Below are 230,686 nucleotides of genomic sequence, written 5' to 3'. Positions count from 1 at the left end.
TAGTATCAGAATTTGCGCCGCCGATCGTGCAGCGACTCGCCGCGCAACGCGCCGACCGGCGCGTGTACGTGTCGGCTCTGCTGACGCAGCTTGCAGCCAGCAGCACCGCGACGCGCAGCGTCACGCCGCGTCAGGTCGGCGCGTGGATGCGCATGAACGGATGGACAGCCAGCACCAGTAACGGGATGACATATTACGTCGTGCCCGACGATTACCTGGCGGAAGGCACGGATAACGCCGTGGTACTCGCTACGCCGTTCGCCCGGCCGGCACTCGCCGTCGCCAACTGATGCAACCGCGCCGCCAGCACGGCGGCGCGCAAACTGGCCGACATGCGAGCCCTTCAGTATTCGCTAATGGACGCCGTAAACCGTACCTATGGCCCTCGATTCGCTGGCGGACCCCCGCCCACACCTCAATGGCCTGATAAGGATTCCAAGAACTATGCGACTCACCGTTCTCCTGGCAACCGCCCTGTTCGCCACGTCCGCGCATGCTGGAACGATTACCGACGAAGTGACCGCACCCGACAATCACGAACTCGCCACTGTCGCGGCGGTCACGGCGGGCATTTACCGTTACGACCTGAGCGAGTTCACATGCGCCCGCAACGCGCAGTTGCAAAACGAAGGTGCCACGACAGAACGGGATCGTAAATATGGGCGATGGCTCACGAACATCGCCGCCGCGCATCCAAGTGCAAAGACGATGCGCGTACGGTCGAATGGCACCTTCGATGGCGGCGGTTGCTATGAGCGCATTGCAGGCGGCATTCGCATCTATCGTCCGTACACAATGCAGCCGGTTGGCATTGTGGCGCCCGTCGTTCCAGGCGATCCGGACGCCGCTGAGCTTCCTCAAACCGCAAATGCGGCCGCGCCTCAACAGACCCAGCCGATCCAGATCACGGCGCAACAGCTGTACGCCGAGTATCACGCGAACGAGGTCGCCGCCGACCTCAAGTACAAAGGGCGTTGGCTTGCCGTGACGGGCGCTGTCGTCGAAATAAAGAACGACGTTTTTGGCCAACCCGTGGTATCCCTCCAGGTCGATGGCGATCCGTTCCATACCGTCAACGCGTATTTCGGGAAAGACAAGATTGAGCAGATCGCAAAGCTTCAGAAAGGAAGCACTGTCGCGATCACCTGCCGCGGCGACGGGATGTTTTTCATGTCACCCAATCTGAAATGTAAGCAGTAGCGTGCCAATTACCTAGGTCCGAAAGCGGGAGTCGTGTTCGGCATGCGTCGGTGAGTCGCGCGCCCGCCAGCCGGCTACCATCTTGTCACCCGGCGGCGCGAAACCCACCGCGCCTCTAATTAGTAGCCACGTTAGTAGCTAGCAGTTGGAAAGACCGAAATTTGAGCTATAAGTCGCTGATTGCAATGATTTAATTCTTCTACATCAAAACAATATCGTACTGTTCCTGACTCAAATTCGACTCCACCTGCAGCGACACCGGCTTACCAATAAAATCAATCAACATCGCCAGATGCTGCGACTCTTCCTCGAGAAACAGATCAATCACCTGCTGCGACGCCACCACGCGAAACTCGCGCGGATTGAACTGCCGCGACTCGCGCAGAATCTCGCGCAGCACGTCATAACACACGGTACGCGGCGTCTTGACCTGCCCCTTGCCCTGGCAAACCGGACACGGCTCGCACAGCACATGCGCGAGCGATTCACGCGTACGCTTGCGCGTCATCTCCACCAAACCAAGCTGTGAAAAACCATTCACCGTCACGCGCGTGCGATCGCGCGACAACGCCTTCTTCAATTCGCCCAGCACCTGATCGCGATGCTCGACGTTTTCCATATCGATGAAGTCGATGATGATCACGCCGCCCAGATTGCGCAGACGCAATTGCCGCGCAATGGTGTGCGCGGCTTCGAGGTTCGTCTTGAAGATCGTATCGTCGAAGTTGCGCGCGCCGACGTAGCCGCCCGTGTTCACGTCGATGGTCGTCATCGCTTCGGTCTGGTCGATCACGAGATACCCGCCCGACTTCAGATCGACCCGCCGCGACAACGCCCGCTGAATTTCCGCCTCGATGTTGTACAGATCGAAGAGCGGCCGCTCGCCGGTGTAGTGGTGCAGTTTCGACGACACCGCCGGCGTGAACTCGGCCGCGAAATCAGCCAGCATCTGATACGTTTCGCGCGAGTCGACCTGAATGCGCGACGTCTCATCGTTCACGAAATCGCGCAGCACGCGCTGCGCGAGATTCAGATCCTGATAGAGCAGGCTCGTGGGCGGCATGCGCTGCCCTTGCGAGAGGATCGTCGCCCACGTCTTGCGCAGATACGCGACGTCGCCGGCCAGCTCTTCGCTAGTTGCATCTTCGGCGATGGTGCGCACGATATAGCCGCCTTTTTCATCGGCGGGCAGCACGGCGGTCAGACGCGCGCGCACGGCTTCACGTTCGGCTTCGCTCTCGATCTTCTGCGAGATGCCGATATGCGGTTCCTGCGGCAGATAGACGAGCGTGCGACCGGCAATGCTCACCTGGGTGGACAGGCGCGCGCCTTTGGTGCCGATCGGATCCTTCACGACCTGCACCATCAGCGTCTGGCCCTCGAAGACGATTTTTTCGATCGGCTGATGCGGCGCCTGATGCTGTGGTTCGCCGGCAATACGCGGATGCCAGATGTCGGCGACGTGAAGGAACGCGGCGCGTTCAAGACCGATGTCGATGAAAGCGGACTGCATGCCCGGCAAAACGCGTACGACCTTGCCGAGATAGACGTTGCCGACGCGGCCGCGCGACAGCGTTCGTTCGACGTGAAGTTCCTGGACTGCGCCTTGCTGGACCAGCGCGACGCGCGTTTCCTGCGGCGTGACATTGATCAGGATTTCTTCATTCATGGTGTTATTTTAGAAGTCGATGCGCGCTGCACGCAGGAGCGCAGCAGATTCAAAAAGCGGCAAACCCATGATACCTGAATAGGACCCGTCGATATGCTCGATAAACTCCGCGGCGCGCCCCTGCACACCGTACGCGCCCGCTTTGCCGAGCGGCTCGCCGCTCGCCGCATAGCGGCGGATCGCGTCTGCGTGCAGTGCAGCAAAACGCACCTTCGACACGGATAGCGCGGCGGGCAGCAGCGTGCCCTCGGCGTCGACCACGGCCACGGCCGTCAGCACTTCGTGAGCGCGGCCGGAAAGGCGCGTGAGCATCGCGACAGCGTCGTCGGCATCGACGGGCTTGCCGAGAATCGCGTCGTCGATCGTGACGGTTGTGTCCGCAACCAGGATCGGCCGCGCGGCATGACCGCCGGCCACGAGGCGCGCGCGTGCCGCATGCGCCTTGGCGACGCACACCCGCTGCACATAGTCGCGCGCGCGCTCGCCGGGCAACTCGGCTTCGAGCGCTTCGGCGTCTTCATCGGGGCGCGGCAGCAGCAGTTCGAAACGTACGCCGAGCTGTTGCAACAACTCCTGGCGGCGTGGACTTTGCGAAGCGAGGTAGACGAACGGATGCAGCGATGCGGCGGACGTGGACATGAACAGGTCTCGATGAAGCGGATTGCATGGACATGCGACGGGCGCGCCGCGCAATCCGTGCGCCGCCTCGTCCATTCACACGCGATGATAGGGGTGATTTTGCGTGATGGTCCACGCGCGGTAAAGCTGCTCGGCCAGGAGTACGCGGACCATCGCGTGCGGCAAAGTCAGGCTCGAGACGCGCAGCAACATGTCGGCGCGCGCTTTGAGATCGGGGTCGAGACCGTCGGCGCCGCCGATCAGAAACGCCACGTCGCGGCCGTCCTGCTGCCAGCCGGGCAGGGCGCCGGCAAGCTGCATGGTGGTCCAGTCCTTACCGCGCTCGTCGAGCGCGACAATGCGCGCGTTCTTCGGCAACGCGGCTTCGATCTTCAGCCGCTCGGCGGCCATCACGCTTTCCGCCGGCCGTCCCGACGAACGCTGCTCGGGTTTGATCTCGCGCAGTTCGATGCGCAGCTCGGGCGGCATGCGCTTCGCGTATTCGTCGAAGCCGGTGGCGATCCAGTCCGGCATCTTGTGGCCGACGGCGAGGATATGCAGTTTCATTGCGCAAGCATTCGCGAACGAGAACGGTGAGTGGGCCGAAGCCCGCTCACTTGCGGCGTGCGGGCGCTTTGCGCGCGGGCTTCTTCACCGCCGGCGCGGCTTCCTCTTCGTCCTCGTCTTCGTCGGGCTCGCTCGAACGCGCACCGCCGAACGGATCCGGCGTGGACAGCTTGATGCGCACCGGCTTGTCGCCCCAGATTTCTTCGAGGTTGTAGTACTGACGCAGGGCCGGCTGCAGGATGTGCACGATCGCGTCGCCGCAGTCCACCAGCACCCATTCGCCGATGTCCTCGCCTTCGGTGCTGATGATCTCGCCGCCGTTTTCCTTCACGCTCTCGCGCACGCTCGAAGCGAGCGCTTTGGTTTGCCGGTTCGAGGTGCCGCTCGCGACGATCACGCGATCGAACAGCGCGGTCAGGTGGCTGGTGTTGAACACCTTGATGTCTTGCGCTTTGACGTCTTCGAGAGCGTCGACGATCACGCGTTGCAGTTTGCGAATATCCATGGATTTACCGGTGGTACAGATGATGTTGAAGAATATAGTCCCACACCGCGGTGGGGACATGGCTCGCCGCCTGGTCTTGCTGTTCGCCGCCCGCGAGGGCAAGCCGCTGGTTCACCTGCTCGCGCAGATGCGCGCGAATGTCGGTGGCCGAAACGTTGAACGCAAGCGTCGTATCGATCAGCAAGTGGCCGCAGGGCGTGGCTTGCAGAACGTCGGCGCGGGCACGGCGCGCGTCGATTTCTTGAGCGACCGCCGGCGGAATCGACGTGAGGTCGAAACCGGGCCGGGTGGCCGCGCAGATGTGGGCGAACTCGAACAGGCGCCGCCAGTCGCGCCACGTGTCGAGATGCACCAGTTGATCCGCGCCGATCAGGAGCGCAATGGATGCGTCCTCACCTTCGCGTTCACGCCAGCGTTGCAGCGTGTCGATCGTGTAAGTCGGGCCGTCGTGCTCGATTTCGTCGGTCGCGACCCGCACGGTCGTGCCCGGCAGCACCAGTTCGCTCGCCGCCGCGCGCGTCATGGCCAGCCGGTGCACGGCCGGCGACACGTCCGATTTCTGCCAGGGCTGGCCGGCCGGCAACAGCACGAGTTCGGTCAGATGCAGCACATGCGCGAAACGCCGCGCGAGCGCGAGATGGCCGTCGTGGATCGGATCGAAAGTGCCGCCGAGCAGTCCGATCCGGCGAGGCAGGGCGACAGGATGAGCGTTCGGCTTCAGGTGAAGATCCTTTGTCGTGACGATTGGAGCAAGGTGCGGGCGCTGCCCGTCACACCCACTCGCGCGGCACGAGAAAATCGCTGTAAAGACGCGCTTCCGGCGTGCCCGGTTCGGGCTGCCAGTTGTAGCGCCAGTTCACCACAGGCGGCATCGACATCAGGATCGATTCCGTGCGTCCACCGCTCTGCAGCCCGAACAGTGTGCCACGGTCGAAGACCAGATTGAACTCGACGTAGCGCCCGCGCCGGTATGCCTGGAAATCCCGCTCGGCTTGACCGTACGGAATGTTGCGGCGCTTTTCGATGATCGGCAGGTACGCTTTGAGGAACCCGTCGCCCACACTCTTGAGCATCGCGAACGATTGATCGAAGCCCGGCGCCGAGAAATCGTCGAAGAAAATCCCGCCGATACCGCGCGGCTCGTTGCGGTGCTTGAGGAAGAAATACTCGTCGCACCAGCGCTTGAAACTGGGGTACAGGTCCGCGCCGTAAGGCTGCAGCGCGTCGCGGCAGGTGCGATGGAAATGCTGCGCGTCTTCCTCGTAGCCGTAGTACGGCGTCAGATCCATGCCGCCGCCGAACCAGAAGACCGGTTCTTCGCCGGCCCTGGTCGCGACCAGCAGACGCACGTTCATATGCACGGTCGGGCAGTGCGGATTGTGCGGGTGCAGCACGAGCGATACGCCCATCGCTTCGAAACCCCGGCCGGCCAGTTGCGGACGCGCCGCGCTTGCCGAACCCGGCAACGCGTCGCCCGCGACGTCCGAGAAACCAATGCCGGCGCGCTCGAAGAAGTTGCCGCCTTCCAGAATCCGTGTGCAGCCGCCGCCGCGCAGCTTCTCGCCGGGGGCGCGCTGCCATGTGTCGGTGGCGAACGGCGTGCCGTCGAACGCGCCGAGCGTGTCCGCGATCTGCGTTTGCAGGCCTTGCAGCCAGTTGCGCACGGCCTGTGCGTCGTAGCTCGATTCGGTCATGAATGCAGATGCTGAGGGCGGCACGCTCGTCGTGCCGCGGGTTCGTCGTGAAGGGCGTTGGCCGGGCCCGCGTCAGGTCGGAACCTGCGAAGGCGCGCCTGACGTTTTTTCGCGCCCGGCGAAATGCTCCCGGCTCCGTCGTTTAGCCCGCATGGGCCCGGATCGGCCCACATGGTGCGGTGGGCGCCGGTGTCGCTGCTAAGACCTGCTGCCAAGACCCGCCGCGAAAACCCGCAGTGTAGCGCTGTTGGCGCCGCACGCGGGCGAGCGGGGTAATGGCCTGGTGCGGCGCAGTGCGGCTTAGTGCTTGCCTTCGGTCTTGGCGTCGTGCTTGCGGTTCAACGCACGGTAGCCGATGTCGCGCCGGTACTGCATGCCGTCGAACGAGATCTGGTTGATCGTTTCGTACGCGACCGACTGCGCGCTGCGCACCGAATCCGCCAGGCCGACCACGCACAGCACGCGGCCGCCCGAGGTGGTCAGCTTGCCGTCCGTCAACGTGGTGCCGGCGTGGAACGTGACCGAATCCGCGGTTTCAGCCGGAATGTCGTTAATGCGGTCACCCTTGCGCGGCGTATCCGGATAGTTGTACGCGGCGAGCACCACGCCGAGCGCGGTGCGGCGGTCCCATTCCAGCTCGACCGTATCGAGCGTGCCGGCGATCGCCTGCTCGACCACCTTCGAATAGTCGCCCTTCAGACGCGCCATGATCGGCTGCGTTTCGGGGTCGCCCATGCGGCAGTTGAATTCGAGCGTTTTCGGGTTGCCTTGCGTGTCGATCATCAAGCCGGCGTAAAGAAAGCCGGTATAGCGGATGCCTTCCTTCTCCATGCCGCGCACCGTCGGCAGGATGATTTCGCGCATCACGCGGGCGTGCAGTTGCGGCGTGACGATCGGCGCGGGCGAGTAGGCGCCCATGCCGCCCGTGTTCGGGCCCTGGTCGCCGTCGAGCAGACGCTTGTGATCCTGGCTCGAAGCGAGCGGCAGCACGTGCTTGCCGTCCACCATCACGATGAAGCTCGCTTCCTCGCCGGCGAGGAATTCCTCGATCACGACACGCGCGCCGGCGTCGCCGAGCTTGTTGTCCGACAGCATCATGTCCACTGCGGCGTGCGCTTCTTCCAGCGTTTGCGCGACCACCACGCCCTTGCCCGCGGCGAGTCCGTCGGCCTTGATGACGATCGGCGCGCCCTTGGCGTCCAGATACGCGTGCGCGGCGGCGACGTCGGCGAAGGTTTCGTATTCGGCGGTCGGAATCGCGTGGCGCTTCATGAACGCCTTCGCGAAGTCTTTCGAGCTTTCGAGCTGGGCGGCTTCTTTGGTCGGCCCGAAAATCTTCAGACCGCGCGAGCGGAACAGATTGACGATGCCGGCCGCGAGCGGCGCTTCCGGCCCGACCAGCGTGAAGGCGATCTGCTCGTTCTCGACGAAATCGGCGAGCGCGGCCGGATCCGTGATGTCGATGTTGCGCAGACGCTCGTCCTGGGCGGTGCCGCCGTTGCCAGGAGCCACGTAGACGAGCTGGACCCGCGGCGATTGCGCGAGCTTCCATGCGAGCGCATGTTCGCGACCGCCGGAACCGACGACGAGTAACTTCATGTGAATCCCCGAGACTTAAAAACCATAAACGGCTGACGCAACATGCTCAGCCGTGCAATGACAACGAGGTTCGCATTGGGCCCGCAGCCAGTAGCGGCGCAGGGCACGGTGCGAAGCCGGGTGGAAGCGCGGTGCGGAAGTCGCACTCACGCGCTTCGGCGCTTCAGCAACGACGCGAGGGCCGGCGGCGTGGCGCGGTTCGACAGGAACCGCTGCACTACGCGCCGCCGGGGCACGCTCATTCGTCGGCGATCGCGGCGTTTGTATAGACTTCCTGCACGTCGTCCAGATTCTCCAGCGCGTCGAGCAGCTTCTGCATTTTCACGGCGTCTTCGCCGGTGAACTCGACTTCCGTCTGAGGTTTCATCGTCACCTCGGCCAGTTCGGCCTTGAAGCCGGCGGCTTCGAGCGCGGACTTCACCTTCGGGAAATCGTTCGGCGGGCACAGCACCTCGATACTGCCGTCTTCATTCGTGACGACGTCGTCAGCGCCAGCTTCGAGCGCGGCTTCCATCAGCTTGTCTTCCGGCGTGCCGGGCGCGAACAGGAACTGGCCGACGTGATCGAACATGAACGACACCGAGCCGTCCGTGCCCATATTGCCGCCGTTCTTCGAGAACGCGTGACGCACTTCCGCCACGGTACGCGTGCGGTTGTCAGTCATGGTGTCCACGATCACCGCCGCGCCGCCAATGCCGTAGCCTTCGTAGCGGATTTCCTCGTAGCTTGCGCCGTCCACGCCGCCCACGCCACGCTGGATCGCGCGGTTGACGTTATCTTTGGGCATGTTGGCGTCGTATGCCTTTTCGACGGCGAGCCGCAGACGCGGGTTCGAGTCGATGTCGCCGCCGCCCATGCGCGCCGCGACCTGAATTTCCTTGATGAGCCGCGTCCAGACCTTGCCGCGCTTGGCGTCGGCCGCTGCTTTCTTATGCTTGATGTTGGCCCATTTCGAATGACCCGCCATACCTTTCTCCGTCGCGCGCGCCAGTGGGGCGCACGCAGTGTGCAATTGTCGTTGCGATGTCGGGCGCTGACGCGTTCTGCGTTTGTGCGCCGCGATGTCAATCCGCCCGGTGCTTAACTGTCCGGGTCAACCATTCGTGGCTACCCGTCTCGCGCCTCGCCACGCCACGCCCGGCCGGACCCGGCTAGCGGGACCGCAGGTCGGCAGCGCGGTTGGGACAGGGCGATCTGGCCAGACCCCACGCGACGAATGCCGCGCCGGCCTGCCGGGCCCCGCGAAAGGCGCGGTGCGCCAGGCGGTGGTGCAAGTTGAGCCGCTCTTTGAGCGGATTCGAATTTTATCACGCCGCAAGGGTGCGGCAGAGGGCGAGATAGCCGCAAACGACGCGAAAAGTGCGCGGCGGCGGCCTTGGCCGCACGCCGTCGTGCGCTTTTCAGGCCGCTTTCAGTTCTTCGTGCCGAACAGGCGGTCGCCGGCGTCGCCGAGACCCGGGACGATATAGGCGTGCTCGTTCAGATGCGAATCGAGCGAGGCGACGTACAGCTTGACGTCCGGGTGCGCGTCCTGGAACACCTGCACGCCTTCGGGCGCGGCGACCAGCGCGAGGAACAGGATGTTTTCGCCCGCCACGTTGCGGCGCTTGAGAACGTCGACCGCGTGCACGGCGGAATAGCCGGTCGCGACCATCGGATCGCACAGAATGAACACGCGATCTTCGAGGTCGGGCAGGCGCACCAGATATTCGACCGGGCGATGGTCTTCAGCGCGATACACGCCGATGTGGCCCACCCGCGCCGACGGCACCAGTTCCAGCAGGCCGTCCGACATGCCGATGCCGGCGCGCAGCACCGGCACGATCGCCAGCTTCTTGCCGGCGATCACCGGCGCGTCGATCTCGACGAGCGGCGTGGTCAGGCGGCGCGTGGTCATGGGCAGGTTGCGGGTGATTTCGTAGCCCATCAGCAGCGTGATTTCACGCAGCAGTTCGCGGAACGTGCGGGTCGAGGTGTCCCGGTCGCGCATATGCGACAGCTTGTGCTGGATCAGCGGGTGATCGAGGATGAAGAGATTGGGGAAACGGCTGTCCTGAGTCATGGCGGGGGCGCAAGCGGCGGCTAGAGGGATCGGTTCGGCGCGCCGCATGGCCGGGGGGCCGGCTGGCTGGCGGACGCGCCACGGCGCAAGTTTACCGAAAGAGTGCGCTCCGAAGATACCGGAGATTGCAGCGAGCCGGCGCAGTCCGGCACCGATTCTTCTAGAATCGGGGGAAACTTCGCCACGGGAGCCCGCCGGACCCGGCGCTTCGGGCGAGACTCACGAGCGGGGAAAAAGCTGAGGCCGCCTGGCGCTTTCTCACGACGCACAACTTCACGAGGTGAATACACATGGACATGGGAATCGCAGGACGCACCGCGCTGGTCTGCGCGGCCAGCAAGGGACTCGGCCGCGGCTGCGCGGAAGCGCTCGCCGCCGAGGGCGTCAACCTGACGATCGTCGCGCGCACCGCCGAGACGCTCGAAGCCACCGCGGCGGAGATCCGCCAGCAAAGCGGCGTGGAAGTGAAGACGGTGGCCTGCGACATCACCACGCCCGAAGGCCGCGCCGCGGCGCTCGCCGCCTGTCCGCAGCCGGACATTCTGGTGAATAACGCGGGTGGTCCGCCGCCGGGCGACTTCCGCAACTTCACGCATGAAGACTGGATCCGCGCGCTGGAGAGCAACATGCTCACGCCAATCGAGCTGATTCGCGCAACCATCGACTCGATGAGCGAGCGCGGCTATGGGCGTATCGTCAACATCACGAGTTCCGCGGTGAAGGCGCCGATCGACGTGCTCGGGTTATCCAACGGCGCGCGTTCGGGGCTGACCGGCTTCGTCGCGGGCCTCGCGCGCAAGGTCGCGCCCACCGGTGTGACCATCAACAACCTGCTGCCGGGAATTTTCGACACCGACCGCATTGCCGTGACCTTCGCGGCGCAGGCCAAGTCGCAAAACATTTCCGTCGACGACGCCCGCAAGCAGCGCATGAAGACGATCCCCGCCGGCCGTTTCGGCAACCGCGACGAATTCGGCCGCGCCTGTGCGTTCCTGTGCAGCGTGCATGCCGGCTACATTACCGGGCAGAACTGGCTGATCGACGGCGGCGCCTATCCGGGCACGTTCTGATCGGCAGTTGCGGCAGTTCCATCATCACTACAACAACGACAATCACAACGGTTTCAGGAGTCTTACGTCATGACCACCCGTATCGCGCTGATCGCGCACGATCATAAAAAAGACGACATCGTCAAACTGGCCGGCGAATACGTCGATACGCTCAGGCGTTGCAACATCGTGGCGACCGGCACGACCGGCGGGCGCATCGCCGACGCGCATGGCCTCGCGGTCGAGCGGATGCTGTCCGGCCCGCACGGCGGCGACCTGCAGATCGGCGCGCAACTCGCGGAAGGGCGCGTGGACATGGTGATCTTCCTGCGCGACCCCATGACACCGCAGCCGCACGAGCCGGACATCAACGCCCTGGTGCGCGCATGCGACGTGCACAACATTCCGTGCGCGACCAACATTTCGACCGCGCGCATGGTGCTCGATTCGCTGACCTTGCGCCTCACGCAACAGGTCTGAGATCAGCGGCATTGCACACGCGGCACGCTCCAATTCCAATCCAACCCCAAGGAGACATGATGGTCAAAGCAATCCGATTCGATAAAACCGGCGGCCCGGAGGTCATGAAGTGGGTCGACGTCGAAGTCGGCGAGCCGGGCGCGGGCGAGATCCGCGTCAAACAGACGGCGGTTGGACTCAACTATATCGACGTGTACTTCCGCACGGGCCTGTATCCGTTGCCGTTGCCAGGCGGCCTCGGCATGGAGGCGGCCGGCGAGGTGACGGCGCTCGGCGCGGGCGTGACCGGCCTCAAGGTGGGCGATCGCATTGCCTACGTGGCGCGTCCGCCCGGCGCTTACACGCAGGAGCGGGTGCTGCAGGCCGCGCAGGTCGTGAAGGTGCCCGATGCCCTGAGCGACGAGCAGGCCGCCTCGGTGATGCTGCAAGGCCTGACCGCGCAATATCTCCTGCGTCGCACGTATCCGGTGAAGGCCGGCGACACGATCCTGATTCAGGCCGCGGCGGGCGGCGTCGGCCTGCTGGTGTGCCAATGGGCGAAGGCGCTCGGCGCGACGGTGATCGGCACGGTCGGCTCGGATGAAAAAGCGCAGATCGCCACGGCGCACGGTTGCGACCACGCGATCGTCTACACGCGCGAGAACTTCACCAAGCGCGTGCGCGAGATCACCAACGGCGCGGGCGTGCCGGTGGTATACGACTCGATCGGTAAAGACACGTTTGCGGGCTCGCTCGATTGCCTCGCGCCGCTCGGCATGTTCGTGAGCTTCGGCAACGCGTCGGGGCCGTTGCCGCCGATCGACTCTTCTGAATTCGCCGGGCGTGGTTCGCTGTTCTTTACGCGTCCGACGCTCTTCACCTATATCGCCAAACGCAGCGACTACGAGGCGATGTCCGCCGAGCTATTCGACATGCTGGTGTCGGGCAAGGTGAAGACGAGCATCAATCAGCGTTACGCGCTGGCGGATGTCGGAAAAGCGCACGCGGATCTCGAAGGACGCCGCACCACGGGCTCGACGGTTCTGCTGCCGTGAGGCGTCGCGGCATAAACGTGCCGTCAGCCCTATAAAAATCGCGCGTTCCTCGAAGTCGCGCTCGACGCACTGGAAAAGCCGGCGCGTCACGCCGTAAACCCATGCCAGGCATGCACAAGGCCGTTCCGTCTTGCGATGGAACGGCCTTTCCCGTTTACGCGATTTTTATACACGCCCTCCCATCTTTGACCAGCCCTTTACGCGGTTCGGCATAACGTTGCACCCATCCAAAGTCCGTGTAATGGAGAACAAAAATGGATGTGCTGTATGTCGGGGGCTTGGTGCTGTTCGCCGCACTGACCTTTGCGTTAATTGCCGGCTGCGAGAAGTTGATGCAGTTCCGCCGTGGTCAGGGAGCGCGCTCATGAGCTGGATTCTCTGGTTGTCCGGTGCGGCGACCGCGCTGCTGTTCGTGTACCTGGTCTATGCGCTGCTGCGCGCGGAGGACATTGAATGAACTCCAACAATGTCCTGCAAGCGGGCCTGTTCATCGTCGTGCTGCTGGCGGCCGCGGTGCCGATGGCCCGTTATCTGAGCGCCGTGATGGACGGCAGCTCGCGCGTGGTGCGCCTCGGCGGTCCCGTCGAGCGCTTGCTGTATCGCATCGCGGGCGTCGATCCTTCCACGGAAATGAGCTGGAAGCACTATGCGATCGCCACGATCGCGTTCAACACGCTCGGCGTGGCGTTTCTCTATGTACTGTTGCGCGTGCAAGGCTGGCTGCCGGGCAACCCGCAACAGTTCGGCCCGATGACGGTGGACGGCGCGTTCAACACGGCAGTCAGTTTCGTGACCAACACGAACTGGCAGGATTACACGCCGGAACAAACCGTCGGCTATCTCACGCAAATGCTCGGTTTCACCGTGCAGAACTTCTTCTCGGCCGCCACCGGCATCGTGGTGGTGATCGCGTTGATTCGCGGCTTTGCGCGCCACACCGCGCAAACCATCGGCAATTTCTGGGTCGACCTGACGCGCGCGACGCTCTACGTGCTGCTGCCCATGTCGGCGATCATCGCGGCGCTGTTGATGAGCCAGGGCGTGATCCAGAACTTCAAGTCGTATGAAGACGTGCCGACCTTGCAGACCACCACGTATGCCGCGCCGAAGCTCGACGCACAAGGCAATCCGGTGAAGGACGCGAAGGGCAATCCGGTGACGGTCGATACGCCGGTGAAGACGCAAACGCTCGCCATGGGTCCGGTTGCATCGCAGGAAGCGATCAAGATGCTGGGCACTAACGGCGGCGGCTTCTTTAACGGCAACTCGGCGCATCCGTACGAAAACCCGACGCCGTTCTCGAACTTCCTGCAGATCTTCTCGATCCTGCTCATCCCGGCGGCGCTGGCGCTGGTGTTCGGTCGCATGATCGCGGACCGCCGGCAAGGCGTGGCCGTGCTCGCCGCGATGACGATCGCTTTCGCGGTTTGCGTGTTCGGCGAAATCAGCGCGGAGCAGACCGGCAATCCGGCTATCGCCGCATTGCACGTCGATCAATCGGCCAATGCGTTGCAGTCGGGCGGCAATGCGGAAGGCAAGGAAACGCGCTTCGGCATCGCGCAGTCGGGCATCTTCACGGTTGCGACCACTGCGGCTTCGTGCGGCGCGGTCGCCAACACGCACGATTCGCTGACGCCGATCGGCGGCCTGTATCCGATGCTGCTGATGCAACTGGGCGAAGTGATCTTCGGCGGCGTGGGTTCCGGTATGTACGGGATGCTCGTGTTCGCGCTGCTGGCCGTGTTCGTGGCGGGCCTGATGATCGGTCGCACGCCGGAATACGTCGGCAAGAAGATCGAAGCGTACGAGATGAAGATGGTGTCGATCGTCGTGCTGCTCACGCCGCTGCTGGTGCTGGTGGGCACCTCGATCGCGGTGTTGAGCGACGCGGGCAAGGCCGGCATTCTCAACCCCGGCGCGCACGGTTTCTCTGAAATCCTCTACGCGTTCAGCTCGGCCGCCAACAACAACGGCAGTGCGTTCGCGGGCCTCACGGTGGGCACGCCGTTCTACAACTGGCTCACGGCGATCGCGATGTGGTTCGGCCGCTTCGGCACGATCGTTCCGGTGCTCGCGATTGCCGGCTCGCTCGCCGCGAAAAAGCGCATCGGCGTGACCGGCGGCACGCTGCCCACGCATGGACCGCTGTTCGTCGTGCTGCTGCTCGGCACGGTGCTGCTGGTCGGCGCGCTGACTTATGTGCCTGCGCTCGCGCTGGGTCCTGGTGTCGAACATCTGATGATGATGGGCGCCCATTGAGACCCGCGATGAAAACGAGTGATCACGCGCAAACGGGAAATTCGAGGATTCAATGACTGAACATAATGCAACCAGGTCCATGTTCGACCCGGCGCTGGTGCGCCCGGCGATCGTGGACTCCTTCAAGAAGCTCACGCCGCGCACGCAGTTCCGCAATCCGGTGATGTTCTGCGTGTACGTGGGCAGCATTCTCACCACCATTCTCTGGATCGCCGCGCTCGGCGGCCAGGCCGAGGCGCCCGCGGGCTTCATTCTCGCGGTCACCTTGTGGCTGTGGTTCACGGTGCTGTTCGCCAACTTCGCGGAAGCGCTCGCCGAAGGCCGCTCGAAGGCCCAGGCGGCGTCGCTGCGCAGCGCGAAGAAAGACGTGATGGCCAAGAAGTTGAACGAGCCGCATCCGAAGTCGCCGATCCGCATTGTGACGGCTTCCGACCTGCGCAAGGGCGACGTCGTGCTGGTCGAAACCGGTGACGTGATTCCGGCCGACGGCGAAGTGGTCGAAGGTGTCGCGTCGGTCGACGAATCGGCAATCACGGGCGAATCCGCGCCGGTGATCCGCGAGTCGGGCGGCGACTTTTCGTCGGTGACGGGCGGCACGCGCGTGCTGTCGGACTGGATCGTGGTGCGCGTCACGGCGAACCCGGGCGAGGCGTTCCTCGACCGCATGATCGCGATGGTGGAAGGCGCGAAGCGTCAGAAGACGCCGAACGAAATCGCGCTGACCATTTTGCTGGTCGCGTTGACGATCGTCATGCTGTTGGCCACCGCCACGCTGCTGCCGTTCTCGATGTTCTCGGTCGAAGCCGCAAAGGCCGGCCACGTGGTGACGATCACCGCGCTGGTCGCGCTGCTGGTGTGTCTGATTCCGACCACCATCGGCGGGTTGTTGTCCGCGATCGGCGTGGCCGGCATGAGCCGCATGATGCAGGCCAACGTGATCGCCACCTCGGGCCGCGCGGTGGAAGCCGCCGGCGACGTCGACGTGCTGCTGCTCGACAAGACCGGCACCATCACGCTCGGCAATCGCCAGGCGTCGCAATTCGTGCCCGCGCCGGGCTTGACGGAAGAAGCGCTCGCGGACGCGGCGCAACTCTCGTCGCTCGCCGATGAAACGCCGGAAGGCCGCAGTATCGTCGTGCTGGCGAAACAGCGCTTCAATATCCGTCAACGCGATATGGCGTCGCTGCATGCTGTGTTCCTCGCGTTCACCGCGCAAACGCGCATGAGCGGCGTCGATCTGCCGGGCCGTGAAATCCGCAAGGGCGCGGCCGACGCAGTGAAGAACTATGTCGAAGCCAACGGCGGACGTTTCCCGAATGAAGTCAGCAACGCGGTCGCCGAAGTCGCGCGCCGCGGCAGCACGCCGCTCGTGGTCGCGGAGAAGGGCGAGCAGGGCGCGCGCGTGCTCGGCGTGATCGAGTTGAAGGACGTGGTGAAGGGCGGCATCAAGGAACGTTTCGCCGAACTGCGCAAGATGGGTATCAAGACCATCATGGTGACGGGCGACAACCGCTTGACCGCCGCCGCGATCGCCGCTGAAGCTGGCGTCGACGATTTCCTCGCCGAAGCCACGCCGGAAGCGAAGCTCTCCACGATCCGCGCGCACCAGGCCGAAGGCCGCCTCGTCGCGATGACAGGCGACGGCACCAACGACGCCCCGGCGCTCGCGCAGGCCGATGTCGCGGTGGCGATGAACACCGGCACGCAGGCCGCGAAGGAAGCGGGCAACATGGTCGACCTCGATTCGAATCCGACCAAGCTGATCGAGATCGTCGAGATCGGCAAGCAGATGCTGATGACCCGCGGCTCGCTCACCACGTTCTCGATCGCCAACGACGTCGCCAAATACTTCGCGATCATTCCGGCTGCGTTCGCCACGACCTATCCGGCACTGAACGCGCTGAACGTGATGCATCTGGCCACGCCGGCTTCGGCGATCATGTCGGCGGTGATCTTCAACGCGCTGATCATCGTGCTGCTCATTCCGCTGGCGCTCAAGGGCGTGCGTTATCGCGCGCTGGGTGCGGCGATCCTGCTGCGCCGCAATCTGCTCATTTACGGTTTGGGCGGGATCATCGTGCCGTTCATCGGCATCAAGCTGATCGATATGGTGCTGGCCGCGTTCGGTTGGGTCTGAGCGCTAGTCGCTAGTTCAAGAGGAATCATTCATCATGAAAAATCTGTTCCGTCCGTTGATCGTGCTGTTCGCGGTGCTCACCGCCGTCACGGGGCTGGCTTATCCGGCGGTGATGACCGCTGTCGGTCAGGCGGCCTTCCACGATCAGGCCAACGGCAGCATGCTCGAACAGGACGGCAAGGTGGTCGGCTCGAAGCTGATCGGCCAGCAGTTCGACGCGCCGCAGTACTTCTGGGGCCGTCTGTCGGCCACCAGCCCGATGCCGTACAACGCGCAGGGTTCGAGCGGGTCGAATCTCGGCCCGACCAACCCGGCCTTGCTCGACGAAATCAAAGGCCGCATCGACGCGCTGAAAGCCGCCGGCACGGATATGTCCAAGCCGGTGCCGGTCGATCTGGTGACGTCGTCGGGCAGCGGTCTCGATCCTGAGATCAGCCCGGCTGCGGCGGCTTATCAGATCGAGCGCGTCGCCAAGGCTCGCAAGCTCGCGCCGAACGACGTGCAGGCGCTGGTGGACCGTTATACGAGCGGCCGTCAGTTCGGCATTCTGGGCGAGCCGCGCGTGAACGTGCTGCAACTGAACCTGGCGCTGGACGAGATGAAGCGCGGCTGAGCCTCTGAGGCGCAGCGTTTCGCAAAGGCGGCGTCCTCGCGACTCCGCCTTTGGCTTTTGACGGCGCGGCGTAGCGCGCATGATGGCGGTGCGGCATGAGCGTAGCCGCGGCGCGAAGCGATCTGTGCTGGCCGCCATGAGCGGCCCCCGCCATTTGCGGCCGCGCCGCCGCCGTGCCACCATGCGTAGACTGACGCTCGTCCAACGATGAAAACCATTGAGCATGAACCGCCCCGATCCCGATGAGCTGCTCGACAAGCTGCAACGCGACGAAGAAAAACGTCAGCGAGGCAGGCTGAAGATTTTTTTCGGCGCGTCGGCGGGCGTCGGCAAAACCTATGCGATGTTGCAGGCCGCGCGCCGCCGTTACGATGAAGGCGCGGACGTGGTGGTCGGCATCGCCGAAACCCATGGCCGCAGCGAAACCGCGGCGCTGCTCGAAGGCCTCGACGTGCTGCCGCTCGCGCAGATCGAGTATCGCGGCCGCAAGCTCGGCGAGTTCGATCTGGACGCCGCGCTCGCCCGCAAGCCGCAACTGATTCTCGTCGACGAACTCGCGCATTCGAACGTGCAGGGCGCGCGCCACCTGAAGCGCTGGCAGGATGTCTACGAACTGCTCGACGCGGGCATCGACGTCTATACGACGGTCAACGTCCAGCACCTCGAAAGTCTGAACGACGTGGTCGGACAGATCACCGGCATTCGCGTCTGGGAGACCGTGCCGGATCGCGTGTTCGACCGCGCCGACGAAGTCACGCTGGTCGACTTGCCCGCCGAGGAACTGCTCGACCGCATGCGCGATGGCAAAGTGTATTTGCCGCAGCAGGCCGAACGCGCGGTGCGCAACTTCTTTCGCAAAGGCAACTTGATCGCGTTGCGCGAGCTGGCGCTGCGCCGCACCGCGGATCGCGTCGATGCGCAGATGCGGGAGTATCGCGCCGACCGTTCGATCCAGCGCATCTGGCAGGCGCGCGAGCGCTTGCTGGTGTGCGTCGGCCCCGGCCCGGAAGCGCCGATGCTGGTGCGCGCGGCGGCGCGCCTTGCCGCCAGCCTGAAGGCCGACTGGATTGCCGTCTATGTCGAGACGCCCGCGCTGCAGCGTTTGCCGGATGCGCGCCGTGAACGCACGCTGAACGCGCTGAAGCTCGCCGCTGAACTCGGCGCCGAAACCGCGACGCTGGCGGGTGCCGACGCGGCCGCCGCATTGATCGGCTACGCGCAGGCTCGCAACGTGTCGAAGCTCGTGGCCGGCGCGTCGGCGCGCACGGGCCTGCAGCGCTGGTTGCGCAAGCCCCTCGGCGAGCGTATTGCCGAAACGGCAGCGGGCGATCTCGATCTCACGCTGATTCGCGCTTCTTCTGAGCGCGACGGCGGCGAGCATCGGCATCTTTTGAACACCACCGCGAACGCCTGGCGCGATGCATTGAGCGCCGCGCGCGAACGCCGCTCGCCGCCGCGCGCCTACGCTTTCGCGCTGGCGATCTGCGCGGCCATCACCTTGCTGTCGAGCCAGTTGATCGACCATATCGATCTGACCAACCTCGTCATGCTGTATCTGCTCGGCGTGATCTTCGCCGCGGTGAAGCTCGGGCGCGGGCCGGGTGTGGTGCTGTCGTTCATGAGCGTGGCCGCGTTCGATTTCTTCTTCGTGCCGCCGCGCATGTCGCTGTCGGTCTCGGACACGCAGTATCTGCTGACCTTCTTCGGCATGCTGCTGACCTCGCTAGTGATCAGCCATCTCACCTCGAGTCTGCGCCGCGAGGCGAGCGTGGCGCGGCGGCGCGAGCAACGCACCGGCGCGATGTACGCGATGGCGCGCGAGCTGGCCGCGGCGTTGACCACGGAGCAGATCGTCGGCATAGGCAGCCGTCATGTGAGCGAGGTGTTCGGCGCACGCGTCGCGATTCTGTTGCCGGATAGCGCCGATCAGGTCAAACAGAAGATCGAGGATCCCGACGCGGCGGTCACGCTCGAAGGCGAGATGCTCGATAGCGACGTCGGCCAATGGGTCTACGATCAGCAGAAGCCGGCCGGTCACGGCACCGATACGCTGCCGGCCGCCGCGGCCCTCTACCTGCCGCTGAAGGCGCCCATGCGTACGCGCGGCGTGCTTGCGGTCGTGATGCGCAACGAGGGCGAACTCGACGTGCCCGAACAGCAGCGCATGCTCGACGCGTTCGCCGCGCAGATCGCGCTCGCGCTGGAACGGGTGCACTACGTGGACATCGCGCGCGATGCGCTCGTGAACATGGAGTCGGAGCGCCTGCGCAACTCGTTGTTGTCGGCGATCTCGCACGATCTGCGCACGCCGTTGACGACCATCGTCGGCTTCTCGTCGATGCTCGCGCAATCGCCTGATACGCAGCCCAGCGGCGAACTGGTCGAAGCGATTCACGAGGAAGCGCTGCGCATGACGGGCATCGTCACGAATCTGCTCGACATGGCCCGCCTGCAGGCGGGCAGTCTGCAACTGAACCAGCAATGGACGCTGCTCGAAGAAACCGTGGGCGCCGCGCTGCGCGCGTGCAAACGCGTGCTGGCGAATCATCCGGTGCAGGTGAAGTTGCCCGCCGACTTGCCGCTCTTGCACCTCGACGCCGTGCTGATGGAGCGCCTCTTTTCCAACCTGTTCGAGAACGCGGCCAAATACACGGCGCCGACCACGCCGTTGACGATCGGCGCGCAGCGTCTCGACGCGGACGGCAAGTCGTTCGTGCGCGTCACTGTCGACGATGACGGCCCGGGCCTGCCCGCCGGCATGGAAGCACGCGTGTTCGAGAAGTTCACGCGAGGCGAGAAAGAGTCGGCCAAGCCGGGCATCGGCCTCGGGCTTGCGATCTGCCGCGCGATCGTGGAAGCGCACGGCGGTACAATCGGCGCGCTCAATCGCGTGTCGGCGGACGGCCATGTGGAAGGCGCGCGCTTCTGGTTCACGCTGCCCGTGGAAACGCCGCCCGACGCACCGGACGCACTCGAAGACGAAGGCGCCGATGCTTTGACGCACGCCGACACCGACAGCGAACCAACTCCTAACACGCTTGCCAAGCCTACCCATGAGTGACCCGAGCATCACCGTCGTCCTGATCGAAGACGAAAAGCAGATTCGCCGCTTTGTGCGAACGGCGCTGGAAGGCGAGGGCATCGTCGTGCACGACGCCGAAACCGGCAAGCAGGGTCTCGTCGAAGCCGCCACGCGCAAGCCCGATCTGGTGATCGTCGATCTTGGCCTGCCCGACACCGATGGCCTCGACGTGATCCGCGAACTGCGCGGCTGGAGCGAATTGCCGGTGATCGTGCTGTCGGCGCGCACGCAGGAAAGCGAGAAAGTCGCCGCGCTCGATGCCGGCGCGGACGACTACCTCACCAAGCCGTTCGGCGTGTCCGAGTTGCTCGCGCGAATCCGCGCGCATATGCGGCGGCGCAATCAGGGTGGTGCGAACGAGTCGCCGCAAGTGCGCTTCGGCGCCGTGACCGTCGACCTGGCCTTGCGGCAGGTGAGCCGCGACGGCGCGGCCGTCCATCTGACGCCGATCGAATACCGGCTGCTCGCCACGCTGGTGCGCCACGCCGGCCGCGTGCTCACGCACCGCCAGTTGCTGCGCGACGTGTGGGGGCCGTCGCATGTCGAGAGCCATCACTATCTGCGCATCTATATGGCGCATCTGCGCGGCAAGCTCGAGCGCGATCCGGCGCAGCCGGAACATATCATTACGGAAACCGGGGTGGGATACCGGCTGGTGGGGGCGGCTTGATGCGGTGATATGACGCGGCGCTGTGATGTCGCACTGTGATGCGGTGTGTTGACGCAGCCTGGCGGCGCAGTGTGGTGAATCCGCCACGGCCGGCGCGATCTCTTGTCGCGAGTCGCTCCCAGCGGCTTACCGGCGGTCCTGGTATAATTACATTTCGTAAGGACGACCTTGCGGTTTCACGAACGGGGACGGCCCCATTTCACCATGGAGCTGTTTCATGTCCTGGATTCTTCTGTTGATCGCCGGTTTGCTCGAAGTCGCCTGGGCGGCCGGTCTTAAAACCTCCGACGGTTTCACTCGTCTCTGGCCTTCGGTGTTCACGGTCGTGACCGCGCTCGGCAGCTTCATACTGCTCGCCATGGCCATGCGCCAGTTGCCGCTCGGCACGGCCTACGCGGTGTGGACCGGCATCGGCGCAGTCGGCGCGTTCATCTTCGGGATCGTGATGATGGGCGAGGCGTTGACCGTCGCCCGGGTTGCCAGCGCTTCGCTCATCGTGATCGGACTGATCGGGTTGAAGCTCTCTTCCGGGCATTGAGCGCCGTATTCGATCCCGTCGCCGGACGTATCCGTTGAGTCCGGCGGCGCCCGGCTCGCGCCCGCATCGAACTCCCCATTTATTCGCCGCTCTGCGTTCTGCGAATTAACGTGGCTATAATGAGATCGAATCCAACCTGACATTGTCCGCGGCCCATTTGGCGCGGCCGGCTTGGCGCGGGTCTGACGACTTCGGTGCGGCTCCCCCATTATTGGCCCGTCGAAGCCGCCCGGCACGCACAGCGCGCCCGGAGGCGGCCATGCTTGAATCACTTTCGCTCGCTGCGGGCCTCTCGTGGGGCAGCGGTCTGCGCCTCTATCTGACGGTCCTGCTGGCCGGCGTGTTCGCCCGTCTGGGCCTCGTTCATCTTCCCGATACGCTGTCCGCATTGTCCTCGCCTTGGGTGATCGGCGTGGCGGGCGTGCTGACTGTCACCGAATTTCTCGCCGACAAGATTCCCGCGTTCGATTCGCTGTGGGACGCGGTTCATACCTTTATCCGCATTCCGGCGGGCGCCGTGCTGGCCGCCGGTGCGCTCGGCCATGCCGATCCGGCGCTGTTGACCGTGGCCGCGCTCGCGGGCGGGACGCTGGCGGGCACGGCGCACCTCGCCAAAGCGGGGACGCGCGCGCTGATCAACCTGTCGCCGGAACCGGTGTCGAATGTCGTGACCTCGACGGCTGAAGACGGGCTCGTGTTCGGCGGCATGTTGCTCGCGCTGTTCGTGCCGCTCCTCTTTCTGGTGTTGATGGTGGGCTTCCTGATGCTGGCCGGCTGGGCGTTGCCGCGGCTCTGGCGTGGGGTCCAGGGCGGTTTTCGCGGCATGGCGACGCACATGGTGTCGCGCTTTGCCAGGAGCAGGCACGATTGAGCGATACGGTACGGGGTTCCGCGGCGCGCATGGCGACACCGCCGACGCGGCAGTTCGGCGGTAGGGATCTGTTGCGCCAGTCCGTTCGTATGACGTCGCGCGACTGGCGCGCGGGCGAATTGACGATGCTGCTGCTGGCGCTGGTGCTGGCCGTGGCGGCTTTGTCGAGTGTCGGCTTTCTGGCTGACCGTTTGCACCAGGGGCTCGAGCGCGACGCGCGGCGCATGATCGCCGCCGACTTCATCGTGCGGGCCGATCATCCGGTCGATCCGCAATTCGCCGGGCAAGCCAAAGCGCTCGGTTTGAACACCGCCAGCACGGCGATCTTTCCCAGCATGATCAACTCGACCGGCGCGCAGCCGGTCTCGCGGCTCGCCGCCATCAAGGCGGTGTCGCCCGGTTATCCGCTGCGCGGCGCGCTGCGCATTGCCTCGGCGCCGGGCGCGGCGGACTATCCGGCGCGATCGATTCCGCCGCCGGGCGTCGTGTGGGTCGATCAGGCGTTACTCGACGCGCTGAAGGTGCATGTCGGCGATACGGTGAAAGTCGGCAATCGCAATTTCACGATCGGCGCGGTCATCACGCGCGAACTCGACCGCGGTTTCTCGTTCGTCAATTTCTCGCCGCGCCTGATGCTGCGCGCCGACGACGTGCCGTCGACCGGCCTCATCGCTTACGGCAGCCGCGTGACGTACCGCTTGCTGGTCGCGGGGCCCGACGAAGCGGTGGCGCGTTTCGCGCAATTCGCGCACGACCGCGTGGACGGCGGCAAGATGCGCGGCGTCGCGCTCGAATCGTTGCAGGACGGGCAACCGCAAGTGCGCCAGACGCTCGACCGCGCGAGTCACTTCCTCACGCTCGTCTCGCTGCTCACCGCGTTGCTGGCGGCCGTGGCGATTGCGATGGCCGCGCATCGATACATGCGCCGGCATCTGGACGGCTGCGCGGTGCTGCGTTGCCTCGGCGTCAGTCAGGCGACACTGCGCGCGCTCTTCACGCTCGAATTCGTGGGGCTCGGGTTGATCGGCGGCGCGCTGGGTGTGGCGCTCGGTTATCTGGGGCACCTCGCGCTGCTCACGTGGCTCGGCAGTCTGATCGATGTCGCGCTGCCGTATCCGACCGCATGGCCGGCGCTCGAAGGCATCGCGGCCGGTCTCGTGCTGTTGCTGGGCTTCGCGTTACCGCCGCTGTTGCCGCTCACAAGAGTGCCGCCGGTGCGCGTGCTGCGCCGTGAATGGGGCGAGGCGGGCCGCACCGCATGGGCGGCTTACGCGCTCGGCATCGTGCTGTTCGCGGCGCTGCTGATCGTCGCGGCCGGCGAGTTAAAGCTCGGCGGGATCGTGGCGGGCGGCTTCGCGGGCGGGCTGCTGGTGTTCGCGTGCATCGCGCGGCTCGCGTTGTGGGGCGCGGCGCGCGTGGTGCGCAGCGAGCGCGTGAATGCGGGAATCGGCTGGCGCTACGCACTGGCATCGCTCGAACGGCGCAGCAGCGCGAGCGCATTGCAGATCACCGCGCTCGGCATCGGGCTGATGTGTCTGTTGCTGATTGCGATGACGCGTAACGACCTCGTGGCCGGCTGGCGCAAATCGACGCCGCCCGATGCACCGAACGAGTTCATCATCGATATCCAGCCTGATCAGCGCGACGCCGTCACACACTATCTGAGCACGCACGGCGTGCCGGGCACGGTGCTTTCGCCGATGGTGCGCGGCCGGCTGACGGCGATCAACGGCAAGCCGGTCAATCCGGATGCGTTCAAGGGTGACGACGCCAAACGTCTCGTGGATCGCGAGTTCAATCTGTCGTACACCACCGAGTTGCCCGACGACAATCGACTCTCCGCCGGCACGTGGTATGGCGACACAACCACGCCGCAGATTTCGATCGAGCAGGGCCTCGCCAAGCTGATCAACGTGAAGCCCGGCGACATGCTGCGTTTCGACGTGACCGGCTTGCAGATCGACGCGCCCGTCACGAGTGTGCGTAAGCTCGACTGGGGTTCGTTCAAGGTCAACTTCTTCGTGCTGATGCCGCCCGCCGCATTGCAGGATTTTCCGGCGACGTTCATCACGAGCTTCCATCTGCCGCAGGAGAAGCAGTCGACCATCGACGGCCTGATCTCCACTTATCCGAACCTCACGGCGATCGATACCGGTCCGATTCTCGCGCAGGTGCAGCGCGTGTTGCAGCAGGTGATCGGCGCGGTGCAGTTCCTGTTCGCGTTCACGCTTGCCGCGGGTGTACTCGTGCTGTACGCGGCGCTCGCCGGCACGCGTGATGAGCGCATGCGAGAATCCGCGCTGCTGCGCGCATTAGGTGCGTCGCATCGTCAGGTGCGCTCGGTGCAGGTCGCCGAGTTTGTGGCGGTGGGCGCGCTGGCGGGTCTGATGGCGGCGGTGGGCGCGCAGGCTATCGGCTACGTGCTGGCAACGCGCGTGTTCGAGTTTTATCTGAGCTTCGATCCCTGGCTCTTGCCGGCGGGCATTGCCGCCGGCATCGCGTGCGCCGGCGTGGGCGGCTGGCTGAGCTTGCGGCATGTGCTGGCGCGGCCCGCGTTGCAATCGCTGCGGGATGCGTGAATTCCTTTTTTCTGGTTGGTGAGTGGGTATGAGTGATTTGAACGACGAAGTGTCCACGGCGCAGCCCACGGCCTTCGAACTGGTGGGCGGCGAGGCGCGCGTGCGCGAACTGGTGGACCGCTTTTACGATCTGATGGATCTTGAAGCAGACTTCGCCGGAATCCGGGCGTTGCATCCGCAATCGCTCGACGGTTCGCGCGACAAGTTCTTCTGGTTTTTATGCGGATGGTTGGGCGGTCCTGATCATTACATCAGCCGCTTCGGTCATCCGCGTCTGCGCGCGCGGCATCTGCCGTTCGCGATCGCATCCGGCGAGCGCGATCAGTGGCTCAGATGCATGGCGTGGGCGATGGAAGATATCGGGCTCGCGGAGCCGCTGAGAGAGCGCTTGCTCGGCTCGTTCTTCGAAACGGCCGACTGGATGCGCAATCGCAATGGCTGAGGAGGTTGGGCAGACTTCGCGCACGACTTCGGCGGACTATGCCGTTCTGCCTCCGCAGGCACGCGAAGTTCTCGACTGCTGGTTCGGCGCGCCGGGCACACCCGAGTTCGGCAAGCAGCACAAACGCTGGTTTTCACGCGACGCGGCGTTCGACACGATGCTGCGCGAACGCTTCGGAACCCTGATCGATGCGGCACGCGAATCCACGCTCGACCACTGGGCCGACACACCGCTCGGCGCGTTGGCGCTCGTCATCGTGCTCGACCAGTTTTCCCGCAATTGTCATCGTGGCACATCGCGCGCGTTCGCGGCCGACCACAAGGCATTGCAAACCGCGCAGCAGATGATCGCAAGCGGCGCCGATCGCTTGTTGCCGAGCGCGCATCATCGCGCGTTCGCCTATTTGCCTTTCGAACACGACGAGACGCTCGCCGGTCAGCGCGAATCTTTGCGACTGTTCAAACTGCTGAAAGCTGAACCGGGCGGCGCGTCGTATTATCGGTCCGCGGTGCGGCACGCGGAAATCATCGAACGGTTCGGGCGCTTTCCGCATCGCAATGCGCTGCTGGGGCGTCCTTCGACGGTTGAAGAAAGCGCGTTCCTGCGCGAACCGGGTTCATCGTTCTAGATTTGCGGTCAGCGCGCTCGAAACGCCTAGCGGCCGCCGGCCACGTCGAGCAGTGCGCCCGTCACATACGAGGCGGCGTCGCTCAGCAACCAGACGATGGCCTCGGCCACTTCACCGGCCGTGCCGGGGCGGCCCAACGGCGTGGTCGCGCCGAGTTGCGCGGCGCGCTCGGGCTTGCCGCCGCTCGCGTGGATCTCGGTGTCGATCAGGCCGGGACGCACCGCGTTCACACGCACGCCTTGCGGGCCGAGTTCCTTGGCGAGGCCGAGCGTCATGGTGTCGACGGCGCCTTTCGAGCCGGCATAGTCGACATATTCGTTCGGTGAGCCGAGCCGCGACGCCGCCGACGAAACGTTTACGATCACGCCGCCCGCGCCGCCACGCGTGGTGGACATGCGCCGCGCGGCTTCGCGTGCGCAGAGATACGCGCCGAGCACGTTGACGTCGAACATGCGCTTCAGGCGCGCGAGGTCCATGTCGGCGAGTTGGCTGGACGGCGCGACGATGCCCGCGTTGTTGATGAGCGCATCGAGCCGCCCGAGCTTCTGTTCAAGCGTGTCGAACATGGCCAGCACGTCGGCTTCGTTCGCGACGTCGCCGGCGATCGTCAACGCGCGGCCGCCGGCCCGTTCCACATCGGCGGCGGTGTCTTGCGCTGCCGCGAGATTCTGCGCGTAATTCACGCCGACGGACCAGCCGCGCGCACCCAGCAAACGCGCGGTTGCGCGGCCAATGCCGCGGCTGCCACCGGTGATCAGAACGGCTTTCGTCATCGCAACCTCATGGTTCGGGAAAAGTCAGACCGCGTCGCGCTTGATCGCCCATTTGTCGTTGGCGGGCGGCTGATAGCGTTGCAGCTTGCCGATCAACGCGGCGGGATCGGCGTCGATCTGCAGGATGTCGAAATAGGTCTGGCGCATGAAGCCTTCTTCGACGGTATGCTGCAGCAGATTGATCAGCGGGTCATAGAAGCCGTCGATGTTCAGCACGGCCACCGCTTTCTGGTGGTAGCCGAGTTGCGCCCACGTGTAGACCTCGAACAGTTCTTCGAGCGTACCCGCGCCGCCCGGCATCGCGACGAACGCGTCGGACAGGTCGGCCATCATCTTCTTGCGATGATGCATGTCGGGCACGACATGCAGTTCGGTCAGGCCGTTGTGACCGACTTCCTTGCTGACCAGCAGTTCGGGAATCACGCCGATCGCGCGGCCGCCTTCGGCCATCACGGTGTCGGCGATCACGCCCATCAGACCGACCTTGCCGCCGCCGTAGACGAGCGCCAGATCGGCTTGCACCAGCGCGCGGCCAAAGGCGCGCGCCGCTTCGGCATACAACGGTTTAGCCCCGTTGGAGGAGCCGCAATACACACACACCGACTTCATGCTCAAGCGTCCTTCGGTTCGTTGCGGGGCGCGGCGCCTTCCTTGGGCGGCAGGTAGTCGTAAAACTCGCGCTTGGGCAGTTTGCCCGACACGAGGTCGTCGAAAATCTGCCGCGAGCGGCCGCGCAGATAAGGCGCCATCAACGAGACGATCTGCACGCTCACCTGATGCAGCTCCGCGCGAATCGCCTCCTGCTCGTTGTATTTGCGCGGGTTCATCACGAACTGATACGAGAGCCAATACGTGCCGATCACGCCGACGTTGGTGGCGATCACGTGCAGTTCTTCAGGCGTGGCGACCATTTCGCCGTCGGCAACGAGCTGCTCGCAGAACTGGCTCGCAAAACGCACCTTGTGGCTGATGATCTGCTTGAAGTGCGTTTCGAGCGTGCGATTGCGCGCCAGCAGATCGTTCAGATCACGATACAGGAAGCGATAGCGCCAGGTGAAATCGACCATGTACTGCAGATACGACCACATTTCGTCGATGGTCGCGCGATGGTCGTCGGGAAAACGCAGACGCTTTTCGATCTCCTGCTCGAACTGGCTGAAGATGCTGTTGATGATGTCGTCTTTGTTGCGGAAGTGGTAGTACAGGTTGCCTGGACTGATTTCCATTTCCTCGGCGATCGTCGTCGTCGTGACGTTCGGCTCGCCGATTTCGTTGAACAGCTTCAACGAGAGTTCGAGAATCCGTTCGCGCGTGCGGCGGGGAGGTTTGGCTTCCATGTCGTCCGGCCCTGGTTACGCCGGGCTGGGGCACACGGCGGCGTGCCGCTCTTTGCGTGATCCGCCCGGACGCGGTTGGTGTATCGAACGATTATAAACCGAGCGTTCTTATACCAAGCGAATACTCAGGGTTTTCATTATTCGCGGCGATTTCGCGCACAGTTCGCTTACGGTTCGGCTGCGCCGAAGCGGCCGCGGCGCGGCTTCACAGCCATGCCTTGAGCCACTGCACCACGAGCGGCCCGACGATCAAAAGCCACGTCATCAGGCACATGCCGAGCGCGACCATCACGGCCGCGCTGCCGAGATCCTTCGCGCGTCGCGAGAGTTCGTGGCGTTCGAGCGAAATGCGGTCGATAGCCGCTTCGACGCTCGAATTCAGCAACTCGACGATCAGCACCAGCAGCACGGAGCCGAGCAGCAACACGCGCGATACCGGATCGACCGGCACCAGCACGCCGCACGGAATCAGGATCGCGGCGAGCGTGAGTTCCTGGCGAAACGCGCTTTCCTCGCGGATCGCGACGCGAAATCCGGCGAGCGAATTTTTCATCGCGTGCCAGGCGCGCGTGACGCCGCGATTGCCCTTGTACGGATTGAAGGGCAGCGGCGCGAGCGGATCGTCGGGGCTGAGCGGTTCGTGCTGCGCGTCGTGCTGCGTTTCGTCTTGTGCGTCGCGTGGCGGGGCGTGTCGCATGTTGTTCGCCACGCGCGTGCCATTCATGCCGTCCAAACCATGCGCGTGATCTGCATGATTCGGCGTGCCTGGTTCGCTCACGTCGTCGAACGGTTCGATGCTGGCGGTGCTGTCGGTATCGACGGCGCGCAGCGCGCCGTTCGACGCGCGGGCCACAGGAGAGGTTCTGGTTCGCATGGACAGCTCGGCGCGCCGCGTCATGCGGCGGCGCTTTCCTCGCGGTACGTTGCGCGCGGAAGTGGCTTCAGATGCGCGGCGAACTGCTCGGAGGCCGCCGCCCACGAGAAGCGTTCGGCCCACGCGCGCGCATGGTTGCGATCGATCTTCAGGGCTTCCAGGCAAGCTTCGCGCAGGTCCTCGTGCATCGCGCCGGCGCCGCCGTCGCCGAGCACGTCGATCGGACCGGTGACCGGATATGCCGCGACGGGCGTGCCGCAGGCGAGCGCTTCGAGCAGCACGAGCCCGAACGTGTCGGTACGGCTCGGGAACACGAACACGTCAGCGGCCGCATAGACCTTCGCCAGTTCGGCCTGCGTGAGCACGCCCAGATAATTCGCTTGCGGATAGCGCGACTTCAGTTCGGCGAGCGCCGGGCCTTCACCGGCCACCCACTTCGAGCCGGGCAGATCGAGCTTAAGAAACGCCTCGACGTTTTTCTCGACCGCCACACGTCCCACATACAGAAAGATCGGCCGGGCGGTATTGAGCACCTTCGAGTCCATCTGGTGAAAGATGTCCAGGTCGACGCCGCGCGTCCACAGCACGACGTTGGTGAAGCCGAATTTCTCCAGGTCGCTCTTGACGACCGGCGTGGGCGCCATCACGGACAGCGACGGCTTGTGAAACCAGTGCAGGAACTTGTAGGTCGCGGCGAGCGGAATGCCGAAGCGCGCCTGCACATACTCCGGAAAACGCGTGTGATAAGCGGTCGTGAACGGCAGCTTGTGCTGAATCGCATAGGCGCGCGCGGCCATGCCGAGCGGACCTTCCGTGGCGATATGCAAGGCGTCGGGCGCGAATGCGTCGATACGCTGGCGCAGCTTGCGGCGCGGCAGCAGCGACAGACGGATCTCCGGATAGGTCGGGCAAGGGATCGTCTTGAACTCGAGCGGCGTCAGCAGATCGACGCGGTGGCCGAGTGCGCTGAGTTCGCGCGTGGTGTTTTTCAGCGTGCGTACGACGCCATTGACCTGCGGTTCCCATGCGTCGGTGACGATCATGATCTTCATCGGTTTCGGCCCAATAGAGAAGTTAACAAGCAGGGACTACGCGGTCGCCCGGGCCTTTTGCACGCCCATTTCCGGGGAGCGCACCACGGTCCAGTAGATCACCTTGAGTTCGCCTTCATACGTCTCGACGAGTGCGGACAAACTTTCGACCCAGTCGCCGTCGTTGCAATACAGGACGCCGTCGATATCGCGTATCTCGGCTTTGTGGATGTGCCCGCAGACCACGCCGTCGCAGCCGCGGCGGCGCGCTTCGTCGGTCATCACGCGTTCGAACGACGAGATGAAATTCACCGCGTTCTTCACCTGATGCTTCAGGTACTGCGATAGCGACCAGTACGGAAAACCGAGCCGGCTGCGGATCCGGTTGAACCAGCGGTTCAGGATCAGGATCATGGTGTAGAGCGTGTCGCCGAGATAGGCGAGCCACTTGGCGTGCTGGATCACGCCGTCGAACAGATCGCCGTGCACGATCCACAGACGCTTGCCGGCGAGCGTGGTGTGAAACGCCTCGCCGCGCACGTGGATGTCGCCGAACGCGAGGTCGCAGAACTGGCGCGCGGCTTCGTCGTGATTGCCGGGCACGTAGATCACCTGGGTGCCTTTGCGCGCCTTGCGCAGCACCTTCTGCACGACGTCGTTGTGCGCCTGCGGCCAGTACCAGCCTTTCTTCAACTGCCAGCCGTCGATGATGTCGCCCACGAGGTACAGATACTCCGATTCGTTATGGCGCAGGAAATCGAGCAGATAGGGCGCCTGGCAGCCGCTCGAACCGAGATGGATGTCGGAGAGCCAGATGGTGCGGTAGCGGTGCGGCGCGGCGTGGTCGTCGTCGTGCTGGCCGGCGTTGGCATCGAGTGGCAATGGCGCCACGGGCAACGGCCGTCCGTGGCTATGGTTGGGTTCCGGGAGGAACGCGACGGGGTCGACGCTCGGGCCGGTCTGGCGGAACAGGGAAGTCGCGGACGTTTTGGGGTCCATGGCTCACGCGTCGAGTTGCGGTGCCCGTATTGGGCCGGGCGCGCGTGACTGTGCCGTGACAGTCATGAGAAGTTCTTATTACTGCGGACGCGGGGAGAGGGGGCGGTGGGGTGTGAGATGCGAAGCGGAGGATGCAGTGAAATCGAATTGGTGTGAGGTGCGATGGTCTGTGAAGCGCGAGACGCAGCGGAGGGCGAGAGGTGGCGGAGCGGGAGACAGGGCGGAGGGAGAGAGGCGGTGCAGCGGGAGACGCAGAAAAGGGCGAAAGGTGGCGAAGCGGGAGACTCGGCAAAGGGCGAGAGGCGGTGCAGCGGGAGAAGCGGCAAAGCGCGGGCGGCGGAAATCAACGCATCAAAAGAACCGCCGTTGCAGATCGCACGATGTGGCGCCGGTCCAACAGGAGAGCGAAAGAATTGCCCGTCGGGTTCAACCGCTCAACCGGAGACGCTAACGACCCGAGTGCCGGCGAGGCGATCGTGCAGAAACTGGCGTTGCGAATCGACGCGCCCGGTGGCGGCCCACAACACGAACCAGATGCCTGCGATCGTGAGCGTCTGCGGCAGCTTGAGACCGAGCAGCGGATGCAGCGCGAGCGGCGGTAAAAACCACAGCCACGCAAGCACGTAGCGGGTTATGGCACGACCGGTGGAGAGCGGCGCGCCGTCGGCGGCGACGACTCGCAGACGCCAGGTTTTCATCGGCAGGGTCTGGCCGCTGTGGGTCCAGAACCAGACGAAGTACACGCCGACCACGAGCCCGATCCATGCGGCCAGCAGGTTGTGATGGGTCAGCCCGTTGCGTTGCTGGGTCAGGGTGCTGAACAGATATCCAGCGATGAACACCACGCCGAACAGAATCAGCGCTTCGTACAGCAGCGCTGCGAGACGCCGCCTTACGGTGGGCGCATTGCCGGTTGCATCAGCGGGCAATGCAGGGGTCGAAAGCGGCTGGGACACAGTGGGGCCCGATCAGGAGCCGTTGAAGATCGACGGCGCTTCAGCCGGCGAAACCGGCAGCGGCGTAGCGGGCACGAAGCTGCCGGCGGCGGGAATCGGCGGCGCGGCGGCCGGGCTCGGCAACGACGCGGCCGCCGCGGCGCTCACGGCTGCGGCGCCGCTCGCGCCGTGCTCACGCGCATTCACGAGCCGATCGAGTCCCTTGATCTCACTGCGGCCCGAGGGCGGCGCACTGACGACGCTCGGCCGCCGTTTGCGCTCGCTGGCGGCGAGCCGTTCCTTCTGCTCTTCGGGCAATTGCTGATAGGCCTTCCACGCGTTCTGCCGGGCTTCGCGCGGCAATTCCTTCGACACCTGATAGTTTTCTCGCGCGACACGCCGCTGATCGGGCGTCATGCGGGTCCACTCAGTCATGCGCTCGTGTAGGCGTTTTTGCGCATCGGGCGACATCTTCGGGTAACGCGACGCGATCTTGATCCATTTGCGCTTGCGTTCGTCGCTAAACGAATCCCATTGGGCTTCGAACGGCGCGAGCGCGATATGCTCGGCGGAAGTCAGGCGCGTCCACGCCATTGGGCTGTTGCTGCCGGGCAGGCTCGGCAATTCGACGGCGAGCGTGGGCGTGGGCGCGGGCGCCTTGGCGGTGGCGTTGCCGCCCGCGACGGGCGCGCTGACGGTCGACGGACCCGGGTAAAAGCGCGGATATGTCGCGGCGAACGACACCAGGGCCGCGATCGTGCATCCGAAAACAACGGCCAGGCCGCGCTTGTAACTCACCCGAGAAATCTCCCGCTCAGTGGGCGCGTGAAAGGTACGCGTTGAAACCGTGGTCGAGATAGGCATTGAGCGGCAGGTCGTCGCTTAACATGGCGGCATCGATATCGGCGAGCTCGGCGGTGCGTTGCTGGTCCTCCCAGTAAGCGATCCCCACGAGGCTGACCACCAGCGCGACGAGCGGCCACGCAAGCGCGAAGCGGCGCAGCGGCGAACGGCGGCGCTGCGGCAGTTCGGCTGGCGGCAAGCCGGCAGGCATACCCGCGCCGGCAAGGGCCGGCACGAACACGGGCGCGCTCACGGGTTCGGGCTTCTTGCGGGCGAGCGCGGCGTGGCGCGCCGCGGCGAGTCGATCGACAGTGGCGGACGGAATGCTGGCGGCGTTTTCGTCGAGCGCGCGGCGCACCTGGCGGGCGAACTCGAGTTCTTTGGTTTCTAGGGAGCTCATAGCGTGATTCCTTTGGCCTTGAGCGCTTGCGCCAGCGTGTGAGTGGCCCGCGAGCAGTGCGTTTTCACACTGCCTTCGGAGCAGCCCATTGCGGCGGCAGTCTCGGCGACATCCATATCCTCCCAATAACGCATGAGAAACGCCTCCCGTTGACGTGCCGGTAACTTTTGGATCTCGTCGTCGATTAACTGCAGAACCTGTTCGCGTTCGAGTTTCTGTTCGTTGCTCTCGGAGCCCGCCGAGCCTTGCTGCGCCTCGAAGGTTTCGAGGGGGTCGAATTCGTCGTCGTCGGCGTTGCCGAGCGACGAAAAGAGACTAACCCAAGTATTGCGCACTTTGGCACGACGGAAATAGTCGTGCATCGCATTCTGGAGAATACGCTGAAACAGGAGCGGAAGTTCGGCCGCCGGACGGTCGCCGTATTTTTCGGCGAGCTTGATCATCGCGTCCTGCACGATGTCGAGCGAGGCGTCGTCGTCCCGCACGGCGTAGACCGTCTGCTTGAATGCGCGCCTTTCGACGCCCGCCAGAAAATCGGCGAGTTCCTTGTCTGATGCCATCCGTTGGGGGTCGGCGCAGCGAGCGTGCGCGTAATCGGTCGAAAAATGTCGTAAAACTCGCGGATGCTAACAAACTTTTGCGTCGCTGGGGCGAAACGTGATTCAGCTTGCATCTCCATAACAGCCTTTCGGTCAATATCGAGAGTTCGGTGCGGCGTGCTCAGGCAATATTTGCTTGACCGCGCGGGCGTCTGCAGATATCGTCGCTGGTTCGCAACATAAGTGACTTGTCTCATTGAGGTGTGGCCCAAGAAGCTCACCTGTCAACTGGACGCGCCGCTTGAACCCGAGCCACAAGCCCGGCAGAGAGCACCCGATCAATTTTTTGCCGAAAATTCGAAAGGTGAATAAATGAATATGCCCAGCGCGGAATTCTCCACGTCGGATACGACCCCCCATCCCGAAGCTGACTCTATCGGCGCCACCGTGCTCATGAAGGCACTGGCCGACGAAGACGTCGAGTTTGTCTGGGGCTATCCCGGCGGCTCGGTACTCTACATTTACGACGAGCTTTACAAGCAGGACAAATTCCAGCACGTCCTCGTGCGCCACGAGCAGGCCGCGGTCCACGCCGCCGACGCCTACGCGCGTTCCACCGGCAAGGTCGGTGTGTGCCTCGTGACCTCCGGCCCCGGCGTCACCAATGCGGTGACGGGCATTGCCACCGCGTACATGGATTCGATCCCGATGGTGGTGATCAGCGGCCAGGTGCCGACTGCCGCGATCGGCCAGGATGCGTTCCAGGAGTGCGACACGGTTGGTATCACGCGTCCCTGCGTGAAGCACAACTTCCTCGTGAAGGACGTGCGCGACCTCGCCGCCACCGTCAAGAAAGCCTTCTACATTGCTCGTACTGGCCGTCCCGGCCCGGTGCTGATCGACATCCCGAAAGACGTGTCGAAGGCGCCGTGCCAGTACGAACCGCTCAAAACGGTTTCGCTGCGCTCGTATAACCCGGTCACGAAGGGCCACTCCGGCCAGATTCGCAAAGCGGTCTCGCTGTTGTTGTCGGCCAGGCGTCCGTACATCTATACCGGCGGCGGCATCATTCTCGCGGACGCATCGCGTGAGCTGAACCAGTTCGCCGATCTGCTCGGCTACCCGGTCACCAATACGTTGATGGGTTTGGGCGGCTACCGCGCGAGCGACAAGAAATTCCTCGGCATGCTCGGTATGCACGGCACGTACGAAGCCAACATGGCGATGCAGCACTGCGACGTGCTGATCGCGATCGGCGCGCGTTTCGACGACCGTGTGATCGGCGACCCGGCGCACTTCGCATCGCGTCCGCGCAAGATCATCCATATCGACATCGATCCGTCCTCCATCTCCAAGCGCGTCAAGGTCGACATTCCGATTGTCGGCGACGTGAAGGAAGTGCTGAAGGAGCTGATCGAGCAGCTGCAAACGGCCGAGCATGGCCCGGACACCGCGGCGCTCGCCGACTGGTGGAAGGACATCGAAGCCTGGCGCGCGAAAGACTGCCTCAAGTTCGACCGCAAGAGCGACATCATCAAGCCGCAGTACGTGGTGGAAAAGGCGTGGGAACTGACCGACGGCAATGCCTTCGTGTGTTCCGACGTCGGCCAGCACCAGATGTGGGCGGCGCAGTTCTATCGCTTCAACAAGCCGCGCCGCTGGATCAACTCCGGTGGTCTCGGCACGATGGGCTTCGGCCTGCCGGCGGCGATGGGCGTGAAGATGGCGCACCCGGACGACGACGTGCTCTGTATCACGGGCGAAGGCTCGATCCAGATGTGCATTCAGGAGCTCTCCACCTGCAAGCAGTATGAGACTCCGGTGAAGATCATTTCGCTGAACAACCGCTATCTGGGCATGGTGCGCCAGTGGCAGCAGATCGAATACAGCAAGCGCTATTCGCATTCGTACATGGATGCGCTGCCGGATTTCGTGAAGCTCGCCGAAGCGTACGGCCATGTCGGCATGCGTATCGAACGCACGGCAGATGTGGAACCGGCGCTCAAGGAAGCGCTGCGCCTGAAAGATCGCACGGTGTTTCTCGATTTCCAGACCGATCCGACCGAAAACGTCTGGCCGATGGTTCAGGCCGGCAAGGGCATCACCGAGATGCTCATGGGTTCGGAAGATCTATAACGACGGCGCGTTGAGTTAAACGCCGCGTTGGCTTCGTCCTGCGCGCCTTCATGAAAGGCGAGCTGCGGACGAAGCGGCGCGAACCGTTCGCAGACATCGACAAAACATCTGGAAGAAGCGAAACATGAGACACATTATTTCCGTCCTGCTGGAAAACGAACCGGGCGCGTTATCACGCGTGGTTGGTCTCTTCTCGGCACGCGGCTACAACATTGAAACCTTGACGGTGGCTCCGACCGAAGACCGTTCGCTGTCGCGCATGACCATCGTCTCCATTGGCTCGGACGACGTGATCGAACAGATCACGAAGCATCTGAACCGCCTGATCGAGGTGGTGAAAGTGGTCGACCTTACCGAGGGCGCCCACATCGAGCGCGAGCTGATGTTGATCAAGGTGAGGGCGGTCGGCAAGGAACGTGAGGAGATGAAGCGGATGTCGGATATTTTCCGCGGCCGCATCATCGACGTCACTGAAAAGACCTACACGATCGAACTGACGGGCGCGAGCGAGAAGCTCGATGCCTTCATCGAAGGGCTCGACGCTACGGCGATTCTCGAGACGGTCCGTACGGGCAGCTCGGGTATCGGTCGCGGCGAGCGCATTCTGAAGGTGTGACGCGCGAGCGTTCAACCGTCTCGATCCAGGCCGGGCAGTGCCTTTAAGAACCCGGCCAGCAACAACTATATGCAGTATTTGAATCTCACTGAATCATCGAATTTAGCCAAGGAACCGACATGAAAGTTTTCTACGACAAGGACGCCGACCTCTCCCTCATCAAGGGCAAGCAAGTCACCATCATCGGCTATGGCTCGCAAGGCCATGCGCACGCGCTGAACCTGAAGGAAAGCGGCGTGAACATCACGGTCGGTCTGCGCAAGGGCGGCGCATCGTGGAGCAAGGCTGAGAACGCCGGCCTGCAAGTCAAGGAAGTGGCGGAAGCCGTCAAGGGCGCAGACGTGGTCATGATGCTGCTGCCGGACGAGCAGATCGCCGAAGTCTATGCGAAGGAAGTGCACGCTAACGCCAAGCAAGGCGCAGCGCTTGCGTTCGCACACGGCTTCAACGTTCACTACGGCCAGGTGATTCCGCGTGCCGACCTCGACGTGATCATGATCGCGCCGAAGGCGCCGGGCCACACGGTTCGCGGCACCTACTCGCAAGGTGGCGGCGTGCCGCACCTGATCGCTGTCGCGCAGGACAAGTCGGGCGCAGCACGTGACATCGCGCTGTCATACGCTGCGGCGAACGGCGGCGGCCGTGCCGGCATCATCGAAACGAACTTCCGCGAAGAAACGGAAACCGACCTGTTCGGCGAACAAGCCGTGCTGTGCGGCGGTACGGTCGACCTGATCAAGGCCGGCTTCGAAACGCTGGTGGAAGCAGGCTACGCGCCGGAAATGGCGTACTTCGAATGCCTGCACGAACTGAAGCTGATCGTCGACCTGATCTACGAAGGCGGCATCGCGAACATGAACTACTCGATCTCGAACAACGCCGAATACGGCGAGTACGTGACGGGTCCGCGTATCGTGACGGCTGAAACGAAGAAGGCGATGAAGGCTGTGCTGACCGACATTCAAACGGGCGAGTACGCAAAGAGCTTCATCCTCGAAAACAAGGCCGGCGCACCGACGCTGCAATCGCGCCGCCGTCTGACGGCCGAGCACCAGATCGAACAGGTCGGTTCGAAGCTGCGCGCAATGATGCCGTGGATCGCGAAGAACAAGTTGGTCGACCAGTCGAAGAACTAAGCTGATTCACGCTGATGTCCGGTGCGGCGCTATGCCGTAACAACCGGACAGATCAAAAAGCCGTCCAAGGGTGCTGAACCCTGGGCGGCTTTTGCTATCCTACGGTTTTACAAAAACACAGAAGCCATTCATGAATTACCCACATCCGATCATCGCGCGAGAAGGCTGGCCGTTCATCGCCATCGCGGCCGTCGTTGCACTCCTGATTCACTTCTTCGCGGGATTCGGCGTTTCATGGCTGTTCTGGCTGCTGTTGATTTTCGTCGTGCAGTTCTTCCGCGACCCGGCACGCCCGATCCCCACGCAGGCGAATGCCGTGCTGTGCCCGGCCGACGGCCGTATCGTCGCAGTCGAAACCGCGCACGATCCGTATGCCAATCGTGAAGCGCTGAAGATCAGCGTGTTCATGAACGTCTTCAACGTCCACTCGCAACGCTCGCCGGTGGACGGCGCGATCTCCAAGGTCGAATATTTCCCGGGTGCGTATCTGAATGCCGCGGTGGACAAGGCTTCCACCGAAAACGAACGCAATGCGATCGTGATCGAAACGGCCGGCGGCCAGACCGTGACGTCGGTGCAGATCGCCGGTTTGATCGCGCGGCGCATTCTTTGCTACGTACGGGCAGGTGAGCCGCTCACCCGTGGTCAGCGTTACGGATTTATCCGCTTCGGTTCGCGCGTCGACGTGTATCTGCCGGTGGGCAGCCGTCCGCGCGTGTCGATTGGCGAAAAGGTTTCCGCGTCGTCCACGATCCTCGCTGAACTATAAAGCGGCACCAAGGAGGTTTTCCGAATGGCCGCATTCAAACCGCGTCGACCCCGTAACAGCGGACCGCTTCCGCGTCCGTTCCGCCGTAACAAGCCGATGGTGACGGAGTCGGCGGTCGACAGCCGGCGCGCGCAGCGCCAGCAGTTCCTGAGAAAGCGCGGCATTTATCTGCTGCCGAACGCATTTACCACGGCGGCGCTGTTCTGCGGCTTCTTTGCCGTGGTGCAGGCCATGAATGTGCGCTTCGAGGTCGCGGCCATCGCGATCTTCGTGGCCATGGTGCTCGACGGCATGGACGGCCGCGTCGCCCGCATGACGCATACGCAAAGCGCGTTCGGCGAGCAGTTCGACAGCCTCTCCGACATGGTGTCGTTCGGCGTGGCGCCGGCGCTCGTCATGTACGAGTGGATTCTGAAGGACCTCGGCCGCTGGGGCTGGCTTGCGGCGTTCGTCTACTGTTCGGGTGCGGCATTGCGTCTCGCGCGCTTCAACACGAACATCGGCGTGGTTGACAAGCGTTTCTTCCAGGGCATGCCGAGCCCGGCCGCGGCGGCGCTGATAGCCGGTTTCGTGTGGCTCGCCACGGACAACCGCGTGCCGCTCAAGCTGGTCTGGCTGCCTTGGGTCGCCTTCGTGCTGACCATCTACGCCGGCGTGACGATGGTGTCGAACGCGCCGTTCTATAGCGGCAAGGCGCTCGACGTGCGGCATCGCGTGCCATTCGGCGTGATTCTGCTGGTGGTGGTCGCTTTCGTGCTGGTGTCCTCCGACCCGCCGCTGATGCTGTTCGGCCTGTTCGTGCTTTACGGCCTGTCCGGCTACGTGTTCTGGGGTTATCAGGCGTTACGCGGCAGGGCCAACCCGGCTCGGTCGGTGGCGCGCGACAGGTAATCGGTCGCTAGCGCAACGGGTTGAAACACACGATCAAACGGCGGCCTTCGGGCTGCCGTTTTTCGTTTGGCGAGCCCGTCTGGCGGCGCCGGCAAGCGGGTCCGGCGCCAATTGCGTGGCGGCGGGAATGCCGCTATAGTCGTTGGATGACTGCGTTCACGTTCCTTGTGGAGTCGCACTACGCGCCTTGACGTGCCATTGAACATGCCAGTGCCGGGGCGTCTGCCGCGCTGTTAGCAGAGAGCAGGGCCTTTTTGCCGCGCTGACCGTTTTTGCCCTCCGTCTGTCTCGTCTGTGATCGAGTATTGCCAGCGCTAGCGCAGACAACCGAATTCCACTATCCCATCCCCACCATTGAACGACTCCGCAGGAGACTCGACATGTCCGACAAACTGATCATATTCGACACCACGTTGCGAGACGGCGAACAATCGCCCGGCGCGTCGATGACGAAAGAAGAAAAAATCCGTATCGCGAAGCAGTTGGAACGGATGAAGGTGGACGTGATCGAAGCAGGCTTCGCGGCAAGCTCGAATGGCGATTTCGACGCGATCCAAACAATCGCGGGCCTGATCAAGGACAGCACGATCTGTTCGCTTGCCCGCGCGAACGACAAAGACATTCAGCGCGCGGCCGACGCGCTCAAACCCGCCGATCACTTCCGCATCCACACGTTCATTGCAACCTCGCCGTTGCACATGGAAAAGAAGCTGCGCATGACGCCGGACCAGGTGTTCGAGCAGGCAAAGCTGGCGGTGCGCTTCGCCCGCAAATTCACCGACGACGTCGAGTTCTCCCCCGAAGACGGCAGCCGCTCGGACATGGACTTTCTGTGCCGCGTGCTGGAAGCGGTGATTGCCGAAGGCGCGACCACCATCAACATCGCGGATACGGTCGGTTACGGCGTGCCGGAGTTGTACGGTCAGCTCGTGAAAACGCTGCGCGAGCGCATTCCGAACTCGCATAAGGCTGTGTTCTCGGTGCATTGCCATAACGACCTCGGCATGGCGGTGGCGAATTCGTTGGCCGGCGTGCAGATCGGCGGTGCGCGTCAGGTCGAGTGCACGATCAACGGCCTTGGCGAGCGCGCGGGCAACACGTCGCTCGAAGAAATCGTGATGGCCGTGAAGACCCGCAAAGATTATTTCGGCCTCGATATCGGTCTCGATACTACGCAGATCGTGCCGGCTTCGAAGCTGGTGTCGCAGATCACCGGTTTCGTCGTGCAGCCGAACAAGGCGGTGGTCGGCGCGAATGCGTTCGCGCACGCGTCAGGCATCCACCAGGACGGCGTGCTGAAGGCGCGCGACACCTACGAAATCATGCGCGCCGAAGACGTGGGCTGGAGCGCGAACAAGATCGTGCTCGGCAAGCTGTCGGGTCGTAACGCATTCAAGCAGCGTCTGCAGGAATTGGGCATCGCGCTGGATAGCGAAGCGGAACTGAACACGGCGTTTGCACGCTTCAAGGAACTGGCCGACCGCAAGTCGGAAATCTTCGACGAAGACATTATCGCGATCGTCACGGAAGAATCCGCCGAGGCGCAGGAGAAGGAGCACTACAAGTTCCTGTCGCTGTCGCAACATTCGGAAACCGGCGAGCAGCCGCACGCGAAGATCGTGTTCTCGGTGGAAGGCAAGGAAGTGACCGGCGAAGCGCGCGGCAACGGCCCGGTCGACGCCACGTTGAACGCGATCGAAACGGAAGTGGGCAGCGGCTCGGAACTGCTGCTGTACTCGGTGAATGCGATCACCACCGGCACGCAGGCGCAAGGCGAAGTGACCGTGCGTTTGTCGAAGAGTGGGCGCATCGTCAACGGCGTGGGCACCGATCCGGATATCGTCGCGGCTTCCGCGAAAGCGTATATCTCGGCGCTCAACAAGCTGTATTCGAACGTGGACAAGTTGAATCCGCAGCGTTCGGAGTGAGTGAGCTGAAGGCAGCGCGCTGACGGCGCGACGCCGGTTCGTCGTTTGAATCGCAAAAGCCCCGTGCCTTGAATGGCATGGGGCTTTTGCATTGTGGCGTTACTCCGTCGCCGTGCGCCGCATCGACCAGCCGCGTGACGCGCGCGCCTGGGCCTGCACCTGATGCCGCACTTCGACGGCGATGCCGCGTTCCGGTGCATCGGCCACGAACGTGTCGAGCAGTTCGCGCACGTCGTGGTCGACGAAATCGGCGCGCGTCGCATCGACGATCACCGTGGCGCCGTCGGGAATCTGCTGCAGGTAATGCTTGAGCGGCACTTTGCCGAGAAACGACACGTCCTTGCGAAACGACAGCAGATAGTGATCGCCGTGTTGTGCTAGCACGATCGGGCTGCGCAGATTCGCATACAGCGCGAGCAGCACGCTGCACAGAATGCCGAGCACGATGCCGATCAGCAGATCGGTTGCGAGCACACCGACCAGCGTCACGATAAACGGGGCGAACGGCGCGAAGCCCTGTTTCGCGACGGCGACGAACAGCGACGGCTTGGCGAGCTTCACCCCGGTGAAGATCAGGATCGCCGCGAGGCAGGCGAGCGGAATCAGGTTGATCACGCTAGTGAGCGCAAACACGCTGACGAGCAGCAGCACGCCGTGAATGATCGCCGAGAGCCGGCTTTGCGCGCCCGCATGCACGTTGGCCGAACTGCGCACGATCACCGACGTGATCGGCAATCCGCCGATCGCACCCGCAATCAGGTTGCCGACGCCTTGCGCCTTCAGCTCGCGATCCGGCGGCGCGGGGCGCCGCTCGGGATCGATCTGCTCGACCGCTTCGAGGCTCAGCAACGTTTCCAGACTCGCGACGATCGCCAGCGTGATGGCCACGCGCCAGACATCGGGATTGACGAGTTGTGCGAAGTGCGGCCCAAAGTCGGCCCACTCGAGCGCGAGTCGCAGCGCGGCGAACGACTCCAGCGGCGGCAGCGCGACCCGATGTTCCGCGGGCGGTGCGAGCGACGGCGTCAGCACGCTGAGCAACAATGTCGCGCCGATTCCGAGCAGGACGACCGCGAGCGGTGCCGGTACCCGGCGCACCAGCGCGAAGCGGCGCAGCGCGCGCGTTTCCCAGCCGACCAGAATCGCCAGAGAGAGCAAGGTGATTACGCAGGCCGCGAGAGAAATCGAACCGAACGGCGTGACGATCGCGCCCGCGGCTTGCGCGCCGGACGCTGCGTTCGCGCCGGACAGCCCGAGCGCGAGCGGGAACTGCTTGACGATCAACAGCACGCCGATGGCGGCGAGCATGCCCTTGATTACCGGCGAGGGCACGTAGGCGGCAAAGCGGCCGGCTTTGAGCATGCCGAAGCCGAACTGGATCGCCCCGGACAGCAGCACGGCCAGCAGGAAGGCAGAGAAGCTGCCGAGTTGCGCGATCCCGTCGACGACGATCACGACGAGGCCCGCGGCCGGACCGCTCACGCTCAGACGCGAGCCGCTCAGCACGGCCACCACCAGCCCGCCGACAATGCCGGAAACGAGCCCGGCAAAAGGCTCGACGCCCGATGCATTGGCAATGCCGAGACAGAGCGGCAGCGCCACCAGAAAAACGACCGTGCCCGCAAGCAGGTCGCGCTGAAACGTGGAGAAAAAAGCTCGAAGGTTCATGGTGTCGGTGCGGTGAGGTGTAGGGCCTGGTATGCGGCGAAAGCCGAACCGGATCGGATCCGCATGAGGTGTCGCGCTAAGCGGCGGCGCTGTGGGCGGCGGTGGTGCAGGTCATCGCGTCGTCGGCTTCGTAGCCGGACGTGAGGACCTTGATGCGCCCATCTTCGAGCGCGAAGATCCAGCCGTGCACGAGGGGCGCCGGATCGGCGTCCTGCACGATAGGGTGCGCGCGTAAGCCGCGTACCTGTTCGAGCACGTTCAGTTCGGCGAGGCGATCGACGCGCTGCCGCTCGTTTGCGTGGCCATCCAGTTCTTCGTGGTGTGCTTTGGCGAGTGCGCAAAGCGGCGCGATCCGGCGATTCACATGCGGCAGGCTCGGCTCGGGCGGCAGCAGCGCGGCGCGCACGCCACCGCATCCATAGTGGCCGCAGACGATCACATGGCCGACCTTCAACACCTTCACCGCGTATTCGAGCACGCTCGCCGAGTTGTCGTCGCCGGCTTGAAAGAGGTTGGCGATATTGCGGTGGACGAACAGGTCTCCCGGCTCGCAATGTGTGATGGTCTCGGCGGGCACGCGGCTGTCCGAGCAACCGATCCACAACACGTGCGGATTCTGGCCGCGCACCAGGTGGCGGAAAAATGCGGGGTTGCGCACGGCGGTTTCGTGCGCCCACGCTACGTTGGCGACCAACAGGCGTTTGGGACGGTTCATCGATAACGGCTCCGTAAGTGGTGCGCATTCATTCGGCGCCGAATTCACGGCTACGCTCGTGCGGCCTCATGGGAGACCAGCGCTGAATCAATGCTTACGAAAGCCTTTCTATCAAAAAATAAATCCGCTGTGCGCGAAATAAAATTCGCCGCGATGCGTAATAAATAAAAAAAAGCCGCCTGAAGAGGCGGCTTTGATAGATGCGCGGCGCATTGCGCGTCATTTGCGCATCGCTCAGAACAGGCTGCGGCGATCCGGATCGTGCAACGGATCAGGCGTTTTCTGCGTGAGCCGGACAATGCCCTGGTCGTCGAAATAAAAGCTGTACATCATGTACCAGACGTTGTCTTCCAGATAGCGATAGGTCCAGACTTCACGCTTCATCAACGGGAAGTAGGCCGTTTCGACCGGGCGGCCGAAATTCACCAGCACGTCGCTCTTGGTCCACTTGCCGATTTCCGCGCGGTAGAACTCGTTGGGTTGCAGCACCTGGCGCACGTTGACGATCTTGCCGGCCGCGTCGATGTCGGCCGCGGTGGTGGTTTCGCCCATCGGCTGGGTCGGCCACATCAGCCGCTTCCCGCCGTTGGGCAGGTCGTAGCTTTCGCGCGGCGGGCCGAGACGCGCGACGATGGTGGATTCATCCGCGCCCTGGGTGTATTGCTGCCAGGGCTGCACGCAGCCGGCAAGCGTCAAGGCGCTCAGGCAGACGAGCGCCGCGCGGCGCAGGCGCCCGGCGGCCGGCGCTCCGATCGAGGCCGCCGTGACGTGGTGGCGGTTGAACATGTATTCCTCCGATGGCGTGTGAGTAGCGGTTTTTATCATCGAGACGCATTATTTTGACACGCGCTGCGGCAAAAGATTTGCGCTTCGTGAAGGGCTGGCCGGGTAGTGGGGTAACGCTTGGCCCGGCTTGCTTATTCCGTCCCGAACCCCCTATGATCCGCGCTTTCACCAATCAGGCGGGGCGATGACGATGGCAAAGTGGCAACGAACGGCCGTGGCGTTGACAGCGCTTTTGATGACAGCGGCGCACGCGGCGGGCGAGCCGGCGACAAACCCCACGGCCGGCGCCGCAGCCAGCCCCGCAGTGAGTCCGGCAGCGAAGCCGACGGCTAACGCCGCAGCGAAGCCCGCGAACAAACCCACCGGCACGCCGATCCAGCTGGCGTTGATCGAAGGCATGTCCGGCCCGTTCGCCAACGCGGGCGCGGCGGTGGAGCGCAATCTGCGCTTCGGCGTCGAGCAGGTGAATGCGCACGGCGGCGTGAAGCTCGCCGACGGCGCGCATCCGTTCGAACTGGTCGTGCTGGACAGCAAGGGCGGCACCGAAGAGGCGCTCACGCAACTGCGCGCGGCCGCCGACCGCCATATCGGCTACATCCTGCAAGGCAACAGCTCGGCGGTCGCCGCCGCGCTGATCGGCGCGATCGACAAGCAGAACAGCCGCGAGCCGGGCAACCGCGAACTGTTCCTCAACTATTCCGCCGACGACCCCGCCCTGACCAACGCCAACTGCAGCTTCTGGCATTTTCGCTTCGACGCTCACGCGGGCATGCGCATGGATGCGCTGGCCGACGTGATCCAGCGCGACAAGGCGGTGAGGAAGGTCTATCTGCTGAACCAGGATTACAGTTTCGGACACGACGTCAGCAGCCTCGCGCGCTCGACGCTGGCGACGAAGCGGCCGGACATTTCGGTGGTCGGCGACGAATTTCATCCGATCGGACGCGTGAAGGACTTCGCGCCGTACGTGGCGAAGATCCGCGCGAGCGGAGCGGACGCCGTGATCACGGGTAACTGGGGCAACGACCTGACGCTGCTCGTCAAGGCCGCGCGCGAACAGGGGCTGGACACGAAGTTCTACACGTTCTACGGCAACAGCCTCGGCGCGCCGGCCGCGTTGGCCGACGCCGGCGTCGGCCACGTGATCGCGGTGGCGGACTGGCATCCGAACGCCGGCGGCGCGGCGTCCGACGCCTGGTACGCCGCCTTCCGGACCCGTTTCCCGGCCGCGCAGGACGATTACCCGGTGCTGCGCATGTCGCTGATGATCGAAACCCTCGCTGCGGCGATGAGCCGCGCCGGCAGCGTCGATCCGACCGCCGTGGCGAAAGCGCTGGAAGGCATCAGGTTCGACAACGGCTTTCACGCTTCCTGGATGCGCGCCGACGACCACCAATTGATCCAGCCCCTTTACGTGATGGAAATGGACAAAGCCGGCACGCCGGGCGTGCATTTCGACAACGAGGGCTCCGGCTATGGCTTTCGCACGGTGCTCGCGCTGCCGCCCGAGCGCACGGTCTTGCCGAGCGTTTGCAAGATGAAGCGGCCATGACGCGGGAAAGGCGTGCCACCGCCCGTCACAGCGGGGTTCGCGGCCGGATTGGGCTGTGCTACAATACGCGTCCCGTTCGTTGTGAGGCAGGCCTGTATCCAAGGCATGTCAGCAATATTGAAAGCACACGGGTAACCCACGGCACGGCCTTTCTTCCGTGACCGCCTGTCTAGTTCTTAAGGAAATCGACATGTCCGCAGTTGAAACAAGCAAGAAGTCCGAAGTCGTCGCGCAATTCGCACGCGCAGCTAACGACACCGGCTCCCCCGAAGTTCAGGTCGCGCTGCTCACGACCCGCATCAACGAACTGACCGTTCACTTCAAGGCTCACACGAAAGATCACCACAGCCGCCGCGGTCTGCTGCGCATGGTGAGCCGCCGTCGTAAGCTGCTCGACTACCTGAAGGGTAAGGACGCGGATCGTTACCGCGCACTGATCGAGAAGCTGGGTCTGCGTAAGTAATCGGCCAGTCGTTCAGCAAGATGCCTGTGTCAGTTCCACTGATACAGGCATTTTGTTTTTGCACGGTGCGCTTCATGTGATGCGCGCCGGCTGTTCTCCGCAGTGGCGTGCTGGTTCATGCGGCGGGAGTGGCGAAGCAGTAATCAAGCAGTAGAGCAAGCAGTAAAGAAGCGATTCATGGCCGGGCTTCAGGGCGGAGCTTTGTGTCATTCCAGCGGTTCGCGCGCGTACTCAACGTCAAGCGTGGCTCTCTGGAATGGCATAACACTACTCTTCCCATGCGGCGCCGGTCTTGGCGTTGCCGCGCCGCTTCTGGTTCGCGCGGCATTACGAAGAGGAAAAGCAATGACTATGTTCAATAAGATCGTCAAAGAATTTCAGTGGGGACAACATAAGGTTCGCCTCGAAACCGGCGAGATCGCTCGTCAGGCGAGCGGTGCCGTGATCGTCGACGTCGAAGATACCGTGGTGCTGGCCACCGTGGTCGGCGCCAAGACGGCCAAGCCGGGCCAGGACTTTTTCCCGCTGACCGTCGACTACCTCGAAAAGACCTACGCCGCCGGCAAGATCCCGGGTGGCTTCTTCCGTCGCGAAGGCCGTCCGTCGGAAGGCGAAACGCTGATCTCGCGCCTGATCGACCGTCCGCTGCGTCCGCTGTTCCCGGAAGGCTTCTACAACGAAGTCCAGGTCGTGATCCACGTCCTGTCGCTGAACCCGGAAATCCCCGCTGACATTCCCGCGCTGATCGGCGCGTCGGCAGCGCTCGCCGTGTCCGGTCTGCCGTTCAATGGCCCGGTCGGCGCAGCACGCGTGGCCTATATCAACAACGAATACGTGTTGAACCCGACGCGTCCGCAAATGAAGGAATCGGCACTCGACCTGATCGTCGCCGGTACGGAGCGCGCGGTGCTGATGGTGGAATCGGAAGCGCAGCAACTGAGCGAAGAAGTGATGCTCGGCGGCGTGGTGTTCGGTCATGAGCAAATGCAGATCGCGATCGACGCGATCCACGAACTGGTCCGCGAAGGCGGCAAGCCGGAATGGGATTGGCAGCCGGCGGCGAAGAACGAGCCGCTGATCGCACGCGTGACGGAACTGGCGCAAGCCGACCTGCTCGCCGCCTACCAACTGCGCGACAAGCAAGCCCGTTCGACCAAGCTGAAGGAAGTCTACGCAGCCACGTCGAAGAAACTGGAAGAAGACGCTGCAGCAAGCGGCACGGTGGCGGCCGACAAAGCAACCGTCGGCAACGTGCTGTTCGATATCGAAGCGAAGATCGTCCGTACGCAAATCCTGAACGGCGAACCGCGTATCGACGGCCGCGATACGCGCACCGTGCGCCCGATCGAAATCCGTACCGGCGTGCTGCCGCGTACCCACGGCTCGGCACTGTTCACGCGCGGCGAAACGCAAGCGCTGGTAGTGGCGACGCTCGGCACGAAGGGCGACGAGCAGAACATCGACGCGCTTGAAGGCGAGTACCGCGAACGCTTCATGCTCCACTACAACATGCCTCCGTTCGCGACCGGCGAAACGGGCCGCGTCGGTTCGCCGAAGCGCCGTGAAATCGGTCACGGCCGTCTGGCCAAGCGCGCGCTGGCTGCATGCCTGCCGAGCGCCGACGAATTCGGCTACTCGATTCGCGTCGTGTCGGAAATCACGGAATCGAATGGTTCGTCGTCGATGGCTTCGGTGTGCGGCGGCTGCCTCGCGCTGATGGACGCCGGCGTGCCGATGAAGGCGCACGTCGCCGGCATCGCGATGGGCCTGATCCTGGAAGGCAACAAGTTTGCCGTGCTGACCGACATCCTCGGCGACGAAGATCACCTCGGCGACATGGACTTCAAGGTGGCGGGCACGGAACAAGGCGTGACCGCGCTGCAAATGGACATCAAGATCCAGGGCATCACCAAGGAAATCATGCAGGTCGCCCTCGCGCAAGCGAAGGAAGGCCGTCTGCATATCCTCGGTAAGATGACCTCGGCGGTGTCGGGCGCGAACACGGTGCTGTCGGACTACGCACCGCGCATGATCACCATCAAGATCAATCCGGAAAAAATCCGCGACGTGATCGGCAAGGGTGGTTCGGTGATCCGCGCACTGACCGAAGAAACCGGCACGACGATCGATATTTCGGACGACGGCGTCGTCACCATCGCCAGCACGAGCAGCGAAGGCATGGCCGAAGCGAAGAAGCGTATCGAGAACATCACGCTGGAAGTCGAAGTGGGCCAGGTGTACGAAGGCACCGTGCTCAAGCTGCTCGATTTCGGCGCGATCGTGAACATCCTGCCGGGCAAGGACGGTCTGTTGCATATTTCCGAAATCGCCAACGAGCGTATCAAGGACATCAACGACTACCTGAAGGATGGCCAGCAAGTGAAGGTCAAGGTCATCCAGACGGACGAAAAGGGCCGCGTGCGTTTGTCGGCCAAGGCGTTGCTGAACGAAGGCGCGAATGGCGCAAGCGGCGCGCCGCAAGGCGAGCCGACGCCGCAGCAGTAATGCGGTAGCGGGGCAACGGCCGGCAGCGCGAATGCGCGCCGGCCGTTTTTCATGAAGGGCGCAGGGTGGATTGCGTTGCAGGTAATGAGAAACGGGTACTCTAGTTGTTCATCCCGGCATGCAACGCAATCCAATCTTGGAGTTGACGCAGATGAAAGCGATCGAAATCACCGAATTCGGTGCACCGGATGTTCTGAAACTGGCGGAGCGGCCCACGCCGCAACCGGCCGCGGGCGAGGTGCTGATCAAGGTGGCCGCATCCGGCATCAACCGTCCTGACGTGTTCCAGCGCAAGGGCGGCTATGCGCCGCCGCCGGGCGCGTCGGATCTGCCGGGGCTGGAAGTGGCGGGCGAAATCGTCGGCGGTACGATCGACGAGAAGAACAATCCGTTTGGCCTGAAGGTGGGTGATCGCGTGTGTGCGTTGCTGGCTGGTGGCGGCTACGCGGAATACGCGGTCGCGCCGTTGCTGCAGTGCCTGCCGGTGCCGGCCGGTTTGTCGGACGTCGAGGCGGCTTCGCTGCCGGAAACGTTTTTCACGGTGTGGAGCAATGTGTTCGACCGTGCGCAACTCGGTAAGGGCGAAGGCGCGCCGAACGAAACGCTGCTGGTGCAGGGTGGTTCCAGCGGCATCGGCGTGACGGCGATCCAGATTGCGCATGCGCTGGGTTTCCGCGTGTTCGCGACCGCCGGTTCGGACGAGAAGTGCCGTGCGTGTGAAGCGTTGGGCGCCGAACGGGCGATCAACTACAAGACCGAAGATTTCGTCGAAGTGATCAAGTCGTTGACCAACGACCGCGGCGTCGACGTGGTGCTCGACATGGTGGCGGGCAGTTACGTATCGCGCGAGTTGACGGCCTTGGCCGACGGCGGACGCATCGTGCTGATCGCGTTGCTGGGTGGCGCGAAAGCGGAGCTGAATCTGAACGAAGTGCTGCGCCGCCGTTTGACGTTGACCGGTTCGACGCTGCGTCCGCGGTCGATCGAATTCAAGGCGAAGATTGCCGCGCAACTCAAAGAACGCGTGTGGCCGCATCTCGAAGACGGGCGCATCAAGCCCGTGGTGCATCGCGTGTTTCCGGCCGCGCAGGCCGCCGACGCGCACACGCTGATGGAGAGCAGCACGCACGTCGGCAAGATCGTACTGTCTTGGGGTCAGGACGCTTGACACGGTCGGTTTGACCCGATCCACCCCACGCAGTAAAATTGTGCGTTTTGCGCACGCCGCATGAATCCGAAAGGCGGACTGTAAGCGCAAACGAAGTCCGCCGCCAAGACAAGACGAGACGATGTCGAAACAACGAGCCAAACTGGTAGTCGGTAACTGGAAGATGCACGGGCGCCTCGCTGAGAATGCCACGCTGTTGCAGGCGGTGGTGCAAGGCGCGGGCGAATTGCCGGCCGACGTGCGCGTCGGCGTCTGCGTGCCGAGTCCGTATCTCGCGCAGTCTCAATCGTTGCTGGAAGGCAGCCGGGTCGTGTGGGGCGTGCAGGACGTGTCAGCGTTCACGCATGGCGCCTATACCGGCGAAGTGGCCGCGCCTATGGCGGTGGAGTTCGGCGCCACGCTCGCGATCGTCGGGCACTCGGAGCGCCGTGCCTATCATCGCGAAAGCGCAGAACTGGTCGCGGTGAAAACACAGCGCGCGCTGGAGGCCGGCTTGACGCCGATCGTCTGCGTCGGTGAAACGCTTGAAGAGCGCGAAGCCGGTTCGACCGAGCAGGTGGTCGGCATGCAGCTGGACGAAGTGCTGGCGAAATTGTCGGTGCAAGAGGCGGCGCGGATCGTCGTTGCTTATGAGCCGGTCTGGGCGATCGGCACCGGCAAGAGCGCGAGTTCGGAGCAGGCGCAGGCGGTTCATGCGTTCCTGCGCGCGCGTCTGGCGGCAAAGGGCGCGGCGGTGGCGGATGTGCCGCTGCTGTACGGTGGCAGTGTAAAGCCGGAAAACGCGGAAGAATTGTTCCGCCAGCCGGATATCGACGGTGGCCTGATCGGCGGCGCGTCGTTGAAAGACCAGGATTTCCTGGCGATCTGCAAGGCGGCAGCCGCAACGAGCGTCGCCGGTTGAGCAGGGCGCCTTGGCGAGGATGACCCCATCCCGTGCAACACGTAGTGTGTCGCGCGGTTAAATAAAGACTCAGGTGAGTGTGATGCTGTATTTGAAAACATTGATTATCGTCGTTCAGCTGTTGTCGGCACTCGGGGTGATTGGCCTCGTCTTGCTGCAACACGGCAAAGGCGCCGATATGGGCGCGGCTTTTGGTAGCGGAGCGTCGGGCAGTCTGTTCGGTGCGACCGGTTCGGCAAACTTTTTGTCACGTACAACGGCGGTTCTCGCCGCGGTGTTTTTTGTCACCACGCTGACGCTCACGTACCTTGGTGCATATCGGGCGAAACCTTCCGCAGGCTTGCTGGGCGCGGCGGTGACTGCGCCGGTCGCGGCTTCGGCTGCTTCGGCACCGGCAGGTGGCTCGGCTGTTTTGCCGGCATCGGCTGCATCCGTTCCTGCGACTGATGTACCGAAATAAATTTTCGTTCAAAGTGCTTTTGTGCGTTGAACAAACTGTTTAGACCAGTTATAATTCAAGTCTTGAAGCGATTCGCGGGTTTTATAAGTTGTTTTCCCGGATTGCATGCAGTGCCGACGTGGTGAAATTGGTAGACACGCTATCTTGAGGGGGTAGTGGCGAAAGCTGTGCGAGTTCGAGTCTCGCCGTCGGCACCAAAATGTTATCTAAATGCCAGCCGCTTGCTTCGCTTCGGCTGGCATTTTCACTTCTGGCGTGCGGCTTGCGTTGGGCTTGCGACATGTGCGTTTCGGAAGTGATTTCGCGTCAGGAGTGCTATGCTCCTGACGGCACTCAGAACCCAACCGATTGAGGACTGTCTTGAACCTCGCAGCCTATTTCCCCGTCTTGTTGTTCCTCGTTGTGGGCACTGGTTTAGGCGTGGCGCTGGTCAGTATCGGCAAGATCCTCGGTCCCAATAAGCCTGATACCGAGAAAAACGCACCGTACGAGTGCGGCTTCGAAGCATTCGAAGATGCGCGCATGAAGTTCGATGTGCGCTATTACCTCGTCGCCATTCTGTTCATCATTTTCGATCTTGAAACCGCGTTCTTGTTCCCGTGGGGCGTTGCCCTGCGCGACATCGGCTGGCCGGGCTTCATGGCGATGATGATTTTCCTGCTCGAATTCCTGCTGGGCTTCGCCTACATCTGGAAAAAAGGCGGCCTCGACTGGGAATGATGGATTAATCGCCGGTTTGCGCGGGTGGCCAAGGCTTGCCACCCCGTCTGGAGTGGAAAGCAAATGAGTATCGAAGGGGTCTTGAAGGAAGGGTTTGTCACCACCACAGCTGACAAACTGATCAACTGGACGCGCACCGGCTCGCTGTGGCCGATGACGTTTGGTCTTGCGTGCTGTGCGGTCGAGATGATGCATGCGGGTGCCGCCCGTTATGACCTCGACCGTTTTGGCGTGGTGTTTCGTCCGAGTCCGCGTCAGTCGGACGTGATGATCGTCGCCGGCACGCTGTGCAACAAGATGGCGCCGGCTCTGCGCAAGGTCTACGACCAGATGGCCGAGCCGCGCTGGGTGATTTCGATGGGTTCGTGCGCGAACGGTGGTGGCTATTACCACTACTCGTATTCGGTGGTGCGCGGCTGCGATCGGATCGTGCCGGTCGACGTCTATGTGCCCGGTTGCCCGCCCACGGCGGAAGCGCTGGTGTACGGCGTGATCCAGTTGCAGGCCAAGATTCGCCGCACCAACACAATCGCCCGTCAATAAGGCCAACGCCTCCCCCACAATATGGCAAGCAAACTCGAGACCCTGAAAGCGAACCTCGAGGCGGCCTTTGGCGGCCTCCTGCAGAGCACTACCGAGGCAATCGGTGAGTTGACGATCGTCGTGAAGGCTGGCGACTACCTCAATGTGGCAACCCGTCTGCGCGACGACCGCTCGCTCGGTTTCGAGCAATGCGTGGATCTGTGCGGCGTCGACTATCAGACCTACGCCGAAGGCGCTTATGACGGTCCGCGTTTCGCGGCCGTTCTGCATTTGTTGTCGGTGCAGAACAACTGGCGTTTGCGTCTGCGCGTGTTCGCACCGGACGACGAAGTGCCGATCCTGCCGTCCGTCGTCGAAATCTGGAATTCGGTCAACTGGTACGAGCGCGAGGCATTCGACCTGTACGGCATCGTCTTCGAAGGCCACCCGGACCTGCGCCGTATCCTCACCGATTACGGTTTCATCGGTCACCCGTTCCGTAAAGATTTTCCTGTCTCCGGTTACGTCGAAATGCGTTACGACCCGGAAGAAAAGCGCGTCGTCTATCAGCCTGTGACGATCGAGCCGCGGGAAATCACGCCGCGCGTGATCCGCGAAGATCGCTATGGCGGTCTGAAACACTAAGAGAACGCCATGGCAGAGATCAAGAACTACACGCTCAACTTCGGCCCTCAGCACCCGGCAGCGCACGGTGTACTGCGCCTCGTGCTCGAACTCGACGGCGAAGTCATCCAGCGCGCCGATCCGCATATCGGCCTGCTGCATCGTGCGACTGAAAAGCTCGCCGAAACCAAAACATTCATTCAGTCGGTGCCGTACATGGACCGTCTCGACTACGTGTCGATGATGGTCAACGAGCACGGCTACGTGATGGCGATCGAAAAGCTGCTCGGCATCGAGGTGCCGATCCGCGCGCAATACATTCGCGTCATGTTCGACGAAGTCACGCGCGTGCTGAACCACCTGATGTGGATCGGCGCGCACGCACTCGACGTCGGCGCCATGGCGGTGTTCCTGTATGCGTTCCGCGAACGTGAAGACCTGATGGACGTGTATGAAGCGGTGTCCGGCGCACGGATGCACGCAGCTTACTATCGTCCGGGCGGCGTCTATCGCGATCTGCCTGACGCAATGCCGCAATACAAGGCATCGAAAATTCGCAATGCGAAGGCATTGTCGAAGATGAACGAGAACCGCCAGGGTTCGCTGCTCGACTTCATCGACGATTTCTTCACGCGTTTCCCGAAGTGCGTCGACGAATACGAAACGCTGCTCACCGACAACCGGATCTGGAAGCAACGTCTGGTCGGTATCGGCGTGGTGAGTCCGGAACGCGCGTTGAACCTCGGTATGACCGGCGCCATGTTGCGCGGCTCGGGTATCGAGTGGGATCTGCGCAAGAAGCAGCCGTACGAAGTCTACGACAAGCTCGATTTCGACATTCCGGTCGGTGTGAATGGCGATTGCTACGACCGCTATCTGGTCCGCGTCGAAGAAATGCGCCAATCCACGCGCATCGTGAAACAGTGCATTGAGTGGCTGCGTAAGAATCCCGGCCCCGTGATGATCGACAATCACAAGGTTGCGCCGCCGTCGCGCGTCGGCATGAAGTCGAACATGGAAGAGTTGATTCACCACTTCAAGCTCTTCACGGAAGGCTTCCACGTACCGGAAGGCGAGGCGTACGCCGCTGTCGAGCATCCGAAGGGCGAGTTCGGCATCTACCTGATCTCGGACGGCGCCAACAAGCCGTATCGCCTGAAGATCCGCGCACCGGGCTATGCCCACCTGTCCACGCTCGATGAAATGGCGCGCGGTCACATGATCGCCGACGCCGTGACGATCATCGGCACGCAGGACATCGTGTTCGGCGAAGTGGATCGCTAGGACGTATTCATCGGCGCGCGTTTTCAGATTGCACTGAAGCGCGCGTCAAGCAAGGAACGCCGGGTCTGTCGCAGCATGATGTGAGCGACGGGTTTTCGTTCGGTAGGAATTGAAAGAGTCGTGTCTGAAAATGATCTCAGCTGAAGGCCTGAAAGAAATCGATCGTGCGATCGCGAAGTATCCCGCCGATCAGAAACAGTCCGCCGTGATGTCGGCGTTGGCCACTGCTCAGGAAGAGCATGGCTGGCTGTCGCCCGAACTCATGCAGTTCGTCGCGGACTATCTCGGCATGCCGGCAGTCGCCGTGCAGGAGGTGGCTACCTTCTACACGATGTACGAGACCTCGCCTGTCGGCAAGTACAAGATCACGCTCTGCACGAACCTGCCGTGTCAGCTTGGCCCGGACGGCGGCTCGGACAGCGCGGCTGAATATCTGAAGCAGAAGCTCGGCATCGACTTCGGCGAAACCACGCCCGACGGCAAATTCACCCTGAAAGAAGGTGAATGTATGGGCTCGTGCGGCGACGCGCCGGTGATGCTGGTGAACAACCATCGCATGTGCAGCTTCATGAGCCGCGCGAAGATCGACCAGCTGCTCGAGGAACTTTCGAAATGACGTGTTTACACGATCGTCACATCAAACCGCTGATTCTCGCCGGCCTGAACGGCGATAACTGGCATCTCGAAGACTATGTGGCGCGCGGCGGTTACGCCCAGCTGCGCCGTATTCTGGAAGAGAAGATTCCGCCCGAGCAGGTGATTGCCGACGTCAAGGCGTCGGGTCTGCGTGGCCGAGGCGGTGCAGGCTTCCCGACCGGCCTGAAGTGGAGCTTCATGCCGCGTCAGTTCCCCGGCCAGAAGTACCTCGTCTGCAATTCGGACGAAGGCGAACCGGGTACGTTCAAAGACCGCGACATCCTGCGCTTCAATCCGCATGCGCTGATCGAAGGCATGGCCATCGGCGCGTACGCGATGGGCATTACGGTCGGCTACAACTATATCCACGGCGAAATCTGGGAAGTCTACAAACGCTTTGAACAAGCGTTGGACGAAGCTCGCCGCGCCGGGTTCCTCGGCGAAAACATCATGGGTTCGGGCTTCTCGTTCGAACTGCATGCGCACCACGGTTACGGCGCCTATATCTGCGGCGAAGAAACCGCGCTGCTCGAATCGCTGGAAGGCAAGAAAGGCCAGCCGCGCTTCAAGCCGCCGTTCCCGGCGAGCTTCGGCGTGTATGGCAAGCCGACCACGATCAACAACACCGAGACGTTTGCCGCAGTGCCGTTCCTGCTCGCAATCGGTCCGCAGAATTACCTCGAGATCGGCAAGCCGAATAACGGCGGCACGAAGATCTTTTCGATCGCGGGCGACGTCGAGCGTCCGGGCAATTATGAAATTCCGCTCGGCACGCCGTTCTCCACGCTGATGGAACTGGCCGGCGGTATGCGCGGCGGTAAGAAGATCAAAGCCGTGATTCCTGGCGGCTCGTCGGCACCGGTCATTCCGGGCGACATCATGATGCAGACCGACATGGACTACGACTCGATCGCCAAGCAGGGGTCGATGCTGGGTTCGGGCGCGGTCATTGTCATGGACGAGACGCGTTGCATGGTGCGCTCGCTGTTGCGCCTGTCTTATTTCTACTACGAAGAGTCGTGCGGTCAATGCACGCCTTGCCGCGAAGGCACGGGCTGGCTGTATCGCGTCGTGCATCGTATCGAGCATGGGCTTGGCCGTCCGGAAGATCTGGATCTGCTGAACTCGGTCGCCGAAAACATCATGGGCCGCACGATTTGCGCGCTCGGCGATGCGGCGGCCATGCCGGTTCGCGGCATGCTCAAGCACTACTGGAACGAGTTCGAATATCACGTCGCCCACAAGCATTGCCTCGTCGGCGGTCACGCCGGCGCAGCAGCGGCGTCGGAAACAGTGGCGGCTTGAGCGCAGACAAGCACACGTAAGTGCGCTGAACAGGCACGCACCAGAACACGTCAACCGCGGGATTCATCGCCTGAAACGGGCGATGAACAGGCGAACGATTGAGCGGTAACAGGTTAAGGAAGATTGACCATCATGGTTGAACTTGAAATAGACGGCAAGAAAGTAGAGGTGCCTGAAGGCAGCATGGTGATCCAGGCTGCGCATAAGGTCGACACGTACATTCCTCACTTCTGCTATCACAAGAAGCTGTCGATTGCGGCCAACTGCCGGATGTGTCTGGTCGATGTCGAAAAGATGCCGAAGGCGGTGCCCGCATGCGCCACGCCGGTATCGGCCGGCATGATCGTGCGCACCAAGTCGGACAAGGCGGTGAAGGGTCAGCAAGCCGTGATGGAATTCCTGCTGATCAACCACCCGCTGGATTGCCCGATTTGCGACCAGGGTGGCGAGTGTCAGTTGCAGGATCTGGCCGTGGGTTACGGCAAGTCGGCATCGCGCTATAGCGAAGAAAAGCGCGTGGTGTTCCACAAGAACGTCGGCCCGCTGATCTCCATGGAAGAAATGTCGCGTTGCATTCACTGCACGCGTTGCGTGCGTTTCGGCCAGGAAGTGGCCGGCGTGATGGAACTCGGCATGCTGGGCCGCGGCGAGCATTCGGAAATCACTTCGTTTGTCGGCAAGACGGTGGATTCGGAGTTGTCGGGCAACATGATCGATCTGTGCCCAGTCGGTGCGCTCACCAGCAAGCCGTTCCGTTACAGCGCCCGCACGTGGGAACTGTCGCGCCGCAAGTCGGTGAGCCCGCACGATTCCGTCGGCGCGAACCTCGTGGTGCAGGTGAAGAACAATCGCGTGATGCGCGTGCTGCCGTTCGAAAACGAATCCATCAACGAATGCTGGATTTCGGACAAGGACCGCTTCTCGTATGAAGGCCTGAACAGCCCCGAGCGTCTGACGCAGCCAATGCTCAAGCAAGGCGGCAAGTGGGTCGAGACCGACTGGCAAAGCGCGCTCGAATACGTGGTGAAGGGTTTGAAGGGCATCAAGGGCGACCACGGCGCGAACGCGCTGGCCGCACTCGGCAGCGCCCACAGCACGGTCGAAGAACTGTTCCTGTTGAAGCAACTGGCGCAAGCGGTCGGCACGCCTAACGTCGACTTCCGTCTGCGTCAGTCGGATTTCTCCGCGCCGGTCAATGGCGCGCCGTGGCTCGGCACCGCCATCGCCGATCTGTCGAACGTCGACGCCGCGCTGGTGATCGGCTCGGATCTGCGCCGCGACCATCCGCTGTTCGCCGCGCGTTTGCGTCAAGCTGCCAAGGGCGGCGCGAAGCTCACGCTGGTGCAGTCCACGAATGACGACGCGCTGATTCCGCAAGCGGAGCGCGTGGTTGCCGCGCCGTCCGCATGGCTCGACGCGCTGGCTGGCATTGCCGGCGCAGTGTCGGAAGCCAATGGCGTCGCGCTGCCGGAAGCTTTCGCCGGCACGCAGCCTACGGATGCGAACAAGCAGGTCGCCAAGTCGCTCGCTTCGGGCGAACGCCGCCTCGTGTTGCTGGGCAACGGTGCGGTCCGTCATCCGGATTTCGCGCTCATCCACGCCGCAGCGCAATGGATCGCGGACGCGACCGGCGCGACGCTGGGCTTCTTCACGGAAGCGGCCAACACGGTCGGCGCGCATCTCGTGAATGCATTGCCGGGCGAGGGCGGTTTGAACGCTCGCGACGTGTTCGAGCAGCCGCGCAAGGGTTATGTGTTGCTGAACGTCGAGCCGGAATTCGACACGGCCAATCCGGCGCAGGCTTTGGCCGCGCTGAAGCAGGCTGAAATGGTGGTCGTGCTGTCGCCGTTCCAGACGGGCGCCGAATACGCCGACGTGCTGTTGCCGATCGCGCCGTTCACGGAAACGGCCGGTACGTTTGTGAATGCCGAAGGTACGGTACAGACGTTCAACGGCGTGGTGCGCCCGCTCGGCGACACGCGTCCGGCATGGAAGGTGTTGCGTGTGCTGGGCAGCCTGCTGGGCGTGCCGGGCTTCGAATTCGATACGTCGGAGGAAGTGCGTACGGCCGCTCTCGGCGACGGCGAACTGAACTCGCGTCTGTCGAACAAGACGGGCGTCGCAGTTGCGCGCGGCAAGGCGGCTAAGGCGGCGGAAGGCAAGTTCGAGCGCATTGCGAACGTGCCGATCTATCACGCCGACGCGCTGGTGCGTCGCGCGGAGTCGCTGCATCTGACCGCAGCGGCACGCGCAGCGAACACGGTCGGTCTGCCGGCTGCGCTGTTCGACAAACTGGGTTTGAAGGAAGGCGACGCAGTGCGCGTGCGCCAGGGCGAGCAATCGGTGCAGTTGCCGGCCGTGCGCGACGCGAATCTTGCGGAGACGGTCGTCCGCGTATCGGCGGCTACGCCGGCCGGTGCAGCGCTGGGCAGCCTGTTCGGTGAACTGGTGGTGGAGAAGGCGTAAATGAGCTTGTTCGATACGATCAACTCGGGCGGCACCCAGCTTCTCGGTGTGGCATGGCCCACGGTGTGGGCACTGGTGCGCATCCTGGTGGTGGCCGTCGTGATCCTGCTGTGCGTGGCTTACCTGATTCTGTGGGAACGGAAGCTGATCGGCTGGATGCACGTGCGTCTCGGCCCGAACCGCGTCGGCCCCGCAGGTCTTCTGCAGCCGATCGCCGACGTGCTTAAGCTGCTGCTGAAAGAAGTGATTCAGCCCGCGCAAGCAAGCCGCTGGATCTACATGATCGCGCCGATCATGGTGGTGGTGCCGGCCTTCGCGGTCTGGGCGGTGATTCCGTTCCAGGCGGGCGCGGTGCTCGGCGACATCAACGCCGGTCTGTTGTACGCGATGGCGGTTTCGTCGATCGGCGTGTACGGCGTGATCCTGGCCGGCTGGGCGTCGAACTCGAAGTACGCGTTTCTCGGCGCCATGCGCGCCGCGGCGCAGATGGTGTCGTACGAAATCTCGATGGGCTTCGCGCTCGTCGTCGTGCTGATGACCGCTGGCACGCTGAATCTGTCGGGCATCGTCGCTTCGCAGGAACATGGCATCTTCGCGTCATACGGCTTGAACTTCCTGTCGTGGAACTGGCTTCCGCTGCTGCCGATGTTCGTCGTGTACTTCATCTCGGGCATCGCCGAAACGAACCGTCACCCGTTCGACGTGGTGGAAGGGGAGTCGGAAATCGTCGCGGGCCACATGATCGATTACTCGGGTATGGCGTTCGCGCTGTTCTTCCTCGCCGAGTACATCAACATGATCGTGATCTCGGCATTGGCCGCAACACTGTTCCTCGGCGGCTGGAGCGCACCGTTCGGGTTCCTGTCGTTTATCCCGGGCATCTTCTGGCTTGTGCTGAAGGTTTTCTTGCTGTTGTCGGTGTTCATCTGGGCGCGTGCCACATTCCCTCGCTACCGCTATGACCAGATCATGCGTCTGGGCTGGAAGATTTTCATTCCGGTTTGCGTGGTGTGGCTCATCGTGGTCGGCTTCTGGATCATGTCGCCGTTGAACATCTGGAAATAAAGGGCGGATGAACCCATGACCGCAATCCAAAACTTTTTCAAGACCTTCTTCCTCACGGAGCTGCTCAAAGGCCTCGCGCTGACCGGACGTTATACGTTCCAGCGCAAAGTCACCGTGCAATTCCCGGAAGAGAAGACCCCGATCTCGCCGCGTTTTCGCGGCCTGCACGCGCTGCGCCGCTATGAGAACGGCGAAGAACGATGCATCGCCTGCAAGCTGTGTGAAGCGGTGTGCCCGGCGCTCGCGATTACGATCGAGTCGGAAACGCGTGCGGACAACACCCGCCGCACCACGCGTTATGACATCGACCTGACCAAGTGCATCTTCTGCGGTTTCTGCGAAGAGAGCTGCCCGGTCGATTCGATCGTCGAAACGCACATTCTCGAATACCACGGAGAAAAGCGTGGCGACCTGTACTTCACGAAAGACATGCTGCTAGCCGTGGGCGATCGCTATGAAACGGAGATCGCTGCGAACAAGGCAGCCGACGCACCGTATCGTTGAAGCGCTTCAGTTGAAGAAGCAGTAATTGCAGCAATCACGGCCTGTTGTCGGGCCGGGCGCCGCGGCCCGAACGCCGCGGCACGGCGCACCTGTGCGGCTGTTCTGGCGCTATGCCAGTCACACGTGCCAAAGAACAATGCCTGACGATGGCCTAACGATGAACCGGTAATCATGGAATTCACGACCGTACTGTTCTACATCTTCGCGCTGCTCCTGGTGGTTTCAGGGCTGAAGGTGATCACCTCGCGCAACCCGGTGTCGTCCGCACTGTTTCTGGTGCTGGCGTTCTTCAACGCAGCCGCGATCTGGATGCTGCTGGAGGCCGAGTTCCTTGCAATCCTGCTGGTGCTGGTCTACGTCGGCGCGGTGATGGTGCTGTTCCTGTTCGTCGTGATGATGCTGGACATCAATATCGACGTGCTGCGCAAAGACTTCAAACGCTTCGTGCCGATGGCCACCCTGGTGGGCGCGATCATCGTGATCGAAACCGCGCTGATCCTGTGGCACGGCTATGGCGCGACCGCCACGGCGCTGCGCGACACCACGGCCGCCGCTAACGGTATGGGCGACTGGTCGAACACCCGCCTGATCGGCAAGGTCATCTACACGGACTACATCTTCGCGTTCGAAGTGGCCGGTCTGGTGCTGCTGGTGGCGATCATCGCGGCGATTGCGCTGACCACGAGTCACAAGAAAGACAGCAAACGTCAGAACGTCAGCGAACAGGTCAAGGTACGTGCTCAAGACCGCGTGCGTGTCGTGAAGATGAAATCGGAAAAGACCGCGGCTACCGTCGCGGCGGAAGAAGCCGCGGCAGCGGCAGCAGCAGCGGCCGACTCGGCACCAGCCAAGAACAGCTGAGCGGACAGGAGATAGAAATCATGTTGACCCTTGCCCATTACCTTGTCCTCGGCGCGATCCTGTTTGCGATCAGCATCGTCGGCATTTTCCTGAACCGTCGCAACGTCATCATCATCCTGATGGCGATCGAGCTGATGCTGCTCGCGGTGAACACCAATTTCGTCGCGTTCTCGCATTACCTCGGCGACGTGCATGGCCAGATCTTCGTCTTCTTCGTGCTGACGGTTGCTGCAGCCGAAGCGGCAATCGGCCTCGCGATTCTGGTGACCCTGTTCCGTAGCCTCGACACGATCAATGTCGAGGATCTCGATCAGCTCAAAGGTTAATTTCAGGAAAAGCGGTTATGTCCACGATACTCAATGAAAACCTGCTGCTGGCGATCCCGCTGGCACCGCTGGCCGGCTGTCTGGTTGCCGGGCTGTTCGGAAAAGCGGTAGGGCGAGCCGGTGCGCATTCGGTCACGATCCTCGGCGTCGCGATCTCGTTCATCCTGTCGGCTATCGTCTTCTTCCAGGTGCTGAACGGCGCGAGCTTTAACGCGACCATCTACGAATGGATGTCGATCGGCAAGACGAAGTTCGAGATCGGCTTCCTGGTCGACTCGCTGACGGCCATGATGATGTGCGTGGTGACCTTCGTGTCGCTCATGGTGCACATCTACACGATCGGCTACATGGCCGATGAAGACGGCTACCAGCGCTTCTTCTCGTACATCTCGCTGTTCACGTTCTCGATGTTGATGCTCGTGATGAGCAACAACTTCCTGCAACTGTTCTTCGGCTGGGAAGCGGTGGGTCTGGTGTCGTACCTGCTGATCGGTTTCTACTTCACGCGTCCGACGGCGATCTACGCGAACATGAAGGCGTTCATCGTGAACCGCATCGGCGACTTCGGCTTTCTGCTGGGTATCGGCCTGCTGTTCGCGTTCGCCGGTTCGATGAACTACGGCGACGTGTTCGCGAAGCGCACCGAACTCGCGGCATTGACGTTCCCGGGCACGGACTGGGGTCTGCTGACGGTGGCCTGTATTTGCCTCTTCATCGGCGCGATGGGTAAGTCGGCACAGTTCCCGCTGCACGTGTGGCTGCCGGATTCGATGGAAGGCCCGACGCCGATCTCCGCACTGATTCACGCGGCAACCATGGTGACGGCCGGCATTTTCATGGTCACGCGCATGTCGCCGCTGTTCGAACTGTCGGATACGGCGCTCTCGTTCGTCATGATCATCGGTGCGATTACCGCGCTGTTCATGGGCTTCCTCGGGATCATCCAGAACGACATCAAGCGCGTGGTGGCGTATTCCACGCTGTCGCAGCTGGGTTACATGACGGTCGCGCTGGGCGCCTCGGCCTACTCGGTCGCCGTGTTCCACCTGATGACACACGCGTTCTTCAAGGCGCTGCTGTTCCTCGGCGCGGGTTCGGTGATCATCGGCATGCACCACGATCAGGACATCCGCAACATGGGCGGCCTGCGCAAGTACATGCCGATTACGTGGATCACATCGCTGGTCGGTTCGCTGGCGCTGATCGGTACGCCGTTCTTCTCGGGCTTCTACTCGAAAGACTCGATCATCGACGCGGTGAAGCTGTCGCATCTGCCGGGCTCGGGCTTCGCGTACTTCGCCGTGGTGGCGAGCGTGTTCGTCACCGCGCTGTATTCGTTCCGTATGTACTTCTTGGTGTTCCACGGCGAGGAGCGCTTCCGCGGTCCGAAGCATCCGGAATCGCCGATGGGCATCGAAGCCGCGGCGCATACACATGACGGTCACGGCCACGATTCGCACGCTCATGGTCACGACGCGCACGGCCACGGCCACGACGACCATGCTCACGAGCCGCATGAAACGCCGTGGGTGGTATGGCTGCCGCTGGTGCTGCTGGCGATTCCGTCGGTGGTGATCGGCGCGATCGGTATCGGCCCGATGCTGTTCGGCGACTTCTTCCAGCACGGCGTGGCGTTCGACAAGGTGATCTTCATCGGCGAGAACCATCCGGCGCTGCATGAGATGGCCGAAGAATTCCAAGGCTGGGCGTCGATGGGTCTGCACTCGGTCGCGGGCCTGCCGGTCTGGCTGGCGCTGGCGGGTGTGGTGGTCGCGTGGTTCCTGTACCTGGTGCGTCCGGACTTGCCGGCTGTCATCAAGCGCGCGTTCGGTCCGATCTACACGTTGCTCGATAACAAGTACTACATGGACAAGATCAACGATGTCGTGTTTGCGCGGGGCGCCGTGGCAATTGGCCGTGGTCTCTGGAAGGAAGGCGACGTCGTGGTGATCGACGGCATCGTCAACGGCAGCGCACGCTTTATCGGCTGGTTCGCCGGCGTGATCCGCTTCCTCCAATCCGGCTACATCTACCACTACGCGTTCGCCATGATTATCGGCATGTTGGGGCTCCTGACCCTGTTTGTAACGCTCGGCGGCAAATAAGGCGAGGGACACTAATGCACGCTTATCCGATTCTCAGTATCGCGATCTGGTTACCGATCCTCGTCGGCCTTCTGGTTCTGGCTATCGGTTCCGACCGGAACCCGGGTCCCGCTCGCTGGATCGCGCTCATCGGCTCGGTCGTCAGCTTCCTCGTGACGATCCCGCTGATTACCGGTTTTGATTCGAGTACCGCCGATCTGCAGTTCGTCGAAAAGGCGAACTGGATCGAGCGCTTCAACATTACTTACCACCTCGGTGTAGACGGTATCTCGATGTGGTTCGTCGTGTTGACGGCCCTGATTACGGTGATCGTCGTGATCGCCGCGTGGGAAGTGATTACGAAGAACGTGGCGCAGTACCTCGCCGCATTCCTGATCCTGTCGGGCATCATGGTCGGCGTGTTCAGCTCGGCCGACGGCATGCTGTTCTACGTGTTCTTCGAAGCGACGCTGATTCCGATGTACATCATCATCGGCGTGTGGGGTGGGGCGAACCGCGTGTACGCGGCGTTCAAGTTCTTCCTGTACACGCTGATGGGCTCGCTGCTGATGCTGGTCGCGTTGCTGTACCTGTACACCCAGACCGGCACGTTCGACCTCGCCACGTGGCAGCATGCGCAGATCGCCATGACGCCTCAGGTGTTGCTATTCATAGCGTTCTTCATGGCCTTCGCCGTGAAGGTGCCGATGTGGCCGGTTCACACGTGGTTGCCTGACGCCCACGTGGAAGCGCCGACCGGCGGCTCGGTCGTGCTGGCCGCGATCATGCTGAAGCTGGGCGCATACGGTTTCCTGCGCTTCTCGCTGCCGATCACGCCGGACGCCAGCCACTTTCTGGCACCGGTCGTCATCACGCTGTCGCTGATCGCCGTGATCTACATCGGTCTGGTTGCGATGGTGCAGACGGACATGAAGAAGCTGGTCGCGTATTCGTCGATCGCGCACATGGGTTTCGTGACGCTCGGCTTCTTCATCTTCAACCAGCTCGGCGTGGAAGGCGCGATCGTGCAGATGATCTCGCACGGCTTCGTGTCGGGCGCGATGTTCCTGAGCATCGGCGTACTGTATGACCGTATGCATTCGCGTCAGATCGCCGATTACGGCGGTGTCGTCAACGTGATGCCGAAGTTCGCGGCGTTCGCGATGCTGTTCTCCATGGCGAATTGCGGCTTGCCGGGTACTTCCGGTTTCGTCGGCGAATTCATGGTGATTCTGGCGGCTGTCCAGTACAACTTCTGGATCGCCGGCGGCGCGGCAGTCACGCTGATTCTCGGCGCGGCCTACACGCTGTGGATGTACAAGCGCGTGTACTTCGGCGCGATCGCCAACGATCACGTGAAGGGCCTGCTCGACATCAACCGTCGCGAATTTTTCATGCTGGCAGTGCTCGCCGCACTGACGCTGTTCATGGGCCTGTATCCGAAGCCCTTTACCGATGTGATGCACGTATCCGTGGAAAACCTCCTCTCCCACGTTGCGCAATCAAAGCTGCCGTTGCCTCAGTAACGCAGAGCGGAGGAATTAAAGACCATGCAAAACGCCCCTATGACTGCTCTGTTGCCTGACGCGCTGGTGATGCTCGCCGTTGTCGTCGCGTGGCTCAACGACACGTTCGTCGGCCAGGCCGGTCGCCGTACCACGTACTTCATCGCGTTCTTCTCGACGCTCGTCGCCGGCATCTGGTTCGCGATGAACGCGTTCGACCCGCAAGTGCGCTATTACTTCGGCCATATGTACGTGGTGGACTCGTTCGCCAACGTGATGAAAGCGGTGGTGACGCTCGGCTATGCCGTGTCGATCGTCTATTCGCGCCGCTACCTCGAGGATCGCGGTCTGTTCCGCGGCGAATTCTTCCTGCTGGGCATGTTCTCGTTGCTCGGCCAGCTCGTCATGATCTCCGGCAACAACTTCCTGACGCTGTATCTCGGGCTGGAACTGATGTCGCTGTCGCTGTACGGCGCGATCGCGCTGCGTCGTGACGCGGCACCGTCGAACGAGGCGGCCATGAAGTACTACGTGCTCGGCGCGCTGGCTTCCGGCTTCCTGCTGTACGGCATCTCCATGCTGTATGGCGCGACCGGTTCGCTCGACCTGAACGAAGTGTTCAAGGCGATCGGCACGAGCCACTACGATCCGAGCGTGCTGCTGTTCGGCGTGATCTTCATCGTGGCGGGCGTGGCGTTCAAGATGGGCGCGGTGCCGTTCCACATGTGGGTGCCCGACGTGTATCAGGGCGCACCGACGGCGATGACGCTGATGGTCGGCGGCGGTCCGAAGGTTGCCGCGTTCGCATGGGGTTTGCGTTTCCTCGTGATGGGTCTGTTGCCGCTGGCAGTCGAATGGCAGCAAATGCTGGTGATTCTCGCGGCGCTGTCGCTGATCGTCGGCAATATCACCGGTATCGTGCAACGCAACGTGAAGCGGATGCTCGCGTACTCGGCGATCTCGAACATGGGCTTCGTGCTGCTGGGCCTCTTGGCAGGCGTGGTCGACAACAAGACCTCGGGCGCCGCCAACGCGTACGGCTCGGCCATGTACTACAGCATCGTCTACCTGATCACGACGATGGGTACGTTCGGCGTCATCATGCTGCTGGCTCGCCGCGATTTCGAAGCGGACACGCTTGAAGACTTCAAGGGCCTGAATCAGCGTAGCCCGGTGTTCGCGTTCGTGATGATGGTCATGATGTTCTCGCTCGCCGGCATTCCGCCCGCAGTCGGCTTCTACGCGAAGCTCGCGGTGCTGCAGGCGACCATGAACGCCGGCCTGACCTGGCTGACGGTGCTAGCCGTGATCACCTCGCTGTTCGGCGCGTTCTACTACCTGCGTATCGTCAAGCTGATGTATTTCGACGATCCGCAAGACAAGTCGCCGATTCTCGCCGACACCAGCACGCGTGCGTTGCTGGCACTGAATGGCGTGGCCGTACTGGTGCTCGGTATCGTGCCGGATCCGTTGTTGAAGGCCTGCCTGCAGGCTATCCAGCACACTCTGCTGCTCTGATGTCGGCTGCGGGTTGGTTTATCGTGCTGTTGGCGCTGGTCGGCGCCAACCTGCCGTTCCTGAATCAGCGCCTCTTCGCCGCCGTGCCGCTGAAGGCGGCGAAGAAGAGCGGCTGGATCCGGATTGCCGAATTGATCGTGCTGTACTTTGTGGTTGGCGCGCTCGGTTTTCTGCTGGAAGCGCGCGCGGGCAACCGCTTCGAACAGGGATGGCAGTTTTACGCGATCACATTCGCGCTATTCGTGGTGTTCGCATTCCCCGGCTTCACCTTCCAGTATCTCGTCAAACGCCGCTGACGGCGTCTCGCCGTCGGCGCACCCAGTTGTCCTGAGGTCCGCATATGGCTGAACTTCCCGATCACGACGCCGCGCTCACCGAGACCTGTCTCGAGAGCAAAACGATGCATCAGGGTCCGTTTCTGACGCTCAAGTGCGACACCGTTCGCCTGCCGGACGGCAAGCACGCTACGCGCGAATACGTTCAGCACCCGGGTGCCGTGATGGTCATTCCATTATTCGACGACGGCCGCGTGTTGCTGGAAAGCCAGTATCGCTATCCGATGGGCAAGGTCATGGTCGAGTATCCGGCGGGTAAGCTCGACCCCAACGAGGGCGCGCTCGCGTGTGCCATTCGTGAACTGCGCGAAGAGACGGGTTACATCGCGCGTGAATACGTCTATCTGACGCGCATTCACCCGATCATTTCCTATTCGACCGAATTCATCGACATCTACCTCGCGCGTGGTTTGACTGCGGGTGAGCGCAAGCTCGACGAAGGCGAATTTCTCGAACTGTTCACGGCAAGTGTGGCCGAGGTGTCCGAGTGGGTACGCACCGGCAAGATCACTGACGTCAAGACGGTGATCGGCACGTTCTGGCTGGAGAAGGTCTTGTCGGGCGCGTGGCCGCTGGCGGAACCGCAATAGCGTCGCCAGTTCGGCGTGCGCGCCGATCGTCCGGTCGCTGCAAACGCCGAGGGCCGTTGGACGAGCCGGCATCGAGGGCTGCGGTCCACGGCGCCAACCCAACTGCGACGCAAATCGCGACGAGTGACGCCAGGCCCTACCCACCCGCTTTCGCGCGTGGGCAGCGCCGTGCGACCTATGTCGCGGACCATTCCATATAGGGTGTCGCCGCAAGGGGCAGCGCGTCAGCCTGCCCACTATTGCATTGTCGATCCGCACTGGACGTTACGAAGGAGCGGAAGGCGCCACGCTACGGCAGCCTGCCGCGCGCAAATCCACCACAATCCGCTTCCACGCGTTGTCCACGTTAGCCGGCACGGTTGGGGAACTCGACGCCGCCACTGAGTCGACCACGTCGCGAATGAACACGTGATGAACATAATCCGCGCTACAGGAGGTCGGAATGGCGCTTCCATTGTGCCTTGCGGTAACAGGCCGGCCGAGGCGGCTCCCGTTGCCGAGGTCCGCCGGCATCGCAAGCGCGGCGGTGAGCGTAAGCAACGCCACGCCGATCAGCACGACAGTGCGCCGCGACGCGAACCACGGCGCGATCCACTTGAGCGCGGCATCCACGCCCGACACCGACGGATGCGCGGCGGTTGCTGATGGCAGCGAGCCGCTTTCGACTTCGCCGATGTCGGCGGGCGTAGGCGGCACAGTCCGGCAGAATCTATATCCGATACAAGGTATGTAGAGCAGTTGCTGGTCGAGTCCGAGCGGCTGCAACGAACGCCGCAAGCGCGACACCAGGCGCGTCAGGCGATTGACGTCGACGTCTTCTTCATCACCCCAGATCCGTGAGATCAACTCGTGACGCTTGAGCGTGACATCGGGCTGGTCGACGAACGCCTGTAGCAAGGCGCGTTCGAAACCAGTTAGATGAACGGTCGCGCCAGCATGAGTGACTAGTCCCTCATCGGTGTGAATCGCGGGCAGGCCGATCGATTCGGACGATGCCCGCCGATACGAAACGTTGTCGCGCAACCGCGCAAGCCAGTTGCGAAGGCCGGCGCGGCGCGGTGGCGGTTCATCTGTGGAGAGAGCGTCAAGCGATGTCGGCGCGTCATCCGGCGAGGCTTCTTCGGTATGGAACCGAAGTCCTTCCGGGTCGAACCGATAGCCCGCACGCGGCATCGTCACGATATGACCGCCGAGACCGAGCGGCCTCAACGACTTGCGCAACCGGTAGACCAGTTGCGTCAGATAGAGCTCGTCCATATGGATCGCACGCTCGCCCCACACGACGCCCATCAATGCTTCACGGTCGCACACTTGTCCTGCGCTCTCCACCATCAGGCGGAGCACTTCCTTTTCCTGTCCCGCGACGCGCACGGCGATATGGCCGACGGATACACGGTCATGCCGCCAGTCGAAACGAACGGTGCAACTGTTTTTACTCACGAATTACTCCAGCGCCTTTAATACGCATAACGTAGCATCGGTAAATGGTCGCAGCCAATGGAGGAACCCGGACGGGTACGCGGTGTAACGGACATATCCTCGAGCCAGATGGGAGTATCGCGCCTTCCATGTGGCAGACAGCAGGACCTAAGCCGGCAAGGCAGGCGAGGCGCGAATGTTCGCCATCTTCTATGGCGGACGCAGACCGGAGGAAAAAGAATCACGTCGCGGCAGCAGTTAGCTTTCCTATCTGCCGCGACTTTTTCCAACCTCACGGATACCGATCATGAACGCATCAATGACTCGCGGCACGAGCGTCGTCTTTTTACAGCGGGCGCTTGCGCAGGAAAATCCACGCCTGGAAGTGGACGGTTTGCCGGGCCCCGATACGCAAAGCGCGCTACGGCGATTTCAGCAGCGACGTGGCTTGCCGGACACAGGCGTCGTATGCGAGCAGACTCGCGCACTGCTCACGCAAACGGCGCGCGATGCGGGATTGCTGTTCGAAGCCGACGTGGCCGAGGCCAGCGACGCGCTAGGTGTCGCACCAGCGCGGCTTCTTGCACTGGTCGAGGTCGAGAGCGCGGGCTTTGGCTTTCTGCCGGACGGCCGCGCGAAGATCCTGTTCGAACGCCATGTGATGTATCGGCGGCTGGTTGCCGCGGCGCTGCCCGCGCAACGATGGCGCAGCGAATTTCCCGAGATCGTCAATACGACACCCGGCGGTTATCTGGGTGGCGTGCAGGAATACGAACGTTTCGATGCGGCCAGCGGGCTCGATCGTGATTGCGCGATCGAAGCCTGCAGCTGGGGGTTATTCCAGATCATGGGTCTTCATTGGCTGTATCTGGATTATGCCAGCGCAGCCGACTTTGCCGCGTCGATGACGATCGATGAGCGAAGCCAGCTGGACGCATTCGTTCGTTTCGTCGGGCGCGACGCCGCCATGCTGCGCGCGCTGCAACAGGGTAGATGGGACGACTTTGCGCGACGCTACAACGGTCCGGCTTATCACACGCATGCGTACGACACGCGACTTGCGTCAGCGGTCGCGCATTTCGACGCCGTGACGTGTGGAGGATCGGCATAGGTGAAATGACTCAGCCAATCGCCTACGTCGCCGGCTGGCGGACCGCGAACTTTCGATGGATTTTCCATGTTGTTCGTCGATGAGGCACCCGAACATGAACAGGTCGATCAGGTAACGCCACGGTGCGTAGCCTTCGACATCCACTTTTCATGAACGAGGTTCTTATGACGCAAACGAACAATCCCACGTCTGCAAACGGCTCCGTCCAGCAAGGACGTCAGAACAGCAAGCTGGTGTACAACGGCGATCCGGGCGACAAGTCCGGCGCCAAGGGTGCGACGGAAAAGAAGTATCAGATGAACGGCTACAAGCCGGCGACCGAAGTCGAGAAGTTCAGCTACACGTCCGGCCGCGTGGCGAAGCGGGTGTACAACGGCTACAAGCCGAATGACTCGAAGGTGTTCGGCTACTACACGGACTGGTCGCAATACGACGGACGCTACGACGGCTCGTTCGCCGACGATCAGTGTGGCCGCGGCATCGACCTGATGCTGCTCGACGCGAATGCGTACGACAAGCTCGTGCTCGGCTTTGCCGGCATTATCGGCGACAACGGCGAGAAGCAGTACACCATCAACCGGGCCGCGCAGGATTTCGGCCGCAAGAAAGACGAGGCGACATTCGTCGATGCATGGGGCGATGTCGCTTCGTATCGCAACTGTGGCTTCCCGGGCTGGGTGAGCAACGACTATCAGGCGCTGTTCCGTCAGGAAACCGCGCAAGGCGTGTTGGGCGGCCTGCGTAAGCTGAAGGCAAAGAATCCTGATCTGGTGCTGTCGTTCAGTATCGGCGGCTGGACGATGAGCGAGGCGTTTCACTGGGTGGTCGCCGATCCGGCGCGGCGCAAGACACTGATCAACAGCATCCTCGATCTGTTCAAGCGCTTCCCGATGTTCGCGGCGATCGATCTCGACTGGGAGTATCCGGCAGCAGAGGGTAACGACGGCAATACCTATTCCGATAGCGACACGCCGAACTTCCAGGCATTGGTGCGCGAACTCAGGCAGGCGTTCGACGGCGCCGGGCGCAAGGATGTGATGATCAGCATCGCCGCATCCGCCGCCTTGTCGAAGATGAAGAAGGCCGGCCTGAAGGGCATGATCGACGCCGGCGTGCACGGCATCAACCTGATGACCTACGATTTCTTCGGCACGCCGTGGGCGCCGAAGCTTGCGCATCATACGAACCTGCATCCGAGCCATCCGGGTGACCCGAACGAATTCAGCATTGATGCGGCGATCGACTATCTGGAGCAGATCGGCGTGCCGTTGAGCCGTGTGGCAATCGGCTATGCCGGGTATAGCCGCAGCGCGCGCAATGCGAACATCACGAGCCTGTCGCCGCTCGAAGGTAGCTACAACGCGGGCACGGGTACGACCACGGGCAGCTTCGAATCGGGCACGACCGAATGGTACGACCTGATTTATAACTACCTCGATCTGGAAAACCAGCGGGGCATCAACGGCTACGACGTCTATACCGACGAAGTTGCCGACGCCGACTACCTGTACAGCAAAGACTCGAAACTCTTCATTTCGGTCGATACGCCGCGCACGGTGAAGGCCAAGGGCGAATACGTCCGCAAGCGCGGTCTTGCGGGCCTGTTCACCTGGACCATCGAAATGGATGGCGGCGTGCTCGTCAATGCCGCGCGCGAAGGGCTCGGCAACGAGATCACGAAGCAGACGATCGACATGTCGCCGTTCTACTTCAAAGGCATCAACGTGAAGGGCGGCAACCGGCCGCCGGTGGCCGCGATCGACGGTCCGCTGGAAGCTTTCGCAGGGGACCCGGTTCACTTCAGCGGCAAGCGCTCGAACGATCCGGATGGCGATGCGCTGACCTACCGGTGGTCGGCGCCTGGACTGCCGTTCGACGGCGCGACCACTGTCGAGGTCGACGGCGTCGTACCGGCGGCAGGCGCCACGAGCTACGCGGTGAAGCTGACGGTCGACGACGGCCATGGCAACACGAACACCGCGCAGGTCACACTGACCGTGAAATCGAAGTCCGGTCAGCCGCCGGTGGCCCGAATGACGGTGCAACTCGCGTCGGGGACGGCGTTCCAGCTGTCGGGTACCGCGTCGTTCGATCCGGATGGCGATCCGCTCACCTACGTGTGGCAGGCGCCGCAGTTGCCGTTCGACGGCTCGCGCAAGGCGGTCGTGAGTGGGGTCGTGCCGAGCGTCGACAAGACGACCGACTACTTGATCCAACTGTCCGTGAGCGATGGCACGTCAACGTCAAGCGAGGCGATCTATCTGGAAGCCACGCCGGCGTCCGGTGGCTCCGTGCAGGCAGTGATCACTGGTAAGACGAAGGTGGAGAGCGGCGCGCCGCTGTCGCTTTCGGCTGCGGATTCGACCGGCCCGGCGCCGCTCGTCTACAAGTGGAGCGCACCGGGGCTTTCGTTCGACGGCTCCAACCAGGCGAGCGTGACCGTGACCGCGCCGACGCTCACCACGACCACCGAGTATCCGGTGCGACTGACGGTGACCGGGCACGGCGGCGATGGCGCGCAATCGATCGCGTCGGTCAACGTGACGGTCGTCGCGGGCCAGAGCACCGGCACGTGGAAGCCGCAGGATTATCCGGGCGGTTCGGTGGTGACGCACGACTATCACGGTCAGGGGCTGCGCAAATACTGTTCGTCGTGGTGGGCAAACCGCTCCGACGAGCCGGGCGATCCCAATTGCACGAGCCAGAAGCAGTACGACGGCAAGGTCTGGCAGGACCTCGGCAGCGCGTGATCACCGTTTGCGGCTGATCCCGCACTGATCACGAAGTGCGGCGGCGCTCCAGTGGGCGCCGCCGCACGCAACCCGGTCGACTTCTGGACCTCTGGCGTTGGATACCCTCATGGCTACTTATCCTGTTGCTTGTCTCGCCGCTCCGGTATTGATTGGAAGCTTGAAGGGCGGTGTCGCCTTCGTCGCGTCGCACATGCTCAACGACTTCGAACGGGTATTGGGCGTTGCCTGCGGAGCGCTCCTGTATCTGACGCGTTCGCATGAGACCACGACGTGGCGCAAGGCGATCTATTTCGTCGTGTCGCTCCTGGGCGGCAATTTTCTCGCGCGACGGATCGTCTTCAACTGGCCGCAGGTCGAACCGTGGCTAGCCGGGTTCATTGCGAGCGCGGCGCTCGTGACGTTCACGATTCTCGCGCTCGACTGGAGTGAGCGCCACGTCGAGCCGACTCTGGACCGTTTGTACGCGTGGGTCGTCAAACGGCTTCTCAAAGGATGACTCGGCTTGCACGAAGGGCACGAAAAAGGCGGGCAGCGATAGCCCGCCTTCTTATGACTTCCGGCAGTCTCGCTACACGGCATTTATCCCTCTAGTATGGACCTTCGATAAAAGCATTGAGCGTCTCATTTAATTTGGACACCGAAGCTTGTGAGAAATGTTCGATTCAGGGTGGATCAAGGCAAGTTGTCGCTTGACAACCCGACTCCCACTCATTAAATTGGAGAGCGTAGATGGTTCGAGGAACCCACTCTAAGAAAGAGGTTGAGGCAGCATTGGCGTATGCCGAAAAAAACGGTTGGCGTGTTCAGGGCGGTGGCAAACGGCGGTTGTCAACGTACTTGTCGCGTCACTTCATGCGGACTGCTTTAGTTCTTCCGGCTGCATGCGCTCCGGATTGAGCCAGACTTCATCCTTCAATTTCCAGTTGCGCGTCGATCGGGACCAACGCCGTGGATTGCGCTGCCTGGCCTGTGCATAAACGGCCTCACGTTGCGCAAGCACTGCAGTCGCCACGCCGTTATGGCGCTGCACCGGCGTGACGAATTTCAGGCCGCTGTGTTTGTGCTCATGGTTGTACCAGCGCACAAACTGCTGCGTCCAGGCCCGTGCCTCATCCACGTTGCCGAACGGCTTGCGTGGGTAGTCGGGCCGGTACTTGCAGGTCCGGAACAGCGACTCCGCGTACGGGTTGTCGTTACTCACACGCGGCCGGCTAAACGAGGCCACGACCCCCAGGTTTTCCAGGGTGGCGAGCATCGTCGCACCCTTCATCGGGCTGCCGTTATCCGAGTGCAGCACCAGAGGACGTCCTGCCAGGCCCTCGGCCAGACTGGCACGCCGCATCAGCAACGCGGCCAGTTCCGCCGATTCGGCTTCATGCACTTCGTGAGCAACAATCTTGCGGCTGAACACGTCCAGCATCATGTACCAGTAGTAGTACTGGCCCTTGACCGCCGCCGGCATCCACGTGATGTCCCACGACCAGACCTGGTTCGGCGCCGTCGCACAATGACTGGTAACCACCCGGGCCGAGGGCTTGCGCGCACGACCCCGGTGGTGCTGCTGCGAAGCGCTGCGCAGCACGCGGTAAAAGCTCGATTCCGACGCGACATACACGCCGCGATCCGCCAGACTCGGCACGATCTGGCTGGGTGGCAGGCTGGCAAACTCCGCACAGTTTGCGACCTCCAGAATCTGCTGCCGTTCGGCCTCACTCAGTTTGTTTCGCGGCGGCGGCCGCCCGGTCATCGTGCGGCCATCGGCGAGCACCGCGTCGCCGTTACCCACCCAGCGCTGGAACGTGCGCAGGCTCAGGCCCAGCTCGTTGCAGGCCTGCTCCAGCCGGCAGCCTGACTGCGCCGCCTCGCGTATCAACGATACACATAACAGGCGATCCGGGACGTTGATCAATCGTCCTCTTTGTCTCCCCAGATCGCCTGGGCTTTTTTTCTCAGAATCAGCAGCGCAGCCGCTTCCGCCAGCGCCTTCTCCTTGCGCTGCAATTCCTTCTCGAGCTGCTGGATGCGCTTTTTGTCGTCCTTCGACTGCTGGCGCTGCTCGCGTGCCTGCTCCGTGGCATTCGCATTGGCCGAACGGCAAGCGGCCCGCCAGGCGGCTATCTGTTCTGGATAAAGACCCTTCCGGCGGCAATACTCGGCCAGCTCCGCTGCATTGAGCGGCGCGCTCTCCAGCACTACTGCAAACTTGTCCTCCGAAGACCATCCTTCGGGATTCTTCCCATCGCCAGGCACGACCAACCCTTGTCCTTTCGCCTGTCGGCGCCACGTGTACAACGTCTGTTCGGTAATTCCCGTTTCCCTGGCCAGCGCCGACACCAGCGCGTTTTCCGGCGGCATCATGCGCCGCACCAGCGCTTCTTTTCTTTCTGCTGAGTAGGCTTTCATTCACCCTGATTTTACCGCCCCCGGACCATGTCTATAGGAATCAGATAACACGACAAGTAGTCTGACGCCGGGGGCAAAGGCCACGCGTGGGGAAAAATGTATTGTCCCGACAACGACGCGGACTGTCGGTGCGGTGAGTTCTGTATATCGAGCATCTGGAGCACGCCCAAGTGCCCCGGCAACCATGCCAGACATCTGCGGAGAATCGTCGACAACTGCACGGCTCGCCGGTAGCGAAAGCGCGCTGTTGGCGAAAGCCTTGGACCGAATAAAGGCAGGAGTAAATCATGGAATATGTGTTCACGTTGAAGTACCGCCTCGCAGCGGAAGACTGCGATCTTGGCGCGATCGTCGAGCGGCTGGGCGAAGCAGGATGCGATGACGCCACCGTTGGCATCGGGCAACCAGGCCGCCTCGCGCTGTTTTTCACTCGCGAAGGCACGTCTGCATTCGCTGCGCTGGTCAGCGCGCTTCAAGACGTCAAACGGGCGGTGCCGTCCGCACGGCTGGTCGAGGCAGGCCCCGATTTCGTCGGCCTCACCGACGTGGCCGAAGTCGCAGGCGTGTCGAGGCAAAACATGCGCAAGCTGATGCTCAATCACGCAATCGACTTTCCGGCGGCGGTCCACGAGGGCAGCGCGTCGGTGTGGCATCTGTCGGACATCCTTGATTGGCTCATTGCGCGCGGCGGTTATGAAATCAAGGCAGACGTGTTCGACGTCGCAAAATCGGCCAAGCAGATCAACCTCGCCAAAGAAGCACGCGAGATCGAGCCGCGTCTTAACCGTCAACTCGAGTGTCTGGTGGCATAGAAGCAGGCACGGCCAGCGTGCGAATTCGCGCGGCCATGTAGTCGGCATGCACATTGGCCTTTCGGGCCACCTTCGGCAGGCCTTGGCGCAAAGCGTTAAAATCGCCCACCACGTCCGATTTGTCAGCAGCGTCAGACGTCGGCGTGTTGTCCGTAAAAATTTACGAACGACCGTTCACAAATTTACGTTTTGCGCTAAACTGGCACGCAAGCCCTGATTCCACATGAAGGTCCTCGATTTACAGTGTCCGCATGGCCATCGGTTCGAAGGCTGGTTCGCTTCGGCTGATGACTTCGAATCGCAGCAGTCCCGCAAGCTCGTTGAATGTCCGATCTGCGGTGCGAACGAGGTGAGCCGTTTACCGTCGGCGCCGCGCCTGAACCTGTCGGGTGCGACAGAGGCGAAAGCGCAAGCGGGTGCAGGCGACATGCAGGGGCGCGTGATGCGCGCCTTACGCGAGGTACTGGAGAAGACCGAGAACGTGGGCGACCGCTTCGCCGAGGAAGCACGGCGCATTCACTACAATGAAGCGCCCGCACGCAATATTCGCGGTGTCACGACACCGGAAGACGCGAAAGCCTTGGTCGAGGAAGGCATCGAAGTGATGCCGCTGCCGGTCCCGGCTGCCTTGAAGGAACCGCTGCAATAGCGCAGTGGCTCGCTGGCGGCGGGTGGTAGCGGCCAGGAGACACTACGCATGAATCTGGACTATTCCCCCGCTGAAAGCGCGTTCCGCGCCGATATCCGCGCCTGGCTCGAGGCGAACCTGCCTCGCGATCTGAGCGACAAAGTACTCAATCACAAGCGGCTCTCCCGCGACGACTTCGCAGACTGGCATAAGCTGCTCGGCACGCGCGGCTGGTCGGCGATCGCATGGCCGCAAGAATACGGTGGCCCGGGCTGGGATGCGACCCAGCGGCACATCTGGGACGAAGAGTGCGCGCGTATCGGCGCGCCGTCCGTGCTGCCTTTCGGCGTCTCCATGGTGGCGCCCGTGTTGATGAAATACGGCAACGAGGCACAGAAGCGTCACTATTTGCCACGCATTCTCGACGGTACGGACTGGTGGTGCCAAGGCTACTCAGAGCCCGGCTCGGGTTCGGATCTGGCCTCGCTGCGCACGCGCGCCGAGCGCGCCGGCGACCATTACGTGGTCAACGGTCAGAAAACGTGGACCACGCTCGGTCAGTACGCCGACATGATGTTCTGCCTTGTACGCACGGACAGCGGCGCCAAAAAGCAGGAGGGCATTTCGTTCCTGCTGATTGACATGAAAACGCCGGGCATCACCGTGCGGCCGATCATTACGCTCGACGAAGACCACGAAGTCAACGAAGTGTTTTTCGAAGACGTGAAGGTGCCGGTCGAAAACCTGGTGGGTGAAGAGAATCGCGGCTGGACTTACGCGAAATATCTGCTCGGCCACGAGCGTACCGGTATCGCGCGGGTCGGCCAGTCGAAGCGCGAACTCGTTTTCCTGAAACGCCTTGCACGGAATCAGAAGAAGAACGGCAAACCGCTGCTGCAGGATCCGGTCTTCGGCGCAAAAGTCGCGAGCCTCGAGATCGAGTTGATGGCGCTCGAAGTCACGGTGCAGCGCGTGGTCGCCAATGAAACGGGCGGGCGCGGGCCGGGGCCGGAAGCGTCGATGCTGAAGATCAAGGACACTGAAGTTCAGCAGGCGCTGACCGAACTGATGTTCGAAGCGATCGGGCCGCTCGCCGCGCCGTTCGACGTGCCATTCCTCGAAGGCGAACGCGCACATAGCGTGGCCGGCGACGACGATGCCGCGCCGCTGGCCGCGTACTACTTCAACTTCCGCAAGACGTCGATCTACGGCGGCTCGAACGAAATTCAAAAGAACATCATCGCGCAGATGATTCTCGGACTTTGAGGAGCGGCGCATGGACTTCACATTCAACGACGAACAACAGCAATTCGCCGACGCGTTGCGCCGCTATCTGGACAAGAGCTACGGGTTCGAAGCGCGCCAGGCGATCGTGCGATCGGAAACCGGCGTGTCAGACGTGCATTGGGCCGCGTTTGCCGAGTTGGGCCTGACGGCACTGCCGGTGCCGGAAGCGCAAGGCGGTTTCAACGGCGGCCCGATCGATATGCTGGTGGTCATGCAGGAACTCGGCCGCGCGCTGGTCGTCGAGCCTTATTGGGCGACCGCGGTCGGCGTCGAGGCAGTGCGCCTTGCGGGTAGTGAAGAGGGCGAAGACGCGTCGTTACTCGAACGTGCGGCCCACGGCGAGATCAAACTGGCGGTGGCATTTCACGAACCGCACGCACGCTACGATCTTTTTTCGATCGAGACGACCGCAAGCGGGCAGGGCGGGCAGCAGACCTTGACCGGCACGAAGTCGGTTGTGCTGCACGGCGCGCAAGCGGATCACTGGATCGTGCCGGCCCGTCTGAACGGCGAGATTGCACTCTTCGTCGTGGCACGCAATGCAGGCGGCGTCAAAGTTACGGACTACCGCACGATCGACGGTCAACGTGCCGCCACACTCGAATTCAACAGCACGCCGGCGCGCCAATTGGCAGGCAACCACGCCGGCGCGGCTGCGCTCGAACATATTGCGGACTACGGCACGGTGCTGTTGTGCGCCGAGGCGATCGGCGCGCTAGACGCCTTGAATCTCGCCACCGTCGACTACACGAAAACGCGCCAGCAGTTCGGCCAGCCGATCGCGCGTTTTCAGGCCTTGCAGCATCGTATGGTCGAGATGCTGATTCACGCCGAGCAGGCGCGTTCGGTCACGTACCTGGCTGCCATGCGCTACACGAGCACGGATGCCGACGAACGTCGCCGCGCGGTTTCCGCTGCGAAGGCACGGGTGGGTCAGGCCGCGCGCTTTGTCGGTCAGCAGGCGGTTCAGTTGCATGGCGGCATGGGCGTGACGAACGAAGTGGCCGCGGCGCATCTGTTCAAACGACTTGCTATTATCGAAACCACATTGGGCGACGTCGATCACCATCTCGCGCGGTTCGCCGCGCTGCCCGGCTTCGTCACGGCAGAAGCCTGATCCGCCGCTCGAATCGAATAAAAGGAGGTGTGACGATGGGTTTGAGTTACGAGGACTTGATAGTCGGCACGAGCATCGAAATCGGCAAGCACACGTTCACGCATGACGAGATCGTCGAGTTTGCGCAGAAGTTCGATCCGCAGCCGTTCCACGTGGATGAAGTCGCGGCCGCCGAATCGCCGTTCCGCGGATTGGTCGCGAGTGGCTGGCATACCTGCTCCGTCATGATGGGCATGCTGGTGCGCAATGCGTTCGCGGGTTCCACGTCGATGGGCTCGCCGGGTATCGACGAAATCCGCTGGTTGAAGCCGGTGCGGGTCGGCGACACGATCACCATGATGAACGCCGTGCTCGACAAGCGTATCTCGGAGAGCAAGCCGGATCGCGGCATCGTATCGACGCAGTGGGAAGGCATCAATCAGCATGGCGAAACGGTCATCACGGTGCGCTCGAAGGGATTGTTCGGGCTGCGCAATCCCGGTGCCGCTTCATGATGGGCAGCGCGGTACCTGCCGCAACGTTCGGCAGCGCCGCCGCCTTGCGCGCGTTGGTGGGCGCCGAGCCGCTCGTTAGCGAATGGCTGGAGGTGGATCAGGCGAGCGTCGATCGGTTTGCCGAAGCGACCGGCGATCATCAGTGGATTCATGTCGACCCGGAACGGGCGCGGCGCGAGTCACCGTTCGGCGGTCCGGTAGCGCACGGTTTTCTGACGCTTTCGTTGATCCCGGCATTGCTCAGTGAGACGGTGGTGCTCGAGCAGCGCATGGGCGTCAATTACGGGTTGAACCGCGTGCGTTTTACATCCCCGGTGCCGGTCGGCTCGCGGTTGCGCGCGAAGTTCGCGGTCGAATCCGTAGCCGAAGTGGATAACAACGGCGTGCAAGTGATATGGAATGTGACGCTTGAGCGGCAGGGCAGTGAGCGGCCGGTATGCGTCGCCGAGTTCATCACGCGGCATTATTTCTAGCGTTTCGACGCATGCTTGTTAAAAAGCGCGAGCGACAGTGATGCCGGCTCGCGCTTTTTGCTAATGCATATTCAGACGCCGCGGCGCAATCAAGGTTTCGCGAAGTGCGCCGCGTCGAATGTCTGGCCGATCTCAAACTCGCGTAATCGGGGTCTCCACGCGAGCTGCCGCGCCCGCATCCATGTAACGGGCGAGTTCGAGTTTGGCGATCGCGTTGCGATGAACTTCGTCGGGACCGTCGGCGAAACGCAGTGTTCGCGCAGACGCATAGGCATACGCGAGCGGGAAGTCGTCGCAGACACCACCGCCACCGTGCGCCTGAATCGCCCAGTCGATCACCTGACACGCCATGTTCGGCGCGACGACCTTGATCATCGCGATCTCGCCGCGTGCGCCCTTGTTGCCGACGGTGTCCATCATGTAGGCCGTTTTCAGCGTGAGCAGACGCGCCTGTTCGATCATGCAGCGGGCTTCCGCGATACGCTCCTGCGTGACGCCTTGCGCGGCAACCGGCTTGCCGAACGCGACACGTTGCAGCGAGCGTTTCGACATTAATTCGAGGGCGCGTTCAGCGAGACCGATCAGACGCATGCAGTGATGAATGCGTCCCGGTCCGAGTCGGCCTTGCGCGATCTCGAAGCCACGTCCTTCACCGAGCAGCATGTTGGTGGCGGGTACGCGCACATTCTCGAGCGTGATTTCCATGTGACCGTGCGGCGCGTCGTCGTAGCCGAACACGGTGAGCGGACGGTGCACGGTGATGCCGGTGGCGTCGGCGGGAACCAGAATCATCGACTGCTGCTGATGGCGCGGCGCATCAGGATCTGTCTTGCCCATCACGATATAGATCTTGCAGCGCGGATCACCCGCGCCCGACGACCACCATTTGTGGCCGTTGATCACGTAGTAGTCGCCGTCTCGCACGATGCTGGTCTGGATATTGGTCGCATCCGACGACGCCACTTCAGGTTCGGTCATCAGAAACGCCGAGCGGATCTGGCCTTGCAGCAGCGGTTCGAGCCATTCGCGCTTGTTGTCGTCGCTGCCGTAGCGCTCGATCGTTTCCATGTTGCCGGTGTCGGGCGCGTTGCAGTTGAACACTTCGGGCGCCCAAGGTACGCGGCCCATGATTTCGCATAGCGGCGCGTATTCGAGGTTCGTCAAGCCGGCGCCGCGCACGGATTCAGGCAGAAACAGATTCCACAAGCCGGCGTCGCGCGCCTTCTGCTTGAGTTGTTCGATCAGTTCGGTGGGTAGCCACGCGTTGCCGTTCTGGCGATTGCGCGCAATCTCAGCGTAGAACGCCTGCTCGTTCGGATAGATATGCTCGTCGAAGAATGCGAGCAGTTTCTCGCGCAATGCCTGAACCTTCGGGGTGTAATCGAAATTCATGTAAGACCTCGCGGATAACGGGTAACGGACGACGTTTGTTCGGAGCGCAACCAGATGCGTGACTCGGTCGCACGACTCAATGCGTTTTGGCGTGCCACCCAGCGTACGACCCAGCGTACGACTTCGGTCAGCGCACTTTCTGCGCGTAGCGCCAGGCGAGTTCGGCCATCGGCTTCGCACGGCGGCCGGCATCGAGCGCCTGAGCGCTGGCCGCGGTGCCGTCGACGACGCGTTTCATGATCCCTTGCAGGATCGCGGCGATGCGAAACATGTTGTACGCCAGGTAGAAATTCCAGTCGCCGTGAATCTCGAAGCCGGTGCGCTGGCAATAGCGCGCGACGTACTGGCTTTCGTCGGGAATGCCCAAGGCGGCCCAATCGAGTCCCGCGATCCCCCGGAACTGCGCCGGGTCGACGTGCCACGCCATGCAGTGATAGGCGAAGTCGGCGAGCGGATCGCCGAGCGTCGACAACTCCCAGTCGAGCACGGCGAGCACGCGCGGTTCTGAGGGATGAAAGATCAGATTGTCGAGCCGGTAGTCGCCATGCACGATCGAAGCGCGCTCGCCCGTTTCGGCCGGCATATGTTGCGGAAGCCATTCGATCAGGCGCTGCATGGCGTCGATCGGTTCGGTCTCGGAGGCGATGTACTGTTTGCTCCAGCGACCAATCTGACGCGCGAAGTAATTGCCCGGCTTGCCATAATCGGCGAGACCCACCGCCGCGACGTCGACGCTGTGCAGCGCCGCGATCACGCGGTTCATTTCGTCGTAAACGGCGGCGCGTTCGGCGGGCGTCATACTGGGCAACGACTGGTCCCACAGCACGCGGCCTTCAACGAACTCCATCACATAGAACGCGCGGCCGATCACGCTTTCGTCTTCGCACAAGGCGAGCATTTTCGCGACCGGCACATCGGTATCGGTGAGCGCATGCATGACGCGATATTCACGTTCGACGGCGTGCGCGGACGGTAGCAGCTTCGCCGCCGGCCCGGGTTTGGCGCGCATCACATACGAGCGTGACGGCGTGAGCAGCTTGAAGGTCGGATTGGACTGCCCGCCGGCGAATTGCTCCAGCGTGAGCGGTCCGGAAAATCCGTCGACATGCTGGGTCAGCCACGCGGCGAGCGCGTCGCTGTCGAAGCGTTGCCGCTCGCTGACCGGGCGCGTGCCCTCGAAGTCCGAATAATCCGGCTGGTGTTCTGGTTCGCCGGTCTGTGTGGCTTGCACCATCTGTCTCCTCCAGTTCGGGTTCAGCTACGCTTGTATTGAATGAATTGCGCGTAGAGCATTTCCATCGTGGTATTGCGGACACCGCGATGAAGCGGCGAGGGCGGTGAAAAGTTGATCGTGCGCAGCACCCAGTCGCGTGGCGCGGCGCCTACGTCGAGCGCGTTGATGCAGCCGGTGGCTTGCGCCAGATGCCCGAAGAACGTACGGCCACCGGCCGTGATCGCATGCGACAGGATGGCGCGATTCACGCCGCCGTGCAGAACGAGCAGCACGGTGTCCCACGATGTGTCCTCGCGCAACGCAGCGAGCGCGGGCAGCACGCGATCGAATAACTCGCCAATGGTCTCGCCGTCGAGAAAGCGCGTGCTTTCCGGTACGATGCCGTCGAACACGCCGAGAAACGCGGCCTCCATATCGTGCAGCGGAATATTGCCGAGCTTGCCGCCGCGAATCTCTTCCCAGGCGGGCTCGATTTCCAGTTCGATCTGCTGGCCGGTTTCGGCAAGCACGCGCCTTGCGGTTTCGATCGTGCGCGGCAAACCGCTGACGATTACCCGGTCGAAAGTGATCTGTTGCGCGGCGAACTCGCGGCCCGCCGCGCTGGCCTGCTCGCGGCCGTTCTCGTTCAGGGGCACGGTCTCGGGATCGATCGCGCGGCCGGAGTCGTCGAAATAGGTGACGTCGCCGTGACGCATCAAAAAGATGCGGCGGCGTTTGGGCAGTTGATAGTCAGACATGGTCCTGTCGTTCACTCACGTTCACTTATACACCGGAGCGCGTTTTTCGAGGAACGCGGAAATCCCTTCAAGACTGTCCCGATGATGCAGCGACGCGACAAAGTTGTCGCGCTCTGTCACCAGATGATCAGGGAGCGGTTGCGCGCCGGCCGCGCCGATCAGCCCCTTGATGCGCGCGACTGAATTGGGCGAAATCTTGCCGAGTTCGTCGGCCCATGCAACCGCGGCGTCGCGCACGGCGCCGGTCCTGGCCAGTTTGTTGACGACACCGAGTTCATGCAAACGCGTGGCGCCGATCGGTTTGCCTTCGATCAGTACCTCGGTGGCCAACTGACGCGGCAGCGCTTGTGCGAGGAACCACGAACCGCCGCCGTCGGGTGTCAGGCCGACGCGTGCATACGACATGACGAATTTGGCCGTGTCCGCGGCAACGATCAGGTCGCACGCGAGCGCAAGCGAGAATCCCGCGCCGGCGGCGGCGCCGTCCACGGCGGCGATCACCGGCTTCGACGAAAGGCGCAGCGCCGAGATCCATTCGCCGAGCAGGTCGATGCTCTGAGCTTGCACGGACGGATCTTTCGCGCGGTTTTCCAGCAGGCGATTCAGATTGCCGCCCGCACAGAAGAAGTTGTCGGCGCCGGTGATCACGACGGCGCGGATCGACGGATCGCGCTCCACCGAGTCGAGCGCTTCGATCCCTGCGGCGTACATGTCCGGGTGCAGCGCGTTGCGCGCGCCGGGGTTCGACAGCGTGAGAACCAGTGTCGATTCGCTTTCGGTCGGGCGCGAGGTCAGCAGTTCGGCGCTCATTGTTGTGTCTCCGTGGTGTCTGTATCGGTTGCGTCGCGTTGGGTCAGCGAAAGGCCAAGCTGGGCTCGCCGCGCGAGCCAGGGTGAAGGACGATAGCGCGGGTCGCCGAGCACACTGAACATATTGCGCAGGATCGCGAGAATGGTGGTCGAACCGAGGGCGTCGCCGAGCGCCAGCGGGCCGCGTGGGTAGCCGAGGCCGAGCGTCACGGCGAGATCGATATCGTCAGGCGTGGCGATCTGTTTTTGCGCGATGTCGCAACCGATATTGACGATAGTCGCCACCACGCGTTGCGCAACGAAGCCGGTCGAGTCGCGGATCACGGTGACGGGCACGCCGTCAGCGGCGAAGAGCGCATGCGCCGTGTCACGCGCGGCGCGAGTGGTGGCGGGCGTTGTCATCAGCGTGCGGCGATGTGCGCCGACGAGCGGGAAGAGCGCGTCGACGGCGACGACACGGCTCGCGTCGAGCGCTTCGTCGACTGCGGCTGTGGTCGCGTCGTGACCGAACGGCGTGACGACGATCAACGAGTTGGCTTCGGGCGTCGCGCCGTCGTCGAGTTTCACGCCGGCTTTCTCGATGAGTTGCACGACGGCGTCGTGCGCTTGCGGATAACGCTTGCTGACCCACACGCTGGCCGGCAGTCCAGTCGGCGCGGGCGCTTCGGCAGGCACTTGCTGCTTGCCGTCTTCGTAGCGGTAAAAGCCTTCACCCGTCTTGCGGCCGATCAATCCGCCCGCGAGCCGTGTGCCGGTGATGGGCGACGGCGTGAAGCGCGGTTCCTCATAGAACTGGTGATAGATCGACTCCATCACCGGATGCGAGACGTCCAGCGCCGTCAGGTCGAGCAACTCGAACGGCCCGAGGCGAAAACCCGCCTGCTCGCGCATGATACGGTCGATGTCGGCGAAGCTGGCCACGCCTTCACCCGCTACGCGCAAGCCCTCGGTATTCATGCCGCGGCCCGCGTGATTCACGATGAAGCCGGGCATATCTTTCGCGCGCACCGGCGTGTGACCCATGCGGCGCGCGAGTTCCATCAGCGCGTCGCCTGCGGCGGGGTCGCTGCGCAGACCGTCGATCACTTCGACGACCTTCATCAACGGCACCGGATTGAAGAAGTGATAACCGACCACGCGCGACGGATCGCTACAGCCCGCGGCAATCGCCGTGATGGACAGCGAAGACGTATTGGACGCCAGCACGCAATGGCCGCTCACCACGGTCTCGAGTTCGCGGAACAGCGCCTGCTTCACGTCGAGTTTTTCGACGATCGCCTCGACGACCAGATCGCAACCGGCCAGATCGCCAATGGCCTGCGCGCCGCTGACATTCGCGAGCGCCGCAAGAGAGCGGGCCTGGTCGAGCTTGCCTTTCGCGGTCAACCTGGCGAAAGTCTCGGCGAGATAGTCGCGCGCGGCGCCGATTGCAGCAGGATTGGTGTCGTACAGACGCACGGTGAAACCGGCCAGTGCGGCAATCTGCGCGATGCCGCGGCCCATTGCTCCGGTTCCGACAATGCCGATAGTCTCGATGCTGAAATTGCGAGAGGTCATTGTGATGCTCGACTCCATGGTTATTTTAGAATAGCACGATCGTGCAATTTACTGGATGATTGATGGACGACCGCTGCTTTGACTTTGATTTCGATGAGCACGAGCGGTCGCATACAACCCTAAGGAAGGAGACACCCGATGATCAAGCTGTGCGGTTTCGCGCTCTCTAACTATTACAACAAAGTGAAGTTCGTGCTGCTCGAACACGGTATTCCGTTCGAGGAGGTGTCGGTGTTGCCGAGTCAGGACGAGGCGATGCTGGAGCATTCGCCGCTCGGCAAGGTGCCTTATCTGCAGACCGAAGAGGGCGATCTGTGCGAATCGCAATGCATCGTCGAGTATCTGGCCGCGCGCTTTCCCGACAAGACGATCTTCTCCGCTGACCCTTGGGAAGCGGCCAAGGAGCGCGAGCTGATCATGTTCGTCGACGTGCATCTCGAACTGACCGCGCGCAATCTCTACAAGGAAGCGTTCTTCGGCGGCACGGTGACCGAGGCGACTAAAGGGCGTGTCGAGAAACTTCTCCAACATCACATTGCCGGCTTCAGGCGGATCGCGAAGTTCGGGCCGTACCTGAGCGGCGAGCGCTTCAGTGTTGCGGATACGGCGGGGTATGTGAGCTTGCCGCTGGTGGGCATGGCGACGCAGACAATCTACGGTCGCGATTTTTTGCTGGACGCCGGCGTGGACTGGAAGAGCTACGTGAAAGTGATCAACGCCCGGCCGGCGGCGCAACGCGTGACCGAAGATCGCAAGGCGTACATCGCGGCTTCGCGCCCGGTTTGACGGGCGCTGCCCGGCCTTAAGCGAACACGCGCGAGGCGCGCACGCCGGGACCATTGCGCGCGATAGCAGGGAACGGAGGTTCGTTCGCGGCGTCGCGCGGGACATGTCAGAGCCGCGCCAGCCGCTCGAGCGCTGTGGCGAGCGTGCTTTCCTGCTTGGCAAAGCAGAAGCGCACCACGCCCGATTCATGCGCCTCGTGATAGAACGCCGAGACCGGAATGGCCGCCACGCCGATCTCGCCGGTCAGCCATTGGGCGAATTCTGCTTCGGGCAGATCGCTGATCGCCGAATAGTCGACGCACTGAAAGTAAGTGCCCGTGCAAGGCAATAGCTTGAAGCGCGAATTCGCGAGGCCGGCGCGGAAGAAGTCGCGCTTCTTCTGATAGAACGCCGGCAGGTCGAGATACGGTGCAGGATCTTTCATGTAGTCGGCAAGGCCGATCTGCATCGGCGTATTGACCGTGAACACGTTGAACTGGTGCACCTTGCGGAACTCGGCGGTGAGCGCGGCGGGCGCGGCGACATAGCCGACTTTCCAGCCCGTCACATGGTAGGTCTTGCCGAAGCTCGACACCACGAAACTGCGCTGCGCCAGTTCTGGGTAGCGGGCCACGCTTTCGTGCGGCGCGCCGTCATAGACCATGTGTTCATACACTTCGTCGGAAAGAATCAGCACGTTGGTGCCGCGCACGATCTCTTCGAGCTTGCGCATGTCTTGCTCGCGCCAGACCGTGCCGGTCGGATTGTGCGGTGTATTGATCAGCAGGAGCCGCGTTTTCGGCGTGATCGCGGCAGCGAGCTTGTCGAACGGAATGGCGTAGTCGGGCGCCTCGAGCGTGACGAAGACCGGCTTGCCGCCGGCCAGTTCGATGGACGGCAGATAGCTGTCGTAGGTCGGCTCGACCACGATCACTTCGTCGCCCGGGTGGACGGTACAGAGAATCGCGGTGAGCAACGCCTGTGTCGCGCCCGCGGTCACGGTGATTTCGGTCGTGGCGTCGTAGCGGCGCCCGTACAGGTTCGCGATCTTGTCCGAAATGGCCTGGCGCAGCGGCGCGGCGCCCGCCATGGGCGGGTACTGGTTGTGGCCGTCGCGCATGGCGTTCGCGACCGCGTCGACAATGCGTGGATCGCAGTTGAAATCGGGAAAGCCCTGACCCAAATTTACCGCGCCTTTTTCTGCGGCGAGCGCGCTCATCACGGTGAAGATCGTCGTGCCGACATTCGGCAGGCGAGACGGAAACGTGGGACTCGTGGGCGTGTCGTGCGGTGCATTCATGGCGCTGTCCGGAGCGTGGGCGAGTGGGTTAGACAAAGGCGTCGCGTGAAATGGACGAAGCCTGATTGTAGGGAATCGCGGCGCGGTGTGCGTGCCGCGAAGTGCACGTTAGCCGACTGGCCAAGGCTGTGCGCCTGGCGGGTCATGCGGTTGCAGTCTCGCCGGTGACGCTCAGGGACGCGCCAATGGCGGCGACGAAGGGCGCCGGCTGGGCGATCTGAAAGCCGAAGTCGCGTGCAATCCGTTTGGCCAGCTTCAACACCGCGCGATCTTTCGAGACCAGCCAGTCAGCCTGCGCGGCGTGCGCGAGTTCGAGAAACTTCTGGTCGTCGCGGTCTTTGCATTTGGGCAAGGGTCTCGTATCTTCCGTTTGCGCAACGGGATCGACCCGTTGCGCGAGCCGTGCGACGACCGCGAGCGCGGCGGCCTTGTCCACGTTCCGATGCACGAACTGCGGGTAGTCGAGCACGTAGGTGAGTTCGGCGAGGCAGCGCGCGTCGATCAGCGCGGCCAGCGCACCACTTTCGAGCGCGGCCGCGATCGGCCGCGTGTGCGGGTCGTCGAACACGAGAATGTCGATCCACACATTGGAATCGAGGACGACGCGCAAAGCGCCGCGTGAGACATGGGAACCGGGCATTCGTTACAATCTGGCTTTCGTCTTTGACCGCCAGGCACGGCGTGCCTGCAAGCCTCTATGATAATCGTTCTGTCGCCGGCGAAATCGCTCGACTACGAAACCCCGCCTCACGTCAAAAAGCACACGATCCCCGATTTCGTCGACGACGCGGCCGAATTGATCGGCGGATTGCGCAGGTTGTCGCCGCAGCAGATCGCCTCCTTGATGGATATTTCGGATCAGCTCGCGCACCTCAATTTCCAGCGCTACGCAGAATGGTCGCCCAAATTCGGCACGCACAACGCCAAGCAGGCGGTGCTGGCGTTCAATGGCGACGTGTACGAGGGTTTCAACGCGAAGACGTTGTCGGCGGCGGATCTCGACTACGCGCAGAATCACGTGCGCGTGTTGTCCGGCCTGTACGGTTTGCTGCGTCCGCTCGATCTGCTGCAACCTTACCGGCTGGAAATGGGTACGCGTTTCGCTAACCCGCGCGGCAAGGATCTGTACGCATTCTGGGGCGAGCGGATCACGCAGGCCTTGAATGCACAGCTCAAGAAGAATGCCGCGGCGTCCCGCGTGCTGGTCAATTGCGCGTCGGGCGAATACTTCAAGTCCGTCAAGCCGAAGCTGCTCGAAGCGCCGGTCATTACGCCCGTTTTCGAGGACTGGAAGGGCGGTCGCTACAAGATCATCAGCTTCCATGCAAAACGGGCGCGCGGCCTGATGGCGCGCTATGCCGTGGAGAACCGTCTCGACAAGCCCGAGCAGTTGAAGGAATTCGACGTCGAAGGCTATGCGTTCGACGCCGAAGCGTCGAATGATTCCACTTACGTATTCCGCCGCCGCGTTGCTGAATAAGCGTTTCGCCGCGCGTACAAGCAGGGAAAAACCATCATGACGTTATCCATTACGAGCAACTTCGACGCAGGCGCGATTGAAGTGCTGTCCTGTGAAGAAGCGGGCAATATCCGTTTGCGCGTGCGGCCGGACAGCCATGCCGAGTTCGCGCAGTGGTTTTACTTCCGCTTGTCCGGCGCGGCGGGCGAGCGCTGCGTGATGACCTTCGAGAATGCGGCCGCATGCGCTTTCGCCGAAGGCTGGCGCGATTATCAGGCGGTGGCGAGCTATGACCGGGTGAACTGGTTCCGCGTACCCACGTCGTACGACGGCCGCGTGCTGAAGATCGACCACACGCCGGACTTCGACCGCATTTACTACGCGTATTTCGAGCCGTATAGCGAGGAGCGTCATGCGGAGTTTCTGGGCGCGGTGCAGCAGATGCCTCAGGCGACGCTCACGGAATTGGGCAAGAGCGTCGAAGGTCGGCCCATTTCGCTGCTCACGCTCGGCACGTCGCAAACCGGCGATACACCCAGGAAGAAAATCTGGCTGATCGCGCGCCAGCATCCTGGTGAGACGATGGCCGAGTGGTTTATCGAGGGTCTCGTGAAGCGGCTCGCGGGTTGGGGCGATTGGGCGGGCGACCCGGTGGCGCGCAAGCTCTACGATCACGCGGTCTTCTACATCGTGCCGAATATGAATCCGGACGGCAGCGTGCACGGCAATCTGCGCACCAATGCGGCCGGTGCGAATCTGAATCGCGAGTGGATGGAGCCGGATGCCGCGCGCAGTCCCGAAGTGCTGGTGGTGCGCGACGCGATTCACGCCACCGGCTGCGACCTGTTCTTCGATATCCACGGTGACGAGGCGCTGCCCTACGTGTTCGTGGCCGGCTCCGAAATGCTGCCGGGCTTTACCGAGCGGCAGCGGGAAGAGCAGCACGCGTTCATCGAAGCGTTCAAGCACGCGAGCCCCGATTTCCAGGACAAGCACGGCTACGCGGCGAGCAAATATCGTGAGGACGCGCTGAAACTGGCGTCGAAGTACATCGGCAACGAATTTGGCTGCCTGTCGCTCACGCTGGAGATGCCGTTCAAGGACAACGCGAATCTGCCTGACAAACGGGTGGGCTGGAACGGCGAGCGTAGCGCGTCGCTCGGTGCCGCGATGCTTCAGGCGATCCTGCGGCACGTGGAGACGTTTGCTTAAAGCGAACTCGGCATAAAAAACGAGGCACACACTTCACGGTGTGTGCCTCGTTTTCATTGGGGCGGCTGATTGACTCTTGGCCGGTGACTCTCGGCCGGTGACTCTCGGCCGGCGGAGCGATGCCGCAAGCGCGAACCGCTACTGAGTTTTCTTCTTCGCCGGTGTCTTCTTCGCGGTTGCTTTGTTCGAGTTCGTTCTCGACGACTTGCCCGAGTTCGGTTTGGAAGACTTCGTGGTCGCTTTCTTCGTGGTTTTGCCGCTCGCCGAGTGCTTGCCTTTGGCGCTCTTATGCTTGCCCGACGCCGCTCGCGATCCCGAGGGTTCCGAGGCGCGCGCACGGGCCGGTGGCACCGGATCGTTCCAACTGAACGCCAGCATCTGCGCACCGACATAGCCGCAGCGGAACTTCAGATCGGCGGGGTCGCCTTCGCCGCTTTGGCGCACGCCGAGCCCTTCGACGGTGACGATGTTGTCTACCTTGACGCGCTGCTTGCCCTCGTCGAACGAATCGTTCCACGGCGTGACCGACGCATGCGCGCTATCGAACGAGCTAGGTGGAAATTCGACATGGTCGAAGGCAGTTGACGTGCTGGCGACAAAGTTGCCATGAGCAGCGCAGTCCGCAACGAGCGGGTCTGCATGCATTTCATTGACAAATCTATTGACGAGATCGTTGTGCTGTTCGAGTTGGTCGGCGAGCGCGGAAGTGGAACAGATGAGCGAGAGACTCGCCGCATATGTTGCCAACCGGCCGACCAACCGCAGCATTCTGCGCGGTACGTTGGTGCGATCCATCTAGTTGTTAGACGCTAATGAGACATGAGGCACGTAAGATGCCCCGCGAGAGGGTGGAGTTCAATCCTGGCACAAAATATTTTGTCCTGTCGTGGTGCGCCGGCACGAGCGGTTCATGTAGCCGAGGCGCCCATTGCCGCAGCTGCACGTTCAATGGTCGTGCGAGTGTCAGGTGCGCGGTCCGCCCAATCGATATCTGCGTACGTCATAAGTGGTGACCCACGCAGGACGATACACCGCGATCAATGCCGTCGACATGCCGGTGAACCAGGCTTCCCCTGTGGCAAGTAGAAGCACGCTGAGCGCGTAGCCTGCGGGGATCACGGTCATGGAGCCGTCGGCGAGCGCGATATGCACGCCGAGAGCCGCGGCCGCCGTAAGCGACACGGCAATGGCCGGCGACACAAACCCCTGGCCGAAGATGAACATGAAGAGATTGCGCGGCAACCACGCAATGCTGATGCGTTGGACCAGAGTAGAAATGCCGACTGGCAATGCACCATAGACGAGGAAGGTTAGCGCGATACCCTGCCAGGGAGCATCGAAGACGACAGCGGCCAGACCGGTGACCACCGCCATGGCGATCAGCGCCAGCGCCCAGTCGAACAAGGTGACGACTAGCGTGGCGCCGAGCAGATGCATGACGGTGCCGTCGTCGAGCCATGCGTTGGTGGCCCACAGCACCGACACTGCGACGATGATCGCAAGCCAGACATGCTGCAGGGTGCCGTCTTGAAGTCGTTTGAAAGGATTTTTCCACAGCGCGAGCGCGACCACTATCGCAGTGACGATCCAGCCACCGACAGCGACCCAGAACGGAAGCGGTGTGTAGAGGAAACCCATGTGTCTCATATTACTCGTTGGACGAGAAAAGGTGTGAGCGGATTCCATGCCAGCAGGCGCAAACGCTGTTAGAAAGTAGCCGCCCGAATGCTGACGCGTGCCCCGGCGACGCTCACGCAGGGCCTGGCGCAAGTGGGTCCGTTGCTGGTCCGGCGGGCGGCGCGTCGCCGTACTGTGCGCCCGGTTCGGCTGCCATCGGCAGCAGGGCGGCCGTGTCGTTAGCAGGCAACGGATAGTGGAAGCGCCGTCGCGTGCGGCGACGCAAAGGCACCACGCCGGCTTGCCCCATGATCGGGCGAACCGGGCCGTCGGCATCATTGCGCAGTACTTGCAGATGGTTCGATAGCCAGCCGTTGTAAAGCGCGACCGCGGCAGCGCGATTCGGCGCCCCGAGTTGCTGGAATATGCTGGTCAGATGGATCTTGACGGTGCCTTCGCTAATGCCGAGGGTGCGCGCGATCATCTTGTTGGTGCTGCCCATGTGAACGCAGCGCATGATTTGCTGCTGGCGGGGTGATAGCCCGTTGGCCAGTTTGGCGCGGCGCGGTGGAGGGCTCTTTTCGTCGAACGGCCGGATGGCGGTATCCGGCGGCAGCGGAGGATCGAGCGCCAGCGCGCCGGGCGGCACGTAGTGACCGCCCAGCAGTACCATTTCAAATGCGCGCACGATCAGACAAGGATCGGTGTCGCGCGGCACGACGCCAAGCACGCCCTCGTCCATGAGGTCCCGCACGGCGACCGGCGAGATCTGGTCCGTCAGCACTGCAATGCGCAGATCGGGGTAATGACTGAGCAGATGGCGCGTATCGGCGATCGACATCCAGTCCTGCCAATCGATGACGAGCAGGTCGGGCCGCTGACGTTTGAGCGTGCGTTCGACCTGACGCCAATCCTGGGCTTCGTTAAAACGCGCCAGCCGGTCAATTTGCCGCAGAAGTGCTTTGAGTCCATCACGTCGTTCCGCGTCTGAGTTGAGTATCGAGAATCGCATGCATGTCTCCAGATGAATCGGGCGAAGTGGCGCGATGCAGACGCGCGGCAAGTGAGAGCCGGATGCGTTGCGATGCGTCGCCGTTCCTATGATGACAAATTCCCTTCAATTTGACGGCCTGTCCAAAAGGCATAAGAGGAATGACGTAAGAACGTAGAGGCACAAAAAAGCCCCGCGCTCGGCGGGGCTTTGTCATGTCGTACGCGGCGCCCGAAATGCGCCTGCGACCATGTTCAATGGAAGTGCGGCTGTGCGGGCTCCGCGTCCTCCGGCATTTCGGCGTGGACGATTTCGCCGAGCGGGTCGGCATAGAGCGGCACGCCGCAATCGTCGCAATATTCCGGCTCGAAGCGGCCGGCGTGCCGGCGCACCTCGGTCACACCGGTCTCCTTGAGCAGCGCGACGATTTCCTCGAGCGGGTCGTCCGACGCGGCGGTTTCCTGCGGCTCTTCGTCGATGCCCGGCTCGCCGTTCTCACGGCCGTAAAGCGGCCACACGACGCCATAGATCACGTCATTGCTGCCCCGGCGCGTGAAGCCGACGCGGTATTCGTCGATGCGGCGTTCGCCGAAGCCCGCGACGACCGCGCGCAATTCCTGAGGCGCAGCACCGATCGTGTCGAACAGATAGCGCACGGCGGTGCGCACGGTGTGAGGGCGCACGCTCTCGTCGGCATCGCGGCAGGCAGAGTAATAGGCGTCCGGCAACAGGCACTCGAATTCGCAGCCGGGCAGCACCAGCGACAAATTGGCGCCGCCTTGCGTAGCCCATTGTTCAAGGCATTGCCCGCGCTCGATCCGGCTGCCGTGCTCTTCTTCCTGCCAGCGGAACGTCGGCTCGCCTACCGGGGCCGCGACCACGGCCAGCAGGAAGCGCGGGTCGGCCAGAATCGGCGAAGTTTCCGGCAACTCGCCGAAATTCAGTTTGACGTTGCCGCCGGTCATGGCCGCCTGAGCGAGCTGCTGGGCAATGCGCCAGGTTTCGACATGATGACGCGGCAGCTGATCGATGCTGTAAAGGAAAGGCGCCATGGCGACCCGCGTATTCGCTGCGAGCACATGTGCCTGGAGGTGCGCGCGCAGGGCGTCGGCGGCGTCGGCCTTGAGCGGGCCGGACGGAATCATGTAGCGGGTCCAGGCGAGCACGGGCGCGGCGATCAGCAGCGCCTCATGAGGCACGCCTTCGTGTTCGATGATGAACGACTCGCTGTGCGTTTCCGCCATGTCGGCGAGCGCGCCGTAGGCGTCGGGATGATTTTGCTGCAGATGATCGAGCGCGGCGTCCAGCGTAGTCTGGTTGGCGTTGCGAACGATCTTGGCGAGCAGCGCGTCGAGTTTCGCTTCCCAGAAGCGGTCCTCGGTGCGGCTGCCCGACGCGAAAAGCGCGAGCGAAAGACCGACCAGCTTGTCGGCATCGGGTGGGAGACGTTTGGCGATTCGCGAGCGCATAAATCCGGAAATTGGGGTGTACAACCTTATATTCTAGTCTTTTCTATGCCGCCATATTATTTGGTCGGCAATGCCGGATGAATTGGGACGTTTCCGTGCGAAAAATCAGCCTGTTGAGCGCGCCTTCGAGACCGTTGCGCAGCGGCTTGGCCCGATGATATAAGACGCCCCCGGGCGCGTGACTCGCTTCTATACTGAGCGCTTTCAGCGAACGCCAGACAAAAGTATGTCCATTCGTCGCCGGGGATTGGCGCAACAGGAGATTCATCATGAAATCGGACCAACTGATCGAACGGCTTGCCGCTGTGTTCGCGCTGATTATCCTGGTGGGCGGATCGCTGCTGGTGCTGGCGCCTTTCACGACCGCGCTACTATGGGGCGCCATTCTCAGCTATAGCTCCTGGGGCTTGTACCGGAGGCTGACCGCGGCCGTCGGCGGGCGGCGCAAGTGGGCCGCCACGTTGATCGTGTTGATCATTCTGATTGTGGTGCTTGGACCGTTCGTCTATGCGGGCTTTGCTTTCGGGGCGCACGTACACGATATCGTCGCGCTGGTTCAGCGGCTCTTTGAAGCCGGCTTGCCGGATTTGCCGCCGTGGGTTGCCCGGATTCCGCTGGTGGGTTCCAGCATCGAGGCATTCTGGGAGCGTGTCACAAGCAATAATTCCGAACTGATCGCGCAATTGCGTACGCTCGCTGCACCCGCGGGCAAGTGGATTCTTGCCGCTGCAATTGCGGTTACGCATGGCCTCGGTCTGTTGGCGTTGAGCATCGTGCTCGCGTTCTTCTTTTATACGGGGGGAGAGGGCGCAGCGGCCTGGCTGAACGCCGGCATGCGGCGTATTGCCGGCGAGCGCGCCGACTATCTGCTGGCACTTGCTGGCAGCACGGTGAAGGGCGTGGTCTATGGGATTCTCGGCACGGCCCTCGTGCAGGGGATTCTGGCGGGATTCGGATGTTGGATCGCCGGTGTGCCTGCCCCGGCGCTACTCGGGTTGGCGACGTTCTTTCTGTCGGTGATACCGGGTGGGCCGGTGGTTGTCTGGTTGCCAGCGGCGATCTGGCTGTACCACGGCGGCGCGACTGGCTGGGCGATCTTTCTGGTGGTGTGGGGGGTGCTGGTCGTCGGCATGTCCGACAACGTCATCAAGCCGATTCTGATCGGGAAGAATAGCGATATGCCTTTGATTCTGGTGATGCTGGGCATCCTGGGCGGTGCATTCGCTTTTGGCTTCCTCGGCGTTTTCATCGGCCCGACTTTGCTGGCGGTCGCGTACACCGTGCTCCACGATTGGACCATTGGCGCGCCGGCTGCAGGTGCTTTGGCGCCCGATATGAAAGTGCCTGTCGTCGATGAGCCGAGCCGCATAAAAAAGGCGCCTTGAATAAATTTCAGATAATGCTTGCAAGGCGCTGGCCGGCTCGCTAGAATCTCGCTCTTTCGTGCTTCGGACAACGGAGCGCGGGAGGCGGGAGAGCCAGCAGTGGCAAGGCTTTCAGCGGCGTGGGCGGGTTGGGAAAGTTAGAAAAACCTGTTGACGACGTAGTGAAAGTTCTTCATAATCTCGTTTCTCTGCTGCTGATGCAGCGACGCAGAACGAAGCGGTGCCGGGTAGGTGGAAGTACGGTGCTGGTTCGGTGGTGAATGCGGACTCGATCTTTAAAAATTAACAGCCGATAAGTGTGGGCGCTTGATGCGCGATGCGGGCCGGATTCTTCGGAATCTGGCGCAGAGCAGAAGTATCAAGTCTCACACAGTAATGAAAGGAAGGTTTGACTGTCGCAAGATGGTTGGATCATTCGTCAGTACGTTGAGTGAGCGACCGGTTCTTAACGGAACCGAAAAACAGTAACAGGTTTGAACTGAAGAGTTTGATCCTGGCTCAGATTGAACGCTGGCGGCATGCCTTACACATGCAAGTCGAACGGCAGCACGGGGGCAACCCTGGTGGCGAGTGGCGAACGGGTGAGTAATACATCGGAACGTGTCCTGTAGTGGGGGATAGCCCGGCGAAAGCCGGATTAATACCGCATACGATCTGTGGATGAAAGCGGGGGATCCTTCGGGACCTCGCGCTACAGGGGCGGCCGATGGCAGATTAGCTAGTTGGTGGGGTAAAGGCCTACCAAGGCGACGATCTGTAGCTGGTCTGAGAGGACGACCAGCCACACTGGGACTGAGACACGGCCCAGACTCCTACGGGAGGCAGCAGTGGGGAATTTTGGACAATGGGCGAAAGCCTGATCCAGCAATGCCGCGTGTGTGAAGAAGGCCTTCGGGTTGTAAAGCACTTTTGTCCGGAAAGAAAACCTCGTGGTTAATACCCGTGGGGGATGACGGTACCGGAAGAATAAGCACCGGCTAACTACGTGCCAGCAGCCGCGGTAATACGTAGGGTGCAAGCGTTAATCGGAATTACTGGGCGTAAAGCGTGCGCAGGCGGTCCGCTAAGACAGATGTGAAATCCCCGGGCTTAACCTGGGAACTGCATTTGTGACTGGCGGGCTAGAGTATGGCAGAGGGGGGTAGAATTCCACGTGTAGCAGTGAAATGCGTAGAGATGTGGAGGAATACCGATGGCGAAGGCAGCCCCCTGGGCCAATACTGACGCTCATGCACGAAAGCGTGGGGAGCAAACAGGATTAGATACCCTGGTAGTCCACGCCCTAAACGATGTCAACTAGTTGTTGGGGATTCATTTCCTTAGTAACGTAGCTAACGCGTGAAGTTGACCGCCTGGGGAGTACGGTCGCAAGATTAAAACTCAAAGGAATTGACGGGGACCCGCACAAGCGGTGGATGATGTGGATTAATTCGATGCAACGCGAAAAACCTTACCTACCCTTGACATGTATGGAACCTGGCTGAGAGGTCAGGGTGCCCGAAAGGGAGCCATAACACAGGTGCTGCATGGCTGTCGTCAGCTCGTGTCGTGAGATGTTGGGTTAAGTCCCGCAACGAGCGCAACCCTTGTCCCTAGTTGCTACGCAAGAGCACTCTAGGGAGACTGCCGGTGACAAACCGGAGGAAGGTGGGGATGACGTCAAGTCCTCATGGCCCTTATGGGTAGGGCTTCACACGTCATACAATGGTCGGAACAGAGGGTCGCCAACCCGCGAGGGGGAGCCAATCCCAGAAAACCGATCGTAGTCCGGATCGCACTCTGCAACTCGAGTGCGTGAAGCTGGAATCGCTAGTAATCGCGGATCAGCATGCCGCGGTGAATACGTTCCCGGGTCTTGTACACACCGCCCGTCACACCATGGGAGTGGGTTTTACCAGAAGTGGCTAGTCTAACCGCAAGGAGGACGGTCACCACGGTAGGATTCATGACTGGGGTGAAGTCGTAACAAGGTAGCCGTATCGGAAGGTGCGGCTGGATCACCTCCTTTCTCGAGCTAACGCGTCAATGTGTTGAGCGCTCACGCTTATCGGCTGTGAAATTTAGACAGACTCAGGGGTCTGTAGCTCAGTCGGTTAGAGCACCGTCTTGATAAGGCGGGGGTCGATGGTTCGAATCCATCCAGACCCACCAAAGTCTTGTCTGGTGTGCTGATCGATAACCTCTGGGTATCAACAGGTAGAGATTATCTGTGCATGACTGGGGGATTAGCTCAGCTGGGAGAGCACCTGCTTTGCAAGCAGGGGGTCGTCGGTTCGATCCCGTCATCCTCCACCAATCCTCAATGCGTAGCGTTCTGTGAGAAGCAGAGCGTTGTGCATTGGCGATTGAGCCAGTCAGAGTGATACGCGGTTATAGCAACTGCGATATCGGCTGTCGTTCTTTAACAATCAGGAAGAAGTAGTAAAGAGATTCACGAAAGATCACTTAGAGATGGGTGGTTGAGTAGGTGAATCAGGGTTGTGATTGTATCAATGTATGAAAAGGTGATCGAAAGATTGCCTTGGAATACGGCGCAACACGAATACTCAACCTGTAGCGGCATGTGAATCGAGAGAGACACACCCGTTATAGGGTCAAGCGAACAAGTGCATGTGGTGGATGCCTTGGCGATCACAGGCGATGAAGGACGCGGTAGCCTGCGAAAAGCGGTGGGGAGCTGGCAAACGAGCTTTGATCCACCGATATCCGAATGGGGAAACCCGGCCCGTATGGGTCATCCGTAGCTGAATACATAGGCTACGTGAAGCGAACGCGGTGAACTGAAACATCTAAGTAACCGCAGGAAAAGAAATCAACCGAGATTCCCAGAGTAGTGGCGAGCGAAATGGGACCAGCCTGTACTCTTTATCTTCATTGTTAGTCGAAGGCTCTGGAAAGTGCCGCCATAGCAGGTGATAGCCCTGTAGACGAAAACAGCGAGGAAGAACTGGGTGTACGACAAGTAGGGCGGGACACGTGAAATCCTGTCTGAAGATGGGGGGACCATCCTCCAAGGCTAAATACTCGTGATCGACCGATAGTGAACCAGTACCGTGAGGGAAAGGCGAAAAGAACCCCGGGAGGGGAGTGAAATAGATCCTGAAACCGCATGCATACAAACAGTCGGAGCCTCGCAAGGGGTGACGGCGTACCTTTTGTATAATGGGTCAGCGACTTACATTCAGTGGCAAGCTTAACCGATTAGGGCAGGCGTAGCGAAAGCGAGTCCGAACAGGGCGTTCAGTCGCTGGGTGTAGACCCGAAACCAGGTGATCTATCCATGGCCAGGATGAAGGTGCGGTAACACGTACTGGAGGTCCGAACCCACTAACGTTGAAAAGTTAGGGGATGAGCTGTGGATAGGGGTGAAAGGCTAAACAAACCTGGAAATAGCTGGTTCTCTCCGAAAACTATTTAGGTAGTGCCTCGTGTATCACCTTCGGGGGTAGAGCACTGTCATGGTTGTGGGGTCCATTGCGGATTACTACGCCATAGCAAACTCCGAATACCGAAGAGTGCAATCACGGGAGACAGACATCGGGTGCTAACGTCCGGTGTCAAGAGGGAAACAACCCAGACCGCCAGCTAAGGTCCCCAAATATTGCTAAGTGGGAAACGAAGTGGGAAGGCTAAAACAGTCAGGAGGTTGGCTTAGAAGCAGCCATCCTTTAAAGAAAGCGTAATAGCTCACTGATCGAGTCGTCCTGCGCGGAAGATGTAACGGGGCTAAGCAATATACCGAAGCTGCGGATGCACATTTATGTGCATGGTAGGAGAGCGTTCCGTAAGCCTGCGAAGGTGCATTGAAAAGTGCGCTGGAGGTATCGGAAGTGCGAATGCTGACATGAGTAGCGATAAAGGGGGTGAAAGGCCCCCTCGCCGTAAGCCCAAGGTTTCCTACGCAACGTTCATCGGCGTAGGGTGAGTCGGCCCCTAAGGCGAGGCAGAAATGCGTAGCTGATGGGAAGCAGGTTAATATTCCTGCACCATTGTTAAATGCGATGGGGGGACGGATCGCGGAAGGTTGTCCGGGTGTTGGAAGTCCCGGTCCTTGCATTGGAGAAGGCGCTTAGGCAAATCCGGGCGCGGAATTCAAGGGTGCGAGGCCATTCACTTCGGTGAAGAAGCAACTGGAAGTGGTTCCAAGAAAAGCCTCTAAGCTTCAGTTTAACAAGACCGTACCGCAAACCGACACAGGTGGGCGAGATGAGTATTCTAAGGCGCTTGAGAGAACTCGGGAGAAGGAACTCGGCAAATTGGTACCGTAACTTCGGGATAAGGTACGCCCCTGTAGCTTGACTGGCCTGCGCCAGAAGGGTGAAGGGGTTGCAATAAACTGGTGGCTGCGACTGTTTAATAAAAACACAGCACTCTGCAAACACGAAAGTGGACGTATAGGGTGTGACGCCTGCCCGGTGCCGGAAGATTAAATGATGGGGTGCAAGCTCTTGATTGAAGTCCCGGTAAACGGCGGCCGTAACTATAACGGTCCTAAGGTAGCGAAATTCCTTGTCGGGTAAGTTCCGACCTGCACGAATGGCGTAACGATGGCCACACTGTCTCCTCCCGAGACTCAGCGAAGTTGAAGTGTTTGTGATGATGCAATCTCCCCGCGGCTAGACGGAAAGACCCCATGAACCTTTACTGTAGCTTTGCATTGGACTTTGAACCGGTCTGTGTAGGATAGGTGGGAGGCTTTGAAGCGTGGACGCCAGTCTGCGTGGAGCCGACCTTGAAATACCACCCTGGTTTGTTTGAGGTTCTAACCTTGGTCCGTTATCCGGACTGGGGACAGTGCATGGTAGGCAGTTTGACTGGGGCGGTCTCCTCCCAAAGTGTAACGGAGGAGTACGAAGGTACGCTAGGTACGGTCGGAAATCGTGCTGATAGTGCAATGGCATAAGCGTGCTTAACTGCGAGACCGACAAGTCGAGCAGGTGCGAAAGCAGGTCATAGTGATCCGGTGGTTCTGTATGGAAGGGCCATCGCTCAACGGATAAAAGGTACTCTGGGGATAACAGGCTGATACCGCCCAAGAGTTCATATCGACGGCGGTGTTTGGCACCTCGATGTCGGCTCATCTCATCCTGGGGCTGTAGCCGGTCCCAAGGGTATGGCTGTTCGCCATTTAAAGAGGTACGTGAGCTGGGTTTAAAACGTCGTGAGACAGTTTGGTCCCTATCTGCCGTGGGCGCTGGATATTTGAAGGGGGCTGCTCCTAGTACGAGAGGACCGGAGTGGACGAACCTCTGGTGTACCGGTTGTCACGCCAGTGGCATCGCCGGGTAGCTATGTTCGGAAGAGATAACCGCTGAAAGCATCTAAGCGGGAAACTCGCCTTAAGATGAGATATCCCCGGGGCTTCGAGCCCCTTGAAGGGTCGTTCAAGACCAGGACGTTGATAGGTCAGGTGTGGAAGCGCAGTAATGCGTTAAGCTAACTGATACTAATTGCCCGTAAGGCTTGATCCTATAACAGGTGTGTCTTGCGATGATCGTTAGTGCTTCAGCACTTACGAGCATCCCACCCCCGAAGGGGGCAGGGACGCCACACACGGTTGAGTGATCAGTGTTGTGCCAGAAACAACACAACCCCAAGCTTCTCTGGTGAGCATCACCAGAAACTACTTCTTCCAGATTGGTTGGGCTGTCCCCAGAGACAGCGCAGCAACAAGTCATGCCTGATGACCATAGCGAGTCGGTCCCACCCCTTCCCATCCCGAACAGGACCGTGAAACGACTCCACGCCGATGATAGTGCGGATTCCCGTGTGAAAGTAGGTAATCGTCAGGCTCCCCAGCAGCATCAGAAACCCCACCCCGAAAAGGTGGGGTTTCTGCGTTTACGGCCGCCCGCCGGCTGCCGCCCGCCGGCAAACGGCAAACGCCCGCAGGCGCGGACGAACACGAACAGACACGAACGAACACGTGGAAAACGGCCCGGAATACGCGCGAAACTATCCACGCGAACCCGCGCCTTCACTCCCTGCCCGGCCGCACCGCCTTCGCATAGCCCGTCAGTTCCAGATACGCCTGTCCCACCTCCACACCTGCGCGGCTCACCCGCACCGCAGCCGCCCCCGGCACAGCCAGCGGCGCTCTCAACATCACCGCTGCTTCACTGCGGCACGACATCCCCGCCGCTGCTCGCACCCACAGGCACCGTGCCATCGCTCATCTGTGCTTTGTCGACTTCTGCAAGCAACGCCTCAGTTTCGTGTGATCGTTTCGGTACCCATACTCGATTCTCATCCTTTCAAATCGCTCAAGCTAAAGCAAAAATAGCTCTTGTAAGAAAATATAAAGCTGCCACAAAAAACAGTTTCGTCCCCTCCCTCAAGCTTCTCCTACGCGCATCGCGTAGTCTCCCTCTGTCTTAACATTCATCTCAAAATACTGTATAAATATACAGTGAAAGATCGTCGACTCATGCTTGCCCGGTGCCGGGCAGGGCGGAGCATTCCCTATTCAAGAGCGTGTCTATGGCAGCAGCGATTCAGCTGGCGACGACCGCGCTGTCGTCTCAATTGCGGCGTCAGGTGTGGCAGGGCAATGAGCTTGCCGAGGCGGACTCGCGCGTGATCTCCAGCGGTTATGCCGCGTTGGATCGGTTATTGCCGGGACAAGGCTGGTCGGCCGGTGGGTTGACGGAATTGTTGATCGAACATGGTGGCGTGGGTGAAGTACGTCTGCTATCTCATGCGCTTTGTCATCTGACGAAGCAAGCCGAGCGGCATGTCATGCTTGTGGCGCCTCCGTATCAACCATGCGCCGCCGCATTGAGGGCTTGGGGCGTCGATGTCGAGCGAGTCTTATGGGTGCGCTCGAGTGAAGACCAGGCCCTGTGGGCCGCCGCTCAGGCCTTGAAGCAAGATGGCATCGGCGCGGTCCTGATTTGGTTGCCGAATGCGCGCGCCGACAAGGTCCGGCGCCTGCAAGTGGCGGCTCAGGAGTCGGCGTCGCTGGCATTTTTGATCCGGCCTGTCGAGGCAGCCAGGCAATCTTCCCCAGCACCATTGCGAATGATTTGCGAGCCGCTCTTGCCGGCCAATGCGCAGACGATCAACCGTCGTCAATGGCTACAGGAGATCGGTTTGTCGATCGACATCTTCAAGCGCCGGGGGCCGCCGCCAGCTGAACCTCTTCGACTCGTTTTGCCTTTACAAAGCGGTTTGTTGCCGGAAAACGGAGTCGGCAGCCATCAAGGACTCAAGATCAAACATGCTGTGGATCGCAGTCACATTGCCACTCTTGTCACTGGAAGCGGTGAAGCCTCTTACGCCGCTCCCGGATGGTTCGCTCGCGAAGCCGAATCGACGTGAGTCGCGCGACGAGGCAGACCAACCTCACAATGTCGAAGAAATCGGTGAGGGGCGTTGTTACGCATTAGCCGATCATGCGCACATTCTGATGCCGGATTTCGACGCCCTGCGCGCCGGTGTGCAGGCGGGTCAATCGCGTTCCTATGCGTTGGCGTTGGCGCCGGAGCTTGAACTGCTTGCCGCCGATCCCGCCCGCGAAACTCAGTCGTTCGAATCAATCGCGCTTGCATTGCTCACGTACACACCGAAAGTGTCTCTCGCCGACGCGCATACCCTGTTGCTCGAAGTCGGCTCCGGGTTGAGATTGTTCGGCGGCTTGCATGCGTTGTTGTCGCGGGTGTCTGCCACGGTGGCGGAGTTCGGCTATACGGCGCGTATTGCCTGTGCGCCGACCGCCTGGGGGGCGTGGCTGTTGGCGCAGGCGCGCTGCGTTCAGCAGGGGCGTCGCTGGCATGTGGTGAAGGAGACTTCACTCGTGCGTGTGCTGGATGGTTTATCCGTATCGCTGCTGCCGGTCACGCCGGCGCATCGCGATGCGTTTTCGCATGTCGGCTGCGCGACGCTGGCCGATTTGCGTCAGTTGCCACGCTCGGGTGTCGTGCGACGTTTTGGCAGCGGTGTTCTGGATCTGCTGGCGCAGGCGTATGGCACGCGTCCGGATCCGCGTGAGTCGTTTCGTGCGCCGGCGTCGTTCCACGCGCAACTGGAGTTACCCTCGCGGGTCGATAACGCGGATGCCTTGCTGTTCGCCGCGCGTCGGCTGATTGTGCAGTTGGCCGGCTGGCTGAGCGCGCATCATGCGGCGCTCAGCGGTTATACGTTGCTGCTCGAGCATGAATTGGCATCCCGTCATGCGCCGAAGACATCGAGCCTGAAGATTGCCTGGGCCATACCGTCGCGCGATGCCGAGCACCTGATCTGGTTGCTGCGGGAAAAGTTGAATCAGACGGTGCTGGCGGCACCGGTTATCGAGTTGAAGCTGGTGGCGGATCAGATCAGCGAATATGCCGGGCAGTCGGACACGTTGTTTCCCATGCCCGAATCGGACGGCGATTCGATTGCGCGTCTGCTCGAACGCTTGAGCGCGCGGTTGGGGCCGGAGAATGTGCTGCAGATGTCGGTGCGGGACGATCATCGTCCCGAGCGGGCAATGCGCGTCGAAGCCTACCAGGCGCAAGCGTTTTCACGCAAGAAGCGCTCGCCGGCTAAGTCCCGGTCGAAAGTCAAAGCGGACAAAACCTGGCTGACCGATGAGTTGCGGCACGCTGCGGCGGAAAAAAGGCATGAAGACGGCGAGACGGCCACGCAGGCTACGCAAGCAACCCAGGCAACCCAGGCAACCCAGGCAACCCAGGTAACCCAGGCAACCCGACTCCTATCCAGAACAAATAGCGCAAAAAACACCAGCACATCCACACCGCAACCCGGCAACGCGCAGGCATCCCTCGACTTACCCGACAGCGCGTTGCCTTCTCAACCTCGCCCGGTCTGGATGCTCGATAAGCCGTTGCGCCTGATGATGCGCGACCAGCGGCCGATCTATCGTCGGCCGCTGAAAATGCTCACGCGTACCGAACGGATCGAAGCAGGGTGGTGGGACGGCAACACTGTCGAGCGCGATTACTACGTCGCGGCCGATGACCGCGGTCATATGTTCTGGGTCTACCGCGAACGTCTTAGCGGCGAGTGGTATCTGCAAGGTTTGTTCGGCTGAACATCATGCCCCTATCGCCGCCATCGTTCCTTGCGCAGCAGGCACTCGCCACCCATTTGCCGGCGTATGCGGAGTTGCATTGCCTGACTAATTTCTCTTTCCTGCGTGGCGCTTCGCATCCTCATGAACTCGTCGAGCAGGCGATGTCGCGCGGCTATAGCGCGCTCGCGATCACCGATGAATGTTCGCTGGCAGGCGTCGTTCGAGCTCATACGGCGTTGAGGGAGCTCAAGGACGAGCGGGACCGGCAGCAGAAAGAGCGCGAGGACAAGGCAAAGGCAAAGGCGGCGCAATCGAAAGCGCCTTCGGAAGGCGCGTCGGAAACCGGAGCAGCAGAACGTGAAACCGAGGAACCCGCGGAAACCGAGGAACCCGAGGAACCCGAGGCATTAAAACCCCTCCCTCATCTGATCATCGGCAGCGAACTCAATCTGACCGACGATACCGGCGAACCCTTCTGCACCCTGGTTGCGCTAGCAACCAATCGCAACGGTTACGGCAATCTTTCCGAGTTGATCACACTGGCTCGATCGCGCGCGGACAAAGGCAGTTATCGGCTCGGTCCGTCCGACTTTACCGATGCGTTGCCCCATCTCGCACATCTGAAGACACTGCCCGATTGCGTCCTGATGCTCGTGCCGCAACGTACGGCGACGCTCTCGCATACGCTGCGTTGCGCGCATTGGCTTGCATCGTTCGCTGCACAACGGGCGTGGATCGCACTGGAACTCTGGCAGACAGGTAGCGACGATCTTCAGATCGACGCCTTGCGCATGATTTCAAAAGCGAGTGGGTTGCCGTTGGTCGCGGCAGGTGGCGTTCTGATGCATGCGCGATCGCGCAAGCCTTTGCAGGACACGATGACTGCCATCGGCCTCGTCACGCCGCTATCGGCGTGCGGTCACGCGCTCGAAGCGAATGCGGAGCGGCACATGCGTACGCGTGTACGGCTCGGCAAACTGTATCCGCGCGATACGCTGGAAGAAACGCTGCGTATCGCTGCGCTATGCCGCTTCTCGCTCGATGAACTCAAGTATGAGTATCCCGAGGAACTGGTGCCCGCCGGCGAGTCGCCATCGAGTTATCTGCGCAAGCTGGTCATGGCCGGCGCGATGGAGCGCTGGCCCAAAGGCATGGACCTGAAGCGAATCGGTCAGATCGAAAAAGAATTGGCACTGATCGCCGATCTGAAATATGAAAAGTATTTTCTGACGGTGCACGATATCGTGAGTTTCGCGCGCTCCAGAAACATTCTCTGTCAGGGGCGAGGTTCGGCGGCGAATTCGATCGTCTGTTACTGCCTGCATGTGACGGAAATCGATCCGGTGCACATGAACATGCTGATCGAGCGATTCATCTCCCGCGCGCGCAACGAACCGCCTGATATCGACGTCGACTTCGAGCATCAGCGGCGTGAAGAGGTGATCCAATATATCTACACGAAGTACGGCCGTCATCGGGCGGCGCTCACTGCATCGCTGATTACGTATCACGCGCGTAGCGCGCTAAAGGATGTGGGCAAGGCGCTGGGTCTCGAAGCGTCGTTGATCGAGCGGATCAGCAAGTCGCAACAATGGTGGGACGGCACGGATGCGGTCGCCAGATATCTGGCCGAAGCGGGCTTCGACGCCAACTCGCACATCACGCAGAATCTGATTCGCTTGACCAAAGAGTTGCGCGCTTTTCCGCGTCATCTGTCGCAACACGTCGGCGGGTTTGTGATCGCGAAAGACAAGCTGTCGCGGCTCGTGCCGATCGAAAACGCCACGATGAAAGACCGCAGCGTGATCGAATGGGACAAGGACGATATCGACGCGCTCAAGTTGCTGAAAGTCGACGTGCTGGCGCTCGGCATGTTGTCGGCGATCCGGCGCGCGCTGGAGTTCGTCGCATTGAGGCGCGGTTTTCCGAAGTTCAGGGTGCAGGATATTGCGCGCGAGGATCGGGCCGTCTACGAAATGTGCGGCCATGCCGATACGATCGGCGTATTCCAGATCGAATCGCGTGCGCAGCAAAGCATGCTGCCGCGCCTGAAGCCCAACAAGTACTACGATCTCGTGATCGAAGTGGCGATCGTGCGGCCGGGGCCGATTCAGGGCGGCATGGTGCATCCCTATCTGCGCCGCAAGCAGGGGCTCGAACCGGTCGACTACGCGAAGGACGAACTGCGTCCCGTGCTCGAACGTACGCTCGGGGTGCCGATTTTCCAGGAACAGGTGATGCATCTGGCGATGGTTGCGGCCGAATATACCGGTGAGCAGGCCGATCAGTTGCGGCGTGCCATGGCCGCATGGCGACGCAGTGGCAATCTTGCGAAGTATCAGAAGGATTTGAACGAGCGGATGCTCAAGCGTGGCTATGAGCCGGCGTTTATCGAGCGCATCTGCAAACAGATCGAAGGCTTCGGCGAGTATGGTTTTCCAGAGAGCCATGCGGCGAGCTTCGCGTTGCTCGTCTATCTCAGCGCGTGGTTGAAGCGCTATGAACCGGCGGCTTTTCTGGCGGGTTTGCTGAACAGTCAACCGCTGGGGTTTTACTCGCCATCGCAACTGGTTCAGGACGCGAAGCGGCACGGCGTCAAGGTATTGCCGCCCGACGTGACTTTGAGCGATTGGGAGTCGACATTCGAGAGGCGCGATCATGAAGGGCAGCGGATCTCCGCGGAAGAGACCTGTTTGCATCGTCAGCAGACCGTACTATCTGCGCAGCAATTGCGCGATCTTTCGCTGCGGCATCTGACGGTCAGCAGAACGATCCGGCGCGCGGCACGGAGATTGACGGCTCGCGTGTTTCAGCCGTCCGGCACCTATGGCGCTCGCGGTCCCGCCGTGCGTATCGGCATGCATCTGATCAAAGGTCTGGCGCAAGGGGCCGCGGAACGCATCATGGCGGCTCGCAACGAGGCGCCGTTTACCGATGTCGACGATCTGGCGCGCCGCGCGGCCTTGACGCGGCGCGATCTCGAAGCGCTTGCCGCGGCGAACGCGCTGGTCAGTATCGCGGGACATCGACGCGAAGCGTGGTGGGCTGTGACGGCGCAGCATACAGTGCCCAAATTGCTACGCGACGCGCCGATCGCCGAAGCGCCGCTGGCATTGCCGCAGGCAGCCGAAAGCCGCGAAATCGTCGACGATTATGCGAGCCTCGGGCTCACGCTCAATCGTCATCCGCTCGCACTATTGCGCGCGCGTCTTGCGCGGCAGCGTTTTCGCACGGCCGCCGAACTCGCCGCCTGTCAGCACGGCACGCTCGCGAGAGCGTGCGGCATCGTGACCGTGCGACAACGGCCAGGCACGGCAAATGGCACGGTGTTCGTTTCCATCGAAGACGAGACCGGTTCGATCAATGTGATCGTCTGGCCGTCGTTGGTGGAGAAGCAGCGCAAGGTTTTGCTGGGCGCATCGTTGCTGGCGGTGTACGGCGTTTTGCAACGCGACGACGGTGTGGCTACCGGTGGCGACCATGCCGGCCATGACGTTCGCGAAAATCAGGCAGGCAAGGCGAAACAGAAAAACCGGGGCGAGGTGATCCATCTCGTCGCCCATCGCCTTGAGGACCACAGCGAATGGCTCGGTGAACTGGCGACGGCGAGCCGCGATTTTCACTGAGGCAGGCTTGCCGCCGGCAAGCGCGCCTTAACGTCGGGCCGTCGCGCCAGCCGCGTCGTACACATCAGAATACGGCGATCTGGCGTGGCCTGTCTCACCCGCAGGACACGACGTTCTACGCGCGCGTGTCACCGTGCCATGGAAACGCGCTTAACACTTGCCGGATCGCCGTATCGAACGGCGTGCGGCGGCCAATCCTGAGTGCCTCGAGCCGGGTCGAAGCCAGATGGCAGTTATGCGGGCGCGGCGTCGCATCGATCGGCGTGCGTTGCGGTGTCAGGTGCGCGTCGAGTTGCAGCGCTTCGGCAAGGCGAACCGCGATCTCGTACTTGTTCATCGGTTCGTCACCCGACCATTGCACGATGCCGCGAATTGCGTCACCACGTGCATGCAGTTCGAGCATCTGCCGGATCACGAACGCGACGTCCGGCGTGAAGGTGGGATAACGGATCGCCCAGGCATCCATGACCGCAGGTTGGGCAGCCGGCGCAGCCGATGCTGCGATCGCCGGCACGAGGCTCGTCACGGCCGACTCCACCCAACCGACGATCGGCCCGTACAGCAGCGGCAAGCGCAGTACGCAGCCGAGGTCGGTCGCTTCAGCCAGCGCGCGCTCACCTTCGAGCTTGCTGCGCCCGTAGGCATTGAGCGGCGCCGGCGCGCAATCGTGCTCGTAGGGCGGGTGCGTGCCGTCGAACACGTAATCGGTGGAGATCGACAGTGTCCATGCGCCGAGCCGGTTTGCCGCCGTGGCAAGGGTGCGCACTGCCTCGACGTTCAGCGCGCGGGCCAGCGCCGGATCATGCTCGCACACGTCCGGCCGGCGCTCCGCCGCGGCGATCACCAGCGCGTCCGGCGCTTCGCGCTCGACGAACTGCTCGACCGCCGACGCGTCGCGAATGTCCAGCGCGACTGTGCCCGGCGCCGGCCGGCTAAACGATGTGGCCACCACTTGCCAGCCGGCCCGCTGGGTCAGTTCGTCTGCGAGCGCGCGGCCTAGCAGCCCGGAGGCGCCGATGACAGCAACTTTGAACATGCCGTGAACTCGCTTAACGGACTGCGCCGGACGCGTTCGTCGTTGCGCGGCTTGTCACGTTCGTCACCGTGTAGCCGGCTTCGTCGATGGCGGCCTTCAGCGTCTCGGCCGGTTGCGCCGATTCGACCGTCACACGCCCGGCGCTCAGGTCCACCTGGACTTGCGCGGCTTCATCGTGTTCGCGGATTGCGTTCGTGACCGCCGCGACGCAATGCTGGCAGCTCATACCTTCAACCTGGAATTCGATCGTCATTGGGATTGCCTCGGGAAATGGATAGTGCGCCAGTTGAATTATGCCTGCCGATCTGCAATTGGGTGATGACCTTCCCATTATGGGAAGGTGTAGGATCGACTCTCACTCTGGGGAAACGTCCATGAATATCGGCGAAGCGGCCCGCGCGTCGGGCGTCACGGCGAAAATGATTCGCTACTACGAAAGCGTCGGCCTGCTGGCGGCGAAAGCGCGCACGAATGCCGGCTATCGCGTATACGGCCCGCAGGAGGTTCATTCGCTGCGGTTCATCCGTCAGGCGCGACGGCTCGGCTTTCTGGTCGAAGATATTCGACGGCTGCTGGCGCTGTGGCACGATCGCTCCCGCGCCAGCGTCGAAGTGAAGAAAATTGCGCTGGAACACGTTGCCGACCTTGATCGCCGGATTGCCGAACTGACCGACATGCGCGACACGTTAGCGCACCTGGCCGACCATTGCCACGGCGATGATCGCCCCGATTGTCCAATTATCGAGCGGCTTGCCGACTCCGACCTGGTTGCGGGGCAGGGTTGTCATCCGATTTGATGTCTTGCGACGTCCGGTGCTACCCGAAGGCTGCGTTAGGTGGCGCCCGAGTGGGTTAAGCACCAATATTGTGCTTCAAAATAAGGGGCGAGATCAGACATGACAAAAAAGTCAAGTTGAATTCAGCAAAATCAATAAGTTGCACGCACCATGCTCGTGCACCATTCCAAAACGGAATGCACGTCATGCGGGCATTTCACTAGCATGGTTGCACCATAGGTCTATAATCCGGGTTAACCCTTTTACGGGAAATCCCTGATGCCGAATCCACCGGGGATTCAATCTGATCCTTGGAGAACATCATGTTTGCATACGTACTTGAAAAGCTGAGCACCTGGTTTGAAACTGCTGAACGCACCCGTCGTGAAGAGTACTTGGCGTCGTCTTCGGATATCGTCCAACTCGAACAGCGCATCCGTTCGCTCGAAACCGGCGGCTACTCGCTGTAAGTTTCAAATGCATCAAGTGTGACCCGGTAGCGCTATTGCGCGGCCATGGCAGTAAAGTGTTGAGCCCCGTCTATGCGGGGCTTTGTCACAGCTGGGCGTTGAAAATTCAGGTGGGGCGGCGCCCGGAAGCTACTCGTGGCGAATATCGACTAGCTTCGTGGCTACTGTCGCGGTAAGGTAAAGCGTTTCCTGCGCAATCCGGCTTCTCAAACTCAACCGGCCCGCTCATGCCATCTGCCCGCCAGCACCAATTACTCTTGGTCTTGACCATTGCAGCCTCGATGGCAATGGTTTTTGCCGCGTCGAGCGCTTCTGCTGCGTCGGCCAGTACGCGTAAGCCGGTGATTCTCGACTCCCAAAACGGTATTAGCGACGGTCAGAGCGGGACCGTGCTCCAGACCGCGCCGCTTTCACGGCAGCCAATCGTCGAAGCGCAGCCCATCGCGACGCCGACCGAATTGGCGCCGAACTCGTCGATCCCGATCGTGGTTGCGCCCTATATCCCGCTGCCCGTAGGCGGGGCCACGTCTCGGCCAACTCAGCCACAGCCACAGCCTCATCCAGCGCCTCGTTCGCAATAAGCGCTCGCGCGCGATTGTTGCCGGCGGTTCTTCTCCATCTCCGCTAATGCCTCGGTGAGCGGCTATTGCGCGGGCCACCGGGAGGATGCTCGCGGCAACGCCTGTGCTTTCGAGCCAGTGACGAGCCCTCGTGGCCCGCGCCATTGGGGTTTGGGCGCATGGCGCGGGCGAAACCGTCCGACGACAATCATCGCGCGGTCTTTCGCCGGCGACTCTGGCCATGCATCGATCGCGCGGTTGCCGAATCGAACGAAAAACAGAATAAGGAGACATTGAATGCCGACTGACTGGATGCGACAGGCCGCCAGCGCCTGCGTCACGCTGCTTGCGCTGGCCGCGCTGCCTGCCGCCGCGCTCGCCAAAGAGACACCGGAAAAGCCTGCGCTGACGATGGCCGTCGGTGGTCTACCGGGTCTCTACTATCTGCCGGTACTCGCCGCGCAGCAGCTGGGCTACTTCAAGGACGAAGGCCTCGATGTCACGCTCGAAGACTTCGCGGGTGGATCGAAAGCGCTGGAAGCGGTGGTGGGCGGTAGTGCCGACGTAGGCGCGGGCGCATTCGAGCACACGCTGTTCATGCAGGAGAAAGGGCAGCACTACCGGGCCTTCGCATTGATGGGGCGCGCGCCGCAGATCGTTGTGGCGGTGCTGAAGTCGAAGGCGGATCAACTCAAGACGATGGCGGACTTCAAAGGCGCGAAAGTCGGGGTGAGTGCGCCGGGTTCGTCGACGGATCTCGTGCTCACCGTGGCTTTGCGCAAAGCGGGCGTGCAGCGCAACGAGATATCGGCGATCGGTGTGGGCAGCGGCGCCTCGGTGCTCGCGGCAGTGAGCGGCGGGCAGATCGACGCGCTTTCCAACGTCGATCCGATGATGACCAAACTGGCTCGCACCGGCGCGATCAAAATACTGGTGGATACGCGCACGGTGAAGGGTACCCAAGAGGTGTTCGGCGGGACGATGCCGGCGGCGACGCTTTATGCGTCGGACAGTTTCATCCAGAAGTATCCGAAGACTACCCAGGCGCTCGCCAATGCAATCGTGCGCGCGGATCATTGGCTGCAGACCGCGAGCGATGCGGATCTGCTGAAAATGGTGCCGCCGGCCTATCTGCTCAACGACCCGGCGCTCTATGTGGAGGCTTTCCACAACGTGCGCGACGCCTACTCGCCGGACGGACTGATGCCGGCGGACGGGCCGGCGACCTCGTTACGCGCGCTGTCCTCGTTCGATACCCGGCTCGACCCGAAAAAGATCGACCTGAACGCGACCTATACCAACGACTTCGCCCACAAGGCCGCGGCGCAGCTCAAGTAGGCGGGAATGACGGAGCGGGCAGCCGGCTGCGCGCGATACTTGCGCGTGACCGGCGACAGGGCCCACGTGGCTTGGCGAGCTACTCGCGCTTGCAGCGCGCGCCGAGCAACTACTCAGTCGCCGCGATACTCGACCTTGAACTGTGCGGCCTTGTCTTCGCCGAGCACCTTGACGAGCCAGGGCATCTGGTCTTTCAGTGTTTTCGCCAGCGTGTACGGCGGGTTCAGGATGAACATGCCGCTGCCGAAAAGTCCAAAACCGTCTTCCGGCGGGTTGCTGACCGTTAAGCTCACGTGGAGCCAGTTACGCTCCTGCAGTTTCTTCAACTGATCGGGGAAACGCTGCGATTCAGGGCGCCTCACTTGCGGATACCAGATGGCATACGTGCCGGTCGGGAAACGCTTCAGGCTTTCTTCCACGCTGCGCAACGTGCGCGTGTAGTCGCGCTTGTCCTCATACGAAGGATCGAGCAAGACCAGCGCGCGCCGTGGCGCCGGCGGCAGCAAGGCGAGAATGCCTTCGAAGCCGTCGCCCGCATACAGCATGGCGCGGCGGCCTGCGTCGCGGAAATTGTGGCGCAGCACGTCGATCTCGGTGGTGTGCAGTTCGAACAGACGCATGCGGTCCTGTTCACGCATCTGCCGCCACGCGATATACGGCGAGCCGGGATAAAAGCGCAACTGGCCGTCCGGATTGAGCGCGCTCACTTCGTCGACGTAGTCGGCGAAGATGGGCGGCAGATCGTTGCGTTCCCACAATCTGGCGATGCCGGTCTGGAATTCGCCGGTTTTGGTCGCGTAACCTTCCTTCAGCGAATAGACACCGGCGCCCGCGTGCGTGTCGATATACCAGTAGGATTTGTCCTTCTGACCGAGGTAGCGCAGGAGTTGCAATACGACGGCGTGTTTCAGAACGTCGGCGTGATTGCCTGCATGAAAGGCGTGGCGGTAGCTGAGCATGATGAGGAGACGCTGAAAGAGGGCGTGCCGCTCCAAGGCGGATTCGGCGCTGCAGATGCAATGCGGCTGCACAGCGGGCATATGGCGCCGGTGTGCAGCGCGGTCGCGTATTGTACGCGAGGCCGCGTTGCGCACCTGCGCTTTGCAGTGAGTGCCGCGTAACACGTTACTGGCTGCGATCCGCCGGATCCATGTTACGCGTTCAGTGGCCGGCCCTGTCAGTCGTGCGCGTCGCCGATAATTGCCTCGATCCGCTCCTTGATCTCCGGCGTGATCCGCTCGGCCACCTCGGCGGACTTCATGTTTTCGCCGATCTGTTCGACCCGCGAGGCTCCCGTGATTACCGTGCTGACATGGGGATTCTTCAGAATCCAGCCAATCGCGAGCTGGCCGACCGTGCAGCCTAACTCGTCAGCCACTTCGCCGAGCTTGCCGACCACGTCGTTCTTGCCCGCGTCGGTGACCTGCTTGCGCAGCCAGTCGTAGCCTTGCAATTGCGCGCGGCTGTCGGCCGGCACGCCGTCGCGGTATTTGCCGGTCAGCAGGCCGGACGCAAGCGGGCTCCAGGTGGTCAGGCCAAGGCCGATATCCTCATAGAGCCGCTTGTATTCCTGCTCGACGCGGTTGCGGTGGAACAGGTTGTATTGCGGCTGCTCCATGACCGGCTTGTGCAGATGGTGCCGTTCCGCAATGTCATAAGCGGCGCGGATTTCATCGGCGCTCCATTCGGACGTGCCCCAGTACAGCGCCTTGCCGCGAGTGATCATGTCGCTCATGGCCCAGACGGTTTCCTCCACCGGCGTGTTCGGGTCCGGACGATGACAGAACACCAGATCGACATAGTCGAGTTGCAGACGTTTGAGCGACGAATCGATTGCGTTCAGAAGATATTTGCGGTTCAGCGTGTGGTACTGGTTCGGCGCTTCCGCGAGTCCCCAGAAAAATTTTGTCGACACCACATAGCTCACACGCGGCCACGCCAATTCTTTGAGCGCCTGCCCCATGATTTCTTCGGATTGGCCGCCGGCGTACACCTCGGCGTTGTCGAAGAAGTTGACTCCCGCGTCGCGTGCGGCCGCCAGCGATTCACGTGCAGCGCGGCTGTCGACCTGATTGCCGTAGGTGACCCACGAACCGATGGACAGTTCGCTGACTTGCAGGCCGGAGCGGCCCAGACGTCGATAATTCATGCATTCCTCCTTGTTGGTGATGCCACCGGAATCCCGCTGAAAACGTCCAGTTTAAAGAGATAAGCTGCAATATGCTTTTTACCGATGGAGTTCACACGGTTCATGCACAATAGCAGCGTTGGCCGCAGTGCAGCATTCGGCCGAACGGCCTATGCCGTTCGGCCGACTTCACGCCGCCCGCGGCCCGTGGTCTCATTGCTCATTAACTGCATGGAGGTTCTGGATGTCTTCACTGAACACAAATCTGAATGGCAAAGTCGCGGTGGTGACCGGCGCGGCAAGCGGCATCGGCAAGCAGATTGCGCTGACCTTATCCGCAGCGGGCGCGGCCGTCGCGATCGCCGACCTGAACCAGGACGGGGCGAATGCCGTCGCTGAAGAAATCAAAAAGGGCGGCGGCAAGGCAATCGGCGTGGCGATGGACGTCACGAATGAAGACGCCGTCAACCAGGGTATCGACAAGGTCGCCGCGGAACTCGGCTCGGTCGATATTCTCATTTCCAACGCCGGCATTCAGATCGTCAATCCGATCGAAAACTATTCGTTTTCAGACTGGAAGAAGATGCAGGCGATCCACGTGGACGGCGCCTTCCTGACCACCAAGGCAGCGCTCAAGCATATGTACAAGGACGATCGCGGCGGCATCGTGATCTACATGGGTTCGGTCCACTCGCATGAAGCGTCGCCGCTCAAGTCGGCTTATGTGACGGCAAAGCACGCATTGCTGGGCCTCTCGCGTGTGCTCGCGAAGGAAGGCGCAAAGCACAACGTGCGCTCGCATGTGGTGTGTCCCGGCTTCGTCCGTACGCCGCTCGTCGACAAGCAGATTCCGGAGCAGGCCAAGGAACTGGGCATCAGCGAGGAAGAGGTGGTGAAGCGTGTCATGCTGGGCGGTACGGTCGACGGCATCTTCACCACGGTGGAAGACGTCGCGCAGACCGTGCTGTTCCTGTCGACCTTCCCGACGGCGGCGCTGACCGGGCAGTCCTTCATTGTGAGTCACGGCTGGTATATGCAATAAGGAGGCACCCATGGCGCAACGCAATCTCAAGCGGGCGCGCGTCGCCGCGCCCGGCGACGGGGAAGGCGAGGGCGCCGGTCCGGCGCCCGCTGAGCACCTGGGCCGGCACGTCCATTTGCCTGACTACGAAACCGTTGCGCTGATGCTGCAAGGCGGCGGCGCGTTGGGTGCCTACCAGGCCGGTGTCTTCCAGGGGCTTCACGAAGCCGGCATCGAGCCGAACTGGCTGGCCGGCATTTCGATCGGCGCGTTGAACACCGCCATCATTGCGGGCAATCCGCCGGAGAAGCGCGTCGAGCGGTTGTTGAAATTCTGGGAGACGATCTGCCAGCCGGCTTTCGGCCCGCCGTTGCCGGCATTTATCGAGCACGCGCTTTTCAACTCCAGCGAAGCCGTGCGCAAAGCGTTCACGGCAACGCAGGCAATGGGTGCCATCGTCGAGGGGCAGAAGGGCTTTTTCGTGCCCCGCTTCCCGCCGCCGTTGCCCACGGTGTCCGGGCCGCCGCAACAGGCCAGTTACTACGACACCACGCCGCTAAAAGCCACGCTCGAAGCGCTTTGCGATTTCGACCGGATCAATTCGCGCGAAATGCGCGTTTCGGTGGGGGCGGTCAATTGCGGCTCGGGGAATTTCGCGTACTTCGACAACACGCACACCACACTGAGGCCCGAGCACTTCATGGCCTCCGGTGCGCTGCCGCCAGGGTTCGCGGCGGTCGAGATCGACGGCCAGTTTTACTGGGACGGCGGTTTGATGTCGAACACGCCGCTCTACGAGGTGATCCAGTCCACACCGCGCCGTGACACGCTCGCGTTTCAGGTCGATCTCTGGAGTGCGATCGGACCTGTGCCGGACAACATCACCGATGTCCAGGGGCGTATGAAAGACATCCAGTATTCGAGCCGCACACGTCTCGTGACCGACATGCTGCAACGGTCGCAGCGTTTCCGGCACGTGTTGCGCGAGGTGCTGGAACGCGTGCCGTCGGACCAGCGTGACGATCCGTGGTGCAAACTTGCGGAAGATCTGTCGTGTTCGAAGCGCTACAACGTGATTCACCTCATCTACCGCGAGAAGGAATACGAGGGGCACTACAAGGACTTTCAGTTCGGCCTGTCGACGATGCGTGAACATTGGCAAAGCGGTCTGGAGGACATTCGTCGTTCGCTCGCGCAACCGGATTGGCTCGACATGCCGAATAACGACGCAGGCTTTGTCACGCACGATATCCATCGGGATTCGCGCTGAAGAGCGGCGGGTCCGGGCGGCGCGCAATAGAGGTGGATCTCTGTCGTCGCGGCGATTCATGACGCATCGCAAACGTCTCGGCTCACGTCGCAAGTAACAGGCAATCAGGCACAAAAAAACGGCGCCCCGAAAGGGCGCCGTTTCCACAAGCAAGTTCAAGCAGAGCGCGTGCAATGAATGCCCGCGCGTCTCGATGCTTTACTTCAACACTTGAGCGATCGCGCTGGCCACCGCGTCGAGGTTGCGCGTATTCAGCGCAGCCACGCAGATGCGACCCGTGCTCACGGCATAGATGCCGAACTCTTCACGCAGACGGTCCACTTGCGGCGCCGTCAGACCCGAGTACGAGAACATGCCGCGTTGCGCGTTCACGAAGCTGAAGTCACGGTCCACGCCGCTAGCCTTCAGGCGTTCGACCAGACCGTTGCGCATTGCGCGGATACGGTCGCGCATTTCGGCCAGTTCCGTTTCCCACGTGGCGCGCAGTTCCGGCGACGCGAGCACGGCCGCGACCACCGAGCCGCCGTGCGTCGGCGGGTTCGAGTAGTTCGTGCGGATCACGCGCTTCAGTTGCGACAGCACGCGAGCGGCTTCTTCCTTGCTTGCCGTGATGATCGACAGGGCGCCGACGCGCTCGCCATACAGCGAGAACGACTTCGAGAACGACGACGAGACGAACACGTTCAGTTCCGACGCGGCGAACAGACGCACGGCCGCAGCGTCCGCTTCGATGTTGTCGCCGAAACCCTGGTAGGCGATGTCGAGGAACGGCACCAGATCGCGCGCCTTGACGACTTCGACAACCTGCTTCCATTGCTCGACGCTCAGGTCCACGCCGGTCGGGTTGTGGCAGCACGCGTGCAGCACGACGACGGTGCCCGCGGCGTAGCTGTTCAGCGCGCTCAACATGGCGTCGAAATTCACGCCGTGGGTGTGCGCGTCGTAGTACGGGTACGACACGACTTCGAAGCCTGCGCCTTCGAACAGCGCGCGGTGGTTTTCCCAGCTCGGGTCGCTGATCGCGACCTTGGCGTTCGGGTTCAGACGCTTCAGGAAGTCCGCGCCGATCTTCAGCGCGCCCGTGCCGCCCAATGCTTGCGCCGTCACGACACGGCCCGCTGCGATCAGCGGCGAGTCGTTGCCGAGCAGCAGTTTCTGCACGGCGGCATCGTAAGCGGCAATACCTTCGATCGGCAGATACCCGCGCGGCAGCGCGGCGTCGACGCGGGCCTTTTCCGCGTCGCGCACGGCGCGCAACAGCGGAATCTTGCCTTCTTCGTTGAAGTACACGCCGACGCCAAGGTTGACCTTGGTCGTGCGCGTATCGGCGTTGAAGGCTTCGTTCAGGCCCAGAATCGGGTCGCGGGGAGCAAGTTCGACGGCGGAGAACAGAGACATGATGGATGGGCAGCAGTAGTGAAAAGAGGACGGCTTCGATCGCGGACGGCCGGGCCAGCAGTGGTGTCCGGCGCAGGGCACAAACGGACTGCGGACAACGGCGAGCGAGTGCAGCTTCGCATTGTAACGAATTCGCGATCATTTTTTGGCCGACACGGCCGGACGGATGGAATTTTTTGCTTGAAAAACAGGCACTCCGGCGCCAATTGAAAAGAGCGGCGAGGTCCGCAACGCCGTCTGGAGAGACCGGAAAACCGGCCCGCAACCGAGCGGCGACGGGGCGTCACGGCCACCTGGCCGCGATGAGCCAATGCCCTGCGACCGCCCCAAAGGGCCACAACATCGCGCCCGGCCAGACTCGCGCGAACCCTTGAAAAGCCTACGCAGACCCGCTCGATCCTCGATTCCCGCAACCCGTTAGAATAGTTCTTTGCCCCAAGGCCAGGCGCCGCCCCACATGTCCGAACAACATCTGACTGAAGCCGAAGATACGCTCGACGAATCCAAATTCGTCAGGTTCGAAGGCTCGCCGTTTCAGCTGTACCAGCCGTATCCGCCCGCCGGCGACCAGCCCACGGCGATCGACACGCTCGTCGAAGGCGTCGAAGACGGCCTCGCATTCCAGACGCTGCTCGGCGTGACCGGCTCCGGCAAAACCTTCACCATGGCCAACACGATCGCGCGGCTCGGCCGCCCGGCCATCGTGTTCGCGCCGAACAAGACGCTTGCCGCGCAGCTCTATTCGGAGTTCCGCGAGTTTTTCCCGCGCAATGCGGTCGAGTACTTCGTCTCGTACTACGACTACTATCAGCCGGAAGCGTACGTGCCGCAGCGCGACCTGTTCATCGAGAAGGACTCGTCGATCAACGAGCACATCGAGCAGATGCGGCTATCGGCCACCAAGAGCCTGATGGAGCGGCGCGACGTGGTGATCGTGGCGACGGTGTCGGCGATTTACGGTATCGGCAATCCGTCCGAATACCACAAGATGATTCTGACGCTGCGCACCGGCGACAAGCTCGGCCAGCGCGACATCATCGCGCGGCTGATCGCCATGCAGTACAACCGCAACGAGGCCGACTTCCAGCGCGGCTCGTTTCGCGTGCGCGGCGACACGATCGATATTTTCCCGGCCGAGCATGCCGAAATGGCGGTGCGCATCGAGTTGTTCGACGACGAAATCGAAACGCTGCAACTGTTCGATCCGCTGACAGGCCGCGTGCGTCAGAAGATTCCGCGCTTTACGGTGTATCCGTCGTCGCACTATGTGACGCCGCGCGATACCGTGGTGCGCGCGGTCGAAACGATCAAGAACGAACTGCGTGAGCGGCTCGAATTCTTCTACAGCGGCGGCAAGCTGGTTGAAGCGCAGCGGCTCGAGCAGCGCACGCGCTTCGACCTGGAAATGCTGCAGGAACTCGGCTTCTGCAAGGGCATCGAGAACTACTCGCGGCACTTCTCGGGCGCGGCGCCGGGCGAACCGCCGCCCACGCTGGTCGATTACCTGCCGCCAGACGCGATCATGATGCTGGACGAATCGCATGTGTTGATCGGGCAGTTGAACGGCATGTACAACGGCGACCGGGCGCGTAAAGAAAATCTGGTCGACTACGGTTTCCGCCTGCCGTCGGCGCTCGATAACCGGCCGCTCAAATTCAACGAGTTCGAACGCAAGATGCGCCAGGTGGTGTTCGTCTCGGCCACGCCGGCGGACTACGAGCAGAAAACGGCCGGGCAGGTGGCGGAGCAGCTGGTGCGCCCCACGGGTCTCGTCGATCCGGAAATCGAAGTGCGGCCGGCGCGCAGCCAGGTCGACGACGTACTAGGCGAGATCAACGAGCGCGTCAAAGTGGGCGACCGCGTGCTGGTGACGGTGCTGACCAAGCGCATGGCCGAGCAGTTGACCGAGTTTCTGGCCGACCATGGCGTCAAGGTGCGTTATCTGCATAGCGACATCGATACGGTGGAGCGGGTTGAAATCATCCGCGATCTGCGGCTTGGCACCTTCGACGTGCTGGTCGGGATCAACCTGCTGCGCGAAGGGCTGGATATCCCGGAAGTGTCGCTCGTCGCCATTCTCGACGCGGACAAGGAAGGCTTCCTGCGTGCCGAGCGCTCGCTGATCCAGACCATCGGCCGGGCGGCGCGTAATGTGAACGGCAAGGCGATTCTCTATGCCGACAGGATCACCGACTCGATGCGCCGCGCCATCGACGAAACCGAGCGGCGGCGCAACAAGCAGATTGCCTTCAACCTCGAAAACGGCATTACGCCGCGGGGCGTGGTCAAGCGCATTCGCGACATTATCGACGGTGTGTACAACGTCGACGACGCCCGCGCCGAACTGAAGGAACAGCAGACGCGCGCGAAATTCGAGGACATGTCCGAGAAGCAGCTTGCCAAGGAGCTCAAGCGCCTCGAAAAGCAGATGATGGAGCACGCCAAGAACCTCGAGTTCGAAAAGGCCGCGCAAACGCGCGACCAGCTCGCCTTGCTGCGCCAGCGCGTGTTCGGCGCGAACGTCGGCGATCACGTGTCCGGCGTCGAATAATGCGTCCTTCCGCCGCAGGGCGCGGCGCCGCATCGCGCCCTGTCGACCGCTGCCCGGCACTCGCCCGGCAGCGCGCCATGTCATCACCGCGCACTTCCTTAAAAGCACCTTAAGACCCTGCTGGCATAGGGCTTTGCGTGCGTTCTGAATTGTTCTCCCTCGCGATCGATGGTAAACTCAACCAATATTGAGAATGGTTCGCATTAACGTTCGTATAGCGCTTAGGCTCCGACCGGCCGTGGGTTTCAAGGCTTGGGGCCGCTGCATCAAAGCCTGCGCAACGCACTGTTCCAATGGGTTCGATTCGAGTCTGATAAAAAAACAAGGAGTTTCAATGCGGATTTCTTCATTTGTGCGTGGTGGCGCAGCAGCGGTAGCCGCGGTCGCGGCGTTGTCGGCAACGGCAGCGGAGTACCCGATCGGCAAGCAGCAGATTCAGGGCGGCATGGAAATCGGCGCGGTCTATCTGCAGCCGATCACGATGGAACCCGAAGGCATGATGCGCAAGGCCTCGGACTCGGACATCCACCTCGAGGCCGACATTCACGCGGTCAAGAACAATCCGACCGGTTTCGCCGAAGGCGACTGGATGCCGTATCTGCAAGTGCGTTATGAGCTGACGAAAGCCGGTTCGAACCAGACGCAAAAGGGCGACATGATGGCGATGGTCGCCAACGACGGCCCGCACTACGGCGATAACGTCAAGCTGCAAGGCCCGGGCAAGTATCACCTGAAGATGATCGTCGAAGCGCCGATGCAAACGGGCCATATGGCTTTCGGCCGTCACGTCGACAAGGAAACCGGTGTAGGCCCGTGGTTCAAGCCGATCACGCTCGAATACGACTTCACCTTCGCCGGTATCGGCAAGAAGGGCGGCTACTGATCGCCGCGCATCGTCATGTGTGGCCACGCTTTGCCGCGTGGCCGCGCGTGGGCGAAGGGGATGAATGAATCCATGCAGCAGGCGGCGCGTCGTTGATGAACCCGCACTGCGCCACGTTTTCCGGAAAGGCTGATGAGAATTAACCGAAAGATCGCAACCTTCGCCACCACGCTTTTGCTGGCGGGCGCAGCGCACGCAGCCGACCTGCCGACCTTCAAGCTGGAAATGAACGACGGCAAGTTGAATCCAGCACGCATCGAAGTGCCGGCGGGTCAGCGTATCAAGATCGAAGTGCGCAACACGGGCAAGGGCGCGGCTGAATTCGAAAGCGTTCAGTTGCGTAAGGAAAAGGTTTTGGCGCCCGGCGCGGATTCGTTCGTGGTGATCGCGCCGCTGGAACCGGGCGAGTACAAGTTTTTCGACGATTTCCATCAGCAGGCGCAGGGTGTCATCGTCGCGAAGTAATGGCCTCAGCTGCGAGCGCGGGCCGTCGGCGGTTCGTGTGTTCGCCAAGGCAGTAGAAGGGTAGAGGGAGAGCTTGGATGGGTCAGATTCTGTTCGTCGTATGGCGGGAAAGTGTCGAGGCGCTGCTGGTCGTCGGCATTCTGTACGCGTGGCTGAAAAATGGCGACGACGATGCGCGCCGCGGCTTGCCGTACCTGTGGGGCGGTGTCGCAGCCGGATTGATCGCGGCGGTGGCGCTCGGCGCGGCGCTGGTCGGTTTCACCGAGGTGCTTTCCGGTGACGCGCAGGATTATTTCCAGACGGCGATGGTGCTGATCGCCTGCGTGCTGATCGTGCAAATGGTGCTGTGGATGAAGCAGCATGGCCGCTCGCTCAAGCGAGACATGGAGCAGTCGCTGCAAAAGAGCCAGCGCGATTCGAACTGGTGGGGCGTCGCGTTGCTGGTGGCGTTGGCGATCGCGCGTGAAGGCAGCGAAACGGTGATCTTCCTGTACGGTCTCGGTTTCGGCCAGTCCGGTCACGTGGACGGCAGCCAGATGCTCGCGGTCGTAATCGGTCTCGCGCTCGCGTTCCTGACCTTCTACGTGCTGCAACTGGGCGGCAAGTTCTTCTCGTGGCGGCTGTTTTTCCGCATCACCGAAATCATGCTGTTGTTCCTCGGCGCGGGCCTGTTCCAGACCGGCGTGGACAAGCTGATCGACAAGGAAATCCTGCCGACACTCGTCGATCAGATGTGGAACTCGTCGGCGATTCTGGACGACTCGGGCACCTTGGGTTCGCTGGTCGCCACGCTCACCGGCTATCGCGCGCATCCGGCAATGATGAATCTGGTGGCGTACGCGGTGTACTGGGCGGTGGTGTATCTGCTGTTGCGCCGTGCAAACCGCAAGCCGGTACAACAAGCCGCCGGGCGCGCGGCATGAGCACCGTGATGACCCGCCCGGGCCGCCTTGCGGCGGCCGGGCAGTGGATGCAGCGCCACGGCGCCGCGATTCGCGGCATTCAGTGGGTCGTGGTGGCGGTCTACGCGTTTCTGATTCTGGTGCCGGCGGTCATGCCGCTGCCGGACGACACGGCGCACTTGTGGAATAACCTCACGCTGGCGGCGCAGTTCGTCTTCTGGGGAATCTGGTGGCCGTTCGTGCTGCTTTCGATGGTCATGCTCGGCCGTGTCTGGTGCGGCGTGCTGTGCCCCGAAGGCGCGCTCGCCGAATTCGCCAGCAAATACGGGCGAGGCTGGGCGATTCCACACTGGATGCGCTGGAGCGGCTGGCCGTTCGTCGCATTCGGCATCACCACCATCTACGGTCAGATGGTGAGCGTCTACCAGTATCCGAAGGCCGTGCTGCTGGTGCTGGGCGGTTCGACCTTCGCGGCGATGATCATCGGCTTGCTTTACGGGCGCGAGAAACGTGTCTGGTGCAAGTATCTGTGCCCCGTCAACGGGGTCTTTTCGCTTCTGGCGCGGCTCGCGCCGTTTCACTACAAAGTCGATGAAGACGCCTGGCGCCGTTCCTACAAGAACGGCGAGCATGGGCATCGCGTGATTCCGATCAATTGCGCGCCGCTCGTGCCGTTGCGCAATATGAAGGGCGCGTCGGCCTGCCATATGTGCGGCCGTTGCAGCGGGCACCGCGACGCGATTGCGTTGACGTGGCGCGCGCCGTCCTCGGAAGTGGTTCAGTTGGGCGACAAGCAGGCGAACCCGTGGGACACCGCGTTGATCCTGTACGGTCTGCTCGGCATTGCGATCGGCGCGTTCCACTGGACCGCGTCGCGCTGGTTCGTCGATCTGAAGATGTTCTTCGCGACCTGGCTGGTCGATCACGACATTACGTGGCCGCTCGACACCAATGCACCGTGGTTCCTGTTCACGCATTACCCCGAGCAGAACGATGTGTTTTCGTGGCTCGACGGCACGATGGTGATCGGCTACATCCTCGCCACGGCGTTGGTGTACGGCACCGCGCTGCTGGTGCTGCTGATGGGCGCGACGCGCATGCTGGGGCGCTTCAATGCCGTGCGTTTGCATCATCTGACGCAAGGGCTGATTCCGATTGCCGGCGCGGGCGTGTTCCTCGGCCTGTCCGCGACCACGCTGTCGCTGTTGCGCGCGGAACATGTGTCGTTGTGGTGGGCGTCGGACATGCGTATCGCGATACTGGCGATTGCCAATCTGTGGAGCGCATGGCTGGCCTGGCTCGTTACGCGCCGCTACAGCGAACGCTTCGTTCAGCGCGGCCTCGCGATGATGTGGTTCGGCGCGGCGCTGGCCGTGGTCGACAGCGCATGGTGGTTGATGTTCTGGGGCTGGGCTTCGAAGTGACGCCGAGGTAACGCCGAAGCAAGGCCGAAATAACTCAATACCCGGCGCCGCGACTGGATGCATCTGATGCACCGTTAAGCGCCGCGCCAAACAGAAAAGCCGTGGAGATGACATCATCCTACGGCTTTTTTCATTGTCTGCATGATCGGTACACGCCGTTGCGTGTGGCCGCATCGAGTGAGGACCAAAAAAGCGGCCTGGCTGGCTGCGACGGCTGGCTTGGTGTCTGCACGAAGGGGTCTAATTCTCACGTGCAAGCCGTCGTGGCTGGCTAATGCCCAACACCTCTCTGGGAGGTGGTCCCCACAATACCCGGTAGTTACCGCTGTTCGTCCTTACTTCGTCAGAATCAACTTGCCCAGGCGCGTTGCGCGCAACTGGTAGGTCTCGCCGTTGTGCACGATGCTGACGTGGCTATGTCCTTGCAGCAGCGCGTCGCTGCGTACGATCCGCTCCGACGTCTCGCCCGATGATGCCTTGGCGCGATCCGCGCCAGGCTTCTGGCTGGTCGCCGCCGCCGTGGAGGCTTTCGGACGGCTGGTCAGCGCGGCCGCGGGGCGGCGCAAGCTGAGTGTCGAAGGGCGCGCAGTATCGGTCATTGGTTTTTTGCTGTTGGTCGATTCGATGGATTAATTCTAAATGATAACTATTCCTATTTACAAGTTAAGGAAGTTGATCGAATTTTTGTTTCGATAGTCGAGCGACCAAGGCGGCGACAAAACGGAGAAATCTGGCCAAGGCCGCCGCTTCGACCAGCGGCCTTGCAATCGATGGCGAGCGGGGCCGGAAGGGCGCCCGCGAAATTCAATGCAGCGAGCCGGGTTCCTGCTTGGCCTGCACATACTGACGGATGAGCCGAACGGTATCGATATCGTTCTCGCGATACGCCGACTTCACGATCTCCTGCGTTTGATGCGCGTCGGGATCCGTCGATTCGGGCAACGTGGTCGCGTACTCGAAGCGCAGAAACAGCTGCAGTTCGTCCGGTTGCTCGATGGTCATGGTGAGCGAGCCGCCGACGTAGTCCGCCGTCGGCAGAATGTCGTAGCGCACGCTCTGGCTTTGGTCCAGCGTGACGCGGTCGCGTACGGTCGCCTGGCCGTAGTGCAGCTCCCGCTCGAGCACGTTGCCGTCGCGCGAGAGAATCGTGCAGCTGTCGAGCCCCATCACGAACAGTTGCGGCTGTTCGGCGCGCAGCACGAGACCCTCCCACAACTGCTCGCGGGTCATCGACTCGACAAACGGATTCAACGGGTCGTTGATCTGGATAAGGTGTTCGAAATTCAAAACGACGGCTTCCTATGAAAGCGTTAAGCGACGGCGAGCCCTGAACGGATCGTGATCGAGTGCGTGAGGATCTTGTGAACCGGGCACTGATTGGCAATTTGCAAGAGCCGTTCCCGCTGCTCGTCGGACAGATCGCCTTCCAGCACGATTTTGCGGTCGATGGTCGTGCCCGCGTCGCCGGTTTCGAGCGAGAGCGTCACGCGTACGTCGGCGAGCGGCCATTCCTTGCGCTGAGCGTACATTTTCAGCGTGATCGACGTGCACGCGCCGAGGCTCGACAGCAACAACGAAACGGGTGTCGGCCCGCGATCACCGCCGCCGAGCGACTCGGGCTCGTCGGCAAGCCATGTGTGCTTGCCGTCGTCGAAAAGGACCTGGAAATTCGTCGAACCGATGTGGGCGGTGACGGTGGGCTCTGCCATGCGCGCTCCTGAACAGGGACGGAAATCGCCGCGCGCCACCGCCCGTTTTGACGCAACGGCGTGGCGCGCGGCCTGAATCGCTATTGTGAACGAATTTACCGGCCTTCGCGCCTTGGGTTGCGGCGCGGGCGACGCGTGCTTCGCGCGCCCGGGACTCAATGCGTGATCGCGCCCATGCGCCCGGCCTGGTAATCGACGACGGCCTGGCGGATCTCGTCTTCCGTGTTCATCACGAACGGGCCATAGCGCACCACCGGCTCCTTAAGCGGCACGCCGCCGAGCAGCAGCACGTCGAGCGGCTCCGCGCCGGCCGTGAGCGTCACGGAGTCACCGTCGTTCTGAAACACGACCATTTTCTGCGCACCGATTTCCTGACGCGCTTCGCCTTCGCCGTAGAACCCGTTACCCGACAGGCTATACGCAAACACGCGATAGTCGGCGGGCACCGGCTGCCGGATCGTCGCGCCCGGTTGCAGCGAGAAATGCTGATACAGAATCGGCGTGCGCGTTTCGATCGCGGCCTTGACGCCGAGCGCTTCGCCCGCGATCACCTTGACGCGCACCTTGCCGTCCGCGGACGTTGCTACGGGAATGCTCGACGACGGCATTTCCTGGTAGCGCGGCGCGATCATCTTGTCGCGCCGCGGCAAATTCACCCACAACTGCAAGCCGTGCACGCGCCCGCCTGTGCGGACGAATGACGGGTCCGGCATCTCGCTGTGCACGACCCCCGCGCCCGCGGTCATCCACTGCACGTCGCCGGCGTGCAGGGTGCCGGAATGGCCGGCCGAGTCCTTGTGACCGAACTGGCCCTCCAGCACATAAGTGACCGTTTCGAAGCCGCGATGCGGATGGTCGGGCGCGCCTTTGGCTTCGCCCGGCGCGTAGTCGATCGGGCCCATTTCGTCGAGCAGCAGGAACGGATCGAAGTCCATCAGCATGCGGGTCGGAAACGGGCGATGGACGATAAAGCCGCCACCCTCGGTCGTGCGAACGGCGGGAAACGTGCGTTCGATCGTGCGGGTCGTGCTCATCAAAGTCACCTCAAAAAATGGGGAATAGCGTTATTTTTGAAACATGGAGCTATTATAGGGACCGTTTTCCGGGGTGCCAGCCGCCCTCGCGCAATGGATTGTTCTATTACTGGAACGATGAGATGAAGATCGATTCACACAATCTGAATGACCTGATGTATTTCTCGCAGGTCGTCGAACATGGCGGTTTTTCCGCCGCCGAACGCGTGCTCGGCATCTCCAAGTCGCGGCTGTCGCGCCGGCTGACCGAGCTCGAAGCGTCGCTCGGCGTGCGCCTGCTGCAGCGATCCACGCGCAAGCTGGCGCTGACCGAAGCGGGACAACTGTTCTATCAGCATTGTCAGGCGATGCTGAGCGAGGCGCAGGCGGCCGTCAACGTCGTTCAGCAACTGCGCTCATCGCCGCGCGGCACAGTGCGCGTCAGCGTCCCGGTCACGATTTCGCAGACGATTCTGTCGCAGATCCTGCCTGAGTTCATGCATCGCTATCCGGAAGTGCGTGTGGTCATGCGCGTGACGAACCGCGTGATCGATCTGTTCGAGGATTCGATCGACGTTGCGCTGCGGGTGCGCTCCGATCCGCCGGAGAATGCCAACATCGTGGTGCGGCCGCTGTGGCGCACGCAGCAGATGCTGGTCGGCGCGCCGAGCCTGTTGCAACAGAATGCGCCGCCGTTGCTGCCGGCCGATCTGAATCGCTTCGAAACGCTCGACGTGCCGACCGGCGATGGACGCCACGTCTACAACCTGATCGCGCCAGACGGCACGCGGCACGCGCACGAACATGAGCCGCGCCTCGTCACCGCGGATCTGATGACGATTCGCGAAGCGGTGCTCGGTGGTGTCGGTATCGCCGCGTTGCCGGAGATGATGTATGGCGCCGCGTTGCGAGCGGGGCAATTGTCGCCGGTCATGCCGGGTTGGACCTTCCCGACGCCGCAGTTGTACGCCGTATTCGTGTCGCGGCAGGGGATGGTGCCGGCGGTGCGTGCGTTTGTCGATTATCTGGTCGAGATGCTCGATCCCGACGACGGCAAACACATCATGGGCGAGTGCCCCGCGCGCGAGGAAAAGGCCGCTGCCGCGCAGCCTTCGTTCGCGATTTCTCCATAGCACTTCTCACACGCGACAACATCGCTTTTAGCATTTAAGCGCGGCCTGTCATGAGTACTTTCAATGGCCGTTTGCTTGAATGCGCGCGCTCCCGGGCCTATAGTGAAATCCCTTCGCTAAGGAGTCTCTTATGCGAAAACTCATGGCCGCTATCATAGCGGGCCTGATAGGGCTGACCGCGCTGTCCGTGTCGATCACGGCTGTCGCATGCGGTGATTCAGGTAGCTATCAATCTTCGACCGATGGCAAATGATCCCGCCGCCCGAAGGCGCCGAGTGCGCACAAAAAAAGGCCTTCATCCGACGATGAAGGCCTTTTACTTTTCAGCCCTTTTTTAAAGGGCTTTTATCGTATCACTTCGCTTTCGGTTGGGTCACGAAGCCGATCTTGGTCAGGCCGCCGGCCTGTGCCGCCGACATCACTTCCGCCACTTTTTCGTACGGAACCTTGCGGTCCGCGTCGAGATGCAGTTCGGGTTGCGGGTTCGCTTGCGCGGCTTCTGCAATTTTCGCGCGCAGTGCGGTGTCGTCGACCTTTTTGTCGTCCCACATGACGTTGCCGTCGGCGTCGACCGCGACGGTCACCTGCGCGGGCTTGGTGTCTTCTTTCTGGCTGCTTGCATGCGGCAGATCGATCTTGACCGCGTGACGAATCACAGGAATCGTCACCATGAAGACGATCAGGAGAACCAACATCACGTCGACGAGCGGCGTCATGTTGATTTCGTTCATCAGGCCGTCGTCATCGTCGGCGGCGAAGGGGCTCATTGCCATTGGATTGCCTCGCTGATCAGTTCGTGCGCGCGGCGAGCCGCAGGCCGTCACCGCGCTTGGACGACGACAGTCGCGCGCCCGTCACGAAGAATGCGTGCAGGCCGTGCGCAAAGCGGCTCAGTTTGGCCACCACCGCCTTGTTGGCGCGCGTCAGTGCGTTGTAGCCAAGCACTGCCGGAATCGCGACGAAAAGGCCGAACGCGGTCATGATCAACGCTTCGCCAACAGGGCCGGCGACCTGATCGATCGACGACTGACCACTCGCGCCAATCGCCAGCAGCGCGTGATAGATGCCCCACACCGTGCCGAACAGACCGACGAACGGCGCCGTGCTGCCGATCGACGCGAGAATCGCGAGACCGCTCTGCATGCGGGCGACGCTTTCGTCCATCGTGTCCTTCAGGCAGCGCGTGATCCAATCCGACACGTCCATGCGGTCGTGCAGATGCGGCTGTGTCTGATGATGGTGATCGGCCGCTTCCTGACCCGACAGCGCCAGTGCGAGGAACGGATTGTCCTGCGGGGTCGACGAACCGGCGCCGAGTTTCTTGACGCCGTCGGCGAGATCGTCCGAGTGCCAGAACGCCTGTTCGGCGTTCTTCGTGAGGCGCTTCAGGCGCATCACATTCCAGCCCTTGATCACGATCACGCTCCACGACATGACCGACATGATCAGCAGCGCGAGCGCGATGCCGCGCGTCACGAAATCCCCTTGCGCCCAGACGTGCGCCAGTCCGTAGTTTTGCATTGCAATTCCTTTTTTTGAAATCTGCTTCAGTCGCTCAGACTGAAGTTGTAAGGCCGGGTATAAGCGGCTCGAATCGGCTGGCCGTTCTCGAGAAATGGCTTGCAGGTAGTCGCGTGCACGGCGGCGAGCGCAGCGTCGTCGAGACGGCTGAAGCCGCTGCTCTGTTGTAGCTGGATGTCTTCCAGCTTGCCCGTCAGGCCGACCACGAACCGCACGGTGGCGGTGCCGGTTTCACCACGCCGCCTGGATAGCGGTGGGTAATCAGGCTTCACCAGTTCGCAATTAAGGTGCGAGACGTTCTTGGGCGCGCTGACCTCTATCGTCTGACGGCTAACGGCCGGCGCGGCAGCAGCTGGCGGCGCGACAGGGGCGGCCGGCGCGGGCGGCGTAGGATCGGGTGCGGCGACGGGCGTCGGCGAGGGCGCGGCGGCCACCGGTAAAGGCGTTGGCGTCGGCTTGGGCGTTGGAGCCGGCTTCGGCTGGACTTTCGGCTTGGTGTGAACCGGCGGCGTCGGCTTGGGCGGCGGCGGTGCGATCGACTGTATCGCGACGGGCGTGGCAACCGGCGCCGGCGGCAGCAACTGCGCGGTCATCACGCGCGATTCGAGGACCGGTTGAACAGGGTCGTGCCGCAAGGTCATCACCACGGCCAGCAGCGCGACGTGAATCGCTGCAACCAGTGCGGTGGCTGTCAGGACGCGGGAGTTCGGTCGGGTGGACGAAGCCGGCATGGCGCCGGCTGAAACGGTATGCGAGGCCGGCATATCAGCGTGGCGGCGCGCTGTGAATGCAGCGGGTCAGACAAGACGTCGTCATGTTCGAAAAATCAGCAGCGAAATGAACAAAGTGGTCACGAAACCAATCAGCAATTCCATCTCGAACTCCTGTGAGGGGTGAGCGGGTAGCTGGCTGGTACGAATACTGGCTTGCTGACGGCAGTGGGATAACGCTTGAACAGCGAAGAGCGGCAGTGGGCGGCAGGCACCCGAGGCGCGGCGTCAGCCGCTCCTTGATACTCGGTCTCAGGCGGCCTTGCGTTCGTAGAACGTCAGCGGGACAGCCTGGGGATTATGCTCGAAACCACAGCGGCTCGCGCATACGCCGCTCTGCATCATGACGTCGCGGACGGACTCCGCGCATTTTCCACAGCAGGAAGCGACGCCGAGTTCGAACTGCAACTCGTCGAACGAATCGACGCCTTCCGCGATCGAGGCACGGATCTTTCGGTCAGAAACGGACTTGCAGACACAGACAATCATGGCAGGCGTCATAGCTAACGTTAATGCGAATTATTATCATTATGTTTGAGCCGTTTGGCAAGCGTCCTGGCCAATTTTTTGTAACAAAACCAGACTCTTAGAAGGGTTTCGTCTAAAGGACGAAATCGGGCGGCGGGTGGCCGTTGGGGCGAAAAGGGGGCGTCAAGGCGGCCTAAAGGCGGCCTAAAGGCGCTCCCACGGCGCCTCCGAGCGGCCTCTCCAACAGGCGCCCCAAAGTCACTCCCAAAGCCATTGGAAAGGCGCGCTGGAGTTCGCAGCGCTCCTGTAAAAGCGCGTGTCGGCGCGGCAAAAAACCGCGTGGGTCAGGCGTTCAGGCGGCTTGGGAGTTCGGAGCTGCGGTGCGACGCGAGGGAATCGACACCTGTTCGACCGTCGCGTCGATATGTAGCAGGCTGGCTGCCAGTTGCTGCTGATGCGAGCCGTCCCCGGTGGAATAAAAGCGGGGCAGAACAGCGCCCGCGCTTTCCGGCGCCGCGCGCAGGCCGTGTTGGTCCAGCACCCGTTCCAACTGGCGCGCAATCGCGACGCTCGTGTCGATCAACACCAGCCGGTCGCCGACGATGTCGCGAATCGCCGCGTCGAGGAACGGGTAGTGCGTGCAGCCGAGCACCAGCGTGTCCGCGCCCGCGTCGAGCATAGGCTGCAGGTAGCCGCGCAGCAGTTCGCGCAGTTCGGCGGAGCCGACGTCGCAGCGTTCCACCGCCTGCACCAGTCCGTGGCCCGGCTGGCAAAGAAAGCGGCAATCGGCCGCGTAGCGTTCGAGCAGCGCCTGGAAGCGCGCGCTGCGCAGCGTCACCTGGGTGGCGAGCACGCCCGCGACGCGAGTTTTCGACTGCAATGCAGCGGGTTTGATACCGGGTTCGACGCCGACCAGCGGAATAGGCAGCTTCTCGCGAACCATCGCGATTGACTGCGCGGTTGCGGTGTTGCAGGCGACCACCAAGGCCTTCGCGCCTTGCTTGACCAGCCATTCGCCGATTGCGAGCGTGCGGTCGGCGATGAAATCGTCGTCGCGCTCGCCGTAGGGGGCGTAGAGCGAGTCGGCGGCGTACAGGATCGCCTCGTCAGGCAGTTGTGCGCGCACCGCCCGCAATACCGACAAGCCACCGAGACCCGAATCGAAAATGCCGACCGGTGCGCGCGATCCCGCGCCAGACGTGAACATTTCTGTTGTCGTAGACGGTGATTCTGCGGGCATAGGCGAAGAGGATGCGTGCGGCACGGCGTTCAAGGAAAACCTGGGAAGGTGCGCAAGTATATCGCCCGCGCGGCGTGCCCTAGCGGGACTTGCCGTGCGGCGCCTCCCGGGGAGGAGTTCGTGCAGAACTCCCCATTAGAGACGCTGTTCGGCGCGCTTTCCGGAAGCACTTCGTCAGGACATTCCACGGGGACGGGATTCAGGGCGCCTCCCCAGAGCACTTCCGCCGGGCGTCCACCAAGCGCACCGCCGCCAGTACCCGCTCCGTTGCGAACGGGCCGACCCATGAACGGGGCGCGTGCGGGGTGCGGGCGGTTGCGCCGTAATGCGATCAGGACTCGACCGAGCCCATTGCGGATTGCTGATAGTTCTGGATCCCGACCTTGTCGATCAGGTCGATCTGCGTTTCGAGCCAGTCGATATGTTCTTCGGTGTCGTCGAGAATTTTCGTGAAGATTTCGCGCGAGATGAAATCACGAACCGATTCGCAATACACGATCGCTTCCTTGCAGGTGCTCTGCGAAATCTGTTCGAGCTTCAGATCGCATTCGAGGATCTCTTTCGTTTCCTCACCGATCAGCAGCTTGTGCAGGTCTTGCAGGTTCGGCAGACCGTCGAGCATGAAAATGCGTTCGATCAGCCAGTCGGCATGCTTCATTTCGCCGATCGATTCGTCGTATTCATGCTTGCCGAGTTTCTCGAGGCCCCAGTGCTTATACATCCGCGCGTGCAGAAAGTACTGGTTGATCGCAGTCAGTTCGTTCTTCAGTTGCGAGTTCAGGTACTCGATAACTTTCTTGTCGCCTTGCATGGTATTTCCTTTGTGGGACTTTGAATTTTCAACAACAATAAACGCCATACCTGAAAAAGCCAAGGGAACAGACATATCTTTTGACATTGTTTCAGGTGTCGCGTGTCGCGTTGCGCGCGGCAACAAAAAAGCCGGGACCGCAGTCCCGGCTCTTCGACATACGTGACAGGCGTTAGCGGCGAATCAAACCGTCGCGACCGGAATCTTGCCGATCTTGGCTTGCCATTCCTTCGGGCCGGTCTGGTGCACGGAGGTGCCGTTCGAATCGACGGCCACCGTGACCGGCATATCCTGCACGTCGAACTCGTAGATCGCTTCCATGCCGAGGTCTTCGAACGCGAGCACTTTCGCGCTGCGAATCGCTTTGGACACGAGGTACGCTGCGCCGCCCACGGCCATCAGGTAAGCGGCCTTATGCTTCTTGATCGCTTCGATCGCGACCGGGCCGCGCTCGGCTTTGCCGATCATTGAAATCAGGCCGGTTTGAGCCAGCATCGTCTCGGTGAACTTGTCCATGCGCGTTGCCGTGGTCGGGCCTGCGGGGCCGACGGCTTCATCGCGCACCGGATCGACCGGGCCGACGTAGTAAATCACGCGGTTCGTGAAGTCGACGGGCAGCTTTTCGCCCTTCGCCAGCATGTCGGCAATGCGCTTGTGGGCCGCGTCGCGGCCCGTCAACATCTTGCCCGACAGGAGCAGCGTCTGGCCCGGCGTCCACGCGGCGACTTCTTCCGGCGTGAGCGTGTTCAGGTCGACGCGCTTGCTCTTCTCCGTGTCCGGCTGCCAGTGCACGTTCGGCCATGCGTCGAGCGACGGCGCTTCGAGTTTGGCGGCGCCTGAGCCGTCCAGCGTGAAGTGCGCGTGACGGGTGGCCGCGCAGTTCGGGATGATCGCGATCGGCTTGGACGCGGCGTGCGTCGGCGCGGCCATGATCTTCACGTCGAGCACGGTGGCGAGACCGCCGAGACCCTGTGCGCCGATACCGAGCGCGTTGACCTTCTCGTGCAGTTCCACGCGCAATTCTTCGATCCAGTCCTTCGGGCCGCGTGCGATCACGTCCTGAATGTCGATCGGATCCATCAGCGATTCCTTCGCCATCACCATCGCTTTCTCAGCGGTGCCGCCAATGCCGATGCCGAGCATACCCGGCGGGCACCAGCCCGCGCCCATGGTCGGCACGGTCTTGAGAATCCAGTCGACGATCGAATCCGACGGATTCAGCATCGCGAACTTCGACTTGTTTTCCGAGCCGCCGCCCTTGGCCGCGACCTGCACGTCGACCTTGTCGCCCGGCACGATCTCGTAGTGGATCACGGCCGGCGTGTTGTCTTTCGTGTTCTTGCGGCCGCCTTCGGGCGGGCTCACGATCGACGCGCGCAGCACGTTGTCCGGGTTCAGATAACCGCGGCGCACGCCTTCGTTGATCATGTCGGTGACGCCCATCGTCGCGCCGTCCCAACGCACGTCCATGCCGACCTTCACGAACACCGTGACGATGCCGGTGTCCTGGCAGATCGGGCGCTTGCCTTCGGCGCACATGCGGCTGTTGGTGAGAATCTGCGCAATGGCGTCTTTCGCCGCCGGGCTCTGTTCGAGCTCGTAGGCGCGGCCCAAGGCCTGGATGTAGTCGAGCGGATGGTAATAGCTGATGTACTGAAGCGAATCAGCAATGCTCTGAATCAGATCTTCCTGTTTGATGACGGTCATGGCTAGCTCAGTGGAGACAGGGGCGCTTGTTGTCGGACACGCCGGGCAGGGCGGATCAGTCGTGCGCCTTCAGGGGAGTGGAACCTTTAGCGGCACCCACGGCGTGCAGCACCGTGGGCTCTTCGAAATGCTTGGGATGCGTATGCGTGGTGAGGCGGTCGACCAGCGCCATCACGACTGCGGAGACGAGGAACGCCACGTGGATGATCACCTGCCACATGATCGTATGCGTCGAATTCTGGTCGGGGCTGATGAAGGTCTTCAGCAGATGGATCGACGAGATGCTGATCAGCGCCATCGACAATTTGACTTTGAGCACGCCCGCGTTCACATGGTCGAGCCATTCCGGTTCGTCCGGATGACCCTCCACGCCGAGGCGCGACACGAATGTTTCATACCCGCCGATGATCACCATGATCAGCAGGTTCGAGATCATGACCACGTCGATCAGGCCGAGCACGACCAGCATGATGTTGGTTTCGTCGAGCGTCAGGGAGGCCGTGACGAGGTGCCAGACTTCCTTTAGGAAGAGGACGACGTAGACGGCTTGCGCGACGATCAGGCCCAGATAAAGCGGCACCTGCAGCCAGCGGCTCATGAAGATGATGGCGGGCAGCGGGCGCATGGGGCGGCGCTGTTGGGCGGAGTCGGTTCGCGGAGCGGACATGGGCAAGAGTCGGATGAGACGCAGGTGACGGAACACGGACCAAAATGCGCCGGGCCGGCAGGCGCACTACGCGATATGCACGCCAGTCAGGCAAGCAAACCCGGCAAGCAAACCCGGCATGGACGGCGCATACGGCGCGATGCACAGCCAGCCGAGGCCTTAGGAGCCTCGCGTCAGGCGCGCTATTGTAACGCGTCGGCTAAATTTGCTGCATCGCGGCGGGCAGGGCTCACGAGGCCATCGGCGGCAGCCGCTTGAGCTTCAGGCTCGCGAGCCCGATCCCCGTGACCACGCAGGCGAGCGCGATGCCGTGCGCGAAGCTGGGCCGCTCGCCCAGAAACAGGATGCCGTAAATCGCCGCCGCCACCGGCAGCACGGCGCTGAACACGCCCGCGAGACTGCCCGGCACATGGCGGATGCCCTTCATCCATAACCAGAACGAAAAGATGCTGGCGGACAGTCCGTACCACAACACCAGCATCCAGACGCTGACCGGCACCGCGCGAAAGTCGAATTCGAGCCATGCGCCGGCGCCGAGCGGCAGCATCAGCAGCAGGCCGAAGAGATGGGTGTAGGCGCAGATGTCGACCGGCGCGAGCGTCTGCGTGAGGCGGCGCGACAGGATGATGTAGAGCGACTCGCAGCATACGGCGCCGAGGACCATCAGGTTGCCGGCGAGCGAACTCTCGCCGTCCGCGTTGCGATCCACGTGCGCCAGATTGATGACCAGCACGCCGACAATCGCGAGCGCGATCGACGCGAGCGCCCGGCCGTTCGGTCGCTCTTTCAGAATCAGCCACGAGAGCAACGCGACGACAGCCGGGATCGTGCTCGTAATGACGCCGGCCGCGACGGCGCTGGTGCGCTGCACGCCGCCGAGCATCAGCAGGGTAAAGCCGAAGGTGCCGAACAAGGCCTGCAGGAACAGGTTGAGCCATTCATCGCGCTTCACGCGGCGCAGTTTGGCTACGCGCAGAAGCGGCCACAGCACCGCCATTGCGATCACGAAGCGCAGCAGCGCGAAGAGGGGGACGGGAACGAACTCGACGATTGATTTACCGATGCCGACATTGGTGCCGACCAGCAGCATCGAGGTAATGAGAAGCAGGGCGTAACGATTCAAGCTGGAATCCGGGGAGCGCGGGCGTGGGGAGCGTAGTTTACCGGACGGCGCCGGGGGGGCGGTCAACTGCTGTTGTCTATGTCATTGCCGGACGCGACGCTTGCTATGCCGGGAGCGGGGGCGGCTTTGCCGGAGCGTGGATTGCATTGAAAACAGCGTGGGCGGGCGCGTGCAAATGGCGGGTGGCAGCCGGCCGCCGGGAGCGTCCACGGCGATACGTTGACGGGGTGGCGGCGGCCGGCTGCGTTCAGCGCTGCGTCAAGCGGTGCCGGTTCCGCCTGTACCGAGCTTACCCAGCATCGGCGAGAGCATGCCCATCAGCGGCGAGAGCATGCCGAGCGCCTGCCCCGCGCCCGGGATGACGGCGGAAAGAAGTCCCTGAAGGCCCTTCATGACGGTCTGGAAGAGCTCGCCGATAGCATTCGACGCTCCGTTCTGTGCTCCGTCGGCGGCGCCCGCCGGCGACGGAGCCTGAGGTTGTTGTGCGGCCATGTTGCCGGCGCCGTTCTGTGATGCGTCGGTGCCGCCGGTCGGCGGCGCCATTGTCTGCTGTCCTGCGATTGCGTCGAGTGCCGCATCATCGGAAGCCAGCGCCGCAGCCCTCTCGGCGTTCCGCGGCATAAGGTCGTGGGCAGCCGCCTCGGCGTCGCGCGACATAGCGTGGTGGGCACCGTTCGCGTGATGATGGCCACCGTTCGCGTGGTCCGCGTGCATAGGGCGGCGCATACCCATCATGTCGTCCTGCTGCACAGGCCCGTGGCTACCCTCGGTGTGCTCCGTGGAAAACATCTGGACCGAACTGGAACGGGTGCGGCCGGCCGCCCCGGCATCCAGCGCTTGCGCCATTGAACTCAGATCGAACTGCCGAGTGTTGCTGATATTATTGATCGCTTCCATCACAGAATCCTTAAATCGAGTAAAAGAAATATATAAGCCGGACAGCTGTATTGTGTGGAATTTATGCGCCCGCTTCCGGATCGCTGGTGCGCAGAAGTGCATAAATGAAATCTGGTTGTTTTCTATTGACCTCCTCTGGTTTATCCAGGTTAACCAACTGACACATCCGGGTCGATCAAATCCAAATCGATCGGATGTTTTCTGTCCAGCAACTGGGTGACGCAGATTATTCTGACAAAGCCCGTGAAATTACAGATGGCTTCCTGGGTAAGATCAATTTCAAGTGCCCATCTGGAAATCAGTTTTCCCACCGTCACCGCTTCCTGGCGCGCAATCTCTTCGATGATTCGCCAATACACCTCCTCGAGCCGAAGACAGGTGGCCAGCCCGTTGATTCTGACGGAGCGCTGCCGCGGCTTGGCGAGCTGCGGGGTGAAGTTGCAATACTGGGTCATCCGCATGTGCGTGCGCGTGTAGGAGTTCGAGAAGGCGGAGCCTCCATGACGGCGGTAAATATCCTGATGCATTTCAAGATGGCAGTGCATCTGCGATGTGAGTCGCGCGGGTTGTTTCTCATGTTCGGATGAATTCAAGTGACGGCTAGCCAATCTTCTCCCCGCAATATTCCGACTGGGTCATAAAGATGTATGACGTTTATCTGAAGTGTCGTCCTATTTTCAAGATATGCAGTCCGGATAAGATCAATTGAAAGGCCATGAGTGCGGCGATCCGGATTTGCACGCGCTAGATAAAGAGCGGTTGGAATGGCGGTATTTGAAATTGGCAGATGAAGTCATGCATATATATGACCATCCGTGATGCCGGCGCTATTAAATTTCACTGGCGTAATCAATACAACGTAGCCAGGAAATTTCGATGCTTATCACGAGCCGCAATGATTCGCCCAATAAGAAGGGCGGAGGTGGACCGCAGTCCTCGCCATCGTGCGTGACTGGCGCTGCCATGTTTCAAATGGCTGGCCGGCTCGCGGTGGTGTGGGCGGTGCTGCAAGTCTCCCAGGCTCAGGCCGTCACGCCTGCGTGGCACGGCGCGCCGATTCACTATGCGGCGAACGGGACGCCGTTGCCGGACATGCTGCGTGACGTGCTGGCGGTGGAAGGACTGTCCGCGAATATCGCCCGTGACGTGAAGGGCGCGGTCAACGGCCGTTTCGACGACACGCCCGGCAACGTGTTCATGCAGCTGGTCGAGGCTTACGGCCTGGTCTGGTATTTCGACGGCAAGTCGATGCATGTCGCGACCGCTGCCGGCGTGCGCAGCCGGGTGATTCCGTTTGCGCCGATGACCCGCGAAGCGGTTGCGGCGTTGCTGCGCAACCTCGATCTGGACGACCCGCGTCTGCCGATCCGGTATTCGGCGACGACCGCGAGGGTTGCCGGCCCGTCGGCCTTTGTCGATGCGGTGGCTGACGCGATCGACAAGGCGCAGCAGCAGAGTACCGCTGAGCCGTCGTTCGATCAGACCGAGATCCGCATTTTCCCGCTGCGCTACGCGCAGGCGCAGGACATGCACTATTCGGTGGGCTCGCAGGACCAGGTGGTGCCCGGGGTGGCCTCGCTGTTGCGGCGGGTCATGATCGACAGTTGGCAAGCCACCGCGCCGCGCGCTGCCCGCTCGCGCGCCGAAGCTCGCGCCGACGCCCGCAGCGCGCGCGGCGGTCCGCCGCCGCTGCCGAGCCTGCGCGGCCTGGGACTGGCCGGCGGCGCGCCTTCCGATGGCGACAGCTCGCCGCCACCGCTGCCCGATACGGCGACGACTGAGACGAGCCGGACCGATCAGCCCAGCGTGACGCCCGCGCGACGCAACATCATTGCCGACCCGCGTACCAACTCGGTGGTGATCAACGACCTCGCGTCGATGATGCCGAACTACGAGCGCGCCATCGCGATGCTCGACCAGCCGCAGGAACTGGTCGAGATCGACGCTGTCGTGATCGACGTGTCGTCGAGCGCGGCGCGTTCGCTCGGCGTGGCCTGGGGCGGTTCGAACGGGCGTATCAGCGGGTCCTCCGGCACCATCAACGCGCCGTTGAGCTTCGGAGCGCCGGCGCTTGCAACAGCGGCGGGCGTGGCGTCCGGACTGAATCTCGCCACTCTGGTCGGCAACTCGGCGCAGTACCTGTTCGCGCAGATTCACGCGCTGGAAGACGCCGGCCAGGCACGCGTGCTGTCGAGCCCGCAAGTCCTCACGCTGAACAACATGGAAGCGGTGCTGACTTCGCACAGCTCGGTCTATGTGCGGGTGGCGGGCAACCAGGACGTCGATCTCTACAACATCGATACCGGTCTCACGCTGAAGGTAACGCCGAGCGTCGAATCGGCCGCTGATCCGCGCCGCAATATCCGGCTCAACATCCAGATCGATGACGGCGCGTTCAATACATCGATGTCGGTCGACGGCATTCCGAAGGTCGACAACCACTCGATCGTCACTCAGGCGATCGTGCGCGACGGCGAGAGTCTGCTGGTCGGCGGGTATCAATACGAGCGCAGCGAAAGCAGCACGTCGAAAGTGCCGGTGCTCGGCGACGTGCCCTACGTCGGCGCGCTGTTTCGCGACACCCAGACGACCCGGCAGCGTCTCGAACGTTTGATCCTGATCACACCGCGCCTCAAGCGTGCGGCTGGCACCGGCGAGGCGGCGGGCGGGGCGGTCATGGCGGGGCCGGCTGTGGCGCCCGCAGGAGTGGGGGCGGTCTTTGCACCGGGCTCCGGTTTGCCCGGCGTCGCGAGTGTCGAAGCGGGTTCGCTTGCGCAAGGGGCACAAGCGGCACAAGCGGCACAAGCGAGGATGCCCCCGCTCCCGGCGGCCACCAATATCCCGCCGGCGGTCGCTGCCGCGCTGCGGGCGCCGTCGCGCGGTGCTGCTTCGACCGCGCCTCCGCCAGTCACGCCATTGCCATTGCCGCCGCCTCTGCCCGCATGGCAATCGACACGCAAGATGCCTTGGGAGGACCGCAATGACCGCTGACGCAATGATCCTCGTGAACGACGGCGTGCATACCGGTGCCAGCATCGCGCTGTCCGCCGATAGGCCGCTGCGGATCGGCAGCGGCGGCGATGCCGATCTGATGGTGATCGACGAAGGGGTCGAGCCGCTGCACGCCACCGTCGAGCTGCGCGGCGCGGCGCTCGGGCTGGTCGCGCACCAGCCGGGCGTGACGGTGTTCGGCCGGCGACTGGCGCCGGGGCGGCGCGTGCTGTTGCGGCGCGGCGCGTGGTTTTCGGCGGGCGCGGTCACCTTCCAGTTCGGCGGCCGCGATGAGCCGACTCCGACGATGGCGGGCGACGCCGAGCGCGCCTATCTATTGCGCCATGCGCCGCTCGCCTATTGCGCGAAACGCTGGTCCGACGCGTCGCCCGTTGCGAAGGCGACGGTCTTTGCGGCGCCGGTCGCCTTCGCGCTGCTTGCGTGGATCACGTCGAATCCGATGACGGGCAGGCCGCACGCACCGCGCATCGACGACACGTTCCGGCTGGTTAAGACGCATCCCGATCCGAAGTCCGGCGCGCTCGTCTACGAGGGCTACGTGCAGTCGCCCGCGGATCTGTCCGCGCTGACCGCGCGGGCGTGGTCACGGCAGCGGGCGCCGGTCATGCGCGTGATCGTGCTTTCGCAATTGCAGGACCAGGTCGGCGATTTTCTCGCGCGCTATTACCGCGGCGCCGAGGTGCGGGCCGCCGAGCCGGGTGCGTTCACCGTGGTACTGCCTGGCGCGCCGGGGTTCGTGTCGCCTGAGTCGTGGGACTACGCACGTGTCGCGAGGCTGGCGCGCGCTGAGATCGACGGGCTGCGCGAGCTCACGTTCCCCGGCCACTCGCTGGAGGGTGGAAAGGTGCGCGTGCCTCTCGAGGCACTGGGAATGAATCTTCTCGCCGGCAGTCACGCGGCCTGGCTGACCGATGCACAAGGCCAGCGCTATTTCGTTGGTGCGCGATTGCCTGTCGGGAGAATCACGCGGATCTCGGCCTGTGCGGCAGAGGTGACGCTCGACGATGGTTCGATCTACGAATTTTTTATGAGTGCCGCCCATGACACAGAAAGATGCCGCTAGAAGTACGCCCGGTTCATTTGGCGAGCTTTCTATCGAGGAGAAGCTCGCTCAACCCGGAGGGGCCGGTCGAGAAGAAATCGTCGCCCGCCTGACGCATGAGATCGGCTGCCTGAACAGCGCAATGCCAACTGCTTCACGGGAGCTGCAAAAAGAAATGGTTTTGCTTGTCGAGTGTTTGCGCGCGGCTCGGCAAGTTGTGGAGCGAAGTGTGAACTTCGCGAATGCGCGCGACAACCTTAAGGAAGAGAAATCATGAATGGTGTAAATGCGCTGGTCCACCAGAACCCGGGTATCAATCCCCACACCGCAGGCGGCGGTGGCGTCAACTCGGTATTTAACCGCAATGGCGGTGGTGGGGACGGTTCTTTTAGCGGCGACTTTAAGGTCGACAGCGTTAAAAACCTAGTCAAGGAGCTTTATCTGAAGTCAGTCGATAAGTTTAATTCAGCGGCGAACGCGGCTAAAGCCGATTCGCAACAAGCGACGCAGGCGGGCGGGCAGGGCGCGCAAGGTGGACAAGGCGCGCAAGGCGGACAAGGCGGCGCTCCGGGTCCGGCCTCCATGATGGACGCGCAGGCGGCATTGTCGGACGTCCAGACAACTCATTCGCTGGCTATCAACATGATCTCGGACGCTGGTCACGTGGCAACTGAGGCCGCGGGCGCACTTAAGACCTCCTAAAAAAAGCGGTGCGAAGGCGCCCTCGCGGCGTCTTCCGGAGCTATTGCAGATGCAGGACGACACGTTGCAACTACTCATTTCGATTGGCCACTATGCCTGTGCTCATCGATGTTTCGACGAGGCGCGCTTTCTGTTCGGGCGGTTGGGATTGTTGTATCCGCAGCGCGCCTTCCCGTATATCGGGCTTGGCTTGGTGGAACTCAATCAGGCGAACTATCGCGCTGCCTCCCGGCTGCTCGGTCGGGCGGTGGATCTCGCGCCGGACAGCTCGGTGGCATGCGCATGGCTGGGTGCGTGCCAGTTGGCTGAAGGTCATTACGCACTCGGCACACGAACGCTGATGGCGGTGCCAAACGACGAGGATCCTAATGCGTTTTCGATGGCAACGGCGTTGCTGAAGCTACCCGAATGCGCGCCTTATACCCGTGCCGCGCGCGCTGCACAGACTACGCACGGCGCGGCTTTGTTTTCAACGATTGAACGACTAACTATTCGAGGCGGCCATTGACATGACTACCAATTCTTTTACTCCGTTGCCGGCGCCAGTCGATGCATGGTCCGCCATGCCTGCCGCCACTCCCCAGCTCACTCTCGGGTCGGGCGACGCACACCCGATGTACGAGCGTTTGCTGAACGACGTGCAGGATGGCTACGACGCATCGAAGCTCGAGGTGACCAAGCATCTGCATCACCGCGCATCCGGCAGCTTATCGACCCTGCAGATGCTGGACTTGCAGGCCGACATGATTAATTTCACCGTGCGGGTGCAATTCGTGACGAACGTCGCGGAGAAGATCAGCCACGCGATCGACAATCTGACGCAAAAATGATGCGCCGCGCCCTGATCCTGCTGCCGGTGCTGCTTCTCCTCGTCGGCTGCAGAACCTCGCTTTTCGAAGGCCTGGACGAGGACCAGGCGAACCATATCGTCGCCGCGCTGAGCCATCACGGCATCAATGGCTACAAGGAGCGCAACCCGGACCGCACCTGGAACATCTCGGTCGACGACGCCGATGCCGTGGTCGCCACCGAACTGGCGAGCGCTTATGCGCTGCCGCGCGGCGGCCACCCGAATCTCGGTGAACTGTTCAGCCGCCAGGGGCTCATTTCGAGCCCTGAGGAAGACCGCGTCCGCTACGTGTACGGGCTCTCGCAGGAAATCTCCGAGACGCTCGAAAAAATGGACGGCGTGCTGCTGGCGCGCGTGCATATCGTGCTACCGGAAAAGGACCCCATGGATCCGGCGCAGGACACACTGCCGTCGGCTTCCGTGATGATGCGCTATCGCAGCGACTACAACCTCGAACCGATGCGCGACCGGATTCGCGCGCTGGTCGCGGGCGGTGTCGAAGGGCTGACGCCGGCACGCGTATCGCTGACGCTCGTCGCGGTCACGCCGGTGCTGACCTTTCCCGCCGACTGCGCGGCGGATGACGGCGTCGCCAGTGCAGCGGGCGCGGTCGCCGCGACGACTTGCGCGCAGAGCGCCGGCTATACGCCGTCGCGTGCCACGGCGATGCTGGGCGTGCTGGCCTTGCTGGTGGCGCTGATGAGCGGCTCGATCTGGCTGTGGCGCTCGGGAAGGCGCACATGGTTCAAACCGAAGAAGGGCGCCGAAGTGTCGGACACAAGTGCGCGTTCGGAGCGCGCCAAGCACGCCGGAGGCGAGGCATGAGGCGCGCCTATACCTGTGCGCCGGCCTATTGGGCGCATCACAGCTGGCTCGAACACGGCAAGCCGATCCGCGACGAACGTACCGCGCGCATCGCGCATGCGTTTCTGTTTGGAAGCTATCCGCAACTGGTTCAGGTGGCGCTGGCCGACGTGCCGCCCGCGCTGCCGATCTGGCCGCGGCCGGCTTGCGCGCGGCTGTGCCGGATCGTCGCCGCGCTTGCGTTCGCGCCTTCGCTGCGCCGCGTGGTCGCCGCGCAGGCTCGTGCCGCCTTTGCGGCGGGGATTGCGCCGCGCCTGCTCGGTGCGATTCAGCGGCACCCGCGTGCGCAGACTGCCGATCTGCTCGTCGAACCGGCGCCGTCGCTATTCAGCCGGCGCGACATGACGGCAGTCGGCCTCGCACTCGCGCTCGAAGCCACCGCCGACTCGCGCTATGCATTCTGGTGGAGCCTGCGCTTGCCGCGCGAGATGTCGGAAACCGCGTCGCGTTATCGCGTGAGCAATTTATCTTCCGCCGAAGCGCGTGAACTGGTCGCCGAGGCGCGCCGTCTGATGGGAGCCCATCCATGCTGATATGTCGACTGGGTGCCTGGCGCATCGAATCGGACGGACATCTGAGCGCGCATGAACTGGCGTCGCTCGACGGCCTGCGCGCAGTCGATGCCGACCGTGCAGCGGACGCGGCACACGAGCGCCGCCGCCTCGGCACGCGGGTGCGCGAACTCAAGCGCCGCGCGTGGCGTCATGGCCACGCGGCCGGCACGGCGGCAGCGCTGCGCGAACATGTCGGACGCACGAGCGCGGTGGCATTCGCCGCCCATCGTCTCGAAGAGAGGCTCACGCAGATCGTGCTCGGCGCGGTGAGCGACATTGTCGGCGAACTGCCGCCGTCGGCCGCGTTGAAGCATCAATTGCGCCGCTCGATTACGGTCGCGCAGTCGCAGCGGCTTGTGTCGGTCCGCGTGGCACCGGCCGAGTTCGATGACGCGGTGCGCCTGATCGCCGCCCTCGAGCAGGACCTCGGCGCGCCGCTATGCAGCGTGCTCGCCGATGCGGGACTGCCGGCTCGCTCGTGCGTCGTCGAAACCGAGTCCGGCGTGATCGACGCCGGCTTGAAAGTGCAGTTGCGGGCGCTGGAGCGTGGGATCCGCGACAGCGTGGCGGCGGTGCTGCGCGAGTATGACTTCGCCGATGGTTCGGGCCGTACGGCGCTCGACACGATCGAGCAGGGCGTGCGACAGACGTTGGCCGTGCTCGCGGCGCCGTTGGCAGCGCCGATGTTGCCTTCGCCTTCGCCAATGCAGCCATTGCAGACATCGCAGACATCCGTGACATCAGCGACGTCAGCGACGTCAGCGACATCGCCCACATCGCCCACGTCATCGCCACCCAAACCGCGCTCAGTCCGTGTCGTCCGGCGTTCATTCGTGCGGGAGGCGGTGTGACGCTCTGGCACGACATGGAAACGGTCACGCTCGCGGACGCCGAGCGCACCAACCTGGCGATTCGCCACTTCGGCAGTCCACACGCGGTGTCGGTGGGCACGCGGCGCTTCACGCTGCAATTCGAGCCGTGCCGCGCGTCCTATCCGCTGCGGGTGTCCGGTTTCGCGGGCCAGGCGCCGTTCAGCGCCGGGTGCGACGCCGGCGCGCTGCTGCCGGAACTCGCGCCGTCGGTGATCGACGCACGCGGCGAGGCTGCGCTCATGCATGTCGCCGACGCGTTGAATGACTGGCTGTGCGCGCTCGAAGGTCTGTTCGGTTTCACGATCGACCTGACCAGTGTTGCGTTCGACGCCGTGCCAGAGCAGGGCGCATACGGCCTTGCCGTCACCCATACGGCGAGCGGCCGTGCTGCCCATTTCTCAGTACGCAGCACGGCGGTCGATGCCTGGCTGCGACTGCGCATACCGCCCGTGCCGTCGAGAGACGCATTGCTCAACCGCCTGTACGTGCGCCTGCCGGTTTGCCTGCCCGGTCCGTGGCTGTCGCTGCCGCGGCTGCGCAGGATCGCGGTGGGCGATGCATTGCTGTTCGACCGTCATTCGACTTACCTGCGTGTGCCATTGCGAATTGGAACATGCCGGATCCTTTTGAAATTTACTCAGGAGTACACCTTGATAGAGCATGTCATGACTGATGAAACCCCGCCCGTCGAAGTCACCAGTGAACTGTTGCCGATCGACTCGATCACTTTCGCCTTCGAAGCGGTGCTCGGCACGTTGTCGTTGTCGGTGGCCGAACTGGCGCATTTGCGCGAAGGGTCGATCGTCGCGTTCCGGCTGCCGGCTCGCGAGCGCAAGGTCACCCTGCTATGTCAGGGCATTCCGTTTGCGCGCGGCGAACTGATCGATATCGAAGGTGCGCTCGGCGTGCGCGTCACACGGCTCACGCAGGAGGATCTGCCGGCATGAACGACCAGTTCGATCCGCTACAGAACATCTTCCTGTTTTTCATGCTGGGGCTTTTGCCAATCGCAGTCACGATGACCACGTCGTTCACGAAATTCAGCATCGTGCTGACGTTGCTGCGCTCGGCGCTCGGCGTGCAGCAGGCGCCGAGCAATCTCGTGATCTCCGGCCTCGCCCTCGCGGCGACGCTGGTGGTCATGGCGCCGACGGTGTCGAAGATCGAGGCCTCGCTCGATACCGGCGAAGGCGTCCAGGCTTCCATGCCGCGCCCCGTCGAAATCGTGCGGGCCGTGCGCGGTCCGCTTGGCGACTTCATGCTGAAGCACTCGCGGCCCAACGAGCGGCAGTTTCTCGTCAGCGCCGCGAAGCGGATCGATCCGGAGCGCGATGCGCGCGAAACCGATTTGCAGCTGCTGATTCCGGCATTCATGATCAGCGAGATATCGAGCGGGTTCGAGGCGGGCTTCCTGCTCTACATCGCATTTCTGGTGGTGGATCTGGTGGTCGCCAATGTGCTGAGTGCGATGGGCATGATGATGCTCTCGCCGACCACGGTGTCGATTCCACTCAAGCTGTTCATGTTCGTGTCGGCGTCGGGTATGTCGAAGCTCATGCACAGCCTTATCGTCGGCTATGCAAAATGAACGGCCTGCCGTCTCTCCCCACCTTGTCCAGCGACGCGTTGATGCTGGTGTTCTGGTTGTCGTTGCCCGCGCTCGCCGTGGCTACCGTTATCGGCCTGCTGCTCGGGCTATTGCAGTCGATCACGCAGATCCAGGACCAGAGCCTGCCCTATGGCGCGAAGATCATCTGCGTCGGCTTCGTGCTGATCGTCACCGCGCCATGGGCGAACCGCGAACTCACGCGCTTCCTCGCGCACGTGTTCACCTATATCGCGGCAGGGCGCTTGCATTGAGCATGGAATATATCCCTTATCTCGAAGGCTTTGCGTTCTGCACGATCCGGCCGGCCGTCGCGCTTCGCATGATTCCCTTCGGCCAGAGCGACTCGCTAGGAACCAAGTTGCGCCTGCCGATCATGTTCGCCGTTGCCATGCTGCCGCAGCAGGTCGGTTGCCCGCCGAACCTGTTGCTGGCGATGATCGTCGAAGTCGCGACCGGTGCCGTGCTCGGCCTGCTGCTCGGTACGATCTTTCATGCCGCCGGCGCCGCCGGCGCGATACTCGATCAGCAGGGCGGCTATGGGAGCGCTGCGATGTACGACCCGCACTTCCAGCAGGAAGCGGCGTTGTTCGAACAACTGTTTCTGCAGTTCGCCGCGTTGATGCTGTTTACAGGTCCGGGTTTGCCGCTGCTGTTCGGCTTCTTCACGGATGCGTGGGTGCTATGGCCTCCCGGGCAATGGCGCACCGACCTGCTCGATGTGTTCCGGCAACTGGCGCTGCGCAATCTGCCCGACACGCTGACCGAAGGCGTGCGGCTTGCGAGCCCGTTGCTCGGCCTCCTGTTGCTTGTCGACGTAGCGTTCGGGCTCATGTCACGGCATGCGAAGCGGCTCAATCCGTTTGCGAACGCGCGCACCGTGAAAGCCGCGGTTCTGACCTTCGCCGCCGTGCTCAGCGTGCCCGCGTTGTTCGAGCAGTTGCGCGTCGCTTTCGATCATGTGATCCATCTGCGATGAGCGACAAGACCGAAGCGCCAACTCCCAAGCGGATCCGCCGCGCGCGGATGGACGGCCAGATCACGAAGAGCACGCATGTGACGGTGGCCTTCAGTGGCCTGTGCTGGTGGCTGTATCTGTTTATCGAAGGTCCGCATCTGTACGCACTCGGCAGCCGCCTGATCGTGCACGTGACGACGCTGGACGCATCGCGCGAACTCGGCGATCTGCTCGCGTCGACGGGCGGCGCGCTTTACGCTTTCATTGCGCCGGTGCTGACGACGCTGGGTGTCGGCGCACTCGCGGTGCTGGTGCCCGAACTGATGCAAACGCGCGGCCTGCTGGCATTCAAGCGCGTCGTGCCCGACCTCAAGCGGCTGAACCCGATCAATGGATTGAAGCAGATGTTCAGTCTGCGCCTCGTGTGGGACAGCGTGCTCACGATCATCCAGTTCATGATCCTGCTGCTTCTGTTCGCAGAGGCCATCGAGGCCTGCCTGCGGCAGCTTGCGCCCGCATGGACGTTTTCGTTGCCGGTCCATCTCGGCAATACGGCAATGTCGCACTCGCATCTGCTGGCCTTGATGGCCGCCTCGCAGATCGTGCCCAGCGTTGCCGACTATTTCATCCAGCGCTTCTTGTGGCTGCGCGGCCTGCGCATGGACAAGAACGAAATCAAACGCGAATACCGCGACGACGAAGGCGACCCCTACATAAAGAGCCGGCGTCGAGCGCTTCATCGGGAGCTTGGTCAATAACATGTCGAACCGTTCCATTCTCAGCCGCTACGATCTGTCGGCTTTTCTTGCGCGTCACGCAGACCTTGCCGTCGGCGTGGGCATTCTGGCGGTCCTCGCACTGCTGATCGTGCCGGTGCCGCCGTTCATACTCGATCTGTTCATCTGCGTGAGCTTCGCCTCCGGTCTGACGATGCTGAGCGCCACGCTGTATGTGTCGAAGGCCGCGGACCTCGCGAGCTTTCCGTCGCTGTTGCTGATCACCACGCTGCTGCGTCTCGCGCTGGCGATCGCCTCGACCAAAATGATCCTGCTCCATGCGCACGCCGGCCAGATCATCGGCGCGTTCGGCGAACTGGTGGTGGGCGGCAATGTGGCGGTAGGGCTCGTGGTCTTCGTGGTGCTGGCGGCGATCCAGTTCATTGTCGTGGCGAAGGGCGCAGACCGCGTGGCGGAGGTGGCGGCGCGCTTCACGCTCGACGGCATTCCGGGGCGGCAGATGAGTATCGACGCCGACATGCGCAACGGGGTGATCTCGGCTGCGCAGGCGAGCCGTCTGCGCGCGTCGCTCGAACGCGAAACCTATTTCTACGGCTCGCTCGACGGCGCGATGAAATTCGTCAAGGGCGATGCGGTGGGGGGCCTCGTCGTTGCGCTGGTGAATATCGTCGGTGGACTGGCGGTCGGCATCGCGCAGCGCGGCATGTCGTTCGGCGACGCGCTGCACACGTACACGATCCTGACTGTCGGCGACGGCCTCGTGTCGCAGATTCCTTCGCTGATCGTCTCGGTCGCCGCGGGCATTCTTGTCACGAGAGTGAGTGCCGGTGACGGCGCCGACGCGCATCTCGGCAGCGACATCTACAGGCAACTGGCGGAGCATCCGAAAGCCATGGCCATGGCCGGCGTCGCGTGTGTTTCGCTAGCGGTGATTCCGGGTTTTCCGCATGTCCAGTTCATGGTCGCCGGCGGCCTGCTGCTTGCGCTCGCCATCACGCTGATGCGTAACGCCGCGGTCGCCACGAACTCGCAACGCGCGCTGATGCCAGGCATGACGCGCGACGGCGGCAACTACGTGCCGCGTATTCTCGACGACGTCGAGTTGGGCACGAGCGCGGCACTGCGCTTGCGACTCGGCCTGAGCGCGTTCGATGCGCTGCGGCCCGAGGCGTTGAACCGACGGCTCGGTCAGTTGCGCCGCAAGCTGATGGTCGACCTCGGCGTGCCGTTTCCCGGCCTCGCGCTGCTGCGCGATGCGCGGCTCGAACCCGAGCGCTACGTCGTCGATATCGAGGACGTGCCGTTTGCCAGCGGCACGCTGGTCGACGCGCATATGCTGGTGAGCGGCGACGCGAACCGCGTCACGTTCGAGGGTATTGCGGGCTATCGGCCGCGCGCGGAGAGATCGGTCTGGGTGCCGAGCGCGACGGCGGCCGCGCTCGACGACCCCGAGATCCACAAGGCGAGTGTGGACGAGGCGCTATGCGATCACCTCGCGGAGGTGTGCGAGCGCTCCGCGGCTGATTTTCTCGGCACTCAGGAGACGCGCTTTTTGCTCGACCAGCTGTCGATCGAATTTCGTGAGCTGGTTGGTCAGGCGGCGCAGGCTGTGAGCACCGTCCAGCTCGCCAGCGTGCTGCGGCAATTGCTCCAGCAACGCGTGGCGATCCGCAATCTGCGCGCGATTCTCGAAGCCGTGGTGCGTGTGCCGGCGGGCGAGCGAACGATTGACCGGATGGTGCGCCAGGCGCGCATCCAGCTCGGTCCGCAGATCGCGCGCGGCCGCGCCGACCTCGATTCGTGGACGATTTTCGCGGCGGTGCTGGAGCCTTCATGGGAGGCCGAGCTGGAGGCGCAGATCAGAAGCGGTGTCGACGGTGAGCCGCAATGCGTGCTTTCCGTGGAAGAGCTGGAGCGTGCGCAGCGGGTTTTCATGGCTGAACTGGACGGAATCGCGTTGATCGTCACGAACGCGATTCTGCGTCCGCATTTGGCGCGGCTATTGCAGGACTTCGGCCGGCGCGTCGAGGTGCTGGCCATCGAAGAGATTCCGCTCGACGTCTACCGCGTCCAGGCTGTCGCGACGCTGGGTGCCGCATGAAGGGGAACGGCATGCCGTCTTTGGAGAAAAGTACGCCGGTGTTCTCGTCCGCACCGACGTTGCGCGGCCGGGTGGTCGAAGCGCGCGGCGTGATCGCGCGGGTGGTGGGTGTGTCGTTGCGGATCGGCGAAAAGGTGCGCCTCGTGCGGCCCGATACGCTGGAAGCGCAATACGGCGAAGTGGTCGGGTTTGCACACGATGGCGCATTGGTCATGCCGCTTGCCGGTTTGAACGGCCTGTCGGATATCACCGAGGTGCAAGGTTGCGGCTCGGCATGGGGCACGTTCGACGCAGCAGGGTTGCTCGGCCGCGTGGTCGACGGTCTGGGCAATCCGCTCGACGGTGGTTCTGCGCCGCCGCCGCTCGTCAGCGCCGCGGCGCAAGACAGCAGCGGGGCGACGCTCAATCCGCTCGAACGGCCGGTCATCACGACGCCGTTTGCTACCGGCGTGCGGGCGGTCGACGGATTGCTGACCTGCGGCGTCGGGCAGCGCACCGGCATCTTCGCGCCTGCCGGCGGGGGCAAGAGCACGATCATGGGCATGATCGCCAACGGCGCATCGACCGATGCGGTCGTGGTGGCTTTGATCGGCGAACGCGGGCGCGAAGTCGCCGAATTCATCCACGACCACCTCGAGCGGCGGCGCGCGTCGACTATCGTGATCGCCGCGACGTCTGATCGTCCCGCCGCCGAACGGATCAAGGCGGCGGAACTCGCGGCGCAGGTCGCGGTAGGGCTGCGCGCGAGCGGACGCAACGTGCTGTTGTTGTTCGACTCGCTCACGCGTTATGCGCGCGCGCTGCGCGAGCTCGGGCTGGCGGTCGGCGAACCGCCGCTGCGAGGCGGTTTTCCGCCCAGCGTGTTTGCGCAGTTGCCGCGCCTGATCGAATCGGCCGGCGTGACGGCGCAGGGCAGCATCACTGCGTTCTACACGGTGCTCGCGGATGAGGCCGACCTGTCCGATCCGGTCGCCGAGGAAGCGCGCTCGCTGCTGGACGGGCATATCCAGCTTTCGTCGAAACTCGGTGCGGCCGGTCACTATCCCGCCATCGATATTCTGCGCAGCCGAAGCCGGTTGATGACGCGCGTTGCCGATGCTGTGCATCAGGCCCGAGCGAACCGTGTGCGCGACTGGCTCGCGCGCTATGAAGAGGTCGAACTATTGCTGCAGATAGGTGAGTACCAGCGTGGTAACGACGCGGAGACGGACCGGGCCATCGACCGGCGCGCGGCGATCGAGCGCTTTCTGCGTCAGCCGTACGATACGCGTTGCGGCTGGGAGGACACGCGCATGCAGTTGCATGCGCTATGCGATGGCGCTCATCCGCTATGACACATAGCGTTGCCAGGCTGGCGGCGTTCTGGCGCGTGCTTGCGCGCGTGCGCCGCTTGCGCGTTCAGCGCCGGCTGCGGGAGATGGTGGACGCGCGCCGCGGCGAGCGTCGCGCCGCGGGTGTGGTGGCCGAGCGGATCGCCGCGCTCGAACGGCATGCGGAGGAGCGGCTACGGGTGCTGGCGTCGTGCCGGCGCGATCTGAGCGCAAGCCGGCAGTGGCATGCGACGCTGCGTGCGCATGACGCGCTTACGCCGACGTTGCGCAGGCAACTGACTGAAGCCGAGGCGGCGCATACGCGAGCGTGCGAGGAAGTGGTGCGAGCTTTGACGAACCGGCGGCGCGAGACGGTGCGGCAGGAGGAGGCCGATACGCGTGCTCGCGAATGTTTGATGCGGCTGCGTGAAAGCGGATAGCGTGAAGTCCATTGTCGAGACGGTCCCACGGATCACGGGAAGCAACGCAGCCGGACTGTCTCGAGGACGTCCGGCTTCTTTGCATCGCATGAACCACGCTGGCACGGTGGGCGGTAATCGACCGCGGGCCGGCTCTCACGCTTCACTCACCGGGCGGAGGGCTGCGGCCGGTGAGTATTGTCCAGAATCGCGAGAGTTACGCTGCGTAGCGGTTGAAATCGGCCTGCGTCGGCGCTTTGCCGGTGTGCGGATCGACAAAGCCGGCGGCGCCCATGGTGGCCTCGAGCGTGTAGCCATGCGGTGCGGAGCGGCCGCGGCTCTCCTGCACGGTGAGCGGTGCGCTGCTCTCCTGACTGATGTTGCCGATCGTGTACGTCTTATTTCCCATGCTTAGGGTCGCCGTGTCCGCATAGGAGACCTTCGAATTGTTCTTGGCTGCCTTCGGGTCGACTGTGAGGTGGCCGCCTGGAATTTTGAAGTCCAAGGCGCCATTGAATGTGCCCTGCTTATCGTAATGCGGGTCGCCCCAAACTTTATTCGTCACGCCGGTTTGCTTGTTGGTGATGGAGATCGACGAGTCGGCCTTCGAGAATTTAAAGTCGAAGGGCTCGGTGTGAATGGTGCCAGTTTTGCCGTCGGTGAAGCCGTCGACTTTGACTTGCGATGAACTCCTATCGCGGTCGTTGCGCGGCGGCGTGCGATCGCAATCGCGCGAATTCTTCACGGAGCGGCTGTTGATTTCCATATTGCTTTGGCTGTACGACTCGCCGCGATGGTAACCCGGTGCGGGCGGTTGGCCATAGCCGCGGCCGATGCTCGTCGATTGCGCGGTGATTGTGCTGCTCGAGCCGTGCGGCGAGTTGCGGCTGGTCATGGAGAACGACGTCTGCGAGAAGTTGCCCCGCATTCTGGACATCGGTTCCGACGGGCCGCGGCCGCCGAACGAGTTAGCACCGAAACGCTGCGACTGCGCTGCAAATTGCGAACGATTGTTCGCGCTGTTATAGACGGCGAAGGAGTTGTAGTGGGCTTGCGTCGTTGTTGACATGTCGATGTTCCGGAAATAAAAAAGTCGGCTTGACCAGATTGACGGAACCGCGTCGCCGACGGTGTGGAATTGGCTCCGTGTACGACATGGTAAAGAGATTGAATTGTCGTTCGGCATACTTATTTATAGGGTGAGCGATGAGATGCAAATTGTTCTGATGGTCCTCTTGTACAGGAGGTGCCGGTCGTGAGTTAGTGGATGTAGGCCGACCCACTGCCATAGCTGGAGGGACGGAGCGGTCTAATTCGATCCCAGGAGCAATCAAGGGAAGCAGGCGTCGCCGGATTGGCAGCGAGTGCCATCCGTTCAGCTGATACGGCTGGCCGGGCACAGGGAATCGAATTGCGTGGCCGGACGCGTCAGATGCCGCAGTTCAGTCGAAGGTTTTCGGCTGATGCATTTCAGGAAGACGCCGATGCAGTGGTTAATGCGTTCAATGCTCCGGCGTCGCTCTGTTCTATTGCCTGAGTAAATCCGCGTTGAAATGCGCGAGCTCCTCCTGCAAGTACTGATCCTTGATCTGGTCAACCTGCAGCGCGGTCAGACCGGAATGAGCGGCAATGTCGGCCAGCGTCTGTCCATTGTTCAGTCGATGGATCACGTCCTGCCGGGTGGCGGGCGGTACAAATGGCGTGTGTGCCGCGGCGATGGGCTGACGGGCCTGTTCGGCCAGGAACTCTTCGTGCAGCTTCCGGGTTTCGTCCATCACATAGCGCTCGATTGTCTCGTCGATGGCCTCCGGCGTCAGGCCCAGGTTCTTTGCGATCTGTTCAGCCGGAATCTGGTCTGCGACCTGCCTGAGCACTTCCGATGTCATTGCTTCCCGGCCGGAGGGTTGTGGCGAGTCGACGCGCGGGCGTTTTGCCGATGGGTCGGTGTGCCCGCCAGTGGAGGTGCCCGGTTGCGGCGACGCGGGTCTGCACGGCGCGGCCGAAGCGGTCGGCTGTCGAGCGCCGGTTGCCTGCTGGGGCGCGTGCCTGTCCCGGCGATAATGCTGGTCGATGTAATCGACGGTTTCGGGTTGGATATGTTTATCGCGCGCGATCTGCTCTCGCGGGGCGCCGGCGTTCAGTTGGGCAATGACCTCCTGTCGGAAGGGGTCCGAGCACAGCGGCATCGTCCAGGGATCCGGATTAATAAACGAGCTCTGAATGCGACTGACAGAGTTTGGGCTGATACCCAATAGTGTCGCGACGTCCTTCTGCATCCACCCGTCGCTAAGCAATTCTTTGGCTTTTAGTTTCGTTTCCGCCGATATAGGACGGGTGCCGCCTTGCAGACCGACATCCTGATGGATTTCCCACTTCCCGGACTCTGAATCGTGACGCACGGGATAGGTGGGACGGGTCGGATTGGCGGGGTCGTAGATCCGGTAGGTGGTGTTGTCCTTGTCGTATTTCACCGCGAACGCCTGGTTGTCGGCGAGGATGAATTTCTGGCCGTTGGCCGTATCGACATACACGCCCGGCGTAGCCGATGGACTGTACGAAGATGGCATGTTCTCGAGTGCATAGGCTTCGGGCATGCCGCCTGGCGTGAATGCGGGACCTGCGGTCGCGCCGCTCACTGGCGGTTGAACCGTAGGCGACGGGTTGCCCGTCGGGCCTGGCTTCAGCTTCAGCGCGCCCTCACCAGACCCGCCCAGCACCGGCTTCAGCGCGCTCTCGGCCGCCTCGGGCTCGCCCCTGCCGAGCAGCAAGCCGGTGAACATCGCCCCCAGATCGATGTTCCTCACCTGCTGACCGGTCAGCCCGCCCTGATTGGGGAAGCTGGCATCGAGCAACTTCGTGGCCAACCAATCCATGCCGGGGATCGGCGACAGGTCCGCGACGAACCGGCCGATCGCGTACAGCGCCTTGTCCAAAGGACCGCCGGTGTCTTGCCTCAGCATCGTACGGATCTGCTTGTCGGTGTCCTGTAGCGCGCCCTGATAGCCGGCCGCGAGGTTCTGTACGTAGTTCTGGTCGTACTTCGGCGGATGCGCCGCCACGCTGCTCAGGGTCGTGGCCGGCGTGCCGGCGTCCAGATCGGGGCCGGGACTGGCCATCGTCGAGAGCGCCTGCTGCTCCAGTTTCGTGACGCGCTGGTGAATGTCCGAGCCCGGTTCCGACATGCCCTCCTGGAAGGTGAGCAGATCGCGCGTGCGATCTTCGGGCGGGAGCGTTCGCGCGGTTGAACGGCTACGCTCCTGTTGCGAGTAGCCGTCAGGCGAGAGAAGTTTCTCCATCACCGACTGGTACGGGAACGTCTTTGCATAGGCCGGCAGCCGCGTGTCCCCGTCCCATTGCGGATCGTCGGAGGAGCTGGGCAGTTTTAGCGTCTCCGGCGTGTCTTTTTCCGTGTCGTTCGGAATCCTGTATTTTCCTGTGTCGTCGAGAATCTGGTTCACCCGCGCGGTGGACTCATCCCAGAGCTTCTTCTGGGTCGCATGAATGTCCTGCGATTTCTGCAGGATCTGATCCTGCATCCGCGACTTGATCCCAACGGCTCCCGCATAGGCCTGCTCGCGCTGGGTGGGTGTGGCGCCCGGCGTATTCATCTTCGTCGCCTCGTTGAGCAACGCGGCCATCTGTTTCTGGCCGTCCTCGCCCAGCAACCCGATGCCGACCGGCGCATTGAATACCGCGTTCATGCGACTGACCGGGTCCGATTCGACGCGGCGCATTTCCTGGTCGACGTCCTGATGCAACGAGGAGCTTGCCGCTTCATAGCCATCTTGCGGCACCGTGCGTAACGCCTCGGCGCGCTGCTCGAACTGCTTGCGCGTGGCCGGGTCCATCTGCGCGAGCGCGGAGGCAAGCTCCTGCTCGTCCTGGCTGACCTGGACCTCGTCGCGCGGCAGGCCGGTCATCGCAAGCCTGGCCGTCTTCCACAGGACCATGGCGCTCTTCAGGTCGGCGCCATGGTTGCGTGACTGGCTGCCGCCATCGTATCGACCGACCATGTCGGCGGCAAACCGCGCCGCCGACGTTGGGGGCGACTGCGGCGCGGCCGGCGATGTCACCGATGATTGCAACGTCAGGCTGGCGGCGTGCTTCCGCAGCAATGCGTGTGTTGAAACCGGCTTATGAGCGCCCCGCCTGTCGGGTTCACGCGGTGCGGACTGCAGGGGTGGTCCCGCCAGCGCGTCACGCGGATCGGGAACCGGTGGTACGAAAGCGCCAGCCGGGCCGGACGAATAGGGAGATACAAGCGGACCGGAACTGCTGATCGGACTGGTAGACATGGTCGCACCTCGAAGAGTTGTGGACGAACGGTGCGCGATGAAGATCTGCCCACCGTGGTGGTCATCAGATCACCGGCGAACCTGTGGCATGTCATAAGGGGGTATAGATTTTGCACTGGCATTCAGATAGGCGTGACTCATTTGAATGCAGTACCGCGATACCACATCGCACTGACGTGGCGTGACCTAATGATTGCTCGTGCCGCTCCATTCAGAGGTCATCAGAATGACGACGTCCACTATGGGAAGTACCGTAAGTGATAGCGAATATGCAGTTAGCTATCCACGGCAAACTGAAAAGTCCGCCGACAAAAATGCCACGCCGCTATTCCCGGCGATCCAACCGCCCGACCCGCACGACCCGGTCTCTCCTACCGTATCGACACCGTTCTCCAACAGCCTGAACTTAAAGACCGGCCTTCTTCTATCTACCTTGAACACGCTGCAAGACAGGCCGTCGCTGCCGGGAGGCAGTTCGTTTTCGTCCCGGCTGGTCTCGGCAAACCGCATGGGGCATGCGGGCAATGGCATGGTGTCGAATCTCGGCAGGTTCTTCAGTTCTTTGGGGAAGACACAGGATCCTGACGGTGGACAGGACCCAGCCCTTGCCGGATTGCAGGCGGGTAAGGCGCTGGGCAATGCGATCGGCTACGCGATCGATTTCTCGAAGGTCGAGGACAAGCTGGCAACACTGCGTAATTACCTGCGTGGACCGTTGAGACAGGGCGCGTTCTCGTTTCTCCCCAGTCGCGATCCGCACGAAGAGATCGCGCTGGTCGATTTCCGACCGACTTCGGCATCGAAGCAGTCTCAGACGACCACACTCAGAACCGTTAATGCGCAAATGCAAACGACTGATCAGTTGCAACGGTCGCACGGAACGCAGACCGGTTTACTGTCGATGAGTCGAGATAGACCGACTCAAACGGAGAGTGTCGGCGTCAGTAGGGCGACTCAAACGCCGCATTTCACACAGAGCCGCTTCACTCAGACAACCTCGAATCAAACGGAAGAGCAACCGCCGCATGCGCCAGATGGAGAGTCAACGGGTGAGCACAAGTATGCGACGGCAGGCGATCACGCCAGTACTCAAACGGATAAGCAAGTCGTCCATGAAGAAACTCAAATAGGGCGACACGTCCAGGATGCCGAGATCCAGACGCATTCGCGGAGAACAACAGAAAGCGGCGATCAGGCGACAGCGCAGTTCGCCGATGCTGGCAATCAGACTCGCATTCATGTGGCAGATCAGAATGTGCAAACGGGTTCGCCGAGTCGACTGGATGAATCGGTTCAGGCAACCGCGCATATGGAGCACAACGGCACTCAAACGAGCCTCCACCAGCATGACCGCGCCGTGCAGACAGTCGATAGGTTGAAAATCAGCACGGCAATTCAGGCCACTCCATTGAAGAACATGGCAGGAACTCAGACGGCGAGCGCGAAGCGCGACGCCGACGTACAGACCATGCCGCCGGGCTCTGTCCCGTCAGTGCCGCTGAAGACGGAAACTACAGCCGGCGCCGGACAACCTTCGCAGCCGGGTGTCCAGCAACGAAAAATTGGGCAGGATGCAGGATCCCAAGCTGGCTGGCCGCTCACTGATCGCGAATCTCAAGCGAACGTGGAAAGCCGCCACCATGCCACGCAAAAGTTCCAGGCGATGACGGATCACCATGGCAGTCAAACGGTGGTCATCATGCGCGACCGCGACAACCAGACGGCGCCGCCATTCCGATCGCGTGCGACCCAGACTGTGCCTTTGCCCGCGAGCCTTAACGTTCCTGAGGCTTCACGCAAGCTGCTGCCCGGCAGCGTCAAAGCCAATGGTCACTGGCTGCCGATCGACATGCTCGCGCTGGCGTCGAGTTCGGCGAACGTGAAGAACGACCCGAGCACGATGAACCAGATGTCATTGGCCGCTGACTCGCTCAGTACCACCGGCGATGCCATCAGCGTGGTCAACATCAACGGCAATAAGTTGCTTGGCCTCTCGTCAAAGGCACTGTCGCTGCTCGGCACGGCGATCGGACTTGCGCCGTCTGTCGGGCAGTTGTCGTCCGATATCAAGGAACTGATCCGGAACCCGGGAAACGAGCAGGCGAAATGGAACGTAGGTAACGACTCCGCGCAACTCGTAGCCGGTCTCGCTGCGACGGCTGCGTCGTTTGCGTTCCCGCCGGCGGCGCTCGCGCCGTTGCTGCTGCCGAATTTCGCCGAGATCTATCACGCAGAGGCGCTCAGGAAGCAGGTTGACGATCTGCGCGCGCAGGGACGGGATGCAGAGGCCGACGCACTGCACAAGGAGTATGACAAAGCCGCGCTCAATGCGACGCCGGTGCTGAACTGGTTTTCTTCGTTCTATACGCCTGCCATGCGGCCCGCCATCGAGAGCTTCGAATTATCGCAAGGGAACAAGCCCGGCGCGGCGCCGATGGGCGACATAAGTTCCGGCGCCCACGGCGATCCAACTGTTCTCGCTTACTACGGACAGGCGATGCAGCAACGCGGGCGCAGTCTTGCCACGTCCGCGACACCGTATCTGAAGGCGCTTGCCGAGGGCGCGGGTGCGGACTCCGTGACGGTCGTATCGCATGCGCCGCAAATGTTCGGCTGGCCGTCCACAGGACAGCCGCTGCGCGTATTCGACCGGTCGATCGCGATGACCTATTCGAAAGCATCCGGCTCGGTGAGCTATCAGTTCTTCGGCAAAGAGCAGGACGGGGCTTTCCGGCTGCCCATTCTGAACGAAGGCGTGAAGACCGGCGATGGAAGAAAGAACCTCGTCGTCGTTGGCAATATTCTGGACCCGGACAAACAGCAGGTTAAGCTCGACCTTCAGGCGTATCGCGGCGATAAAACGGGCAGCGTATATGTGACTGATCCCAACCGATATATGGTCTGAGACGTGGGGAATCCGGCCAGTCATTCACCAGAATGTTAGTTGCCAATCCTAAGTTAAATGAAACCCGGCGAGTGAGCATGGCCGCCCTGTGTCGAGAGAACGGTGCGCGTTTGTGGGATCGCAGCCGTGTCGTTCCACTGGCGCCGATATGATCGCGAACGCGTGAAGGCCGCCGGGTTTCAATCGGGCGGCGTCGCGGCGGGGGCCAGTCTGCAGTTGCGCGCTAGCCGTTCGCGACGAAAGACACGCAGCGGCACCAGGAGTAACCCTGGGTATCGATCGGACATGGTGGCGTCTGGGCACGTGTCTTTGCCATGCAGCCATGACACGGCCAGATGGCTTCGGTTAACATTCAACATCAGAAGCGGCGGGGCGCGTCTTTGCCGACGATACCGCCGCGCGTAAGTAGCAGGTAAGTTGCGGCATTTATCGTGTTTGAAAGTCGGTGAGCGATCGCGCATGGTGCAGTGCGGCAGAGGCGATCAGTTGCCGAGGGTTGGAGACACCCGCCGCAGCTTTCGGGCGCCATACGATACGACGTGTCCCAGACGCGTCGGCCAGGTTTTACGTTTCATCTTCACCAAGGGGTTGTCGATGTCTGCGATTGAATCGGTTCTTCAGGAACGCCGCGTTTTCCCGCCCTCCGCAGAAGTAGCGGCGGGTGCAACGATCTCCGGCATGGATGCGTACCGGGCGCTCGCCGCCGAAGCGGAACGCGATTACGAAGGTTTCTGGGGGCGCCTCGCTCGCGAGACGCTAAGCTGGAACACACCCTTCACCAAGGTGCTCGACGAATCGAATGCGCCGTTCTACACGTGGTTCGAAGACGGCCAGTTGAACGCGTCGTATAACAGCATCGACCGTCATGTCGAAGCCGGCAATGGCGAGCGCATCGCGATCATTTTCGAAGCGGATGACGGCACCGTCACCAACGTCACCTATCAGGATCTGCTGCAACGCGTGTCGCGCTTTGCGAATGCGTTGAAGAAGCGCGGCGTGAAGAAGGGCGACCGTGTCGTGATCTATATGCCGATGTCGATCGAAGGCATCGTCGCGATGCAGGCTTGCGCGCGCATCGGCGCCACGCACTCGGTCGTGTTCGGCGGCTTCTCGTCGAAGTCGCTCAACGAGCGGCTGGTGGACGTGGGCGCGGTCGCGCTCGTCACTTCGGACGAACAGATGCGCGGCGGCAAGGCGCTGCCGCTGAAGAACATCGCCGACGAAGCCCTCGCAATGGGCGGCTGCGAAGCGGTCAAAAGCGTGATCGTGTATCAGCGCACCGGCGGCAAGATCGCATGGAACGCAGACCGCGATCTGTGGATGCACGAACTCGCCCAGGCTGAATCGGATCAATGCGCGCCCGAGTGGGTCGGCGCCGAGCATCCGCTGTTCATCCTGTACACCTCCGGTTCGACGGGCAAGCCCAAGGGCGTGCAGCACAGCACCGGCGGCTATCTGCTGTGGGCCGCGCAGACCATGAAGTGGACCTTCGACTGGAAGCCCACGGATGTGTTCTGGTGTACCGCCGACATCGGCTGGATCACCGGCCATAGCTACATCACGTATGGTCCGTTGACGCTCGGCGGCACTCAGGTCGTGTTCGAAGGCGTGCCGACCTATCCGAACGCCGGTCGCTTCTGGGACATGATCGCCAAGCACAAGGTGTCGCTGTTCTATACGGCGCCGACCGCGATCCGCTCGCTGATCAAGGCCGCCGACGCCGACGAGAAAGTGCATCCGAAGAGCTACGACCTGTCCACGCTGCGTATCATCGGCACGGTCGGCGAGCCGATCAATCCGGAAGCGTGGGTCTGGTATTACGAGAACGTCGGCGGCAGCCGTTGCCCGATTGTCGACACGTGGTGGCAGACCGAAACCGGCGGCCACATGATCACGCCGCTGCCGGGCGCCACGCCGCTCGTGCCGGGTTCGTGCACATTGCCGCTGCCGGGCATCATGGCGGCGGTGGTCGATGAAACCGGCCAGGACGTGCCGAACGGGCAGGGCGGCATTCTGGTAGTGAAGCGCCCCTGGCCGTCCATGCTGCGTAACGTGTGGGGCGATCCGGACCGCTACAAGAAGAGCTACTTCCCCGAAGAACTCGGCGGCAAGCTCTATCTCGCCGGCGACGGCGCGGTGCGCGACAAGGAAACCGCCTACTTCACGATCATGGGCCGTATCGACGACGTGCTCAACGTGTCGGGCCACCGGCTCGGCACGATGGAGATCGAGTCGGCGCTGGTGTCGAACCCGCTCGTCGCCGAAGCGGCCGTGGTGGGCCGCCCCGATGCGACAACTGGCGAAGCCGTGTGCGCCTTCGTGGTGCTCAAGCGTGCGCGTCCCGAAGGCGAGGAAGCGGTCAAGCTCGCCAACGAACTGCGCAACTGGGTCGGCAAGGAGATCGGTCCGATCGCCAAGCCCAAGGACATCCGCTTCGGTGAAAATCTGCCGAAGACCCGTTCGGGCAAAATCATGCGCCGCCTGCTGCGCTCGCTCGCGAAGGGCGAGGAAATCACCCAGGACGTGTCCACCCTGGAGAACCCGGCGATTCTCGATCAACTCGGCGAGTCGCTCTGAGCCTGGGTTTGCCTCTGTAAACCGGGGGTAAATGGCAAGGGCGTCCAAGGCGGTGCGCTCTTGACCGATGGCAGTTCCCGGGCACTGAAGCCAGTTCTTCGAGGCCACCGCGCGGACAATCCCGATTGCCTGCCCGGTGGCTTTTTGATACATAGGCGCATGGCCGCGCCGCAGCATTCCTCTCACGCTACGTTCAATCCTCCGCCAGACCCGCCCGCGGTCTCGGCGGCGATGGCGCGCGCGCATCAAAAATACTGGCGCTTCAACGTGGCATTGATTGCGACGTTGATGACCGTGGGCTTCATCGTGTCGTTCGTCTTTCCGCTCATGGCGCCGGCTCTGGCGCAGGTGCGTGTCGGGGGCTTCAGGCTGCCGTTCTACCTCGGCGCGCAGGGTGCGATCCTGATCTACCTGGCGCTGATCGTGGTGTATATCGTGCTGATGCAAGGCGCCGACCGCCGGCTGCAACGCGCCCTGGTTGCGGACGCAAGCTTCAGCGTCCGCGTGCCCACCACGAGCGGAAACTGAGCCGATGAAGCTCACGAACCGGCTGATCCGTTCCTACGCCCTCTATACCCTCGGCTTTCTGCTCTTCATTTATGTGATGTGGCGCATCGAACGCACCACGGGTCCGGGAGTGTGGATCGGCTACGTGTTCCTGTTCGTGCCGATCGCGGTGTATGCGGTGATCGGCCTGCTGTCGCGCACGTCCGATCTCGTCGAATACTATGTGGCGGGGCGGCGTGTGCCGTCCGCTTTCAACGGTATGGCGACGGCCGCGGACTGGCTTTCGGCGGCCTCGTTCATCGGCCTCGCTGGCTCGATCTATGCGACCGGATATGACGGTCTCGCGTATCTGATGGGCTGGACCGGCGGCTATTGCCTGGTCGCATTCCTGCTCGCGCCGTATGTCCGCAAGCTCGCGCGCTACACGATTCCCGATTTTCTCGGCACGCGTTTTTCGAGCAATGCCGTGCGCGGCCTTGCGGCGCTGGCGGCTATCCTGTGCTCGTTCGTTTATCTGGTTGCGCAGATCCAGGGCGTCGGCCTGATCGCGACGCGCTTTATCGGCGTGGATTTCGCCGTCGGCATTTTCTGCGGCCTCGCGGGCATTCTGGTGTGTTCGTTTCTCGGCGGCATGCGCGCCGTCACGTGGACGCAGGTTGCGCAGTACATCATCCTGATCGCGGCGATTCTGATTCCCGTGTCGATGATCGCTCACAAGGATGGCCTCGGCTGGGTGCCGCAATTCGACTATGGCCGCTTGATGGAGCGGGTTGAAGGCCTCGAAAAGCAGGTGCGCGAAGCGCCGCTCGAGCAGACCGTGCGCGACGATTATCGACGCCGTGCCGCGCTCATGCAGGTGCGGCTCGACGCGCTGCCGCAATCGTACGTCGACGAGAAGCAGCGTCTCAAGCAGGAAGTCGCCGACCTGCGCCGCCATAACGGGCCGCTGCGCGAGATCAAGGAGCGCGAGAGGGCGCTCGAACAGTTTCCACGCGACGCCGGCGCCGCGCAGATCGTCTGGAGCCAGCGACGCGATGAAATGCTGATGCGCGCGGCCGCACCGGTGCCGATGCATGAGCCGTTCCCCGCCGCGACCGACCAGGATCGGCGCATTCATGAGCGCAATTTTCTGTCGCTGCTGCTGTGCCTGTCGCTCGGGACGGCGAGCCTGCCGCATATCCTGACGCGTTACAACACGACGACCTCGGTCGCGTCCGCGCGGCGCTCCGTGGGATGGACGCTCTTCTTCGTCGCGCTGTTCTATCTGACGGTGCCGGTGCTGGCGGTGCTGATCAAGTACGAGATATTGACCAACCTGGTGGGGCATCACTTCGCCGACTTGCCGCAGTGGCTCATGCAATGGCGCAAGGTCGAGCCGAGCCTGATCAGTCTCGCCGATACGAATGGCGACGGCATCGTGCGTTGGAGTGAGATCCAGATGCAGCCCGACATGGTCGTGCTTGCCGCGCCGGAGATCGCGGGGCTGCCTTATGTGATGTCGGGGCTGATCGCGGCGGGCGCGCTGGCGGCGGCGCTTTCCACCGCGGACGGTTTGCTGCTCACCATCGCCAATGCCTTGTCGCACGATGTGTACTACCACATGGTCGATCCGAACGCGTCGAGTCAGCGGCGCGTGACGATCTCGAAGATTCTATTGCTGGGGGTGGCGCTGTTCGCGTCTTATGTGGCGTCGCTGAACACGGGGAACATTCTGTTTCTGGTCGGTGCGGCGTTTTCACTGGCGGCGTCGAGCCTGTTTCCGGTGCTGGTGCTGGGCGTGTTCTGGAAGCGCACCACGCGGCTGGGGGCGGTGGCGGGCATGGTGGCGGGGCTGGTGGTGTGCATCTATTACATCGTCTCCACATACCCGTTCTTCACGCAGATGACGGGCTTCGCCGGCGCGCGCTGGTTCGGGATCGAGCCGATCAGTTCCGGCGTATTCGGCGTGCCGGCGGGGTTTCTGGTGGCGATCGGCGTGAGTCTGATCGACCGCAAACCGGACGCTTATACGCGGGCGCTGGTGGACTATATCCGGCATCCTTAAACCGGTTTGTGCGAGGGGTCTGGCGCAGGGCGCGAAGTTTGCTATAATTCGGCTCCCCGCCGGAGAGATGGATGAGCGGTTTAAGTCGCACGCCTGGAAAGCGTGTATAGGTTAATAACCTATCCGGGGTTCGAATCCCCGTCTCTCCGCCACCCTTCCAGTAAGCCTTTGCGCGTTTTCGCAAATTCTGCGCTGTGCCATAGAAATGGCCCAATGCCATGGAATTTCACCGCAAGGGTTTCACGCGCGCCGGCTTCCGTCGGTAAATTCGCTGTATTTTCTTGCCCGCCGCATGCGCCAGAAGTGCTTGCGCATGCTCGATCGTCCAGGCATCGCTCGCGCGCTTCTGACACAAGTTCTCACACAAGTCCGCGATCATTTCAAATGGCTGTTGCGCCAATCGCGCGGCGTCACGCCAAAGCGTGAATTGAACCAGTTCGTAAACGAACCCTGCTGCGAATAGCCCAGCAATGCGGAAACCCGCCCGATGGGATAACGCGGGTTGCTCATATAGCGCACGGCAAGTTCGCCCCTGACTTCCTCGACCAGACGCGAGAAGCTGGTATGGGCCAATTCCAGTTGGCGCTGCATCGTCCGTACGCTCAAGCGCAAATGTCGGGCAACCAGTTCGACGGTGGCCTGCTCGATGGGCAGTAACAAATAGATCGCCTTGCGCACTTCCAGCGCGGTCGAATCGACACCCGCCACGTTCAGTGAATCCGCGAGGCTCTCGGCATATCGCACCAGTTCCGGGTCAGCGGCGGGATTCGGGTAGTCGAGATCGGCGGCCGCACACACGAAGCCGTTGAAATCGCTGCCGAACTCCAGCGGACAGCCGAAGAAGCGTCGATGAAACGTCAGGTCTTTCGGTCCCTGATGAACAAAATGGACCGAGCGCGGTTTCCAGTGATCGCCGAGCAGGGCGCTGGAGTGGCGCCAGAGAATGCCGACCGCGAGTTCGATCGCCTGATTCGTTGGCGTGCCCGGTTCGACGGCCAGGTCTTCGCGGATGGTGACTGTGTCCCCCACGTCCTCGACGTACAGAGCCAAGGCTTCGTTCAACAGATGCCGGTATTCGACGGTGGCCAGCAACACTTCGCGCAGCGTGCGCTTGTGCGCGAGCAGGAGATTGACGACACCCGTACCGAACTTCTGCCGGGTCTCGGCCATTTGCAGCGCGAAAGTCGGGCATGCGGCCTTTTCGGCCGACAGCTCCAGCAGCCGGCACGCGGCGGCTGCCGGGATGCGATCGTCCGGATTGGCAAGCGCCGCAGTATCGATCCCGACCTGCTGTGCAAGCTCGACCGGATTCAGTCCGACCCGCCGCGTCACGTCGAAATAGCCGCTCATGGCTACCGAGCGCAACATCGTTTCCATCGCTGTGTCTCCGCACCCGTCTCGCAAGCGCCGCCGCTGTGTCTGGTAATGAAATGCCTACCGCGCGCGCATCTCGGTGTTAACGCGCAGTGGCATGAAATGCTAAAAGGATGGCGCCCAATCATAAAAGTGTAGCGCAGGATTGCCGTATCGTGCGATCTCAACGGTTCATCATGTTCCGACCAGTTTTGATGCGACGGGCCTTGTCGCACGCGTCGGAATACCGTCACCCTATTGGAGAACACGATGCAATTCCTCGACGATTCGCTGCACCCCGAGAACCAGGACAAGGTTGTCATCACGACCGCTCCGTACGGCCCGGAATGGATGCCCGAGGACTTTCCGGAAGACATTCCAGTGACGATGGCCGAGCAGATCCAGAAGGCCGTCGATTGCTACAACGCGGGCGCGACTGTCCTGCACCTGCATGTGCGTGAACTGGATGGCAAGGGCTCCAAGCGCCTGTCGAAATTCAACGAACTCATCGCGGGTGTCCGCGCGGCCGTGCCGGACATGATCATCCAGGTCGGGGGCTCGATCTCGTTCGCGCCGGAAGACGACGGTCAGGCCGCAAAGTGGCTCTCCGACGACACACGTCACATGCTGGCCGATCTCGACCCGAAGCCCGATCAGGTGACGGTGGCGATCAACACCACGCAGATGAACATCATGGAGTTGCTCTATCCGGCGTACCTGGAGGGCACCTCGTTGTCCAATCCCGCGCTCATGGCCGCTTATAGCGAAATGACGGTTCCCGCCGGCCCCGCATGGGTCGAGGAGCACCTGCGCCGTCTGCAGGCTTCGGGCATTCAGCCGCATTTCCAGCTGACGGGCATCCATGCGCTCGAGACACTTGATCGCCTCGTGCGCAAAGGTGCCTACAAGGGGCCGCTCAACCTGACGTGGATCGGTATCGGCGGGGGCTTCGACGGCCCGAACCCGTTCAACTTCTTCAACTTCGTGCATCGCGCGCCGGACGGCTGCACGCTCACGGCCGAATCGCTGCTCAAGAACGTGTTGCCGTTCAACATGATGGCGCTGGCCATGGGCCTGCATCCTCGTTGCGGCATCGAAGACACGATCATCGACCAGCACGGCAACCGGATGACCTCGGTGCAGCAGATCGAGCAGTGCGTGCGCGTGGCGCGCGAACTGGGCCGCGAGATCGCTTCCGGCAAGGAAGCGCGCGACATCTACCGCATCGGTGTGCAATACGAAACGGTCGGCGAGACGCTCGCGGCCAACGGCATGGCGCCGAATCGCGAGGCGGGTGTGAAGAACCTGCCGCTGCGCGCGGCGTAAAGGATGGAGCGCGGCTGACGCTTCGCGGAGGTCGGGTTCCGGCCAAAGCAGCGCAGGCTAGCTTCGTCAAAGGCAGGGCTCCCCGGTATGCCGGGGAGGGTTGCACGGTATCCATAAAGGCCCCTTTTGCCCGACAGGGAAAAGGCGGCCGCCAACGAGCTGGACACGAAGGAGACGACTCATGTTCACGCATGCCGAGCCCACGACGGCCGATGTATCGACGACGCAACATGGCGTGCGCGCGTATGCGTGGGTGGTATTTGCCTTGACGGTCGGGTTGCTGCTCTCCGACTACATGTCGCGGCAGGTGTTGAACGCGGTGTTTCCGATGCTCAAGGCCTCGTGGAATCTTTCCGACACCCGGCTGGGCTCGCTGAGCAGTGTGGTCGCGTTGATGGTCGGCGTGCTGACCTTTCCGCTGTCGGTGCTTGCCGACCGCTGGGGCCGCGTGAAAAGCATTGTCCTGATGGCGGCGATGTGGAGCCTCGCAACGCTCGGCTGTGCGCTCTCGACGAACTATAACGAAATGCTGCTCGCGCGTGCCTTCGTCGGTATCGGTGAAGCCGCCTATGGCAGTGTGGGCATCGCGGTTGTCCTCAGTATCTTTCCGGCTCGGTTGCGCTCCACGCTCACCGCCGCGTTCATGGCCGGAGGGGCATTCGGTTCAGTGCTGGGCATGGCGCTCGGCGGCGCGGTCGCGGCTCATCTCGGCTGGCGCGCGGCGTTCGGCGCAATGGCGGCCCTCGGGATCGTGTTGCTGGTTCTCTACCGGTTTGCCGTCACTGAAAAGAAGCTGGCTCGACTGCAGCCGGCGGGCGTGAGCAGACCAGTGCAGAGCCACGGTGTATGCATGAGCTTCCGGGCGCTGATGAAAGGGCTCTTTTCGACGAAGTCAGTCGTGTGCGCCTACGTCGGCAGCGGTATCCATCTGCTGGTGCCGGCAGCCGTGTGGGCGTGGATGCCCAGCTTCCTGAACCGCTATTACGGCATGTCCACCGGCAAAGCGGCGATGAGCGCGGCAGTGTTCGTACTGGCAACCGCTTTCGGCATGGTGGTGTGCGGAATGCTGGCCGACCGGCTCAGCTCGCATGAACGCGAAAAGAAGTGGAGCACGGCCGTCGCCTTCTGCCTGATCTGCTTCGTAATGCTCACGATCGGTTTCCGGATGCCTGCGGGCCCGGCGCAGCTTGTCCTTATCGGCGTCGGCATGTTCTTCAGTGCGGGCGCTACGGGCCCCTCGGGTGCGATGGTGGCGAACCTCACTCCGCCGTCGATCCACGCATCAGCGTTTGCCACCCTGACGCTTGCGAACAACCTGCTGGGGCTCGCGCCCGCTGCCGTCCTGACGGGCATCGTGGCTGACCGGATCGGGCTGATCGGCGCGCTGCAACTCGTGCCGTTTGCACCGCTCGTCGCGGCGGCCGCCTTCTTCATCGGCAAGCGAAGCTATGGCGTCGACCTCGATCGCGTAAGTGCACTGCGCGAACAGGCCGGGCGCTGAGCCCACGATTACCCGCGTACTTTAGTACCTGGCAGGTGCGCCCGAAAGCAGGATGGGCAGACCCATTACAGGCCAAATAAATTTGCAGTTCGAGTAAAGGATAGGAGATTCGATATGGCCAAGGCAGTGCGTTTCCATGAAACCGGTGGTCCGGAAGTGTTGCGCTACGAAAACGTTGAAGTGGGCAACCCCGGCCCCGGACAGGTTCGCCTGCGCCATGAAGCAGTGGGCCTGAATTTCGCCGACACCTACTTTCGCTCCGGCCTGTACCCCGTGCCGCTGCCTGCAGGCATGGGTGTCGAGGCCGCGGGCGTGGTCGAGGCAATCGGCCCGGACGTGACCAACGTCGCCGTCGGCGATCGCGTCACCTATACCGGCTTTCTCAACACGCTCGGTGCCTACAGCACTGAACGCCTCGTCCCGGCGGCGCCGCTCATCAATCTGCCGGATGCGATTTCCTGCGAAACCGCTGCCGGCATGACGATGCGAGGCCTGACCTCGTCTTACCTGATGCGCCGCATTCACGATTTCAAGGCGGGTGACACCATCCTGCTGCATGCTGCCGCCGGCGGTGTCGGCCTGATCGTGTCGCAATGGGCGAAGCTGCTGGGTCTCACCGTGATCGGCACCGTTTCGAACGAGGCCAAGGGCGAAGTGGCCCGCGCTCATGGCTGCGACCACATCGTCTACTACGGCCGTGAGGACGTCGCGAAACGCGTGCGCGAATTGACCAACGGCGTCGGCGTGGACGTCGTGTTCGACAGCGTCGGCAAGGAGACCTTCGACGCGTCGCTCGATTCGCTCAGGCGCCGTGGTCTGATGGTCTGCGTCGGGACAGCCTCCGGGCCGATCCCGCCGTTCAATCCGCAGATTCTGGCCATGAAGGGCTCGCTCTACCTGACGCGGCCCGCGCTGGCGGACTATATCGCCGATCCCGCCGAGAAGGACGAACTCGCCGGCGAACTCTTCGGGCATGTCGCCGCCGGACGCATCAAGATCGAACTCAACCAGCGGTACGCGCTGGAAGACGCAGCGCAGGCTCATCGCGACCTCGAGTCGCGCAAGACGACCGGCTCGTCAGTCTTCGTCATCTGAGGAAAACGCCATGCAAGTCGACCAATTGACGTACAGCATCGGCGCCGAACTGATCGGCGTGAATCTTGCCGACGCCATTCACGACGACGGTCTGTTCGCCGAGATCCGCGCGGCACTGCTCCAACACCGGGTGCTGTTCCTGCGCGATCAGGACATCTCGCGCGCCGAGCATGTTGCGTTTGCGCGGCGTTTCGGCGAACTGGAGGATCATCCCGTTGCCGGCAGCGATCCGGAGCATCCGGGCCTCGTGCGCATTTACAAGAACCCGGATCAGCCTAACGACCGCTATGAAAACGCGTGGCATGCGGACGCCACCTGGCGCGAGGCGCCGCAGTTCGGCGCTGTCCTGCGCTGCGTGGAGTGTCCGCCGGTCGGCGGCGACACGATGTGGGCAAACATGGTCCTCGCCTACGAGAACCTGCCCGATCACATCAAAACCCAGATTGCGGATTTGCGCGCCCGCCACAGCATCGAGGCGAGCTTTGGTGCCGTAATGCCGATCGAAAAACGTCTCGCGCTTAAGGCGCAATTTCCGGACGCGGAGCATCCCGTTGTTCGCACGCATCCGGAGACCGGCGAGAAGGTGTTGTTCGTGAACGCGTTCGCCACCCATTTCACCAATTACCACACGCCGGCGCGCGTGCGTTTCGGGCAGGACGCTAACCCGGGCGCGGGTGACCTGCTGCGCTACCTGATCAGCCAGGCCTGCATTCCCGAGTATCAAGTCCGCTGGCGCTGGAAACCTAACAGCATCGCGATCTGGGACAACCGCAGCACGCAGCACTATGCAGTGATGGACTACCCGCCGTGTCACCGCAAGATGGAGCGCGCCGGAATTGTCGGCGACAAGCCGTACTGATCGGGCAGCAACCGTCTTGCATGAGATTGGGGATAGTGCTTCGCGCTAACGCTGATCGACAGGGGACCGCTTCATGATTTTCGATAAGACGATATGACACCAACCATCCTTATGGTGCCGGGCCTGCGCGACCACGTCGCCGAGCATTGGCAAACACTGCTGGAGCGCAGGCTGCCCAAGGTAGCCTCGGTGCCGCCGCTCGAGCAAGACAAGCTCAGTTGCGCGGCACGCGTCGCCGCGCTCGATGCTGCCCTCGCGAAAGTCGATGGCCCGGTGATCCTGGTCGCCCACAGCGCGGGCGTGATGATCACCGTGCATTGGGCCCGGCAACACAGCCGCAAGATTCACGGCGCACTGCTTGCCGCACCGGCCGACCTTGAGACGCCGCTGCCGGCAGGCTATCCGGCCTTCGATGCGATCGCTCAGAACGGCTGGCTGCCTATTCCACGAAAGCCGCTGCCGTTCCCGAGCATTGTCGGTGCGAGCCGCAACGACCCGCTTGCGCAGTTCGAACGTGTCGAAGCGATGGCGAGCAACTGGGGCAGTCGCCTCGTCGACCTTGGCGAAGTCGGTCACCTGAATCCGGCTGCGGGATTTGGCGAGTGGCCGATGGCGGAGACGTTGATCAAAGAACTTGAATAACCGGAATCCACTATCCCCAAGGCGTTTTTAAGCGCCATGGTGTCAGTAGTCCAAAGCTAAAGGAACAGGCAATGTCACGTCAGATACCGGTTGGTGCGGTGGATGAACTCGCGCCAGGCCAGCGAAAACTGGCCTTCGTCGATGGCCGCAGCATTGTCCTGTTTAACATCGCTGGCACGGTCCACGCCATCGACAACGCGTGCCCCCACAACAGCGCTTCGCTCGCGAGCGGGCGTCTCGACGGATGCGTGCTGAGTTGCCCGGCGCACGGTTTGCGTTTCGACCTGCGCACCGGCCGCATGCCAGGCGCAGGCGGGTTGAGCCTGACGACCTTTCCGGTGCGTGCCACCGACGGAAAGCTGCTCGTTTGTCTCGAGGATCCGCTCATCAGTACCGTGCAGGCGCCGGCATGCGATGCCGCAGCGCGACACGCACCGGTATCCGACGCGGTGACAACCCAGCTTCATTCAAGCAACAAGCCATAAGCAGTCGGGGCCACCCGGCGCGCGCCACACCTGGAGGAGACACAATGAAATTCAAGTCAAGCAGCCTGGCAGTGCTGATAGTTTTTTCAGCGGCCGCTCATGCCCAGTCGTCGGTCACGCTTTACGGCGTACTCGACGCCGGACTGCTGTATCAGAGCACCTCAGCCGCATCGTTTCAGCCGAACGCGCGTAACCTGGGGCATGTTTATCAACTCAAGGACGGCGGCATTTACTCCAGCTTCTGGGGGCTGAAGGGAAGCGAAGACATCGGCGGCGGATACAAAATCACGTTCAAGCTGCAAGGCACGTTCAACACCACCAACGGCAAGTTCGGGCTGTCCGACACGCCGGGGACGACCGCGCTCTTCAACCAGTTTGCGACGATTGGAGCAACGGGACCGTTCGGCACGTTCGACGCCGGCCGGCAGATCATCCCGATGATCTACGCGATGTCGGAAACGGACGTGCGCGGCGCGCAGTACTTTGGCAGCATCCTGACCGCCTGGCTGGGCATGAATCAGGCGGCCGGCTGGCCCGGCACCAGCACGAACGCTCCGATCGGTGCGCTGTATGACAGTAACGCGCTGGTCTACTCGTCGCCGAAATTCTATGGCGCGTCGCTCGCGCTCGAGTTCGCGCCGGGAGGCAACGCAGGGCAGTTCCAGGGCGGCACGCGAGAGTCGGCTGTGCTCAAGTATTCGAACTACGGTCTGAATCTGGCCGCGGTGTACTACAACGGGCACGACACCAATCCATACCCGGCCAATTACCCGACGGGTCCGGCCGTTCCGGCGACAGGCCTCGCCAATAACCGCTTCTATTATTTCGGCGCGATGTACACGATCAGCGGATTCTCGTTGTCCGCCTCGTACAGCGTCGGCAAGAATCCGGCGAAGAGCACCACCTACGACTTCGAGATGATTTCGGGCGGCCTTGGCTACCAGTTCAATCCGGTCTTCAAGGTGACGTCCGGCTACTACTATCTGAAGGACCGAAACAATTCGGCGAATCACTCGAGCGAAATCGCGGTGGGCGCGGAATACAGCTTGTCGAAGGCGACGAGGGCTTACGCGCAGGTCGGCTATGTGAACAACAAGGGAACCATGAACCAGACGATCGTCTATGGCACACCGGTCGCACCCGGCGTCTCGACCACGGCGGCGATGGTTGGCATCCGCCATACCTTCTGATCCCGCCATCCCTATCAAACGGAGCAGAACCATGAAGAAAACCAAGGCACTCGGATTGACGATCGCCGCGTTAGGCGCTGCGGTGTCCATGAGCGCGTGGTCCCAGACCGCGCAGGTAGCCAGCGCACCAGCTGTTGCGCAAGGCTCGTCGGCGCAGGCGGCATCGGGTGCGGCCGCACCCACGGGGAGGAAAGCTGATCGCGCGCTGCGCCGGAAGGTGTACGCCGCCATCGGCAAATACAAGGAGATCAACGCCGGAGACATCAGTGTCACCACGAAGGACGGCGCGGTGACACTGAACGGCACAGTTGCGGAGACTGCTCAGATCGCCAAGGCCGAGGCGATCGCGAGAAGCATCCCAGGCGTGACGTCGGTGAGCAACAAGCTGACGGTCAAGAAACCGTTTGGCGGCATGTAAGCTGCGATAGTCAAGCGTGAGCTCGAAGACGGCTGCTCTCGCTCACTTCTACCCGTCCTGCAGTTGCGCGTGATTCCTACGCGCGACAAAGCGCCCGTCTGCCGTTTGATCAACGCATGTCGATGGTCTGGCTTTCCCTCAAGCTCGACAGCCGCCGGCGCCAAAGTTCGAAGCCGGCCGGCTCGACTGCTTACGGGTGAGATGAAGGCATTGTCTGCTCGATGTGATTAGAACCGATTGCGCTGGCTGGGATCGAATTGTGGATCGGGTGATCGCTGCGTTTGCCGCAGCACGCCCTGATCGTCGAAATAGAAGTTGTATATCAAATGATCGATGTTGTTCTCCATGTACCGGTAGGACCAGACTTCCCGGCTCACGCGCTTGAAGTAGGAGGTTTCGAAAGGGCGGCCGAAGTTGACTAACACGTCGTCCCGGGTCCACTTTCCGACCTCGGCACGATGGAACTCATTGTCTCGAAGTACTTGCCGGACACCGAGCACTTTGCCTGAAGCGTCGATGTCCGCTGCCGTCGTCGTCGTTCCCATGGGCTGGGTCGGCCACATCAGCCGCTTGCCGCCGTTCGGTAGATCGTACGTTTCCTTCGGCGGGCCGAGGCGTGCAACAAGTTCAGACTGGTCTGCGCCAGCGGCTACCTGTTGATGCGGTGGGGTGCAGCCCGCGAGCACCAACGCCGTGTAAACCATGATCAGAAATGCAAGTCGGTTAAGCATGAAAGCCTCCGCTAAAGGTGATCGCGTCTGGCAGTCTCGCTTTCATGGAGCGTTGCGCCGCGGCTCGATGAACGGAGTGGGGCGCGCGCTGCTGTCACGTGGATCCGTTACGCTCGAAGCGACGAAGCGGCTCTGACTGCCTTGACGCGTGAATTGTGTCCAGGGCAACGCGACGAAAGATCCAGCGTGTTATCGGTGAATAGGCTGGCTGACGCAAAACCGTAATCAACATTCATTTTGTTGGTCACTGGCTATTTGTAAAATCGAGGATAGTTATCCTTATCAGATAGCTTCATCGACAGCGTTAGGATACTTTGCTGTTTCCGGGCCCGCAGCTTCGAAGTCGCGCAACCTGCCACTTGAATCCGCACTACCGTCATTTGTCCTGACCGGCGTTAACAGGCCGTTGCCATCTACCTTGAAACTGAAGCCGCGCCAGTTGACCCGCGTCGACAGAAAACTCGCCAGGAAGATCGAAAAGGACACGATGTCCCAGAACGGCAGAAGCCACAGGCCGCGAAGTGGCTGCCCCAGCGAGCGGTCCGACAGGACTTTCAACGCTTGCCGCGCGAGCAGCGCGAGCGCCGCAAGCAGCCAGGCCCAGGCGGCGCCTCCGGAAAGCAGCACGGCCAACAGGGCAAAGGCGAATGGATGAATCAGCGCTGAGCCCAGATGGCCGAGTGGATCGATTGTCCGGATGGTTCGGCTCCAGCGCAATTCGTGCGCAATCAGCTTGGCGGCGCTGGTCTCGCCGCAGGCGTGAGACACCGTGAACGGCGGAATCACGACCTTCTCGCCAGTCATGCGCACCGCTTCGCCGATCGCATGGTCCTCCGCCAGGTGATGCACGAACTTGGCAAAGCCACCAATCTTCTCGAGCGTTGCCCGCCGCATTGCAATCGTCTGCCCAAAGCACGGACGCGCGAGGCCAAGCGCAAGCCCGGTGACGACGCTGGGCAGGAACTGGTAATTGGTCGCCATGGCCGACAGGCGGGGCCAGAAACCCGGATCGGGCTGTCCGCGATAGATGCAGGTGACGAGGCCCACGCCAGGCTTCTGCAACTCGCCGATCACATTGCGCAGATAACCGCTGCTCACGCTCACGTCGCTGTCCGCGAACACCAGCACATCATGCCGCGCCTCGGGCAACATGTTGAGAATGTTGCTCATCTTTCGATTGGGACCATAGAGTCGCGCATCAGCCACGACGGTGATATGTGCTCTGGGGTATAGCAGACGCAGTTGTTCGACCGTTTGCAACGCTGGATCTTCCGCGTCGTGCACGCCGAACAGGAAGTGCACCGGGCCTGGATAGTCCTGCTCGCAGAAGCTCGACAGGTTGCCAAGCAAGGACCACTCGTCACCGTGCAGCGGTTTGACGATCGTGACGGGCGGAAAGCAGGTGGGCTGCGATGTCGTACGGGAAAAGAAACGTCCCATTAATGCGCCGGCGAGCAGCGTATACACAATCCCCAGCGCGGCACCCATGGCGCACAGAAGCGCAAGCCCGATGAGAAACATAGGTTCCCCGTGCAGAGGATCGTCGAAGGCGGGACGTCTTATTCGTTGATGTTCGGAAGTATAGGGGGTTTGTCGCCTTTTGCCGAAAGCTGATGTCGAACTTTTTTTGCGCCGACTTTCATTCCAGCGTCACACGATGACAAGAACGCCGCACACGTCCCGGGACGCAGATGGCGGCAGGCCGGCGCTGAACGTCACCCACCCGGGGTGGTTAATTTGCCTGGCGGTCATAGCAACCCGCAGTGCTTACAGTTCGCCAACGGGTAACGTCATCTCACGGCATCCCTAACTAGACTAGGCGAAAAAAACCCTTCCTGTCGAGCGCGAGATTCGTAGTATTCTTGAACGTCCCTTCGTTTCCTGGCGACAGCGGCCATTCCGCTCCGCTGCTTCAATCCCATTCGGTTTCATGGGGCGATGATGGTTCTATCTATTCTTGCTGTCTGCGCTTGCTGTCTGTGCATTTCGTTGTGGGGAGGGTAGCGTCAATGCCATCTATTGCAGCGACCGACTCAACGTTGAGTGCATGAATCAACTTCCCGTGCGTTGCCGACGCCCAGCGAGTTTCGGCGGGTGATGGATTCCGCGCATGCAGGCCATTTTCTTCGAGAGCATCTATGAAAACACTGTTTTTGCAGGCACCTTCATTCGATGGCTTCGATGGTGGAGCGGGATCGCGTTTCCAGACGAAGCGCGAGATCCGTTCATTCTGGTATCCGACGTGGCTCGCCCAGCCCGCCGCGCTGATCGAGAATAGCCGCGTTCTGGATGCGCAAGCAGATGGGCTGTCGCTGGAGGCGTCGCTAGATATTGCTCAAGAGTGCGACCTCGTCATCATTCATACGAGCACACCTTCGTTTCCGAGCGACGCGCAATTCGCAGAGCACTTAAAGAAGCGCAAGCCCACGATACGGGTCGGGATGGTTGGCGCGAAAGTCGCCGTCGATCCGCATGGATCGCTTACGGCATGCGACGCTATCGACTTCGTGTGCCGGGAGGAATTCGACTTCACGTGTCGCGACATTGCGCAGGGTCTTCCGTTCGAGTCGATTCTCGGCCTGAGCTACCGTCTGCCCGACGGCGCAATCATGCACAACGAAGCCCGGCCCATTCTTGAAGATATGGACGAGTTGCCATTCGTTGCGCCCATCTACAAGCGCGACCTCAAAACAGAGAATTATTTCAGTGGCTACCTCAAGCATCCGTATGTTTCCATCTATACGGGTCGAGGTTGCAAATCGAGGTGCACCTTTTGCCTCTGGCCGCAAACGGTCGGAGGTCATCGCTATCGCACGCGGTCGGTCGAGAATGTTCTTGAAGAAGTGAAATGGATCAGGGACAACATGCCCGAAATCAAGGAGATCATGTTTGACGACGACACGTTTACCGATCTGAAACCGAGAGCCGAGGAAATCGCCCGTGGTCTTGGCAAGTTAGGTGTGACGTGGTCGTGCAACGCGAAAGCGAATGTGCCTTATTCCACCCTCAAGGTGATGAAGGAGAATGGCCTGCGGCTCCTGCTTGTCGGCTACGAATCAGGCGACGACCAGATTCTCGTGAATGTCAAAAAAGGCCTGCGAACCGATATGGCACGGCGCTTCACTGAAGATTGCCGTAAGCTCGGCATCAAGATCCACGGCACCTTCATTCTGGGGCTGCCGGGTGAAACGCGCGAGACGATCCAGAAAACCATCCAATACGCGAAAGAGATTAATCCGCACACGATCCAGGTGTCGCTTGCGGCGCCCTATCCGGGTACGAGCCTTCACAAGCAAGCAATCGAGAATGGCTGGCTGCAAGAGAGCAAGGTCATCAACCTCGTCAGTTCCACGGGGGTCCAGGTTTCAGCAATCGGCTATCCGCACTTGTCGCGCGAAGAGATCTATCGTGGCGTCGAGGAATTCTATAAACGCTTCTACTTCAGACCGGCAAAGATCTGGGAAATTGTCCGCGAGATGCTGGTCAGTTGGGAGATGATGAAACGGCGCTTGCAGGAAGGTGTGGAGTTCTTCAGATTTCTCAGGGCGCGCGAGGCTTAAAGAGCTTATCTGAAGCCACGTTTTTTTCGGCCTTGCGAGCGGAAGCAAACGTGGCTGCAGTGGCGAGATGGAGTTATCGGTCGAACCATCGATACTGCAGCGTCAGGGTAACGGACGTAAAGTCGCCACCTGCACGGGTTACAAGACCATGTGATAACGCGAGCTTGGTGGACCATCCGCGCGCAATCGGTGCGGACACCGTCACACCGTATCGCACGTTGGCCTGTCGATCTTCCGCTTCCACGTCGTTGGTCGAGGTCCGGCCGCCACTGGTGTATCCGAGGTCGCCGGCAAGCCAGAACCCGGGGCGGAACGTGTAGCCGCCGTGCAATTGAAAAGTCATCAGCGGGGCCTGAGTTCGCTGCGCACCGTTAAAGAACTCATTGTTGCTCGTAAAGAACCATACGCCCGCAGACCCATCGACGAACCACTTGCCAAGAGTCTGCGACACGCCGAACTCCGGCTTGAATGACCATCGGTTGGTTCCGATGTTGACTAATCGTGACCCAACGTATTGTCCCGTGGGCGCGATGATCGTCAAGCTGGTCCCGACCGCGGTTGCGGCTTCATGCGCGGCAAACGCATCCGGAGGCAATGGCGGGTTGCCGAACAGATTGAAGGCGAAGCGCAGCCGCATATCGCCCAGGCCAGAACGATGGACTTCTGTTGCCGAATCGAGAACATCTCCGCTGACGTTCCCGCGCGCGAACGGCAGCGCTATCCCCAGCGATGCCGTGTGCCCGAGAAAGCCAAACGTCGACACATAGGCGAGTGACCACAGATTGAACTGTGCACGTACCCCCGAGATGGGCAAGGACGAATCCGTCAGGACGTCGCCAGACAGATGCGACCACGATGAGACCAGAAAATGCGTGCCGACTGGAGACGGAGAATAGGTGCGCGGTTCGAGTTCTTGAGCACACGCCACGCCGACCGGAAACAGAAGTCCAACTGCGGTGTTGCGCATCAGAGCCCAACAGCATGGACGATGCCTCATGGTCGGCGTGGGCAGGCGGCCATAGGCAACCTGGCGGGCCGCAAAATTTAAAGTGTAGAGGAGGGCACGATGTACGCAGCGTACCGTTCGCCTGATGACACAGGAATAAGACTTTGGTCCGATTTCATGCGATAGCCGCGGGCCATACCATGAAACGATTTCGGGTCGGGCTGGTGCGCTGCGCGCGCCCCGCATAGCGAACGCTGCATGCTGGACGCTACGCCACCCAAAGCGTGTGTGCAGGCATCAAGAACGCGACTGCCGTCTCCCGCTGGTGATCATTTCTTGTTCCTTTCCGAGGGTTGCGCAATGGATGCAGGAGCACAGTTGTCCCGCAGTCAGGATATCGCCACGAAGATTACTCGCGTGTTGCAGACGCGCACACACGGCGCACAGGAACGGTTGACTCAACGTGTGCGCGATGCGTTTGACGGCGATCGTGCCGTCAAGCATGCCGCACATACAGTGGCTGCGCCATTCGACCCATTGCAGGCATGGCAATACGCGATCGACGTTGCGCAGCGCTCGTTGCTGTTTTGGGACGTTCTGGTCGAGCGCGGCACCGAGTTCGTGGAGCGAAGCGCGCAAGGGCCGACCCCCGTGCTGCATTTCGACTACGACGTCATTCTCGACGGGCGGCAATTCGAGCGGCCAGTGAACTATGCGCTGCTCCAGCTTCGCCCGCCGGAAGGCGTGGTGGTGGACGCGAACAAGCGCCCTTATCTCATCATCGATCCCCGCGCGGGACACGGCCCGGGCATCGGTGGCTTCAAGGACGATTCGCAAGCCGGGGTGGCACTTCGCGCGGGACATCCTGTGTATTTCGTGGTGTTCTTTCGTGATCCCGAACCTGGTCAGACACTGCTCGATGTCTGCACGGCAGAGCAGCAGTTCGTGAGGAAGGTGCGTGCGCGGCATCCGTCAGGCCCGAAGCCGGCTATCATCGGCAACTGCCAGGGCGGCTGGGCCGCAATGATGCTGGCCAGTTCCGATCCCGACGAAACCGGACCCGTCGTTATCAACGGGGCGCCGATGTCGTACTGGAGCGGCGCGTGGAGCGAAGGTGAGAGCGACAATCCAATGCGGTACGCGGGCGGGATCCTCGGCGGTTCGTGGCTCGCGTCGTATGCGGCGGATCTCGGCGACGGCAAGTTCGACGGTGCCCATCTGGTCCAGAACTTCGAAAACCTGAACCCCGCCAATTCGCTATGGGACAAGTATTACCATCTGTTCTCGAACATCGATACGGAGCCGCCTCGTTTTCTGGAGTTCGAGCGCTGGTGGGGCAGCTACTACCTGATGAATCGCGAGGAAATTGAGTGGATCACGCGCAATCTCTTCGTCGGCAACAAGCTGTGGTCTGGCGAAGTGAGCAGCAGTGGCGGGAAGCCATTCGATTTGCGCGAGATCCGCTCGCCGATCATTCTGTTCGCTTCGATGGGCGACAACATCACGCCACCTCAACAGGCGTTCAATTGGGTCGCCGATATTTATAAGAGTACGGAAGAAATCAAGTCGCGCGGGCAGGTGATCGTTGGTCTCATGCATCAGGACATCGGTCACCTCGGCATCTTTGTATCCGGCAAAGTCGCAAGAAAGGAACATACGCAGATCGTTTCCGTTCTGGAAACGATCGAGACGTTCCCGCCGGGCCTATACGGCATGTCGATCAAGGAAGTAAAGAGCGATTCGGGGGAAACCGGATACGAAGTCGAATTCAGCGAACATCGGCTCGAAGAGATCGCCGCGCATTTCAACCGTTTCGAGCGCGTGGACGAGAAACCGTTCGAAGCGGTTGCCGCTCTGTCAGACTTCAATCAGCGGGCGTACGAACTCTTCACCCAACCCATTGTGCAGTCTTTGAGCAACGAGACGACGGCCCGCATGCTGCGCGAGTTTCATCCGCTTCGTTTCCAGCGTTGGGCACTGTCCGACATGAACCCCTGGCTCGGCTGGCTGCATCCTGCCGCCAAGGCGGTCAAGGAAAACCGCCAACCGGTTGATCCAGAAAACCCGTGGCATAAGGCTGAGAAAACCGGGTCCGACATCGTGAGCGCCTCGCTCGACTATTACCGGGCAATGCGCGATGCCTCGACCGAGGCAACGTTTTTCGGCATCTACGCGAATCTCTACTCGATCTATCTCGCCGACCGCAATCCGGATGCGAACCGCACGGATTCGGCCCCGACCGATCCTCGTGATCTGCCCTTTGTGCGCACAGCGCTTCAGGCGATCGGAGAGGGTGGCTACACCGAGGCGCTGGCCCGTGCGGCTTTTCTTCTCGCGCGCAAGGGCGAGCCCTTACCGCTGGCCCGCCTGGAGATGCGCAAGGAATTGGCTGAGAGCTACGCTGACTATCTTCCCGACATTGCTGCCGACCAGTGGCGGCGCATTCGTGGCGAACAGGAAATTATCGCCAGCTACGAACCCGATCAGGCGATCGCCACGCTGCCGACTCTACTCGCACATGACGAGGACAGAAGCCGCTTTCTAGAGTTGATCGACAAACTCGTCGCGGACGAGCGCGTACTGAATTCAGCGACTACCGACGCGCAACGGTCGGCCCTCGAACGCATCCGCTCGGTACTCATGCCGCGCCCCGAACGCAAGCGTCCGGTTGCGGTGCCCGACCGGGTGCGCCGATGAGCCGGCACGCCGCAGCAGAACCGACGATAGGAAAGACGATGGAAGCCCAGCATGCGAAGTATCAGCGTCTGATCGAGTACTGCAAAAATTTGCCGGCTTTGCCGACAGCCGTCGTGCATCCATGCGATCGCAGTTCACTCGAAGGAGCCGTCGAGGCAGCAAAGATGGGCCTGATTGCGCCGTTGCTCGTCGGGCCACGCGCACGCATCGAGTCGCTTGCCGCTGAGCATGGCATTGATATATCCCCCTATCCGATCATCGACGCGCCGTTCAGCCACGCGGCGGCTGCCGCGGCGGTTCAGCTCGTGCGCGAAGGCAAGGCCGAGGCACTGATGAAAGGCAGTCTGCACACGGACGAGTTGATGGCGGAAGTCGTTAAGCGGGATACCGGACTGCGAACGGCGCGGCGCATCAGTCATTGTTTCATCATGGACGTGCCGCAATATGACGAAGCGCTGATCATTACCGACGCCGCGGTGAATATCACGCCGTCGCTCGAAGAGAAGGTCGACATCCTGCAGAACGCGATCGATCTGGGACACGCGTTGCAGTTTCCGGAAGTGCGTGCGGCGATTCTGTCCGCCACCGAAACCGTCAATCCGAAAGTGCCGTCCACGGTCGAAGCCGCCGCACTTTGCAAAATGGTGGATCGCCAGCAAATTACTGGCGCACTGGTCGACGGTCCGCTCGCGCTCGACAATGCAATCAACCTCGAAGCTGCACGAATCAAGCAGATCGACTCACCGGTTGCCGGACGCGCCAACCTGCTGATGGTGCCGGACCTGGAGGCGGGAAACATGCTCGCCAAAAGCCTGTCCTTTCTTGCCGGCGCGGATGCAGCGGGTATTGTGCTTGGCGCGCGCGTGCCGATCATTCTGACGAGTCGCGCGGACTCCGTGACGACACGTCTTGCCTCGTGCGCGGTCGCGGCGCTTGTCGCCAAGGCCCGGCGTGAGGCCGGCAAGATTGTCGGGTGACGCCATGGCCGATGTGATCCTCGTATTGAATGCCGGCTCTTCAAGCCTGAAATTCTCCGCATTCGATGCGGGAACGACCGACCTCGACCTCGTTTTGCGCGGCCAGATCGAAGCGCTGTACACGGTCCCGCGTTTCAGCGCGACGGATCGGCATGGTGAAGCCGGTAGCAAGGAATGGGGCGCCGGCTACGAACTCGGCCATCTGGGCGCGATCGAGTATCTCTCCGCATTTCTGCGCAGCCATGGCGACGGGCATCGCCTGACGGCGGTCGGTCATCGGGTCGTGCATGGCGGCCAGCGATTTTCCGATGCCGTTGTGGCGACACCGGCTATCGTCGACGAACTCGAGAAGCTCGCTCCACTTGCGCCGCTGCATCAACCGCATAACCTGAAGCCTATCCGGATCATCTCGCAGTTGCGTCCGGACGTTACGCAGGTTGCGTGCTTCGACACGGCATTTCACCATACGCAGAGCGAGACTTCGCGCGCCTACGCGCTGCCCGTGGCCATTACGGAGCGGGGCGTGCGGCGGTATGGGTTTCACGGGCTGTCGTACGAATACATCGCAAGCGTGTTGCCGGAGATTTCGCCGACGGCTGCGGCTGGCCGGACCATCGTCGCGCATCTCGGCAATGGCGCAAGCCTGTGCGCGATGGTTGGTGGCAAGAGCGTAGCCAGTACGATGGGATTCACGGCGGTAGACGGCCTGCCGATGGGAACGCGTTGCGGAAGCCTCGACCCGGGCGTGATTCTCTATCTGCTCGATGAACTGAAGATGGATGCGCGGGCCATCGAGGATCTGATCTACAAACAATCAGGCTTACTCGGCATGTCGGCCGTGTCGAGCGACATGCGTGTGCTGCTGAATAGCGCTGAGCCGCGCGCCCGTTTTGCGCTGGATGTCTACGTCTACCGGATTGCGCGCGAAATCGGCAGCCTTGCTGCGGCGATGAAGGGCATTGACGGGCTGGTGTTTACTGCCGGAATCGGCGAGCACGCGGCCACGATTCGCGAGCGTGTCGTGATGGACGCGGCGTGGCTGGGAGCCGAGCTCGATAACGTGGCGAATCAGAGGGGCGGTCCGCTGATCAGCCTTCCGTCGAGCAAGGTGGCGGTTTCGGTTGTTGCCACAAACGAGGAACTCATGATTGCCCGCCACACGCAGGCGGCTGTCCACGCGTTGAAATCATGAGCATAGGTCCACGACGCGAAGTGTCACGCTTGCCAGCACCCAAGAGCCCTATCCAGGAGTTTTATCATGCCGATCGAGCAACCGCGTTTGATCCTGAAAGATGCGAAAGCGCTAGTCACGGGTATCGCTAACGAACACTCGATTGCGTATGGATGCGCGAAAGCGTTTCACGAGCTTGGGGCCAGCCTTGCGATCACTTACGCCAATGAAAAGACAAAGCCTTACGTGGAGCCGCTTGCGAAATCGCTCGATGCGCAGATCTTCATGCCGCTAGACGTGACGCGGGAGGGCGAGCTCGAAGCAGTCTTCGGGAAAATCGACGAACTGTGGGGGCAACTCGACATTGTCGTGCACGCCATCGCATGGGCGCCAAAGTCGGATCTGCATGGCGGATTGTTGAATTCTTCGTGTGAGGGCTTTCTAAGCGCCATGGATATATCCTGCCATTCGTTCGTACGAATGGCGCGCCTTGCCGCGCCGCTAATGAAAGAAGGCGGTACGTTGTTGACGATGAGCTATTACGGTGCGAATAAAGTGGTGCCGAACTACAGCGTGATGGGTCCAGTGAAAGCCGCCCTCGAAGCCTGTACGCGTTATCTGGCGCACGAACTCGGGCCGAAGGGCATCCGCGTACACACTATCTCTCCCGGCCCTCTCAAAACGCGCGCGGCGTCCGGGCTCAAGGATTTCGAACTCATGTTGAACGAGGCCGTGCAGCGTGCGCCTCTGGGCGAGGTGGTCGACATCATGGATGTGGGCTACACCTGTGCATTTCTTGCGACGCCGTACGCGCGGCGGCTATCCGGCGAAACGTTGTATATCGACGGGGGCCTCAACATCATGGCGTGATCCAACCGTCAAAGGCGGTGCCATCATGAACGCAATGGATACGACAATCATTCAGATCAGCTCCCCGCTCTTTAGCGACGAAAATACGCTTTGCTTTTCAGCACACGCTTTCGGCTGGGGCTATTGTGCATTCTCTCTCGATCGCGACACGGCGTGCGAAGTGCTCGGCGCGGCCGACCATTCGAACAGGCAGACGCTGCTGGCGTTCGCGCTTGGCCAGGTAAAGATACGGGAGGCTGTGAGCCGGGCAATGTGGCCGCGTTGTGGAGAACGCATCCGGCTCACCGGAGCAGATTTCCTCGAGAATGAGAGCATTGCCTCAGTCCAGCCTGACTGAATGAGGCGCTCGCATCTCACCCGTCCGCAACGGGGTGCGTCGTACTGTCAACTGGCTGAGGGGGCTGAGGTTGGACATCCGGATTCTCTGCGGCGAAAGTTCGGGGAGCCTCGATCCACGCTATGAGCAGATGATAAGTCACTGCGAGGATGACCGGGCCGATGAACAGGCCCACCGGTCCCAAGGCGAGCAGACCGCCTATTACACCAGTGAGGATAAGCACCATTGGCAGTGCTATTGCGCGGCGAATCAGGATGGGGCGCAGAATGTTGTCGAGCACTGAAACGCCAATGGTCCAGACGAGCAGCAAAATAGCCGGCAATCGAGCGTCATGCATGAACAGATAGGCGACGCAGCCGAGCATCGGCAGAAGCGGTCCGATCTGCACGAGGCACATCAGGAGCAGTAGGGCGCTCAGCACGCCGGCAAACGGAATGCCCGCGATCCAGATGCCGGCCGCGCCGAGCGAAGCCTGAACGACTGCCGTGACCACGACACCCAGGGCGATTGCGCGGATCGACTGGCCCGTGAGATGAACGATGTTGGCGCCGTTTTCCGGCGAGACACGCAAGGCCAGGCCCGTCACGAGCTGGACCGCCGATTCGCCTTTGGCAAAGAGCAGTCCGCAAATGATGATCAGCAGGATCAGTTGCACGGCAAACGAGCCAACGAGGCCCACTTGAATCACCATCCACCTGGCGGCGACAGCCGCATAAGGCTGCAATTTTGCGAGCATGCCGCCGGGGCCCGCGTCGGATAGCGATTGCCACTCGCGCACAAGACTCCCTGTCAGCGGCAGGCTGGCGAGCCAGTGGGGCGGGGACGGAAGCGCATAGTTGGGCAGCGCTTTGACAAAGGCCATGATGTCTGCTGCATGGTCGGCAAGCGTGGAGACAGCGCCGTATGCCGGTATGCAGATAACGACGATCTCGAGCAGCAGGAGCACTGTCACCGCCAACCCCCGGCTTCCGCGCAGGTACCGCTGGATCTTTAGCATGAGCGGCCAGGTCGTCACGACGATCGTCGTAGCCCACATTAGAGCGGGTACGAACGGATGCACGATGTACAGACTACCGCCGGCCAGCAGAAAAAGCGCGCTGACAGCCAGCACGATTCGGGCAAGGTCGACCGCGGGTCGGACCATCTGACGTCCGGATTCCGGCGGCCGGGTCGATTGAGCCGGGTGTTCCATCGTGCGCCTTCCTTTACGGCCTAGCTGGAATATTGAATTCCGCGCTCACCAGTACTGATGCGTGTTCCCGCGCGGCGTTCCGTGATGGCAACGATATCGGGCAGCGCGCCGATCACGGCATCCTTGCCGGTGTTTCGGGCAAACTCGATCGCAGCCATGACCTTCGGGCCCATCGATCCCGCCGCGAAACCCAGCTCTTCCAGCGCATCGGGATGGGCGACCGAGATCGCTTTTCTGGTTGGCTTGTCCCAATCCACGTAGGCCGCGTTGACGTCGGTCGCAATGATCAACATGTCGGCGTCGAGTTCCTGTGCGAGCAATGCTGAACACAGATCCTTGTCGATGACAGCCTCGACCCCGGACAGCTTGTGGTGCTCGTCATACACGGTGGGAATGCCCCCGCCACCCGCACAGATGACGATCGTGCCATGCTGCAACAGCCATTTGATCGGCCGTATTTCGAATATATGCTTGGGGCGCGGGCTCGCGACCACACGGCGAAACTTGTCGCCGTCAGGGGCGATCGTCCAGTTTCGCTCTGCGGCGAGACGTGTGGCTTCTTCCTGGGTGTAGACGGGGCCGATCGGTTTGGTGGGATGTTGAAATGCGGGATCGGCCGCATCGACTTCGACTTGCGTCAGAAGCGTGGCGAAAGGGACTTCATAGGGCAGCAGGTTGCCCAGTTCCTGTTCGATCATATAGCCGATCATGCCCTCGGTTTGCGCGCCGAGAACGTCTAGCGGATAGGTTTCCACATCTTTATAAGCCGCGCCTTGCAGCGCGAGCAGGCCGACCTGAGGACCATTGCCATGCGCGATGACGATTTCGTTGTCCGGTACGATCTGGGCAATCTGTTCGGCTGCAATTCGTACATTGGCTCGCTGGTTTTCGGCGGTCATAGGCTCGCCACGGCGCAGTAGCGCATTCCCACCTAATGCAACGACTATCCGCATGACGCGCTCCCGAGTGACGGTCCCTGCCTGGACATGACCGTTGATGAAATTCAGTCCCGCCGGATCAGAGGTCCGCGAGTGTCGAGACCAGAATAGCTTTAATCGTATGCATCCGGTTCTCTGCCTGTTCGAATGCGATGTTCAACGGCGATTCGAAGACCTCTTCCGTGACTTCGATGCCGTTCGCGAGATTCGGATATTGGGCAGCGATCTGCTTGCCGACCTTTGTTTCACTGTTATGAAACGCAGGAAGACAATGCATGAACCGGACTTGAGGATTTCCGGAGGCTTTCATCATGTCCATATTGACCTGGTAGGGCAGGAGCATCTGGATGCGCTCTTTCCAGGCTTCAACGGGTTCGCCCATCGACACCCACACGTCGGTATGCACAAAATCGACACCCTTGACAGCAACCTTCGGATCTTCGGTCAACGTTAGACGTGCTCCTGTGTCCGCCGCAAACTGCTGGCACATTGCGACGTGATCCTCATGTGGCCAAAGCGCTTTCGGCGCGCCGATTCTCACGTCCATGCCGAGCTTCGCGCCGATGAGGAGCAACGAGTTGCCCATATTATTGCGAGCGTCGCCCAGGTACGCGTAACTGATGGCGGGGAGCGGCTTGTCCGTATTCTCCCGCATTGTCAGCACATCGGCCAGCATCTGGGTGGGGTGATACTCGTCAGTCAGACCGTTGAACACGGGTACGCCGGCATATTGCTCGAGTTCGTCGACGATTTCCTGTTTGAAGCCGCGATATTCGATAGCGTCGTACATGCGCCCGAGTACCCGGGCAGTGTCCTTCATGCTTTCCTTATGCCCGATCTGCGACGAACTCGGATCAATATAAGTGACGTTGGCACCTTGATCATAGGCGGCGACTTCGAACGCGCAACGAGTGCGCGTCGAGCTCTTTTCGAAGATCAGCGCGATGTTGACGCCTTTCAGATGCTGTTGTTCCGTTCCCGTGTATTTCGCGCGCTTGAGGTCTCTGGAGAGGTCGATCAGATACCGCAACTCCCTGCTGGTGTGATGCACGAGGCTAAGAAGACTTCTGTTTCGCAGATTAAAGGCCATGTTGCTTCTCCGTCAGAGATGAGTTCGGCGGGAGGTAGTCGGATTGACTGGCGGGAATTGGGGTGCCATTCAAAAATCGACCGCATCCCTGCTGATCGGGCATGTCATGCAATGACCGCCGCCCCGGCCGCGCCCCAACTCACTGGCCGCAATCGTGATGACTTCTACGCCGGCTTTACGTAGGAGCGTATTCGTGTAGGTGTTGCGGTCGTACGCCACCACCACGCCAGGCTCGATGCAGACCACGTTATTGCCGTCATCCCACTGTTCTCGTTCCGCGGCAAAACTGTTTCCACCGGTCTCGACCACGCGCAAACGAGGCAGGCCGAGCGCTTCCGCCACTACGTCGACGAACGGCTTTTCTTCGCGGCGAATGGTGAGCCCGGATGTGCTCGATTCGTCCGCGCGTACCGAGAAGGCAACGATCTGGTTGACTACTTCCGGGAAGATCGTGACGAGATCGCGGTCGCAAAAGCTGAACACCGTATCGAGATGCATCGCGGCGCGTGACTTTGGCAGGCCCGCAACGACGACCCGGTCGACCACGCCCTTACTGAAAAGCGACTGGGCCAGTTCGCCGATAGCCTGCCTTGTCGTGCGTTCGCCCATGCCGACCAGAACCGCACGGTTCCCGATCGGCATGACGTCGCCACCTTCAAGCGTGGCCGACCCGTGATCCTTGTCGGGATCGCCATACCATATCTGGAAGTCTCCTGAGGCGAAGTCAGGATGGAACTTGTAGATGGCGGAAGTGAGCAGCGTCTCCTGGCGACGGGCAGGCCAATGCATGGGATTGAGCGAAACGCCGCCGTAGATCCAGCATGTCGTATCGCGCGTGAAGAGAGTGTTCGGCAGAGGCGGCAGAACGAAGCTCGAATAGCCCAGATATTGCCTGTACATCTTCAGAATGCCACTGTGCTCGGTGTCAGGCACGTCCTCGGCCACCACGCCGCCTATCAGGAACTCCGCGATGTGGCGCGGTTCGAGCCCCTCGATCCAATGACGCACTTCCTGTGCGAGGCTGACGCCCACCGTGTCCGTGCGAATCTTGCGGTCGAGTATCCAGCTCAGTGCTTCCGGGTTGTGCACCGTCTCTGTCAACATGTTGTGCATCTCGACGACATCGACGCCGCGCTCGCGCATCTTCGTGACAAAGTCGAAGTGGTCGCGTTTGGCCTGGCTGACCCACATGACGTCGTCGAAAAGTAGTTCGTCGCAGTTGCTGGGTGTGAGTCGCTGATGCGCGAGCCCAGGAGAGCAAACCATCACTTTACGCAACCTGCCTACTTCGGAGTGAACGCCGAATGCGGTCTTTTCCTTGGTCATCATGTGTCTCCCCATGTTCGAGGGTGAGGAATCCTTATCGCAACGCCAACCATCAACCCGGCGACAAGCACGGCCGACATGCCACTCGGCAACATGCTGGGCGGGACAATAGAGGGGGTGGCGGAGAAAGCGCCATGCGAATGGGTACGCATCGTTCACGTGTCGTCATCGAATCAGGCAAGCCTGATCTGGGTACGATTGCGTTTCGACCAATGTGAGCGTGAAAGGCAACGCACACAATAAGACTTTGGTCCGACGCCCGTTGATAGCCAGATACCGGACGATAAAATCGCCATGCCGCTTTCTTCTGGCGCGCGCGACGTGGACCGCAACAAGGCCGCGGAAGAATCCACCATGCTTGCTTTCGAGTAGCGCAGCTTCCACGAGTACGGGAGCACCGCGTGGTGGGCGGGGAGGGAGGGGAAGGGCCGCGGGTCGTGGTCAACCGTGGGGTGCCGGGGTCGCGGCCGAATCCCGACAATCACTTGACCACTGCGGGCTCCACAGAAATGGCAACGGCCTCGTTGTACACCACTTGCACCTGATCGCCTTTCTTGATCAATTTGAGCTGCTCGGGGTCCTGCACGATCAGGTCCAGTGAATTGCCTTGCGGTCCTCGCAGGGTTACCGCGCCAGTTTGATGATTGACGCCAGTGACGTTCGCCATGACCGTCACCTCGCGACTTGCCGTTCCACCAGGCTTCGCACCGAGTGGTGCGCGCGTAATGTTCTGACTCTCATTGGCGGAGAGTGGCGCACTGCCTTTCTTCAGCGTGACGGTTAATGCCTGAGAGTATTCCGCTGTAACACTGTCGCCGAGCTTGAGTTGGCCGAAATTATGCGCTTCCTCGCCCACTACGAGTTGCACGACTTTGCCTTTCGCATCCTTTAACCAGACCGTGCGGGTTTCCGGCTCTATGCCGACCACCGTCGACGTTGTTTTGATCGTCCCAGTGACGGAGACCTTGCCGGGCGCACTTGTCACGCCCACTTTGGGTTCTGTTTGCGCGAATCCCGCCTGTGCCAGGGCCGCGAGCGTCGCTACGATGATGAGTTTCTTGCTGTTCATGATGCTCTCCTTGGACACCCGGTCTTTTTTTTGCGGGCGCGGTAGTGGGATGCCGTTATCAGGACATATTTGGCTTCACCGGTGGGAATTGCTCACTTGATGGTGTACCCACGGCCTTCCATACACGCGCCCCAGGCACGATTGAACGTATCCATCGCGCCTTGAGTCTGTGACTGGGCGGCAGCCCCGGCAGCCCGCCGGTTCTGGCGTGCTCGCGAGCCTCCGACCATCGTGCCTGCCGTCGCGCCGATCGCCGCGCCTTTGCCCGCATCGCCCGCTATCGCGCCGACGACTGCGCCGCCGGCTGCGCCACGCGCCGCACCTTGAACGCGCTCGCCACCGCCCACCGCGGGACCCGAAGGCGGAGGGGGGGCATTGGCGACGGCAGCCGGGTCCACACCCGTATTGCTCTTCGCCCACGAGTAACACGCGGCGTCGTCCTGCTGCTGCATTTGCTGGCTTTGTCCCTTCGACGGATACGCGATGGGCTTCGCCTCCACCACGCCTTCGAATGACACCGCGCCGGCCAACGCAGCGCAAATACAGCACTTCGTTAAGTTATTCACGGCAACTCCTTACTCGAGCCTTCGCCGATACAAACGGGTGCTCACGTCTCTGCGCCATATCGGAGATGGGACGGTGGCGACCATGTCTGGTCCGGCGTGTCAGATGACGCGTGCAGTTTCGCTCCAGCGCAGAGGTGGCCGGATCGCGTTCATCATTGCTTTTCACGCCCCTCATGCGCAATCAGACCATGGTCGTATTCAACGGAGCGGATCTGCAGGTGCGGCGACTGCTGCGCGCGGATCGCGGCATAGCCGCGTAGCCACATCGTAGCGGCGTTGTAGAGGCCTGGAGACGGCGCATACCCGACCTTCTAAGACCTTGGTCCGATGCGAATCGCACCGCGTAAGCGGTAGGCTTGAAGATCGAGGCTGGCCGCTCGGGTCCCGCGTTGTGGAGAAGCGGAGAAGGGAATTCCCTATCGGCTATCCGCTATAGAAACAGCGGGCGACGTCTGTGCCTGCCGTTAATGCTTCGCGCCCTGAGGGAGCACCTTTATGCGCAATCGGTCCTTGCCGCACCACGGTTCCGGTTTCCATCTGCCCGTGCTCGAATGGGTACACGGCTATCAGAAGTCCTGGATCAAACCGGACGTCATTGCGGGTGTCACGGCATCGGCTGTTGTATTGCCGAAGGCGATGGCGTATGCGACGGTTGCGGGCCTTCCTGTGCAGATCGGACTCTATACGGCACTTGTGCCCATGCTGATCTACGCTCTGTTGGGCACGTCGAGGCCACTCAGCGTTAGTACGAGCGCAACGCTGGCCATTCTGACCGCTACCGCGCTCGGTCAGGTGGCGCCAGGCGGCGGGGTGGCGCAACTGGCCATTGCAACCGCTACGCTCACGCTGCTTGTCGGTATCGTCCTTGTTCTCGCGGGGCTGCTCCGGCTCGGGTTCGTCGCGAACTTTATTTCCGAGCCGGTGCTAACGGGTTTCAAGGGCGGCATCGCAATCGTCATTGTGCTCGATCAATTGCCTAAACTAATTGGCCTTCACGTCGTGAAGGGTTCGTTCTTTCACAACGTGTATGCGCTCTTCGCAGGGCTTCCTCACGCATCGGTGGCGACCGTCATTGTCGGCGTCGTGACGATTGCGATCCTCGTCGCACTCGAGCATCTCTATCCGAAGTCACCGGCGCCGCTCATTGCGGTAGCGTGCGGGATCGCCGGTGTTGGCCTGCTTGGACTGCAGAAATACGGGGTTGGCGTCGTCGGCCACATTCCGACCGGGCTGCCGTCGCTCGTGATTCCGGACTTCTCGCTGATCGAGCAACTGTGGCCTGCTGCCGCGGGCATTGCACTGATGAGCTTTACCGAAACCATTGCTTCAGGGCGAGCGTTTGTGCAGAGCGGAGAGCCCGCGCCGCTGCCAAATCGGGAATTGTTGGCGACAGGCCTCGGTAATGCCGCAGGCGCACTGGTGGGTTCGATGCCTGCGGGCGGCGGGACCACCCAGACGGCGGTCAATCGCCTCGTGGGTGCGCGCACGCAACTGGCTGAACTGGTCACGGCTGCCGTCACCCTGGGCACGATGCTGCTGCTTGCGCCGCTGATCGGCCTCATGCCGCATGCGACGCTCGCGGCCGTGGTGATCGTCTATTCGATCGGCTTGCTCAAGCCGGCGGATTTCCGCGCCATTCTGGCAGTCAGGCGGACCGAGTTCATCTGGGCGCTCGTGGCGCTCGCAGGCGTCGTCTTGCTGGGTACGTTGAACGGTATTCTGATCGCCATTCTCGTATCGCTCGCGGCGCTCGCCTATCAGGTGTCTGATCCGCCTGTGTATGAGTTGCGTCGCAAGCGCGGCACCAACGTATTCCGCCCGATATCCGAGCAGCACCCCGACGATGAACATTTCCCGGGACTCCTGCTTCTGCGGCCCGAGGGACGCATCTTCTTCGTCAACGCTTCGAACATTGGTCACAAGATCACCCCGCTCGTCGAGCGCGCGCATCCTCAGGTGATCGCACTGGATATGAGGTCGGTATTCGATCTGGAGTACACGGCGCTGAAGATGCTGACTGAAGCAGAGAAGCATTACCGAGAAAACGGAGTATCCATATGGCTCGTCGGCCTCAGTCCCGAGGTTTTTGCCGTAGTGCAGAACGCGCCGCTCGGCAAGACGCTGGGACGCGAGCGGATGTTTCTCAACCTCGAGCAGGCGCTTGCCGCCTGGTGCGCGCGGGACGGTAAGCAGGCTGCGCCGGACGCGCCACGGGGCATCGTGCACTGAGCCATCCAGGATCGTTGAAGTTACGGAGTGAAGGGCGAAAGACAAATGGCGGCGTAAAGGTTGTGTCAGAGGGACCGACCGATGACACGGGAATAACGAGGCAAGAGCAAATCAGGCAGGGGATATCATGGACAAGGCTGTTTCACGCAAGGCGGCAAGCAGATCGAATGCTAAAGACGTTCAGTACCGCACACCTGATGAGAGGGCGGCGGAAGGTCGACTCATGCGCGATTCGGTGCCGCGGACGTCACAGGGAGGCTGGAAGCAGCCAGATGGTCGGCGGGATATCCTTGAGCTTCTCAACGAATCCAATGAGGGGCGCCTGCCTAGCCTGGTGCCGATCCGGTTCGGTCGTATGTCTGCGTCTCCATTCGCGTTCTATCGCGGCGCCGCGGCCTTGATGGCTGCGGACCTGGCCACGACGGCAACCAGCGGGTTACGCGTGCAGGCGTGTGGCGACGCACACCTGATGAACTTCGGCGGATTCGCAACGCCTGAGCGCAATATCATTTTCGATATCAACGATCTGGACGAGACCTTGCCCGCTCCCTTCGAGTGGGATTTGAAGCGGCTCGCAGCCAGTGTCGTGATCGCGGCGCAGCATCTGGAGTTGCCCTACAGCGACACGACGCGCATCAGCACGGATCTCGTGCGCGAGTATCGCGAACGCATGCACGACTTCGCATCCATGCGCGCGCTCGACGTCTGGTACGACCGCATCGATCTGCAAAAGTACCAGGATCGGACGGGCGATCCCGCCATTGTCGAGGCGGCGCGCAAGCGCATCGCGCAGCGCATCGAAATGGAGCGTCGCAAGACCGTGCCTGACCATCTCTATCCGAAGTTGGTCACGGAAGCAGACGGGCATCCCCGCATCAAGGACGAGCCGCCGCTCATCTTTCATCCCTCTGAGGACGTCGCCCCCGGGCTTCAGTCGGGCTATGCGGAGGCCATTGCCTCGTATCGCGAGAGCCTCGCCGAACATGTGCGCATACTGTTCGACAGGTTCCACTTCGTTGATCTGGCGCTCAAGGTGGTCGGCGTGGGCAGCGTCGGCACGATCTGCGGAGTGGGGCTGTTCATGGCGTCGGACAACGATCCGCTGTTCCTGCAAGTCAAGGAAGCCAAAATGTCCGTGCTCGAACCCTATGCAGGGAAAAGCCTGCATCCCAACCATGGGCAGCGGGTCATTGCCGGTCATCGCATCATGCAGGCGGCCAGCGACGTGTTTCTCGGGTGGAGCCGCGGTCAGAATGGGCGTGACTTTTATGTCCGTCAGCTTCGCGACATGAAAATGTCCGTCATGATCGAGGGGCTGGACGCCGGCATGCTCCGGCAATACGCGCGCATGTGCTCGCACGCGCTTGCGCGTGCTCACGCGCGCTCGGGCGACGCCGCAATGATCGCCGGGTATATGGGTTCGGGCCAGACGTTTGACGATGCGATCACCGAGTTCGCTGCGGAATATAGCTCACAGAACCGGCGCGACTACCGGCAATTCGTTCATGCGATCCGTGAAGGACGGATCGAGGCAATAGTCGAAGGCTAGAGGGCGCAATAGGGGGCGTGAGGTCACGGTTGGATTGGGATGAAGCGAGAGGTTCTCGCGCCACGACAATACCTTGACGGTGCGTCTCATGTGGCATTCGATTCACCTGCCGCTTTTGCGCCCATTAAAGCAGCTGTTGCCGGGCTTGATCTGGATCATTACGTGGGGTCGTGACCTGCCGATGATAACGGTGGTGAAGGCAGGCGTTCTGGATTGCACAGTGGAAAGCATAATTTCACCGGTAATCAGGAATCCGCCTGCATCGCACCGCTGCAACTGGTCTACGTGGTCAAAACTGCCAGTCCGCAGAATATCCCTCAGCGTGAGCGAGAGCTTTTTTCAGGAGGCTCGGCAATGAGCATACTCAGCAGGCTATGGCATCGCGACGAACCACGCGGAACGCCTGAGCAAGAAGAGCGGATCGACGCAACGATCGAGCGTATTCTCACGATGATCCCCCGCTTGCGCATGGCAAAGCGTTACCGTACACGCCTTGCGCCCGCCGTCGCTGCTTATCTTCGTTTCGAAGCGGCTATGCTCGCTTCGTTGCCGGCAGCGCGTCAGGCAAGTATCAACACGTGGTCGTCCGATCCCCATCTGCGCGCTTTCTTTGCAACGCCCGAAGACTTGACCACGGCATTCGGCCGCTCAGAGGCGTTGCGTGAATATTTCGACCTGCATCCTGAATCAGAGGAAGCCTATGCTGTACTCGGGATGGCCATGACTGAACGCCATGTGCTCGGCGTTGCGATGGAGGGCGACACAATTCGTCGTGACGTTGCGCAAACCACGATCTGCTTCGGCGACTATCGGGTCCGAATATGCGCCGCCACGGAGAGCGAACTGCATCAGGAAATTGGAAACCGTCTTGTCGATCAACTGGCCTTGGAAGGATTGGCGAAGCTCGCGGCTGACCGCCGCGATCTGCTGTCTCGTGGACACGAACTTATCGAGGAGCGCTTCGCTCTGTTTCAGACGCAAGGCGCGGGTATGCGCTCTGTGACTGGGGGCGGCGACGAGTCCAGCACGGAGGAGTTGGCCCGCCTGCACGCGGCGATAGAAGACAATGCCGGCAAACTCGCGGCACTCAAGGCGCCTACCGAAGTCATCGAACTCGAATTTGAACGTGTCTGCGAAGTGCTGTCAGAGTCTTCTACACATATTTACCTGACGAAGAAACGGCTGCGCATCGATCTGATGAACGTGGTCCAACCAGCGGGCTCGCGGGGTAGCCACGATATTGAATTCAACTTCGCTCGAATTCCCGGCATCAAACCGGAGCAGCGTGCTTTTGCAGTAGTTCGGTATTCTCGTCACGAGTTACTGCCGGCTGGATTGCATATTGACCCTGCAATCAGGGCACTTTAGTGGAAACCGCTGGTCACGCTCGTTGTGAATTGCATCGGCGGACCGGGCGGCGTTTCTCATCTAAAGGATGCCGTGAATACTTTCAGTCGTGTACGCGCCTCATGCCCAATGGCAGAGATCACACGGGAGACCAAAGTCCTATATCCAATATTTCGCCTGTGATGTAGCGTGAAATTGACGCGCAACGAGCAGGTACACCGGTACTAATTATCGTCGGCGGTCGTTTTCCGCCGCCGGGCATTTAGGGCAGAATTTCCGCGTCCAGCGCTGCGGAGGCTGATGTACTCCTGGCAATGTGTGTTGCAAGGCGCGGCCTTCATCGTTTGGGCCGGTGTCCACTGGAGGGGCGACGTGAGTGGTGACCGTCGACTAAATCGGGAACTTTGTGCAATCGCTCTCGTTTTCGTCACTCAGACTGTTGCAGCGGGTTTTGCATGCGGAGATGAAATCACACTGCAAACCAATCTGTACAACATACACTACCACTATGACCCAGATCACATACCATACTCGCCTTTGGTCGCCGCAGAGTGGCGACGAAACGACGGGTGGTTGATCGGAGGCGGGGTATTTCTAAATTCATTTGGACAGTTCTCACAGACGGTTTATGGCGGATATCTCTGGAACATTGCCGACACCGGGTTTTATGCGAAGTTGGTGGGTGGTGTCGTTCACGGTTACACGGGGCAATACAAAGACAAGTTGCCGCTCAATGTCGGGGGATTCGCTCCTGGTATCATCCCGGCCATCGGATATAAGCTGGGGCCCGTGAGGATTGAGACACAGTTTATCTGGACCAGTGGGCTCATGATCACAGGCGGCATCGCCTTCTGACGGATATCGCTCGCTTCGTTCCAGCCTCGATCTCATTGAGCCATTCGTGTCCGTCATCGCCCAAGCGGCAAGCTCGTCGCCGGGCGGTTCGTGGTGAAGATCGGGGCAACGGTTCAGCATGCGCACACATCTCGCGATAGACCGGGGCCGTTGTGGAACGTAGTCGGCAGTCGCCTGGTCATCCGCCAAGCGCCATGACGATCATAATGAGTACGACCCCGAGTATCGCCATCAATGCGCCTGTGAAAGCGGGTCTTCCAACGCCGGCATACCGTCCCAGTGTCGCGCCCACCGCAAATAGCATCGCCACGGCAACACAACGGGATGAAGTCAAGGCAACGTGAATATTTTGCGTGACGAGAAAAGGAAGCGCGACAGGAAAGGTCGCGATAACGACAAGTAGAAAAATCCCAGCTGCCGCCGCGAAGTCCTCCGTGCGAAGAAGGGGGTGCCGGGTAAGATCCAAAGCAAGCAGGCGGTGCCGCATGCCGGCAATTTCCTCTGGTCCGCTGATCGCGGCAACATAACCGGGTAGAGAATCTCTGACCAGGTTGAACCCCGTTTCAGAGTCGGCTAAAGCGATCTGCGACGCGACCACTCGATTGTGGGTTCGTTCGGTTACGATCCTGAGCAGGTACATGACTGCGTCGACCAGACCCCATGCGAGATTGCAGCCTAGCGCAGCCCTTGTCGCGGCACGCGCCTGCTGGCCTTCAGGCGAGGCGAGCGAGACTGTGCCGACGATAGTAACGGCCATGATAATGCCGAACAATATTTCAGAGGTTCGATCTATCGGGTCCAGAAGCCGTCTGACCTTCATATTCTTCATTGATCTTCTACCGTTGTCCTCTTTCAACCGTAGTCCACAGTTGGGTGAAGTTGTTGAGGCTGGTCAATCTTCCCGACGAAATTAAGCACGGATCTAAGGTGAGCTTTTCGCAGAACGTAGACTTGCGTGGGCCGAAATGGAGGCATTGGATGTGCGACGTCGCCATGCAGACGTGAATGGGCCGAAAGTCCTATTGCCGCACCGTGATATGCGGACGATAGTGAGGTGATGCCATTAATTTTGCGCGTTTCAAAGGGGGAGCAATGTCTAAAACGCTTGAGAGAAGGGAAAGCGCGGATGCTGCCAGGTTGGGACAGATCGACAACAAGACTTACATGAAAGAGCTCGCTCGATTGCACGTTGAACTGGTGAAGCTTCAGGAGTGGGCTGTCGCGACCGGGGCGAAGATTTGCGTCGTATTTGAAGGGAGAGACGGTGCGGGCAAAGGGGGCGCGATCAAAGCCATTACGGAACGCGTCAGCCCACGGATCTTCCGTGTCGTTGCGTTGCCGGCACCCACTGATCGCGAGAAGACCCAGATGTACGTGCAGCGATATCTTCCCTATTTGCCCGCGGCGGGTGAAATCGTACTCTTTGATCGGAGTTGGTATAACCGTGCGGGAGTAGAGCGCGTGATGAAGTTTTGCACGGAGGAACAGGCGCAAGCGTTCCTGAAAGCAATTCCGCTGGTGGAAAAAGCGATCGTGGGTTCAGGCATTATTCTTTTGAAGTATTGGCTGGAAGTGAGTGAAAAAGAGCAGACTCGCAGGCTGGAATCGCGCATCAATGACGAACGAAAAATATGGAAGCTCTCTTCAATGGATCTCGAGTCATACAGCCGCTGGTATGACTACTCTCGGGCGCGCGACGAGATGTTTGCAGCAACGGACACCGAAGGCTCACCCTGGTTCGTGGTGCCTTCTGATCACAAGAAGCGCGCCCGTCTGAATATCATTAGCCATCTCCTGAATTCGGTTCCATACAAAGAATTGCCGCGCAAGCGGATTGCGCTGCCGGCGCGCCAGAAACCAAAGGGCTATGTCGATCCTGCATACCCGTTTCGATACGTGCCCGAGGTTTTCTAATAATTAGGCAGGTGCGCTTTTGATCTCGCTCTTAAGCGCCATGTGGCGGCAAGAAGCTAAACTCGTAGCCGCACTTTTTTCCAAATAAAATGGGAAAGTGGTGTAAATCCCTATTCAAAAATTCTAGCTTCAATTCGCTAAATTATATTTATGTTAGTTTTTCTTAATTAAATAACGATGGCTGCGAGGTAGACTTAGTTAGGTAAAAAAATAAAACAACAGTAAGGTTGACCGAAAACCGATGATATAAGTCAAAAAATAAGGGAGGAAATGCGCTAGAGTGAGTTCACAGGGTCGGCAGTTCTAAGTTGCAATATGGATTGGCCCGCGCGATTCGGAAGATATGTCAGGCGAGCGGACCAGTCGCAACGACTCGAAAAACGAGCTATACATGGCGCGGAGACATCGATGACGAATCGAATTGGGCAGGTGAAGGCGTTTGCCCTTCGCCTTGCTGGAAATTTGACGGCTCTATACTCCCCTCGCAGGCTTCCTGCTGCTAGTCGCACTGGCGTTGAAACTGGCTGTTCGATGGAGATGCAATTTTCGGCTGATCGGGCCTGCGTTCTGTTGCCGCAAGACAGCCTGACGTCTGCTTTAGCGCATGTTGCGCACCCAGCAGGAGAGAGCCTATACGCATCCGGATCGACGGACACGAAGGCAAGCTCGCCACAGCAAATCATCTCGCCATTTTCGTGGTTTCGTGTGCCGCGTCGCCCGGCGCTTCAGATGCTTGATGAAAATATGTCTTTGCGAGATGCGCTCGAGTTGGTGCCTGTTCCCATCCTGACAGTGGACGCGGAAAATCTCATCACGTTCGCCAATGGCGGCGCCGTTGAATTGTTTGGGCGTAGCCAGGACGAGATGATGGGCGCATCAATTGAGGTGCTTTTTCCACCTGCTGTTGATTGCGAAGGGCACCGTGCCGTTGACCATCTGTCCACATCTGGCGAACGCCCGGAAAGAGTTCTGGTACGTCAACTGGTAGCAAGTCGCCGCAGGGGCGGGGATTTCCCAGCGGAAATCAGGATCGTTCGGGTCAAGTCGCATAGTCAAGAGGCGCAGATAGTCGCTATATCCGACCGCAGTGATTGCAGCGAGCTCGAACTGAGCCGGAACGAACTTGCGCATCTAGCCCGGGTTTCGTCGCTAGGTGAACTTGCCGGGTCCCTTGCCCACGAGTTGAATCAACCGTTGACAGCGATCCTCAGTAACGCGGAGGCTGCGCAAAGGTTGGTGAACCTGGGCGCAAGCAAAAACGCAGAACTTCGGGAAGCGCTACAAGATATTGTTGCTGATGACTGTCGAGCCAGCGAAGTCATCCAGAGAATCCGCACGCTGGTGAGGAATGGCAACATCGAGATGAAGCCGTTGGACCTGGGGACGGTGGTCGCGGATGTGGCCGCGCTGGTGCGTAGCGACGCAATGGTTCGCGGCGTACATGTGACCTTTTATGTCGAAGATGCATTGACCATGGTACGCGGCGACCGGGTTCAATTGCAGCAAGTCCTACTTAACCTGCTACTGAATGGTTTCGATGCCGTGCAGGGACGCGCGCCGGCGGAACGTCTCGTCGAATTGGCGGTGCACCGGGCTGTTGACGGCGGTGCGCACATTACTGTGAAAGACCACGGTAACGGATTGCCGGCGGATCACATCGACAAGGTGTTCCTGCCTTTTTACACCACAAAGCCGCAGGGATTGGGTTTGGGCTTATCCATCAGCCGCACGATAGTCAACGCTCACGGTGGCTGCATGTGGGCTGAGAAGAACGACGGCCCGGGTGCGTGCTTCCATATTACATTCCCGCCGCGTCAGACATACGGCGGAATTGCTGGAGCAAATGACCATGAGTCAGCCTAACAGTCGAGTATTCCTTGTCGACGACGATGAGCAGGTGCGTTGCGCGATCTCGCGCCTGCTTCGCGCCGCCGGCTATTGTGTGCATTCCTTCGACAGTGCCGAGGTATTTTTCGATCGAGTGGATCTTTCGAGTTCTCCTGCGTGCCTTCTACTCGATCTGCAGATGCCAGGAATGACGGGGCTCGACGTACAACATCGGTTGAATGGACGCGTTCCCATCGTATTTCTTACCGGACGTGGCGATGTCGAATCGAGTGTCGACGCGATGAAGGCAGGCGCACTAGACTTTCTGATTAAACCGGTTCGGGAATCGGTGCTGATTGCCGCTGTCGATCGAGCTCTGCAATCTGCCTGCAAAGAGTTTGAAGTAGAGCGGGAACATGCGGAGCTATTGGGGCGTGTCAATCAACTCACGCGTCGCGAACGCGAGGTCATGGCCCTTGTTCTGACTGGGCGTTTGAATAAGCAGGTCGCAAGTGATTTAGGAGCCGCAGAGAAAACAATCAAGATTCACCGCGGGCGTGTGATGGAGAAGATGAGGGCGAGATCAATCGTCGAACTCATTCGCCTCGCGGATAAGGCCGGTGTGCACGCGGCCGATGATCAATCACCTTCTACTTGACCGCCTCCTTCGGCGCGCACTTCACTTGATTACTTCTTGTGCAAGTTTTCTAGTGGACCAAAGTCCTATACCACGATCGCTCATCTGTCTTTAGGATGAACCTGCTGGGATCTTCTCACAGGAGCACTTGCGCGATTGCGTCCATACAATGGTCAAGTCCAGTCGAATAGTCGCTGTGGTGGATGACGACGAGTCGGTCTGTCGCTCCATCAAACGTTTGTTGCTCTCCGCGGGAATCGGGGCGGAAACGTTTGTCAGTGGGGAAGCTTTTCTCAACGCGCTATCGGCTGTTCCTTCGTTTTCTCCGGACTGCGTCATTCTGGACCTCCAGATGCCAGGCATCAATGGGCTAGAGGTCCAGCGGCAACTTGCTCCGCGCGATCTCCCAGTCATCATCATCACCGCTCATGACGATATCACTGTGCGGGAACGAGCCATGGCGTCTGGCGCGACTGCATATCTGCGCAAACCGTTCAACGGGTCAGCCTTGATCAAAGCCGTCGAGCAGGCGTTAGGCATCAACCCGAGCAATAGCGGAGATTGCTGATTCGTCGCTGTATATGAGACTAAGGTCCGATTGTCTCGTGCAGGGTCGTCAAGCAAACTGAATTGCGTCGAAGCATACGTTGCGATGCCTGTTGGCTTCCGCTGTGGACGCGGGAGTGACGTCGTGCGGCAGTCAGGGGCGCTATTGAAGGAGACACGTAATGAAACTCGAGTCTACGGTCGTCGCGATCTCGTTCGCGTTTTGTGCGCTCAATGTTTACGCCGACGATTTCAATGGCAGCAAGAAGCTGGTTTGCGCGACCGTCGAAGCTCATGCGTGCGATCCCGGCCTGGAGTGCAAGCGTTCCTTGCCCGATGACATTGGCGCTCCCCGATTTCTAACTCTGGACTTTAAAAAGAAAGAGGTGATTGGACCCGTTCACACCACGCCTATGCTCGTAGTCAATAAAGAACCCGAGCAGGTAGTCATGGAGGGCACCGAGATGGGATACGCATGGACCCTGATCCTCGACTCGACTGACGGATCAATGACATTGATGCTCGCCAATAGTAGCGATGCAATCGTGTTGTTTGGCAACTGCACACCCTCCTGATCAGGGACAGTGCCATGAAAACGGCTTCGCTTCTCATTGGCCCGTATAGCAAGCTGTGCCACTCCCGTGGCGCACTAGTCCGGTTTTTCAACAGCAGGGAAATGCGGGCTGTAGCGCATTTCATCCGTAATACCGGCATCGATGCGACGGCGTCACGACTCGACGATCGTGGCGTGGCATGTCGCCGGCCCAGTTTGGCATACCTCGGCTTGCCGCTGCTTTTCCTTGCGGCACTCACGCTATTGCCCGGCTGCAAGAAGCAGGCGGCGACTCCGGCTGCACGCCCGCCCGAAGTGACTGTGATGTCGGTGGCCCAGCAGGATACTCCGGTCGACTTCGAATTCACGGCCCAGACCCAAAGTTCACGCGAAGTGGAGATCCGTGCGCGCGTTGACGGCTTTCTGGAAAAACGCATGTACGTAGAGGGCCAGGTTGTCAAAGCAGGCCAGACTATGTTCCTCATGGACCAAAAGCCATTCGAGGCCGCGCTCCAAACAGCGAAAGGACAACTGGCCCAACAGCAGGCGCGATACCAGGTCGCGAAAGCGAATCTCGGGCGGGTGGTCCCGCTTGCGGAACAGAACGCGTTGAGCAAGAAGGATCTGGACGACGCGATAGGAAATGAAAAGCAAAGCGCCGCAGCGGTGATAGCGGCACAGGGAGAGGTTCAGACGGCCCAGCTCAATCTGGGGTACACGACCATTAAATCCCCGCTGACAGGTCTGTCCAGCTTTGCGCGGCAGCAGGACGGAAGCTACGTGACAGCGACGTCCAGCGGTCTTCTGACCTATGTATATCAACTTGACCCAATGTGGGTCAACTTCAGCATTTCGGAAAACGAGATGTTGCGATATCGGGACGAAATTGCCGCAGGGCGGTTGAAGTTTCCACCTAACAGCGAGTTTGTCGTCACGCTGATTCTGGCGGACGGGAGCTTGTTCTCCGAGAAAGGCCACATAGATTTTGCCAACCCCGCCTTTAACACGGAAACGGGGACTTTTCTTGTGAGAGCGGTATTCGAGAATCCGAAGGGGACTTTACGCCCCGGCCAGTTTGTCAAAGCGCGGGTGTCCGGCGCGACGCGGCCCAATGCGATGCTCGTGCCTCAGCGCGCAGTATTGCAGGGCGCCAAGAGCCATTTCGTGTGGGTGGTCGATAACGATTCGAAGGCTCACCAGCGCGTGGTCGAGGTGGGGGATTGGCACGGTGACGACTGGTTCGTCTCTGACGGGCTGAAGGTCGGCGAACGCATTGTGGTTGACGGCGCGTTGCGCGTCATTGCCGACAGGCCGCTCAATATCGTCAAAGGGGCACCGGCAGCAGGTAGTGCAGCGGCGCCGGCTTCTGGTTCGGCGGCAAGCCCTGCTGCTGAACCCGTTGCCGAAGGGCGAAATGCTGGGCCGGGCGGACCCGCAAGCAGCGCCACCCAGTGAATGGATGAACGACATGAATGTCTCGCACTTCTGCATCGATCGTCCGATATTCGCGTCGGTTATCTCCATCGTTATTACGCTCGGCGGAGCATTGGCGATGCTGGCGCTTCCGGTCGCCCAGTATCCTGACATCACGCCTCCGCAAATCACGATTTCTGCGACCTATCCGGGGGCCAACGCCGAAGTGGTGGCGAACAATGTCGCCGCTCCAATCGAGCAGCAAGTGAATGGCGCGGACAACATGATCTACATGAACTCGTCCAGTTCGTCGACGGGGAACCTGACGATCAATGCCTATTTTCAGATCGGCACCAACCCGGAGCTTGCTCAGGTCGACGTTCAGAACCGCGTGAACCTCGCTCTTCCGCAATTGCCGCAGTCGGTCCAGGCGCAGGGCATTCAGGTACAGAAGAAGTCGTCCGCTTTCATGATGGTGATTGCGATCTATTCGCCGAGTGAACGCTACGATTCGGTCTATATCGCGAACTTTGCCAACATCTATGTGCTCGATGCCATCAAACGTATTCCGGGCGCGAATCAGTCGAGTATCTTCGGTAATCCGGACTATGCGATGCGTATCTGGCTCAAACCGGATCGGATGGCGCAGTTGGGCGTTACCGCGGCTGACGTTCAGCGAGTCGTGGCGAACCAGAACCAGCAATTCGCGGTGGGCAGCATTGGACAATCACCCACCGGGCGGCCTGTCGAGCAGTCTTTTGCCGTCACTACGACCGGCCGCCTCGCGGAGCCCGCCGAGTTCGAAAATATCATTGTGCGCGCGGCAAGCGGGGGAGCTGCGATTGTTCGGCTCAAGGACATTGGACGCGCGGATCTCGGACAAAAAGACTATTCGATTCGCAGTCGTTTCCAGGGAAAGCCCGCGACGGTCATTGCTGTCTATCAGCAGCCGGGCGCGAATGCACTCGAGGTGTCGAAGCAGGTGCGGGCGACGCTTCTGGAGCTGAAGAAGTCGTTTCCCGAAGGGTTGAGCTATGAGATTGCGATGGACACGACGGAATTCACCCGCGCATCCATCTCAGATGTCATCCACACCTTCTTTGAAGCATTGATATTGGTGGTGATTGTTGTCTTTGTTTTCCTGCAAAGTCTGCGCGCAACGTTGATCCCTATTGTGGCGGTCCCGGTCTCGATCGTGGGCACATGCATGTTCATGCTGCCGCTGGGTTTCTCGATCAATATGCTCACGCTGTTCGGAATGGTTCTGGCGATCGGGATTGTCGTGGACGATGCGATTGTTGTGATCGAAAACGTCGAGCGCAACATGACGGTCTATAAGCTAAACCCGAAAGATGCTGCGAAAAAAGCAATGGACGAAGTGGCGGGGCCGGTCATTGCGATTGTATTGGTGCTGTGCGCGGTCTTCGTGCCGGTGGCGTTTCTCGGTGGCATCACCGGGCAGATGTACAAACAGTTCGCCATCACGATCGCTATATCGGTGGTCATCTCCGGTATTGTGGCGCTGACGCTTTCGCCAGCGCTTGCCGCTTTGCTGCTGAAGAGTTCGCACGGTGAGAAGAAGGGATTTTTCCGCTGGTTCGACAACGCTTTCTCGCGAATGACGGCTGGATATTCGAGAGCGGTGAGACTGCTGATCAAGCGCTTTGTGATCGGACTGGTGCTTTTCGCCGGCATGATCGCGCTGGCTGTTGTCATGATGAGGTCTATCCCTGGGGCATTTTTGCCGCCGGAAGACCAGGGCTATCTGCTCGGCGCGGTCATCATGCCTGACTCCGCGAGTCTCGATCGCACCGGTGAAGTTTCACAGCAGGTGACGGATTACTTCAAGAAACAGGGGGCTGTGGGCAGCATTACAGTGGTGGATGGTTACAGTCTGCTGGATAACCAGAACAAGAATAACGCGAGCGCGTTTTTTGTCGGGTTCAAGAGCTTCGAGGAGCGCTATTCCTCGGAGAACAGAAAGACGCAGAACGCACAAGCGGTCCTGATGGACGCCTATCGTGGATTTTCGACGGTAAAGGAGGGCGTCGTCATTCCAGTCAACCCGCCGTCGATCCCGGGGTTGGGTACGACAGGCGGCACAGAAGTGTGGATCCAGAGTAAAGGGGATGCAACCGTCGCCCAACTGGCGGAGGTGGCGGACCAGTTCGTCCAGAAGGCGAAGCAGCGACAGGAACTGACGGGCGTGACCTCGACATTCAATGCGTCGTCGAGGCAATTGTTGGTGAAAGTGGATCGTGACAAGTCGGAGACGCTCGGCGTTCCGGTCGAGGACGTGTATAGCGCGATGCAAACAATGTTTGGATCACTGTACGTGTCGCAGTTCAACCGGTCCAGCCGGCTCTGGCAAGTCATTCTGCAGGCGGAACCTTCGTACCGCCTTAAGCCTGAGGATCTCGATCAGATATTTGCGCGCAGCCGCAGCGGTACGATGGTGCCGATCAAGTCGGTGGCGAGTTATCAATATGTGACCGGCCCGGATCTCGTCACGCGCTTCAACAACTTTCCCGCCATCAAGATCACGGCAAATGCTGCTCCGGGTTTTAGCTCGGGCCAGGTCATCGCCGCGCTGGAAGACCTCGCCTCGCAAATGCCGCAAGGCTTCGACGTCGCGTGGAGCGGTGAGGCGTATGAAGAGCGTCAATCCGGCGGCACCTCCGGCCTCGTGTTCGTATTCGGCCTCGTGATGGTGTTTTTGATCCTCGCGGCACAGTATGAAAAGTGGACGTTACCGATCGGGGTGCTGATGGCGGTGCCGTTCGCTCTCTTCGGCGCGCTACTCGCCATTCTGTTGCGCGGGTTGACCAACGACGTGTACTTCCAGATCGGGTTGACGATGCTGGTCGCGTTGGCCGCCAAGAACGCCATTCTTATCTTCGAGTTCGCGGTATTGAATCGTGGCACTGGCGCATCGGTTCTCGACGCTACGATGACAGCGGCCGAAGAACGGCTGCGCCCGATCGTGATGACCTCGCTGGCGTTCATTCTGGGGTGCGTGCCGCTTGCAATCGCACGCGGCGCGTCGGCGAATAGCCGGCACTCCATCGGTACGGGGGTGATTGGAGGGATGCTCGGCGCGACGGTGCTCGCCGTGTTCTTCATTCCAATGTTCTATTACCTGCTCGAGTCGATGTCTTCACGGTCAAGCGGCGGTAAGCAGACGCCAGACCAGGGGAGCGGCAACGTGAACCCCGCCACGCCTCCGGATGCGACGCCAGGTCCTGGCTCGACGCACCCGGCGCCGTCGGCACCGCGCGAGGGCGACTGACATGGAACGCCTGGCCCTTATGCGCGTCCTGGCCTCGCTCATTCTTCTTCCTTTGAGTGGCTGCCTGCTCGGCCCCGACTATGTGCGGCCGAAAGTCGATGTGCCGGCGACTTTCCGCTTCGCGCAGGGCAGTTCGGTCGACGTCGCGAACACGGTCTGGTGGGAGCAGTTTCTGGATCCGGTGCTGAACCAGCTCATTGCAACGGCGCTGAGCGAAAACCGGGACGTGAGGGTAGCGGCCGCGCGGGTCGAGGAGTTTCGCGGCCAGTTCGTGACAACCCGGTCCGCTCTCTTCCCGCAAGTGGCTGCGGGTGCCGACGCATCACGTCAGCGTGCGTCGCAAAGCGCGGGTGTACCGTTCCCGGCAAACGTGAGTCCCGTTTATAACCAGTTCGACGCGACGGTGTCGGTGGCCTGGGAGATCGATCTGTTCGGCAAGTATCGGCGGCAAACCGAGGCTGCGCGGGCAAACCTGCTGGCAAGTGAGGAGGGCCACCGCGCGATCATCCTCGCTTTGGTGGCTTCCGTTGCGTCGTCGTATGTCAACTTGCGCAGTCTCGATCGGCAATTGGAAATTGCGAAAGACACGGCAGTCAGCCGGGCGGAATCGGTACGTGTATTCACTGCCCGATTCCAGGGGGGAGAGGTTTCGCAAATGGAGCTCGCCCAAAGTCAGTCGGAATACGAGTCGGCGCAAGCGACCATTCCGCAAATCGAAACGCAAATTGCCCAGCAGGAGAACGCGCTATCCGTGTTGATCGGCAGAAATCCCGGCCAGATTCTGCGAGGACGAGAACTGTCGGCGTTGGGGACGCCGCAGATTCCAGCGGGCCTGCCTTCGGAACTGCTGGAGCGCCGTCCGGATCTTTTGCAGGCGGAGCAAACGCTCGTCTCGCAGAATGCATTGATCGGCGCCGCGCGCGCGCTCTATTTCCCTTCGATATCGCTGACGGGGCTATTCGGCTCGCTCAGTACGCAGTTTTCGAGCCTCTTCACCGGGCCCGCCCGAGTGTGGTCTTTCGCGGGTTCATTGACGCAGCCGATCTTCACGGCAGGGAACATCTCAGGACAGGTGCGCCAGGCTGAGGCTCGTCAACAGGAAGCGCTGTTCGCATACGAAAAAACGATCCAGGTCGCATTTCAGGAGGTTGAAGACGCGCTTATCTCCGTGCAGAAAACGCATGAGCAACTAGGGTCGCAGGGAAATCAGGTGGAAGCGCTGCGTACTTACGCACGGCTGGCACGCTTGCGCTATGAGGGCGGTTATACGAGCTACATAGAAGTGCTCGACGCCGAACGCAGTCTCTTTAACGCACAGCTGGGTTACACGCAAACACAGGGCGCCGTGCTCACCTCGTACGTCAGTCTGTACAAAGCCCTCGGGGGCGGTTGGGTTCTGGAAGCTGAAAAGATGTCGAATCCCGCGCCTGCGCCGTCGGCCGCGCCGGTTCCGGCCTCCTCCGTGAGCACTGAGCCGGTTGCGCAGCAGGTCCCGCCGGCTGATGGGGCAATCGCACAGGAGCCGCGATGATCGACGCCGATATCATCGCTTGCCACGACTGCGATTTGCTGCAGCGTGGAAGCCAGGTGCAACCCGGCAGCACGTTGCGCTGTCACCGCTGCCACGCGGAGCTGCGTCGAGGCCGCTCCAACGGTCCCGAATATGCTTTGGCGTTTACGACGGCATCCGTGGTGTTGCTCGTCATCTCCAATGTGTTTCCGATCGTGGGTCTGTCGGTGAGCGGCACTCTCGTTCAAACGACGCTAGCCGGATCCGTGCGGGTCTTGTACCTGGATGGCATGTGGCCGCTTGCGGCGCTGGTGGGCCTCACGACGATTTTCATGCCGGTGGTGCAGACCGTGACGATGCTGTGGCTGCTGCTGCCTTTGCATTTCAGGCGCAAGCCTTGGGGTCCGGTAGGCGCATTCCGGCTGTTTCAACTGGCTCGCCCGTGGGGAATGACCGAGGTGCTGATCCTTGGCCTACTGGTTGCGCTCGTCAAGCTGGCGCATATCGCGAAGGTCGTGCCCGGTACGGCGCTGTGGTCCTTCATCGCGCTCATGATCATACTGGCGGCCGCCGCGGCCTCATTCGATCCACAAGAGGTGTGGTCGCGTATTGCCGCTGCACGAAACAACGATAGGAGCTTACGCCTGCCGCGGCGCACTCCCGCGAATGGTGCGCTGACAGGGGCAGCATGCGGACTTACGCTCTGTCACGATTGCGGTCTGCTGGTGGGCTCGCCGAAGGGTTCCGTTGCGCGGCATTGCCCGCGTTGCGGAGCGTCGCTGCACGTGCGCAAACCGGCCAGCCTGTCGCGCACGTGGGCGTATCTCCTCGCCGCCACCGTGCTCTATATCCCGGCGAACGTTCTACCCGTAATGGACACGAGTTCGCTGTTCGGCGCACAGAAAGACACGATCCTGAGCGGCGTGGTCTATCTCTGGGTATCGGGGTCGTGGCCGCTTGCCGTTCTCGTCTTTATCGCAAGCATTGCTGTGCCGATGCTCAAAGTTCTTGGGTTGGCCTATTTGACGATCTCGACACAGCTTCATTCGCAATGGCTGCCTGAACAGCGTACGCAAATCTACCGCGTAATCGAGCTGGTCGGACGCTGGTCGATGCTCGACATATACGTCATCACGATGCTGGTAGCCTTGGTCCAATTCAAGGCACTCGCGACTATCAACGCAGGTCCCGCGGCTATTGCGTTCGGCGCGGTGGTGGTGCTGACACTGTTGGCGGCGATGTCTTTCGATCCGCGTTTGATCTGGGACGCTGTGGAGCGGGATCATGACCACGCCTAGCGAAAAACCCGATACACCTGATCTGGTTGAGGCCGACGTGGTCCCGCGCTCGCGCTGGCGCATGCAGCTAGTGTGGCTGGTGCCTATCGTGGCGCTGCTGGTGGGCGGATGGCTCGCCACGAAGGCCGTGCTGGAACGTGGAGAAAAGATAACCATCAGCTTCAAGACGGGTGAGGGGCTGGAAGCGGGTAAGACCAAGCTCAAGTTCAAAGACGTCGATATCGGGGTCGTCGAAGCGGTGACGCTCTCAACGGATCACAAACACGTCGTCGCGAAAGCCGAAGTGGTGCGCGATGTGGCGAATATGCTTGTCGACAATACGCGCTTCTGGGTGGTGCGTCCGCGCATCTCCGGCGGCACGGTGTCCGGACTCGGCACACTTTTGTCCGGGTCTTACATCGACGTGGATGTCGGCAATGCCGTGAAAGCCCGTCATGACTTTGTTGGGCTGGAGGTGCCCCCTGTATTTGCCAGTGACATTCCCGGGCGCGAATTCACGTTGAAGAGCACGGGACTCGGCTCGCTGGATGTCGGCTCGCCGGTCTATTTCCGAAGGCTTCAGGTTGGACAGATTGCCTCCTATCAGTTGGACCCGGATGGTAAAGGCGTCACGCTCAAGGTATTCGTGAATGCCCCTTATGATCGGTTCGTGAAAAGCGATACGCGCTTCTGGCACGCCAGTGGAGTCGATATGGCATTCGATACGAACGGTCTGCGGATCGAGACCCAGTCGATCGTTTCGATCATCATCGGCGGTGTGGCATTCGAGTCGCCCGCGGATTCGGTCGAGGAGGTCGCGGCGGTGGCCAATGCGCAATTCGAACTGTATTCGACTCGCGCCGATGCGATGAAGCAGCACGACCGTATTGTCGATAGGTATGTAGTGAACTTCACGGATTCCGTGCGCGGTCTGACGGTTGGCGCACCCGTGGATTTTCGCGGCGTAGTGATCGGCGAAGTGACACAGATCTATACGCGATTCGACCCGGAACGCCGCCGCTTCAGTATTCCGGTTGAGATCCAGATCTATCCCGAGCGCTTTACCTCGCGCTATCAGACCGGGCGAGCCGGCGGCCGCATCAGCGAGGATCCAAAAGGAATCGCCAATTACCTGGTCGAAAATGGCTTTCGCTTCCAGCTAAAGAGTGGCAATCCTCTGACCGGTCAACTCTATCTTGCGCTGGATTATTTTCCTGACGCCCCGAAGGCCAAGATCGACTGGAACAGGTCACCACCTGAGTTGCCGGCTGTGCCGCGCACGCTGCAATCGCTGCAGGATTCGGTTACGCGCTTGCTGACGAAGCTCAATAGCATTCCGTTCGAGGCAATCGGAAACGACGCCCGTACGACGCTGCAAACCACGAACTCGATGCTCTCGAAACTCGACGCGGATGTCATTCCACGCGCTCACGACACATTGGCTTCCGCGCAAACAGTGCTTAATTCGGCGAATACCGCGCTGCAACCCGATTCGTCCTTGCAGCAGACGACAGAAGAGACTCTTAGAGAGTTGACCCGTACCTCCGCGGCACTCCGTACGCTTGCGGACTATCTTTCGCAGCATCCCGAAGCATTGGTTCGCGGAAAGCCCGGAGGGCAGCCATGACTCGATATCGGCGTCGTGACGGGAGCGCAAGGCACGTGGCTCGGCACGGAAACGGCACGCCAATGAGCGGATGCCGTCTTGCTGTCGTATTCATCGCGGGACCAAACGGCGGGGGAGTTCGTCGACAGATTCAAGGAAGGCGTGGGAATGCGCCTGGCGCAGGCGTGGCGCCGTTTGCCGCGTCATTCAGCGCTGTTTTGCACCGCTGCGCCGCGCATTCGATCCGCTATATCGTGTCATGCCTCGTGGTTGGACTGGTCGCCGCGGGGCTGGGGGGATGCAAGTCGTCACCCGCCAGGTTCTACACGCTGAGCCCGGATGCGACTCTCGCGACATTGGCGACGCCTCACGCGATCCCTCTGGCGGTAGGGCCGGTTACCGTGCCGGATCTGGTGGACCGTCCGCAAATCGTGACCCGGGCGGCCGGCAACGAAGTCGCCATCAACGAATTCGCGCGATGGGCGCAGCCTCTGAAAGGCAATATCGCGCGGGTCGTTGCGGCGGATCTGGGTACGCTGCTGAATTCGCAGCAGGTGACGGTGTTCGCGGGTACGACCGATCCGCTGGCCACATGGTACGTGAGGCTGGATGTCATGCGTTTCGACGCGGAACCCGGCCAGGACGTCATTGTGGACGTGCAATGGACCATCCGTGCTCCGGGGAAGCAGCCTGTTCGTTCAGGCCGATCTATTGTTCGCGAGCCAGTGTCCGGCGCAGGTTTTGAGGCGATGACCACGGCCTATGACCGGGCGCTTGCTGTGGTGAGTCGTGATATTGCGGCGGCAGTTGGCACGATGATTCAGCCATAGAGCAGACTTGCTAACGATCACGGTGCAATGTCGGTGGATGTGAGGCGATCGCCGGGTGCCGCCCGTTCCAGAATCCATCTACCTTATAGGTGCTTCAATGCCAGCTCAATCCTTGCTTTCCGCGCGCAGCCTCATACGGTGTTTGACGAGTGTCGTCCTCGTTGCCGGAACAGGCGTCGCCTTCGCCGCCAATTTGAATTTTTTGAAAGACACACCGGTTAGTTATATGAAGGACGCAGACAGAAAGGCGCTCAACGACGCGGCGCAAATTGCGCTGGAGCGCAATAAGGATGGAGAGTCGCTGAACTGGAGCAACAGTGGCACCGGCAACTCGGTGTCGATTCACGGGACCGTCACGCCACGCGATACGGTGAAAGACGGTGACAAAACGTGCAGAACGGCGACGCTTGTCGCCATTGCGAAAGGACAGACGCAGACTTGGACGCCTGTCGTTTGCAAAGAAGGTGCTGGGCCGTGGAAGATACGGAAACAGTGAGTGTCAGACTATGCGGTGAACTCATGGAAAGAGGGCACTGCAGCAACCCGCTTCGAGCCGCTTTGAGCGGATAGTTTTGCGAGGCGTCCGGTTACGACTGCTGGTCAGGCAGTCTCCGGGACGCGGGTTTGGCTATACCTCGGTTTCAGAGGTTGAGCTTGGTCACTTTGGTTCCAGCGAGCGACGCATCCGCCATCAGGCCGGTATTGGTCAGGACTATGGCGACAACCTGGGCGGATGCGGATGTCGTGTCGATGGACCCGTTCGCACCCACCTTTAGCAAGGAGACCGCCACGTCGCCGCCGACCGACCAACCGGCCGAGCTGGTGAATTTGGCGAGCGAGTCCTTCGTCATAAAGAGGAAGATGACCGCGGTTGATTCGGCGCCGGCCTGGAAGCCGAAAGAAGCAGCCGTCGTGCTGTAATAGCCGACCGTCGCGCCGCCTACGCGCAATGCGCCTTCACCATACTCGGCACCCGCGATAAAGGCCACTTTCTTGACTGCCGGGAAAGTGAGGATGCCTTGCGCCTTGGATGCGAGTTCGCGTGCTCCCCCCACTGTTGCGTAAAGCCGCGACATCGTTCCGTCGACGCTCGCGTCGAGCGCCTGACGCTTCGACGCGTCCGTTTCGGGACTCTTGCCGCTGCCTCCTGTGGTGGTGCAGCCCGCGAACGCGAGGCCCGCGGCGGCAGTGGCTGCTGCGGTATTCAATACAAAGTTCCTTCGGTTCATTATCGTCCTCCGTTTCGGTTCCGAGGTGAATGCTCAGCAAATGCGTTACCCGTTGTGACGATTTCCAGTTCTTTCCTGAATGCATGATGTCACAGCGGAAAAATAGGGGAATCAGACTTTGGTCTTATTGCTGAACAGACGCCGGTGCAGAGATTCAAAGTTTCCGGCGCGCTTGAGCCTGGAATTCCCGGCTTCCTCGCTGGAGATATTCTTTATGCAAAAGCCAACCGTATTCATGAAGTGGTCGGTGTTTTTCAGTCGTGCTGATTCTGTGAACCGTTGACCTGCGGGATCTGGATGAATCGAATCTAGGACCAAGGTCCGATGCCCCTCTTCATGATTGGGCATTACGCTCACAGAATAGTGCGGGGACGTGCACGTCGGTGCAGACCGAAGGTGTCGTCTTTACGCCGACAGAACACTGGAACAGCCTTGAGGAGAGGAGACGACCGTATGACCGAGGATCCTCGTCCTGTTAGCGATGTAACGCGAGCTGTGCCTTCGGGATGGCGGGCCATGTTTCCTCCCCTAACGTGGCTATCGTCTTATCAGCCGAAGTGGCTCACGCACGATGCCATTGCAGGTGCCACCCTGGCGGCCTACGCGATTCCCGTGTCGCTCGCCTATGCCACGCTCGCTGGATTGCCACCAGAGTACGGCATCTATTGTTATCTGGTTGGGGGACTCGCCTATGCGTTGTTCGGGTCTTCCCGCCAGCTCGCGATTGGCCCGACTTCGGCGATTTCGATGCTGGTCGGTGTGACAGTCTCGGAGATGGCTGGAGGGGATCCGGCACGATTCGCCGCCATTGCCGCCCTGACTGCGCTGCTGGTCGCCGCAATGTGCTTCGTGGGGTGGATTCTGCGGCTGAGTTCGCTGGTCAATTTCATTAGCGAGACGATCCTGCTCGGGTTCAAGGCGGGCGCCGCCTTGACTATTGCTTTGACTCAGCTACCAAAGTTGTTTGGGGTGAAGGGCGGTGGCGAGCAATTTTTCGATCGCGTCGTCACGCTCGCCGGTCAACTTCCCAGTACCAATCTCGCCGTGCTCGGATTTGGTGTTGCGGCGATCGTCGTGCTGCTACTGGGGGAGAAGTTCCTGCCCGGTCGGCCCGTCGCATTGTTCGTGGTGGTGATCTCGATCATTGTGTTATCTGTGACACCGCTGATCGGCCTTGGCTTCAAGACTGTCGGCGCGTTGCCGCAAGGTCTACCCGAGTTTCGCTGGCCTGGCCTGCGCGTCCGCGATGTGGACGGTGCGATTTCGTTAGCGTTCGCGTGCATGCTGCTGTCGTACGTCGAAAGTGTTTCTGCCGCGCGGGCGCTGGCCCAGGCGAACGGTTACGAGATCAATCCACACCAGGAGCTACTCGGACTCGGCGCGGCCAATCTGGCAGCGGGACTGTTTCAGGCCTATCCGGTCGCGGGTGGTTTGTCGCAGTCATCGGTCAACGACAAGGCCGGCGCCAAGACACCGCTCGCGTTGGTCTTCGCTTCCGTGACTATCGGGCTGTGTCTGTTGTTTCTGACCGGAATGCTGAAAAACCTGCCAAGTGTGGTTCTGGCCGCGATCGTACTGGTTGCGGTGAAAGGGCTGGTCGATATCGACGAGATGCGTCACGTTTGGCGGGTAAGCCGGTTTGAATTTTTCGTCTCGATGGTAGCGTTCGCCGCCGTGCTTCTGCTAGGCATCCTGAAAGGCGTGATCGTGGCAGTGCTGGTTTCAATGTTATTGCTTATAAGACGCGCCGCACATCCACACGTGGCATTTCTGGGCAAGATTCCCGGCACCCGGATCTACTCCGACGCCGAACGCCACCCGGACAACGAAGCGGCGCCAGGCGTACTGGTATTCCGCGTCGAGGCGTCGCTGCTCTACTTCAATGTCGAGCATGTGCGCGCTGCCGTATGGGACAAGATCCGGACTGGCGACGGATCGCTCAAACTGGTTATCTGCGATCTGTCGACTTCTCCCGCTGTTGACCTCGCGGGTGCGCGCATGTTGGCCAAGCTGCATGAAGCGCTGAAGACGGGCGGAATAACGTTGCGGCTGGTCTCCGCTCATGCGGAGGTGCGGGATATTCTGCGCGCGGCGGGTGTTGAGAACCTGGTGGGCTACCTCCAACGTGGCATCTCGGTTGCCGACACGATCGACGAATGGAAGACAGGGCGAAGTGCGCCGCCGCAAGTGGCAGGAGCGCTATGACCTGCTGCGCAATGAAACGCAGTGTGCGCCCGTTGAGGAACTCGTGGGCACGATGAACGTGGGCTGCACATGTGAAACGCGATACCGCTTGCATGTCGTCTTTCGGGGCAGACCCTTCACGTTGACGGCGGCTCAAGCATCATGGACAGTGAATAGGAGAGCGTTATGGCTGATTTATTTATTGGCAATATCGACGAGCATGTCAGCGAAGATGACATCAAGGCGTTTCTTGTGAAGTACGGTTTTCCGCCTTTCGACAGTATCGCCCACGTTCCAGGGGAAGGCTCGCGGCCGGCGGTGGTGGTCAGCTTCGAAGGTACGAGTCCGGAGGTGTTGCGTCGCCTGCAGCCCAGAGTTCACGACATGTTCTGGAACAATCGGAAAATCAATGTGCAGGTCATGAAAGACCGGTCGGAGTGAGGCGTATCTTTCAGACGTCGGTCACCGAGCACAGCTGTCGGGTTCTGACCTCATGATGAAGCGTTCACGCGCGTAGGGTGCGGCGGTTTCTCGCTTCCCGAGCCCTCGTGGAAAATCGAGAGGCAAGCGGAAATGCGCGAGAGCGGTAGTTGCTCCGCATTGGAGTTCAGGAGCGTGTGATGGATTCAAGGCGAATAGCAGAAGCCGCCGCCCGAGGCCTGGTCGCCGTGGTGGAACGGTGTGCTGTCCACCAGGCGTCCACGATCCAATGAACAAGCCGGATTTTTCAACTCCCACGCCGGAACCGGGCCGGATTGGGCACCGGGCGAAGGCCGCCGATCAGGCCGGCGTGTTGCGCTGGCTGCCCGGCATCCGTACGCTTCGGACCTACCAGATCGTGTGGTTACCTCACGACATTGCGGCCGGCCTGGTGCTGACCACGATGCTGGTGCCAGTGGGCATCGCCTACGCGGTGGCGTCGGGCTTACCCGGAATTAATGGCCTCTACGCTTCTATCATTGCGCTGCTTGCTTATGCGTTGTTCGGACCCAGTCGGATTCTGGTGCTGGGGCCGGATTCGTCGCTGGCCGCAGTCATTCTGGCCGTCGTCGTGCCCCTATCGGCGGGCGACCCAATTCGCGCAGTAGCACTGGCGGGCATGATGGCGATCGTGTCGGGGGCGGTATGTATCCTGGCCGGTCTGGCGCGCATGGGTTTCATCACCGAGCTCCTGTCGAAGCCGATCCGCTACGGGTACATGAATGGCATCGCGCTGACGGTCCTGATCAGCCAGTTACCCAAAGTGTTCGGTTCCTCGATTCCGAGCGAAGGGCCGTTGCGAAACGTGCGAGCCCTCGTCATCGCAGTGATGGACGGCCAGACTAACTGGACCACATTCATGGTCGGTGCAGGCACACTGGCCTTCATCCTGCTGCTCGAGGGCAGCAGGCGGATCCCGGGTGTCCTGATCGCCGTGGTAGGAGCCACTGTTATGGCTGGCGCGCTCGACCTTGCGTCACGCGCCGGTGTTGCGGTCCTCGGCTCGCTGCCGCAAGGCTTGCCTGCGTTCTCCATTCCATGGATCGCCACTACGGACATGGTGCCCGTCCTGATCGGCGGCTGTGCCGTCGCCCTTGTGTCTTTTGCCGACACGAGCGTGCTTTCGCGTGTCTATGCGGCGCGCACGGGTGTCTATGTCGATCCGAATCAGGAGATGGTGGGACTCGGCGTCGCCAACCTCGCCGCCGGCCTGTTTCAGGGCTTTCCGATCAGCAGCAGTTCGTCACGCACTCCCGTGGCGGAGGCCGCCGGCGCGAAGACTCAGTTGACCGCCGTGGTCGGCGCGCTCGCGGTTGCCTTGCTGCTGATGGTGGCGCCCGACATGCTGAGGAATTTGCCCACCAGCGCGCTGGCTGCGGTGGTGATCGCATCGGCGCTTGGCCTGATCGAAGCCGCCGATTTGCGGCGCATTTATCGCATCCAGCGCTGGGAGTTCTGGCTATCCATCGTATGTACCGTCGGTGTGTTTCTGCTGGGTGCGATTCAGGGCATCGGCCTCGCTATCGTGATTGCCGTCATCGAGTTCCTGTGGGATGCGTGGCGGCCGTATTCGGCGATTCTGGGGCGTGTCGATGGTCTGAAGGGCTACCACGACATTACGCGCTATCGCGACGCTCATCGCATTCCCGGGCTAGTCCTGTTTCGTTGGGACGCGCCCTTATTCTTCGCAAACGCCGAGTTGTTCTGTGACCGGGTGCTGGATGCGGTGGCGACATCGCCTACGCCGGTGCGCTGGCTGGTGGTGGCGGCGGAACCTGTTACGAGTGTAGATGTCACTTCCGCCGATATGCTGGCCGATCTGGATGAGACATTGCACGCGGCGGGCATTGAGTTGTGTCTCGCCGAGTTGAAGGACCCCGTGAAAGACAAGCTAAAGCGATTCGGGCTTTTTGCACGGCTTGGCGAAACGGCATTCTTTCCGACAACCGGTTCCGCCGTCAGCAGCTACCTTGCGAGCCATCCGGTAGAGTGGGTCGACTGGGAGGACAGGGATCGCTAGGGAAGGGATGCTCGAACTGGCAACCGTTTCGATTGGAGCCGCAATATGCGGCAATCATCGCCATGACGGTCAGGATTTCCTGTGCCTTCGCGACGAACGCAAAGTACTCGGATGTGTTCGCCAATGTCCCTGCCAGGATGCTCTTTTTCCTCGCGTGGCAGTGGATGATTTCGTTTCGCCCGCGCCGCCGTTCTGCGCGTTCACATCCAGGGCCCCGCCGAGCCCCTGCGGGTCGGCGACGCGGGCGAGTTCAATGTCGGCCGCGAAGTGATGATGGCGCACGATGGTGGCGTCGAGCAATTCAAGCTCCCGGAGCAACGCCGGGTGGCGGAACTCAGGCAGCGTGTTCGTCAGGTTGACGATCATGGCCCGCAGGCGCCGCTCGATCTGCAGACTGCCCGCACCGTAATGCCGTATTTCCCGAAAGGTGACATGAACGAAGTCTTCCCAGTCAGGCGTGCGAAAAATGACGCGCGGCCGTCCACTGTCGTCGCTGAGTGTGCTGTTGGCAAGGGACCGTTGCCCGACCAGGCGAAGCAGCCGATGCAACTGGTCGATGGCGAGCACCGCGGTGGTCGGATCGTTGATGGCTGGCGATAGGGCCTTCAAGGCAATATCGACTTCAATGCGGAACGAGAACATGGGATCCTGCTCCATCGTGCGTTCGGAGCCGAGCGCGACCAGGTTTTGCAACAGGCGGTCGCTGATCGTATCGCTGCTGCCGGTCAAATAGAAGAGCGGTTCGTCCGTGGCGAGAAAATCACCGACTTGCGCGGCGAATTCGATGATGCAGCCGGCTCGCTGCGCCTCGCGAGAAAGTCCGCGCAGGTTGACCGCCAGCACCACTCCGGATCCGCCGGTGTGATACACGATGCGATCGGGCGCCCCCGGCGTGCCCGGCTCCGCCCGGCCGTTGGTCCCGGATGCGCGCGAGCGTGACGTCCATGCCAGTTCAGTAGTGAAGCGCCGGCGAGCCGATTCTTCCGACGCGGGGTGAGGGTAGATGACCTCGATGACCGCAAACCCCTGCTCGGCGACACGACCCACGAGACTGACGGGCCGCAGGAGTCTTGCGGAATAGTCGATCAGCACGATGAATGCGACGAGTGAGCCGAGCCCAATGACCGTTGCAATGGATACTTGCAACTGAGGGACCGCCCAGGGTTGCCCAAGTTCTGCCATGGTCCGGTGGGTCCAGAGCAAGGAAAAGACGAAAAGTCCAACGATCCACCGGATCACGTTATCGCGCAGTAGCGTAGTCGCAATGATGCGCGGAGTATATTGGCCACCCGCAACCTGAATGGCAACGAGCAGGGAGCCGAATGTGAATACGAGGCAGGAGAGGTTTAACGTAAAGATGCGATCGAGTATTGCGTGAGCTTCCTCGATGCTCACGGCGAGCAATCCGTGTTGCAGATCGAGGCCGCTGCGTTCAGACATCCAGCGGCCGATTCTGTCGATGGCCCTGTTAAGAGCGATCGCGGCCATCACGGCGAGAATGGGTACGATCCATAGCGACGACCTGACGTGGCTGATCAGGCTGTATCGACGGTTCCAGGCCATGTCGGACTTCCTCGCCCGTCACGCGGGCGGGTAATGCTTCTAACGAAGGTAAGTCTTCGCGCTTCTCCGTAACTGATGCAGTCCTAGCGCCACAACGCATGATCTGCCTCGCGCCACGCTGCGATAGCCGCGGGGTAGGGCGCTCTCTCTCGCATCTCGTTGCATCGACCCCGGGTCAGCGTCCCATACGACGATCGTAGCTGCGCGAGATGCGTGGCAATAGCGTCTGATCGTGCGTATCGCTAGAGTCGAAGCGCACCTGCACACTACCGTCGGACTGCCGTTGCACGCGGGTCGTGACGGTGCTTCCGCCGAGTCTCCCGACGACGATGCCGTTGGCCGGATCCTCGACGGTGAGCGCCAGTCCCTCGTCGCGCATTGCCCCTGCGGCAGCGGCAAATGATCGATCGTAATTCGCAGGCGTCGTCACCACTGTTCCGGCGACCGGTACTGCGTAATACGTGCAGGCCGCCAGGGTGATGAGGGCGCAGCACCCGGCGGCGAGCAGAATGCGTATCAAGGTTGCTCCTTGGTCCATCCGGGAGCGGGATCGAACGACTTGGTCGCGGCGGCCTTGGCCGCGCTATCAGGTCCAAGGTCTCGTTCGTAGACTTGCCCGTCGTGACTGACCATGAAGCTCTTGATACCGGTTTCTCCGTAACGAACCGGCCAGGCAATCACGGCAAAACCGCCGAAAAGCTTACCGTTCACGACATAGTCATACGCTCCGCCCGGGGCGTGAGGGCCTTGCGAGGTCAGCAGCTTGTAGTGATAGCCGTAGTAGCCCGCTTGCGATGGGTTGCGCGTGCCGGCCGTGATAAAGGCTTCGCCAAGAGGGCTCGGTTTTTCGTCGGGGCCAGTAGGCCAGTACAGGCCGTCGCGCTTGCCGGGCGAACTCGATAGTTTCCTGGCGTAAACAAGCACGCCACTGCCGTCATGGTCCGTGCTGGCGTATTCGCGTTGCGCATCGTAGATCGCCAGCATGGTCTGAATGACGGCAAGCTCGTTTCGTCCAATGCGGCGCAAGCGCATTTCCTCCACGCCGGCGTGCGTGTCGAAATGCCAGCCCTGCGGCGATTTCACGAGAGGAATGGGCAGGGTCCAGCCGTCATTGCCTACCTTGATGTCTGCACGTTCGCTGCCCGATGCCTGAATCGCATGTGACGTTTTCCAGGCTGTCAGGAAGCGGGTTCGCAACTCGGCGCCCACAGGAGGAATGAGCTCCCGAAAGTCATTGCCAAGCAACGACTTCAAGGCGGCTTCGTCGTCGTTGGCAATCGCATCGCCAAATGCAGTCATCGCATCTTCAGCGGATTTGAAGTCCTTCTGCGCGTATGCCGCCTGAGGTGCCGCGAGGCAAAGTGTCAGCGCAACGATAACTGCGCTGCCGATTGCGCCAAGCCGGGCCGCGAGGAATCGTAGTGGTGACTTCATGCTTTTGTCTCCTTAGCGCCTGCCACGTCCGCCACCGCCACCACCAGCCCGCGCTCCGCCGCCCTGTCGACTAAAGCTCGAAGACTGCGCACTTGCGCGCCCCCGGTTGAAGTCTTGCTGCGAGGCGCCGCCACCGCCTACACCCTGGAAGGCGTTGTCTCGACCGCCGCCTCCGCCGCCGGTGGCGGCCCGACCGCCTCCCGCACTGGCCCGGTCGGAAACGTCCGCACGATTGGTCGAGCCGCCAACATTCGCCCCGCCGGCGCGGTTGCTGACGCCGGCATTATTTGCCCCACCGCCACGCTCACCCACGCCGCCATTATTTGCCCCACCGCCGCGGTTAACCGCACCCGCATTATTCGCTCCTCCGCCACGGTTGCCCGCACCGGCATTGTTCGCTCCGCTGCCGCGATTACCCGCGCCGGCGTTATTTGTCCCACCGCCGCGGTTACCGCCGCCGGCGTTGTTCGCGCCGCCTGCACGGTTGCCGGCGCCAGCTCTGTCGGAGCCCGCGGCGCGGTCAGTCGCGCCACCGGTACGGCCACGAAAGTCGCCGCGTGCGTCGGCGCCCGAGACGTTCTTCGAGTACTTCTCACGGGACGCGTTGTCGCGATAGGCGACGCCCTGGCGATGGCCCGCATCATGCTGCCACTTGCCGCTCTGAGCCTTGCTGCGGTCGAAGTTGCGATCGATATTGGCGGCCTTGTTGACATTGATATTGACGTCTCCGCCGCCCCAGTTGCAGTTGCCGAAGATTGCGCCGGCGGCCGCGAGGCCCACGCCCCAGGCGAAGCCGGTGGCAAGCGCGGCGCCGGGATAGTAAGCCGGAGCAGGTGGCCAGTAATACGGAGGATAAGCCGGAGCCGCCCAGGTGCCGTACACGACTGTCGGGTTGTAGGCCGGCACGTAGATCACCTCAGGATTTGCCGGTTCGATACGCACGATGGTCTGCGTGGTTTGCCCGCCAGCCGGGGCCGGTTCCGTCATCACTTTCTGTTGCTCATTGGACTTGAGGTTGCCCGATTTCTGCGCTCGCGCACGTAGCCGCTGCACGGCATCGAGAACGTCCTTTTCCTGCGCAAGAAACGCATCGCCGAGCTTCTGTGTCCAGTCGAGCTTGTCGTTCATCGGTTCGAGCACTTGCGGAAACGCAACGAGCGATTTCACACTGACGTCCCACGGCTGATCCTGCACGGCCTTCACGGCCTCATCACCCTTGAGCTTCGGATTGGCCTTGACCCAACGCGCGGCATGCACGATCTCCAGCGGATAGGTCGAGGCCATCAATACCTGTGACAGGACGGAGTCCGGATAGAGTGCGATCGGTGCGACTAGCGCCTCGATCTCCTCCGGCTTGAATGTCGGCTGCTGCGCTTGGGCTTGTCCGGCGGCATCGCTCGAGGGATTGGGAGTCTGGGCAGGCGCACTGCTGGAACCAAGTGTCAGCACAACGAGGAACCCCATGCACATCCCATAAAAGAGTCGCGCACTCCACTGGGTCATGGCCGCTCCTTTTCCAATATGACGGGTGGCACAGATTCTGGTTTTCAGGCGAGAGTCCCGAGAGATGCCCGCTTTGTCAGTACACCATCGCAAGCGGCGGATTACTATCGGCCTAAGGTCCTATATGCGCGCGCCTTCTGACGACTTGAGCGGCGCAATATCCAGACGCCATGTCTTTTCGAATTGGACACGGGAAATTGCGGTTGTGCGGAATGAAATCCATGACCGCTTCGAACAGCAGGAATGATGTTTGACCTCGTCATGCAATGGCGATTCCACTCGATGCATAGTTATCCGATAGTGTCGGCATACCCGTAAGACCAAGGTCCGATTACGGGTTCCTGCTGCCTGTGCTTCCATAAGGGCACGCTCAGATCTTCCTCGGTGTGAGTTTGCTTCGAGGTTCCGGAGCCGGATACGAGCATGCGATACGTGTGCTTCGATCCTGCTGCGGTGAGCGGCGTCACTGGCGTGGCCCACATAATTATGGAGACTGGCGATGATTCCTCGCTCCGTTAAGGCGCCTGTCATTCCGGTCCCATTCAATCGGCTGTTAAAAGTGGTCGCGATCGTCGATCACACCAACGAACAGACCAAGGCCTTGCTCGATCTGATCGCGGCGGAGGGGTTTCGGATTGAAGTCAGGAACAACTTCATTCGCGACATTCATGAAGATGCGGGGGTCGGGGCGTACATCGCACTGGTGGACGGCGAGAACCTCGAGCACGCCCGCAAGATGGCGCTATTGATTCGTGCGCAGGGTTTTCTAACGCCTCTTTGGGCGCTTGCGGACTCGCACCGCATATCCAACCTTGCAGTGACGGGAGCGCTTGGCGAAGTGACGGGCTATATCTATCTCGGGCAACAGTCGCCGGGCTTTTACGCGAAACAGGTGATAGCAAGCCTGGTCAAGTACGGGATGAGCCTTCTTCCGCCTTTTTTCGGTGGGCTGGTGGCCTACGACGCCGAAGCCAATATCGCATTCGATTGCCCGGGGCATCAAGGCGGACAGTTCTATCGAAAGTCGCCCGCAGGACAGCTGTTCTTCAAGCATTTCGGCGAGAGCATTTTTCGCAACGACTTGTGCAACGCCGACGTGGACCTGGGCGATCTGTTGATTCATGAAGGTGCGGCGGCTGAAGCGGAACGCCACGCCGCTGCAATATTTGGCGCCGATCAAACGTATTTTGTTCTTAACGGGACGAGCACGTCGAACAAGGTCGTGACAGGTGCCGTGCTCAAACGCGGCGACCTGGTGCTGTTCGATCGCAACAACCACAAATCGCTACACCAGGGCGCCCTGGTTCAGGCAGGTGCCATCCCGATCTTCTTGCCCACGGCTCGCAATTCATTCGGGATGATCGGTGCGGTGGACTGGGACGCTTGGGGGGAAAGCTGGCTGCGCGAGCAGATTCGTGCGAATCCCCTCGTGAAAGACCCGGAGCGCAGCAAGTTGGAGCGCCCGTTCCGCCTTGCCTGTATTCAACTCGCCACTTATGACGGCACGATCTACAACGTGCGCAAAGTCATGGAGAAGATCGGACACCTTTGCGAGTATGTGCTGTGGGACGAGGCGTGGATCGGCTATAACGCGTTTCACCCGCTCTTCGAAGATCATAGCCCGATGCGCCTGAAAGGTCTGACGCCGGACATGCCGGGGCTTTTCTCCACGCAATCGGTCCACAAACAAGGCGCGGGTTTTTCGCAAGCCTCCCAGATCCATAAACGTGACGAGCACATTCGTGGTCAGAAGCGTTTTATCGAGCATAAGCGCTTCAATGAATCGTTCCTGATTCACGCTTCCACCTCTCCGTTTTATCCGCTATTTGCATCGATCGACGTCAACGCGAAGATTCACGAAGGTAAGGCGGGTGAAGTGCTGTGGGACGGGTGCATCGAACTCGGTATCGAGACTCGCAAGAAATTCCGGGAGTTCTCGCGTCACTATGCGTCGACGGGCGATACGCCACTGGAGCAATGGTTCTTCGACCCGTTCGTGCCCGATGTGGTGAACGTCAAGGACTCCCGGTTTACGGCGGATCTGACGGACGTCGCGTGGGAGGACGTACCGACCGATGTCATCAAGCGCGAGCAGCAGTGCTGGACGTTCAACCCGGACGCGAGCTGGCACGGCTACGAAGGGTATGCCGAAGGCTACACGATGGTCGATCCCAACAAGCTGACCCTGCTCACCCCAGGCATCAATAGGAAGACCGGCGAGTATCTCGACTTTGGTGTGCCCGCAACGGTAGTTGCAAACTATCTAAGAGAAGAGGGCGTGGTCCCGGAGAAGTGCGATCTCAACAGCATCCTCTTCCTGATGACGCCGGCCGAGGACGAAAGCAAGCTGAATACGCTGCTTGCGAGACTGGTCAGATTCAAGAGCTTGTGGGACCGCGATGCGTCGCTGGCAGAGGTTCTGCCGAGTCTGTATGCCGTGCACCACGAGCGCTATGCCGGCTATACGCTCCGTCAGGTCTGCGACGAAATGCACAACTTCTACCGCGAAGCGAACGTCAGGAATCTGCAGAAGCTGTGCTTTCGTGCGTCCAGTTTCCCGGAGCTTGCGATGTCGGCGGAAGAGGCCTACGACGCCCTGGTCGCCAATGAAGTGGATTACGTACCGCTCGATAGTGTGAGGAACCGCATTTCCGCCACGCTGGCGCTGATCTACCCGCCCGGAATCGGCGTCGTGGTGCCCGGCGAACGCTGGGATGAACGTGCTGCGCCCATGCTCGATTACTTCCTCGCATTTCAGGAATCGTTCAACCGGTTCCCGGGCTTTAACTATGAGGTGCAGGGCGTGTACCAGGAAAGAGAAAACGGACGGATCCGGTTTTACACCTATGTGGTCCGCGAGTAGTCGGCGCGGAACCTATTGAGGAGTGGGTGCCATGGCTGAAGCGAAAAAGAAAATGAACGTCATGCAGTTGACGTTCATCGTGACCGTTAACATGATGGGCTCAGGCATCATCATGCTGCCGGCCAACATGGCCAAAGTCGGAGCGATTTCGTTGCTGTCGTGGGTGGTGACAGCGGTGGGTTCGATGGCGATTGCCTATGGCTTCGCACAGGCGGGTATTCTCAACCAGCGGGCCGGCGGCATGGCTGCCTACGCGGAGGACGCCTACGGCAAGTCGGGCTACTTCCAGGTGTTCTTCCTTTACTTTGTGTCGGTTGCCATCGCTAACGTAGCGGTCGCGAGTTCGGCGCTGGGCTATCTCGCGGCGTTCTTTCCCGGCCTGACGGCCTCTCCGATCGCCACGTGCATGGGCGTGATCGGCCTGCTTTGGCTTACCACCGTCGCGAACTTCGGTGGCCCGAAACTGACCGGGCAGATCGGTTCGGTAACCGTGTGGGGCGTCATCCTGCCGGTTGGATTCATCTCCATTGGGGGCTGGTTCTGGTTCCACGGCGGCACATTCATGGATTCGTGGAACCCGAAGGGAATGCGGCTCGTGGAGGGCATGGGTTCGAGCATTTCGCTCACGTTATGGGCGTTCCTCGGCATGGAGTCGGCGGTACAGAACTCGTCTGCCGTGGAGAATCCGAAGCGCGACGTGCCGTTGGCCAGCCTGTTCGGAACGCTGGGCGCGGCCGTCATATACATCCTGTCCACAGCCGTAATCCAGGGCATCGTGCCCAACGCCGATCTGGCGAAGTCGACCGGTCCGTTCGGTCTCGCGTATGCGCGGATGTTCACCCCGCTGGTGGGTAACATCGTGATGGCGCTCGCGGCAATGGCGTGTGTGGGCTCCCTGTTGGGCTGGCAGTTCACGCTCGCGCAGACGGCAAAAGACGCGGCCGACAGCCGCATGTTCCCAGCCGTGTTCGGCAAGGCGAACCGCATGGGCGCACCGGTCGTCGGCATGATCATCATGGGCGCGGTCCAGTCGCTCATGGCGTTGTCCACGATTTCGCCGAACCTGAGTGAACAATTCGAGGCGCTCGTCAACCTCGCGGTGGTGACGAATGTGGTGCCGTATATCGTTTCGCTGTCGGCGCTGTTCGTGATGATGCGCAATGCCGGAACGGAGCCTGCCGTATACCGGCGCAATGCGATTGTGACTGTCGTGGCCATGCTTTACTCCGTCTACGCGCTTTATGCGGCGGGCAAGGACGCCGTGCTCGGCGGCATGCTGGTGATGGCGATCGGTTACGTGATCTTTGGGTTTATCGCGCCGCGCTTCTCTGCCACGCGCGGAGCTGCGCGGGCTGCCGCGGCGGCGGCGGGGACAGCCGCGCTGGTGATCGCGATCGGGATGGCGGCCGCTTTCACGCCGCATCGGGCGCATGCCGCCGGTGTGGTTGTGACGAATGCGTCGGCGGGCAGTCTCGCGCGAATCAAACAGTCGGGCCAAATCAATCTTGGCTATGTGAGTGATGCGCAGCCATTCGCCTATCAGGACGAAGCGGGTCATGCGTCCGGCTACGCCGTGGCGCTATGCCAGAAGATCGCCGACCATGTCAAAGGCGCGCTTGGGCTTTCCGCACTGGCGGTGCAGTGGGTGCCGGTGCCGGTCAACGACCGCTTTCGCGCCGTGCAGGAGGGGCGAATCGATTTGCTGTGCGGCGACGCCGACACGCTGACTGCAAGAAAGGAGATTTCGTTCTCGATTCCCGTCTATCCCGGCGGCGTCGGGGCGATTCTTCGAACGGACGCGTCCCTTGGGCTGAGGGAAATACTTAGCGGCAACCAGACGCCAAACCGCCCGTTCTGGCGTGCCTCGCCGGCTCAAGTCCTGTCACAACAAACCATTGCCGTAGTGGCAGGTTCGCCCACCGAGCGGTGGGTGGCAGGAAAGCTCCAGTCGTTCGATATCACGGCAACGGTCACGCCGGTCGCGGGTGTCGACGCGGGCGTGCAACAGGTGCTCGACCGCAAAGCCAATGTGTTCTTTGCAGAGCGGGCGCTCCTGTTGGCGCGGGCAAAGAGCAGTTCGTCGGCGAAGGAGTTGAGCGTCCTCACTCGCCAGTTCACCTATCTCCCTGTCGCCATCGGTATGCCGCGGGGAGACGACGATTTGCGGCTGCTGGTTGATCGCACACTCAGCGAGACATTCGCATCAGCGGATTTTCGGACAATGTACACAGCCTGGTTCGGCCAACCTGACGAAGACGTGCTGCGCTTCTTCCGGTTGAGCGCGTTGCCGGAGTGAGCGACGATGTGGGTTGCGCTCGCCGACCGGCAGCACCCACGCCCGCGTGGGGCGTGCTGTCAATAAATCATTGATAGATAATAGCTATTTTGTTTTTCGTCGATCGGGTAATAGCCTGTCTGGCGGCGAAACCCGCTCTCTGTGCCAGGAAGCCGAATCAAAAACCCCGTAAGTTCACGTGCTTACGGGGTTTTGCGTTTGCGGCCCGTCATGCGGTCCAATAGATGGCGCAGCGTCATGCAACCTTGCCGTTGAAGTTTGGTCATGCGTTCACCCACTCGCGTGAAGTCTCTGTACCTCGTGCGAAGGGGCACATTTTGTCGACGCTTCGCTAAATGCGGTGCCGGACACGAGCGTGAAAAAGCGGCGACTCGTCCTCAAGAACGACAAATCGTTGCCGTTAGAGCGTACAGAGGTTTTGCGAAAGCAAAAATTGAACGCTCGTTGCGCATCGACGACCCATTGCCGCTGAGAAGCATCCTAAAATGCGCGACTAGACCAGATTTCCCGAGGAAACGGCGGCAAGGACATACCGTCGGGCCCGGGGGATTGACAAGAACTAAATGATGCGACATTCCGCTACGGAGGCGCTGTGATTCGGAACTGGCTTGGCGGTGTGTTATTGGCGACATGTTGCGTGGGCAACGTTTTTGCCGCGGGGCCGGATTGTTCCCGGCCCTTCACGCTCGGATTGCACGACCACGGCCTGCTTTATTCGCTCGATACCGATAGCGGTATCGACAAGGATTTCGCCGATGAGTTGATCCGGCGTAGCGGCTGTCAGATCAAGGTCAATCTGATGTCGCGCGCGCGTATCTGGAAGCTGATCGAGTCGGGCGCGCTCGATTTCAGTCTCTCCGGCATCGCGAATGACGAACGCAACCAATATGCTTCGTTCGCATGGTACTTCAGCAACAAATATTATCTGCTCGTGCGCAAAGACGCGGGTATTCATGACGTCGCGGAGTTCCAGCGCGATGATCACGCCCAACTCGGTGTGATTCGCAGTTTTCGCTACAGCGATTCCGCCAATGAACTGGTCGACAAACTGACTTCGGAAAACCGGGTAAGCCAGGCAGGGGGACTCGAACCGCTCTATCAGGCGCTCATTCTTCGGCATATCCAGGGCATGATTATCGAGCCATTCGACTATCCCGCGCTGGAAGAGAAGAAGATCCGCGACGTGACGACGATCATCGAATTCAACGATCCCTCCGTGCCGCACGGACTGATCATGTCGAAGAAATCGCTCCCGGAAGCCGAACGCAGGAAGTGGCGGGCGTTGGTGGACGAAATGCGCGCGGACGGGACGGTGCGCCGCATCTTTGAGAAGTACTTCAGGCCGGAACTGGCCGATGCCATGGTGAACTTCAAGGCGACGCCGTGATCCGGCTGCGCACCGTCCTGTTACCGCTGCTCGTGTTGAGCGCGTCGCTGTGCGTCACGTGGATGGTATGGAACCACGAGCGGCAAGCGACCAGCAAAGAACTGCGCACCCAGTTTGATTACACTCTGGGCGATGCCGTTAGCCGCGTCGAACAGCGCATGGCGACCTACGAGCTCATGTTGCGAGGTGTGCAGAGTCTGTTCGCCGCGAACGGAATGATCGACCGCGACAGGTTCCG

Annotated in this window: 204 protein-coding genes, 4 tRNA genes, 3 rRNA genes and 1 pseudogene (2 of these 212 running past the window's edge); 138 read left to right on the top strand and 74 right to left on the bottom strand. The window is 61.5% G+C overall.

Annotated features, from left to right (window positions below; all coding sequences use genetic code 11):
* Together BLW71_RS10255 and BLW71_RS10250 are read left to right on the top strand one after the other, a co-directional pair.
* On the top strand, positions 1 to 290 hold the end of the coding sequence (locus BLW71_RS10255) for a VapE domain-containing protein (RefSeq protein WP_177204998.1). It extends 2,212 nt beyond the left edge of the window; the window shows 290 of its 2,502 coding nt (coding positions 2,213-2,502); its start codon lies beyond the left edge, outside the window; its stop codon occupies positions 288 to 290.
* Positions 291 to 444: 154 nt separating this feature from the next.
* On the top strand, positions 445 to 1,200 hold the full coding sequence (locus tag BLW71_RS10250) for an OB-fold protein (protein WP_177204997.1): 756 nt from the start codon (positions 445 to 447) through the stop codon (positions 1,198 to 1,200).
* A 199-nt stretch (positions 1,201 to 1,399) separates the two neighbouring features.
* On the opposite strand, the gene rng is transcribed toward BLW71_RS10250, so the two are convergent.
* The 9 genes from rng to upp form a co-directional block, all read right to left on the bottom strand.
* A complete protein-coding gene (gene rng, locus BLW71_RS10245; RefSeq protein WP_011487448.1) occupies positions 1,400 to 2,869 on the bottom strand; it encodes a ribonuclease G in 1,470 nt (489 codons plus the stop codon).
* Positions 2,870 to 2,878: 9 nt separating this feature from the next.
* Positions 2,879 to 3,508: a Maf family protein gene (locus tag BLW71_RS10240; protein WP_091800681.1), complete on the bottom strand. Its 630-nt coding sequence runs from the start codon at positions 3,506 to 3,508 to the stop codon at positions 2,879 to 2,881.
* 75 nt (positions 3,509 to 3,583) lie between these two features.
* Entirely contained in the window at positions 3,584 to 4,054 is a 471-nt protein-coding gene (gene rlmH, locus BLW71_RS10235) for a 23S rRNA (pseudouridine(1915)-N(3))-methyltransferase RlmH (protein WP_091795971.1), read from the bottom strand.
* A gap of 46 nt (positions 4,055 to 4,100) precedes the next feature.
* The gene (gene rsfS, locus BLW71_RS10230) at positions 4,101 to 4,559 is read right to left on the bottom strand and encodes a ribosome silencing factor (protein ID WP_091795967.1); all 459 of its coding nucleotides are present in this window, start codon (positions 4,557 to 4,559) and stop codon (positions 4,101 to 4,103) included.
* Between the two features lie 4 nt (positions 4,560 to 4,563).
* Complete coding sequence (locus BLW71_RS10225; protein ID WP_091795964.1) at positions 4,564 to 5,280, bottom strand: nicotinate-nucleotide adenylyltransferase; 717 nt, start codon at positions 5,278 to 5,280, stop codon at positions 4,564 to 4,566.
* A gap of 49 nt (positions 5,281 to 5,329) precedes the next feature.
* Positions 5,330 to 6,253 (bottom strand): oxygen-dependent coproporphyrinogen oxidase, encoded by a 924-nt coding sequence (hemF, locus tag BLW71_RS10220; RefSeq protein WP_091795961.1) that lies wholly within the window; start codon positions 6,251 to 6,253, stop codon positions 5,330 to 5,332.
* 300 nt (positions 6,254 to 6,553) lie between these two features.
* A complete protein-coding gene (gene purD, locus BLW71_RS10215; RefSeq protein ID WP_091795959.1) occupies positions 6,554 to 7,852 on the bottom strand; it encodes a phosphoribosylamine--glycine ligase in 1,299 nt (432 codons plus the stop codon).
* 238 nt (positions 7,853 to 8,090) lie between these two features.
* Positions 8,091 to 8,819 (bottom strand): YebC/PmpR family DNA-binding transcriptional regulator, encoded by a 729-nt coding sequence (locus BLW71_RS10210; protein ID WP_091795956.1) that lies wholly within the window; start codon positions 8,817 to 8,819, stop codon positions 8,091 to 8,093.
* Positions 8,820 to 9,263: 444 nt separating this feature from the next.
* On the bottom strand, positions 9,264 to 9,914 hold the full coding sequence (gene upp, locus BLW71_RS10205; RefSeq protein WP_011487457.1) for a uracil phosphoribosyltransferase: 651 nt from the start codon (positions 9,912 to 9,914) through the stop codon (positions 9,264 to 9,266).
* 290 nt (positions 9,915 to 10,204) lie between these two features.
* Between upp and BLW71_RS10200 the strand changes: the two genes are divergently transcribed.
* From BLW71_RS10200 to BLW71_RS10130, 15 genes are all read left to right on the top strand, one after another.
* Entirely contained in the window at positions 10,205 to 10,984 is a 780-nt protein-coding gene (locus tag BLW71_RS10200; protein ID WP_091795954.1) for an SDR family oxidoreductase, read from the top strand.
* A 69-nt stretch (positions 10,985 to 11,053) separates the two neighbouring features.
* Entirely contained in the window at positions 11,054 to 11,443 is a 390-nt protein-coding gene (locus BLW71_RS10195) for a methylglyoxal synthase (RefSeq protein WP_091795951.1), read from the top strand.
* 59 nt (positions 11,444 to 11,502) lie between these two features.
* On the top strand, positions 11,503 to 12,477 hold the full coding sequence (locus tag BLW71_RS10190) for a quinone oxidoreductase family protein (RefSeq protein ID WP_091795948.1): 975 nt from the start codon (positions 11,503 to 11,505) through the stop codon (positions 12,475 to 12,477).
* A 254-nt stretch (positions 12,478 to 12,731) separates the two neighbouring features.
* Positions 12,732 to 12,845 (top strand): hypothetical protein, encoded by a 114-nt coding sequence (locus BLW71_RS10185; RefSeq protein ID WP_007175652.1) that lies wholly within the window; start codon positions 12,732 to 12,734, stop codon positions 12,843 to 12,845.
* On the top strand, positions 12,842 to 12,934 hold the full coding sequence (gene kdpF, locus BLW71_RS10180; RefSeq protein WP_091795945.1) for a K(+)-transporting ATPase subunit F: 93 nt from the start codon (positions 12,842 to 12,844) through the stop codon (positions 12,932 to 12,934). The genes BLW71_RS10185 and kdpF overlap by 4 nt, the downstream gene beginning before the upstream one ends.
* Positions 12,931 to 14,736, top strand: a complete 1,806-nt coding sequence (kdpA, locus tag BLW71_RS10175) for a potassium-transporting ATPase subunit KdpA (protein WP_091795943.1) — start codon at positions 12,931 to 12,933, stop codon at positions 14,734 to 14,736. The genes kdpF and kdpA overlap by 4 nt, the downstream gene beginning before the upstream one ends.
* A 52-nt stretch (positions 14,737 to 14,788) precedes the next feature.
* Positions 14,789 to 16,873: a potassium-transporting ATPase subunit KdpB gene (gene kdpB, locus BLW71_RS10170; RefSeq protein ID WP_091795941.1), complete on the top strand. Its 2,085-nt coding sequence runs from the start codon at positions 14,789 to 14,791 to the stop codon at positions 16,871 to 16,873.
* A gap of 34 nt (positions 16,874 to 16,907) precedes the next feature.
* Complete coding sequence (gene kdpC / locus BLW71_RS10165) at positions 16,908 to 17,486, top strand: potassium-transporting ATPase subunit KdpC (protein WP_091795938.1); 579 nt, start codon at positions 16,908 to 16,910, stop codon at positions 17,484 to 17,486.
* Between the two features lie 223 nt (positions 17,487 to 17,709).
* A complete protein-coding gene (locus BLW71_RS10160; RefSeq protein ID WP_091795935.1) occupies positions 17,710 to 20,547 on the top strand; it encodes a DUF4118 domain-containing protein in 2,838 nt (945 codons plus the stop codon).
* A complete protein-coding gene (kdpE, locus tag BLW71_RS10155) occupies positions 20,540 to 21,238 on the top strand; it encodes a two-component system response regulator KdpE (protein WP_091795932.1) in 699 nt (232 codons plus the stop codon). Before BLW71_RS10160 ends, kdpE begins: the two co-directional genes overlap by 8 nt.
* 217 nt (positions 21,239 to 21,455) lie before the next feature.
* Complete coding sequence (gene sugE, locus BLW71_RS10150) at positions 21,456 to 21,776, top strand: quaternary ammonium compound efflux SMR transporter SugE (protein ID WP_091795928.1); 321 nt, start codon at positions 21,456 to 21,458, stop codon at positions 21,774 to 21,776.
* A gap of 259 nt (positions 21,777 to 22,035) precedes the next feature.
* Positions 22,036 to 22,647, top strand: a complete 612-nt coding sequence (locus tag BLW71_RS10145; protein ID WP_091795925.1) for a DUF4126 domain-containing protein — start codon at positions 22,036 to 22,038, stop codon at positions 22,645 to 22,647.
* Entirely contained in the window at positions 22,644 to 25,226 is a 2,583-nt protein-coding gene (locus tag BLW71_RS10140) for an ABC transporter permease (RefSeq protein ID WP_177204996.1), read from the top strand. Before BLW71_RS10145 ends, BLW71_RS10140 begins: the two co-directional genes overlap by 4 nt.
* Before the next feature lie 28 nt (positions 25,227 to 25,254).
* Positions 25,255 to 25,668, top strand: coding sequence for a group II truncated hemoglobin (locus BLW71_RS10135; RefSeq protein WP_091795923.1), 414 nt, complete (start codon positions 25,255 to 25,257; stop codon positions 25,666 to 25,668).
* Entirely contained in the window at positions 25,661 to 26,296 is a 636-nt protein-coding gene (locus BLW71_RS10130) for a DUF924 family protein (RefSeq protein WP_091795920.1), read from the top strand. The genes BLW71_RS10135 and BLW71_RS10130 overlap by 8 nt, the downstream gene beginning before the upstream one ends.
* A 26-nt stretch (positions 26,297 to 26,322) precedes the next feature.
* On the opposite strand, the gene BLW71_RS10125 is transcribed toward BLW71_RS10130, so the two are convergent.
* From BLW71_RS10125 to BLW71_RS10080, 10 genes are all read right to left on the bottom strand, one after another.
* Positions 26,323 to 27,069 carry an SDR family oxidoreductase gene (locus BLW71_RS10125; protein ID WP_091795917.1) on the bottom strand — a complete coding sequence of 249 codons (747 nt, stop codon included), beginning with the start codon at positions 27,067 to 27,069 and terminating at the stop codon, positions 26,323 to 26,325.
* 24 nt (positions 27,070 to 27,093) lie between these two features.
* Entirely contained in the window at positions 27,094 to 27,678 is a 585-nt protein-coding gene (locus BLW71_RS10120; RefSeq protein ID WP_091795914.1) for an LOG family protein, read from the bottom strand.
* A 2-nt stretch (positions 27,679 to 27,680) separates the two neighbouring features.
* Positions 27,681 to 28,406: a TetR/AcrR family transcriptional regulator gene (locus BLW71_RS10115; protein ID WP_091795911.1), complete on the bottom strand. Its 726-nt coding sequence runs from the start codon at positions 28,404 to 28,406 to the stop codon at positions 27,681 to 27,683.
* Positions 28,407 to 28,611: 205 nt separating this feature from the next.
* The gene (locus BLW71_RS10110; RefSeq protein ID WP_091800676.1) at positions 28,612 to 29,280 is read right to left on the bottom strand and encodes a diacylglycerol kinase; all 669 of its coding nucleotides are present in this window, start codon (positions 29,278 to 29,280) and stop codon (positions 28,612 to 28,614) included.
* A gap of 20 nt (positions 29,281 to 29,300) precedes the next feature.
* A complete protein-coding gene (locus tag BLW71_RS10105; RefSeq protein ID WP_091795909.1) occupies positions 29,301 to 30,332 on the bottom strand; it encodes a glycosyltransferase family 4 protein in 1,032 nt (343 codons plus the stop codon).
* A 36-nt stretch (positions 30,333 to 30,368) separates the two neighbouring features.
* On the bottom strand, positions 30,369 to 31,310 hold the full coding sequence (locus BLW71_RS10100; protein WP_091795907.1) for a UDP-2,3-diacylglucosamine diphosphatase: 942 nt from the start codon (positions 31,308 to 31,310) through the stop codon (positions 30,369 to 30,371).
* Positions 31,311 to 31,744: 434 nt separating this feature from the next.
* The gene (locus BLW71_RS10095) at positions 31,745 to 32,266 is read right to left on the bottom strand and encodes an RDD family protein (RefSeq protein WP_091795905.1); all 522 of its coding nucleotides are present in this window, start codon (positions 32,264 to 32,266) and stop codon (positions 31,745 to 31,747) included.
* Between the two features lie 12 nt (positions 32,267 to 32,278).
* Positions 32,279 to 33,043 (bottom strand): DUF3106 domain-containing protein, encoded by a 765-nt coding sequence (locus tag BLW71_RS10090; RefSeq protein ID WP_091795903.1) that lies wholly within the window; start codon positions 33,041 to 33,043, stop codon positions 32,279 to 32,281.
* 16 nt (positions 33,044 to 33,059) lie between these two features.
* Positions 33,060 to 33,488, bottom strand: coding sequence for a DUF3619 family protein (locus BLW71_RS10085; RefSeq protein WP_091795900.1), 429 nt, complete (start codon positions 33,486 to 33,488; stop codon positions 33,060 to 33,062).
* Entirely contained in the window at positions 33,485 to 34,048 is a 564-nt protein-coding gene (locus BLW71_RS10080; protein ID WP_054034971.1) for an RNA polymerase sigma factor, read from the bottom strand. Before BLW71_RS10080 ends, BLW71_RS10085 begins: the two co-directional genes overlap by 4 nt.
* A 351-nt stretch (positions 34,049 to 34,399) precedes the next feature.
* On the opposite strand from BLW71_RS10080, the gene BLW71_RS10075 reads away from it, so the two are divergent.
* From BLW71_RS10075 to BLW71_RS10050, 6 genes are all read left to right on the top strand, one after another.
* Positions 34,400 to 36,163 carry an acetolactate synthase 3 catalytic subunit gene (locus BLW71_RS10075; RefSeq protein WP_091795898.1) on the top strand — a complete coding sequence of 588 codons (1,764 nt, stop codon included), beginning with the start codon at positions 34,400 to 34,402 and terminating at the stop codon, positions 36,161 to 36,163.
* A gap of 124 nt (positions 36,164 to 36,287) precedes the next feature.
* Positions 36,288 to 36,779 (top strand): acetolactate synthase small subunit, encoded by a 492-nt coding sequence (gene ilvN, locus BLW71_RS10070; RefSeq protein ID WP_091795896.1) that lies wholly within the window; start codon positions 36,288 to 36,290, stop codon positions 36,777 to 36,779.
* 119 nt (positions 36,780 to 36,898) lie between these two features.
* Complete coding sequence (ilvC, locus tag BLW71_RS10065; protein WP_091795894.1) at positions 36,899 to 37,915, top strand: ketol-acid reductoisomerase; 1,017 nt, start codon at positions 36,899 to 36,901, stop codon at positions 37,913 to 37,915.
* Between the two features lie 130 nt (positions 37,916 to 38,045).
* The gene (locus BLW71_RS10060) at positions 38,046 to 38,684 is read left to right on the top strand and encodes a phosphatidylserine decarboxylase (protein ID WP_011487483.1); all 639 of its coding nucleotides are present in this window, start codon (positions 38,046 to 38,048) and stop codon (positions 38,682 to 38,684) included.
* A gap of 24 nt (positions 38,685 to 38,708) precedes the next feature.
* Positions 38,709 to 39,575 (top strand): CDP-diacylglycerol--serine O-phosphatidyltransferase, encoded by an 867-nt coding sequence (gene pssA, locus BLW71_RS10055; protein WP_091795892.1) that lies wholly within the window; start codon positions 38,709 to 38,711, stop codon positions 39,573 to 39,575.
* Positions 39,576 to 39,955: 380 nt separating this feature from the next.
* Positions 39,956 to 41,503 carry a 2-isopropylmalate synthase gene (locus BLW71_RS10050; protein WP_091795889.1) on the top strand — a complete coding sequence of 516 codons (1,548 nt, stop codon included), beginning with the start codon at positions 39,956 to 39,958 and terminating at the stop codon, positions 41,501 to 41,503.
* A 99-nt stretch (positions 41,504 to 41,602) separates the two neighbouring features.
* Here the strand turns inward: BLW71_RS10050 and BLW71_RS10045 are convergent, their stop codons facing one another.
* The 3 genes from BLW71_RS10045 to BLW71_RS10035 form a co-directional block, all read right to left on the bottom strand.
* The gene (locus BLW71_RS10045; protein WP_091795886.1) at positions 41,603 to 43,171 is read right to left on the bottom strand and encodes a SulP family inorganic anion transporter; all 1,569 of its coding nucleotides are present in this window, start codon (positions 43,169 to 43,171) and stop codon (positions 41,603 to 41,605) included.
* A 76-nt stretch (positions 43,172 to 43,247) separates the two neighbouring features.
* Positions 43,248 to 43,886 carry a carbonic anhydrase gene (locus BLW71_RS10040; RefSeq protein WP_091795884.1) on the bottom strand — a complete coding sequence of 213 codons (639 nt, stop codon included), beginning with the start codon at positions 43,884 to 43,886 and terminating at the stop codon, positions 43,248 to 43,250.
* Positions 43,887 to 44,120: 234 nt separating this feature from the next.
* Complete coding sequence (locus tag BLW71_RS10035; protein ID WP_091795880.1) at positions 44,121 to 44,672, bottom strand: hypothetical protein; 552 nt, start codon at positions 44,670 to 44,672, stop codon at positions 44,121 to 44,123.
* A gap of 184 nt (positions 44,673 to 44,856) precedes the next feature.
* Here BLW71_RS10035 and BLW71_RS10030 point away from each other — a divergent pair, with 184 nt between their 5' ends.
* The 23 genes from BLW71_RS10030 to BLW71_RS09920 all read left to right on the top strand — a co-directional run bounded on the left by BLW71_RS10030 (position 44,857) and on the right by BLW71_RS09920 (position 68,066).
* Positions 44,857 to 46,224 (top strand): branched-chain amino acid ABC transporter substrate-binding protein, encoded by a 1,368-nt coding sequence (locus tag BLW71_RS10030; protein WP_091795877.1) that lies wholly within the window; start codon positions 44,857 to 44,859, stop codon positions 46,222 to 46,224.
* 190 nt (positions 46,225 to 46,414) lie between these two features.
* Positions 46,415 to 46,687, top strand: a complete 273-nt coding sequence (gene rpsO / locus BLW71_RS10025) for a 30S ribosomal protein S15 (protein WP_011487489.1) — start codon at positions 46,415 to 46,417, stop codon at positions 46,685 to 46,687.
* A 345-nt stretch (positions 46,688 to 47,032) separates the two neighbouring features.
* Positions 47,033 to 49,192, top strand: coding sequence for a polyribonucleotide nucleotidyltransferase (gene pnp, locus BLW71_RS10020; protein WP_177204995.1), 2,160 nt, complete (start codon positions 47,033 to 47,035; stop codon positions 49,190 to 49,192).
* Positions 49,193 to 49,343: 151 nt separating this feature from the next.
* A complete protein-coding gene (locus BLW71_RS10015; RefSeq protein ID WP_091800672.1) occupies positions 49,344 to 50,360 on the top strand; it encodes an NAD(P)H-quinone oxidoreductase in 1,017 nt (338 codons plus the stop codon).
* Between the two features lie 121 nt (positions 50,361 to 50,481).
* Positions 50,482 to 51,261, top strand: coding sequence for a triose-phosphate isomerase (gene tpiA, locus BLW71_RS10010; protein ID WP_091795826.1), 780 nt, complete (start codon positions 50,482 to 50,484; stop codon positions 51,259 to 51,261).
* A gap of 82 nt (positions 51,262 to 51,343) precedes the next feature.
* The gene (gene secG, locus BLW71_RS10005) at positions 51,344 to 51,721 is read left to right on the top strand and encodes a preprotein translocase subunit SecG (RefSeq protein ID WP_091795823.1); all 378 of its coding nucleotides are present in this window, start codon (positions 51,344 to 51,346) and stop codon (positions 51,719 to 51,721) included.
* Positions 51,722 to 51,833: 112 nt separating this feature from the next.
* Positions 51,834 to 51,918, top strand: a tRNA-Leu gene (locus tag BLW71_RS10000).
* Between the two features lie 163 nt (positions 51,919 to 52,081).
* Complete coding sequence (locus BLW71_RS09995; RefSeq protein ID WP_013339872.1) at positions 52,082 to 52,441, top strand: NADH-quinone oxidoreductase subunit A; 360 nt, start codon at positions 52,082 to 52,084, stop codon at positions 52,439 to 52,441.
* A gap of 63 nt (positions 52,442 to 52,504) precedes the next feature.
* Positions 52,505 to 52,984: a NuoB/complex I 20 kDa subunit family protein gene (locus BLW71_RS09990; RefSeq protein ID WP_006052903.1), complete on the top strand. Its 480-nt coding sequence runs from the start codon at positions 52,505 to 52,507 to the stop codon at positions 52,982 to 52,984.
* A 21-nt stretch (positions 52,985 to 53,005) separates the two neighbouring features.
* The gene (locus BLW71_RS09985; protein ID WP_091795820.1) at positions 53,006 to 53,608 is read left to right on the top strand and encodes an NADH-quinone oxidoreductase subunit C; all 603 of its coding nucleotides are present in this window, start codon (positions 53,006 to 53,008) and stop codon (positions 53,606 to 53,608) included.
* Positions 53,609 to 53,617: 9 nt separating this feature from the next.
* Positions 53,618 to 54,871, top strand: coding sequence for an NADH-quinone oxidoreductase subunit D (locus tag BLW71_RS09980; RefSeq protein ID WP_091795817.1), 1,254 nt, complete (start codon positions 53,618 to 53,620; stop codon positions 54,869 to 54,871).
* Between the two features lie 130 nt (positions 54,872 to 55,001).
* Positions 55,002 to 55,487: an NADH-quinone oxidoreductase subunit NuoE gene (gene nuoE, locus BLW71_RS09975; RefSeq protein ID WP_007175612.1), complete on the top strand. Its 486-nt coding sequence runs from the start codon at positions 55,002 to 55,004 to the stop codon at positions 55,485 to 55,487.
* Complete coding sequence (nuoF, locus tag BLW71_RS09970) at positions 55,484 to 56,812, top strand: NADH-quinone oxidoreductase subunit NuoF (protein WP_091795814.1); 1,329 nt, start codon at positions 55,484 to 55,486, stop codon at positions 56,810 to 56,812. The genes nuoE and nuoF overlap by 4 nt, the downstream gene beginning before the upstream one ends.
* A 132-nt stretch (positions 56,813 to 56,944) precedes the next feature.
* The gene (gene nuoG, locus BLW71_RS09965; protein ID WP_091795811.1) at positions 56,945 to 59,278 is read left to right on the top strand and encodes an NADH-quinone oxidoreductase subunit NuoG; all 2,334 of its coding nucleotides are present in this window, start codon (positions 56,945 to 56,947) and stop codon (positions 59,276 to 59,278) included.
* Positions 59,279 to 60,343: an NADH-quinone oxidoreductase subunit NuoH gene (nuoH, locus tag BLW71_RS09960; protein ID WP_091795808.1), complete on the top strand. Its 1,065-nt coding sequence runs from the start codon at positions 59,279 to 59,281 to the stop codon at positions 60,341 to 60,343. It abuts the gene before it with no gap.
* A 15-nt stretch (positions 60,344 to 60,358) separates the two neighbouring features.
* On the top strand, positions 60,359 to 60,847 hold the full coding sequence (gene nuoI, locus BLW71_RS09955) for an NADH-quinone oxidoreductase subunit NuoI (RefSeq protein ID WP_007175608.1): 489 nt from the start codon (positions 60,359 to 60,361) through the stop codon (positions 60,845 to 60,847).
* A 171-nt stretch (positions 60,848 to 61,018) separates the two neighbouring features.
* Positions 61,019 to 61,708: an NADH-quinone oxidoreductase subunit J gene (locus BLW71_RS09950; protein WP_091795805.1), complete on the top strand. Its 690-nt coding sequence runs from the start codon at positions 61,019 to 61,021 to the stop codon at positions 61,706 to 61,708.
* A gap of 20 nt (positions 61,709 to 61,728) precedes the next feature.
* Positions 61,729 to 62,034: an NADH-quinone oxidoreductase subunit NuoK gene (gene nuoK, locus BLW71_RS09945; protein ID WP_006052894.1), complete on the top strand. Its 306-nt coding sequence runs from the start codon at positions 61,729 to 61,731 to the stop codon at positions 62,032 to 62,034.
* Between the two features lie 17 nt (positions 62,035 to 62,051).
* Complete coding sequence (gene nuoL / locus BLW71_RS09940; RefSeq protein ID WP_091795801.1) at positions 62,052 to 64,139, top strand: NADH-quinone oxidoreductase subunit L; 2,088 nt, start codon at positions 62,052 to 62,054, stop codon at positions 64,137 to 64,139.
* 14 nt (positions 64,140 to 64,153) lie between these two features.
* Positions 64,154 to 65,644, top strand: coding sequence for an NADH-quinone oxidoreductase subunit M (locus BLW71_RS09935; protein WP_091795798.1), 1,491 nt, complete (start codon positions 64,154 to 64,156; stop codon positions 65,642 to 65,644).
* A gap of 24 nt (positions 65,645 to 65,668) precedes the next feature.
* Positions 65,669 to 67,141 carry an NADH-quinone oxidoreductase subunit NuoN gene (gene nuoN, locus BLW71_RS09930; protein WP_091795795.1) on the top strand — a complete coding sequence of 491 codons (1,473 nt, stop codon included), beginning with the start codon at positions 65,669 to 65,671 and terminating at the stop codon, positions 67,139 to 67,141.
* Positions 67,141 to 67,437 carry a DUF2818 family protein gene (locus tag BLW71_RS09925; protein ID WP_091795792.1) on the top strand — a complete coding sequence of 99 codons (297 nt, stop codon included), beginning with the start codon at positions 67,141 to 67,143 and terminating at the stop codon, positions 67,435 to 67,437. Before nuoN ends, BLW71_RS09925 begins: the two co-directional genes overlap by 1 nt.
* A 44-nt stretch (positions 67,438 to 67,481) precedes the next feature.
* Positions 67,482 to 68,066 (top strand): NUDIX domain-containing protein, encoded by a 585-nt coding sequence (locus BLW71_RS09920; protein ID WP_091795788.1) that lies wholly within the window; start codon positions 67,482 to 67,484, stop codon positions 68,064 to 68,066.
* 264 nt (positions 68,067 to 68,330) lie between these two features.
* Here the strand turns inward: BLW71_RS09920 and BLW71_RS09915 are convergent, their stop codons facing one another.
* Entirely contained in the window at positions 68,331 to 69,506 is a 1,176-nt protein-coding gene (locus BLW71_RS09915) for a winged helix-turn-helix domain-containing protein (protein ID WP_091795785.1), read from the bottom strand.
* A gap of 286 nt (positions 69,507 to 69,792) precedes the next feature.
* On the opposite strand from BLW71_RS09915, the gene BLW71_RS09910 reads away from it, so the two are divergent.
* The 3 genes from BLW71_RS09910 (at position 69,793) to BLW71_RS09900 (ending at position 73,845) form a co-directional block, all read left to right on the top strand.
* Positions 69,793 to 70,596, top strand: coding sequence for an N-acetylmuramidase domain-containing protein (locus tag BLW71_RS09910; RefSeq protein WP_091795782.1), 804 nt, complete (start codon positions 69,793 to 69,795; stop codon positions 70,594 to 70,596).
* Positions 70,597 to 70,745: 149 nt separating this feature from the next.
* A complete protein-coding gene (locus tag BLW71_RS09905) occupies positions 70,746 to 73,346 on the top strand; it encodes a glycoside hydrolase family 18 protein (RefSeq protein ID WP_286161969.1) in 2,601 nt (866 codons plus the stop codon).
* Positions 73,347 to 73,455: 109 nt separating this feature from the next.
* Positions 73,456 to 73,845, top strand: a complete 390-nt coding sequence (locus tag BLW71_RS09900) for a putative holin (RefSeq protein ID WP_091795775.1) — start codon at positions 73,456 to 73,458, stop codon at positions 73,843 to 73,845.
* 354 nt (positions 73,846 to 74,199) lie between these two features.
* Here the strand turns inward: BLW71_RS09900 and BLW71_RS09895 are convergent.
* Positions 74,200 to 75,752 (bottom strand): IS3 family transposase gene (locus BLW71_RS09895; protein WP_286161968.1). Its coding sequence is split into 2 segments (ribosomal slippage): positions 74,200 to 75,290 and positions 75,290 to 75,752, totalling 1,554 coding nucleotides; the frame shifts between segments, so codons are not numbered across the junction.
* A gap of 287 nt (positions 75,753 to 76,039) precedes the next feature.
* Here BLW71_RS09895 and BLW71_RS09890 point away from each other — a divergent pair.
* From BLW71_RS09890 to BLW71_RS09865, 6 genes are all read left to right on the top strand, one after another.
* Positions 76,040 to 76,564, top strand: coding sequence for a helix-turn-helix transcriptional regulator (locus BLW71_RS09890; RefSeq protein ID WP_091795772.1), 525 nt, complete (start codon positions 76,040 to 76,042; stop codon positions 76,562 to 76,564).
* Between the two features lie 223 nt (positions 76,565 to 76,787).
* Positions 76,788 to 77,213 (top strand): DUF1178 family protein, encoded by a 426-nt coding sequence (locus tag BLW71_RS09885; protein ID WP_091795769.1) that lies wholly within the window; start codon positions 76,788 to 76,790, stop codon positions 77,211 to 77,213.
* 48 nt (positions 77,214 to 77,261) lie between these two features.
* On the top strand, positions 77,262 to 78,458 hold the full coding sequence (locus tag BLW71_RS09880) for an acyl-CoA dehydrogenase family protein (RefSeq protein WP_091795767.1): 1,197 nt from the start codon (positions 77,262 to 77,264) through the stop codon (positions 78,456 to 78,458).
* A 10-nt stretch (positions 78,459 to 78,468) separates the two neighbouring features.
* The gene (locus tag BLW71_RS09875) at positions 78,469 to 79,596 is read left to right on the top strand and encodes an acyl-CoA dehydrogenase family protein (RefSeq protein ID WP_091795764.1); all 1,128 of its coding nucleotides are present in this window, start codon (positions 78,469 to 78,471) and stop codon (positions 79,594 to 79,596) included.
* A 35-nt stretch (positions 79,597 to 79,631) separates the two neighbouring features.
* Positions 79,632 to 80,090, top strand: a complete 459-nt coding sequence (locus tag BLW71_RS09870) for a MaoC family dehydratase (RefSeq protein ID WP_091795761.1) — start codon at positions 79,632 to 79,634, stop codon at positions 80,088 to 80,090.
* Positions 80,087 to 80,563 (top strand): MaoC family dehydratase, encoded by a 477-nt coding sequence (locus BLW71_RS09865; protein ID WP_091795757.1) that lies wholly within the window; start codon positions 80,087 to 80,089, stop codon positions 80,561 to 80,563. Before BLW71_RS09870 ends, BLW71_RS09865 begins: the two co-directional genes overlap by 4 nt.
* 132 nt (positions 80,564 to 80,695) lie before the next feature.
* On the opposite strand, the gene BLW71_RS09860 is transcribed toward BLW71_RS09865, so the two are convergent.
* The 5 genes from BLW71_RS09860 to BLW71_RS09840 all read right to left on the bottom strand — a co-directional run bounded on the left by BLW71_RS09860 (position 80,696) and on the right by BLW71_RS09840 (position 86,292).
* Positions 80,696 to 81,955 (bottom strand): acyl-CoA dehydrogenase family protein, encoded by a 1,260-nt coding sequence (locus tag BLW71_RS09860; RefSeq protein ID WP_091795754.1) that lies wholly within the window; start codon positions 81,953 to 81,955, stop codon positions 80,696 to 80,698.
* A gap of 127 nt (positions 81,956 to 82,082) precedes the next feature.
* Positions 82,083 to 83,189, bottom strand: coding sequence for a phosphotransferase (locus BLW71_RS09855; RefSeq protein ID WP_091795751.1), 1,107 nt, complete (start codon positions 83,187 to 83,189; stop codon positions 82,083 to 82,085).
* Between the two features lie 20 nt (positions 83,190 to 83,209).
* A complete protein-coding gene (locus BLW71_RS09850) occupies positions 83,210 to 83,926 on the bottom strand; it encodes a histidine phosphatase family protein (protein ID WP_091795748.1) in 717 nt (238 codons plus the stop codon).
* A gap of 21 nt (positions 83,927 to 83,947) precedes the next feature.
* On the bottom strand, positions 83,948 to 84,736 hold the full coding sequence (locus tag BLW71_RS09845; RefSeq protein ID WP_091795745.1) for an oxepin-CoA hydrolase, alternative type: 789 nt from the start codon (positions 84,734 to 84,736) through the stop codon (positions 83,948 to 83,950).
* Positions 84,733 to 86,292, bottom strand: a complete 1,560-nt coding sequence (locus BLW71_RS09840; RefSeq protein ID WP_091795742.1) for a 3-hydroxyacyl-CoA dehydrogenase — start codon at positions 86,290 to 86,292, stop codon at positions 84,733 to 84,735. Before BLW71_RS09840 ends, BLW71_RS09845 begins: the two co-directional genes overlap by 4 nt.
* A gap of 138 nt (positions 86,293 to 86,430) precedes the next feature.
* On the opposite strand from BLW71_RS09840, the gene BLW71_RS09835 reads away from it, so the two are divergent.
* Entirely contained in the window at positions 86,431 to 87,078 is a 648-nt protein-coding gene (locus tag BLW71_RS09835; protein ID WP_091795739.1) for a glutathione S-transferase family protein, read from the top strand.
* Between the two features lie 106 nt (positions 87,079 to 87,184).
* On the opposite strand, the gene BLW71_RS09830 is transcribed toward BLW71_RS09835, so the two are convergent.
* Both BLW71_RS09830 and BLW71_RS09825 read right to left on the bottom strand, forming a co-directional pair.
* Complete coding sequence (locus BLW71_RS09830; RefSeq protein ID WP_091795737.1) at positions 87,185 to 88,357, bottom strand: pyridoxal phosphate-dependent aminotransferase; 1,173 nt, start codon at positions 88,355 to 88,357, stop codon at positions 87,185 to 87,187.
* A 142-nt stretch (positions 88,358 to 88,499) separates the two neighbouring features.
* Positions 88,500 to 88,997: a putative toxin-antitoxin system toxin component, PIN family gene (locus BLW71_RS09825; RefSeq protein WP_091795734.1), complete on the bottom strand. Its 498-nt coding sequence runs from the start codon at positions 88,995 to 88,997 to the stop codon at positions 88,500 to 88,502.
* A 57-nt stretch (positions 88,998 to 89,054) separates the two neighbouring features.
* Here BLW71_RS09825 and yaaA point away from each other — a divergent pair, with 57 nt between their 5' ends.
* Positions 89,055 to 89,837 carry a peroxide stress protein YaaA gene (gene yaaA / locus BLW71_RS09820; RefSeq protein WP_091795731.1) on the top strand — a complete coding sequence of 261 codons (783 nt, stop codon included), beginning with the start codon at positions 89,055 to 89,057 and terminating at the stop codon, positions 89,835 to 89,837.
* Positions 89,838 to 89,873: 36 nt separating this feature from the next.
* On the top strand, positions 89,874 to 91,028 hold the full coding sequence (locus tag BLW71_RS09815; protein WP_091795728.1) for a M14 family metallopeptidase: 1,155 nt from the start codon (positions 89,874 to 89,876) through the stop codon (positions 91,026 to 91,028).
* A 138-nt stretch (positions 91,029 to 91,166) separates the two neighbouring features.
* Here the strand turns inward: BLW71_RS09815 and BLW71_RS09810 are convergent, their stop codons facing one another.
* The 4 genes from BLW71_RS09810 to BLW71_RS09795 form a co-directional block, all read right to left on the bottom strand.
* On the bottom strand, positions 91,167 to 91,823 hold the full coding sequence (locus BLW71_RS09810) for a BspC domain-containing protein (protein WP_091795724.1): 657 nt from the start codon (positions 91,821 to 91,823) through the stop codon (positions 91,167 to 91,169).
* A 168-nt stretch (positions 91,824 to 91,991) separates the two neighbouring features.
* Positions 91,992 to 92,666 carry an energy-coupling factor ABC transporter permease gene (locus BLW71_RS09805; protein WP_091795721.1) on the bottom strand — a complete coding sequence of 225 codons (675 nt, stop codon included), beginning with the start codon at positions 92,664 to 92,666 and terminating at the stop codon, positions 91,992 to 91,994.
* Positions 92,667 to 92,778: 112 nt separating this feature from the next.
* Entirely contained in the window at positions 92,779 to 93,657 is an 879-nt protein-coding gene (locus BLW71_RS09800; protein ID WP_091795718.1) for a response regulator transcription factor, read from the bottom strand.
* Between the two features lie 233 nt (positions 93,658 to 93,890).
* The gene (locus BLW71_RS09795; RefSeq protein ID WP_091795714.1) at positions 93,891 to 95,105 is read right to left on the bottom strand and encodes a DUF2863 family protein; all 1,215 of its coding nucleotides are present in this window, start codon (positions 95,103 to 95,105) and stop codon (positions 93,891 to 93,893) included.
* Between the two features lie 269 nt (positions 95,106 to 95,374).
* Here BLW71_RS09795 and BLW71_RS09785 point away from each other — a divergent pair, with 269 nt between their 5' ends.
* The 6 genes from BLW71_RS09785 to rrf all read left to right on the top strand — a co-directional run bounded on the left by BLW71_RS09785 (position 95,375) and on the right by rrf (position 102,282).
* Positions 95,375 to 96,490: an AI-2E family transporter gene (locus tag BLW71_RS09785; RefSeq protein WP_091795707.1), complete on the top strand. Its 1,116-nt coding sequence runs from the start codon at positions 95,375 to 95,377 to the stop codon at positions 96,488 to 96,490.
* Positions 96,491 to 96,965: 475 nt separating this feature from the next.
* Positions 96,966 to 98,498: ribosomal RNA gene (locus tag BLW71_RS09780) — 16S ribosomal RNA — on the top strand.
* 66 nt (positions 98,499 to 98,564) lie between these two features.
* Positions 98,565 to 98,641: transfer RNA gene (locus BLW71_RS09775), tRNA-Ile, on the top strand.
* 68 nt (positions 98,642 to 98,709) lie between these two features.
* Positions 98,710 to 98,785 (top strand) — tRNA-Ala (locus BLW71_RS09770).
* A 297-nt stretch (positions 98,786 to 99,082) separates the two neighbouring features.
* A 23S ribosomal RNA gene (locus BLW71_RS09765) occupies positions 99,083 to 101,961 on the top strand.
* Positions 101,962 to 102,169: 208 nt separating this feature from the next.
* Positions 102,170 to 102,282: ribosomal RNA gene (gene rrf / locus BLW71_RS09760) — 5S ribosomal RNA — on the top strand.
* Together the 16S, 23S and 5S rRNA genes with 2 tRNA genes alongside form the textbook arrangement of a ribosomal RNA operon.
* Before the next feature lie 185 nt (positions 102,283 to 102,467).
* Here the strand turns inward: rrf and BLW71_RS42010 are convergent.
* Complete coding sequence (locus BLW71_RS42010) at positions 102,468 to 102,596, bottom strand: hypothetical protein (RefSeq protein ID WP_286162065.1); 129 nt, start codon at positions 102,594 to 102,596, stop codon at positions 102,468 to 102,470.
* A 374-nt stretch (positions 102,597 to 102,970) separates the two neighbouring features.
* Between BLW71_RS42010 and imuA the strand changes: the two genes are divergently transcribed.
* The 3 genes from imuA to BLW71_RS09745 are packed head-to-tail and all read left to right on the top strand — an operon-like array spanning position 102,971 to position 109,132.
* The gene (gene imuA / locus BLW71_RS09755) at positions 102,971 to 103,810 is read left to right on the top strand and encodes a translesion DNA synthesis-associated protein ImuA (RefSeq protein ID WP_091795704.1); all 840 of its coding nucleotides are present in this window, start codon (positions 102,971 to 102,973) and stop codon (positions 103,808 to 103,810) included.
* A complete protein-coding gene (locus BLW71_RS09750) occupies positions 103,710 to 105,524 on the top strand; it encodes a Y-family DNA polymerase (protein WP_091795700.1) in 1,815 nt (604 codons plus the stop codon). The genes imuA and BLW71_RS09750 overlap by 101 nt, the downstream gene beginning before the upstream one ends.
* A 5-nt stretch (positions 105,525 to 105,529) precedes the next feature.
* Complete coding sequence (locus BLW71_RS09745) at positions 105,530 to 109,132, top strand: error-prone DNA polymerase (RefSeq protein ID WP_091795697.1); 3,603 nt, start codon at positions 105,530 to 105,532, stop codon at positions 109,130 to 109,132.
* Positions 109,133 to 109,247: 115 nt separating this feature from the next.
* Here BLW71_RS09745 and BLW71_RS09740 read toward each other — a convergent pair whose 3' ends face one another.
* Complete coding sequence (locus BLW71_RS09740; RefSeq protein WP_091795694.1) at positions 109,248 to 110,168, bottom strand: dTDP-4-dehydrorhamnose reductase family protein; 921 nt, start codon at positions 110,166 to 110,168, stop codon at positions 109,248 to 109,250.
* A gap of 13 nt (positions 110,169 to 110,181) precedes the next feature.
* On the bottom strand, positions 110,182 to 110,421 hold the full coding sequence (locus BLW71_RS09735) for a heavy-metal-associated domain-containing protein (protein ID WP_091795691.1): 240 nt from the start codon (positions 110,419 to 110,421) through the stop codon (positions 110,182 to 110,184).
* Between the two features lie 121 nt (positions 110,422 to 110,542).
* Here BLW71_RS09735 and cueR point away from each other — a divergent pair, with 121 nt between their 5' ends.
* The 4 genes from cueR to BLW71_RS09715 all read left to right on the top strand — a co-directional run bounded on the left by cueR (position 110,543) and on the right by BLW71_RS09715 (position 113,312).
* Positions 110,543 to 110,965: a Cu(I)-responsive transcriptional regulator gene (cueR, locus tag BLW71_RS09730; protein WP_091795688.1), complete on the top strand. Its 423-nt coding sequence runs from the start codon at positions 110,543 to 110,545 to the stop codon at positions 110,963 to 110,965.
* A 302-nt stretch (positions 110,966 to 111,267) separates the two neighbouring features.
* The gene (locus tag BLW71_RS09725; RefSeq protein ID WP_091795685.1) at positions 111,268 to 111,414 is read left to right on the top strand and encodes a DUF3563 family protein; all 147 of its coding nucleotides are present in this window, start codon (positions 111,268 to 111,270) and stop codon (positions 111,412 to 111,414) included.
* A 281-nt stretch (positions 111,415 to 111,695) separates the two neighbouring features.
* On the top strand, positions 111,696 to 111,995 hold the full coding sequence (locus BLW71_RS42180; RefSeq protein ID WP_286162041.1) for a hypothetical protein: 300 nt from the start codon (positions 111,696 to 111,698) through the stop codon (positions 111,993 to 111,995).
* Positions 111,996 to 112,271: 276 nt separating this feature from the next.
* Positions 112,272 to 113,312 (top strand): ABC transporter substrate-binding protein, encoded by a 1,041-nt coding sequence (locus tag BLW71_RS09715; protein WP_091795679.1) that lies wholly within the window; start codon positions 112,272 to 112,274, stop codon positions 113,310 to 113,312.
* A gap of 113 nt (positions 113,313 to 113,425) precedes the next feature.
* Here BLW71_RS09715 and BLW71_RS09710 read toward each other — a convergent pair whose 3' ends face one another.
* Positions 113,426 to 114,271, bottom strand: a complete 846-nt coding sequence (locus BLW71_RS09710; protein WP_091800668.1) for a 23S rRNA (adenine(2030)-N(6))-methyltransferase RlmJ — start codon at positions 114,269 to 114,271, stop codon at positions 113,426 to 113,428.
* A 218-nt stretch (positions 114,272 to 114,489) separates the two neighbouring features.
* Complete coding sequence (locus BLW71_RS09705) at positions 114,490 to 115,461, bottom strand: potassium channel beta subunit family protein (RefSeq protein WP_091795676.1); 972 nt, start codon at positions 115,459 to 115,461, stop codon at positions 114,490 to 114,492.
* A gap of 223 nt (positions 115,462 to 115,684) precedes the next feature.
* Here BLW71_RS09705 and BLW71_RS09700 point away from each other — a divergent pair, with 223 nt between their 5' ends.
* Both BLW71_RS09700 and BLW71_RS09695 read left to right on the top strand, forming a co-directional pair.
* Complete coding sequence (locus BLW71_RS09700) at positions 115,685 to 116,482, top strand: 3-hydroxybutyrate dehydrogenase (protein ID WP_091795673.1); 798 nt, start codon at positions 115,685 to 115,687, stop codon at positions 116,480 to 116,482.
* Positions 116,483 to 116,492: 10 nt separating this feature from the next.
* Entirely contained in the window at positions 116,493 to 117,731 is a 1,239-nt protein-coding gene (locus BLW71_RS09695) for a DUF3734 domain-containing protein (protein ID WP_091795671.1), read from the top strand.
* Positions 117,732 to 117,929: 198 nt separating this feature from the next.
* Here BLW71_RS09695 and BLW71_RS09690 read toward each other — a convergent pair whose 3' ends face one another.
* Positions 117,930 to 119,129 carry an amino acid aminotransferase gene (locus BLW71_RS09690; RefSeq protein ID WP_091795668.1) on the bottom strand — a complete coding sequence of 400 codons (1,200 nt, stop codon included), beginning with the start codon at positions 119,127 to 119,129 and terminating at the stop codon, positions 117,930 to 117,932.
* Between the two features lie 457 nt (positions 119,130 to 119,586).
* On the opposite strand from BLW71_RS09690, the gene uvrB reads away from it, so the two are divergent.
* The 5 genes from uvrB (at position 119,587) to BLW71_RS09665 (ending at position 125,354) form a co-directional block, all read left to right on the top strand.
* Positions 119,587 to 121,680, top strand: coding sequence for an excinuclease ABC subunit UvrB (gene uvrB, locus BLW71_RS09685; protein ID WP_091795664.1), 2,094 nt, complete (start codon positions 119,587 to 119,589; stop codon positions 121,678 to 121,680).
* A gap of 334 nt (positions 121,681 to 122,014) precedes the next feature.
* A complete protein-coding gene (locus BLW71_RS09680; protein WP_091795661.1) occupies positions 122,015 to 122,563 on the top strand; it encodes an iron transporter in 549 nt (182 codons plus the stop codon).
* Positions 122,564 to 122,695: 132 nt separating this feature from the next.
* Complete coding sequence (locus tag BLW71_RS09675) at positions 122,696 to 123,028, top strand: cupredoxin domain-containing protein (protein ID WP_091795658.1); 333 nt, start codon at positions 122,696 to 122,698, stop codon at positions 123,026 to 123,028.
* A gap of 77 nt (positions 123,029 to 123,105) precedes the next feature.
* On the top strand, positions 123,106 to 123,951 hold the full coding sequence (locus BLW71_RS09670; protein ID WP_091795655.1) for an FTR1 family iron permease: 846 nt from the start codon (positions 123,106 to 123,108) through the stop codon (positions 123,949 to 123,951).
* The gene (locus BLW71_RS09665; RefSeq protein ID WP_091795652.1) at positions 123,948 to 125,354 is read left to right on the top strand and encodes a 4Fe-4S binding protein; all 1,407 of its coding nucleotides are present in this window, start codon (positions 123,948 to 123,950) and stop codon (positions 125,352 to 125,354) included. Before BLW71_RS09670 ends, BLW71_RS09665 begins: the two co-directional genes overlap by 4 nt.
* A 335-nt stretch (positions 125,355 to 125,689) precedes the next feature.
* On the opposite strand, the gene hemP is transcribed toward BLW71_RS09665, so the two are convergent.
* From hemP to BLW71_RS09645, 4 genes are all read right to left on the bottom strand, one after another.
* Positions 125,690 to 125,953, bottom strand: a complete 264-nt coding sequence (gene hemP, locus BLW71_RS09660; RefSeq protein ID WP_091795648.1) for a hemin uptake protein HemP — start codon at positions 125,951 to 125,953, stop codon at positions 125,690 to 125,692.
* Positions 125,954 to 126,158: 205 nt separating this feature from the next.
* On the bottom strand, positions 126,159 to 126,641 hold the full coding sequence (locus BLW71_RS09655; RefSeq protein ID WP_091795645.1) for an SRPBCC family protein: 483 nt from the start codon (positions 126,639 to 126,641) through the stop codon (positions 126,159 to 126,161).
* Between the two features lie 23 nt (positions 126,642 to 126,664).
* Complete coding sequence (locus BLW71_RS09650) at positions 126,665 to 127,063, bottom strand: OsmC family protein (protein ID WP_091795642.1); 399 nt, start codon at positions 127,061 to 127,063, stop codon at positions 126,665 to 126,667.
* A 155-nt stretch (positions 127,064 to 127,218) separates the two neighbouring features.
* On the bottom strand, positions 127,219 to 128,097 hold the full coding sequence (locus BLW71_RS09645; protein ID WP_091795639.1) for a pirin family protein: 879 nt from the start codon (positions 128,095 to 128,097) through the stop codon (positions 127,219 to 127,221).
* A 122-nt stretch (positions 128,098 to 128,219) separates the two neighbouring features.
* On the opposite strand from BLW71_RS09645, the gene BLW71_RS09640 reads away from it, so the two are divergent.
* On the top strand, positions 128,220 to 129,209 hold the full coding sequence (locus BLW71_RS09640; protein WP_091795636.1) for a LysR family transcriptional regulator: 990 nt from the start codon (positions 128,220 to 128,222) through the stop codon (positions 129,207 to 129,209).
* Between the two features lie 353 nt (positions 129,210 to 129,562).
* On the opposite strand, the gene BLW71_RS09635 is transcribed toward BLW71_RS09640, so the two are convergent.
* The 11 genes from BLW71_RS09635 to BLW71_RS09585 all read right to left on the bottom strand — a co-directional run bounded on the left by BLW71_RS09635 (position 129,563) and on the right by BLW71_RS09585 (position 139,006).
* A complete protein-coding gene (locus tag BLW71_RS09635) occupies positions 129,563 to 129,982 on the bottom strand; it encodes an ExbD/TolR family protein (protein ID WP_091795633.1) in 420 nt (139 codons plus the stop codon).
* Between the two features lie 16 nt (positions 129,983 to 129,998).
* Positions 129,999 to 130,730, bottom strand: coding sequence for a MotA/TolQ/ExbB proton channel family protein (locus BLW71_RS09630; RefSeq protein WP_091795630.1), 732 nt, complete (start codon positions 130,728 to 130,730; stop codon positions 129,999 to 130,001).
* A gap of 26 nt (positions 130,731 to 130,756) precedes the next feature.
* Positions 130,757 to 131,494 (bottom strand): energy transducer TonB, encoded by a 738-nt coding sequence (locus BLW71_RS09625; RefSeq protein ID WP_091795627.1) that lies wholly within the window; start codon positions 131,492 to 131,494, stop codon positions 130,757 to 130,759.
* Positions 131,495 to 131,752: 258 nt separating this feature from the next.
* The gene (locus tag BLW71_RS09620) at positions 131,753 to 131,989 is read right to left on the bottom strand and encodes a (2Fe-2S)-binding protein (RefSeq protein ID WP_091800666.1); all 237 of its coding nucleotides are present in this window, start codon (positions 131,987 to 131,989) and stop codon (positions 131,753 to 131,755) included.
* Positions 131,990 to 132,320: 331 nt separating this feature from the next.
* Positions 132,321 to 133,208 (bottom strand): glutamate racemase, encoded by an 888-nt coding sequence (murI, locus tag BLW71_RS09615; protein WP_496418033.1) that lies wholly within the window; start codon positions 133,206 to 133,208, stop codon positions 132,321 to 132,323.
* A 331-nt stretch (positions 133,209 to 133,539) separates the two neighbouring features.
* Entirely contained in the window at positions 133,540 to 134,019 is a 480-nt protein-coding gene (bfr, locus tag BLW71_RS09610; RefSeq protein WP_091795621.1) for a bacterioferritin, read from the bottom strand.
* A gap of 183 nt (positions 134,020 to 134,202) precedes the next feature.
* Positions 134,203 to 135,726 carry a fumarate hydratase gene (locus tag BLW71_RS09605; protein WP_091795618.1) on the bottom strand — a complete coding sequence of 508 codons (1,524 nt, stop codon included), beginning with the start codon at positions 135,724 to 135,726 and terminating at the stop codon, positions 134,203 to 134,205.
* 55 nt (positions 135,727 to 135,781) lie between these two features.
* Complete coding sequence (locus BLW71_RS09600; protein WP_091795615.1) at positions 135,782 to 136,393, bottom strand: TIGR00645 family protein; 612 nt, start codon at positions 136,391 to 136,393, stop codon at positions 135,782 to 135,784.
* Between the two features lie 229 nt (positions 136,394 to 136,622).
* Positions 136,623 to 137,516 carry a DMT family transporter gene (locus BLW71_RS09595; protein ID WP_091795612.1) on the bottom strand — a complete coding sequence of 298 codons (894 nt, stop codon included), beginning with the start codon at positions 137,514 to 137,516 and terminating at the stop codon, positions 136,623 to 136,625.
* 258 nt (positions 137,517 to 137,774) lie between these two features.
* Positions 137,775 to 138,515 (bottom strand): hypothetical protein, encoded by a 741-nt coding sequence (locus tag BLW71_RS09590; protein WP_143048316.1) that lies wholly within the window; start codon positions 138,513 to 138,515, stop codon positions 137,775 to 137,777.
* Positions 138,516 to 138,562: 47 nt separating this feature from the next.
* Positions 138,563 to 139,006 carry a ribbon-helix-helix domain-containing protein gene (locus BLW71_RS09585; RefSeq protein ID WP_286161967.1) on the bottom strand — a complete coding sequence of 148 codons (444 nt, stop codon included), beginning with the start codon at positions 139,004 to 139,006 and terminating at the stop codon, positions 138,563 to 138,565.
* Positions 139,007 to 139,376: 370 nt separating this feature from the next.
* Between BLW71_RS09585 and sctC the strand changes: the two genes are divergently transcribed.
* Genes sctC through BLW71_RS09500 form a run of 17 tightly spaced genes read left to right on the top strand, consistent with a single transcriptional unit; the run spans position 139,377 to position 153,461 of the window.
* Entirely contained in the window at positions 139,377 to 141,404 is a 2,028-nt protein-coding gene (sctC, locus tag BLW71_RS09580; RefSeq protein WP_286161966.1) for a type III secretion system outer membrane ring subunit SctC, read from the top strand.
* Complete coding sequence (locus BLW71_RS09575; protein ID WP_091795600.1) at positions 141,394 to 142,488, top strand: FHA domain-containing protein; 1,095 nt, start codon at positions 141,394 to 141,396, stop codon at positions 142,486 to 142,488. The genes sctC and BLW71_RS09575 overlap by 11 nt, the downstream gene beginning before the upstream one ends.
* Positions 142,466 to 142,744, top strand: coding sequence for a hypothetical protein (locus BLW71_RS09570; protein WP_091795597.1), 279 nt, complete (start codon positions 142,466 to 142,468; stop codon positions 142,742 to 142,744). Before BLW71_RS09575 ends, BLW71_RS09570 begins: the two co-directional genes overlap by 23 nt.
* Positions 142,741 to 143,169: a hypothetical protein gene (locus tag BLW71_RS09565; RefSeq protein ID WP_091795594.1), complete on the top strand. Its 429-nt coding sequence runs from the start codon at positions 142,741 to 142,743 to the stop codon at positions 143,167 to 143,169. The genes BLW71_RS09570 and BLW71_RS09565 overlap by 4 nt, the downstream gene beginning before the upstream one ends.
* A gap of 49 nt (positions 143,170 to 143,218) precedes the next feature.
* On the top strand, positions 143,219 to 143,677 hold the full coding sequence (locus tag BLW71_RS09560; RefSeq protein ID WP_091795591.1) for a tetratricopeptide repeat protein: 459 nt from the start codon (positions 143,219 to 143,221) through the stop codon (positions 143,675 to 143,677).
* Between the two features lies 1 nt (position 143,678).
* Positions 143,679 to 143,999, top strand: coding sequence for an EscF/YscF/HrpA family type III secretion system needle major subunit (locus BLW71_RS09555; RefSeq protein ID WP_143048315.1), 321 nt, complete (start codon positions 143,679 to 143,681; stop codon positions 143,997 to 143,999).
* A complete protein-coding gene (sctJ, locus tag BLW71_RS09550) occupies positions 143,996 to 144,844 on the top strand; it encodes a type III secretion system inner membrane ring lipoprotein SctJ (protein WP_286161965.1) in 849 nt (282 codons plus the stop codon). Before BLW71_RS09555 ends, sctJ begins: the two co-directional genes overlap by 4 nt.
* Entirely contained in the window at positions 144,841 to 145,416 is a 576-nt protein-coding gene (locus BLW71_RS09545) for a hypothetical protein (RefSeq protein ID WP_091795585.1), read from the top strand. The genes sctJ and BLW71_RS09545 overlap by 4 nt, the downstream gene beginning before the upstream one ends.
* Entirely contained in the window at positions 145,410 to 146,288 is an 879-nt protein-coding gene (locus BLW71_RS09540) for a FliH/SctL family protein (protein WP_091795581.1), read from the top strand. Before BLW71_RS09545 ends, BLW71_RS09540 begins: the two co-directional genes overlap by 7 nt.
* On the top strand, positions 146,285 to 147,256 hold the full coding sequence (locus BLW71_RS09535; RefSeq protein WP_091795578.1) for a FliM/FliN family flagellar motor switch protein: 972 nt from the start codon (positions 146,285 to 146,287) through the stop codon (positions 147,254 to 147,256). Before BLW71_RS09540 ends, BLW71_RS09535 begins: the two co-directional genes overlap by 4 nt.
* Positions 147,253 to 147,897: a type III secretion system export apparatus subunit SctR gene (gene sctR / locus BLW71_RS09530; protein ID WP_091795575.1), complete on the top strand. Its 645-nt coding sequence runs from the start codon at positions 147,253 to 147,255 to the stop codon at positions 147,895 to 147,897. The genes BLW71_RS09535 and sctR overlap by 4 nt, the downstream gene beginning before the upstream one ends.
* Complete coding sequence (sctS, locus tag BLW71_RS09525; RefSeq protein ID WP_091795572.1) at positions 147,894 to 148,169, top strand: type III secretion system export apparatus subunit SctS; 276 nt, start codon at positions 147,894 to 147,896, stop codon at positions 148,167 to 148,169. The genes sctR and sctS overlap by 4 nt, the downstream gene beginning before the upstream one ends.
* Positions 148,170 to 148,171: 2 nt before the next feature.
* Complete coding sequence (locus BLW71_RS09520; RefSeq protein ID WP_286161964.1) at positions 148,172 to 148,894, top strand: EscT/YscT/HrcT family type III secretion system export apparatus protein; 723 nt, start codon at positions 148,172 to 148,174, stop codon at positions 148,892 to 148,894.
* Positions 148,891 to 149,631 (top strand): EscU/YscU/HrcU family type III secretion system export apparatus switch protein, encoded by a 741-nt coding sequence (locus BLW71_RS09515; RefSeq protein WP_091795566.1) that lies wholly within the window; start codon positions 148,891 to 148,893, stop codon positions 149,629 to 149,631. Before BLW71_RS09520 ends, BLW71_RS09515 begins: the two co-directional genes overlap by 4 nt.
* Before the next feature lies 1 nt (position 149,632).
* The gene (locus BLW71_RS09510; protein WP_091795563.1) at positions 149,633 to 151,711 is read left to right on the top strand and encodes a flagellar biosynthesis protein FlhA; all 2,079 of its coding nucleotides are present in this window, start codon (positions 149,633 to 149,635) and stop codon (positions 151,709 to 151,711) included.
* A gap of 11 nt (positions 151,712 to 151,722) precedes the next feature.
* Entirely contained in the window at positions 151,723 to 153,045 is a 1,323-nt protein-coding gene (locus BLW71_RS09505; RefSeq protein WP_218157114.1) for a FliI/YscN family ATPase, read from the top strand.
* Positions 153,042 to 153,461, top strand: coding sequence for a hypothetical protein (locus BLW71_RS09500; protein ID WP_091795556.1), 420 nt, complete (start codon positions 153,042 to 153,044; stop codon positions 153,459 to 153,461). Before BLW71_RS09505 ends, BLW71_RS09500 begins: the two co-directional genes overlap by 4 nt.
* Positions 153,462 to 153,657: 196 nt before the next feature.
* Here the strand turns inward: BLW71_RS09500 and BLW71_RS09495 are convergent, their stop codons facing one another.
* Together BLW71_RS09495 and BLW71_RS09490 are read right to left on the bottom strand one after the other, a co-directional pair.
* Complete coding sequence (locus BLW71_RS09495) at positions 153,658 to 154,626, bottom strand: DUF1521 domain-containing protein (RefSeq protein WP_143048314.1); 969 nt, start codon at positions 154,624 to 154,626, stop codon at positions 153,658 to 153,660.
* 340 nt (positions 154,627 to 154,966) lie between these two features.
* Positions 154,967 to 157,735 carry a helix-turn-helix domain-containing protein gene (locus BLW71_RS09490; protein ID WP_143048313.1) on the bottom strand — a complete coding sequence of 923 codons (2,769 nt, stop codon included), beginning with the start codon at positions 157,733 to 157,735 and terminating at the stop codon, positions 154,967 to 154,969.
* 226 nt (positions 157,736 to 157,961) lie between these two features.
* Here BLW71_RS09490 and BLW71_RS09485 point away from each other — a divergent pair, with 226 nt between their 5' ends.
* The 5 genes from BLW71_RS09485 (at position 157,962) to BLW71_RS09465 (ending at position 165,920) form a co-directional block, all read left to right on the top strand.
* Entirely contained in the window at positions 157,962 to 160,640 is a 2,679-nt protein-coding gene (locus tag BLW71_RS09485) for a hypothetical protein (protein WP_091795547.1), read from the top strand.
* A gap of 594 nt (positions 160,641 to 161,234) precedes the next feature.
* Entirely contained in the window at positions 161,235 to 163,217 is a 1,983-nt protein-coding gene (acs, locus tag BLW71_RS09480; RefSeq protein ID WP_091795544.1) for an acetate--CoA ligase, read from the top strand.
* Between the two features lie 159 nt (positions 163,218 to 163,376).
* Positions 163,377 to 163,745 (top strand): DUF4212 domain-containing protein, encoded by a 369-nt coding sequence (locus tag BLW71_RS09475; RefSeq protein WP_091795540.1) that lies wholly within the window; start codon positions 163,377 to 163,379, stop codon positions 163,743 to 163,745.
* Between the two features lie 4 nt (positions 163,746 to 163,749).
* Positions 163,750 to 165,768, top strand: a complete 2,019-nt coding sequence (locus BLW71_RS09470) for a sodium:solute symporter family protein (RefSeq protein WP_091795537.1) — start codon at positions 163,750 to 163,752, stop codon at positions 165,766 to 165,768.
* 61 nt (positions 165,769 to 165,829) lie between these two features.
* Positions 165,830 to 165,920, top strand: a tRNA-Ser gene (locus BLW71_RS09465).
* Positions 165,921 to 166,143: 223 nt separating this feature from the next.
* Here BLW71_RS09465 and BLW71_RS09460 read toward each other — a convergent pair.
* A complete protein-coding gene (locus BLW71_RS09460) occupies positions 166,144 to 167,145 on the bottom strand; it encodes an AraC family transcriptional regulator (RefSeq protein ID WP_091795534.1) in 1,002 nt (333 codons plus the stop codon).
* Positions 167,146 to 167,391: 246 nt separating this feature from the next.
* On the opposite strand from BLW71_RS09460, the gene BLW71_RS09455 reads away from it, so the two are divergent.
* From BLW71_RS09455 to BLW71_RS09420, 8 genes are all read left to right on the top strand, one after another.
* Positions 167,392 to 168,447, top strand: a complete 1,056-nt coding sequence (locus BLW71_RS09455) for a beta-keto acid cleavage family enzyme (protein ID WP_091795531.1) — start codon at positions 167,392 to 167,394, stop codon at positions 168,445 to 168,447.
* 181 nt (positions 168,448 to 168,628) lie between these two features.
* Positions 168,629 to 169,948 (top strand): MFS transporter, encoded by a 1,320-nt coding sequence (locus BLW71_RS09450; RefSeq protein WP_091795528.1) that lies wholly within the window; start codon positions 168,629 to 168,631, stop codon positions 169,946 to 169,948.
* Between the two features lie 114 nt (positions 169,949 to 170,062).
* A complete protein-coding gene (locus BLW71_RS09445) occupies positions 170,063 to 171,043 on the top strand; it encodes a quinone oxidoreductase family protein (protein ID WP_091795526.1) in 981 nt (326 codons plus the stop codon).
* Between the two features lie 10 nt (positions 171,044 to 171,053).
* On the top strand, positions 171,054 to 171,902 hold the full coding sequence (locus tag BLW71_RS09440) for a TauD/TfdA dioxygenase family protein (RefSeq protein ID WP_091795523.1): 849 nt from the start codon (positions 171,054 to 171,056) through the stop codon (positions 171,900 to 171,902).
* Between the two features lie 93 nt (positions 171,903 to 171,995).
* The gene (locus BLW71_RS09435) at positions 171,996 to 172,544 is read left to right on the top strand and encodes an RBBP9/YdeN family alpha/beta hydrolase (protein ID WP_091795520.1); all 549 of its coding nucleotides are present in this window, start codon (positions 171,996 to 171,998) and stop codon (positions 172,542 to 172,544) included.
* 71 nt (positions 172,545 to 172,615) lie between these two features.
* The gene (locus tag BLW71_RS09430; protein WP_091795517.1) at positions 172,616 to 173,029 is read left to right on the top strand and encodes a Rieske (2Fe-2S) protein; all 414 of its coding nucleotides are present in this window, start codon (positions 172,616 to 172,618) and stop codon (positions 173,027 to 173,029) included.
* A 44-nt stretch (positions 173,030 to 173,073) separates the two neighbouring features.
* On the top strand, positions 173,074 to 174,219 hold the full coding sequence (locus BLW71_RS09425) for a porin (RefSeq protein WP_091795514.1): 1,146 nt from the start codon (positions 173,074 to 173,076) through the stop codon (positions 174,217 to 174,219).
* Between the two features lie 31 nt (positions 174,220 to 174,250).
* The gene (locus BLW71_RS09420) at positions 174,251 to 174,637 is read left to right on the top strand and encodes a BON domain-containing protein (RefSeq protein WP_091795512.1); all 387 of its coding nucleotides are present in this window, start codon (positions 174,251 to 174,253) and stop codon (positions 174,635 to 174,637) included.
* A gap of 227 nt (positions 174,638 to 174,864) precedes the next feature.
* Here the strand turns inward: BLW71_RS09420 and BLW71_RS09415 are convergent, their stop codons facing one another.
* Together BLW71_RS09415 and hpnI are read right to left on the bottom strand one after the other, a co-directional pair.
* Positions 174,865 to 175,368 carry a hypothetical protein gene (locus BLW71_RS09415; protein ID WP_091795509.1) on the bottom strand — a complete coding sequence of 168 codons (504 nt, stop codon included), beginning with the start codon at positions 175,366 to 175,368 and terminating at the stop codon, positions 174,865 to 174,867.
* A 393-nt stretch (positions 175,369 to 175,761) separates the two neighbouring features.
* Positions 175,762 to 176,889 (bottom strand): annotated as a pseudogene (gene hpnI, locus BLW71_RS09410) (bacteriohopanetetrol glucosamine biosynthesis glycosyltransferase HpnI); the annotation flags it as partial.
* 617 nt (positions 176,890 to 177,506) lie between these two features.
* Between hpnI and hpnJ the strand changes: the two are divergent.
* Positions 177,507 to 178,928 carry a hopanoid biosynthesis associated radical SAM protein HpnJ gene (hpnJ, locus tag BLW71_RS09405; RefSeq protein ID WP_091795503.1) on the top strand — a complete coding sequence of 474 codons (1,422 nt, stop codon included), beginning with the start codon at positions 177,507 to 177,509 and terminating at the stop codon, positions 178,926 to 178,928.
* Positions 178,929 to 179,001: 73 nt separating this feature from the next.
* Here the strand turns inward: hpnJ and BLW71_RS09400 are convergent, their stop codons facing one another.
* The gene (locus BLW71_RS09400) at positions 179,002 to 179,895 is read right to left on the bottom strand and encodes a transporter (protein ID WP_091795500.1); all 894 of its coding nucleotides are present in this window, start codon (positions 179,893 to 179,895) and stop codon (positions 179,002 to 179,004) included.
* A 339-nt stretch (positions 179,896 to 180,234) separates the two neighbouring features.
* On the opposite strand from BLW71_RS09400, the gene BLW71_RS09395 reads away from it, so the two are divergent.
* The 5 genes from BLW71_RS09395 to BLW71_RS09375 all read left to right on the top strand — a co-directional run bounded on the left by BLW71_RS09395 (position 180,235) and on the right by BLW71_RS09375 (position 185,926).
* A complete protein-coding gene (locus tag BLW71_RS09395) occupies positions 180,235 to 182,571 on the top strand; it encodes a DUF3141 domain-containing protein (protein ID WP_091795497.1) in 2,337 nt (778 codons plus the stop codon).
* Positions 182,572 to 182,609: 38 nt separating this feature from the next.
* Entirely contained in the window at positions 182,610 to 183,548 is a 939-nt protein-coding gene (locus tag BLW71_RS09390; protein ID WP_286161963.1) for a phosphate acetyltransferase, read from the top strand.
* 4 nt (positions 183,549 to 183,552) lie between these two features.
* Positions 183,553 to 184,740, top strand: a complete 1,188-nt coding sequence (locus BLW71_RS09385; RefSeq protein WP_091795491.1) for an acetate/propionate family kinase — start codon at positions 183,553 to 183,555, stop codon at positions 184,738 to 184,740.
* Positions 184,741 to 184,806: 66 nt separating this feature from the next.
* Entirely contained in the window at positions 184,807 to 185,589 is a 783-nt protein-coding gene (gene fabI / locus BLW71_RS09380) for an enoyl-ACP reductase FabI (protein WP_091795488.1), read from the top strand.
* Positions 185,590 to 185,614: 25 nt separating this feature from the next.
* Positions 185,615 to 185,926, top strand: coding sequence for a hypothetical protein (locus BLW71_RS09375; RefSeq protein ID WP_286161962.1), 312 nt, complete (start codon positions 185,615 to 185,617; stop codon positions 185,924 to 185,926).
* A gap of 16 nt (positions 185,927 to 185,942) precedes the next feature.
* Here BLW71_RS09375 and ydiK read toward each other — a convergent pair whose 3' ends face one another.
* From ydiK to BLW71_RS09345, 6 genes are all read right to left on the bottom strand, one after another.
* Entirely contained in the window at positions 185,943 to 187,118 is a 1,176-nt protein-coding gene (gene ydiK, locus BLW71_RS09370) for an AI-2E family transporter YdiK (protein WP_286161961.1), read from the bottom strand.
* A gap of 20 nt (positions 187,119 to 187,138) precedes the next feature.
* Positions 187,139 to 188,071 (bottom strand): carbamate kinase, encoded by a 933-nt coding sequence (gene arcC / locus BLW71_RS09365; RefSeq protein WP_091795485.1) that lies wholly within the window; start codon positions 188,069 to 188,071, stop codon positions 187,139 to 187,141.
* Positions 188,072 to 188,135: 64 nt separating this feature from the next.
* Positions 188,136 to 189,146, bottom strand: coding sequence for an ornithine carbamoyltransferase (locus tag BLW71_RS09360; RefSeq protein ID WP_091795482.1), 1,011 nt, complete (start codon positions 189,144 to 189,146; stop codon positions 188,136 to 188,138).
* Positions 189,147 to 189,215: 69 nt separating this feature from the next.
* Positions 189,216 to 190,472, bottom strand: coding sequence for an arginine deiminase (gene arcA, locus BLW71_RS09355; protein WP_091800654.1), 1,257 nt, complete (start codon positions 190,470 to 190,472; stop codon positions 189,216 to 189,218).
* 481 nt (positions 190,473 to 190,953) lie between these two features.
* Positions 190,954 to 191,541: a hypothetical protein gene (locus BLW71_RS09350; RefSeq protein WP_091795479.1), complete on the bottom strand. Its 588-nt coding sequence runs from the start codon at positions 191,539 to 191,541 to the stop codon at positions 190,954 to 190,956.
* Positions 191,542 to 191,633: 92 nt separating this feature from the next.
* Entirely contained in the window at positions 191,634 to 192,083 is a 450-nt protein-coding gene (locus tag BLW71_RS09345; RefSeq protein ID WP_408185313.1) for a glycine zipper family protein, read from the bottom strand.
* 519 nt (positions 192,084 to 192,602) lie between these two features.
* Between BLW71_RS09345 and BLW71_RS09340 the strand changes: the two genes are divergently transcribed.
* The 4 genes from BLW71_RS09340 to BLW71_RS09325 all read left to right on the top strand — a co-directional run bounded on the left by BLW71_RS09340 (position 192,603) and on the right by BLW71_RS09325 (position 198,087).
* The gene (locus tag BLW71_RS09340) at positions 192,603 to 194,336 is read left to right on the top strand and encodes a SulP family inorganic anion transporter (RefSeq protein WP_091795474.1); all 1,734 of its coding nucleotides are present in this window, start codon (positions 192,603 to 192,605) and stop codon (positions 194,334 to 194,336) included.
* Positions 194,337 to 194,463: 127 nt separating this feature from the next.
* Positions 194,464 to 195,885 carry a DUF2252 domain-containing protein gene (locus tag BLW71_RS09335; protein WP_091795472.1) on the top strand — a complete coding sequence of 474 codons (1,422 nt, stop codon included), beginning with the start codon at positions 194,464 to 194,466 and terminating at the stop codon, positions 195,883 to 195,885.
* Positions 195,886 to 196,098: 213 nt separating this feature from the next.
* Positions 196,099 to 197,253, top strand: a complete 1,155-nt coding sequence (locus tag BLW71_RS09330) for a hypothetical protein (RefSeq protein ID WP_286161960.1) — start codon at positions 196,099 to 196,101, stop codon at positions 197,251 to 197,253.
* Between the two features lie 279 nt (positions 197,254 to 197,532).
* Complete coding sequence (locus tag BLW71_RS09325; protein WP_091795466.1) at positions 197,533 to 198,087, top strand: hypothetical protein; 555 nt, start codon at positions 197,533 to 197,535, stop codon at positions 198,085 to 198,087.
* Between the two features lie 178 nt (positions 198,088 to 198,265).
* Here the strand turns inward: BLW71_RS09325 and BLW71_RS09320 are convergent, their stop codons facing one another.
* A complete protein-coding gene (locus BLW71_RS09320) occupies positions 198,266 to 198,916 on the bottom strand; it encodes a hypothetical protein (RefSeq protein WP_143048312.1) in 651 nt (216 codons plus the stop codon).
* A gap of 263 nt (positions 198,917 to 199,179) precedes the next feature.
* On the opposite strand from BLW71_RS09320, the gene ppk2 reads away from it, so the two are divergent.
* The 12 genes from ppk2 to BLW71_RS09260 all read left to right on the top strand — a co-directional run bounded on the left by ppk2 (position 199,180) and on the right by BLW71_RS09260 (position 213,985).
* Complete coding sequence (ppk2, locus tag BLW71_RS09315; protein ID WP_091795460.1) at positions 199,180 to 200,001, top strand: polyphosphate kinase 2; 822 nt, start codon at positions 199,180 to 199,182, stop codon at positions 199,999 to 200,001.
* 408 nt (positions 200,002 to 200,409) lie between these two features.
* Positions 200,410 to 201,864, top strand: coding sequence for a two-component system sensor histidine kinase NtrB (locus BLW71_RS09310; RefSeq protein ID WP_177204994.1), 1,455 nt, complete (start codon positions 200,410 to 200,412; stop codon positions 201,862 to 201,864).
* Entirely contained in the window at positions 201,851 to 202,486 is a 636-nt protein-coding gene (locus BLW71_RS09305) for a response regulator transcription factor (protein ID WP_091795455.1), read from the top strand. Before BLW71_RS09310 ends, BLW71_RS09305 begins: the two co-directional genes overlap by 14 nt.
* 148 nt (positions 202,487 to 202,634) lie before the next feature.
* Entirely contained in the window at positions 202,635 to 203,033 is a 399-nt protein-coding gene (locus BLW71_RS09300; protein ID WP_091795452.1) for a response regulator transcription factor, read from the top strand.
* A gap of 160 nt (positions 203,034 to 203,193) precedes the next feature.
* Positions 203,194 to 203,586, top strand: coding sequence for a hypothetical protein (locus BLW71_RS09295; RefSeq protein ID WP_091795450.1), 393 nt, complete (start codon positions 203,194 to 203,196; stop codon positions 203,584 to 203,586).
* A 14-nt stretch (positions 203,587 to 203,600) separates the two neighbouring features.
* On the top strand, positions 203,601 to 205,019 hold the full coding sequence (locus tag BLW71_RS09290) for an efflux RND transporter periplasmic adaptor subunit (protein ID WP_286161959.1): 1,419 nt from the start codon (positions 203,601 to 203,603) through the stop codon (positions 205,017 to 205,019).
* 13 nt (positions 205,020 to 205,032) lie between these two features.
* Positions 205,033 to 208,266 carry an efflux RND transporter permease subunit gene (locus BLW71_RS09285; protein ID WP_091795448.1) on the top strand — a complete coding sequence of 1,078 codons (3,234 nt, stop codon included), beginning with the start codon at positions 205,033 to 205,035 and terminating at the stop codon, positions 208,264 to 208,266.
* Between the two features lies 1 nt (position 208,267).
* Entirely contained in the window at positions 208,268 to 209,797 is a 1,530-nt protein-coding gene (locus BLW71_RS09280; RefSeq protein WP_091795445.1) for an efflux transporter outer membrane subunit, read from the top strand.
* A complete protein-coding gene (locus tag BLW71_RS09275; protein WP_091795443.1) occupies positions 209,794 to 211,074 on the top strand; it encodes a paraquat-inducible protein A in 1,281 nt (426 codons plus the stop codon). The genes BLW71_RS09280 and BLW71_RS09275 overlap by 4 nt, the downstream gene beginning before the upstream one ends.
* A complete protein-coding gene (locus tag BLW71_RS09270) occupies positions 211,061 to 212,680 on the top strand; it encodes a PqiB family protein (protein WP_091795441.1) in 1,620 nt (539 codons plus the stop codon). The genes BLW71_RS09275 and BLW71_RS09270 overlap by 14 nt, the downstream gene beginning before the upstream one ends.
* 164 nt (positions 212,681 to 212,844) lie before the next feature.
* Positions 212,845 to 213,489 carry a PqiC family protein gene (locus tag BLW71_RS09265; protein ID WP_286161958.1) on the top strand — a complete coding sequence of 215 codons (645 nt, stop codon included), beginning with the start codon at positions 212,845 to 212,847 and terminating at the stop codon, positions 213,487 to 213,489.
* A 97-nt stretch (positions 213,490 to 213,586) separates the two neighbouring features.
* Positions 213,587 to 213,985, top strand: a complete 399-nt coding sequence (locus BLW71_RS09260) for a hypothetical protein (RefSeq protein WP_091795436.1) — start codon at positions 213,587 to 213,589, stop codon at positions 213,983 to 213,985.
* Positions 213,986 to 214,130: 145 nt separating this feature from the next.
* On the opposite strand, the gene BLW71_RS09255 is transcribed toward BLW71_RS09260, so the two are convergent.
* Positions 214,131 to 214,718, bottom strand: coding sequence for a BPSL1445 family SYLF domain-containing lipoprotein (locus tag BLW71_RS09255; RefSeq protein ID WP_091795433.1), 588 nt, complete (start codon positions 214,716 to 214,718; stop codon positions 214,131 to 214,133).
* 453 nt (positions 214,719 to 215,171) lie between these two features.
* Between BLW71_RS09255 and BLW71_RS09250 the strand changes: the two genes are divergently transcribed.
* The 3 genes from BLW71_RS09250 to BLW71_RS09240 all read left to right on the top strand — a co-directional run bounded on the left by BLW71_RS09250 (position 215,172) and on the right by BLW71_RS09240 (position 219,402).
* Positions 215,172 to 216,923: a SulP family inorganic anion transporter gene (locus BLW71_RS09250; RefSeq protein ID WP_091795431.1), complete on the top strand. Its 1,752-nt coding sequence runs from the start codon at positions 215,172 to 215,174 to the stop codon at positions 216,921 to 216,923.
* 165 nt (positions 216,924 to 217,088) lie between these two features.
* On the top strand, positions 217,089 to 217,343 hold the full coding sequence (locus BLW71_RS09245; RefSeq protein ID WP_091795429.1) for an RNA recognition motif domain-containing protein: 255 nt from the start codon (positions 217,089 to 217,091) through the stop codon (positions 217,341 to 217,343).
* Between the two features lie 268 nt (positions 217,344 to 217,611).
* Positions 217,612 to 219,402: a SulP family inorganic anion transporter gene (locus tag BLW71_RS09240; RefSeq protein ID WP_091795426.1), complete on the top strand. Its 1,791-nt coding sequence runs from the start codon at positions 217,612 to 217,614 to the stop codon at positions 219,400 to 219,402.
* 69 nt (positions 219,403 to 219,471) lie between these two features.
* Here BLW71_RS09240 and BLW71_RS09235 read toward each other — a convergent pair whose 3' ends face one another.
* The 4 genes from BLW71_RS09235 to BLW71_RS09220 form a co-directional block, all read right to left on the bottom strand.
* Entirely contained in the window at positions 219,472 to 220,965 is a 1,494-nt protein-coding gene (locus BLW71_RS09235) for a DUF2254 domain-containing protein (protein WP_091795424.1), read from the bottom strand.
* 175 nt (positions 220,966 to 221,140) lie between these two features.
* Entirely contained in the window at positions 221,141 to 221,485 is a 345-nt protein-coding gene (locus BLW71_RS09230) for a hypothetical protein (protein WP_353615884.1), read from the bottom strand.
* On the bottom strand, positions 221,482 to 222,399 hold the full coding sequence (locus tag BLW71_RS09225) for a DUF2950 domain-containing protein (protein WP_091795419.1): 918 nt from the start codon (positions 222,397 to 222,399) through the stop codon (positions 221,482 to 221,484). Before BLW71_RS09225 ends, BLW71_RS09230 begins: the two co-directional genes overlap by 4 nt.
* A 12-nt stretch (positions 222,400 to 222,411) precedes the next feature.
* Positions 222,412 to 223,902, bottom strand: a complete 1,491-nt coding sequence (locus BLW71_RS09220) for a DUF3300 domain-containing protein (RefSeq protein WP_091795416.1) — start codon at positions 223,900 to 223,902, stop codon at positions 222,412 to 222,414.
* Positions 223,903 to 224,401: 499 nt separating this feature from the next.
* On the opposite strand from BLW71_RS09220, the gene speC reads away from it, so the two are divergent.
* The 4 genes from speC to BLW71_RS09200 form a co-directional block, all read left to right on the top strand.
* Entirely contained in the window at positions 224,402 to 226,765 is a 2,364-nt protein-coding gene (gene speC / locus BLW71_RS09215; RefSeq protein ID WP_091795413.1) for an ornithine decarboxylase, read from the top strand.
* A gap of 31 nt (positions 226,766 to 226,796) precedes the next feature.
* Positions 226,797 to 229,061, top strand: a complete 2,265-nt coding sequence (gene potE / locus BLW71_RS09210; RefSeq protein ID WP_091795411.1) for a putrescine-ornithine antiporter — start codon at positions 226,797 to 226,799, stop codon at positions 229,059 to 229,061.
* 592 nt (positions 229,062 to 229,653) lie between these two features.
* Positions 229,654 to 230,448 carry a substrate-binding periplasmic protein gene (locus tag BLW71_RS09205; protein ID WP_091795408.1) on the top strand — a complete coding sequence of 265 codons (795 nt, stop codon included), beginning with the start codon at positions 229,654 to 229,656 and terminating at the stop codon, positions 230,446 to 230,448.
* Positions 230,445 to 230,686, top strand: partial view of a bifunctional diguanylate cyclase/phosphodiesterase gene (locus tag BLW71_RS09200; RefSeq protein WP_091795406.1) — the 5' end (the start) only. Its footprint extends 2,557 nt past the window's final position; 242 of the gene's 2,799 nt are visible here — the first part of the coding sequence; the start codon lies at positions 230,445 to 230,447; its stop codon lies off the right edge, out of view. The genes BLW71_RS09205 and BLW71_RS09200 overlap by 4 nt, the downstream gene beginning before the upstream one ends.

The sequence above is a fragment of the Burkholderia sp. WP9 genome (assembly GCF_900104795.1).
In the GTDB taxonomy this organism is placed as follows: Bacteria; Pseudomonadota; Gammaproteobacteria; order Burkholderiales; family Burkholderiaceae; genus Paraburkholderia.
This window is presented reverse-complemented; position numbering and strand designations above follow the sequence as displayed.

Bases quoted from the DNA above. Each gene is read 5' to 3' on its own strand.
- BLW71_RS10250 (WP_177204997.1), top strand. From the start codon at position 445: ATGCGACTCACCGTTCTCCTGGCAACCGCCCTGTTCGCCACGTCCGCG.
- rng (WP_011487448.1), bottom strand. From the start codon at position 2,869: ATGAATGAAGAAATCCTGATCAATGTCACGCCGCAGGAAACGCGCGTC.
- BLW71_RS10240 (WP_091800681.1), bottom strand. From the start codon at position 3,508: ATGTCCACGTCCGCCGCATCGCTGCATCCGTTCGTCTACCTCGCTTCG.
- rlmH (WP_091795971.1), bottom strand. From the start codon at position 4,054: ATGAAACTGCATATCCTCGCCGTCGGCCACAAGATGCCGGACTGGATC.
- rsfS (WP_091795967.1), bottom strand. From the start codon at position 4,559: ATGGATATTCGCAAACTGCAACGCGTGATCGTCGACGCTCTCGAAGAC.
- hemF (WP_091795961.1), bottom strand. From the start codon at position 6,253: ATGACCGAATCGAGCTACGACGCACAGGCCGTGCGCAACTGGCTGCAA.
- purD (WP_091795959.1), bottom strand. From the start codon at position 7,852: ATGAAGTTACTCGTCGTCGGTTCCGGCGGTCGCGAACATGCGCTCGCA.
- BLW71_RS10210 (WP_091795956.1), bottom strand. From the start codon at position 8,819: ATGGCGGGTCATTCGAAATGGGCCAACATCAAGCATAAGAAAGCAGCG.
- upp (WP_011487457.1), bottom strand. From the start codon at position 9,914: ATGACTCAGGACAGCCGTTTCCCCAATCTCTTCATCCTCGATCACCCG.
- BLW71_RS10200 (WP_091795954.1), top strand. From the start codon at position 10,205: ATGGACATGGGAATCGCAGGACGCACCGCGCTGGTCTGCGCGGCCAGC.
- BLW71_RS10195 (WP_091795951.1), top strand. From the start codon at position 11,054: ATGACCACCCGTATCGCGCTGATCGCGCACGATCATAAAAAAGACGAC.
- BLW71_RS10190 (WP_091795948.1), top strand. From the start codon at position 11,503: ATGGTCAAAGCAATCCGATTCGATAAAACCGGCGGCCCGGAGGTCATG.
- BLW71_RS10185 (WP_007175652.1), top strand. From the start codon at position 12,732: ATGGATGTGCTGTATGTCGGGGGCTTGGTGCTGTTCGCCGCACTGACC.
- kdpF (WP_091795945.1), top strand. From the start codon at position 12,842: ATGAGCTGGATTCTCTGGTTGTCCGGTGCGGCGACCGCGCTGCTGTTC.
- kdpA (WP_091795943.1), top strand. From the start codon at position 12,931: ATGAACTCCAACAATGTCCTGCAAGCGGGCCTGTTCATCGTCGTGCTG.
- kdpB (WP_091795941.1), top strand. From the start codon at position 14,789: ATGACTGAACATAATGCAACCAGGTCCATGTTCGACCCGGCGCTGGTG.
- kdpC (WP_091795938.1), top strand. From the start codon at position 16,908: ATGAAAAATCTGTTCCGTCCGTTGATCGTGCTGTTCGCGGTGCTCACC.
- BLW71_RS10160 (WP_091795935.1), top strand. From the start codon at position 17,710: ATGAACCGCCCCGATCCCGATGAGCTGCTCGACAAGCTGCAACGCGAC.
- kdpE (WP_091795932.1), top strand. From the start codon at position 20,540: ATGAGTGACCCGAGCATCACCGTCGTCCTGATCGAAGACGAAAAGCAG.
- sugE (WP_091795928.1), top strand. From the start codon at position 21,456: ATGTCCTGGATTCTTCTGTTGATCGCCGGTTTGCTCGAAGTCGCCTGG.
- BLW71_RS10145 (WP_091795925.1), top strand. From the start codon at position 22,036: ATGCTTGAATCACTTTCGCTCGCTGCGGGCCTCTCGTGGGGCAGCGGT.
- BLW71_RS10135 (WP_091795923.1), top strand. From the start codon at position 25,255: ATGAGTGATTTGAACGACGAAGTGTCCACGGCGCAGCCCACGGCCTTC.
- BLW71_RS10130 (WP_091795920.1), top strand. From the start codon at position 25,661: ATGGCTGAGGAGGTTGGGCAGACTTCGCGCACGACTTCGGCGGACTAT.
- BLW71_RS10125 (WP_091795917.1), bottom strand. From the start codon at position 27,069: ATGACGAAAGCCGTTCTGATCACCGGTGGCAGCCGCGGCATTGGCCGC.
- BLW71_RS10120 (WP_091795914.1), bottom strand. From the start codon at position 27,678: ATGAAGTCGGTGTGTGTGTATTGCGGCTCCTCCAACGGGGCTAAACCG.
- BLW71_RS10115 (WP_091795911.1), bottom strand. From the start codon at position 28,406: ATGGAAGCCAAACCTCCCCGCCGCACGCGCGAACGGATTCTCGAACTC.
- BLW71_RS10110 (WP_091800676.1), bottom strand. From the start codon at position 29,280: ATGCGAACCAGAACCTCTCCTGTGGCCCGCGCGTCGAACGGCGCGCTG.
- BLW71_RS10105 (WP_091795909.1), bottom strand. From the start codon at position 30,332: ATGAAGATCATGATCGTCACCGACGCATGGGAACCGCAGGTCAATGGC.
- BLW71_RS10100 (WP_091795907.1), bottom strand. From the start codon at position 31,310: ATGGACCCCAAAACGTCCGCGACTTCCCTGTTCCGCCAGACCGGCCCG.
- BLW71_RS10085 (WP_091795900.1), bottom strand. From the start codon at position 33,488: ATGAGCTCCCTAGAAACCAAAGAACTCGAGTTCGCCCGCCAGGTGCGC.
- BLW71_RS10080 (WP_054034971.1), bottom strand. From the start codon at position 34,048: ATGGCATCAGACAAGGAACTCGCCGATTTTCTGGCGGGCGTCGAAAGG.
- BLW71_RS10075 (WP_091795898.1), top strand. From the start codon at position 34,400: ATGAATATGCCCAGCGCGGAATTCTCCACGTCGGATACGACCCCCCAT.
- ilvN (WP_091795896.1), top strand. From the start codon at position 36,288: ATGAGACACATTATTTCCGTCCTGCTGGAAAACGAACCGGGCGCGTTA.
- ilvC (WP_091795894.1), top strand. From the start codon at position 36,899: ATGAAAGTTTTCTACGACAAGGACGCCGACCTCTCCCTCATCAAGGGC.
- BLW71_RS10060 (WP_011487483.1), top strand. From the start codon at position 38,046: ATGAATTACCCACATCCGATCATCGCGCGAGAAGGCTGGCCGTTCATC.
- pssA (WP_091795892.1), top strand. From the start codon at position 38,709: ATGGCCGCATTCAAACCGCGTCGACCCCGTAACAGCGGACCGCTTCCG.
- BLW71_RS10050 (WP_091795889.1), top strand. From the start codon at position 39,956: ATGTCCGACAAACTGATCATATTCGACACCACGTTGCGAGACGGCGAA.
- BLW71_RS10045 (WP_091795886.1), bottom strand. From the start codon at position 43,171: ATGAACCTTCGAGCTTTTTTCTCCACGTTTCAGCGCGACCTGCTTGCG.
- BLW71_RS10040 (WP_091795884.1), bottom strand. From the start codon at position 43,886: ATGAACCGTCCCAAACGCCTGTTGGTCGCCAACGTAGCGTGGGCGCAC.
- BLW71_RS10035 (WP_091795880.1), bottom strand. From the start codon at position 44,672: ATGTTCAACCGCCACCACGTCACGGCGGCCTCGATCGGAGCGCCGGCC.
- BLW71_RS10030 (WP_091795877.1), top strand. From the start codon at position 44,857: ATGACGATGGCAAAGTGGCAACGAACGGCCGTGGCGTTGACAGCGCTT.
- rpsO (WP_011487489.1), top strand. From the start codon at position 46,415: ATGTCCGCAGTTGAAACAAGCAAGAAGTCCGAAGTCGTCGCGCAATTC.
- pnp (WP_177204995.1), top strand. From the start codon at position 47,033: ATGACTATGTTCAATAAGATCGTCAAAGAATTTCAGTGGGGACAACAT.
- BLW71_RS10015 (WP_091800672.1), top strand. From the start codon at position 49,344: ATGAAAGCGATCGAAATCACCGAATTCGGTGCACCGGATGTTCTGAAA.
- tpiA (WP_091795826.1), top strand. From the start codon at position 50,482: ATGTCGAAACAACGAGCCAAACTGGTAGTCGGTAACTGGAAGATGCAC.
- secG (WP_091795823.1), top strand. From the start codon at position 51,344: ATGCTGTATTTGAAAACATTGATTATCGTCGTTCAGCTGTTGTCGGCA.
- BLW71_RS09990 (WP_006052903.1), top strand. From the start codon at position 52,505: ATGAGTATCGAAGGGGTCTTGAAGGAAGGGTTTGTCACCACCACAGCT.
- BLW71_RS09985 (WP_091795820.1), top strand. From the start codon at position 53,006: ATGGCAAGCAAACTCGAGACCCTGAAAGCGAACCTCGAGGCGGCCTTT.
- BLW71_RS09980 (WP_091795817.1), top strand. From the start codon at position 53,618: ATGGCAGAGATCAAGAACTACACGCTCAACTTCGGCCCTCAGCACCCG.
- nuoE (WP_007175612.1), top strand. From the start codon at position 55,002: ATGATCTCAGCTGAAGGCCTGAAAGAAATCGATCGTGCGATCGCGAAG.
- nuoF (WP_091795814.1), top strand. From the start codon at position 55,484: ATGACGTGTTTACACGATCGTCACATCAAACCGCTGATTCTCGCCGGC.
- nuoG (WP_091795811.1), top strand. From the start codon at position 56,945: ATGGTTGAACTTGAAATAGACGGCAAGAAAGTAGAGGTGCCTGAAGGC.
- nuoH (WP_091795808.1), top strand. From the start codon at position 59,279: ATGAGCTTGTTCGATACGATCAACTCGGGCGGCACCCAGCTTCTCGGT.
- nuoI (WP_007175608.1), top strand. From the start codon at position 60,359: ATGACCGCAATCCAAAACTTTTTCAAGACCTTCTTCCTCACGGAGCTG.
- BLW71_RS09950 (WP_091795805.1), top strand. From the start codon at position 61,019: ATGGAATTCACGACCGTACTGTTCTACATCTTCGCGCTGCTCCTGGTG.
- nuoK (WP_006052894.1), top strand. From the start codon at position 61,729: ATGTTGACCCTTGCCCATTACCTTGTCCTCGGCGCGATCCTGTTTGCG.
- nuoL (WP_091795801.1), top strand. From the start codon at position 62,052: ATGTCCACGATACTCAATGAAAACCTGCTGCTGGCGATCCCGCTGGCA.
- BLW71_RS09935 (WP_091795798.1), top strand. From the start codon at position 64,154: ATGCACGCTTATCCGATTCTCAGTATCGCGATCTGGTTACCGATCCTC.
- nuoN (WP_091795795.1), top strand. From the start codon at position 65,669: ATGCAAAACGCCCCTATGACTGCTCTGTTGCCTGACGCGCTGGTGATG.
- BLW71_RS09925 (WP_091795792.1), top strand. From the start codon at position 67,141: ATGTCGGCTGCGGGTTGGTTTATCGTGCTGTTGGCGCTGGTCGGCGCC.
- BLW71_RS09920 (WP_091795788.1), top strand. From the start codon at position 67,482: ATGGCTGAACTTCCCGATCACGACGCCGCGCTCACCGAGACCTGTCTC.
- BLW71_RS09910 (WP_091795782.1), top strand. From the start codon at position 69,793: ATGAACGCATCAATGACTCGCGGCACGAGCGTCGTCTTTTTACAGCGG.
- BLW71_RS09905 (WP_286161969.1), top strand. From the start codon at position 70,746: ATGAACGAGGTTCTTATGACGCAAACGAACAATCCCACGTCTGCAAAC.
- BLW71_RS09900 (WP_091795775.1), top strand. From the start codon at position 73,456: ATGGCTACTTATCCTGTTGCTTGTCTCGCCGCTCCGGTATTGATTGGA.
- BLW71_RS09890 (WP_091795772.1), top strand. From the start codon at position 76,040: ATGGAATATGTGTTCACGTTGAAGTACCGCCTCGCAGCGGAAGACTGC.
- BLW71_RS09885 (WP_091795769.1), top strand. From the start codon at position 76,788: ATGAAGGTCCTCGATTTACAGTGTCCGCATGGCCATCGGTTCGAAGGC.
- BLW71_RS09880 (WP_091795767.1), top strand. From the start codon at position 77,262: ATGAATCTGGACTATTCCCCCGCTGAAAGCGCGTTCCGCGCCGATATC.
- BLW71_RS09875 (WP_091795764.1), top strand. From the start codon at position 78,469: ATGGACTTCACATTCAACGACGAACAACAGCAATTCGCCGACGCGTTG.
- BLW71_RS09870 (WP_091795761.1), top strand. From the start codon at position 79,632: ATGGGTTTGAGTTACGAGGACTTGATAGTCGGCACGAGCATCGAAATC.
- BLW71_RS09865 (WP_091795757.1), top strand. From the start codon at position 80,087: ATGATGGGCAGCGCGGTACCTGCCGCAACGTTCGGCAGCGCCGCCGCC.
- BLW71_RS09860 (WP_091795754.1), bottom strand. From the start codon at position 81,955: ATGAATTTCGATTACACCCCGAAGGTTCAGGCATTGCGCGAGAAACTG.
- BLW71_RS09855 (WP_091795751.1), bottom strand. From the start codon at position 83,189: ATGGTGCAAGCCACACAGACCGGCGAACCAGAACACCAGCCGGATTAT.
- BLW71_RS09850 (WP_091795748.1), bottom strand. From the start codon at position 83,926: ATGTCTGACTATCAACTGCCCAAACGCCGCCGCATCTTTTTGATGCGT.
- BLW71_RS09845 (WP_091795745.1), bottom strand. From the start codon at position 84,736: ATGAGCGCCGAACTGCTGACCTCGCGCCCGACCGAAAGCGAATCGACA.
- BLW71_RS09840 (WP_091795742.1), bottom strand. From the start codon at position 86,292: ATGACCTCTCGCAATTTCAGCATCGAGACTATCGGCATTGTCGGAACC.
- BLW71_RS09835 (WP_091795739.1), top strand. From the start codon at position 86,431: ATGATCAAGCTGTGCGGTTTCGCGCTCTCTAACTATTACAACAAAGTG.
- BLW71_RS09830 (WP_091795737.1), bottom strand. From the start codon at position 88,357: ATGAATGCACCGCACGACACGCCCACGAGTCCCACGTTTCCGTCTCGC.
- BLW71_RS09825 (WP_091795734.1), bottom strand. From the start codon at position 88,997: ATGCCCGGTTCCCATGTCTCACGCGGCGCTTTGCGCGTCGTCCTCGAT.
- yaaA (WP_091795731.1), top strand. From the start codon at position 89,055: ATGATAATCGTTCTGTCGCCGGCGAAATCGCTCGACTACGAAACCCCG.
- BLW71_RS09815 (WP_091795728.1), top strand. From the start codon at position 89,874: ATGACGTTATCCATTACGAGCAACTTCGACGCAGGCGCGATTGAAGTG.
- BLW71_RS09810 (WP_091795724.1), bottom strand. From the start codon at position 91,823: ATGGATCGCACCAACGTACCGCGCAGAATGCTGCGGTTGGTCGGCCGG.
- BLW71_RS09805 (WP_091795721.1), bottom strand. From the start codon at position 92,666: ATGGGTTTCCTCTACACACCGCTTCCGTTCTGGGTCGCTGTCGGTGGC.
- BLW71_RS09800 (WP_091795718.1), bottom strand. From the start codon at position 93,657: ATGCGATTCTCGATACTCAACTCAGACGCGGAACGACGTGATGGACTC.
- BLW71_RS09795 (WP_091795714.1), bottom strand. From the start codon at position 95,105: ATGCGCTCGCGAATCGCCAAACGTCTCCCACCCGATGCCGACAAGCTG.
- BLW71_RS09785 (WP_091795707.1), top strand. From the start codon at position 95,375: ATGAAATCGGACCAACTGATCGAACGGCTTGCCGCTGTGTTCGCGCTG.
- BLW71_RS42010 (WP_286162065.1), bottom strand. From the start codon at position 102,596: ATGTTGAGAGCGCCGCTGGCTGTGCCGGGGGCGGCTGCGGTGCGGGTG.
- imuA (WP_091795704.1), top strand. From the start codon at position 102,971: ATGGCAGCAGCGATTCAGCTGGCGACGACCGCGCTGTCGTCTCAATTG.
- BLW71_RS09750 (WP_091795700.1), top strand. From the start codon at position 103,710: ATGCTGTGGATCGCAGTCACATTGCCACTCTTGTCACTGGAAGCGGTG.
- BLW71_RS09745 (WP_091795697.1), top strand. From the start codon at position 105,530: ATGCCCCTATCGCCGCCATCGTTCCTTGCGCAGCAGGCACTCGCCACC.
- BLW71_RS09740 (WP_091795694.1), bottom strand. From the start codon at position 110,168: ATGTTCAAAGTTGCTGTCATCGGCGCCTCCGGGCTGCTAGGCCGCGCG.
- BLW71_RS09735 (WP_091795691.1), bottom strand. From the start codon at position 110,421: ATGACGATCGAATTCCAGGTTGAAGGTATGAGCTGCCAGCATTGCGTC.
- cueR (WP_091795688.1), top strand. From the start codon at position 110,543: ATGAATATCGGCGAAGCGGCCCGCGCGTCGGGCGTCACGGCGAAAATG.
- BLW71_RS09725 (WP_091795685.1), top strand. From the start codon at position 111,268: ATGTTTGCATACGTACTTGAAAAGCTGAGCACCTGGTTTGAAACTGCT.
- BLW71_RS42180 (WP_286162041.1), top strand. From the start codon at position 111,696: ATGGCAATGGTTTTTGCCGCGTCGAGCGCTTCTGCTGCGTCGGCCAGT.
- BLW71_RS09715 (WP_091795679.1), top strand. From the start codon at position 112,272: ATGCCGACTGACTGGATGCGACAGGCCGCCAGCGCCTGCGTCACGCTG.
- BLW71_RS09710 (WP_091800668.1), bottom strand. From the start codon at position 114,271: ATGCTCAGCTACCGCCACGCCTTTCATGCAGGCAATCACGCCGACGTT.
- BLW71_RS09705 (WP_091795676.1), bottom strand. From the start codon at position 115,461: ATGAATTATCGACGTCTGGGCCGCTCCGGCCTGCAAGTCAGCGAACTG.
- BLW71_RS09700 (WP_091795673.1), top strand. From the start codon at position 115,685: ATGTCTTCACTGAACACAAATCTGAATGGCAAAGTCGCGGTGGTGACC.
- BLW71_RS09695 (WP_091795671.1), top strand. From the start codon at position 116,493: ATGGCGCAACGCAATCTCAAGCGGGCGCGCGTCGCCGCGCCCGGCGAC.
- BLW71_RS09690 (WP_091795668.1), bottom strand. From the start codon at position 119,129: ATGTCTCTGTTCTCCGCCGTCGAACTTGCTCCCCGCGACCCGATTCTG.
- uvrB (WP_091795664.1), top strand. From the start codon at position 119,587: ATGTCCGAACAACATCTGACTGAAGCCGAAGATACGCTCGACGAATCC.
- BLW71_RS09680 (WP_091795661.1), top strand. From the start codon at position 122,015: ATGCGGATTTCTTCATTTGTGCGTGGTGGCGCAGCAGCGGTAGCCGCG.
- BLW71_RS09675 (WP_091795658.1), top strand. From the start codon at position 122,696: ATGAGAATTAACCGAAAGATCGCAACCTTCGCCACCACGCTTTTGCTG.
- BLW71_RS09670 (WP_091795655.1), top strand. From the start codon at position 123,106: ATGGGTCAGATTCTGTTCGTCGTATGGCGGGAAAGTGTCGAGGCGCTG.
- BLW71_RS09665 (WP_091795652.1), top strand. From the start codon at position 123,948: ATGAGCACCGTGATGACCCGCCCGGGCCGCCTTGCGGCGGCCGGGCAG.
- hemP (WP_091795648.1), bottom strand. From the start codon at position 125,953: ATGACCGATACTGCGCGCCCTTCGACACTCAGCTTGCGCCGCCCCGCG.
- BLW71_RS09650 (WP_091795642.1), bottom strand. From the start codon at position 127,063: ATGGCAGAGCCCACCGTCACCGCCCACATCGGTTCGACGAATTTCCAG.
- BLW71_RS09645 (WP_091795639.1), bottom strand. From the start codon at position 128,097: ATGAGCACGACCCGCACGATCGAACGCACGTTTCCCGCCGTTCGCACG.
- BLW71_RS09640 (WP_091795636.1), top strand. From the start codon at position 128,220: ATGAAGATCGATTCACACAATCTGAATGACCTGATGTATTTCTCGCAG.
- BLW71_RS09635 (WP_091795633.1), bottom strand. From the start codon at position 129,982: ATGGCAATGAGCCCCTTCGCCGCCGACGATGACGACGGCCTGATGAAC.
- BLW71_RS09630 (WP_091795630.1), bottom strand. From the start codon at position 130,730: ATGCAAAACTACGGACTGGCGCACGTCTGGGCGCAAGGGGATTTCGTG.
- BLW71_RS09625 (WP_091795627.1), bottom strand. From the start codon at position 131,494: ATGCCGGCCTCGCATACCGTTTCAGCCGGCGCCATGCCGGCTTCGTCC.
- BLW71_RS09620 (WP_091800666.1), bottom strand. From the start codon at position 131,989: ATGATTGTCTGTGTCTGCAAGTCCGTTTCTGACCGAAAGATCCGTGCC.
- murI (WP_496418033.1), bottom strand. From the start codon at position 133,208: ATGCCCGCAGAATCACCGTCTACGACAACAGAAATGTTCACGTCTGGC.
- bfr (WP_091795621.1), bottom strand. From the start codon at position 134,019: ATGCAAGGCGACAAGAAAGTTATCGAGTACCTGAACTCGCAACTGAAG.
- BLW71_RS09605 (WP_091795618.1), bottom strand. From the start codon at position 135,726: ATGACCGTCATCAAACAGGAAGATCTGATTCAGAGCATTGCTGATTCG.
- BLW71_RS09600 (WP_091795615.1), bottom strand. From the start codon at position 136,393: ATGTCCGCTCCGCGAACCGACTCCGCCCAACAGCGCCGCCCCATGCGC.
- BLW71_RS09590 (WP_143048316.1), bottom strand. From the start codon at position 138,515: ATGCACTTCTGCGCACCAGCGATCCGGAAGCGGGCGCATAAATTCCAC.
- sctC (WP_286161966.1), top strand. From the start codon at position 139,377: ATGTTTCAAATGGCTGGCCGGCTCGCGGTGGTGTGGGCGGTGCTGCAA.
- BLW71_RS09575 (WP_091795600.1), top strand. From the start codon at position 141,394: ATGACCGCTGACGCAATGATCCTCGTGAACGACGGCGTGCATACCGGT.
- BLW71_RS09570 (WP_091795597.1), top strand. From the start codon at position 142,466: ATGACACAGAAAGATGCCGCTAGAAGTACGCCCGGTTCATTTGGCGAG.
- BLW71_RS09565 (WP_091795594.1), top strand. From the start codon at position 142,741: ATGAATGGTGTAAATGCGCTGGTCCACCAGAACCCGGGTATCAATCCC.
- BLW71_RS09560 (WP_091795591.1), top strand. From the start codon at position 143,219: ATGCAGGACGACACGTTGCAACTACTCATTTCGATTGGCCACTATGCC.
- BLW71_RS09555 (WP_143048315.1), top strand. From the start codon at position 143,679: ATGACTACCAATTCTTTTACTCCGTTGCCGGCGCCAGTCGATGCATGG.
- sctJ (WP_286161965.1), top strand. From the start codon at position 143,996: ATGATGCGCCGCGCCCTGATCCTGCTGCCGGTGCTGCTTCTCCTCGTC.
- BLW71_RS09545 (WP_091795585.1), top strand. From the start codon at position 144,841: ATGAGGCGCGCCTATACCTGTGCGCCGGCCTATTGGGCGCATCACAGC.
- BLW71_RS09540 (WP_091795581.1), top strand. From the start codon at position 145,410: ATGCTGATATGTCGACTGGGTGCCTGGCGCATCGAATCGGACGGACAT.
- sctR (WP_091795575.1), top strand. From the start codon at position 147,253: ATGAACGACCAGTTCGATCCGCTACAGAACATCTTCCTGTTTTTCATG.
- sctS (WP_091795572.1), top strand. From the start codon at position 147,894: ATGAACGGCCTGCCGTCTCTCCCCACCTTGTCCAGCGACGCGTTGATG.
- BLW71_RS09520 (WP_286161964.1), top strand. From the start codon at position 148,172: ATGGAATATATCCCTTATCTCGAAGGCTTTGCGTTCTGCACGATCCGG.
- BLW71_RS09515 (WP_091795566.1), top strand. From the start codon at position 148,891: ATGAGCGACAAGACCGAAGCGCCAACTCCCAAGCGGATCCGCCGCGCG.
- BLW71_RS09510 (WP_091795563.1), top strand. From the start codon at position 149,633: ATGTCGAACCGTTCCATTCTCAGCCGCTACGATCTGTCGGCTTTTCTT.
- BLW71_RS09505 (WP_218157114.1), top strand. From the start codon at position 151,723: ATGCCGTCTTTGGAGAAAAGTACGCCGGTGTTCTCGTCCGCACCGACG.
- BLW71_RS09500 (WP_091795556.1), top strand. From the start codon at position 153,042: ATGACACATAGCGTTGCCAGGCTGGCGGCGTTCTGGCGCGTGCTTGCG.
- BLW71_RS09495 (WP_143048314.1), bottom strand. From the start codon at position 154,626: ATGCCGAACGACAATTCAATCTCTTTACCATGTCGTACACGGAGCCAA.
- BLW71_RS09490 (WP_143048313.1), bottom strand. From the start codon at position 157,735: ATGTCTACCAGTCCGATCAGCAGTTCCGGTCCGCTTGTATCTCCCTAT.
- BLW71_RS09485 (WP_091795547.1), top strand. From the start codon at position 157,962: ATGACGACGTCCACTATGGGAAGTACCGTAAGTGATAGCGAATATGCA.
- acs (WP_091795544.1), top strand. From the start codon at position 161,235: ATGTCTGCGATTGAATCGGTTCTTCAGGAACGCCGCGTTTTCCCGCCC.
- BLW71_RS09475 (WP_091795540.1), top strand. From the start codon at position 163,377: ATGGCCGCGCCGCAGCATTCCTCTCACGCTACGTTCAATCCTCCGCCA.
- BLW71_RS09470 (WP_091795537.1), top strand. From the start codon at position 163,750: ATGAAGCTCACGAACCGGCTGATCCGTTCCTACGCCCTCTATACCCTC.
- BLW71_RS09460 (WP_091795534.1), bottom strand. From the start codon at position 167,145: ATGGAAACGATGTTGCGCTCGGTAGCCATGAGCGGCTATTTCGACGTG.
- BLW71_RS09455 (WP_091795531.1), top strand. From the start codon at position 167,392: ATGCAATTCCTCGACGATTCGCTGCACCCCGAGAACCAGGACAAGGTT.
- BLW71_RS09450 (WP_091795528.1), top strand. From the start codon at position 168,629: ATGTTCACGCATGCCGAGCCCACGACGGCCGATGTATCGACGACGCAA.
- BLW71_RS09445 (WP_091795526.1), top strand. From the start codon at position 170,063: ATGGCCAAGGCAGTGCGTTTCCATGAAACCGGTGGTCCGGAAGTGTTG.
- BLW71_RS09440 (WP_091795523.1), top strand. From the start codon at position 171,054: ATGCAAGTCGACCAATTGACGTACAGCATCGGCGCCGAACTGATCGGC.
- BLW71_RS09435 (WP_091795520.1), top strand. From the start codon at position 171,996: ATGACACCAACCATCCTTATGGTGCCGGGCCTGCGCGACCACGTCGCC.
- BLW71_RS09430 (WP_091795517.1), top strand. From the start codon at position 172,616: ATGTCACGTCAGATACCGGTTGGTGCGGTGGATGAACTCGCGCCAGGC.
- BLW71_RS09425 (WP_091795514.1), top strand. From the start codon at position 173,074: ATGAAATTCAAGTCAAGCAGCCTGGCAGTGCTGATAGTTTTTTCAGCG.
- BLW71_RS09420 (WP_091795512.1), top strand. From the start codon at position 174,251: ATGAAGAAAACCAAGGCACTCGGATTGACGATCGCCGCGTTAGGCGCT.
- BLW71_RS09415 (WP_091795509.1), bottom strand. From the start codon at position 175,368: ATGCTTAACCGACTTGCATTTCTGATCATGGTTTACACGGCGTTGGTG.
- hpnJ (WP_091795503.1), top strand. From the start codon at position 177,507: ATGAAAACACTGTTTTTGCAGGCACCTTCATTCGATGGCTTCGATGGT.
- BLW71_RS09400 (WP_091795500.1), bottom strand. From the start codon at position 179,895: ATGCGCAACACCGCAGTTGGACTTCTGTTTCCGGTCGGCGTGGCGTGT.
- BLW71_RS09395 (WP_091795497.1), top strand. From the start codon at position 180,235: ATGGATGCAGGAGCACAGTTGTCCCGCAGTCAGGATATCGCCACGAAG.
- BLW71_RS09390 (WP_286161963.1), top strand. From the start codon at position 182,610: ATGGAAGCCCAGCATGCGAAGTATCAGCGTCTGATCGAGTACTGCAAA.
- BLW71_RS09385 (WP_091795491.1), top strand. From the start codon at position 183,553: ATGGCCGATGTGATCCTCGTATTGAATGCCGGCTCTTCAAGCCTGAAA.
- fabI (WP_091795488.1), top strand. From the start codon at position 184,807: ATGCCGATCGAGCAACCGCGTTTGATCCTGAAAGATGCGAAAGCGCTA.
- BLW71_RS09375 (WP_286161962.1), top strand. From the start codon at position 185,615: ATGAACGCAATGGATACGACAATCATTCAGATCAGCTCCCCGCTCTTT.
- ydiK (WP_286161961.1), bottom strand. From the start codon at position 187,118: ATGGAACACCCGGCTCAATCGACCCGGCCGCCGGAATCCGGACGTCAG.
- arcC (WP_091795485.1), bottom strand. From the start codon at position 188,071: ATGCGGATAGTCGTTGCATTAGGTGGGAATGCGCTACTGCGCCGTGGC.
- BLW71_RS09360 (WP_091795482.1), bottom strand. From the start codon at position 189,146: ATGGCCTTTAATCTGCGAAACAGAAGTCTTCTTAGCCTCGTGCATCAC.
- arcA (WP_091800654.1), bottom strand. From the start codon at position 190,472: ATGACCAAGGAAAAGACCGCATTCGGCGTTCACTCCGAAGTAGGCAGG.
- BLW71_RS09350 (WP_091795479.1), bottom strand. From the start codon at position 191,541: ATGAACAGCAAGAAACTCATCATCGTAGCGACGCTCGCGGCCCTGGCA.
- BLW71_RS09340 (WP_091795474.1), top strand. From the start codon at position 192,603: ATGCGCAATCGGTCCTTGCCGCACCACGGTTCCGGTTTCCATCTGCCC.
- BLW71_RS09335 (WP_091795472.1), top strand. From the start codon at position 194,464: ATGGACAAGGCTGTTTCACGCAAGGCGGCAAGCAGATCGAATGCTAAA.
- BLW71_RS09325 (WP_091795466.1), top strand. From the start codon at position 197,533: ATGTACTCCTGGCAATGTGTGTTGCAAGGCGCGGCCTTCATCGTTTGG.
- BLW71_RS09320 (WP_143048312.1), bottom strand. From the start codon at position 198,916: ATGAAGAATATGAAGGTCAGACGGCTTCTGGACCCGATAGATCGAACC.
- ppk2 (WP_091795460.1), top strand. From the start codon at position 199,180: ATGTCTAAAACGCTTGAGAGAAGGGAAAGCGCGGATGCTGCCAGGTTG.
- BLW71_RS09310 (WP_177204994.1), top strand. From the start codon at position 200,410: ATGACGAATCGAATTGGGCAGGTGAAGGCGTTTGCCCTTCGCCTTGCT.
- BLW71_RS09305 (WP_091795455.1), top strand. From the start codon at position 201,851: ATGAGTCAGCCTAACAGTCGAGTATTCCTTGTCGACGACGATGAGCAG.
- BLW71_RS09300 (WP_091795452.1), top strand. From the start codon at position 202,635: ATGGTCAAGTCCAGTCGAATAGTCGCTGTGGTGGATGACGACGAGTCG.
- BLW71_RS09295 (WP_091795450.1), top strand. From the start codon at position 203,194: ATGAAACTCGAGTCTACGGTCGTCGCGATCTCGTTCGCGTTTTGTGCG.
- BLW71_RS09290 (WP_286161959.1), top strand. From the start codon at position 203,601: ATGAAAACGGCTTCGCTTCTCATTGGCCCGTATAGCAAGCTGTGCCAC.
- BLW71_RS09285 (WP_091795448.1), top strand. From the start codon at position 205,033: ATGAATGTCTCGCACTTCTGCATCGATCGTCCGATATTCGCGTCGGTT.
- BLW71_RS09280 (WP_091795445.1), top strand. From the start codon at position 208,268: ATGGAACGCCTGGCCCTTATGCGCGTCCTGGCCTCGCTCATTCTTCTT.
- BLW71_RS09275 (WP_091795443.1), top strand. From the start codon at position 209,794: ATGATCGACGCCGATATCATCGCTTGCCACGACTGCGATTTGCTGCAG.
- BLW71_RS09270 (WP_091795441.1), top strand. From the start codon at position 211,061: ATGACCACGCCTAGCGAAAAACCCGATACACCTGATCTGGTTGAGGCC.
- BLW71_RS09260 (WP_091795436.1), top strand. From the start codon at position 213,587: ATGCCAGCTCAATCCTTGCTTTCCGCGCGCAGCCTCATACGGTGTTTG.
- BLW71_RS09255 (WP_091795433.1), bottom strand. From the start codon at position 214,718: ATGAACCGAAGGAACTTTGTATTGAATACCGCAGCAGCCACTGCCGCC.
- BLW71_RS09250 (WP_091795431.1), top strand. From the start codon at position 215,172: ATGACCGAGGATCCTCGTCCTGTTAGCGATGTAACGCGAGCTGTGCCT.
- BLW71_RS09245 (WP_091795429.1), top strand. From the start codon at position 217,089: ATGGCTGATTTATTTATTGGCAATATCGACGAGCATGTCAGCGAAGAT.
- BLW71_RS09240 (WP_091795426.1), top strand. From the start codon at position 217,612: ATGAACAAGCCGGATTTTTCAACTCCCACGCCGGAACCGGGCCGGATT.
- BLW71_RS09235 (WP_091795424.1), bottom strand. From the start codon at position 220,965: ATGGCCTGGAACCGTCGATACAGCCTGATCAGCCACGTCAGGTCGTCG.
- BLW71_RS09225 (WP_091795419.1), bottom strand. From the start codon at position 222,399: ATGAAGTCACCACTACGATTCCTCGCGGCCCGGCTTGGCGCAATCGGC.
- BLW71_RS09220 (WP_091795416.1), bottom strand. From the start codon at position 223,902: ATGACCCAGTGGAGTGCGCGACTCTTTTATGGGATGTGCATGGGGTTC.
- speC (WP_091795413.1), top strand. From the start codon at position 224,402: ATGATTCCTCGCTCCGTTAAGGCGCCTGTCATTCCGGTCCCATTCAAT.
- potE (WP_091795411.1), top strand. From the start codon at position 226,797: ATGGCTGAAGCGAAAAAGAAAATGAACGTCATGCAGTTGACGTTCATC.